Source organism: Paraburkholderia sp. EG304, from assembly GCF_046543485.1.
Lineage (GTDB): Bacteria > Pseudomonadota > Gammaproteobacteria > Burkholderiales > Burkholderiaceae > Paraburkholderia > Paraburkholderia youngii.
Genome location: NZ_JBKGUA010000009.1, coordinates 57,672 through 244,776 on the forward strand (window position 1 = coordinate 57,672; position 187,105 = coordinate 244,776).

At 63.6% G+C, this 187,105-nt stretch carries 159 protein-coding genes and 7 pseudogenes (1 of these 166 running past the window's edge); 79 read left to right on the forward strand and 87 right to left on the reverse strand.

Annotated elements, in window-relative coordinates:
- Positions 1-346, reverse strand: partial view of a CHAT domain-containing protein gene (locus tag ACLFKU_RS13270; protein ID WP_410849390.1) — the 5' end (the start) only. Its footprint begins 1,919 nt before the window's first position; only the first 346 of its 2,265 coding nucleotides appear in the window; it begins with the start codon at positions 344-346; its stop codon lies beyond the left edge, outside the window.
- A 277-nt stretch (positions 347-623) separates the two neighbouring features.
- On the opposite strand from ACLFKU_RS13270, the gene ACLFKU_RS13275 reads away from it, so the two are divergent.
- The 4 genes from ACLFKU_RS13275 (at position 624) to ACLFKU_RS13290 (ending at position 5,809) form a co-directional block, all read left to right on the forward strand.
- On the forward strand, positions 624-2,609 hold the full coding sequence (locus ACLFKU_RS13275; protein ID WP_410849391.1) for a protein kinase domain-containing protein: 1,986 nt from the start codon (positions 624-626) through the stop codon (positions 2,607-2,609).
- A 37-nt stretch (positions 2,610-2,646) separates the two neighbouring features.
- Positions 2,647-4,401, forward strand: coding sequence for a murein transglycosylase A (locus tag ACLFKU_RS13280; protein WP_410849392.1), 1,755 nt, complete (start codon positions 2,647-2,649; stop codon positions 4,399-4,401).
- A 115-nt stretch (positions 4,402-4,516) separates the two neighbouring features.
- Positions 4,517-5,131, forward strand: coding sequence for a transglycosylase SLT domain-containing protein (locus ACLFKU_RS13285; protein ID WP_410849393.1), 615 nt, complete (start codon positions 4,517-4,519; stop codon positions 5,129-5,131).
- A gap of 84 nt (positions 5,132-5,215) precedes the next feature.
- Entirely contained in the window at positions 5,216-5,809 is a 594-nt protein-coding gene (locus tag ACLFKU_RS13290; protein ID WP_410849394.1) for a ParB-like protein, read from the forward strand.
- A gap of 14 nt (positions 5,810-5,823) precedes the next feature.
- Here the strand turns inward: ACLFKU_RS13290 and tssJ are convergent, their stop codons facing one another.
- From tssJ to tssB, 13 genes are all read right to left on the reverse strand, one after another.
- Positions 5,824-6,345 (reverse strand): type VI secretion system lipoprotein TssJ, encoded by a 522-nt coding sequence (gene tssJ / locus ACLFKU_RS13295; RefSeq protein WP_410849395.1) that lies wholly within the window; start codon positions 6,343-6,345, stop codon positions 5,824-5,826.
- 26 nt (positions 6,346-6,371) lie between these two features.
- A complete protein-coding gene (gene tssG, locus ACLFKU_RS13300) occupies positions 6,372-7,505 on the reverse strand; it encodes a type VI secretion system baseplate subunit TssG (RefSeq protein WP_410849396.1) in 1,134 nt (377 codons plus the stop codon).
- Positions 7,502-9,316, reverse strand: coding sequence for a type VI secretion system baseplate subunit TssF (tssF, locus tag ACLFKU_RS13305; protein WP_410849397.1), 1,815 nt, complete (start codon positions 9,314-9,316; stop codon positions 7,502-7,504). The genes tssG and tssF overlap by 4 nt, the downstream gene beginning before the upstream one ends.
- 14 nt (positions 9,317-9,330) lie before the next feature.
- Positions 9,331-10,917: a type VI secretion system protein TssA gene (gene tssA / locus ACLFKU_RS13310; protein WP_410849398.1), complete on the reverse strand. Its 1,587-nt coding sequence runs from the start codon at positions 10,915-10,917 to the stop codon at positions 9,331-9,333.
- Entirely contained in the window at positions 10,918-14,502 is a 3,585-nt protein-coding gene (locus tag ACLFKU_RS13315) for an ImcF-related family protein (protein WP_410849399.1), read from the reverse strand.
- The gene (locus ACLFKU_RS13320; RefSeq protein ID WP_410849400.1) at positions 14,499-15,479 is read right to left on the reverse strand and encodes a hypothetical protein; all 981 of its coding nucleotides are present in this window, start codon (positions 15,477-15,479) and stop codon (positions 14,499-14,501) included. The genes ACLFKU_RS13315 and ACLFKU_RS13320 overlap by 4 nt, the downstream gene beginning before the upstream one ends.
- Before the next feature lie 265 nt (positions 15,480-15,744).
- Entirely contained in the window at positions 15,745-16,002 is a 258-nt protein-coding gene (locus ACLFKU_RS13325; RefSeq protein WP_368587909.1) for a PAAR domain-containing protein, read from the reverse strand.
- A 522-nt stretch (positions 16,003-16,524) separates the two neighbouring features.
- The gene (locus tag ACLFKU_RS13330) at positions 16,525-17,025 is read right to left on the reverse strand and encodes a hypothetical protein (RefSeq protein ID WP_410849401.1); all 501 of its coding nucleotides are present in this window, start codon (positions 17,023-17,025) and stop codon (positions 16,525-16,527) included.
- Positions 17,026-17,297: 272 nt separating this feature from the next.
- Complete coding sequence (locus tag ACLFKU_RS13335; protein ID WP_410849402.1) at positions 17,298-17,846, reverse strand: hypothetical protein; 549 nt, start codon at positions 17,844-17,846, stop codon at positions 17,298-17,300.
- Positions 17,843-20,299 (reverse strand): glycoside hydrolase family 19 protein, encoded by a 2,457-nt coding sequence (locus tag ACLFKU_RS13340; protein ID WP_410849403.1) that lies wholly within the window; start codon positions 20,297-20,299, stop codon positions 17,843-17,845. Before ACLFKU_RS13340 ends, ACLFKU_RS13335 begins: the two co-directional genes overlap by 4 nt.
- 50 nt (positions 20,300-20,349) lie before the next feature.
- Positions 20,350-22,686: a type VI secretion system Vgr family protein gene (locus ACLFKU_RS13345; RefSeq protein WP_410849404.1), complete on the reverse strand. Its 2,337-nt coding sequence runs from the start codon at positions 22,684-22,686 to the stop codon at positions 20,350-20,352.
- 99 nt (positions 22,687-22,785) lie between these two features.
- Positions 22,786-24,342, reverse strand: a complete 1,557-nt coding sequence (gene tssC, locus ACLFKU_RS13350) for a type VI secretion system contractile sheath large subunit (protein ID WP_410849405.1) — start codon at positions 24,340-24,342, stop codon at positions 22,786-22,788.
- A gap of 76 nt (positions 24,343-24,418) precedes the next feature.
- Entirely contained in the window at positions 24,419-24,931 is a 513-nt protein-coding gene (gene tssB, locus ACLFKU_RS13355) for a type VI secretion system contractile sheath small subunit (protein ID WP_368587150.1), read from the reverse strand.
- Positions 24,932-25,538: 607 nt separating this feature from the next.
- On the opposite strand from tssB, the gene tssK reads away from it, so the two are divergent.
- From tssK to tssE, 6 genes are all read left to right on the forward strand, one after another.
- Positions 25,539-26,888, forward strand: a complete 1,350-nt coding sequence (gene tssK, locus ACLFKU_RS13360) for a type VI secretion system baseplate subunit TssK (protein ID WP_410849497.1) — start codon at positions 25,539-25,541, stop codon at positions 26,886-26,888.
- On the forward strand, positions 26,888-27,619 hold the full coding sequence (locus ACLFKU_RS13365) for a DotU family type IV/VI secretion system protein (protein ID WP_368587152.1): 732 nt from the start codon (positions 26,888-26,890) through the stop codon (positions 27,617-27,619). The genes tssK and ACLFKU_RS13365 overlap by 1 nt, the downstream gene beginning before the upstream one ends.
- Entirely contained in the window at positions 27,616-29,370 is a 1,755-nt protein-coding gene (locus ACLFKU_RS13370) for an OmpA family protein (RefSeq protein ID WP_368587153.1), read from the forward strand. Before ACLFKU_RS13365 ends, ACLFKU_RS13370 begins: the two co-directional genes overlap by 4 nt.
- A 101-nt stretch (positions 29,371-29,471) precedes the next feature.
- Positions 29,472-29,957 (forward strand): Hcp family type VI secretion system effector, encoded by a 486-nt coding sequence (locus tag ACLFKU_RS13375; RefSeq protein WP_018434322.1) that lies wholly within the window; start codon positions 29,472-29,474, stop codon positions 29,955-29,957.
- A 125-nt stretch (positions 29,958-30,082) separates the two neighbouring features.
- Entirely contained in the window at positions 30,083-32,806 is a 2,724-nt protein-coding gene (gene tssH / locus ACLFKU_RS13380) for a type VI secretion system ATPase TssH (RefSeq protein ID WP_410849406.1), read from the forward strand.
- A 14-nt stretch (positions 32,807-32,820) separates the two neighbouring features.
- Positions 32,821-33,240, forward strand: coding sequence for a type VI secretion system baseplate subunit TssE (gene tssE / locus ACLFKU_RS13385; protein WP_410849498.1), 420 nt, complete (start codon positions 32,821-32,823; stop codon positions 33,238-33,240).
- Between the two features lie 355 nt (positions 33,241-33,595).
- Here the strand turns inward: tssE and ACLFKU_RS13390 are convergent, their stop codons facing one another.
- Positions 33,596-33,895: a hypothetical protein gene (locus ACLFKU_RS13390; RefSeq protein WP_410849407.1), complete on the reverse strand. Its 300-nt coding sequence runs from the start codon at positions 33,893-33,895 to the stop codon at positions 33,596-33,598.
- A gap of 691 nt (positions 33,896-34,586) precedes the next feature.
- Here ACLFKU_RS13390 and ACLFKU_RS13395 point away from each other — a divergent pair.
- The 3 genes from ACLFKU_RS13395 (at position 34,587) to ACLFKU_RS13405 (ending at position 37,382) form a co-directional block, all read left to right on the forward strand.
- Complete coding sequence (locus ACLFKU_RS13395) at positions 34,587-35,879, forward strand: cation:proton antiporter (RefSeq protein WP_410849408.1); 1,293 nt, start codon at positions 34,587-34,589, stop codon at positions 35,877-35,879.
- A 413-nt stretch (positions 35,880-36,292) separates the two neighbouring features.
- Positions 36,293-36,571 carry a DUF1488 family protein gene (locus ACLFKU_RS13400; protein WP_368587156.1) on the forward strand — a complete coding sequence of 93 codons (279 nt, stop codon included), beginning with the start codon at positions 36,293-36,295 and terminating at the stop codon, positions 36,569-36,571.
- Positions 36,572-36,590: 19 nt separating this feature from the next.
- On the forward strand, positions 36,591-37,382 hold the full coding sequence (locus ACLFKU_RS13405) for a phosphate/phosphite/phosphonate ABC transporter substrate-binding protein (RefSeq protein ID WP_410849409.1): 792 nt from the start codon (positions 36,591-36,593) through the stop codon (positions 37,380-37,382).
- Positions 37,383-37,415: 33 nt separating this feature from the next.
- Here the strand turns inward: ACLFKU_RS13405 and ACLFKU_RS13410 are convergent, their stop codons facing one another.
- Genes ACLFKU_RS13410 through ACLFKU_RS13425 form a run of 4 tightly spaced genes read right to left on the reverse strand, consistent with a single transcriptional unit; the run spans position 37,416 to position 43,215 of the window.
- A complete protein-coding gene (locus ACLFKU_RS13410) occupies positions 37,416-39,485 on the reverse strand; it encodes an acetyl/propionyl/methylcrotonyl-CoA carboxylase subunit alpha (protein ID WP_410849410.1) in 2,070 nt (689 codons plus the stop codon).
- Positions 39,486-39,537: 52 nt separating this feature from the next.
- Positions 39,538-40,326 carry an enoyl-CoA hydratase/isomerase family protein gene (locus tag ACLFKU_RS13415; RefSeq protein ID WP_410849411.1) on the reverse strand — a complete coding sequence of 263 codons (789 nt, stop codon included), beginning with the start codon at positions 40,324-40,326 and terminating at the stop codon, positions 39,538-39,540.
- 49 nt (positions 40,327-40,375) lie between these two features.
- Positions 40,376-41,983, reverse strand: a complete 1,608-nt coding sequence (locus ACLFKU_RS13420; protein ID WP_410849412.1) for a carboxyl transferase domain-containing protein — start codon at positions 41,981-41,983, stop codon at positions 40,376-40,378.
- Between the two features lie 50 nt (positions 41,984-42,033).
- Positions 42,034-43,215, reverse strand: coding sequence for an isovaleryl-CoA dehydrogenase (locus ACLFKU_RS13425; RefSeq protein ID WP_410849413.1), 1,182 nt, complete (start codon positions 43,213-43,215; stop codon positions 42,034-42,036).
- Positions 43,216-43,463: 248 nt separating this feature from the next.
- On the opposite strand from ACLFKU_RS13425, the gene ACLFKU_RS13430 reads away from it, so the two are divergent.
- From ACLFKU_RS13430 to ACLFKU_RS13440, 3 genes are all read left to right on the forward strand, one after another.
- Positions 43,464-44,201, forward strand: a complete 738-nt coding sequence (locus ACLFKU_RS13430) for a TetR/AcrR family transcriptional regulator (protein ID WP_410849499.1) — start codon at positions 43,464-43,466, stop codon at positions 44,199-44,201.
- 39 nt (positions 44,202-44,240) lie between these two features.
- On the forward strand, positions 44,241-45,164 hold the full coding sequence (locus tag ACLFKU_RS13435; RefSeq protein ID WP_410849414.1) for a DUF72 domain-containing protein: 924 nt from the start codon (positions 44,241-44,243) through the stop codon (positions 45,162-45,164).
- A gap of 239 nt (positions 45,165-45,403) precedes the next feature.
- Positions 45,404-46,522, forward strand: a complete 1,119-nt coding sequence (locus ACLFKU_RS13440; protein WP_281374985.1) for a 3-deoxy-7-phosphoheptulonate synthase — start codon at positions 45,404-45,406, stop codon at positions 46,520-46,522.
- 245 nt (positions 46,523-46,767) lie between these two features.
- On the opposite strand, the gene ACLFKU_RS13445 is transcribed toward ACLFKU_RS13440, so the two are convergent.
- Entirely contained in the window at positions 46,768-47,046 is a 279-nt protein-coding gene (locus ACLFKU_RS13445) for an HU family DNA-binding protein (RefSeq protein ID WP_013092091.1), read from the reverse strand.
- 350 nt (positions 47,047-47,396) lie between these two features.
- Between ACLFKU_RS13445 and ACLFKU_RS13450 the strand changes: the two genes are divergently transcribed.
- Positions 47,397-47,792: a hypothetical protein gene (locus tag ACLFKU_RS13450; RefSeq protein ID WP_410849415.1), complete on the forward strand. Its 396-nt coding sequence runs from the start codon at positions 47,397-47,399 to the stop codon at positions 47,790-47,792.
- Between the two features lie 216 nt (positions 47,793-48,008).
- Entirely contained in the window at positions 48,009-49,982 is a 1,974-nt protein-coding gene (locus ACLFKU_RS13455) for a putative bifunctional diguanylate cyclase/phosphodiesterase (protein WP_368587162.1), read from the forward strand.
- A 27-nt stretch (positions 49,983-50,009) separates the two neighbouring features.
- On the opposite strand, the pseudogene ACLFKU_RS13460 reads toward ACLFKU_RS13455, so the two are convergent.
- Positions 50,010-50,659: pseudogene (locus tag ACLFKU_RS13460) on the reverse strand (DUF899 family protein).
- Between the two features lie 288 nt (positions 50,660-50,947).
- On the opposite strand from ACLFKU_RS13460, the gene ACLFKU_RS13465 reads away from it, so the two are divergent.
- Together ACLFKU_RS13465 and ACLFKU_RS13470 are read left to right on the forward strand one after the other, a co-directional pair.
- Positions 50,948-51,895: a LysR substrate-binding domain-containing protein gene (locus tag ACLFKU_RS13465; protein WP_410849416.1), complete on the forward strand. Its 948-nt coding sequence runs from the start codon at positions 50,948-50,950 to the stop codon at positions 51,893-51,895.
- 82 nt (positions 51,896-51,977) lie between these two features.
- On the forward strand, positions 51,978-53,258 hold the full coding sequence (locus tag ACLFKU_RS13470; protein ID WP_410849417.1) for an MFS transporter: 1,281 nt from the start codon (positions 51,978-51,980) through the stop codon (positions 53,256-53,258).
- 42 nt (positions 53,259-53,300) lie between these two features.
- Here the strand turns inward: ACLFKU_RS13470 and ACLFKU_RS13475 are convergent, their stop codons facing one another.
- On the reverse strand, positions 53,301-53,906 hold the full coding sequence (locus ACLFKU_RS13475; RefSeq protein ID WP_410849418.1) for a peroxidase-related enzyme: 606 nt from the start codon (positions 53,904-53,906) through the stop codon (positions 53,301-53,303).
- 164 nt (positions 53,907-54,070) lie between these two features.
- Here ACLFKU_RS13475 and ACLFKU_RS13480 point away from each other — a divergent pair, with 164 nt between their 5' ends.
- The 8 genes from ACLFKU_RS13480 (at position 54,071) to ACLFKU_RS13515 (ending at position 61,744) form a co-directional block, all read left to right on the forward strand.
- Positions 54,071-54,487: a cupin domain-containing protein gene (locus ACLFKU_RS13480; RefSeq protein ID WP_176106472.1), complete on the forward strand. Its 417-nt coding sequence runs from the start codon at positions 54,071-54,073 to the stop codon at positions 54,485-54,487.
- Positions 54,488-54,755: 268 nt separating this feature from the next.
- The gene (locus ACLFKU_RS13485; protein WP_410849419.1) at positions 54,756-55,775 is read left to right on the forward strand and encodes a VTT domain-containing protein; all 1,020 of its coding nucleotides are present in this window, start codon (positions 54,756-54,758) and stop codon (positions 55,773-55,775) included.
- Between the two features lie 246 nt (positions 55,776-56,021).
- Complete coding sequence (locus tag ACLFKU_RS13490) at positions 56,022-56,243, forward strand: hypothetical protein (RefSeq protein ID WP_233853204.1); 222 nt, start codon at positions 56,022-56,024, stop codon at positions 56,241-56,243.
- A 268-nt stretch (positions 56,244-56,511) separates the two neighbouring features.
- On the forward strand, positions 56,512-57,336 hold the full coding sequence (locus ACLFKU_RS13495; RefSeq protein ID WP_410849420.1) for a gamma-glutamyl-gamma-aminobutyrate hydrolase family protein: 825 nt from the start codon (positions 56,512-56,514) through the stop codon (positions 57,334-57,336).
- Positions 57,312-58,646, forward strand: coding sequence for a glutamine synthetase family protein (locus tag ACLFKU_RS13500; protein WP_410849421.1), 1,335 nt, complete (start codon positions 57,312-57,314; stop codon positions 58,644-58,646). The genes ACLFKU_RS13495 and ACLFKU_RS13500 overlap by 25 nt, the downstream gene beginning before the upstream one ends.
- A gap of 49 nt (positions 58,647-58,695) precedes the next feature.
- Entirely contained in the window at positions 58,696-60,153 is a 1,458-nt protein-coding gene (locus tag ACLFKU_RS13505) for an aspartate aminotransferase family protein (protein ID WP_410849422.1), read from the forward strand.
- Between the two features lie 81 nt (positions 60,154-60,234).
- The gene (locus ACLFKU_RS13510; protein ID WP_410849423.1) at positions 60,235-60,969 is read left to right on the forward strand and encodes an alpha/beta fold hydrolase; all 735 of its coding nucleotides are present in this window, start codon (positions 60,235-60,237) and stop codon (positions 60,967-60,969) included.
- A gap of 43 nt (positions 60,970-61,012) precedes the next feature.
- Positions 61,013-61,744: a DUF2278 family protein gene (locus ACLFKU_RS13515; protein WP_176120268.1), complete on the forward strand. Its 732-nt coding sequence runs from the start codon at positions 61,013-61,015 to the stop codon at positions 61,742-61,744.
- A 49-nt stretch (positions 61,745-61,793) separates the two neighbouring features.
- On the opposite strand, the gene ACLFKU_RS13520 is transcribed toward ACLFKU_RS13515, so the two are convergent.
- The 3 genes from ACLFKU_RS13520 to mdlC are packed head-to-tail and all read right to left on the reverse strand — an operon-like array spanning position 61,794 to position 66,403.
- Positions 61,794-63,212 (reverse strand): MFS transporter, encoded by a 1,419-nt coding sequence (locus ACLFKU_RS13520; protein WP_410849424.1) that lies wholly within the window; start codon positions 63,210-63,212, stop codon positions 61,794-61,796.
- A gap of 58 nt (positions 63,213-63,270) precedes the next feature.
- The gene (locus tag ACLFKU_RS13525) at positions 63,271-64,722 is read right to left on the reverse strand and encodes an aldehyde dehydrogenase (protein ID WP_410849425.1); all 1,452 of its coding nucleotides are present in this window, start codon (positions 64,720-64,722) and stop codon (positions 63,271-63,273) included.
- Between the two features lie 37 nt (positions 64,723-64,759).
- The gene (mdlC, locus tag ACLFKU_RS13530; protein WP_410849426.1) at positions 64,760-66,403 is read right to left on the reverse strand and encodes a benzoylformate decarboxylase; all 1,644 of its coding nucleotides are present in this window, start codon (positions 66,401-66,403) and stop codon (positions 64,760-64,762) included.
- A gap of 104 nt (positions 66,404-66,507) precedes the next feature.
- On the opposite strand from mdlC, the gene ACLFKU_RS13535 reads away from it, so the two are divergent.
- From ACLFKU_RS13535 to ACLFKU_RS13550, 4 genes are all read left to right on the forward strand, one after another.
- Complete coding sequence (locus tag ACLFKU_RS13535; protein ID WP_410849427.1) at positions 66,508-67,425, forward strand: LysR family transcriptional regulator; 918 nt, start codon at positions 66,508-66,510, stop codon at positions 67,423-67,425.
- Between the two features lie 164 nt (positions 67,426-67,589).
- Positions 67,590-68,600, forward strand: coding sequence for a DUF2891 domain-containing protein (locus ACLFKU_RS13540; RefSeq protein WP_410849428.1), 1,011 nt, complete (start codon positions 67,590-67,592; stop codon positions 68,598-68,600).
- A gap of 153 nt (positions 68,601-68,753) precedes the next feature.
- Positions 68,754-71,123, forward strand: coding sequence for a DNA polymerase II (locus ACLFKU_RS13545; protein WP_410849429.1), 2,370 nt, complete (start codon positions 68,754-68,756; stop codon positions 71,121-71,123).
- Between the two features lie 360 nt (positions 71,124-71,483).
- Positions 71,484-71,855: a BON domain-containing protein gene (locus tag ACLFKU_RS13550; RefSeq protein ID WP_368582474.1), complete on the forward strand. Its 372-nt coding sequence runs from the start codon at positions 71,484-71,486 to the stop codon at positions 71,853-71,855.
- Between the two features lie 235 nt (positions 71,856-72,090).
- Here the strand turns inward: ACLFKU_RS13550 and ACLFKU_RS13555 are convergent.
- From ACLFKU_RS13555 to ACLFKU_RS13575, 5 genes and pseudogenes are all read right to left on the reverse strand, one after another.
- Positions 72,091-74,498 (reverse strand): annotated as a pseudogene (locus tag ACLFKU_RS13555) (heavy metal translocating P-type ATPase).
- 792 nt (positions 74,499-75,290) lie between these two features.
- Complete coding sequence (locus ACLFKU_RS13560; RefSeq protein WP_410849430.1) at positions 75,291-76,778, reverse strand: MFS transporter; 1,488 nt, start codon at positions 76,776-76,778, stop codon at positions 75,291-75,293.
- A 134-nt stretch (positions 76,779-76,912) separates the two neighbouring features.
- Positions 76,913-78,868 (reverse strand): aconitase family protein, encoded by a 1,956-nt coding sequence (locus tag ACLFKU_RS13565; protein ID WP_410849431.1) that lies wholly within the window; start codon positions 78,866-78,868, stop codon positions 76,913-76,915.
- 132 nt (positions 78,869-79,000) lie between these two features.
- Entirely contained in the window at positions 79,001-79,903 is a 903-nt protein-coding gene (locus ACLFKU_RS13570) for a LysR family transcriptional regulator (protein WP_368582394.1), read from the reverse strand.
- Between the two features lie 104 nt (positions 79,904-80,007).
- Positions 80,008-80,736, reverse strand: a complete 729-nt coding sequence (locus ACLFKU_RS13575; protein ID WP_013092117.1) for a 2OG-Fe(II) oxygenase — start codon at positions 80,734-80,736, stop codon at positions 80,008-80,010.
- A 210-nt stretch (positions 80,737-80,946) separates the two neighbouring features.
- Between ACLFKU_RS13575 and ACLFKU_RS13580 the strand changes: the two genes are divergently transcribed.
- Both ACLFKU_RS13580 and ACLFKU_RS13585 read left to right on the forward strand, forming a co-directional pair.
- On the forward strand, positions 80,947-81,594 hold the full coding sequence (locus ACLFKU_RS13580) for a DsbA family oxidoreductase (protein WP_410849432.1): 648 nt from the start codon (positions 80,947-80,949) through the stop codon (positions 81,592-81,594).
- Between the two features lie 29 nt (positions 81,595-81,623).
- Entirely contained in the window at positions 81,624-82,106 is a 483-nt protein-coding gene (locus ACLFKU_RS13585; RefSeq protein WP_410849433.1) for a type II CAAX prenyl endopeptidase Rce1 family protein, read from the forward strand.
- A gap of 53 nt (positions 82,107-82,159) precedes the next feature.
- Here ACLFKU_RS13585 and ACLFKU_RS13590 read toward each other — a convergent pair whose 3' ends face one another.
- Entirely contained in the window at positions 82,160-82,480 is a 321-nt protein-coding gene (locus tag ACLFKU_RS13590; RefSeq protein ID WP_008917257.1) for a pyrimidine/purine nucleoside phosphorylase, read from the reverse strand.
- Between the two features lie 289 nt (positions 82,481-82,769).
- Here ACLFKU_RS13590 and ACLFKU_RS13595 point away from each other — a divergent pair, with 289 nt between their 5' ends.
- On the forward strand, positions 82,770-83,156 hold the full coding sequence (locus ACLFKU_RS13595; protein ID WP_410849434.1) for a BON domain-containing protein: 387 nt from the start codon (positions 82,770-82,772) through the stop codon (positions 83,154-83,156).
- 90 nt (positions 83,157-83,246) lie between these two features.
- Here the strand turns inward: ACLFKU_RS13595 and ACLFKU_RS13600 are convergent, their stop codons facing one another.
- Positions 83,247-84,029: a hypothetical protein gene (locus tag ACLFKU_RS13600; RefSeq protein WP_368582390.1), complete on the reverse strand. Its 783-nt coding sequence runs from the start codon at positions 84,027-84,029 to the stop codon at positions 83,247-83,249.
- Positions 84,030-84,550: 521 nt separating this feature from the next.
- Here ACLFKU_RS13600 and ACLFKU_RS13605 point away from each other — a divergent pair.
- The 4 genes from ACLFKU_RS13605 to ACLFKU_RS13620 all read left to right on the forward strand — a co-directional run bounded on the left by ACLFKU_RS13605 (position 84,551) and on the right by ACLFKU_RS13620 (position 88,977).
- A complete protein-coding gene (locus ACLFKU_RS13605; protein WP_410849435.1) occupies positions 84,551-85,672 on the forward strand; it encodes an L-dopachrome tautomerase-related protein in 1,122 nt (373 codons plus the stop codon).
- A gap of 175 nt (positions 85,673-85,847) precedes the next feature.
- The gene (locus ACLFKU_RS13610; RefSeq protein ID WP_410849436.1) at positions 85,848-87,053 is read left to right on the forward strand and encodes a paraquat-inducible protein A; all 1,206 of its coding nucleotides are present in this window, start codon (positions 85,848-85,850) and stop codon (positions 87,051-87,053) included.
- Complete coding sequence (locus tag ACLFKU_RS13615; protein WP_368582387.1) at positions 87,050-88,345, forward strand: MlaD family protein; 1,296 nt, start codon at positions 87,050-87,052, stop codon at positions 88,343-88,345. Before ACLFKU_RS13610 ends, ACLFKU_RS13615 begins: the two co-directional genes overlap by 4 nt.
- A complete protein-coding gene (locus ACLFKU_RS13620) occupies positions 88,342-88,977 on the forward strand; it encodes a membrane integrity-associated transporter subunit PqiC (RefSeq protein WP_410849437.1) in 636 nt (211 codons plus the stop codon). Before ACLFKU_RS13615 ends, ACLFKU_RS13620 begins: the two co-directional genes overlap by 4 nt.
- 30 nt (positions 88,978-89,007) lie before the next feature.
- Here the strand turns inward: ACLFKU_RS13620 and ACLFKU_RS13625 are convergent, their stop codons facing one another.
- The 3 genes from ACLFKU_RS13625 to ACLFKU_RS13635 form a co-directional block, all read right to left on the reverse strand.
- Entirely contained in the window at positions 89,008-90,000 is a 993-nt protein-coding gene (locus ACLFKU_RS13625) for a GNAT family N-acetyltransferase (protein ID WP_410849438.1), read from the reverse strand.
- A 170-nt stretch (positions 90,001-90,170) separates the two neighbouring features.
- Entirely contained in the window at positions 90,171-90,530 is a 360-nt protein-coding gene (locus ACLFKU_RS13630) for a protocatechuate 3,4-dioxygenase (protein ID WP_176106500.1), read from the reverse strand.
- A complete protein-coding gene (locus ACLFKU_RS13635; RefSeq protein ID WP_013092128.1) occupies positions 90,530-91,372 on the reverse strand; it encodes a gallate dioxygenase in 843 nt (280 codons plus the stop codon). Before ACLFKU_RS13635 ends, ACLFKU_RS13630 begins: the two co-directional genes overlap by 1 nt.
- Before the next feature lie 391 nt (positions 91,373-91,763).
- Between ACLFKU_RS13635 and ACLFKU_RS13640 the strand changes: the two genes are divergently transcribed.
- The 3 genes from ACLFKU_RS13640 to ACLFKU_RS13650 all read left to right on the forward strand — a co-directional run bounded on the left by ACLFKU_RS13640 (position 91,764) and on the right by ACLFKU_RS13650 (position 94,617).
- Entirely contained in the window at positions 91,764-92,465 is a 702-nt protein-coding gene (locus ACLFKU_RS13640) for a GntR family transcriptional regulator (protein WP_410849439.1), read from the forward strand.
- Positions 92,462-93,769: a LysR family transcriptional regulator gene (locus ACLFKU_RS13645; RefSeq protein WP_410849440.1), complete on the forward strand. Its 1,308-nt coding sequence runs from the start codon at positions 92,462-92,464 to the stop codon at positions 93,767-93,769. The genes ACLFKU_RS13640 and ACLFKU_RS13645 overlap by 4 nt, the downstream gene beginning before the upstream one ends.
- Positions 93,770-94,020: 251 nt before the next feature.
- Positions 94,021-94,617 carry a molybdopterin-dependent oxidoreductase gene (locus tag ACLFKU_RS13650; RefSeq protein ID WP_410849441.1) on the forward strand — a complete coding sequence of 199 codons (597 nt, stop codon included), beginning with the start codon at positions 94,021-94,023 and terminating at the stop codon, positions 94,615-94,617.
- Here ACLFKU_RS13650 and ACLFKU_RS13655 read toward each other — a convergent pair.
- Positions 94,612-95,662, reverse strand: a pseudogene (locus ACLFKU_RS13655) (tetratricopeptide repeat protein); the annotation flags it as partial. The gene ACLFKU_RS13650 and the pseudogene ACLFKU_RS13655 overlap by 6 nt on opposite strands.
- Positions 95,663-95,748: 86 nt before the next feature.
- Here ACLFKU_RS13655 and ACLFKU_RS13660 point away from each other — a divergent pair.
- From ACLFKU_RS13660 to ACLFKU_RS13680, 5 genes are all read left to right on the forward strand, one after another.
- On the forward strand, positions 95,749-96,159 hold the full coding sequence (locus ACLFKU_RS13660) for a DUF2946 domain-containing protein (RefSeq protein ID WP_410849442.1): 411 nt from the start codon (positions 95,749-95,751) through the stop codon (positions 96,157-96,159).
- Positions 96,160-96,241: 82 nt separating this feature from the next.
- Positions 96,242-98,617, forward strand: coding sequence for a TonB-dependent receptor (locus ACLFKU_RS13665; protein WP_410849443.1), 2,376 nt, complete (start codon positions 96,242-96,244; stop codon positions 98,615-98,617).
- A gap of 34 nt (positions 98,618-98,651) precedes the next feature.
- Positions 98,652-100,157, forward strand: a complete 1,506-nt coding sequence (locus ACLFKU_RS13670; protein ID WP_410849444.1) for a PepSY-associated TM helix domain-containing protein — start codon at positions 98,652-98,654, stop codon at positions 100,155-100,157.
- 101 nt (positions 100,158-100,258) lie between these two features.
- Positions 100,259-101,053, forward strand: a complete 795-nt coding sequence (locus ACLFKU_RS13675; protein ID WP_410849445.1) for a DeoR/GlpR family DNA-binding transcription regulator — start codon at positions 100,259-100,261, stop codon at positions 101,051-101,053.
- Positions 101,050-102,195, forward strand: a complete 1,146-nt coding sequence (locus tag ACLFKU_RS13680; protein WP_410849446.1) for an MFS transporter — start codon at positions 101,050-101,052, stop codon at positions 102,193-102,195. The genes ACLFKU_RS13675 and ACLFKU_RS13680 overlap by 4 nt, the downstream gene beginning before the upstream one ends.
- Before the next feature lie 183 nt (positions 102,196-102,378).
- Here ACLFKU_RS13680 and ACLFKU_RS13685 read toward each other — a convergent pair.
- From ACLFKU_RS13685 to ACLFKU_RS13710, 6 genes and pseudogenes are all read right to left on the reverse strand, one after another.
- Positions 102,379-103,068, reverse strand: a pseudogene (locus tag ACLFKU_RS13685) (sterol desaturase family protein); the annotation flags it as partial.
- Between the two features lie 666 nt (positions 103,069-103,734).
- Positions 103,735-104,679: a peptidoglycan DD-metalloendopeptidase family protein gene (locus ACLFKU_RS13690; RefSeq protein WP_410849447.1), complete on the reverse strand. Its 945-nt coding sequence runs from the start codon at positions 104,677-104,679 to the stop codon at positions 103,735-103,737.
- A gap of 284 nt (positions 104,680-104,963) precedes the next feature.
- Complete coding sequence (locus ACLFKU_RS13695) at positions 104,964-105,191, reverse strand: hypothetical protein (RefSeq protein ID WP_013092139.1); 228 nt, start codon at positions 105,189-105,191, stop codon at positions 104,964-104,966.
- 96 nt (positions 105,192-105,287) lie between these two features.
- A complete protein-coding gene (locus tag ACLFKU_RS13700) occupies positions 105,288-105,431 on the reverse strand; it encodes a hypothetical protein (protein ID WP_368582373.1) in 144 nt (47 codons plus the stop codon).
- Positions 105,432-105,488: 57 nt separating this feature from the next.
- Positions 105,489-105,779, reverse strand: a complete 291-nt coding sequence (locus ACLFKU_RS13705) for a hypothetical protein (protein WP_368582372.1) — start codon at positions 105,777-105,779, stop codon at positions 105,489-105,491.
- Between the two features lie 245 nt (positions 105,780-106,024).
- The gene (locus ACLFKU_RS13710) at positions 106,025-106,357 is read right to left on the reverse strand and encodes a DUF2322 family protein (protein ID WP_368582371.1); all 333 of its coding nucleotides are present in this window, start codon (positions 106,355-106,357) and stop codon (positions 106,025-106,027) included.
- A 51-nt stretch (positions 106,358-106,408) separates the two neighbouring features.
- Here ACLFKU_RS13710 and ACLFKU_RS13715 point away from each other — a divergent pair, with 51 nt between their 5' ends.
- A complete protein-coding gene (locus tag ACLFKU_RS13715; protein WP_410849448.1) occupies positions 106,409-106,888 on the forward strand; it encodes a hypothetical protein in 480 nt (159 codons plus the stop codon).
- A 99-nt stretch (positions 106,889-106,987) separates the two neighbouring features.
- On the opposite strand, the gene ACLFKU_RS13720 is transcribed toward ACLFKU_RS13715, so the two are convergent.
- The 5 genes from ACLFKU_RS13720 to ACLFKU_RS13740 form a co-directional block, all read right to left on the reverse strand.
- On the reverse strand, positions 106,988-107,839 hold the full coding sequence (locus ACLFKU_RS13720) for a carbohydrate ABC transporter permease (RefSeq protein WP_410849449.1): 852 nt from the start codon (positions 107,837-107,839) through the stop codon (positions 106,988-106,990).
- Between the two features lie 10 nt (positions 107,840-107,849).
- The gene (locus ACLFKU_RS13725; RefSeq protein WP_368582369.1) at positions 107,850-108,824 is read right to left on the reverse strand and encodes a carbohydrate ABC transporter permease; all 975 of its coding nucleotides are present in this window, start codon (positions 108,822-108,824) and stop codon (positions 107,850-107,852) included.
- A 65-nt stretch (positions 108,825-108,889) separates the two neighbouring features.
- The gene (locus ACLFKU_RS13730) at positions 108,890-110,143 is read right to left on the reverse strand and encodes an ABC transporter substrate-binding protein (protein ID WP_368582368.1); all 1,254 of its coding nucleotides are present in this window, start codon (positions 110,141-110,143) and stop codon (positions 108,890-108,892) included.
- 88 nt (positions 110,144-110,231) lie between these two features.
- Positions 110,232-112,208: a beta-galactosidase gene (locus ACLFKU_RS13735; RefSeq protein ID WP_410849450.1), complete on the reverse strand. Its 1,977-nt coding sequence runs from the start codon at positions 112,206-112,208 to the stop codon at positions 110,232-110,234.
- 20 nt (positions 112,209-112,228) lie between these two features.
- Positions 112,229-113,380, reverse strand: a complete 1,152-nt coding sequence (locus ACLFKU_RS13740; protein WP_410849451.1) for an ABC transporter ATP-binding protein — start codon at positions 113,378-113,380, stop codon at positions 112,229-112,231.
- 193 nt (positions 113,381-113,573) lie between these two features.
- Here ACLFKU_RS13740 and ACLFKU_RS13745 point away from each other — a divergent pair, with 193 nt between their 5' ends.
- Positions 113,574-114,617 (forward strand): LacI family DNA-binding transcriptional regulator, encoded by a 1,044-nt coding sequence (locus tag ACLFKU_RS13745; RefSeq protein WP_410849452.1) that lies wholly within the window; start codon positions 113,574-113,576, stop codon positions 114,615-114,617.
- A gap of 50 nt (positions 114,618-114,667) precedes the next feature.
- On the opposite strand, the gene ACLFKU_RS13750 is transcribed toward ACLFKU_RS13745, so the two are convergent.
- On the reverse strand, positions 114,668-115,876 hold the full coding sequence (locus ACLFKU_RS13750) for an MFS transporter (protein ID WP_410849453.1): 1,209 nt from the start codon (positions 115,874-115,876) through the stop codon (positions 114,668-114,670).
- A 449-nt stretch (positions 115,877-116,325) separates the two neighbouring features.
- Here ACLFKU_RS13750 and ACLFKU_RS13755 point away from each other — a divergent pair, with 449 nt between their 5' ends.
- From ACLFKU_RS13755 to ACLFKU_RS13770, 4 genes are all read left to right on the forward strand, one after another.
- Positions 116,326-117,327 (forward strand): sugar ABC transporter substrate-binding protein, encoded by a 1,002-nt coding sequence (locus ACLFKU_RS13755; RefSeq protein ID WP_410849454.1) that lies wholly within the window; start codon positions 116,326-116,328, stop codon positions 117,325-117,327.
- Positions 117,328-117,423: 96 nt separating this feature from the next.
- Entirely contained in the window at positions 117,424-118,413 is a 990-nt protein-coding gene (locus ACLFKU_RS13760) for an ABC transporter permease (RefSeq protein ID WP_368582362.1), read from the forward strand.
- 20 nt (positions 118,414-118,433) lie between these two features.
- Entirely contained in the window at positions 118,434-119,237 is an 804-nt protein-coding gene (locus ACLFKU_RS13765) for an ATP-binding cassette domain-containing protein (protein ID WP_368582361.1), read from the forward strand.
- Positions 119,238-119,279: 42 nt separating this feature from the next.
- The gene (locus ACLFKU_RS13770) at positions 119,280-120,524 is read left to right on the forward strand and encodes an ROK family transcriptional regulator (RefSeq protein WP_368582360.1); all 1,245 of its coding nucleotides are present in this window, start codon (positions 119,280-119,282) and stop codon (positions 120,522-120,524) included.
- A 5-nt stretch (positions 120,525-120,529) separates the two neighbouring features.
- On the opposite strand, the gene ACLFKU_RS13775 is transcribed toward ACLFKU_RS13770, so the two are convergent.
- Complete coding sequence (locus ACLFKU_RS13775) at positions 120,530-123,643, reverse strand: transglycosylase domain-containing protein (protein WP_410849455.1); 3,114 nt, start codon at positions 123,641-123,643, stop codon at positions 120,530-120,532.
- A gap of 308 nt (positions 123,644-123,951) precedes the next feature.
- Positions 123,952-124,905 carry a LysR family transcriptional regulator gene (locus ACLFKU_RS13780; protein WP_410849456.1) on the reverse strand — a complete coding sequence of 318 codons (954 nt, stop codon included), beginning with the start codon at positions 124,903-124,905 and terminating at the stop codon, positions 123,952-123,954.
- 159 nt (positions 124,906-125,064) lie between these two features.
- On the opposite strand from ACLFKU_RS13780, the gene ACLFKU_RS13785 reads away from it, so the two are divergent.
- The 3 genes from ACLFKU_RS13785 to ACLFKU_RS13795 all read left to right on the forward strand — a co-directional run bounded on the left by ACLFKU_RS13785 (position 125,065) and on the right by ACLFKU_RS13795 (position 128,255).
- Positions 125,065-125,997 carry a dihydrodipicolinate synthase family protein gene (locus ACLFKU_RS13785; protein WP_410849457.1) on the forward strand — a complete coding sequence of 311 codons (933 nt, stop codon included), beginning with the start codon at positions 125,065-125,067 and terminating at the stop codon, positions 125,995-125,997.
- Between the two features lie 107 nt (positions 125,998-126,104).
- Positions 126,105-127,394, forward strand: a complete 1,290-nt coding sequence (locus ACLFKU_RS13790) for an NAD(P)/FAD-dependent oxidoreductase (RefSeq protein ID WP_410849458.1) — start codon at positions 126,105-126,107, stop codon at positions 127,392-127,394.
- A 105-nt stretch (positions 127,395-127,499) separates the two neighbouring features.
- Positions 127,500-128,255, forward strand: coding sequence for a TetR/AcrR family transcriptional regulator (locus ACLFKU_RS13795; protein WP_368582355.1), 756 nt, complete (start codon positions 127,500-127,502; stop codon positions 128,253-128,255).
- Between the two features lie 112 nt (positions 128,256-128,367).
- On the opposite strand, the gene ACLFKU_RS13800 is transcribed toward ACLFKU_RS13795, so the two are convergent.
- Genes ACLFKU_RS13800 through aroQ form a run of 3 tightly spaced genes read right to left on the reverse strand, consistent with a single transcriptional unit; the run spans position 128,368 to position 131,176 of the window.
- A complete protein-coding gene (locus ACLFKU_RS13800; protein ID WP_410849459.1) occupies positions 128,368-129,735 on the reverse strand; it encodes an MFS transporter in 1,368 nt (455 codons plus the stop codon).
- A 50-nt stretch (positions 129,736-129,785) separates the two neighbouring features.
- Positions 129,786-130,724, reverse strand: coding sequence for a shikimate dehydrogenase (locus tag ACLFKU_RS13805; protein WP_368582353.1), 939 nt, complete (start codon positions 130,722-130,724; stop codon positions 129,786-129,788).
- On the reverse strand, positions 130,721-131,176 hold the full coding sequence (aroQ, locus tag ACLFKU_RS13810; RefSeq protein WP_018434232.1) for a type II 3-dehydroquinate dehydratase: 456 nt from the start codon (positions 131,174-131,176) through the stop codon (positions 130,721-130,723). Before aroQ ends, ACLFKU_RS13805 begins: the two co-directional genes overlap by 4 nt.
- 317 nt (positions 131,177-131,493) lie before the next feature.
- Between aroQ and ACLFKU_RS13815 the strand changes: the two genes are divergently transcribed.
- The 3 genes from ACLFKU_RS13815 (at position 131,494) to ACLFKU_RS13825 (ending at position 134,325) form a co-directional block, all read left to right on the forward strand.
- The gene (locus tag ACLFKU_RS13815; RefSeq protein WP_410849460.1) at positions 131,494-133,386 is read left to right on the forward strand and encodes a bifunctional sugar phosphate isomerase/epimerase/4-hydroxyphenylpyruvate dioxygenase family protein; all 1,893 of its coding nucleotides are present in this window, start codon (positions 131,494-131,496) and stop codon (positions 133,384-133,386) included.
- Positions 133,387-133,584: 198 nt separating this feature from the next.
- A complete protein-coding gene (locus ACLFKU_RS13820) occupies positions 133,585-133,917 on the forward strand; it encodes a hypothetical protein (protein ID WP_176106532.1) in 333 nt (110 codons plus the stop codon).
- A 153-nt stretch (positions 133,918-134,070) separates the two neighbouring features.
- On the forward strand, positions 134,071-134,325 hold the full coding sequence (locus tag ACLFKU_RS13825; protein WP_368582351.1) for a hypothetical protein: 255 nt from the start codon (positions 134,071-134,073) through the stop codon (positions 134,323-134,325).
- Between the two features lie 71 nt (positions 134,326-134,396).
- Here the strand turns inward: ACLFKU_RS13825 and ACLFKU_RS13830 are convergent, their stop codons facing one another.
- The 7 genes from ACLFKU_RS13830 to ACLFKU_RS13860 all read right to left on the reverse strand — a co-directional run bounded on the left by ACLFKU_RS13830 (position 134,397) and on the right by ACLFKU_RS13860 (position 140,276).
- Positions 134,397-134,726, reverse strand: a complete 330-nt coding sequence (locus ACLFKU_RS13830; protein ID WP_368582484.1) for a hypothetical protein — start codon at positions 134,724-134,726, stop codon at positions 134,397-134,399.
- Between the two features lie 17 nt (positions 134,727-134,743).
- On the reverse strand, positions 134,744-135,511 hold the full coding sequence (locus ACLFKU_RS13835) for an AraC family transcriptional regulator (protein ID WP_152851539.1): 768 nt from the start codon (positions 135,509-135,511) through the stop codon (positions 134,744-134,746).
- 158 nt (positions 135,512-135,669) lie between these two features.
- On the reverse strand, positions 135,670-136,962 hold the full coding sequence (locus ACLFKU_RS13840; protein WP_410849461.1) for an FAD-dependent oxidoreductase: 1,293 nt from the start codon (positions 136,960-136,962) through the stop codon (positions 135,670-135,672).
- Entirely contained in the window at positions 136,959-137,234 is a 276-nt protein-coding gene (locus ACLFKU_RS13845) for a (2Fe-2S)-binding protein (RefSeq protein WP_410849462.1), read from the reverse strand. Before ACLFKU_RS13845 ends, ACLFKU_RS13840 begins: the two co-directional genes overlap by 4 nt.
- Complete coding sequence (locus tag ACLFKU_RS13850; RefSeq protein ID WP_410849463.1) at positions 137,227-138,378, reverse strand: NAD(P)/FAD-dependent oxidoreductase; 1,152 nt, start codon at positions 138,376-138,378, stop codon at positions 137,227-137,229. The genes ACLFKU_RS13845 and ACLFKU_RS13850 overlap by 8 nt, the downstream gene beginning before the upstream one ends.
- Complete coding sequence (locus ACLFKU_RS13855; protein WP_410849464.1) at positions 138,375-139,343, reverse strand: 4-hydroxyproline epimerase; 969 nt, start codon at positions 139,341-139,343, stop codon at positions 138,375-138,377. The genes ACLFKU_RS13850 and ACLFKU_RS13855 overlap by 4 nt, the downstream gene beginning before the upstream one ends.
- Before the next feature lie 225 nt (positions 139,344-139,568).
- Positions 139,569-140,276 carry a response regulator transcription factor gene (locus tag ACLFKU_RS13860; protein ID WP_410849465.1) on the reverse strand — a complete coding sequence of 236 codons (708 nt, stop codon included), beginning with the start codon at positions 140,274-140,276 and terminating at the stop codon, positions 139,569-139,571.
- A gap of 291 nt (positions 140,277-140,567) precedes the next feature.
- On the opposite strand from ACLFKU_RS13860, the gene ACLFKU_RS13865 reads away from it, so the two are divergent.
- Complete coding sequence (locus ACLFKU_RS13865) at positions 140,568-141,869, forward strand: MFS transporter (RefSeq protein ID WP_410849466.1); 1,302 nt, start codon at positions 140,568-140,570, stop codon at positions 141,867-141,869.
- Positions 141,870-142,026: 157 nt separating this feature from the next.
- A complete protein-coding gene (locus ACLFKU_RS13870; RefSeq protein WP_410849467.1) occupies positions 142,027-143,487 on the forward strand; it encodes an MFS transporter in 1,461 nt (486 codons plus the stop codon).
- Positions 143,488-143,509: 22 nt separating this feature from the next.
- On the opposite strand, the gene ACLFKU_RS13875 is transcribed toward ACLFKU_RS13870, so the two are convergent.
- The 6 genes from ACLFKU_RS13875 to ACLFKU_RS13900 all read right to left on the reverse strand — a co-directional run bounded on the left by ACLFKU_RS13875 (position 143,510) and on the right by ACLFKU_RS13900 (position 146,023).
- Complete coding sequence (locus ACLFKU_RS13875; protein WP_368715157.1) at positions 143,510-143,782, reverse strand: hypothetical protein; 273 nt, start codon at positions 143,780-143,782, stop codon at positions 143,510-143,512.
- Between the two features lie 61 nt (positions 143,783-143,843).
- Complete coding sequence (locus ACLFKU_RS13880) at positions 143,844-144,278, reverse strand: DoxX family protein (protein ID WP_410849468.1); 435 nt, start codon at positions 144,276-144,278, stop codon at positions 143,844-143,846.
- A gap of 102 nt (positions 144,279-144,380) precedes the next feature.
- The gene (locus ACLFKU_RS13885; RefSeq protein WP_410849469.1) at positions 144,381-144,788 is read right to left on the reverse strand and encodes a VOC family protein; all 408 of its coding nucleotides are present in this window, start codon (positions 144,786-144,788) and stop codon (positions 144,381-144,383) included.
- A 36-nt stretch (positions 144,789-144,824) separates the two neighbouring features.
- Entirely contained in the window at positions 144,825-145,289 is a 465-nt protein-coding gene (locus ACLFKU_RS13890; protein ID WP_368582341.1) for an RbsD/FucU family protein, read from the reverse strand.
- Between the two features lie 64 nt (positions 145,290-145,353).
- Positions 145,354-145,632, reverse strand: a complete 279-nt coding sequence (locus ACLFKU_RS13895; protein WP_368582340.1) for a hypothetical protein — start codon at positions 145,630-145,632, stop codon at positions 145,354-145,356.
- A 22-nt stretch (positions 145,633-145,654) separates the two neighbouring features.
- Positions 145,655-146,023 carry a nuclear transport factor 2 family protein gene (locus tag ACLFKU_RS13900; protein WP_410849470.1) on the reverse strand — a complete coding sequence of 123 codons (369 nt, stop codon included), beginning with the start codon at positions 146,021-146,023 and terminating at the stop codon, positions 145,655-145,657.
- A gap of 274 nt (positions 146,024-146,297) precedes the next feature.
- Here ACLFKU_RS13900 and ACLFKU_RS13905 point away from each other — a divergent pair, with 274 nt between their 5' ends.
- The 6 genes from ACLFKU_RS13905 to flhC all read left to right on the forward strand — a co-directional run bounded on the left by ACLFKU_RS13905 (position 146,298) and on the right by flhC (position 150,217).
- The gene (locus ACLFKU_RS13905) at positions 146,298-146,687 is read left to right on the forward strand and encodes a type II toxin-antitoxin system RelE/ParE family toxin (RefSeq protein WP_368582338.1); all 390 of its coding nucleotides are present in this window, start codon (positions 146,298-146,300) and stop codon (positions 146,685-146,687) included.
- Entirely contained in the window at positions 146,684-146,986 is a 303-nt protein-coding gene (locus ACLFKU_RS13910) for an addiction module antidote protein (protein ID WP_368582337.1), read from the forward strand. The genes ACLFKU_RS13905 and ACLFKU_RS13910 overlap by 4 nt, the downstream gene beginning before the upstream one ends.
- A gap of 172 nt (positions 146,987-147,158) precedes the next feature.
- Positions 147,159-148,007, forward strand: coding sequence for a helix-turn-helix domain-containing protein (locus ACLFKU_RS13915; RefSeq protein ID WP_368582336.1), 849 nt, complete (start codon positions 147,159-147,161; stop codon positions 148,005-148,007).
- A 45-nt stretch (positions 148,008-148,052) separates the two neighbouring features.
- Entirely contained in the window at positions 148,053-148,589 is a 537-nt protein-coding gene (locus tag ACLFKU_RS13920; protein ID WP_410849471.1) for a GNAT family N-acetyltransferase, read from the forward strand.
- Between the two features lie 723 nt (positions 148,590-149,312).
- Complete coding sequence (gene flhD / locus ACLFKU_RS13925) at positions 149,313-149,633, forward strand: flagellar transcriptional regulator FlhD (protein ID WP_018434215.1); 321 nt, start codon at positions 149,313-149,315, stop codon at positions 149,631-149,633.
- A gap of 14 nt (positions 149,634-149,647) precedes the next feature.
- Positions 149,648-150,217, forward strand: a complete 570-nt coding sequence (gene flhC, locus ACLFKU_RS13930; protein ID WP_368582334.1) for a flagellar transcriptional regulator FlhC — start codon at positions 149,648-149,650, stop codon at positions 150,215-150,217.
- Positions 150,218-150,364: 147 nt separating this feature from the next.
- Here the strand turns inward: flhC and ACLFKU_RS13935 are convergent, their stop codons facing one another.
- The 6 genes from ACLFKU_RS13935 to ACLFKU_RS13960 all read right to left on the reverse strand — a co-directional run bounded on the left by ACLFKU_RS13935 (position 150,365) and on the right by ACLFKU_RS13960 (position 160,142).
- Positions 150,365-151,693 carry an Nramp family divalent metal transporter gene (locus ACLFKU_RS13935; protein WP_410849472.1) on the reverse strand — a complete coding sequence of 443 codons (1,329 nt, stop codon included), beginning with the start codon at positions 151,691-151,693 and terminating at the stop codon, positions 150,365-150,367.
- Positions 151,694-151,751: 58 nt separating this feature from the next.
- Positions 151,752-152,951 (reverse strand): acyl-CoA dehydrogenase family protein, encoded by a 1,200-nt coding sequence (locus tag ACLFKU_RS13940; RefSeq protein WP_410849473.1) that lies wholly within the window; start codon positions 152,949-152,951, stop codon positions 151,752-151,754.
- 186 nt (positions 152,952-153,137) lie between these two features.
- Positions 153,138-154,772, reverse strand: coding sequence for an efflux transporter outer membrane subunit (locus tag ACLFKU_RS13945; protein ID WP_410849474.1), 1,635 nt, complete (start codon positions 154,770-154,772; stop codon positions 153,138-153,140).
- Between the two features lie 13 nt (positions 154,773-154,785).
- A complete protein-coding gene (locus ACLFKU_RS13950; RefSeq protein ID WP_368582331.1) occupies positions 154,786-157,971 on the reverse strand; it encodes an efflux RND transporter permease subunit in 3,186 nt (1,061 codons plus the stop codon).
- A 43-nt stretch (positions 157,972-158,014) separates the two neighbouring features.
- Positions 158,015-159,241: an efflux RND transporter periplasmic adaptor subunit gene (locus tag ACLFKU_RS13955; RefSeq protein WP_410849475.1), complete on the reverse strand. Its 1,227-nt coding sequence runs from the start codon at positions 159,239-159,241 to the stop codon at positions 158,015-158,017.
- A 34-nt stretch (positions 159,242-159,275) separates the two neighbouring features.
- On the reverse strand, positions 159,276-160,142 hold the full coding sequence (locus ACLFKU_RS13960; RefSeq protein WP_368582329.1) for an alpha/beta hydrolase: 867 nt from the start codon (positions 160,140-160,142) through the stop codon (positions 159,276-159,278).
- Between the two features lie 173 nt (positions 160,143-160,315).
- Between ACLFKU_RS13960 and ACLFKU_RS13965 the strand changes: the two genes are divergently transcribed.
- On the forward strand, positions 160,316-161,320 hold the full coding sequence (locus ACLFKU_RS13965) for a LysR family transcriptional regulator (protein ID WP_410849476.1): 1,005 nt from the start codon (positions 160,316-160,318) through the stop codon (positions 161,318-161,320).
- 210 nt (positions 161,321-161,530) lie between these two features.
- Entirely contained in the window at positions 161,531-161,833 is a 303-nt protein-coding gene (locus ACLFKU_RS13970; RefSeq protein WP_410849477.1) for a DUF4148 domain-containing protein, read from the forward strand.
- Positions 161,834-162,104: 271 nt separating this feature from the next.
- Here the strand turns inward: ACLFKU_RS13970 and ACLFKU_RS13975 are convergent, their stop codons facing one another.
- The 5 genes and pseudogenes from ACLFKU_RS13975 to ACLFKU_RS13995 all read right to left on the reverse strand — a co-directional run bounded on the left by ACLFKU_RS13975 (position 162,105) and on the right by ACLFKU_RS13995 (position 164,318).
- A complete protein-coding gene (locus ACLFKU_RS13975) occupies positions 162,105-162,770 on the reverse strand; it encodes a DUF799 domain-containing protein (protein ID WP_410849478.1) in 666 nt (221 codons plus the stop codon).
- Between the two features lie 10 nt (positions 162,771-162,780).
- Entirely contained in the window at positions 162,781-163,149 is a 369-nt protein-coding gene (locus ACLFKU_RS13980; protein WP_410849479.1) for a DUF4810 domain-containing protein, read from the reverse strand.
- 71 nt (positions 163,150-163,220) lie between these two features.
- Positions 163,221-163,901: pseudogene (locus ACLFKU_RS13985) on the reverse strand (CsgG/HfaB family protein).
- 58 nt (positions 163,902-163,959) lie between these two features.
- Positions 163,960-164,151: pseudogene (locus ACLFKU_RS13990) on the reverse strand (ShlB/FhaC/HecB family hemolysin secretion/activation protein); the annotation flags it as partial.
- Positions 164,088-164,318, reverse strand: coding sequence for an ESPR-type extended signal peptide-containing protein (locus ACLFKU_RS13995; protein ID WP_410849480.1), 231 nt, complete (start codon positions 164,316-164,318; stop codon positions 164,088-164,090). The gene ACLFKU_RS13995 and the pseudogene ACLFKU_RS13990, both read right to left, overlap by 64 nt.
- Before the next feature lie 289 nt (positions 164,319-164,607).
- On the opposite strand from ACLFKU_RS13995, the gene ACLFKU_RS14000 reads away from it, so the two are divergent.
- On the forward strand, positions 164,608-165,588 hold the full coding sequence (locus ACLFKU_RS14000; protein ID WP_152851549.1) for an aldo/keto reductase: 981 nt from the start codon (positions 164,608-164,610) through the stop codon (positions 165,586-165,588).
- A gap of 87 nt (positions 165,589-165,675) precedes the next feature.
- Here the strand turns inward: ACLFKU_RS14000 and ACLFKU_RS14005 are convergent, their stop codons facing one another.
- The 4 genes from ACLFKU_RS14005 to ACLFKU_RS14020 all read right to left on the reverse strand — a co-directional run bounded on the left by ACLFKU_RS14005 (position 165,676) and on the right by ACLFKU_RS14020 (position 173,697).
- Positions 165,676-166,581 (reverse strand): cation diffusion facilitator family transporter, encoded by a 906-nt coding sequence (locus ACLFKU_RS14005; RefSeq protein WP_368582321.1) that lies wholly within the window; start codon positions 166,579-166,581, stop codon positions 165,676-165,678.
- A gap of 172 nt (positions 166,582-166,753) precedes the next feature.
- Positions 166,754-171,592, reverse strand: a complete 4,839-nt coding sequence (locus ACLFKU_RS14010; protein ID WP_410849481.1) for an NAD-glutamate dehydrogenase — start codon at positions 171,590-171,592, stop codon at positions 166,754-166,756.
- A 198-nt stretch (positions 171,593-171,790) separates the two neighbouring features.
- Complete coding sequence (locus ACLFKU_RS14015) at positions 171,791-172,663, reverse strand: alpha/beta fold hydrolase (protein ID WP_410849482.1); 873 nt, start codon at positions 172,661-172,663, stop codon at positions 171,791-171,793.
- Positions 172,660-173,697, reverse strand: coding sequence for a M14 family zinc carboxypeptidase (locus tag ACLFKU_RS14020; RefSeq protein ID WP_368582318.1), 1,038 nt, complete (start codon positions 173,695-173,697; stop codon positions 172,660-172,662). Before ACLFKU_RS14020 ends, ACLFKU_RS14015 begins: the two co-directional genes overlap by 4 nt.
- 193 nt (positions 173,698-173,890) lie before the next feature.
- Between ACLFKU_RS14020 and ACLFKU_RS14025 the strand changes: the two genes are divergently transcribed.
- Together ACLFKU_RS14025 and ACLFKU_RS14030 are read left to right on the forward strand one after the other, a co-directional pair.
- A complete protein-coding gene (locus ACLFKU_RS14025) occupies positions 173,891-174,460 on the forward strand; it encodes a hypothetical protein (protein ID WP_410849483.1) in 570 nt (189 codons plus the stop codon).
- A gap of 176 nt (positions 174,461-174,636) precedes the next feature.
- Positions 174,637-174,906: a hypothetical protein gene (locus ACLFKU_RS14030; RefSeq protein WP_410849484.1), complete on the forward strand. Its 270-nt coding sequence runs from the start codon at positions 174,637-174,639 to the stop codon at positions 174,904-174,906.
- Positions 174,907-174,996: 90 nt separating this feature from the next.
- Here ACLFKU_RS14030 and ACLFKU_RS14035 read toward each other — a convergent pair whose 3' ends face one another.
- From ACLFKU_RS14035 to ACLFKU_RS14045, 3 genes and pseudogenes are all read right to left on the reverse strand, one after another.
- Positions 174,997-175,482 carry a hypothetical protein gene (locus ACLFKU_RS14035; protein ID WP_410849485.1) on the reverse strand — a complete coding sequence of 162 codons (486 nt, stop codon included), beginning with the start codon at positions 175,480-175,482 and terminating at the stop codon, positions 174,997-174,999.
- Between the two features lie 9 nt (positions 175,483-175,491).
- Positions 175,492-175,932 (reverse strand): annotated as a pseudogene (locus ACLFKU_RS14040) (M35 family metallo-endopeptidase); the annotation flags it as partial.
- Positions 175,933-176,366: 434 nt separating this feature from the next.
- On the reverse strand, positions 176,367-176,786 hold the full coding sequence (locus ACLFKU_RS14045; protein ID WP_410849486.1) for a hypothetical protein: 420 nt from the start codon (positions 176,784-176,786) through the stop codon (positions 176,367-176,369).
- A 692-nt stretch (positions 176,787-177,478) separates the two neighbouring features.
- Between ACLFKU_RS14045 and phnC the strand changes: the two genes are divergently transcribed.
- From phnC to ACLFKU_RS14065, 4 genes are all read left to right on the forward strand, one after another.
- Positions 177,479-178,387, forward strand: coding sequence for a phosphonate ABC transporter ATP-binding protein (phnC, locus tag ACLFKU_RS14050; protein ID WP_410849487.1), 909 nt, complete (start codon positions 177,479-177,481; stop codon positions 178,385-178,387).
- Between the two features lie 59 nt (positions 178,388-178,446).
- Complete coding sequence (gene phnD, locus ACLFKU_RS14055) at positions 178,447-179,424, forward strand: phosphonate ABC transporter substrate-binding protein (protein ID WP_410849488.1); 978 nt, start codon at positions 178,447-178,449, stop codon at positions 179,422-179,424.
- Positions 179,421-180,260: a phosphonate ABC transporter, permease protein PhnE gene (phnE, locus tag ACLFKU_RS14060; protein ID WP_410849489.1), complete on the forward strand. Its 840-nt coding sequence runs from the start codon at positions 179,421-179,423 to the stop codon at positions 180,258-180,260. Before phnD ends, phnE begins: the two co-directional genes overlap by 4 nt.
- Before the next feature lie 254 nt (positions 180,261-180,514).
- On the forward strand, positions 180,515-181,351 hold the full coding sequence (locus tag ACLFKU_RS14065) for an EamA family transporter (RefSeq protein ID WP_410849490.1): 837 nt from the start codon (positions 180,515-180,517) through the stop codon (positions 181,349-181,351).
- A gap of 16 nt (positions 181,352-181,367) precedes the next feature.
- On the opposite strand, the gene ACLFKU_RS14070 is transcribed toward ACLFKU_RS14065, so the two are convergent.
- Positions 181,368-181,679, reverse strand: coding sequence for a hypothetical protein (locus tag ACLFKU_RS14070; RefSeq protein ID WP_410849491.1), 312 nt, complete (start codon positions 181,677-181,679; stop codon positions 181,368-181,370).
- Between the two features lie 262 nt (positions 181,680-181,941).
- Between ACLFKU_RS14070 and ACLFKU_RS14075 the strand changes: the two genes are divergently transcribed.
- Together ACLFKU_RS14075 and ACLFKU_RS14080 are read left to right on the forward strand one after the other, a co-directional pair.
- Positions 181,942-182,478, forward strand: a complete 537-nt coding sequence (locus ACLFKU_RS14075; RefSeq protein WP_410849492.1) for a thioesterase family protein — start codon at positions 181,942-181,944, stop codon at positions 182,476-182,478.
- Positions 182,471-183,463: an alpha/beta hydrolase gene (locus ACLFKU_RS14080; RefSeq protein WP_410849493.1), complete on the forward strand. Its 993-nt coding sequence runs from the start codon at positions 182,471-182,473 to the stop codon at positions 183,461-183,463. Before ACLFKU_RS14075 ends, ACLFKU_RS14080 begins: the two co-directional genes overlap by 8 nt.
- 43 nt (positions 183,464-183,506) lie before the next feature.
- Here the strand turns inward: ACLFKU_RS14080 and ACLFKU_RS14085 are convergent, their stop codons facing one another.
- Positions 183,507-184,469 (reverse strand): response regulator, encoded by a 963-nt coding sequence (locus ACLFKU_RS14085; RefSeq protein ID WP_368582307.1) that lies wholly within the window; start codon positions 184,467-184,469, stop codon positions 183,507-183,509.
- Positions 184,470-185,096: 627 nt separating this feature from the next.
- Here ACLFKU_RS14085 and ACLFKU_RS14090 point away from each other — a divergent pair.
- The gene (locus ACLFKU_RS14090) at positions 185,097-185,921 is read left to right on the forward strand and encodes a hypothetical protein (RefSeq protein WP_410849494.1); all 825 of its coding nucleotides are present in this window, start codon (positions 185,097-185,099) and stop codon (positions 185,919-185,921) included.
- Positions 185,922-185,933: 12 nt separating this feature from the next.
- Here ACLFKU_RS14090 and ACLFKU_RS14095 read toward each other — a convergent pair whose 3' ends face one another.
- A complete protein-coding gene (locus ACLFKU_RS14095; protein WP_410849495.1) occupies positions 185,934-186,608 on the reverse strand; it encodes an HAD family hydrolase in 675 nt (224 codons plus the stop codon).
- Between the last annotated feature and the right edge of the window lie 497 nt (positions 186,609-187,105).

The window sequence follows — 187,105 nt, forward strand, 5'->3', positions numbered from 1 at the left end:
TGCAATAGTCGTAGGCAGGGAGTTTGACGCGGTCACGCGACAACAGCAGACGCCCTTCGGACGTCAACGTGTTGATCGTTTCGGCGTCGCGTTCGCGTTCGTCGGCCTGACGAAAGGCGAACGACTCGGGCGCGAGGGCCACGCCGCTCGCGGGCCGCGCCGCGGCGGCGGACGGGCCGGCGGCCAGCGAATTGCCCGCCGCGCCCAGCAGTATCGAGCCAATCACGAGCGCGCCCGTGATCCACGCGGCATCGAGCCGGGGGACCCATGCGACGAGCGCACGCCGCGAATCGCGTTGCACGACGCTGTGTGCCATCCCGCTCGATAGGCCTTGGCGCTCGTTCACTTTAACTTCCTGCAAGAAGGCAAAAGGAAGCGGCTGGGATGGAATGCGCGTACAACCCGCAAGCTGCACGCAGCGGTTGACTAACACCGTATAGACGAATTCGGCCCGCCGATTTTGAAACTGGCGGCCGCACGCGGACCAACGCCCGCGCGCGCGGGCCGGCCCGATTTCAAAAAATGGCTCGCTCGCTCGTCTTAAGGATGGACGCGCCTGCGCGTGAGGGTGGCGCTCGCATGTGCCGGGCTCAGCCGTCGTACCCTCCAGGGAGCCAAAGCCGATGAGCAGCCCCGACGACAAAACCGTGATCGTGCAACAGGCGTCCGGACCGGACGGCCAGCAGAACCCCGCCGATGCGGCGGGCGCCGATCGTACAGTCGTCCTCCGCCCCGCCGCGCAGGGTTCGAACGCGCAACATGCGCTGCCCGCCGGCACCCGGCTCGGCGAGTTCGAGATCGTCGATCTGATTGGCGAAGGCGGCTTCGGCATCGTCTATCTCGCCTACGATACCCAGCTAGGACGTCACGTCGCGCTGAAGGAATACATTCCCGCCGCGCTCGCCACGCGCGTCGGCGCGGCCGAAGTATCGGTCCGCTCGGAACGTCATGAAGACACTTTCCGCGCCGGCCTGAAAAGCTTCATCAACGAAGCGCGGCTGCTCGCCCGCTTCGATCATCATTCGCTCGTCAAGGTGTACCGGTTCTGGGAGGCCAACGGCACCGCGTACATGGTGATGCCGTATTACGAGGGCGTGACGCTGCGCGACGGCTTGCGCCGCATGAGCGCCCCACCCGATGAAGCCTGGCTGCGCGCGCTGCTTGCGCCGCTGCTCGAAGCGCTGGCGGTGTTGCATGCGGCGCAGTGCTATCACCGCGACATCGCGCCGGACAACATCATGCTGCTCAAGGGCAGCGGCCGCCCCGTGCTGCTGGACTTCGGCGCGGCGCGGCGCGTGATCGGCGACATGACCCAGGCCTTGACCGTGATCCTGAAGCCGGGCTATGCGCCGGTCGAGCAATATGCCGAAGTGGCGGCGTTGAAACAGGGGCCGTGGACCGATGTGTACGCACTCGCCGCGGTCGTCTATTTCGCGATTCAGGGCAAGACACCGCCGCCTTCCGTCGGCAGGCTGATGAGCGACACGTATGTGCCGCTCGCCACTGCCGCGGCCGGCCGGTATAGCGAACGGTTCCTGCGCGCGATCGATCATGCGCTCGCGGTGCGCCCCGAAGATCGCCCGCAAAGCGTCCAGGCGCTGGCAGACGAACTGGGAATTGCCATCGATACGCGGGATGACGCGGATGCGGCGATCGAACCCAACACGCGCGTTTCGGTCGAGACAGCGAGTACCGCTGCGCCGCGAACGGCGCCAGCCGCCACTGTCGAGGCGAAGCGCGATGAGCCAGCCGCGGCGGCCGTTCCTGCACCAGCCGGTAGTCAACGGAAGCGCACGGGCTTAATCGCGGCAGGTGCTCTTTGCGTCGTGGCCCTCGCGGGGATCGGTACGTGGTTTGCGATGCGTACACCACCGGCCGCGAGCCCGGCTGTCACTGCAAGCACGAATGCGCACGACACGGCTTCGCCGAAGCCGGCCGAGACTCCAGCGCAGACGTCTGGCAATGCCGCTCCAAATCCGGCAGCCGTTGCTGCTGTTGCCCCCGCTGCGCCGGCTGCTCCTGCTTCGCCTGCCACGATTACCGCGCCCGCCACACCACCCGAACAAGCCGACAATCTCGCACCCTTCACCCCCGCCAGCGAACTGGAGCGAATCGTGACGCTGGCCGATCCGTCGATTCAGGTTACCGCCACCCCGGGCAGAACGTCCGCCACGATCGGCAAGGACTATCTGCAGTTCAAACTCGACAGCAACCGTGCGGGCTACGTGTATGTGTTCATGGTCGATCCGGACGGTCAGTACCTGATGTTGTTTCCGAACGGACTCGATCGCAACAACCGGATCGCCGGCGGTCAGACGCTGTCGTTGCCGCGCGCCAGTTGGCCGATGCTGGCGGGCAACCCGCCGGGTCCCAATCACTTCCTGACGCTGGTGTCGACGACGCCGCGCGATTTTTCCGACGGCGGACTGAAGTCCGCGGCGCCGTTCCAGTCGTTCCCCGCTGATGCCCAGCAGCAGGCGGCCGCGCGCCGCGGCCCGCATTATTCGCCGTTCGCGGGCAAGCCGCGTTGCCCGGCAGGCACCGCGGATTGCGCCGGCGCGTTCGGCGCCGCCACGTTCACCATCGATGCCGTCAAGCCGCGCGGCTAGCGCGCCCGACGTTTGCGATGGTTCGCAAGGAGGCCGCATGCAAAGGGCTCAGCTTCTCCTGCTTGCGCTGACAGCCACGCTCGCGGCTTGCGCGGGCAACACGCCCGCGACCAGCGTGATCCTGGGGGACGCGAGCCATGCAGGGGCATCGCCGGTCGAGCAGGTTGCGCCAACGGCGCAGGCATCGCGAACCGCGCCGCCAACCGTACCAGCTGCTACGCCCGCTCCCGCAACGACACAAGCGACGGCACCGGGCACCTCCACCGGCTCCGATAACCCGCGACCGAGGACCGAGTCGAGCGGCGGCTTCGCGACGCGCCACGCCTACTACGAGCCGACCGCTTTCGCCGATCTCCCCGGCTGGGATACGGACGACGTCACCGCGTCGTGGGAAGCGTTTCGCCGCAGTTGCACCGTGCTCGGCGCGCGCAGCGGCTGGTCGGAGCCGTGCAATGCTGCGCGAGCTGTGGACGTTGGCAACGTCGCGGCGATCCGGCGTTTCTTCGAAACGTATTTCAACGCGTACCAGATCCGCAATCCCGACCGTTCGCTCGACGGCACGATGACCGGCTACTACGAGCCGCTGCTCAACGGCAGCCAGCAGTACGGCGGCGCCTACCTTTATCCGGTCTACGGCACGCCGGCCGACATGCTCTACCTCGATGCGCGGCGCTTGCCGGACCGCGCGCGCGGCGGCGTGAGCGCGGCGCGCATCGATGGACGTAACGTGATCCCGCTCAGCGATGCAACGACTGGCGACCTCAAGGGCGTCTACGCGCTGGACCTGCGCGATAGCGTGCCGGATATCCGCGACAAGAAGATCCGCCTGCGGCTCGACGGCGGGCGCATCGTGCCGTACTACACCCGCGCCGAGATCGAGCGCGGCGCACTGAAGGCGCCGATCCTCGCGTATGTCGACGACCCGGTGATGCTGTACTCGATGCAGCTGCAAGGTGCGGGCAAGGTCCGCATGAGCGACGGCTCGATTCGCCGCTTCGCCTATGCGGAACAGAACGGCCGACCGTTCCTGCCGCCGCTCGCGCGCAACGGCAACGCGACGGCCGGCGCGCGCAAGCTCGTCGTGCGTGGCATGGAGATGGAGGTCGACGTCAGCGACGACCGCGCGGCCGCCGCGAGCAACAACGGCAACGCAACGGCTGCCGACGGCGACGACGAACCGACCTCACCGTTGCTGCGCGGTTTCACACTGGCGACGACCACGCCAGCGAATGCAGGCGCGATCAGGCCGGCGGTCTCGGGCTCCACTGGCGGGCACGCTGCCGGCAATGCGGCTGGAGCCGGAACCAATGCACAAACGTCGAATGCGCCGAAACCTCACCCTGTGTTCGCGATTTCCGATCCGAGCTATGTGTTCTTTCGTGCGATTCCCGATTCGCCGAACGGTCCGCTGGGCGCGCTGGGCGTGCCGCTGTCGGCGGGCCGCTCGGTGGCCGTCGATCCGCGCACCACGCCGCTCGGCGCGCCGGTATTCGTGTCCACGCGTGACGATCCTCAGGCACCCGGTGCGATCAACCGCCTGATGCTCGCGCAGGACTCGGGCGGCGCGATTCAGGGCGCCGTCAGAGCGGACTATTTCTACGGCTTCGGTCAAACCGCGCAGACCCAGGCGAGCCACACCAAAGAGCGGCTGCGCATGTGGGTGCTGCTGCCCAAAGGCTTGCGCATCGCCGCGCAGCAGACATCGTTGAAAACGCGCGGCGGTGCGCCTGCCGCATCCGATGCGGATTGTCTGGTCAGCGATCCGGTCCTGTGTGTGGACGATGCGCCGTAGGCATCCTCGACGGTGCGCGCGGCGCTAGGACTCCCTCCAGATCTTCAGGATCTTTACACCATTTTTACGCGCACTACTGATCTTTTTTGAAGACTTCGACGATATCGTCTCTACAGTGCTTGCATCCGGGCTCATCCCTGATCATATGCACGCACCAAACCATGCCGTTGCCAAAGCACGTTGGAGATACACATTATTGCGGCTTGCTTTAATGACGACGGCCCTCGCACTTTGCAGTCTGTTGCACTACGCCAAGGCGCAAACATCCGGTGGCCGCGAGGCGACGGAGGCTCATCCCGTGTCGAGTCCCGACGACATCGTCGCCGCGCTGCGCGCGCAATTTCGCCTATCGACTGCCGATTCGTTGAAGATTGCACAAGCCGTCCTCACCGAAGCGGACCGCTATGCGATGTCGCCTGTTCTGCTGTTGTCGGTGATGGCTGTCGAATCCGGCTTCGACCCGCGTGCGGTGAGCGCGGCCGGTGCCCGCGGACTGATGCAGATATTGCCCGCCGCCCATCCGCAGGCATTCGCCAGTGTCGAGGAACTCGACGATCCCATCGTCAATATCCGCATCGGCTCGTCGATATTGCGCGATTACCTCGATGCCTCTGGGGGCGACGTCAACGCCGCGCTGTGGCGGTACAGCGGGGGCGGAAAGGGCTATGCGCGCCGCGTGGTCGTCCGTATGCAGCGTTTTGCTCTATTGCTGCGTACGCAAAAGGAATAACGGCCCGCGCTTCGGTCGTCAACCGCTCGCCTTCGGGGCATGAAATATGCGTAGACCGTCGTGCATCCGTATTGGGAGACCGGCATGGACACGCGGCAAATCGAAGAACTGCGTCCGACGCAGATGACCCACGGCGCGCGCGAGGTGCGGGAAAAAGCGCGCCAATACCGATCGCTGAGCGGCCATGACCTGCAAATGGCCATAGCCGAAAAGCCGATACCGATCGTCTGCGGACCGAAAGGCATACCGTTCGCGATCGATCATCACCATGTGGCGGCGGCGCTGTGGCAGGTTGGCGTGCGCTCGGTTCCGGTCGTGCTGGTGCGGGATCTTTCCTCGTACACGTGGGCGTCGTTCTGGCTCAGCATGGAAAACGAACGATGGACCTTTCCGTATGATGCGCAAGGGGTGCGCCGGCCTTTCTCCGACCTGGCGCAGCACGTCTGGGAACTGAAAGACGACGAATATCGAAGCCTCGCGGCAGCGGTCCGCGATGCCGGCGGCTACGAAAAAACCAATGTCCCGCTGGAAGAATTTCGCTGGGCCGACTTCTTCCGCGCGATGTTGCCGCGGCCCGATAGCGACGAAAAGTTCTCGGCTTTGCTCAAGGAAGCCTTGAAGCTGGCAAAGAGCGACTCGGCATTGGGACTGCCGGGCTATCTCGGTCGAAGGGATTGAGCCGGTGGCTCAACTCAATCGTGAGCCACACTGCCCGCCGTCACCAGAAACTGATCCATCAATGAGATCTTCAGGGGCTTATCCGCGTCGAGCTTCTTCTTCGCGATCACATACTTCCAGCCATCCCCGTCGCCGGGGTTGCGATAGAACGCGACGACCGCCACATAGTTCGTATCGGCGTGCATCGGTTGCGACAGGCTCGCCGACGCCCCCGGATTCAGCACCGATGCCATGCTAGCCTGCAAATCCTGCGCGAGCAGCGTGCGGTCGTTCTTTAGAAGATCCTCGTACGACGCGCCATCGAACACCTTGCGGTCCTTCAACTGATACACGCGCACCGCGACCGATGTCGCTCGACCGGCGTCGTCGGGGTTCAGCGCTTCGCGCGCGGACAGATCGACGTCGAGCACCTTGATCTGCTTGAAAAACACCGCATGATATGCGCTCGACGACGCGTCCGACACGGCTTGCCATGCGCCGCACGCCGACAGCAGCGCAACGGCCGCAACGGCGGAAACGGTAGAACGAAGATTCATCAATAGTCCTTTGGGCGCGTCGTTCATCACGCGGATCGAGTCAGGTACGGATTGGCCGCGGGCTTCGGAAACGCTTGATAAACCCCGAGCGCGACGTTGATCAGGCGTTCGCTCATGGCGGGCAGCACGGTGGTCCAGCCGAGCCGCGGCGCGGGTCCGGCCGATTCCCCGTGGATCGCGGGCAGCGGTGCGACGCGCGACGACATTTCCATATGCAGATGCACGTCGGCCTTCACCCCGACATACAACTGCACGAACGCCATCAACTCGCGATGCAGCCACGCACCCGGCAACAGATCGTGCGCCTGGGCGGCATCGGCCGGCCGCAACGTCACGCGCACCGCCCGGCTGCGATACGCAAGCCGCTTGCCGAGCACATAGCCGCCGCCGAGGCCGCGGCGCGCGCCGTTGTCGTTGGTCGCACCAGCACGAGCGGCCAACGCCGTCAGCGGTTGCGGCTTGCCGACGCGCGCGCGCGCGGGAAAGAACTCATCCACCCGAACATCGACGCCCGGTACCGCGAGCGCGATCACGCCCGCGAGCCCTTCGGGCGTGCGCGTACGCTGGATCAACAGGCCGAGCAACGCGAGCATCCGCGAATCGGGCAAGCCTGCACGTTGCGGCTTGTCGCCCCAGCCGAAGCCGGCGAGGCACAGCAGATTGCGCGAATGCGCATCGCTGCCGCCCGCGCGAAAACTCTCCGGATAGCGGTACTTCTTCCACGCGCGATACAGCAGCGTGACGAAACGGTGATTGAACTGATCGAGAAAGGCTTCGACCACTTCGTGCCCTTCTTCGCGCAGCACGATCTCATCGATCATGTGCGACGGCATCGCCGCGTCGACGCCGTAGAGTCCCATGAAGGTCGTGCGAACCGTCGGCGGCGTGTAAGCGACGAAGGAGTCCGGATCATCGTCGAATTCGACCGCGGCGATCTCGCCCGCCGGAAAACCGGTGCGCGCGCGCGGCCGGAAGCGTACCGGTTCGTGCGCCGGGGTATCGCGCGTGCCGAAGCCTGCATGCTGCGGAACCCGCAATTCGAGCAGCCGGCACAACTGCATGAAGTTCATCCGCGGCGCGCGCGCGAGCAGCGCGGCGACGAGCGGGTCGAGAGTCGGCGGTTCGTTGTGCGCCTCGAAAGCGTTCGCGAATGCATTCATAACGGAGCCCGTTGCGCCTTGCTGCGCGGCCAATCGGTGCGGGTCTGCGACGGCAGGCTCACAATCGATAGCTTCGTGAACAGATTGATCTCCGCATACAGAGCGAAAAAGCGTTGCAGCAATTCGCCGAACAGCATCACGTCGCCCTCGCCCGCGAACGCGTGCGAATCGAGTGTCACCTCGATATGCACGCCGCGCTCGACCGAGCCGCCGGCCACCTCCTCGACTAACTCCTGCGACACCCACAGAATGCCCGCGAGGCGGCGGCGGTTCAGTTCGTCGCTGGTCCAGTCATATAGCGCGAGCGCGCCGCGCAGCACTTCCGCGTTCATCATCGACAGGAAATTCGGCGCGAGATGCGATAGCACACGCCACTGGAAGCGGTCGCCGGTCGGCGGATAGAGCGGCAGCGTCGGCGCGACGAGATTGTTCACGCCGGCGAGGTTCGGCGTGCTCGTCACCAACTCGGCGATGCTCGCTTCGCGCAGGCCCTTGCGTGGCAGCATGCCGTTCGTGCCGGTTACGCGCAGCGACAGGCTTTCCTCGGGCAGCGTATGCATCGTCTCCCAGGCGTGACCGCCGAGCACGACCCACGTCTCATGCAGACCCGCGACGCCGGGCCGCACGCGCGCGTGGAAGTAGCGCTCGGGCGCCTCGTGCCGCAGCATGCCGCCACGATGCCGGAACGTCGCGAACGGCACGTACTCGTAGCGCTCGGCGGTGTCATGATCGAACGCCTCGATCGCATCGACCGAATAGGTCTCGACGTGCTCGCCCTGATGACCAGCGGGCAACACGCGGTATTCGGTTTCGTGATGATCGATCTCGATCGGCTCGGCATCGAGTTCGAACAGGTTGATCACCGGCGTGCAGAAAAGCCGCACGTTTTCCGCGCTGAATCGCTGCTCGGACGGATACGCGCGCTTCAGAACGATCTCCAGTTCGAAGCGCGTCGAGTTGTCCGGCAGCTTCGTCACGTCGAGTCCGCACAGATCGACGAACAGGAATTTCTCGCGAAACGTGAAGTATTCGAGCAGCAACTGGTATCCGGAAAACGCCGCGTCGGCCTTTGGCCACAGCCGCTCGTCGGCAGAGAAACCGGCCGGCTCGATCGTCACGTTGGCGAGCGGCAGCGCTTCGCCATCGCGCACTTCCGGAATGCGCCAGTGGATCGCCTCGACCTCGCGCGTAAGCGCCAGATGCATTGCGAACGCGGTCGGCAGATCGGCATTCAGATACAGCCGCACGCGCGACAGGTCCGTTTCCTTGCGACGCGCGGACTGATCGAGCTCGAAGCCGAGCCGGACGATCGAGCGGCCGTCGTGGCGCACAGTGGGCCCCGCGTGCGTGATCGATAGCGGCTGCAGCGTGACCGGCTGCGTGGTCCGGTACAGACATTGCACGGTCTTCGGCGTCGCGCCCTCGGCGCCTGCCGCGTTCGGCACCGCGATCGGCGCCGAGCGCACCGGCACGCCGGCCGGCACCAGCTCGGTTCGCTGCAGCTTCTCCGCGAGCGGCAACAGCTCGACGATCGACAGCGACGGAATCATCCGCAGATAGTGCGGCCACAGCAGACTCACGAGGCCTTCGGTCAACTCGGGCAATTCATCGTCGAGCTTCTGCTGAAGACGGCCGGTCAGAAACGCAAAACCTTCGTGCAAGCGCTCGACGTAGGGATCGCGATCGCCGACGCGATCGAGATTCAGCATGCGCGCGCGGTCGGGATGCGCGCTCGCGAATTCCTTGCCTGCCTCGCGCAGGTAGCGCATTTCGGCTTCGTAGTAGCGCAGGATGGGGTCGTCGTGTTCCATGCTTGGTGTTCTTGTCAGAAGGTCAACGCCCGCGCCGGGTCCAGCACGATCAGCTCGGCTTGCAGTTCGCCGATGCGGCGCGCGAGCGCGGGTTTGTCGGCGTCCTTACGGTTGCTCAGCGCCTTCAGCGTTCGCAGCAACTGCTGCTTCACCTCGAACACGAGCGCGGGTTCCCAGCGCGTGAGCGGCAGCGAGCGTGCGCTCGTGTCCAGTTCGGTGAACAGTGCGAGCGCGGTGTCCGCGCGACCCGCGTGATCGGCGAGGCGCGCCATCACTAGCCGCCGCAGATAGCGATGACGGTCTGTCTTGAGGCCCGGCAACGCGTCGAGCCACGCGAATGCCGCCCCGATGCCGTCCTGTTCCGCGAGGTCGCGCGCCTGTGCTTCGATCTCGGGCCAGTCGCCGGTCGCTTCGTCGTCGTTGCCGGCCGCTACCGGCAGCGGCACGATACTCTCGCCCGCCTCCAGATTGCGCACCACCGCGTGGCGCGCGATCCATTCGAGGGATACGTCGTCGGCGAACGGCGTGCCGTCGTTGAACGCCAGGCGCTCGATGCCAGGCAAGCGTTCGAGAAACAGCGCGAAATCCCCGCGCAACTGGTCACGCCATGCGCTGTACGGCGCGCCGACGTGATCGAGTGCGACATGCTGGAAATACTGCAGATCGAACCACAGGTGATTGACGCCCTCCAGGAATGCGCCCTCGACGCGTTCGAGCAGCTCATGCCACTGCTTTTGCAGCACGAGCCGCTTCATCTGCTGACGCAGCTCGCCACGCGGCGGCATCAGACGTGTGCGTGATGCCGCATCGACGGGCGGCACTTCGTGCAGCGTGTCCCAGCGAACGGTGCGGACCAGCCGCACAGACGACAGGTAACCGTTCTCCTGGTCGCGTAGCCACAGCGCCATTGAGCGGACCTGGTCGAGCAGGTCGCGCGTCGATGCGATCGATACGTTTGGGCTGCCTGTAAAAGCTGGGCCCGACGCGACGGGTGACGTTGCCGGATCGAGCTCATTACCACGCGACGCTGCGTCGTTCTGCTCGAAGCGCGCGATGAGCGCGGCGAGATTCGGCCGAGCGGCGCCGCTCCACGTGGCCGTACGCGTGACGAGCAGATCCAGCGCGGCGATCGCGCGTTCGAGGTCGGCCGTCGCGAACTCGCCGCGACGCTCCAGCAGTTCGATGACGCGTGTGGTGGCAAGCATGTCGAGCGCGCCCTTCTTCGCCTCGGCGCGCGCGGGGAGCACATTCTCGCCGAAGCGCTCGACGAGCGACGCCGCTAGTTCGAGCCCATCCGCGAAGCCGGAAGGACCGTCCGCGCGCAGACGTGCAACCGCGTAGTAACCGGCGAGACGCAGATCCTTGCCGGTCTCCTTCAGCAACTGCTCGCACGAGCGGACGACCAGGCTGTCGTCGATACCGGAGAGTTTTTGCGTTTCCTCGCGCAACTCGAAGAACAGGTCTTCATAGCCCGGGTCGCGGCCGCAGCCGTGCTCGCCGGGCAGCGGCTGAAGCCATGCGCTCCACGCATCGAGACGCGCGCGTACGCGTTGTTCTTCGTCGCGCGACGGGAACAGCGTCTTCAACAAACTCGACAGCATTTATTCAACCTCCGGCAGCGAACCTTGCGGCAGGCCCACGGCCGCATGCTTCGCCGCGTTGAGCGCCGCGGGCGGCAATGGCGGCGGCAGGTTCGCCTCGGATAGCTTCGGCGCGCTCTTTGGGTTGCCGGTCACGAAGATTCGAGCGGGTAGCTTGAAGTGACGCAGCGAGAGCACTTCGAGCGGGCCCGAGCGAGCCTCGCTGCGCAGCTGTACGCGCAATGGGATGCCCTCGCTCTGGTCGGGCTGCCACGACAGCACATAGCGCGCGGCGTCCTGTTGCGACACCTGAGCGCGTTCGAGTAGACGGATCAGGCCAAAGCGGCCTTGAGCGTCGAGTGCCGAGCGCAAGCCGCCGTGCTCGGTCTGCCATTCGATATGCGACAGGTTTTCGAGCGAATCGCCGGGCCACAGGAATGGCGTCCACCCTTCCTTCTGGTTGAAGTAATGCAGTTCGCGGCCCGACAGCACGAAACGCATGTCGGTGACGCCCGGCGTCGGCACCGCGCGCAATTCGTAGCGCACGTGGGCGTCGCCGGACGGGAACAGCACCGTCGATGCGCGGGTCATTTCGTTCAGTCCGTCGAGGAACGCCGGATCGAGCGTCAATGCGCGGCCGTTTCTCGTGCCCTGCGCGGCGATCCAGCGATCGCCCTGCCGTTCGACCACACCCGCCAGTTGCGTTGTGACGAACTGCGTAATCACGCCGTTGTCGGGGCGCATGAAGCGCGCCATTTCCGGCAGCGATGCGTCGTTGTCGGAGTCCGCGAACGGATAACGGCCGCCGAACGCGCCGTCCCAGTCAGCCACGATCGCCGTGCGCCAGATCTCGTTGAGGCTCGCCGCGGCTGGCTGCATCAGTACCTGCCACGTTTGATCGAGCGGCCCCTGGAACAGCCCGCCGAAGCCGGCCCACCGCTCGCCGAGACTCGCGGCAACGCGGCTTGCGTAATCGCGGCTGTCGGCGATGTCCGAGGTCTTGCCCTGCAGCACCGCCTGCGCGGCGATCCGCGCCATCGCGTCGGTGTCGGGACTCGACACGATCTGCTCGATCTTCAGACGCATCGCGGTCACGCGTTCGAGATAGCGCGCGACGCTGAGATCGCCGGTCGCGGCCAGTTGCGCGGCGGACTTCGCGTTCGCCCTCGTGACGCCGGACGCTAGATCGCTTCCGGCAAGCCGCAGGATCGGCCCGAACGCGACTGCGAGCGGTGCAAGCGGCGGCTGCGTTTGCTTCGACGGATTTTTTTGGTCTGCGCCGACCAGTTGCTGCGCTTTGCTGACCAGCGTGTCCGACAGCGATTGCGTGCGCGCGCCAGTGCCCGCCTGATAGACGATCGCGTTCATCAGCATCACGAGCGGCGAGCGCTGTGGGTCGCCGAGCAGCGTTAGCTGATCGGCGGTGGCGGACAGCGACGGTGCCGATTGCCAGCGCAGGCTGTTCAGGAACCGGCCCCATGCGCGCGCGTAGTCGTCGAAATAGCGCTGACGCAGCTCGGCTTTCAGCGACGACGGCGGCTCGGTTTTGTTTTCGACGTCCGACAGCACCCAGTCGCCCGTGACCTTGCTCTGCTCGCTCGCGTCGTCGATCGCTTTTGCGATGCGCTCCTCCCACGCGGCGCGCGTGAAGACGCCGGGGACCGTGGCCGTGGTGCCGAACAAACCGCGGCTCGATGTGTCGCCGAGCAGCGTCGCGAGCGGCACGGGCGGGTATTTGGCTTTGGCGTCGTCGAGGATCTGCTGATAGACCGCGTCGGTCGAGTTCTGGATGCCACGCACGCCGATGATCGTTTGGCGCGTCGCCGAGATCAGACCGCTGTCGGCGACGCTCGCGAGCGACGAGCCGCTTGTCGAGGCACGCTGGCCTAGATGATTCGCGAAGAAGGCGATGGTGTGCTGACGCAGGTCCTCCCATGCGCCGGCCGACAGCGGCGAATTGGCGGGACGCGCGGGTGCGGACGTCGCGGCGAGCTGCGGTGCGAGGAAGGCCGCGACCGCGCGTTGGGGCCTGGCGAGCATCATGTAGGTCTGCAGCGTGTCGTAGGCGGCCTGCACCTCGCCACTGCCGCCGCTTGCAATCTCGGCGTCGGTCAGTGACGCAACCCGATGCAGCCGCGCCTCCAGCTCCTCGCGGATCGGGCCGACGAGAATGCGGCCGGCGGCGTTTTCATAGCTGGGCCATAGGGCGTCGAGCAACGCGGCGTCGCGGTTCAGGCCGAAGCGTGCGAGGCGTGGGGCGCCGTCACGCTGGTGAGATTCGAGCGTGTCGATCTGCCTGTCGAGTGTGTCGAGCGTTTGCATCGATCGGCTTGGGTCGTGTGCTTTCGCGAGCTTCGTTAGCGTATCGGCGGCGGTGTGGATCGTTGTGCGGTTCGTGAAACCCGAGATCATCGTGCCGGTGATCCATAGCGCGATCGCCGCGGAGGCCGTCCACGCGACGGTGGTCGATAGCGAGAAGCCGATGCGGTGACCGTGGAGCTTGCGACTGTGGTCGGCGATGGTTTGCCAGAGCGTGCGGTTTAGGGGGGTGATGCGTTCCGCTTCGGGGTATTCGTCTGCGTTGTCTTTGTCGTCGTCAGGGGTCGCGGGCGGGGCTAGTTCGCGCTCCTTGAAGAGCGGCGCGAACAGAAGGCCGTGGACGGCCTGGCGCCAGTACCTCGAATGCGCGGTCTGCGCGACCAGTCCCGACAACGCGCTGGAATGCCTTTCGATATGTTGCGACAACTCCGCCGGATAGCGATCGTGTTTGTCGTCGGCGAGGCGAAGGACGCCGGCGTCCGCGAGGCGGCGCGTGAGGTTTTGTAGCGAGTCGTCGATGTGGGCCGCATGCACTCGGGCGTTCGACCACGTTAGGCCGATCGCTTCGTCGTCGCCCTTCGGTTCGGTGCTGAAGTCCGTTACGTTGAGCAGATAGGCAGGCGCAGACCAGCGCAGTGCACGCGCGTGGCACGCGAGGCGTTGGGCGAGCGCGTCGGCGTCGAAGGGGGAGTTGGCTGAGCTGCGGTTGCGGGTTATCGCGACGATTGCGTCGATCGGCCGGCGGCGGCGCAGGCGGCGGATTTCGGTGAGCCAGGTGGTATCGAGGGTCGTGCTGGTTTGAGCTGCGTAGAGCAGGACTGTGTTGCCGGTGATGGCGTAGCCGGTTTCGGCGAGGCCGGGAGCGAGGCGTTTTACCAGGGGGAGGTCGCCGGTTAGCAGGAGCCAGCGGTCGCGGTAGCGCCAGTGGCGGCCGTGGAGGGCGCGGAGCGCTTCGCGCAACGCAACAATATTTTCCGGTGCAGTGAAATGCGCTAATGCCGGGTCTTCGCTCGCGCCTCGTGCTCGCTTATTTTTCGAATCGTAGCGGGCGAACCACTGCGTCGCGCGCATCGATGCGATCCAGAGCACGACGGCCTCGAAGTACTTCACGAGCATCAGCGCGATGAGCATGCCCGAGAGCAGGCACAATTCGATAATAATTCGTGTCTCTTGCGTCCATCCGTGCGCCGGACCTTCTAGCCAGACAGTCAGACCCAGCGCAACGAATAGAATGCAAATGCCGATGCCGATAAAAAGGGCTACGGGTTCAGACTTGTGCTCACTCATGCTTGTTTTCTGCACACCAGCGCGATCAGGTCGCGGTTTTCCTGCGTAAGAACGAGTTGGGGATCGCCGGTTCGCGCGGCGAATTCTGCTGCGAGTGCGGTGGCTAACCATCCCCCCGCCTCTCCGCAATCCCCAACGGTGGTTCTCAAGTCAATCCGGGATTTGTTTCCGTCGATTTGGGACGATGACCTGATTGCGACCTCCATATCCGGTGAAATTCCGTGACTCCAGAGAGCGCCAACATTCGCCGACGTGGCTTTTCCCCAACGCATCGCGTTTTCGAGCGTCTCGCCTATGGAATTGGCCCGACCACGTGCGGGGCGATGTAACAGCAACGCACTGGACTCCGGCTTCTTCTCAGCGATGATTGAATGTCCCAACAGTAATGCGACGCCCGCCTCAGCATCACCGTCCTGCAAGCGCTCGCTTACAGCTTCGCGCAATTGAACCGCGACCAGCAGATGAACGACACCCGGCCTCATGCTGTCGAGTAGCGCATCCGTACGGAACACCGAGGACGGCTCTGTCGACGGTTTTGCGATCATTCGCAAACCCGGGAACTTGCCGATGACAAGTTTCTCGAGTCTGTCGGAAACGTCGATGGTCTCGAGGGCGCAGTACGAAACTGCTTCAAAATGAAGCGTTGTGCCCGCAGAAAGAGCTGCGAACTGCGGCGACAGATCTTCGATCAACTCGGCCAGAAGCCAGTTGCAGACCACACGATGGCGGGAATATTCCGTGAGTTCGTTTCCGGAATGGACCTCCTGATTCGGGATTTCTATCCAGCGTGCGTCAACATCGGTATTCGGCTTGGCTCCGCTTGTCCGAGTTTTCAACCTAAGGCTACCATCGACAACACCCTGAACATCATTCTCATCGCGATTAGCCGAGAAACGCCACGTATGACCTATCAGCGCGAGTGGCACGCTGGCAACGGCGTGGCATCTTTCCATCTCGCAGTCGCTCACGTGATTCACCGCCAGTGCCTCACTGCGTCGCGCATGTAGATAACCAAGACGGAGGCACAGCAAAAATGTCCATGAAAGCATCGGATAGCCGACTAGACAGAACCAAAACCAGATCGGATTGGTTGATCTGCCTTGCGGCCAAAGAACAAGTGTTAGTGCGGCACCAAAACAAAGGAGGACGACTAGAAGCGCAGTCCAAACCAGTTTTGATAGTTGTGGAGGCGCCGGTACAGCCATCCGCGGCGGTACGCGAGCGAAATCGATTGGCATTCGTTTATCTGACTGTCGCACCATCCGAAAGGGCAATGAGGACGCTTCCGCACTGAGTCTTGTCTCCATCTCGTGAAAGCGGTGTGCCACCATCCTTGATGCTGCTGCTTCCCTCCACGATTGTGTTGTCGCCGTGAATTGGACAGGAGACGAGATCTCCGACGCGGGCCGCGCGGCGCCCCTTGACTTTGATTCGATCCGAGCCGGTTAGGATTTTTCCTCCGTGACTCGTGCTGTCGCCTTCGTATGCTAATTTTTTCATTCAGTTCATCTGCACAATTAGATGTAGTCAAAAAATTTGTCGCGCCGTCCTAATGCAAATCGAAATCAGAAGGCAAGGCCTGGTTTATTCCATCAAAGACCCCTTCTTGGAAAAGCTTTTGTACCTCGAAGCTCGACACTCCCTATCAAAAATAACCTGTCCATTCTTTAACACGTACAACCGTCCCCATCAAACCGAAGTACAACTTATGTATACACCGTATTTGCAAACCACGCATGCTGCTCTCCCAGATGCCGGAAATTGCGAATATTTTATTAGGGGGAGCGTCTATTTCTGGATACACAAACACATGGCTCTTTTCCATACTTATATTTCACGCATCATTCACTTGGACGATAATTAATTTTTTTGCACTATCATACAGATGATAAGTATATCGATCCCGAGAAAATGCCCTCTGCCTGAGCAGATTCAAAAAATGAAGTCACTTTATTATATCGATCCAGACCATCAGCGTAGCTATTCTGTGCGCATTCACAATCTCTGTGCCACCCGAACGTCCTAGTTATCGATGCCGTCTACCGTGGCGAGTGTTGTTATCCCTCTGAATGCTCGAGGGCTGAACTGCTGATACGTCCCGTCGTCGCATGTATGGTTGGAAATCGTCTTTCCATCCCTTTTAACATAAATTCCACTCGGAAATCCTTGATATAGCACATATTGATAGTGGCCAGAGTTGAATTTTAGATGCGTAAAATTCACACTCCCCTCACGGATATCACTCAACGAAAACCATTTTCGAGGAGAAAATGGTTTTTTCGGGAATTCTATTTCCATTTTATCTGCCTTTCCAAAACGATACTGCACATACCCGTTGTCAGGCGAGACATTTCCTGACGCGCAGATCGACATTATCTTTCCATTGGTTTGACAACTGAAATAAACCTCCTCTTGAGGATAACAAAGCGTAACCTCGTCAGCCCTCACACCAATACCAAACAAAATTAATCCAGCAACGAAGATTCTCTTTACAAACCTGATCAGATTGCAATCCGTAATCAATTGAAATCTCCTTTTCTCCATATTTCATTGAGATTGGCAACACGCTCCGCGTAACTATAGAGATAGATTTTGATAATCCGGTCGACAGTTTTCGAAATCCATTCTCTTTACTGAAATGTCCGCGCGTCCAAACTGTCTCAGGCGTCGTTTGACGTGATCGCAACACAAAGAGCAAGCAGTTTCACCGGTGCTGGGTGCAACCAACAGCACAGCCGGATTTGCCATGATTTTTCTTATTTGGAAGCCATAAGACTGTCGTCGCCTCAATGAAATCATTTGTAGCCCCATTCGACAAGCTGACGTCTTACCGCTGATGCGTTCCTATATTTGTAAGTTACCCGTTTCCCTTCACGGGTGCCGTCGAAACCAACGCCGAAACGTTTTGTCAGTACGCTGTCCTCTTTCAACTTCGTCAATAAGCCGCCGGCCTTTTCGATCTGTTCGTCGTAGACAAATACCTGATAGATGCTTCCGCCAGTTCCGATGGACGGACTGTCAGCAGCCCATGTCACTATGATGAAAAGCTTCTTCGGCCTTCTTCCACTCACAAACACGCTTTTGATTTCCGGGCTGACTCCGCCCTCTGCTTCATACAGATCGACCGGAATACGCCCTGTTTCCGTAGTACCTGTTAGATATGCTCGTACTCCGTCTCCGTCCTGGCTCGGCGCCGCACAGAACTCTATAGTCGTTCCATCGCCCAAAAAGGGGATGTGGTAGCTCTTTTGTTCGATCGCACTTGATATACTCGGACAGAAAAAAGTTAGACACAAACTCAGAATGAACGCGTGCACAAACGTTGCTGAAACGAAGCTTCTCATCGACTAATCTCACTGAAAATTCCGTTGTCCCATATGATATGGAAGTTGTTTTTTCGCGCGCGGTAGCTGTCCGTGTGAAGATTTATAATTTTTGTTATCCGATCGACTACGTCATCGGTGTGCCCCATGTCAGCTATCTCTGGCAGATGGCTGGAAATCCAGAAGTAGATTGCTGAACGCACCGCGTATCTCATTTCCGATATCAAATCAGGGTTAGCAATGAAATCAACGTCGTCGCGCGCCCACAAAGTCGGATAAAAACTCTGGAAGCCAGCATAATTGGCTCTTCCGGTAAGTTGCTTGAGTCCTCTGCCTCTGAACCGCCAACCGTCACCACTCGCGATGGAACCATTTCCAATTTTGTTCGCGTAGGCACGGTTTGCTATTTCTTCTGGCTGAGCCAAGTGCGACGCAGTTCTTCCATACAACTCAGCTTCGTCCGGATGTGCTGAGAAATATGAAAACTTTTGTGACAATACGTACGACCGATAGTTGAGATTCTCCGAAGTGTTAAGAGCGGTGCCTGCCTCTTGCCGGATTTGGGCAAAGAAGTGTGACAGCCGGAGTGGAGAACCAAGCTTGTAGTCCTCCAAGCGGGGATTGAGTTCATCCGCCACAATCTGCAACTGATCGGTCGATGCTTCTGTAAAGATGCGCTTAAGCATTTCAACGGTGACCTGGCCAGGGACACGAAGAAAATTCCCCACCAACCCAATCGGATGAATATGAAACACATTCGACGCAGGGAAGTCAGCCAGCCCGGCCTTGACCGCATCCCACCAGACCAGCTTCTCAATCCGCCTCTGTTCCTCGACATGCTCCGGCTTCGGCCCCGTGCGCTGCTCAATGGCAGCAATCAACTGCTTCCACTTGTCCGGATTCGCCCACTCGCTCTCGTGCTGAATAATCAGCCTCGACATGCGCAGCGCCGTCCATGGGTCGCTCGATGCGTTACGCAGGTCATCGGCCGCCTGCGCGCGGTCACCGGCCAGCTTCAGCGCCTGGTAAATCGATGTCATCAGCGGACTGAGCTTGCCCAGAGAACCCACGTCCGGCACGTCTGCACCGATCGAATAGTCGACAAACCCGTTCGTCGTCGCGAACAACGTATGCGTCGGATCATGCGCGTCGTCCAGCGTCTTGAAGTCCACCCATTTCTGGGCAAACTCCCGCGTTACCGTCCCGCCCGCAAAGCTCTGTTCCCGCACCCAGCCATCAATCGGCTGATGACGGACATCCGCGCTGTCAATCTTCCACCAGCGCCGCTTGTCGCCATCGCTCCCAGCCACTGTCTCGATGTACTGACGATCCGCACTTCCCTTCGCAAGCGCACCTAGTGGAAAGACTTCGATTACACCAGTCTGTGGGGCTTGAGCCCCTTCCTCATCGTGCCGCTTGTACAAGGTCGTCCCACTATCGATCCGCTGAATCGTTGGCTCGCTGGGAAGGACCAACTGCTGCCACGCACTGACATGAGCGCCGTTCTGCCTGATCCAGGCACGCCCGGCGTCGATGAATGACTTGACGCTGTCGTCACAAAAGACTTCGATGTGCACCATCCGGTTGCCGGAAGTCTGCTGGGACAACGAATCGTAGCGCCCAAGATGGCCGATCAGTTCCCCCGCCTTCACCGGGACCACTTCGGACGGGCTAGACAACACGACTACCCCGTCTAGTGAAGAATCTGGCATCACCTCCTTGACTACCGGACCACCGTGTTCTTCCCCAAGAAACATCCATCCGCCCACTGCCGGATGAGCGACGCCACCTGCGGTCCCCGGAAAGGGCGATACACCGCTCGCATCTTTAATCAGCCCCCAGTTGCCATCGCGTTTTCCAACGCTAACCTGCGCCCCGTGCGGGAGGATGCAGAGCACCTTGCCATGCGGCTTTGATACCCGGACTCGCAGCCCCCGCTGATCGGCGGGTGCCGACTGGCCACCTGACCCGATTGCGGGACGGTCCTGCGCATAGGTGGTCACCTCGAAGCGCGGCGCCCAGTACTTCGGTCTGGGAAGATGCGCGTCGTTCTCGTAGTCCGCAAAGTCCTGCAGATGTGCGTACAGGCTGTAAAAGGTCAGTTTCCTGTCTTTGGGAAACTCCATTGAATGGCGCACCAATGCGAAACCCGTGCTGTACGGTGCACTGATCGCAGGCTGCCCGTTTCGCGCAGGAATTTCACTTATCGGGTAGATGCGATCGACGCGCCATGCCACCACTTCGCCATCCGCGATACAGCGCACCCCGCCCTTCAGATCCAGTGATGCGCCTGCGCCCGCTTCGGTCACGTGTATTCCGCCGTGCCACATGCCTTTGCCGCTGACCGCGTAGGCGCCGGAAGGCTCCCGCCTCAACAGTTGGTGAAACTCATGCTCATCTATAAAGTCTGCAGGCGGCCCATCCGTGCCTTGGGCCTTCTTGCGAAACGGATACGCAAAAGCAAGCAGTTTCACGGGCGTGCTGGGTGGATTCGACGGTCGAGTCATATTTGCCATGATTGTGCTTATTCAGAAAACCCGAAATTCATGTTTCCCTCGACGTCTTGAAGGGGTGCAGCAGGCCAGCGTGGGAAGGTGAAATTGCCCTGCGCGGAACCTTCGACATCTAGACCGCCCTTGACCTGGACTTCGCCTGGACTCGCGATCTCGATCTTTCCGTTGGCGATCTTTAGATACGCGCCTGCCCCATCACCGAGCGTGATGCCCTTCGACCCAGTAATGATCACTTCGCCTGTTGACGAGCTGACCGCAACGTTGGTAAGCGCCATCAATTCGAGCGCATCACCCTGAGCTTGAATCTGGACTTTTCCCTTTGCCGCGAACAGCCGGATGCCGAGCTTCGCGGCAAACAACGAAATCGCCTCCCCCGCCGCCGCAGTGATCCTCCTGAGCGCGCCAAAGTCGATTCCTCCACCTGCTGTAACGAACATTTGCTTTGCCGCGGCCAACTGCATATGCTCACCACTCACCAGACCAACGCCTTCAGGTGCGCTCGCCACGATCACCGGCTTCCGTAGTTTTGCGATCTTCTGCTCGACGAGCGAACGTTGCTGATCGACTTCGGCCAGCAACGCCTGCGCGGCTCTTGCTGAATCATTGAGAGAGCGCAGGACTTGCTCCGCTTGCTGGAGCGTTGCGTCCGCGTTAGGCATCGTGAGCTGCTCGCCCGTAGCACCGGGCTGTGCTTCGGCGCTAAGCAACACGCCTTTCGCCGCCCGGGCTGACAGATATCCATCTGTCCTCAGCTCGGCGCCGTGACCCCGCTCCCTCCTCTCCCCATCAACCATATGCCCCAGATTAAGCTCACTAGTCTGAAACGGCGTAGCCAGATGGATATGCTCAACCCCTTCCTTATCCTCCATCCGCAGCTCATTCTGCGCCGCGGTCCGAACGATATTGCGAGTGTTGTTGAGGTTATTGACGAGATCCGGATGCAAACTGTCGTGCATCGCCCCGATGATCACCGGCCGATCCGGATCCCCAGCGGTAAACACGATCGCCACTTCCGCCCCATCGATCAACGGAAAGTGATGCCCATAACCATCTCCGCTATACGGCTTCGCGAACCGCACCGGTCGGCTCGTTCCACCCGGGCTCCACTGGTCGAGGTCGAACGGCAGCACGATCACATACCAACCTTGCTCGGTCAGATACGCATACTTATAGTTGCCAGGCGACGTAACCCGTGCCGGCAAGATCCCATCGATGGCAGGCCGAGAAATCGACGTCATTGAAGTCCGCCACACTCGATCGGACGGGATCCCTTCGAATGTCACCTGATACGCGTGGTCACGAGCGCCCCGTGACTTCACTGAAGTCACGAAGATTCCGTGCCTCGCATCGGCTGGATTCGGATGGATCGACATGACCTCACCAGCCTCGAGCCAGAACGGATTCCCCGTGCCCGTAAAAGCAACCTGAGCGGCCAGATGCGCCTCATGCCGCAACTGGGCAATTCGCTGCCCCTCTTCAGGTGTTTCGTAGTGCTCGCCCCAGTGGTAGTCGACCCCGTTCGTCGTGCTGTCGCCGCGTACTGTGTTCTCGTCGACAAGCAACGACACACCGGCCTGGCGATGGTTATAGTCATGCAGCCGCACCGCTTCGGTCACTCGCCGCGTTCGCCGCTTGAGCGAGGTGATCGCATCCGCGCCGACACTCTCGAGCCCCGAATCGCGCCGCAACGGCACGGTTCGCTGCTTGCGTGCGTACGCATCGAGATCGTCGCCGAATACGATCATCGCGCGGTCTTTCTTCTGCTCCCACCGGAACCACATTCCTTCCCGCGCGCAGAGCCTCTGAATGAATCTGAAGGTCGTCTCGTGATACTGCGTGACGTACTCATGGCGCTTGTACTGCCCACGCAACTGAAACACGAAGTCAACCCCGCTGCGATACCCGTAGTGGCGTAACGTATCGGTAATGATTTCCTCGACCGACTGTTTCTGAAACAGCCGGCTCGTCACACCGCGATCGAGATCGGCGAGTTTCGGTTCCAGCACGACCCGATAGCGCGTTTCATCAACCGAGGTGTCGAACTCGTCGAACTGCGTCACGATGCCGTGAATCGTGTGCGCGGGCGGCCTCGCGCTGAACCGCCCGGCGTTCTCGCCAAACATCTTGCGCAGATAGTCGATATCCGGATCTCCCGGTTCAATGGCGAACCGCGCCGGACGTCCCAGCACCTGATCCATCGGAATACCCGCTACCGGGCTTGTGAATTCGATCTCGTACTTGTACAACTGGCTGACCTGATCGACACCACTGAATCTCAAGACGGAGAACGGCGCGGGATGCGGCGCCAGCTTCAATTCATAAGCCTGCAACGGCGATACCATCGACATGGAATTCCTCTTGAATGCGCAGCGTCACGACGTCGCCGGAGGCAACCGCTAACGACCGCTCTGGCAACTCCCCCGAAAACTCTTGCAAAAAACTCCCGCTCAGTTCTTCGCCTTCGGCATCTGCGACACCAATGACAGACCGATATCCATGCCCTCGACCTGGAAGTGCGGGATGATGAAGAGCTTGATGCGGAAGAAGCCCGGGTTGTCGTCGATGTCTTCGACCGTCACCTTCGCTTCACGCAGCGGGTGCGACGCCTGCAACTCATCACCCGGATCCTTCATCTCGGTCACGAGACCCTTGATCCAGTTGTTGAGCTCGAGTTCCAGCAGCCGTCGATCCTTGGTCGTTCCAATGTTTTCTCGCTGAATCAGCTTCAGGTAATGCGCGATGCGCGATAGCAGGAAGATGTAAGGCAACCGCGCGTTGATGCGGCTATTGGCAGTCGCTTCCCTAGTCTCGTACAGCGCCGGCTTCTGTGTCGAATTCGCCGAGAAGAAACACGCGAAGTCGTGGTTCTTGTAGAACGACAACGGAATAAAGCCGAGATTCGCAAACTCGAACTCGCGCGTTTCCGGAATCAGCACCTCCGTCGGGATTTTCGGCTGCACGCCAGTGCCGAGGTCATACAGGTGGACCGGCAGGTCCTCGACTTTGCCGCCCGCCTGCGGACCACGAATCTGCACACACCAGCCGTTGTTCACGAAGCTACGGGTCATGTTCGCCGCAAACGCGAACGACGCATTCACCCACAGATAGCGGTCGTGGTCCGGGCCCTTCACCGCTTCCTCGTAGTTGAACGCGCGCACAGGCGTCGTGTCCTTTCCGTAGGGCAGACGACCAAGCACGCGCGGCATCGTCAAGCCGACGTAGCGTGCGTCGTCCGTATCGCGGAAGCTCTTCCACTTGATGTACTCGGCACGATCGAAGTAGTTGCCGATATCCTGGATCGCCGCGACTTCTTCCATTGACTTCTTGCCGAAGAACGCCGCGCCGACCGAGCCGATGAACGGCATGTGCGCCGCCGCCGCGACCTTCGAGATATTGCGCAACAAAGCCACGTCCTGCGGCGAATTCGCAAACTCGAAGTCACTGATCAGCGCGCTGATCGGCTGGCCGCCCGGCGTGTCGTATTCCTCGACATACGTGAGGCGATACATGCCGCTCTGGATCAGCTCAGGCGTGTCTTCGAAATCACGTTGCAGTGCATCTTTCGACACATCGAGCACCTCGATACGCGCGTTCTTGCGGAAATCCGTGCGCGACACCAGCATCTTCAAACCACGCCAGCGGCCTTCGAGCGCCTGGAACTCGGGCGTGTGCAGCACAGCATCGAGCTGGCGGCTGATCTGACGATCGAGCTGGCCGATATGAAAATCGAGCAGCGATTTGTCGAGGCGCTCGACCGGCTGGCTCGATTGCGCAACGAGCTCGAGAAACGCGCCGATGCCGCGCGCGATGCGCTCGTCGGCCGACGCCTCGGACAGCATGTCGTTGTCGCGGAACGCCTCGAGCGGGCGCGCCTCTGAAACGGGCTTCAGGTTGATCTTGTTGCACAGCGACGCGTAAACGCTGTCGCTGGCGAACGACGCGTCCTGAGCGGCATCCAGCACAACGGTCTCGGTCGCGCCCTGACGCGATTCATTCTGTTCCATTTGTATTCCTGTCTGCGTTTTTGCAGCGATGTAGTTGCAAGGCAGCGAAGGACCTTCTTCGCCCCTTCCCCCGGCTTCAGGCATGGCCTTCCGGCCGGGTCGCGGCCGTCGCGATCTGCGCGAGCTCGCCGCGCAGCCTGTCCGACAGACGCTTGTCCTTCAGGACCTTTTCGAACTCGCGGCGGAACGTGCCGTTGTCGAGCAGATTCGACTTCAGGTCACGCAGCAGATTGCGCATCGCCAGCAGCGCCTGCAACTCGGGAATCTGACGCGCCACCTGCTCCGGCTCAAAGTCCTTTATCGCGCGGAACGCGAGCTTGACCGGCAACTCGGACCCGTCACCGGCGAGCGTATTCTCGGCGGCGATCTTCAGGTCCGGGGCGTAATCGGCCAACACGGCGTCGAAGTTGTTCTTGTCGATGTTGACCTTCGTGCGCTCAGCCAGCGGCGCCTGCTCGCGTCCCGCGCTGAAATCACCGGCGACCAGCAGCTTCAGAGGCAGCTCGACCTTCTTCTGGGCGCCGCCCGTGTGCAGGTCCAACGTGATTGAGACGCGACTCTTCGGTATTTCGCGCTGAAAGCTGTCCATACGTATTCCCCATGTAGTCCGATTCGATGCGCCCGCAGATCTCGCACTGTCCGACGCGGCGGCTCCCTTCGCGCGAATATCCGGGGGCGCGAATAAATAGATATACGCGACTCACAACGGATTGCGACGACACCCTTCTTCAAGGCTTCGACGCGCGCGACTTTTTTAATGCCACCAATATTAAAGCAGATGTATTGTCGCGACGTCAAAGCCTATTGATAACTCAAAAACAGACAAAATGTGAAAAAGAGTGAAGCAATTCCTGATTCTGAATTATCTGACTACAGCGCCGCTGTCAGCCCATATACTTCCTTGCGCACGTTCAGTGAGGAACCCTCGTCCCGACGGCTGCTCCACGAGTTGAGCGGGAACGAACAATTTCCCGAATTTGTTAATTTAGCTTGCATAGTTTTTAACGCTATCCCAATTAAATATCGCCTCCTCAGGATAAATGCATCCCACATCTCAATATAAAATGTTTGAACTTTTGTGATATTTTTAATTTTGATATAAATATGGGTATACGATTTCCAAATAAGACGTATAGAATCCGCAATCCCGGAGCAATCCGGATTAAATGACCAACACGCGAGAGACCAAAACACCTATGCGGATCGACAAACCGCTCTGGCACGAGGGCCTCATCCTCACGCAGCAGCACTTCCAGCAGCAGGAACGCTGGGCCGGTTTCGCGCTACAGCAGTTCGCTACCTGCGCGCTCGCCGAGCCGTGGGGCATACTCGGCGTCGAGGTCGACGAAGAAGCATTGGCGACGGGCCGTCTGAAGATCACGAGGCTCAAGTTGCGCTTCGCGGACGGCACGCCGATCGACACCACGCTTAGCGACGCTCTGCCCGCCGCGCGCGATCTGACAAAGGGCATGGCCGCCGACCTGCAAAGTGTCGTCGTGCTCGCGGCGCTCGCGTTGCTGGATGCGAACGGCAATAACTGCCGGTTTGACGAAACGTCGCTGGCGCGTCCACGCCGCGCGTATCGCGAGTTCGTCAAGGTCGTCGATCTGAACGGCGGCAGCGAAACCGAGATCGCGTCCGAGCGCCACGCAGTGCGCTTGCTGTTCGAATTCGAATCGCATGCCGACGACACGGTCTGCGCGATCGCACGGCTCACGCGCACCACCAGCGGCCAGTTCCAGGTCGATCATCGCTTCGTGCCGCCGTGCCTGACGCTCGGTAGTCACCCTCTGCACCTCGAGCGCATTAATCGTCTGGCCGATATCCTGCAGGCGAAGAGCGTCGTGCTCGGCGCGCGTCGCAACGAACGGCTCGAGCAGGTCGCCGAATATGGTGTCGCCGACGTGCAACTGTTCTGGCTCTTGCACTGCATTCACGCGGCGTGGCCGCAGTTGCGGCTCTATGCGACGCATCCGCGCCGCTCGCCCGAGCAGCTGTACATGACGCTCGCGCAACTCGTGGGCACTTTGATCACGTTCTCGACGCGCGCCCAGCTCGCCGACATTCCCGCCTACGACCACGCGCGCGCCGACGAGGTGTTCACGAAACTCGAGGCCACGATCCGCGAATTGCTCGATGCGATCATTCCGTCGCGTGTCGTGTCGATCGGCCTCACGCGCAAGAGCGCGACCACGTGGGCGGGTCAGTTCCTCGAAGAGCGTATCGTCGAAGGCGCGGCCGACTGGTATCTGTCGGTCAGCGCGCCGATGCCGGCGTTCGAGCTCGCCGAGCAGTTCCCGCGTCTGTGCAAGATCGGCGCGCCCGACGACGTCGAGCACATCGTCAACTCGGCGCTGCTCGGCATTCCGCTCAAGGCGGTAGCGCGCGTGCCGGCCGCGATTCCGGTGCGCCTCGATAACCAATACTTCGCGCTCGATGCGGCGAATGCCGCGCACGCGAAGATGCTCGCCGCGCGCGCTTGCCAGATCTATCTGCCGGCGTCGGTGCCCGACGCATCGCTCGAACTTTACGCGGTACTGCGCTGATGAACGCCCTGCCCCGAAACGCCACCAAAGTGGCGTTGCCCGATAGCATGGCCGGCGCGGCCCGGGTCACGCGTGAAGGCATTCGCGATCTGCTGCGAGACACCGCGCTGCTCGTTACGACCCTCACGCCCGGGGGCCACGTGGAACACGCAACCGACTTCCGCAATCGTTGCGGATTGCTGATCGCGAACTTCTCGACGGAACTCGAGCGGCGCGGCTATGCGGACGAAGTCCGCCGCGAAGCGTTGCTCGCGCAATGCGGGCTGCTCGATGAAGTCGCGCTGCGCTATCTGCCGGCAGAGAGCCGAGCGGCGTGGGAACTCAAACCGCTGCAAGTCGAGCTGTTCAACCTGCACGACGCGGGCGAGCGCGTGTTCGAACGGCTCGAGGCTCGCATGCGTGAAGCGTCGCCGCACGTCGACCTGCTCGAATGCTATGCGGCGATTCTGAGCCTCGGCTTCATCGGCCGGTTTGCGCGCGACGGCGAAGCGGAACGTGCGGCGTTGATGACCTCGCTGCATGCGCAGCTGGAAGACCTTCGCCCGGCGCCCGCATGTACCTTCATTGCCGATCGCCCTGATCGCCGTTTGTCCGACTGGTTTTACCGGCTCTCGCCATGGACAACCGCGGGGCTCGCATCCGTAGTCGCCGCCATCGTCTGGGTGGTGTGGTCGACCGCGCTCGACGCACAGCTAGCGCAACTCGTGGAAACGAAGGTCACCCGGCCGTGAAGTCCGATCTGCGCATCCTGCCTGAGACGCCGGCGCGCACGCCCAAGCGTGCGTATGAGGGGCTTGGTTATCCGTTGCGCGCGATGCTCGTGTTCGCGGCCGCGCTGGCACTCGCGGTGATCTGGTTCGTGCTGCCGGGAGGACGTGGCGTCGCTCCGGTGCTGACGACGGCCGTCGCCTTGCTCGTGTGCGCACTCGTCGGATGGCGCACGCTGTGGCTGTCCAGCGCGCGCGAACGCAGCGCGCAAGTGTTGGCCGCGCTCGGCGCCGCGACCGCCGAGATTCCGCCGAAGCTGCGCACCTGTATGCCGCTTGTGCTCGTCACCGGCGACGGTCTGCCGGCTCTGTTCGATCGCAACGACGAGGAGCGCTTCGCACATGTGGGCGACGGCGCTATCTGGTTGCGAGTCGATGATCCGCAGCAGTTGCCGCGTCTCGCGGTGGCGCTCAGGCAGTGGCGCGACGGACGTGCGCCCGATGGCGTCGTGCTGTCGGTGGCGCCCGCGCTGCATGTCGGGCCCGACATGCTCACCCAGAAGCTGCGCGTCGTGCGCCATTGCGTCGCCGATGCCGCCCGCACGCTAGGCACGAGCCTGCCCGGCTATCTCGCGGTCTATCAGCGGCTGACCACACGCCCGCCCGGTTTGTCGATGCCTGCGTGGTACGGGGTGTCGTCGGCGAAGCGAATCGTCGATGCCGAGCGTTTCGAACTCATCGTCCGCGCGGCCGAAGCCGAGACTCAGCGCCTGCCTCGCGACGCGGGCACTGGCACGGCTGCCACCACTGCTACAGGTGCCGCGCGCGCGGCGGCGCTCGCGTCGCTCGTCGGCTGGACGCAGCGCGTCGTTATCGGCACGTTGACCGACCGGATGCATCCCGCCACGCCGTGGGAATTGTTCGGAGCCGGTTGGATCGATTGCGGTCCGGCAAGCGGTTCGGCCGATCCGTGGGAACGCGACGTGCAGAGGCAAACCTGTGTGACACGCGCCATCGTCGGCGCATCGCCGCTGCCGTGGCCGCTGCCGCAACCGCTGATCGAAGCAACCCCGCGGCGCTACTGGAGGTCGCCGCGCCGCATCGCCGGCGCGCATGCGCTGACCCTGCTCGCCTGCGCGGCGGCCGTCGCATCGTGGTCCGCCGCGGAAAACAACGAAGCGCTGCTCGACCGCATCGGCGCCGATCTCGGCCGTTATTCAATGATTTCGGCCGCGCACGACAACGCGAAACGCGACGCACTGCACGCGCTCGTCGTCGATCGCGATCAGCTCGACCGTTACGCGCGCATCGGCGTGCCGTTGCGACTGGCGTTCGGCATGTATCGCGGTGCACAGGTGCTGCCAGCGCTCGACACCGCGATCGCATCGTACGTGCCCCCGCCTGCGCCGCCGGCGGTCGTCATGCTCGACAGCATGTCGCTATTCGACAGCGGCCGCGCTCAGCTGAAGCCTGGCTCGACTCGCGCGATGGTCGGTGCGCTCGAAATGATCAAGGCGTATCCGGACAAGCGGATTCTGGTCGCCGGGCACACCGACAACGTCGGCAATCCGCAGAGCAATCTGAAGTTGTCCACCGCACGCGCGCAAGCCGTGCGCGACTGGCTGATCGACGTGTCGGGAATCGCGCCGACGCAGTTTGCGATTCAGGGCTATGGGGATACGCGGCCGATCGCAAGCAACGCGTCGGACGACGGACGCGCGAAGAACCGGCGTGTCGAAATCACGCTCGTGCCGGACGCTCGCATCACCCAATAACACTACAGTCTTTCGCCCCCGAAGCATCGCGCTTCGGGATTCAGAAGCTCGGGGGCTGCTCCGGGCGGTTTTCGCAGTAGAAAAATCAAGGAGTGGAAGGTATGGCAATTCCGGCCTACATGTGGCTCAAGGACGACGGCGGCGCTGATATCAAGGGGTCGGTGACGGTGCAAGGCCGCGAAGGCAGCGTCGAGCTCGTCGCGTTCGATCACGGCGTGCATATCCCGACCGACGGCAACACCGGCAAGCTGACCGGCACCCGCGTGCACAAACCCATCACGCTGACAAAGGAAACCGACTCGTCGACGCCGTACTTGTACAAGGCGGTCACGAGCGGTCAGACGCTGAAGTCGGTCGAGATCAGGTGGTACAAGATCGACGACGCCGGCAAGGAGAAGGAATACTTCAACACGAAGCTCGACAACGTGAAGATCGTCGCGGTCAAGCCCAAGATGTTCGACATCAAGAACCCAGACTACGAGAAGCACAACCACCTGGAAGACGTCGAGCTGCGTTACGAGACGATCACGTGGTCGTACAAGGACGGCAACATCATCCACAAAGATACCTGGAACGAGCGTTCCTGATTTCCGCGTGATATGCGAGACCAGCGCGTCGACGCGCCCTTACCGGTCCGCGGGGCGGGCTGGTCCTTTTTCATCGGCGAGTGCACCGCGTGCTCGCCGCTTCCCTCCGTGACCGGACTGCCGACATGAGCTTGCGCGACGACCGAAGAAGCGCCTTTGGGGACACCACTCAGCTGCTGCGCCGACTGAACCCACACTGCGCGCAGGCGCTCGAAGCGGCCGCCAGTCTTTGCCAGACGCGGCTGGCTGACGAGATCACAGTCGAGCACTGGCTGCTGAAGCTGATCGAAGCCGGCGACGGCGACATCCCCGCTATCGTGCGGCATTACACGATCGACATCGACGCGCTGTGGGATGCGCTCCTCGGTGCAATCGATCGTCTGCCGCGCAATCTGCGCGGCAAGCCCGCGCTGTCGCCGCAGCTAGCGGCACTGCTTGCGGATGCATGGTTTCACGCGTCTTCGGAGAGCGACCGCGCGCGAATCCGCTCCGGGAATCTGTTGCAGGCGATCGTCGATACGCCCCATATACTGCGCGCGCAGCATGCGTGGCCATTGCCTGTCGTCAGCAGCGCGCAAATTGAGCGTTTGCTGCCGCGAATTGCGCATCAGTCGTGTGAAAGTGACTTCGAAATCGAAAGCGGAAGCGAAGATGACGAACGGCAACCCAAGCGGCCGCAACCTTCGGCGACCGCCTCGGTGGCGAACGTCGTCTCTCGCACAACGGAGGCAACACCTGCCAGCGCCGACGCCCTCGCCCGCTTCGCGCTCGATCTGACCGACAAGGCGCGCCGCGGTGACATCGATCCGGTATTCGGGCGCGACCGCGAGATCCAGCAGATGGTCGACGTGCTCGCGCGCCGTCGCAAGAACAATCCGATTCTCGTCGGTGAGCCGGGTGTCGGCAAGACCGCGCTCGTCGAAGGGCTCGCGTTGCGAGTCGTCGAAGGAAGCGTGCCGAACGTGATTCGCGACGTGCGCATCCTCACGCTCGATCTCGGCTTGCTGCAAGCGGGCGCCGGCGTAAAGGGCGAATTCGAGCAACGCCTGAAGAACGTGATCGACGAGGTTCAGGCTTCGGCCGTGCCGATCCTGCTGTTCATCGACGAAGCTCACACGCTGATCGGCGCCGGCAACGCCGCGGGCGGCGCCGACGCCGCGAACCTGCTGAAGCCCGCGCTCGCGCGCGGCGAATTGCGCACGATCGCGGCGACCACTTGGTCCGAATACAAACAATTCTTCGAGCGCGACGCCGCGCTGGAACGCCGCTTCCAGATCATCAAAGTCGACGAACCCGAGGACGACGCGGCCTGCCTGATGCTACGCGGTCTGAAAGCCCGCTACGCCCAGTACCATCACGTGCACATTCGCGACGAAGCACTGATCGCCGCGGTCAAGCTGTCGCGTCGCTACATACCCGCACGGCAGTTGCCGGACAAGGCCGTCGATCTGATCGACACCGCCGCTGCGCGCGTGCGCATGGGGCTCGACGCACCGCCGGCCGAGTTGCAACGCGCGCGTGCCGTTGCCGCCGCGCTGCAGCTCGAACACGCGACGCTCGCAGACGACGAACGCGCCGGCATCGACGACGGCGAAGCACGCCGCGGCGCGCTGGGCGCCGCGCTCGCGAACGCGAAGACCGAACTCGCGGCGCTGCAGGCACGCTACGAACAGGAACTCGAGCTCGTCCAAACGCTGCATCGCCAACGCGATAGCGACGCTGTCACGCGAGATCCCACCGCGTTCGCGCAGGCACGTCGCGCACTCACGACCGCACAAGGCAAGGCCCCGTTGATCTTTGCGGACGTCGACGCCCGGGCGATCGCACGTGTCGTCTCTGAATGGACCGGTGTGCCGGTTGGCAGCCTCGTCGAAGACGAACTGCAAAGCCTGCTGACGCTGGAAACGCAGCTCGCGACACGCGTCGTCGCGCAGCACGACGCACTCGCCGCGCTGTCCGAAAGCCTGCGCACCGCCAAGGCGGGGCTCAAGAATGAACATGCGCCGCTCGGCGTGTTTCTGCTTGTTGGGCCATCGGGCGTCGGCAAGACCGAAACTGCGCTCGCGCTCGCCGATCTGCTGTTCGGCGGTGAAGCCGCGCTGACGACGATCAATATGTCTGAGTATCAGGAGTCGCACACGGTCTCACAACTGAAGGGCTCGCCGCCCGGCTATGTCGGCTATGGACGCGGCGGCATTCTGACGGAGGCGGTGAGGCAGCGTCCGTATAGTGTCGTGCTGCTGGACGAAGTCGAAAAAGCGCACCGCGATGTACTCGACATGTTTTATCAGGTGTTCGATCGCGGCATGATGCGCGACGGGGAGGGGCGCGAGATCGACTTTCGCAACTGCGTGATCCTGATGACGTCCAATCTCGGCAGTGCGCAAATCGATGAGACGACCGCGGAAAACCCCGGCGTCTCGCACAACGAACTGCTCGAAGCGATTCATCCGCAGCTCGTCGGCCACTTTCAACCGGCGCTGCTCGCGCGCTTCCAGACGCTCGTGTATCGCCCTCTCGATGCGAGCGCGCTGGCCTCGATCGTGCGCCTGAAGCTCGCTAAAGTCGCGCAGCGTCTACACCGCCAGCACGGCGTCGAACTGAGCTGCGACGAAGCGCTGATCGATGCGATGGCCGAGCTGTGTCTCGCGCGCGATTCGGGCGCGCGCAATGTCGATGCGTTCCTGAATCAGCGCATTCTGCCGACGGTATCGCGCGAACTGCTCGCGCGCATGGCATGCGGAATCGCGCCCGCCAGGATCTTGCTGACCAGTTCCCCCGAAGGCAATCTGACGATCGATATTGTCGATCGCGAAGAAGCCGTCGCTGAACATTCAGCGCACGGCTGACGGTGCGCCACTCGATGCCGGCGGGGCCGTCCCTCTACGACATGCTGCTCGGCCAGATCGGCGGCGAGCCGCTCGACGCCTACGACGACCGCACGCTCGAATGCCTGAGCGTGCAGCAGAACGTGCAGCGCATTCTGAACACGCGCGCGGGCGCGTTGAAGCACCTGCCCGACTACGGTCTGCCGGACATGACGAACATCTACAAGGCGTTGCCGTCGTCGGCGCACGCGCTGAAGCAGCAGATGGAAGCGACACTGCTTAAATACGAACCCCGTATTCGCGCTATCGACATCCTCGAGAGCGATGATCCGGGCGTGCTGGTCAGTTTCGAAATGACGTGTCATTTGAAGAAGGCCGGGCTCGTGCGCTTCGGCACGTATTTCGAGCCGCCAGGGCGGCTGCATGTACGACGGCGGATGCAGGGGCGCGGGTAATCAATGCTACGCGCATCCGATTGAGACATTTGTTCACAACTACTAGGCGGACAACTCGCTATAGTGGGGAAGGTCGATCACGGGTCCGATCGACCTTCCCCGGACAGGCATTGAGTCTGTCCTTCGGCAGCCTCGATCGCGCTTCGCGTTCGAGGCTTTTTTCTTGTCTTTCCTCATGCCGATGTGCCAGTGCGTCGTCGAGCGCCCGCTATTTAAATTGGGCAAAAAAAATCCCGCACAGGGGGAGCGGGATTAAGACAACAGGACGCTGAGGAGACGGGCACGTCCTGCCTGGGACCCACACGCACCGCAGAGATACGCGCGGTTATTTCTTATTTCTACGCTTGCCACGGCCTCAGGCCGCCTGACGCGCGAGGAGGCTATCACCCATCACGCTCACCACATCGTCAACGACCCGAGTGGCGGCCGCGAATCCAGCCGCCAGTACTTCCCACAAATCGGTCGCCGAACGACCGGGCAGCGGACCGACGCGAAAAGCAGTCGACCACTCGCCGCCGATCAGCCGCGTCTTCAACGTAACGTTCGCCACGTACGCGCGCCGAGCAGTGACACCGCCGACATGTGAACACGTATGCGTCGCGTGCAACGCGTTGACCACGACGTCGAATCCACGATAACGATAGGTTTGCTCCATACTCTTCTCCGTCTTCAGCCATTTCTACACAACAGCAATTCGCCATGTGTCGATGCTGCATCATTCTCGACTCGCAATTGTGAAAAATTGTCAGGTCTTCGGCGGTTTTCGGTTAGGGCTTTCCCTGTTTTCGGCGTGCCAATTCCTGCGTCACACATGCTCAATAGTGATCTCATCGGACGACAAAAGTGGATTACAAGTGGATAACGCTGATTCAGATCCAATTGAATAGACCGTGACGAATCAAGCCATGCGAAAGATCTCGAAATAAAAAAGCTATATCCCAAAATAAAGACCGGAACTCGCACGGCGCTTCAGTGGTCCGAACACTATCATTGCCCATCGTGGGCACCCTTCTGGCGGGCCTAGCCCCAACCGGTTCGCCGTCATCCGCTTGTGGTTCGATAAAGTACTTTGCGTCTGATCTCATCGTCCGTGGAGTTTGAATAAAGCGTCTGTAGCGGCACGTCGCTCTATCGCCAGCGGCAACGTTCGTGTCATTGCAGACCGTAGTTGGTTTATCGGATTGAATGAGCCTGAATAAGGAATTGCTGGTGAAACATCTCGCTGGTTCAATATCGCAATCGTGGCGACTTTCTCTACCTGCCTGTCTTATGCCTCGTCGCGTAAGTTACCTCGCTGCGACGATGATCACGCGTTCGCGCCGCCGCGAAGCGTGGGAGCGTGCACGATGAGCGTCTTCCAGATTGCCGGCGCGCTGTTCGCCATCGTCGCGCTGTTCGGCGTGCTCAACTATCGGTTCATCAGGTTGCCCGACACGCTCGGCATCACCGCAGTCGGTCTCGTCGTCTGCGTCGGCATCTCGGCGCTCGGCTTCTACTATCCGGCGATGGCGATCGCCGCGCGCAAGATCGTCGTACAGATCGATTTCGCCGACATCGTGTTTCACGGCCTGCTAAGCCTGCTGCTGTTCGCCGGCGCACTGCACGTCGATCTGTCGAAGATGCGCACGCAGCGGCGCGCGGTACTGATGCTCGCGACGATCGGCGTATTGATTTCCATCGCGGTGGTCGGCTTCGGCTTTTACTACGCGGCGCAATGGCTCGGCCAACCGGTCAGCCTGCTGTGGTGCCTCGCGTTCGGCGCGCTGATCTCGCCGACCGATCCGATCGCGGTGCTCAGCGTGCTCAAGCGCGCCGCGGCGCCCGAAAGCCTCGAAACCAAGATCACCGGCGAATCGCTGTTCAACGACGGCACGGCCGTCGTCGCGTTCCTCACGCTGGTCGGACTCGCGACCGGTGCGAACGAGTTTTCCGCGGGCGCGATCGCATTCGATCTACTGCGCGAAGTCGCCGGCGCGCTCGTGCTCGGCGCGGCGCTCGGCTTCGGCGCGTCGCTGCTGCTGCGAGGCATCGACAGCTATCCAGTCGAGATCCTGATCACGCTCGCGCTCGCGACCGGCGGCTATAGTCTCGCCGAAGCGTTGCACGTGTCGGCGCCTCTGGCGGTCGTGATCATGGGGCTCGTGATCGGCAATCACGGCGCGTCGACATCGATGTCGGAGAAGACGCGCGAGCATCTGTTCAATTTCTGGGACCTGCTCGACGAGTTGCTCAATCTCGTGCTGTTCGGGCTGATCGGGCTCGAAATCATTGCGCTGTCGCTGCGCTTCGAGATCGTTTGGCTCGGGCTCGCGGCGATCCCGGTCGTGCTGTTCGCGCGCGGCGTCAGCGTCGCGATTCCGCTGCTCGCGCTGCAGAAGTTCCGGCGGCTCAGTCCGCATTCGGCTGTGGTACTGACGTGGGGCGGTTTGCGCGGCGGCATCTCGATTGCACTCGCGCTGTCGCTGCCCGAGTTTCACGGACGCGAAATGTTCATCGGCGTCACGTATCTGGTCGTCGTGTTCAGCCTGCTGATTCAAGCAACGACCTTGGGTCCGCTGATCCGCCGGCTCAATTTCTCGGGCGCAAACGTAACCCAGCCAGCCGCGCCGAATTCATCGCCTGCACAAAACGCGCGCTAATCGTAAAGTGGATACCTGCGCGGATCTACACCGCGAGGTTGGTGGGAAAATCCCAAAGACAGTCCGAGACCGGCGCGAGCAGTTCGCGCGCCGATTTCAACGTTAGATTGGAGCCCCCGATTTAAGCGTCTTCTGAGCAATGCCCGCCGTGGTTCCGATCCGCGGCGGTCCACCACGAGGCAGGACCGATGGCGAGGCGAATCGCCGCAGTCTTCCTCCGGCCACGGTTCACGCCGCGGCCCTGGCTCGGGCTTGAACGAGTCCGCCGCCAGTTTCTGGCTTACTTTCCGCCAGTTTCCGGACCGTCGCGCCTGCCGCGGCGCCGGGCATTTGGCCGTCAATGCCGGTTCTCCCACATACCTGGCAGGCGCGGTTTGTCATCCTGTCGATTCAGGCGTTGGAAGGAGTTCGCCATGTCGGTCTATGTCGATGAGGGGTTTCGGCCCTGTGTGACGGAATGCGCGACGGTCGCGTTCCGGGTGTGCTGCGACGAGCGCGCACAGGTTTTTGAAGTCAGCGCCGACGCGCTGGTCGAGTTCTGCGGCGCTGAGAGCCGTCGCAAGGAGGACCTGCTGGTCGCGTTCGAGGATGCGCAGGACGAGATTCTCTCGGTCGCCGCGCAGCGCTGGCAGTACACGCCGAGCGAGCCGGTGCGGCTCGGTCTGGACGATTTCAAATTGGTCAGACATTAGGCGTGCGAGAAACGCCTTCATGAGCTGGATCGCCGCCCTGCCGATGTACAACGTGACGCCCGCGCTCGACCTCGAATGGCGCGGTTGGCTCGACGACGTGCTGCGCCGGGTCAAGCCCGGGTGCCGCATCGTCGAACCGGACGAGGAATTGCACGGCTTCTGGCGGCGCCCGAACCTGCTGATCTCGCAGACCTGCGGTTATCCGCTGATGCACGGGCTGCACGCACAGGTCCAATTGGTCGCGACACCCTGCTTCGATGCGCCCGGCTGCGACGGCGCGCATTACTCGAGCGTACTGGTCACGCGCGCCGACGCGCGCTTCGACTCACTCGCCTCGTGCCGCGGCGCGCGCGCCGCCTACAACCAGGACGACTCGAACAGCGGCATGAACGCGTTTCGCCACGCGGTCGCGCCGCTCGCTCGCGCCGGCATGTTCTTCGGCTCCGTACTGCGCACGGGCTCGCATCTCGGCTCGCTGCGCGCGGTCGCTGACAATCGCGCGGACGTCGCCGCGATCGACTGCGTGACTTTCGCCTTCGTGGGCGATGTGCTGCCCGAGCTGGCGCGGCGCGTGCGCGCGATCGGCATGACCGCTGCCTCCCCGGGCTTGCCGCTGATCGCCGCGGCCAATGTGCCGCCGGCCACGATCGCCGCGCTGCGCGATGCATTGAACGAGACGCTGAGCATCCGCCCCGAGCGAGCGAAACGCCTGCGTTTGAGTGGTTTTTCGGCGCTGCCGCTGACCGACTACGCGCGCATCGGCGAACTCGAAAGCGAGGCGCGCGCGGCGGGCTACGCGCGGCTCGCCTGATTCACGCCGTCGCTCATCTTCCACTCGGCGCGCTCATTCAGCCGCCGGCTGCACGTCCAGCACCAGCAGCTGTGCGCCGTCGGCGACCTGATCACCGACCGAATACAGCACCTCGGCGACGGTGCCGGCAGCCGGCGCGCCGATCGTATGCTCCATCTTCATCGCTTCCATCACGATCAGCGGCGCGCCCTTTTCGACCACCGCGCCCGGTTCGACCAGCACCGCGATCACCTTGCCCGGCATCGGCGCGGTCAGACGGCCTTCGCCGTGCTCGGCATCCGCGGCATGCGCGAGCAGGTTCTGCCATTCGAATGCGAGCGTCTCGCCGTGGCAGAACACGTGGAACCTGTCGCCGTCGACGAATACGCGCCCCGTCACGCGCGCATCGCCGATCGTCGCGCGGAATTCGTGGGCGCCCGTGCCGACCGACCAGCTGAAGTCCTCGCGCACGCCGTCGTGTTCGAGGGTTTGCACGAGCGCTTGCGTGTCCCCGTTGCGCGCGAAAGCGACTGTGAACGACTCGGGGCTGTCGTCGTTGGCGCGGTCGTCGATCACGCGCCAGCCGAGCGTTTGCGTGTAACCGCTATTGAGCCGCCAGTGCGACAGCGCGTCCCACGGTGACGCGCCGTGCGCGGTGCCGCCCTCGCGCGTCAGCAACGCGGCGCACGCGAGCGCGAGCGCTTCCTTGAACGGCTTCTGTGCCGGCGCGAACAGCGCGTCGTGATGACGCTCGATCAAACCGGTGTCGAGATCGCCGCTCGCGAACGGTTCGCTCGCGACGATGCGCCGCAGAAACTCGACATTCGTATGCGGCCCGACCACCTCGCACGCATGCAACGCGCGGGAGAGGCGCGCCAACGCCTCCTCGCGCGTCGCGCCGTGCACGATCAGCTTCGCGATCATCGGATCGTAGAACGGCGTGATCGTGTCGCCCTCGCGCACGCCGCTGTCGATGCGCACCGGCGCCTTGCGTCCCGGCTCCCCGAGTCCGGCCGCGTCGATCGCGAACTCGACGCCTTCGGGCATGCGCAGATGCTTGAGCATGCCGGTGGACGGCAGGAAACCGCGCGCCGGATGCTCGGCGTAGATGCGCGCCTCGATCGCGTGGCCGTCGAGCTTCAACTGCTGCTGCGTGAGCGGCAGCGCCTCGCCCGCGGCAACGCGCAGCTGCCATTCGACGAGGTCCTGCCCAGTCACCATCTCGGTGACCGGATGCTCGACCTGCAGCCGCGTGTTCATCTCCATGAAATAGAACTCGCCGGTCGGCGTCATGATGAACTCGACCGTACCCGCGCCGACGTAATTGACCGCGCGCGCGGCAGCCACGGCCGCTTCGCCCATCGCACGTTTGACCTCGGCCGACAGCCCCGGCGCGGGCGCTTCCTCGAGCACTTTCTGATGCCGCCGCTGGACCGAGCAATCGCGGTCGAACAGATAGACGGCGCCACCGTGCCGATCGGCGAATACCTGGACTTCGACGTGCCGCGGCCGCGTCAGATACTTCTCGATCAGCACGCGATCGTTGCCGAAGCTGCTCGCCGCCTCGCGCTTGCACGACAGCAGCGCGGCCGCGAAGTCCGCGCTGCGCTCGACCACCCGCATGCCCTTGCCGCCGCCGCCCGCGCTCGCTTTCAGCAGCACCGGATAGCCGATCGCGTCGGCCTCGCCCTGCAATAACTGCGGCTCCTGGTCATCGCCGTGATAGCCGGGCACGAGCGGCACCGCGGCAGCGTGCATCAGCGCCTTCGCGGCGGCCTTCGAGCCCATCGCGGCAATCGCTTCGACCGGCGGTCCGATAAAGACGATGCCGGCTGCCTCGCACGCATGCGCGAAGTCTTCGTTTTCAGAAAGAAAGCCGTAGCCCGGATGCACGGCCTGCGCGCCGGTCGCGCGCGCGGCTTCGATGATGCGTTCGATGCGCAGATAGCTTTGCGCCGCCGTCGAGCCGCCGATATGCACTGCTTCGTCGCAGGCGGCGACGTGTTTCGCGTTGGCGTCGGCGTCCGAATAGACGGCCACGCTCGCGATGCCGAGCCGCTTGCAGGTCGCCGCGACGCGGCACGCAATCTCACCCCGGTTGGCGATCAGGATCTTGTTGAACATGAGTGTCTCGATGAAATAGGCGGTACGGGGCGGTTGTTGTCAGCGGGGCATGTCAGTGGCGCCAGCCCGGCGTGCGCTTTTCGAGGAACGACGCAACGCCTTCGCGGCCTTCGGCGCCGGCTCGCGTCTTCGCAATCCGCACTGCCGTGTCCTCGATCAGCGCGTCGCTCAATTCGCGGCCCGCGATGTCCTGCACGAGCCGCTTGCACGCGCGCACCGCTTGCGGGCCGTTCGCGCAAAGCGTCTGCGCGAGCTGCGCGACCGTTGCGTCGAGCTGCTCGGCACTGGAGACCACTTCGCTGACCAGACCCAGCCGCAAAGCGGTCGCGCAGTCGAACGCCTCGGCGGTGACGAAGTAGCGCCGCGACGCCTGCTCGCCGAGCGCGCGAATCACGTACGGCGCGATCGTCGCGGGAATCAGCCCGAGCCGCGCTTCGGACAGGCAGAAGTGCGCGCTGTCGAGCGCGACGACGATGTCGCACGCGGCTATCAGGCCCATCCCGCCCGCGTACGCGTCGCCATTCACGCGCGCGATCACCGGCTTGTTGCAGCGATATACCGCCGACAGCATGCCCGCGAGACGCATCGCATCGGCGCGGTTCTCGTCGTCCGAGTAGCCGGACATTTTCTTCATCCAGTTCAGGTCGGCGCCCGCACAGAACGCCTTGCCGTTCGCGGCTAGCACGACCGCGCGCACGTCGTCGCGCGTGTCGAGCGCGGTGAATGCGGCAGTCAGCTCGGCGATCATCGTCTCGTTGAACGCGTTGCGCACGTCCGGACGATTGAGCGTGACGGTCGCGATCTGACCGGCAACCTCGACTTTCAGCGTTTCGTATTGCATGCGTAGCACTCCTTTGGCTGGCTCTCTCGCCGCGCGGCGCCGCGCGCCGTCACATTCTGAATACGCCGAAGCGCGTGTCTTCGATCGGCGCATTCATCGCCGCCGACAGGCCAAGGCCGAGCACGTCGCGGGTCTGCGCCGGGTCGATCACGCCGTCGTCCCACAACCGCGCGCTCGCGTAGTACGGATGCCCCTGATGCTCGTATTGCTCGCGAATCGGCTGCTTGAACGCCTCTTCTTCCTCCGCGCTCCAGGTGCCGCCCTTCGCTTCGATGCCGTCGCGCTTGACCGTGGCGAGCACCGACGCCGCCTGCTCGCCACCCATCACCGAGATGCGCGCGTTCGGCCACATCCACAGAAAGCGGGGGGAATACGCGCGGCCGCACATCCCATAGTTGCCCGCGCCGAACGAGCCGCCGATGATCACCGTGAACTTCGGCACCTTCGCGGTCGCAACGGCCGTCACCATCTTCGCGCCGTTCCGCGCGATGCCTTCGTTTTCGTACTTGCGGCCGACCATGAAGCCGGTGATGTTCTGCAGGAACACGAGCGGAATCTTGCGCTGGCAGCACAGCTCGATGAAGTGCGTGCCCTTTAACGCCGACTCCGAAAACAGAATGCCGTTGTTCGCGACGATGCCGACCGGATGCCCCCAGATATGCGCGAAGCCCGTCACGAGCGTCGTGCCGTAGCGCGCCTTGAATTCGTCGAACGCCGAATCGTCGACGATGCGCGCGATCACCTCGCGGATATCGAACGGCTTGCGCGTATCGACCGGAATCACGCCGTAGATGCTGTGCGTGTCGTAGCGCGGCGGCTTCGGCTCCTGCAACGCGAGCGGCGCCGGCTTCACGCGATTCAGATTGCCGACGATGCTGCGCGCGATCCCGAGCGCATGCGCATCGTTCTGCGCGAGATGATCGACAACGCCCGACAGACGCGTATGCACGTCACCGCCGCCGAGATCTTCGGCGCTGACCACTTCACCAGTCGCGGCTTTGACGAGCGGCGGGCCGCCGAGAAAAATCGTCCCCTGGTTCTTCACGATGATCGACTCGTCGCTCATCGCCGGCACATACGCGCCGCCCGCGGTGCACGAGCCCATCACGACCGCGATCTGCGGAATGCCCGCCGCCGACAGATTCGCCTGGTTGTAGAAGATCCGGCCGAAGTGATCGCGGTCGGGAAACACGTCGTCCTGATTCGGCAGATTCGCGCCGCCCGAGTCGACGAGGTACACGCACGGCAAGCGGTTCTCACTGGCGATTTCCTGCGCGCGCACATGCTTCTTCACGGTGACCGGGTAGTAGGTGCCGCCCTTCACGGTCGCGTCGTTGCAGACGATCACGCACTCCTGCCCCGCGATGCGGCCGATGCCGGTGATCACGCCCGCGCCCGGCGCGTCGTCGTTGTACATGCCGTATGCGGCCAGCTGCGACAGTTCGAGGAAAGGCGTGCCCGGATCGAGCAGGTACGCGATCCGGTCACGCGGCAGCAGCTTGCCGCGGCCCGTGTGCTTGTCGCGCGCGGCCTGGCCACCGCCCTGCGCGAGCTGCTCGATCTTCGCGCGCAGATCGGCGACCAGCGCTTCGAGCGCCGCCGCGTTCGCGCGGAAGTCGTCCGAGCGCGGGTTCAGTTTTGATTCGATGATCGGCATGACGTGGCTTCTCCAAAGTGCCGCCTGTTGTTAGGGCTCACGCGCATGCGTCACAGCGTTTCGGCAAACAGCTCCCGGCCGATCAGCATGCGACGGATCTCGCTCGTGCCCGCGCCGATTTCATAGAGCTTCGCATCGCGCCACAGACGGCCGACCGGATACTCGTTGATATAACCGTTGCCGCCGAGAATCTGGATCGCCTCGCCGGCCATCCACGTGGCTTTCTCCGCCGTGTACAGGATCACGCCCGCGCAGTCCTTGCGGACCTGGCGCACGTGGTCGTTGCCGAGCGTGTCGAGTTGGCGGCCCACCGCGTACAGATACGCGCGGCATGCCTGCAAGGTCGTGTACAGATCGGCGACCTTGCCCTGGATCAGCTGGAACTCGCCGATCGACTGGCCGAACTGCTTGCGGTCGTGGATATACGGCACGACCGCGTCCATCACCGCGACCATGATGCCGGTGGGGCCGCCCGCGAGCACCGCGCGCTCGTAGTCGAGACCGCTCATCAGCACTTTGACGCCGCCATTCAATGCCCCAAGGATGTTTTCCTCCGGCACTTCGACGTCCTGGAACACCAGCTCGCCGGTGTGCGAGCCGCGCATGCCGAGCTTGTCGAGCTTCTGCGCGACCGAGAAACCCTTCATGCCCTTCTCGACGATGAACGCGGTAATGCCGCGTGAATTCGCTTCGGGATCGGTCTTCGCATAGACGACCAGCGTGTCGCAATCCGGGCCGTTGGTGATCCACATCTTGGTGCCGTTCAGCACGTAGCGATCGCCCTTCTTCTCGGCGCGCAGCTTCATGCTGACCACGTCCGAGCCTGCGTTCGGCTCGCTCATCGCGAGCGCGCCGACGTGCTCGCCCGATACGAGCTTCGGCAGATACTTGCGCTTTTGCGCTTCGGTGCCGTTGCGATGAATCTGGTTCACGCACAGATTCGAATGCGCGCCGTACGACAGGCCGACCGATGCCGACGCGCGCGAGATTTCCTCCATCGCGACCATGTGCGCGGTGTAGCCCATGTTCGCGCCGCCGTACTCTTCGGAAACCGTCATGCCGAGCACGCCGAGATCGCCGAACTTGCGCCACAGGTCCATCGGAAACTGATCGGTGCGATCGATTTCCCCCGCGCGCGGCGCGATTTCTTTGGCGGCGAACGACCCGATGCTGTCGCGCAGCATTTCGATCTCTTCGCCGAGCGGGAACTGCAAACCGGGCAGATTGGGCATTGCGGTGTCTCCTGAGTTCGTGGGCGGCCGCTGACGGAACGCGAAGCGGCACGCGAAAACATGTCAATGGCGCATTTCACGCCAGATTGACGTAAGCGTCAATAGGTATTTTTGAGCTTTACTCAGAAAATTTACAAAACCGCGCCAGCACGCCTATTCAGTGCTACGATCGCGTTCATCGGGCATATACGCGGCATTCGAACGCCGGTTTTCCCCCAATGTGCATCGAAAATCTGAATCTGACTCATATGACGGTTGCCGAGAAGGCCGGATTACCTGTCTCGCGTCGCCAGCCGGCCGGACGCAAGTCGCAGCAGCGCGTGAAGGAGATCCTTCAGGCGGGACGCGACGTGTTTTCCGAAAAGGGCTACGAACGCGCGACGACCGCGGAAATCGCACAGCGCCTCGGCATTTCCGAGGCGACGGTGTTCAGCTACTTTCGCGGCAAGCGCGAGTTGTGCGCCCGGGTCATCGGCGATTGGTACGACGAGATCATCGACGCGATCGAAGCGGGCCTGCCGCGCGACGGCGACGTGCGCCAGCAGTTCGCTTTCATCGTGCGCATGCATCTGCGTCTGATGCTCGTAAACGGCACCGACCTGTGCGCACTCGTGCTGTCCGAAGGTCGCGCGCGGCATCACGAACTGGCCGAAGCGCTGACCGAGTTGCAGCGCCGCTACACCGCGCCGTTGATGCGCGTGCTCGCGCAAGGCCAGCAAAGCGGCGAAATCCGCGCCGACATGCCACTGCGACTGTTGCGCTCGATGGTGTTCGGCCCGATGGAACACGTGCTGTGGGACGCGACGCTCGCGAACCGGCAGATCGATATCGAGGCCACCGCCGATCAGCTGATCGACGTGCTGTGGGCCGCGCTGACGCCCCCCGATCTTGCGCTCAGTGCATTGCAGCGTTTTCGCGTGGAAGTGGCGGCGGCGAGCCGCCGTTTCGACGAAGCCAGCGCCGCGCACCGCGAAAAAAGCGGCTAATCTACGAGCTTTCCCGCCGCAGCCCGAAGGAGAGCCCAAGTGCCCGCAGCGAAAAGCGCGAAGGAAAGCAGCAAGCAAAGCAAGAAGTCCGGCGAAGAACGCGGCGGCAAGCCGAAAGCCGCAACGAAAGCGCCAACGAAAAAATCAACCGAAGCGCCGTCGAAGTCCGCGTCCGCCGCACGCATTTGCATCGGCATCGGCGGCTGGACCTACGCGCCATGGCGCGGCCCGTTTTATCCGGAAGACCTCACGCAAAGCCGCGAACTCGAATATGCGAGCCGGCATCTGACGTCGATCGAAATCAACGGCACGTTCTATGGTTTGCAGAAACCGGCCAGCTACGAAAAGTGGTTTCAGGAAACCCCCGACGATTTCGTCTTCTCTCTGAAGGCGCCGCGTTACGCGACCAACCGCAAGGTGTTGGCCGATGCCGGCGACACGATCGAGCGCTTCTTCGCAAGCGGTGTGCTGTTGCTCAAACAGAAGCTCGGACCGGTCAACTGGCAGTTCGCGCCGACCAAGAAATTCGACGCCGACGATTTCGAGTCCTTTCTGAAGCTGCTGCCCGCGAGCATCGAAGGACAGAAGCTGCGGCATGCGGTGGAGGTTCGTCACGATTCGTTCAGGACACCGGAGTTCATCGCGCTGGCGCGCAAGTACAAGGTCGCGGTCGTGCTCGCGGCCGACAGCGAGTACCCACAGATCGCCGACATCACCGCGCCGTTCGTGTACGCGCGCATCATGGGCACGAGCGAGAAGCAAGCCAAAGGTTATTCGACGAAAGAGCTCGACGCATGGGCCGAACGCGTGCGCCAGCTCGCGGCGGGCACCACGCCGGACGATCTGCAAACCTGCGCCGAGCCGCCCGCGACAGCAGCGAAGCGCGACGTCTATCTGTATGTGATCAGCGGCTTCAAGGAGCGCAATCCTGCTGCCGCGATGGCGTTGATCAACAAGCTCTGAATCCGCCTGCCGCCAGGCCGGCGCGGGTGTCATAATCGCGCCAGCGCATCCGTGCGCGGTCGCGCCGGCGTCGTGTGAAGCCGAAGCAAACACCTTGCGTCGAAGCTCGCGCGAGGCACGCAGCCGGCCAGCCCGCACGGTCCACGTCAAACCCACGCAGCGCCCGCGCGCCCACGTCGCGGCGGCGCTCGCATAGTCAGGCGGCAAGACCGCCTCATCAACCGATTGCGGAGAACATCTTGAGCGCCCTCGACAATCCCCTGCACGATCAGGAAGTCGGCTCGGCCGACGCCACCCAGGACACCACGCGCATCGACGACGTGCGCATCGGCGCGGTCCGTCCGCTGATCTCGCCGGCGCTGCTGCAGGACGAACTGCCCGTGCCGCCCGCGGTGCAGACGCTGGTCGAGAAGACCCGCGTCGAAATCGCCGACATTCTGCACGGCCGCGACGACCGGCTCGTGATGATCGTCGGCCCCTGTTCGATTCACGACCACGACCAGGCGATCGAATACGCGCGCAAGCTGAAGGCCGCCGCCGATCACTACCGCGACGATCTGCTGATCGTGATGCGCGTGTACTTCGAGAAGCCGCGCACGACGGTGGGCTGGAAAGGCTATATCAACGATCCGCGTCTGGACGGCAGCTTCCGCATCAACGAAGGGCTGCGTCGCGCGCGGCAGTTGCTGCTCGATATCAACGGTCTGGGTCTCGCCACCGCGACCGAATTCCTCGATCTGCTGAGCCCGCAATACATCGCCGATCTGATCGCGTGGGGTGCGATCGGCGCGCGCACGACCGAGAGCCAGAGTCATCGTCAGCTCGCGTCGGGACTGAGCTGCCCGATCGGTTTCAAGAACGGCACCGACGGCGGCGTGCAGATCGCCGCCGATGCGATCGTCGCGGCGCGTGCGAGCCACGCGTTCATGGGCATGACGAAAATGGGTATGGCCGCGATCTTCGAAACGCGCGGCAACGACGACGCGCACGTGATCCTGCGCGGCGGCAAGAAAGGACCGAACTACGACAGCGCGTCGGTGCAGGCGACCTGTGAAGCGCTGCGTTCAGCCGGTCTGCGCGAACAGGTGATGATCGACTGCTCGCATGCGAACTCGAACAAGTCGCATCTGCGGCAAATCGAGGTTGCGGACGATATCGCGCGGCAACTGTCGGCGCGCGAAGGCCGCATCATCGGTGTGATGCTCGAAAGTCATCTGGAAGAAGGCCGTCAGGATCTGAAGGCCGGTGTGCCGCTGCGTTACGGCGTGTCAATCACGGATGCCTGCGTGAGCTGGGCGCAGACCGAACCGGTGCTCGCCACCCTCGCCGAGGCAACCCGCAAGCGCCGCGCCGGCTGACAGCGCAACACACTAACCGCGCGACCGCGGTTCGGCGACAGCTCCGCTCGCGACCCGATCTGGACCGATCGAGGACGACAACGCCTGGTCCAAGGAACCAGGCACACGCGCCGCGCCAGCTGCCAGGCAAACCGCCTGGCCGGGTTGGGCGGCGCGTGAACCTCACGCCTATCGCATCATTCACGCGTGCGCCTCACAGAAAGCTGCAAAGCGCACCGCGAATGCTCCGGCGTGAAGCGCGTTGCTTACGACGCGTTGACGGCTTCCTTGAACGCCTTGCCCGCGGTGAACTTCACCGTCTTGGCCGCGGCGATCTGGATTTCTTCGCCCGTCGACGGATTGCGGCCCACGCGTGCTGCGCGCGCGCCGGTCGAGAACGAACCGAAACCGACCAGTTGCACCGTATCGCCGCTCACCACGGCCTTGGTCACTGCCTCGACGATCGCGTCGATGGTTTGGCCGGTTGCCGCTTTGCTTTCGCCCGTCGCTGCGGCGACTGCATCAATCAGTTCCTGTTTGTTCATAGCACTTCCCGTATGGTAATCATGGAACCGGCGCCACTCTAAGGCGCCGGGACCGACACACTAACGCATAGGCGCACCTTCGCGCAAACCCTTGGTGTAAGGCTTGTATCAAGGCCGGAGCGCCGGTTTGACGTTTTTCCGTCGCAAACTGCCATAAGAATCGCGGGCTTATGCGTGCGCGCCGATTTATCCGCGTTCGCCGCGCATCACAATCCGTTGCAATTTCAGTACTTTAGGTCGCGTTACGCGAGCCTGCGCGGCCTTCCCGATGACGATAGCCCTTTTCGCGAAGCGCGGGAGCGCTATTTGCGAAACACGTGATAAGAAAACTTTCGGCAAGACATAAAAAAGTGAGAATTCGCCACTTTGCAACATGCGCACTGCTTTCCGCGTTGTCATCGGCGGCTGCGGCGGCCAGCGACAACGCGTGCGCGACCCTCGTCGGCGCAACCAGTCCGAGTGCCACGCAGGGCTTTTTGCTACGCGACGGCGAACCGGTCGACTTCGTCGGCGGCGGAACAACGGTGCACGGCAAGCTGCTCGTGTTCAGCGACGGCGACGTGTTTCGCGCGTACTGGCAGCCGGACGACAGCCCGGAAAAATACGTGCTCGCGAATGCGGGCGCCGACGCGGTCCGGCTCGTCTCGTCAGCGCCGCGAGGCACCCCTGCGCCAGCCGGCCAGCCCGCTACTGCCATGCCGCCGCAGCGGGTGCTGTCGTGTCCAAACTTTGAGCATGCGCGATAGGCAGCTTTCGTCGAGAGACCGCCATCGGCATCCGGCACAAACGTCTGCTCCCGGCGCCGCCAGGTAGTACTTACCGCACGACGATTCGTAAACATGCCGTCGGGTTAAGGGACCCCTGGCCGCGATGCGCTTTACCCCCCCGGAACGCTCAAGTTAATCGGCTTCGCGCCGATATAAACAGCTGCGTTTAGCGCGCAAACGTTTAAAAGGACGGTGATGGTTTGGCTCGCAAGATTGAAGAAGGTACTGTCGGTCGCCGACGGTGACCGTGCGCTGATGCGTGCGCGCTTGCACGCGTTCAGCCGCCAGGTACCGCTTCTCTACTTCATCCTGCTCGTCAACACGGCGGCGGTCGCGGCGACGCATCTGGACAGCGCGCCGGCCTGGCTGTCGATGTATATGCCCGGCGCGCTCGCCGCGCTGTGTGTGCTTCGCTGCGTGCGCTGGTGGCGCAAACGCAACCGGACGATGACGGACGCCCAGGTGGTCCGCGAATTGCGCGGCGTGACGTGGATCGTCGGCCTGTTCGGCGTCGCGTTCAGCGGCTGGTCGCTGCTGTTGTTCCCGTACGGCGGTGCGTACCAGCAGGCGCAGGTCGCGTTCTATATGGCAACGACGCTGGTCGGCAGCATGTTCTGCCTGATCCATCTGCGCAAGGCCGCGCTTCTGCTGCTTTGCATCGTCATCCTGAGCTTCTCGGGGTTCCTCGTGTCCAGCGGCTCGCCGGTGTTCTTCGCGATGGCCGTCGACATGACGCTGGTCGGCGTCGCGCTCGCGGTGGTCATCCAGCTTTACTGCCGTACGTTTGCGGACGCGGTGCAAGCGCAACGCGAATTGCAGGCAAGCCAGCACAACACCCAACGGCTCAGCGACGACAACTACCGGCTCGCCAACATCGACAGTCTGACCGGCCTGCCGAACCGGCGCAGCTATTTCGCGGCGCTGAGCGCGATCCTGGATCAGGCGCTCGAAACCGGCGGCGGCTTCAACGTCGGGCTCATCGATCTCGACGGCTTCAAGCAGGTCAACGACATATATGGTCACGCGAGCGGCGATCTCGTGCTGCAGGAAGTCGGCACGCGGCTGGTGTCGATCAGCGAGACGGGCCTGATGTTCGCGCGTCTGGGCGGCGATGAATTCGGCGTGCTCGTGCGTCACAAGATGTCGAACGAAGCGCTGGTCGAATTGGGGCAGCGGATCTGCGACGCGCTCAGCAAGCCTTACCAGGTCGCCGACAATGTCGCGGAGCTGTCGGGCACGATCGGCTGGGCCGCGTTTCCCGACGCGGGCACGACGGTCGCGCAGGTGTTCGAACGCGCCGACGCCGCGCTCTATGTCGGCAAGGAAAACCGCCGCGGCATGCCGGTGATTTTCTCGACCGAACACGAAACGCAGATGCGGCGCCTAAGCCTCGTCACCCAGGAGTTGCGCCACGCGGACCTCGAAGCGGAGCTGTTCCTCGAGTTCCAGCCGATCTACGATCTGCTCACCCACCGGCCGATCGGCCTCGAAGCGCTCGGGCGATGGCATAACGCGCGGCTCGGCATGGTCAGGCCGGAGGAATTCATTCGGATCGCGGAGCGTACCGAGCTGATTCTCGGCATCACCGATGTGCTGCTGCGCCAGGCGCTCGCCGAAGTCGCACAATGGCCGGCCGATCTGTATCTGTCGTTCAACCTGTCCGCGATCGATATCTCGACGTCGGCACGCGCCCGCCGCCTGATCGACATCGTCGCGGCAAGCGGCGTGTCGCCGCATCGCGTGACGTTCGAAATCACCGAAACCGCATTGACGCGCGATTTCGAGCAGGCGCACAGTGCGATGACGATGCTGAAGCAGGCTGGCTGCCGCATGTCGCTCGACGATTTCGGCACCGGCTATTCGAGCCTCAGCTACGTGCACCGCTTGCCATTCGACGCGATCAAGATCGATCGCAGCTTCGTCTCCGACGTCGATACCAACAGCGCGTCGAAGAAGATCATCAAATCCGTGATCGACCTGTGCCGCAACCTCGGACTCGAATGCGTGGTGGAAGGACTCGAAACGCCGTTGCAGGCCCAGGTCGTGAAGGCGCTCGGCGCGCGCGCGGTGCAAGGCTATCTGTTCAGCCTGCCGATGCGGGCAAGCGCGGTCGGCACGTTCCTGTGGACCGCGCTCGCGCAGAGCCATGCGGCGGAGACGCATTCGTAGCGCTCGAACGCTGCATGGCAGCGCCGCTCAGTACGCCAGCTTCGGATACCAGTCGGTGCCGCGGCCGCCGGGGGTCATGTCGAGGATTGTCCATAGCGGCATCAGATCGGGCGCGCCGCGCGGGTCTTGGCCGGGGTCCGAAGTCGATGGCCCCATCTCCTCGGCCCAGAAGTGCCGCACGACGCCGCCCGCGCGCGTGAATACGTTGAGCGCGGGAACGTCGTCGCCGGCGGGATCTTCGGCTGCGTAATCGCGATTGAACGTATTGCCGCCCGACGAATAGAGCCGCAGATGCCGCCAGCCGCGCTCCTGCTTGAACGCGACGAGTCTGTCGATCGGCGAGCGGCCGATCACCACGAACGCGACGCGCTGCAGGATATCGGGCATTTCGCCGTCCCACGCACTCAATAGCGACGTGCACATCGGGCACGGCCGCGCGCGTTGCGGTCCGAACATCCAGTTGTAGGTCACGAGTGTGTCGTGCGCGCCGAACATCTGCGATAGCGTGCGCGCTGCGCGGCGACGCGCTCGATCTGGCGGCGCAGCTCGATCTCCTCGGCGAGCAACGCGTTGCGCGCGCGTCGGTATTCGGCGCTCTCGCCGGGAAAGCGTTGAGGCAGGTCGGCCAGTTCGCGGGCCGGTTTTAGCGTATGCATCGATGTGTTTGCGTCGTTCATCAGCCATCTCCTTGTGAGAAGTCGTGCGAAAAACGGACGGAAGACGGGCGGCTGCCTGTGCATTGCCACCCTTCCTACAAGCGACGACGAATGAGACCGCGGAAAATCGACAGGCCCAGCGATGATTTTTAAGCGGCAGCCTTTTGCGGCGGTATTGCCGGCGGTTCGGCAACGCACTCGCGAGGCGCCACCGCAAGGTATGCTTGCGCCAAACAGCACACCCATTACACCCGCCAACACCACGCGGCACGCGCGCCACGCATGACGCGGCCGCCTTGGGGAACGCCCATGCCGCTTCGTCTGCCACCCCTGCCCGCGCTGCGTTTTTTCGAAGCGGCCGGCAGGCATCAAAGTTTCAAGCTCGCCGCCGCCGAGCTGAACGTCACGCCGAGCGCGATCAGTCATGGCATCGTCGGACTCGAGGAAGCGCTCGGCGTCGAGCTGTTCGTGCGCGAGCCGCGCGGCATCTCGCTGACGGCGGTTGGCGCGGATTATCTGTCGTACGTGTCCGAGGCGTTTTCGCTGATCGCGATCGGCACACAGCGTCTGCCCAATCACCGCGCGGATCGGTCGATCACGCTCAGTTGCGCGCCGACCTTCGCGTCGCGCTGGCTGCTGCCGCGCCTCGCGGGTTTTCGCGCGCGCTGGCCGAACATCAACGTGAGCGTGGATACGTCGCGTCGCCAGGTCGGTTTTCCGGTCGACGGTTTCGATTTCGCGATCCGCATGAGCCGCGCGCCGGTCGCAGGGACCGCATGGACGCGCCTGTTCGGCGAGCGTTTCGTGCCGGTGTGCAGCCCCGCCTACGTAGCGACGCTGCGCGACGAGCAGGGCGTCCCGAGCCTGCGACGCGCGACGCTGATTCACGTGAACGCCGCCAGTGAAGACTGGCAGGCGTGGCTCGATGCGACCTGCACCGGCGGCATCGATATGGACGGCGGCTTGCACGTCGACACGATCCAGCTCGCCTTCGAAGCGGCCAGTATGGGCCTCGGCGTCGCGCTCGGCCGCAAGCCGCTGGTCGATGGCGATCTGGCGAGCGGCGCGCTGGTCGAGGCTTGCGCGCCCACCATAGCATCCGCCACCGCGTACTGGCTGGTCAGCGCGGAGAATGCGGACAGCGCGATCCGGCGCCCCGAGCTCGCCGATTTCAGGCGCTGGTTAGTCGACGAGGCGGCGGCTTTCGACGCGCAAACCGACGCGGCCGCGGACGGCGACCTGGCAGCGCACAGGTGAGCGGCGCTCACCTGTCGTCGACATCTTTTCCTTTGCCGGCCACGCGGCGGGCTGCGACGATGGTGGCCAAGGAGAAGCCGCCATGTCGACCACCCGCCCCACGCAACCCGCCCCCGCCGTCGCTCCGGCGACGACCGCCACCACGACGATCGTGATCGTCGCGGCCGCGCTGATCCTGAGCGCCGCGATGGGCATCCGTCAGACCTTCGGCCTGTTCATCGGCCCGTTCTCGTTCGACCGCGGTCTGCCGGTCACGCTGATCGCCTTCGCGATCGCGCTGCACAACCTCGTGTGGGGCTTCGCGCAGCCGTTCGCGGGCGCGGCCGCAGATCGCTACGGCTCGGCGCCGGTGGTCGCGTTCGGCGCTTCGACGTTCGCGGCCGGCCTCGCGCTGTCGGCGCTCGCGCCGAGCGGCGCGCTGCTGGTGATCGGCATGGGGCTGCTGGTCGGCATCGGCGTCAGTTGCACGACCTTCGGCGTGGTGTTGCCGGCAGTCGGCCGCATGGCGTCGCCGGAGAAGCGCAGCGTCGCAATGGGCCTCGTCAGCGCCGGCGGCTCCGCCGGGCAGGTGCTGATGGTGCCGCTCGTGCAAGGCATCCGGCTGCACGCGGGCATCGCGACCTCGCTATTCGTGCTCGCGTTCGGGATGCTGCTGATCGCGCCGCTCGGCATCGTGCTCGACCGTCGCGCGCAGATACAGGCGGCGGGCCAGGCCCGGTTCGACGACGCGCCCGCGACTCCGTTGCGCGAAGTTCTGTCACAAGCGACGCGCCATCGCGGCTACCGCCTGCTGACGCTCGGCTTCTTCACCTGCGGCTTCCAGCTTGCGTTCATCGCGACGCATCTGCCCGCGTATCTGACGCTGTGTCATATGCCGATCGGGCTGGGCGCCACCGCGCTTGCGCTGATCGGCCTGTTCAATATGGCGGGCAGTTGGGCATGCGGTTGGCTCGGCGGCCGGTTCCGCCAGCATCATGTGCTCGGCTGGCTTTATCTGATTCGCAGCGCGACGATCGCCACGTTCTTCGCGCTGCCGAAAAGCGCGGTGTCCGTGGTGATTTTCGCGGCCGTGATGGGCCTGACGTGGCTCGGTACCGTACCGCTGACGAGCGGGCTCGTCGCCAAGGTGTTCGGCACGCGTCACCTCGGCAGCCTGTTCGGCGTGTGCTTTCTGAGCCATCAGATCGGCTCGTTTCTCGGCGCGTGGCTCGGTGGCCTCGTGTTCGATCTGACGGGCTCGTACTCGCTGATCTGGGTAGCGACGGTCGCCGCTGGATTGCTTGCAGCGCTGCTGCATTTCCCGATCGACGACACGGCGGTGACGACGCCCGCGCGGCATGCGCCGCGTCCCGCGCAGGCGTGATGCAGATCGCCGCTAGAGACGCTGAAGCAATGCCGGTCGCGGCTACTTCCTCGGCGCATCCGCGGCGGCTTTCGGCACGCGCCCCATCAGATAGAACTCGTCGTTCGGACGCATCGAGATCACATTCGCCATCCGGTTCGATAGGCCGAAAAACGCGGTGATTGCCGCGATGTCCCAAATGTCTTCATCGGTGAAGCCGTGGCCGCGCAGCGTCTGGAAGTCTTCTTCGTCGACCGTGCCGGACGCGCGGCACACCTTCAGCGCGAAATCGAGCATCGCCTTCTGGCGCTCGGTGATGTCGGCCTTGAGATGATTGACCGCAACCTGGTCCGCGAGCAGCGGCGCTTTCTCGTAAATGCGCAGAATCGCGCCGTGCGCGACCACGCAGTAAAGACAATCGTTGACCGCGCTCGTCGCGACCACGATCATCTCGCGCTCGCCTTTGGTGAGACCGCCCTCTTTCAGCATCAACGCATCGTGATAAGCGAAGAACGCGCGAAATTCATCGGGCCGATGCGCGAGCGTCAGAAACACGTTCGGCACGAAGCCGGCTTTGTCCTGCACTTCGAGAATGCGGGCGCTGATGTCTTCGGGCCACTCGCTCGGCTCGGGGACCGGGTAGCGGCTGATGGGCTGAAGCGTGGCCATGCGCTGTCTCCGTGATCTTGGTCGGGGGTATGCCGATCATTGTAGCAACGCGTTTTGGCGGTCGCCCGCGCTTCACCAGGTCCGATATTGCCGCCCGAATCGTCTAGACTTTCAGTTCGGCATGCATGAAGCCGCCCGGCACGGCGGCGACGAAAGGAGCGACCATGTCAAACGTCAGGCACGACGCGCGGGCCCCAGTGATCAAGGTGCGCCCGGAACGGGAAATGGCGACGATGCAGCGGTTGCCCTATTTCGTCGGCATTTCGGCGGGCACCGCGGGTGCCACCGGACTGTCGATGTATATGGTCGTGGTCCCGCCCGGCGGCCATGCGCAGCCGCACTATCACGCCGACTACGAAACCGCGATCTATATGCTCGAAGGCAAGATCGAGACGCGCTATGGCCCGGGCCTGCGCGAGTCGGTCATCACCGAGCCGGGCGACTTCCTGTTCATTCCGCCCGGCGTGCCGCATCAGCCGTTCAATCTCGATGCGAACGCCGCGGCGCGCGCGATCGTCGCGCGCAATCACGCGGACGAGCATGAGCGCGTGGTGCCCTATGATCCCTCCGAGGATGCGTAAGGCGACAGGCCGCTTTTTGGACCGCCTCGCCTGAAGCGAAGCAAATCCCGCTGCTCAGTCCGCGTTGATCCACTTGCCGCGCGGCGCATGCACGCGGCATGGCGGTTCGCCATGCGCATTCGTCGCTCGCGCGCCACTTTGTCGGCGCACTTTCATAACGCCGACTCGCCACCTGTGCTTAAATCCGTCTTTCGCGTCGCTAGAGGCTCGTATCGGCCTCGGCGCAGACGATTCTTTTCCCTTTATCTGGCTTATCAGGAGCGCGGTTGTGTGGCATTTCCCGGTCGCTATTCCACCGTCTGCGGGCGTGTGGGCCGTCTTCATGAGCGTGCTCGTCACGCAGCTCGGCATGCCGATTCCGGCCGCGCCGATGCTGATTCTCGCGGGAACGATGGCCGCGGTGGGCGAAGCCTCGTACATCAACATGATCTGCGCGGCGGTCGGTGCGACGCTGATCGCCGACTCGCTGTGGTTTTTTACCGGACGCGCGTATGGCCGCCGTCTGCTCAATTACCTCGTGCGCTTCTCGCTGTCGCTGGACACCACGGTGCGCGTCGCGCGCAATACCTATGAGCGCTATGGCGCGCCGATTCTGACGGTCGCGAAGTTCCTGCCCGGTCTCGGCCTGATTTCCGCGCCGCTGCTCGGCACGACCGCGATCGGCGTCGGCGTGTTCTTGTTGTGGGACATGGTCGGTGCGGCGCTGTGGGCGAGCGTCTGGATCATCGGCGGGGCCGCTTTGCACGATGAGATCGTCCAATTGATGCTGTTCGTGCGGCGCAACGGCGGCACGATCTTCGATACGTTCGCGGTGATCTTCGCGGCGGTTCTGCTGTATCGCTGGCTGCGCCGTTTGCAGTTTCGCCGCTGGCTTGCGCATGCGCGCATTTCGCCGGATCAGCTCGACGCGATGATGAAGTCGAACGAACCGCCGCTGATTCTCGACGCGCGCCCGCATTCCGTGCGCGAAAAGGAATCGCATCGCATTGCCGGCGCGCGGCCGCTCGATCTGGAATCGCCCGATCCGATTCATCCGGAGTATCTGAAGCGGCCGATCGTCGTCTATTGCGTGTGTCCGAACGAAGCGACCGCGAAGCGCATCGTCAGGCAATTGCACCGCAAGAACATCCATCATGTGCGAGCCCTTAAGGGCGGACTCGACGCATGGGAAAAGCGCGGCTATCCGGTCGAGCCACTGCCACCCGACTTCAATACGGCGATGGCGCACATGCTCGAAGACAAAGGCAACGAAGGCGAATACACAGTGCGCGCTCGCCTCGCAGAGTGAACGAATAGCAGACAAATCAGACGGCATCAAACTTGATGCCGTTTTGCCAAAAACAAAAATAAATTGACGGCATTTTTAGCTCGTATATCCTAGCTATTGGGAGATCGCGTGAGCGGCGCTGCGAATTAAGCCTTTACCGTTTAGTACCGTTTCTTCTCGCTCAACCCGCGTCCTGTTTCTTCAATATCCGCTCTGGATTGGAAACAGACCGTTCAATACCCTCAACTATGCCAGTCGAGTGTCATCGTGAGAGTCCGAGGCCCTTTGGTGAATTGGAATCGCAGTCAGGCGCGCTGTATTTGCGCTGACGGCGCCAGCGCCGACGGCAGCAACGGCAGCCTTGCGTTTCGCCGCTTTCTGTCCGTCATCACAGTTCTGTCGCGTCGCTCCGTTCGACGCCGCAACGTCCTCTCCGCACGCGCGTTCATCGCGGTGCGCACAGACGAAGTCGCTTCGCTGCTGCCGTAGCGCCTCTCTTCTTAAGTCTCTTTTCGCTGTTCGATTCGTCCGTTTGCACGCGTTTTCGCGAGCTGTCTGCTTGCGTTCGCGCGGCGCTGACTGATTGCCGCGCATCGCGACGGATTCAATCGAACCGCTTCTAATCTGATTAGCGCTGTGCGTGATTGCGCGGATTCGCTTTGGCGTCGGCTCGCCTTCGCGATTTCCCATTCCGTCGCGCGCGCTATTTAACGCCGTTTACGTGGTGTGCGGCGTGGGCTCGACACGCCTATTCGCTATGCGAAACCAACCAATAGTAGGAATCACCGCCGATAGAACGATGCTCGGCGCTCATCCATCGCACGTGGCCGGTGAAAAGTACATCGCCGCGATCGTCGAGGGCTCGCACGCGCTTGCGATGCTGGTACCGGCTTTCGGTGAACGCCAGTGCAGCGACGATGTGCTCGCCGCCGTCGACGGCTTGCTGTTCACCGGCAGCTATTCGAACGTCGAGCCGCACCGTTACGGCGGCACCTCGAGCGAGCCCGATACATTGCACGACCCTGCGCGCGATGCAACCACGCTTCCCCTAATCCGCGCGGCGGTTGCGGCGGGCGTACCGGTTCTCGCCATCTGCCGCGGTTTGCAGGAAATGAACGTGGCATTCGGCGGCACCTTGCATCAAAGCATTCATGCGGTCGGCGGGCTGAACGACCATCGCGAGAACAAGGACGACTCGCTCGAGGTGCAATACGCCACGTCGCATTCGATCGTGCTGACGCGCGGTGGCATGTTGCAGCGCCTTGCGGGCGGCGCCCACGAAGCGCGGGTGAATTCATTGCACGCTCAGGGCATTGCACGACTCGGCGCAGGCCTCCAGGTCGAAGCACTCGCGGCGGACGGCCTGATCGAAGCAATCAGCGTCAGCGACGCCCGCGCATTCGCGCTCGGCGTGCAATGGCATCCGGAATGGAGACACGCGGACGACGCGTTATCGACTGCGATATTTCGCGCGTTCGGCGACGCCTGTCGCGAGCGCATGAGTACACGAATCCCTGCACGCGACCCAGGTTGCGGATCAAAACAGCGAGAACAATCATGCATGACATCGACGATTTTCTGAAAAAGAATCACGTCACCGAAATCGAAGCAATTATTCCGGACATGGCCGGCATCGCGCGCGGCAAGATCATTCCGCGCAGCAAGTTCGAGTCGGGCGAATCGATGCGTCTGCCGCAGGCGGTGATGATTCAGACCGTGACCGGCGACTATCCGCAAAGCGATTCGCTGACCGGCGTCACCGATCCCGACATGGTGTGCGTCCCCGACGCGAGCACGATCCGGATGATTCCGTGGGCAGTCGACCCGACCGCGCAGGTGATCCACGACTGCGTTCATTTCGACGGCACGCCGGTCGAAATCTCGCCGCGCTGCGTGTTGCGCCGCGTGCTCGATCTATACAAGGCGCGCGGCTGGAAACCCGTGATCGCGCCGGAGCTCGAGTTCTATTTAGTCGATATGAACCGCGATCCCGACCTGCCGCTGCAACCGCCGGTCGGACGTACGGGTCGCGCGGAAACCGGACGCCAGGCATATTCGATCGAAGCGGTCAACGAATTCGATCCGCTTTTCGAAGACATCTACGCGTACTGCGACGTGCAGGAACTCGAAGTCGACACGCTGATACACGAAGTCGGCGCCGCGCAGATGGAAATCAATTTCATGCATGGCGATCCGCTCAAACTCGCGGACAGCGTGTTTCTATTCAAGCGCACCGTGCGCGAAGCGGCGTTGCGCCACAAGATGTACGCGACCTTCATGGCGAAGCCGATGGAAGGAGAGCCGGGCTCGGCGATGCACATGCATCAGAGCCTCGTCGATATGGAAACCGGCCGCAACCTGTTTACCGCCGCGGACGGTGAGCCGACGTCGCTTTTCAGCGGCTATATCGCCGGCTTGCAGAAATACACGCCGGCGCTGATGCCGATCTTCGCGCCGTACATCAACTCGTACCGGCGTCTGTCGCGTTTCATGGCCGCGCCGATCAACGTCGCGTGGGGTTACGACAATCGCACGGTGGGCTTTCGCATTCCGCATTCGACGCCGGTCGCGCGCCGCATCGAGAACCGTATTCCGGGTGTCGATTGCAATCCGTATCTGGCGATTGCCGCGACCTTGGCCGCCGGCTATCTCGGCATCACGCAGCGGCTCGCCCCGACCGATCCGCTGGCGAGCGACGGCTATGCATTGCCTTATCAATTACCGCGCAACCTCGAAGAGGGTCTGACGTTGATGAGTGCATGCGAGCCGATTGCCGAAGTACTCGGCGAGCAGTTCGTCCGCGCGTATCTCGCGTTGAAAGAGACCGAATACGAAGCGTTCTTCCGCGTGATCAGTTCGTGGGAACGCCGGCATTTGCTGCTGCACGTGTGAGTGCCGATGGTCAATCGGTCAATGAGAACCTTGAAAAGACGGAGGCAGTATGAGCTATAAGACTGACGACGTAATGTACGCGGAAAAGGATGCACCGCAGCTTGGCGCCGCGATAGACACGCTGACCTCGCAAGCCACGTCGCGCAGCACCGCCGAATACCGCGCACTCGATGCCGCGCATCACATCCACCCGTTCTCGGATATGGGCTCGCTCAATCGCGCGGGCTCTCGCGTGATCGTCAAGGCGCAAGGCGTGTACCTGTGGGACTCGGACGGCAACAAGATCATCGATGGCATGGCGGGACTGTGGTGCGTGAACGTCGGCTACGGACGCCATGAACTCGCCGACGCCGCCTTCCGGCAGATGCAGGAACTGCCGTACTACAACACGTTCTTCAAGACGACGCATCCGCCGGTGATCGAACTGTCGGCGCTGCTCGCCGAGCTGGCGCCCGCGCCATTCAATCACTTCTTCTACTGCAACAGCGGTTCGGAAGGCAACGACACCGTGCTGCGCATCGTCCATCAATACTGGGCGACGCAACGCCAGAGCGCGAAGAAGTTCGTCATCGCGCGCAAGAACGCTTATCACGGGTCGACGATCGCGGGCGGCACGCTCGGCGGCATGGCGTATATGCATGAACAGATGCCGTCGAAAGTCGAGAACATCGTGCATATCGATCAGCCCTATTTCTTCGGCGAAGCGGCAAGCGGTCAGTCGCCGGAAGAATTCGCGCTCGCTCGTGCGCGGCAGCTGGAAGCGAGAATTCTCGAACTCGGTGCCGACAATGTCGCCGCATTTATCGGTGAGCCTTTCCAGGGAGCGGGCGGCGTGATCTTTCCGGCCAACACTTATTGGCCGGAAATCGAGCGCATTTGCCGCAAGTACGACGTGCTGCTCGTCGCGGACGAAGTGATCGGCGGCTTCGGCCGAACCGGCGAATGGTTCGCGCATCAGCACTTCGGCTTCGAGCCGGACCTGATCACGCTCGCGAAGGGACTCACGAGCGGTTACGTGCCGATGGGAGCGGTCGGCCTGCATGATCGCATCGCCCGCGCACTGATCGACAACGGCGACTTCAATCATGGCCTGACCTACTCCGGGCATCCGGTCGCGGCGGCCGTCGCGCTTGCAAATCTGAAACTGCTGCGCGACGAGAAGATCGTCGAACGCGTCAAAGCGGATACCGGTCCGTATTTTCAGAAGAGACTGCGTGAGACCTTCGCCACTCATCCTGTCGTTGGCGAGATCAGCGGCGCGGGCCTCGTGGCGGGCGTGCAACTCGCCGAGAAGCCGCTCGAGCGCAAGCGCTTTGCGAATGGCGGCGATGTCGGCGCGCTATGCCGCGACTTCTGCTTCAACGGCAATCTGATCATGCGCGCGAGCGGCGACCGGATGTTGCTGTCGCCTCCGCTCGTGATCAGCCGGCCGGAAATCGACGAAATCGTCGCGAAGGCAAAAGCGGCGATCGATGCGACCGCGCGGCAGATGGGCATGCTATGGTAAAGCGGATGAATGAGCATGCGACGATCGCGTCGTACAGTGTGTCATTTCTTTTATCCGTTCAACGCATCACAGGACCCACCCATGACCCACCACATCGTTTTGCTCCCTGGACTGCTCTGCGATGACGCAGTGTGGGCCGATCAGCGCGGCGCGCTTGGCGCGATCGGCGACTGCTTCGTGCCCGACTACGGCATGCGCGACTCGCTCGGCGCGATGGCCGAACACGTGCTCGAGTCGGTTTCGGGAGACCGCCTGCTGGTCGCGGGTCATTCGATGGGAGGACGGGTCGCGCTCGAAGCGTTCCGGCGCGCACCGCAACGCGTCGCCGGGCTCGCGTTGCTCGACACCGGCTGCACGCCGCGGCCCGCCGGCGAGGCCGGCGAAAGCGAGCGGGCGCAGCGGCTGAGGCTGCTCGAACTCGCGCGCACGAAAGGCATGCGCGCGATGGGCAACGAGTGGGCGCCCGGCATGGTCAACGCCGATCGCCACGATGAGCCCGTCTACGAGGCGGTGCTCGACATGATCGAGCGAAGCACGCCAGATAAATTCGCGGCGCAGATCCGCGCGTTGCTGGATCGTCCCGATGCGACCGCTCTGCTTCGCGACATCGCGTGCCCAACGATGATCGTGTGCGGCCGCGATGACAAATGGAGTCCGTTGGCGCGTCACGAGGAGATGCACGCGCAGATTCGCGGCTCGAAGCTTCGCGTGATCGAACGAAGCGGTCACATGTGCACGATGGAGCGGCCCGACGATGTGACAGAAGTGCTGGTCGAATGGGCTCGGTGGGCAACCGGGTTCGAAGCCGCTCGTTGATCTTTCGCTTTCCGTTCGTCAACTTCGACAAGGTCATTCAGTCATGAACGAATACTGCATGTTCAAGGGAAAACTGCTGCGCGCGGCGCCTTTCAAAGATTCGTACGTGGGCAGTCCGCACTATGTGATTACGGTTACCGGCAACGACAACACGCCATTCAATATCGTCGTCAATTCGGCGTCGACGCAACCGGGCGCAAGCGGTAACGACGACGTCTACTTCTATGCCGATCTGAACTTCGCCGATCCGCTCACCGCGAAACTGCAGGCCCTGAACCTCGGCCTCTACACCAGCGGCTTTCCGCGGCTCGATTACTTCCAGGACAGCAGCCTGCTCGACATTCACCGCATGCGGCCGGTCCCCTACGAAGATCAGAACGGCAATCGCGCCGACGTCAACGACATCATCGACGAAATCCTGACCATCGACGAAAGCAAGCCGTCGCAAAGCCTGCCTTACGACAACGGCAGCGGTCAGTTGCATAACCGCGATTTCTGGACACCGACGACCGCAGGCATCGTCGTCTATGGGTTCGGCTTTCTGTTTCTGCCGAAGAAGGACGGTCTTCACGAAACCCACATGAATCAGGGCAATCCGCGAGGGCCGCACTACAACGAAAACGGCGCGTTCCAGGACGGCGCAGTGATCGTGCAGCGCGCCGATGGATTTGCCGCGATGTTTACCGCGTTCCAGACGCAATATTTGCCGACCGATGCGGCCGGCGATCCGGCCGCGAATGCGGTGGCATTGCCCGTTTATATCCAACGAGGTTGATAGCGTCGCTACGTAAGCTGGGGCATCGCGACGGCCCCCGCCGCATCGATCAGCGCGCGGTCGCGGCGCCTCGCCGCGGAATATGCCGCTGCACTACCGCCAGCGCGATCAGCACGACGACCATCGCGATACCGAGCATCAGCAGATAGCCCGACGCGCCGCCGGCCGTGATCACCGCGGCGCCCGCGAACGCGCTCAGAATCGCGCCGACGCGGCCGACCGCGAGTGCCGACGCGGTGCCCGTTGCTCGCACGCCGGTCGGATAAACGTAGGCGCACAGCGCGTACATCGTCGATTGCACCGCATTGACGAACAGCCCGTGCAAGCCGAGACCGACGATCATCAACGCCGTATGCCGCGTCGCGCTGACGCCGAGCAGCATCCATGCGCTCGCGACGCCGCCCGCGCAGCACAGCAGCAGCGGCCAGCGCGAGCCGTAGCGCCCGATCGCCAGCGCGCACAGCACCGCGCCGATTACGCCGCCGAGGTTGTACGCGCTCAGGCCATAGCCCGCGAGCGACACGCTCAAACCCTCGCTCGTCAGCATCGACGGCAGCCAGCTGAATGCCGCGTATACCGCGAGCAGGCACATGAGGAACGCGCCCCAGATCGCGACGGTGTCGCGCGAACGGCCGTCGCGAAAAAGCGCGGTGAAGCCGACGTGTTTCTCGGCGCTTTGTTCGCGCACGTCGGTAAAGCTCGCATCGGCCGACACGTCGCGCGCCATGCGCCGCAGCAGCTTCGCGAGTTCTGGCCAGCGATGCGGACGGCGCGCCATAAAGCGCGGCGATTCCGGCAGCGCGGCGACGAGCACGATGCCGAGCACGAGCGGCAACACCCCGCCCGCGACGAACAGACCGCGCCAGCCATAAACCGGCAGCACCTGCCCGGCGAACAGTCCCGCGACCATGCCACCGAGCGGCACGCACAGAATGGTCGCCGTGACCGCGAAGGTACGAAAACGCGCGGGCGTGAACTCGGCGGTCAGCGTCGTCGACGTCGGCAGCGCGCCGCCGATACCGAGCCCCGCGATAAAGCGCAGCGCCGCAATCGCCGCGACGTTCGGCGCCAGACTGATCGCGCAGGTCGCGAGACCGAACACGAACACGCTGCCGATCACGGCCCAGCGGCGTCCGAAGCGATCGGCGAACAGCCCCGCGAACGCGGAGCCGATCCCCATGCCGATCAGCCCCGCCGCGACCACCGGCGCAAACGCATTGCGCGTGATGCCCCACTCCTTGATCAGCATCGGAATCGCAAAGCCGATCAGCTGGCTGTCGAAACCATCGACGACGATCGACAGCGCCGCGAGCACCACCGCGATTTTCTGCAGCAACGTATAGGGGCCGTCGTCTAGCGCATGACCGATGTCGACCGTGTTGCCGCCGCGCGCAATGCCGGCGAGCGCCGCATCGTCGCGCGCGGTCGAGGCCGAGGGCGCGGCCGAAGCGGGAGGAACGTAATTCATCGACATGTCTCCGTTGTTTGCGCTGCGCGCGCGTTGTTCGATTTTTTGGTGTCGTCCGTTAGAACGGATAGTGACGCGGCGTCGTTTGCAGCGTGACCCAGCGCAGATCGGTGAACTCCGCGATCCCCGCCTTGCCGCCGAAGCGGCCGAAGCCACTCGCCTTCACGCCGCCGAACGGCATCTGCGCTTCGTCGTGCACGGTCGGACCGTTCACGTGACAAATGCCCGACTCGATGCGCTTCGCGACGTTCAGCGCGCGCGCCGTGTCACGGCTGAACACCGCCGCCGACAGGCCGTACTCGTTGTCGTTCGCGCACGCTATCGCGGCTTCTTCGCCGCGCACGCGCACGATCGGCTTGACCGGGCCGAACGATTCGTCGTGATAGATGCGCATGTCCGGCGTCACGCGATCGAGCAGCGTCGCGGGCATCAACGTGGTTTCGCTCTTGCCGCCGCACACGAGCGTCGCGCCTTTGGCGAGCGCGTCGTCGATCAGCGCATTGCAGCGCTCGACGGTGCTCATGTCGACCACCGAGCCGAGCACGACCGGCCTCTCGCGCGGATCGCCGAGCGGCAACGCGCGCGCACGCGCGGCGAGCCGTTCGACAAACGCATCGGCGATGCTGTCGTCGACGATGATCCGCTCGGTCGACATGCAGATTTGCCCGGAATTGGCGAACGCGCCGAACACGGCCGCATCGACGGCAGCGCCGATATCGGCGTCGTCGAGCACGACGAGCGGCGCCTTGCCGCCGAGTTCGAGCACCGAGGGCTTCAGATTGCGCGCGCAGGTTTCGGCGATCAGGCGGCCCACGCGCGTCGAGCCCGTGAAGTTCACGCGCCGCACGGCCGGGTGTTCGATCATCGCGTCGACGATGCGTGCGGCGTCGGCGGGCGCATTGGTCACGAAGTTCACGGTGCCGCGCGGCAGACCCGCCTGCTGCATCGCCTCGATGATCAGGCCATGTGTCGCCGGGCAGATCTCCGAGCCCTTCAGCACGACCGTGTTGCCGCATGCGAGCGGCAGCGCGATCGCGCGCACCGCCAGAATCACCGGCGCGTTCCACGGCGCGATGCCGAGCACGACGCCCGCGGGCTGGCGCACGCCCATCGCGAGACTGCCCGGGACGTCGGACGGAATCAGTTCGCCCGCGATCTGCGTAGTCAGCGCAGCCGCTTCGATCAGCCCGGCCGCCGCGAGATGCACGTTGAAGCCGGCCCAGATGCCCGATGCGCCGGTCTCGGCGGCCATTGCGGCGGCGAACGCGTCGGCCTTCGCTTCGAGCGCGTGCGCGGCCTTCGTCAGCAGCGCGCGGCGCTCGCTCGGCCCGAGCGCGGACCACACCGGCAAGGCGGCAGCGGCCGCATCGACGGCGGCGACGGCATCTTCGACGGTTGCGGCCGGCGCGCGCGACGCGACTTCGCCGTCGAGCGGATTGCGGCGCTCGAAGGTCGCGCCGTTGCGCGCCTGTAACTGCTCGCCGCCGATCAGCATCGATACGTTTTCCATCGTAGGACTCTCTTCTTTTCGTGAATCGGAAATGCCGTTACGCGACGATCGCCTCGACGAGCGTGGGACCGCTTTTCCCGTCAGCGTCGGTCAACGCGCGACGCAACACGCCAGCAAGCTCAGCCGCCTCGCTGACGCGCACGCCAGGGCATCCCATGCCCGCCGCGATCGTCACGAAGTCGAGCCCCGGCAGATCCGTGCCCTGCACGGTCTCGTTCGGCGCGAAGCCGAACACCGGCGCGAAATCCTGCAGCGCCGCATAGCGCGTGTTGTTCAGGATCACGTACGTGATCGGCAACTGCATCTGCGCCGCGCTCCAGATCGCCTGGATCGAGTACATGCTCGAACCGTCGCCGATCAGCGCGATCACGCGCTCGCCCGGCCGCGCGAGCGCGACGCCGACCGCCGCAGGCATGCCGTAGCCGAGGCCGCCGCTGTCCATCGTCATGAAAGTGCCGGGGCGCGCGATCGGCAGATAGGTCTGCATGACGGGGCGCGAGCTCGGCGCTTCCTCGACGACGATGCCATCGGGATCGCGCACTTCGGCGAGTGTTTGCAACGCGAATGCGACCGACATCCGCGCGCCTGGCGCCGGCGGCAGCGCACGCGGCGCCACGGCGCGCGGCGCGGGCAACTCGCGCGCTCTGGGCGCGGCGCGCGCAAGCAGGTCCTGCACACCGAGCCGCATGTTGCCGACCGCGGCGATGCCTTGCGGCGTCCATGCCGCGACGCCCGGATCGTCGATCAACTGGCACAGCCGCGAGCCCGGCGGCACATGCGGACCGCTGCCTTCGACGTGATACGTGAAGGCGGGCGCGCCGATCACGAAGATCGCGTCGTGCGCGCCGAGCATCTCGACGATGCGCTCGCGCATCGCCGGCAAAAAGCCCGCGAACAGCCGATGCGTTTCGGGGAAGCTGCAACGCCCGGTCATCGGTGCGACGTAGACGCGCGCGGCATGCCGCTCCGCGAGCCGGACGACTTCCGCCGCCGCACCCGCGCGATCGACCGCGCCGCCGACCACGAATGCGGGCCGCTCGCACGCATCGAGCACCGCGCCGATGCGCTCCAGCATCGCCGGATCGGGACGCATGATGTGCGCGACCTCGCGATCGGCCACCCGCTCGGCCGGCTGATCCCAGTCGTCGGCGGGGATCGATACGAACACCGGGCCGCGCGGCTCCTGCATCGCGATCGCGTACGCGCGCGCGATCGCGAGCGGCACGTCCTGCGCGCGGGCCGGCTCTTTGCTCCATTTCACGTAGGGCTTCGGCAATTCGGTCGCCTGGGTCGCGGCGAGGAACGGATCGAACGGCAGGATCGAGCGGGCCTGCTGACCCGCGGTGACGACGAGCGGCGTGCGGTTGCGAAACGCGGTGAAGATATTGCCCATCGCGTTGCCGACGCCCGCCGCCGAATGCAGGTTCACGAGCGCCGCGTTGCCGGTGGCCTGCGCGTAGCCGTCGGCCATGCCGACCACGACCGCTTCCTGAAGACCGAGCACATAGCGGAAATCCGCGGGGAAATCGCGGAACATCGGCAGCTCGGTCGAGCCGGGGTTCGCGAAGATCGACGTCATGCCGACGCGGCGCGCGAAGTCGATGACCGCGTCGCGTACGGTCCATTGGCTACCCTGCTCTTTTGTGTGTGCTGGCTTGTGCTGCGGCGCGCTGCCTGTCATGCGAGGTCTCCTGTGTGATGAGCGCGAAAAATCGACAGGCCATTATCACGGCCACTGGGGTAACCGAAAATTGCCTAATTCGCTAAAAGGCATTACCTTTCGGCATGACTTACAACCTTCAACAACTGCAGGCGTTCGCAGTGATCGTCGAGAGCGGCAGCCTCGGACGCGCCGCCGAAGCGCTGCACATCACACAGCCGGCGCTGAGCCGGACCATCCGCCGTCTCGAGGAACAGGTCGGCGCGCCGCTGTTCGAGCGGCACTCGCGCGGCATGCATCTGACCGCGGTCGGCGAAGCACTGCTGCCGCACGCGATCCTGTTGCAACGCGAAGCCGAACAGGCGCGCGAGGAAATCGACGCGATGCGCGGCCTCGCACGCGGCACGATCCGCGTCGGCGCGGTGGGCAGCATCGCGAGCCTGTTGTTGCCGCTCGCGGTCAGCGGCGTGTTGACGAAGTGGCCGAACCTGCGCGTTGAGATCATCGAGGGGGTGTGGGACCGGCTCGCCGATGCGCTCGTCAAACGTCAGATCGATCTCGCGCTCAGCATGGCCGTGCCCGACACCGACGAGATCACCGCGATCGCCGATTGCCGCTGGGAAGATGCGAGCTACGTGGTCGCCGCGCTCGATCATCCGCTGCGCGGCAAGCCCGACCTCACGCTCGCCGACACCCTGGGCGAGCGCTGGGCGATTCCGCCGCGCGGCACCGGGCCGTTCGAGCACATGCAGAGCGTGTTTGCCGAGCGCGGGCTGGGTCTGCCGAACGTCGTCGTCGAAACGCGCTCGGTCACGGCGCTGAAGAGTCTGGTCGCGCGTTCGGGCTTTCTGAGCTGGATGGCGTCGACGATGTACGTGACCGAGAGCAAGGCCGGCGTGTTCGATACGCTCGGCGTGCCGGGTGTGGTCGGGCGGCGCACGTTGACCGCGTTCCGGCGGCGCCAGGGCATCCTGCCGAGTCCGGCGGTCAAGCTGCTGGAGCAGTTGCGGCAGTTGACGTCGGAGGGAATCAACACGGGCTGAGCGCTTCGGGCACGCGCCGCCGATCGTGCATCAGTTCAACTGCAACCCGGCGATACTCGGTGCGATCGGCGTGATCGAGGCGCAATAGCCGACCGCTTTACTATTGCTGATCGCCAACACCATACTGTTGTACATGTTCGTATCCCGCTTCCGAGGAGCCGTCGATGACCACCCAGCTCACCCGCGAATTCGCGTCGAAATTCGCCAATGTCGCGCTCGCTCATCTCACGCGCGAATACCCGAACAAACTCACGCACTCGCTCGCAGGGCCGCAAGACGTGCAGGGGCCGCGCGCCTTGCATCCGATCTTCTACGGGAGCTACGACTGGCATTCGTGTGTGCACGGCTACTGGTTGATCCTGCATCTGCTCGAACGCTTCCCCGATCTGCCCGAGGCCGCGCGCATCGTCGCGGTGGTCGATCAGCATTTCACCGAGGCGAAGGTCGCCGGCGAACTCGCGTATCTGGACCTGCCGCACAACCGCGGCTTCGAGCGGCCGTATGGCTGGGCGTGGCTGCTCGCGCTCAGCGCGCAGCTGCAGTCGATGAAAATCTCCGAAGCCGCGCGCTGGTCGAAGACGTTCGCGCCGCTCACCGAGACCTTCGTCGAACGTTTCGAGGAGTTCCTGCCTAAAGCGACCTATCCGCTGCGCGTCGGCACGCACTTCAACATGGCGTTCGCACTCGCACTGACACTCGATTTCGCGCGGCATACCTCGCGCGAATCGCTCGAAGCGCTGATCGTCAGCACCGCCGAGCGCTGGTATCTGGACGACGTCGCGTGTCAGGCGTGGGAGCCGGCCGGCGACGAGTTCCTGTCGCCGTCGCTGATGGAAGCGGAGCTGATGCGGCGCGTGTTGCCATCCGCGCAGTTCGCCGACTGGTTCGGACGCTTCCTGCCGGATCTCGGCGCGAAAAAGCCGGCGACGCTGTTCGAGCCCGTCACCGTTACCGATCGCAGCGACGGCAAGATTGCGCATCTGGACGGCCTCAATCTGAGCCGCGCGTGGTGCCAGCGTGCGCTCGCGCGTGCACTGCCCGCAGGCGACGTGCGTCGCACCGTGCTGTTCGACGCGGCCGAGCGGCATCTGCGCTGCGCGCTGCCGCATGTGGCCGGCGACTACATGGGCGAGCACTGGCTCGCCACGTTCGCGACGCTGGCGCTCGAAGCCTGAGCGACCGGGAGCGAACTGAACCGGCTTCGAACAAACAAAGCCGTGCTGGTTGGGGCGCTTCAATGCGAAGCGCCCTTTTCTTTGCCCGCTCAAAGTCACTGCCCGCGGCGGTAAAATCGCGCAAGGCAATTGCGCCGCTTAAAAGGTGGAAGTTTGACTGAGTTCGAGCAGGGTTTCATTTTGACCCGGCATTGGCGGGACACCCCCGCCGGCACGGAAATCGAGTTCTGGCTGGCGACGGACAGCGGGCCGCGCCACATCCGTCTGCGCCCTCAGCCGTCGGTTGCCTTCATTCCGGCCGAACATCGCGAACGCGCCGAAACGATCCTGCGCCGCGACGGGCCGCTCGATCTGCGTCCGCTCGAATTGCACGACTTCCAGCATCGGCCGGTCAGCGGGCTTTACTGTGCGCAATACCGGCAATTGAAGGGCTTCGAGAAGCGCCTCCGAGAAGGCGGCGTCGATGTCTACGAAGCCGATATCCAGCCCCCCGAGCGCTACATGATGGAGCGCTTCATCACCGCGCCGGTGTGGTTCAGCGGCGTGCCGCAGAACCATGGACCCTCGCTCGATGGCGAGCTCAAACCGGCCAACGGATATCGTCCGCCGTTGAAGCTCGTATCGCTCGACATCGAAACGAGCGCGCATGCCGAGCTTTATTCGATCGCGCTCGAAGGCTGCGGCGAGCGGCAGGTGTATATGCTCGGGCCGCCGAACGGCAACGCTGCCGACGCGCTCGACTTCAAGCTCGAATACTGCGAAACGCGCGCGCAACTGCTCGAAAAACTGATCGAGTGGATGGAGCGGCACGATCCCGATGCGATCATCGGCTGGAACCTGGTGCAGTTCGATCTGAAGGTGCTGCAACAGCATGCCGAGCAGTATCGCGTGCCGCTGCGCATCGGCCGCGGCGGCGCGGTGATGGAGTGGCGCGAACACGGCGTCACGCGCAATCACTTTTTCGCGGGCGTGGCGGGCCGTTGGGTCATCGACGGCATCGAGGCATTGCGTTCGGCGACGTGGAGCTTTCCGTCGTTCAGCCTCGAATACGTGTCGCGTTCGGTGCTGGGCGAAGGCAAGGCGATCGACAATCCGTATCAGCGCATGGACGAAATCCAACGCCGCTTCGACGAAGACAAGCCCGCGCTCGCGCGCTACAACCTGAAGGACTGCGAGCTCGTCACGCGCATCTTCGCGAAGACCGAGCTGCTGCCGTTCCTGCTCGAACGCGCGACCGTGACCGGCCTGCCCGCCGATCGCAGCGGCGGCTCGGTCGCGGCATTCACGCATCTGTACATGCCGCGCATGCATCGGCAAGGCTATGTCGCGCCGAATCTCGGCGACGTGGCCGGCGCGGCAAGCCCCGGCGGCTTCGTGATGGATTCGCGGCCCGGCCTCTACGATTCGGTGCTCGTGCTCGACTACAAGAGCCTGTACCCGTCGATCATTCGCACGTTTCTGATCGACCCGCTCGGCCTCGTCGAAGGCATGCTGCATCCCGACGACGCGCACTCGGTGCCGGGCTTTCTCGGCGCGCGCTTCTCACGCACCCGTCACTGCTTGCCGTCGATCGTCGCGCAGGTCTGGCAGGCACGCGAAGCCGCCAAGCGCGAGCACAACAAGCCGCTGTCGCAGGCGCTGAAGATCATCATGAACGCGTTCTATGGCGTGCTCGGCTCGACCGGCTGCCGCTTCTTCGATCCGCGGCTGGCGTCGTCGATCACGATGCGCGGCCACGAGATCATGCACACGACGCGCGAGCTGATCGATGCGCAAGGCTACGAAGTGATCTACGGCGACACCGACTCGACCTTCGTCTGGCTCAGGCACGCGCACGACGAGGAAGAGGCCGCGCGCATCGGCCGCGCGCTGGTCGAACATATCAATGCAGCGTGGCGGCAGAAGCTGCAGGCGCGCTTCGGTATCGACAGTGCGTTGGAACTGCAATTCGAGCGGCACTACCGGCGCTTTTTCATGCCGACGGTGCGCGGTGCCGAGGAAGGCAGCAAGAAACGCTACGCAGGCCTTACGGTATTGCCTGACGGGCGCGAGGACGTGGTCTACAAAGGTCTCGAAACCGTGCGCACCGATTGGACGCCGCTTGCGCAGCAGTTTCAGCAGGAACTGTATCGGCGCATCTTCAAGCAGCAGCCGTATCAGGATTACGTGCGCGACTACGTGCGCGATACGCTCGCGGGCCGGCTCGACGATCAGCTCGTTTATCGCAAGCAGTTGCGCAGACCGATCGACGCCTACGAGCGCAACGTGCCGCCGCATGTGCGCGCGGCACGCGTCGCCGATGAGTTCAATCGCCAGCAGGGACGTCCGCTGCAATATCAGAACGGCGGCTGGATCAGCTACGTGATTACGGTGGCCGGCCCCGAGCCGCTCGAAACGCTGCGCTCGGCGATCGACTACGAGCACTATGTGACACGGCAATTACAGCCGGTCGCCGACGCGATTCTGCCGTTGCTGCGCGACGATTTCACGACGCTGATGTCGGGGCAGCAACAGTTGTTCTGATCGCGGCCGCGAGCACGGGCTGCGACCATGGACGAATTGCCTACTTCACCATGGACGGCGTCTCAGCATCGTCGATGGCCAAATATGTCAATCAGGCATTGGCAATCCATGATTAAAGGCGGAAAAAAACTAATCCCTGGTTTTGATTTGCAATCCTATCAGCGGAATTAGAGCGCCAGCATAATTTGAAGTATTCTAAATCGTCGCTTGTCCGCGCAATTGGCCGGATTTGCATTGTTTCTTGACCTAACCCTTTATTGTCCTATAGTGCCATTTGATCCGCCCCGGAAACATTGCGGGGCCGCGGTGCGATATATCTGAGTCTGTAGCCCAACGATCTGCAACGACAGGAGAAGATGCATGAAAGCAATCCACGCCGTCAGACTGGTCAGTACCGCCCTTCTGATTTCGGGTTCGATTCACGCCTTTGCGCAGGCGAGCAACGCTAACGCGCCTGAGTCTGCCCCGACCACGACGCCCGAAGCCCGCTCGCATTACAAGTCGATGAAAGCAGCGAACCGGGCGCTACAACGTCAGGTTCGAAATGCGCTGGTGAGAGATAGGAGCATCTCGACGTCCAATATTACGGTTCGCGCCCGCGACGGTGCTGTGACGCTTCAGGGCAGCGTACCGCTTCAGGCACAGAGCGATCGGGCAACCGAGGTGGCAAAAGGGGTACCCGGCGTAACTTCGGTCAAGAACGCGCTGTCGATCCGTCCGGTCGGGACCTGAAGCGGCCCTGGACCGCACCTTGCAGTAGACCGACGGTCTGACTGCGCATTCCATCGATCGTATAAGCCAACGCGGCACATGGCGGCGGCCCGGCTCAAAAGCCGGGCGTCGCCATGTCGATATTTGCTCGAGTTCCAGCCCTTTCGTCTTTAGCCCCTGTCAACAATGGGCGGCATCGCCGTCCGGACTTTACGGTGTTGCGGCGCAACAAGCTTTGTCTTAGGCGGATGAAGCATCAAATCTCCACCTTCCTGAGGCGCAATGCGTTTGCGACCACCGATGCGGAGCTGAGGCTCATCGCTAGTGCGGCAACCATGGGCGACAGCAGCATGCCCGTCGGGGCGTACAGCACCCCCGCGGCCAGGGGAACGCCCAACGCGTTGTAGACGAACGCAAAGCCGAGGTTTTGCTTCATGTTCCGGATGGTTGCCTCGGACAATCTCCTGGCGCGGGCAATGCCGCGCAAATCGCCCTTTACCAGAGTAACCTGAGCGCTGCTCATCGCGACATCCGTACCTGTTCCCATCGCAATGCCCACATCGGCCTTGGCGAGTGCCGGCGCATCATTGATTCCGTCGCCGGCCATCGCGACGACCTTGCCGTCCTGTTGGAGTTTCGACACCAAAGCCAGCTTATCGGCCGGCTTTACCTCCCCATGGAATTCCTCGATGCCCAGTTTGGGGGCCACGGCCTTCGCCGTCGCAACGCCGTCGCCTGTAGCCATCACGACGTGGATGCCTTCTTCCTTGAGCCTGGCAACCGCTTCCGGCGTAGTCGCCTTCACTGGATCCGATAACGCGAGAATCCCTGCGAGCTCTCCGTCAACGGCCAGGTACATCACGCTGGCGCCCTCGGCGCGTAACGCGTCACCATCGCTGGCCAGAGCGGCCGTCGCAATCCCCTCCGCTTGCATTAATGCCGTGTTGCCGAGTGCGAGTTTCCTGCCTCCAACAATGCCTCGCACCCCAATGCCGCTTCCGGACTCGAACTGCTCCGCCTTCTCGAGTGCAAGACCTCGCCGACGAGCCGCCTCGACGATAGTTGCCGCAAGAGGATGCTCGCTGCCCTGGTCCAGGCTTGCCGCCAACCGGAGCACTTCGTCTTCCGCGAAACCGTTTGTCCCGATACCGCGCTCGAACGTCGGTCTCCCCTCTGTCAGGGTGCCAGTCTTGTCAACGATTAGCGTATCGACTTTGCGCAGATGCTCGATCGCCGCAGCATCACGAAACAGCACACCGTTCGATGCACCTTTGCCACTCGCCACCATGATGGACATTGGGGTTGCAAGGCCAAGTGCGCACGGACGAGCAATGATGAGGACCGCCACCGCGTTGACAAGACCATACACCCAGCTCGGCTGAGGGCCGAAGAAGCCCAGGCGAAGAAGGTGAGTAGTGAAATACCAATCACCGCCAGAACAAAGACTCCCGCTACCTTGTCGGCCATCCTCTGCATCGGTGCCCTGGAGCGTTGTGCCTGAGCGACCATCTGAACGATTTGGGACAAAACCGTTTGAGAGCCGACTTTCTCCGATTTGATGACGAGGCTCCCCGAGGTGTTCATCGTGGCGCCGATCACGTGGTCGCCAACACGCCTGGTCACTGGAATCGGCTCGCCGGTAATCATCGACTCATCCAGCGCGCTCGAACCTTCGGTCACAAGGCCGTCGACCGGCACCTTTTCGCCAGGCCGGACTCGAAGCAGGTCGCCAACATGTACGTGGACGAGTGGCACATCTTCCTCGCTGCCGTCCTGGTTGATACGCCGGGCGGTCTTCGGTGCAAGGCCGAGCAGCGATTTGATAGCAGCCGAAGTCTGCGAGCGCGCTCTCAATTCCAGTAGCTGTCCGACCAGCGTCAACGAGATGATGACCGCCGCAGCTTCGAAGTACACCCCGATTCGGCCGTGGGCCGTGAAGGTTGCCGGAAAGACATCAGGCGCAACCGTTGCGATGACGCTGTAGAGATAGGCAGCGCCCGTGCCCAAACCAATCAACGTCCACATGTTGGGGCTGCGATTGATGAATGACTGCACGCAGCGTTGAAGGAACGGCAGACCAGCCCAGAGGACAACGGGAGTGGAGAGAACCCATTCCACCCAACTCTGGGTAGACGCTTTCATCCAGCCGAAGAGATGCCCAAACATGGCCAAAAAGAACACCACAGCCGTCAGTGGCAGCGTCCACCAGAAGCGATGGCGGAAGTCAACGAACTCAGGATTCTCTTGCTCGTCCAACCCTGGAATGACGGGCTCCAGAGCCATGCCGCATTTTGGGCAATTGCCCGGGTGGTCCTGGCGAATTTCGGGGTGCATCGGGCACGTGTAAATGGTGCCTTCTGGGGCGGCTGCCACTTTCACGGGTGCGGGCGCAACGTACTTCTGAGGCTCAGCCTGAAACTTCCTCCGGCACGACTCACTGCAAAAGAAGTACTGGACTCCATCGTGTTCGCTATGGAATTGCGATGCTCCTGTAATCGTCATGCCGCACACCGGATCCTTCAATGGCGCGGCCGTGGTGGGAGTCGCATGGACATTATCGTGCTCGTGCCCGGCATGGCCTTCAGGCGCAGAAGCGTCCGGATTCGTGTGGTGATCATGGGAACATTGGTGGGAGTCCGCGTCCTTACTACCCTGGTCGCTCATTTTCAATCCTCCACTTCTTTCGTCGCACCGCCGCTAATTCCAGCGGTCAGCAAGGAGGTGAGAATATTTCCCAGTACCGGGCCCAAGCGTACTCTTTCCTTTTGTCTCACCAACCTGATATGTAAATGACTCAATGAACTTATCGCCGTCCTTCTCCGCGTATACGCAGTAACCGGTAGCAGTCGCCCCGCTCAAGCCGACCTCTGCACAGCGCGCGGTGACGTTCTGCATTACGGCGAAACAGGATTGTTAGCTAGCAATAGCGTCGATTCGAACAGGTAGACAGCGTCGTCGCCGGTAACGCTGATGTCCCTCACATCTGAACCTGCCGCCGTGTAGGTCGCTTCGACGACGCCGCTTTTCGGAAGCGTCCGGGCCAATGCGGACGATACTCAAACGAGGCTGCCTACCACCAACGCGATCGACTTCCCGGCATTGCTCTTGTTCTTCATGGTCTTCCATCTCCTCACTGTTTCACCTGCGTCGCGGTCTCCTTTAGACAAGCGTGCGACATCGTTCTGGCAGACCGCTACCCGAAGGCAATAGACGTATTGGGATGGGAGATTTATCCGAGCGGAAAAGAGCCGGATTCGCTCATGGAACTCCGATTGCTTCTACACGTTCTTTTTATAGATCTTTCAAAGTGAAAGGTCTAGTACTTCCGTTTCACTACATACCATGTCGGCTGATTTTTTCAGAGTGCCAGCCGGATCGTGCTAATCATCTGTCTGTCGGCTCGCCTCCATTTTTAACCGACCTCCGGGTCGATGATGTACAAATACCATCGCCCTTCTATCTCGAGATTTTTTCGAGCTCAAGCCCTTTTGTACGCGGCCCCATCAAACCGATCGCCAGCATCACGATGAACATCGCACCGGCGATGAACACGAACACGCCAGTCGTGCCGAAGTAGCGCAACACGGCCGCAATCAGAAAGGCCGTGAAAATCGCTGAAAAGCGGCTCCACGAGTAGACGAAGCCGACCGCGCGAGCGCGGATGCTGGTCGGAAACAGTTCGGTCTGGTACGCGTGATAACTATACGAAATGATGTTGCCGGCCAGTGTCAGGCACACCCCCAAGCTCACCAGCAGCACCGCACCCGATGCCTGACTGAACCACAACCCGCACACGATATTGACGCCGGCCATCACGACGATCACCGTCTTGCGCTCGAAGCGATCGCCGATAAACAGCCCGATGATCGGACCGATCGGCGCAGCCAACGCGATCACGCTCGAATACATCAGGCTCGTCGTGATCGTGATGCCCTGCTTGATCAGCAGCGTCGGCACCCAGTTCGCGAAGCCATAGAAACCGACCGTCTGGAAGACATTGAAGATCGTCATCATCAGCGTGCGGCTGCGATACGGCGGCACCCACATGTCGCGGAAGCTGCCGCGCGGTGCGACCGCCACCGGCGGCGCCGGCGGTGGCAACTCGCGGCCGTATTCGTGGCGTACCTTCGCCTCGAGCGCGGTCATCACACGGTCGGCTTCGGCGAGACGTCCTTGCTGCGCGAGCCAACGCGGGCTTTCCGGCAGCGCGCGGCGAATCCACCAGACGAATAGCGCGCCGTGCGCGCCGATCAGCACGACCCAACGCCAGCCGTCCAGACCGAACGGCGTTCGCGGCACCAGCAGAAACGACAGAAACGCGACCACCGGCACCGCCGTGAAACCGACCGCCTGCTCGCACGCGAACGCGCGGCCACGAATCTGCTTGGGCACCAGCTCGGAGATGTAAGTGCCGATCGTCACCAGCTCGACGCCGATGCCGACACCTGCGATGAAGCGCCAGAAATTGAGGCCCGTCGCGGTCTCCTGGAACGCCATCACCACGTTCGCCGCGGTATACCAAAGCAGCGACCACGTGAATACCGCGCGCCGCCCGAAGCGATCCGCGAGGAAACCGCACGCAATCGTGCCGATAAACAGGCCGCTGAACAGCGCGGCGATGAAACTCGCGACGCCGGTCGAGCCGAACAGGCCGCGCGTGGTCGCGGTCAGCAGACCGCTTTTCACGAGGCCCGGCGCGACATAGCCGGAATACAGCAGATCGTAGAGTTCGAAGAAGAAGCCGAGGCTCAGCAGCACCACGAGCCTCCAGATGGAGCGCGTGGCGGGCAAGCGGTCGAGGCGTGCCGAAATGCTGCCGGCGTCGAGCGCTGCATGGCCCGCCGCCTGAGCGGCAGTGCTGCGGGCGCTGCCGGCCGCGTCGGTGGAATGCGCCGCGTTGCCGCCGCTGCGCGCGACGGACTCCGCGTGATCGGGGGATGCCATGTTGTCTGTCTCCTTCTGTTGCGACTGCTTTTACGGCGGCGCTGATCGCTCGCCGCGGCCAGTCCGATGCCGGCCTTGCGTTTGGTCGCGCGTCGCACGCGCCACGTTGCCCCGGCCTGAGTTCGGCCAGCATTCTAGCCGTGCGCGCGCTGCAATTGTTCGAACGTGGTGATTTTCCCGGCCAGCGCGCTCGCCGCGACCGTGTACGGGCTCGCGAGCCACACGTCGCCCGGCCCCGAACGGCCAGGGAAATTGCGGTTGATCGCGCTGATCGTCACCTCGTCCGGGTTGGCCGATTGTCCCGGTCCGCAGTTCGCACACGAGCCGCAGCCAGGCATCACGAGCGTCACGCCCGCGCGCTCGAACACCGGCAGATAGCCCTGCTCCTCGCAATACGCGCGCACCGCCATCGTGCCGAATTGCAGATACAGACGCGTGCGCTCGGGCACGCGCAAGCCGTGCTCGACGCCCCAGCGCAGCACCTCATGATAGAAATCGAAGTCCTCGCGCTTGCCCGCGGTGCACGAACCGCCGTACGCGATATCGATCGCGACGTCCTGTTCGAGCCGCGGCGCCGCCACGCCGTTGCCGGGATCGCCCGGCCGCGCGAGCATCGGTTCGATCGCGTTCGCATCGATATGAATCGTGTCGCGATAGGTCGCGCCCGCATCGCTTTTCATCCAGCCTTCCAGCACGAAATCGACGCCGCGCCGCTCCTTCAGGAACGCGACCGTACGCTCGTCCGGCTCGACGATGCCGGTGAAACCGCCGAGCTCCGCGACCATGTTGGTCAGCGTCGCGCGTTCGTCGATCGACATCGCGCGGACCGCCGCGCCGCCGTATTCGAACACGAGGCCGATCGCGCCGCCCGAGCGGATCGCTTCCATCCGCAACAGATGCAGCACGACGTCTTTCGCGGTCACGCCGTCGCGCAACCGGCCGTCGATCTCGATGCGCAGCGTCTCCGGCACCTTGCAGCGCACGTAGCCCGTGACCCAGCTATTGGCGATTTCGGTCGCGCCCGCACCGAACGCGAGGCAGCCGAGCGCGCCCGAATGCGGCGTATGCGAATCGGTGCCGCACGCAACCTGCCCCGGCAGCGCGTATTGCTCGGCCATCAACGCATGACAGATGCCCTCGGAGCCGGGCACGCCATCGAGCGCGCCGTGCGAGCGCACCGGGTAGTCGCGCGAAAACGATGTATGGCCTTCCATCAGATTCGCGACGCCCAGCAGCAGACCGTCGCGCACGTGCGGGATGCTTTGGGGCGCGAGCACCAGATGGTCCTGGAAAGCGATGATGTGATCGGGCGCATGCAGCGGCGCAGGCTTGCCGAACGCGCGATGCATTAGATGCGCGCACATGCCGGTGAAATAGTCGTGGCCGAAGCGCCAGTCGGCGGCGATGAACACGCCGTCGCCGCGCTGCGCGCTCGCGGTGCCGGGATGCAGATGACGGTCGATGATTTTCTCGACCAGCGTTTTCGGCTCAGCGCCCGGCGCGTCGTTCGGGGCAACGCTCGTGCGCTCTCGGGGCGCGGGCCAGTCCGCGAACTTGCTATACGCGAGCAACCCGCCGCTGCGGATGATCTGCTGGGTGAGCGCGTCGCGGCCTTTCAGAAACTCGTCGATCGGCACCGCTTCACCCGCGAGCAGACAATCGAGCACGGAAAAATCCGTCGTGGTCAGAATGCCGATGTTGTCGCAGTTCTGCTGATAGATGCGCTCGAAGCTCTCTGCAACGATCAGCCGGATGCCCGCCGACAATTCCGCGAGCGGGCTCGATTCTCGCGATGAGCCCTTGCCGTAGCGCTTGCCCGCCACGGTCACGCGAAAGCCGCCGTCCTTCACCGCATTGCGGCCGATCGGCAGACATTCGCCCGCCTTGAAGCCGACGTACGGATACTGGCCGAGGCGCTCGTCGTAGGTGAGCATCACGGTGACCGGCGTGATCTCGTCGGTCGACACGTTGTCGCGCAACGGCCCCGCCGTCTCGCGCGTGAAGTTTTCGCCGGCCAGTTGCGCCTCGATCACGGCCGGGTCTTGCGACAGGTACAGCACGCGGCCGTCCAAACGAATCGTATCGCTCATCACTGCGTTCTCCTTGCGCCCACTATACGGCGCGCAAGGCCGATGCCGAAGTGCCGGTGCGGCAACTCTGCCGTCTCGTTTCGCGAATGCTCGATTTCGGAGCCGCGTCGCGGCGTGCGTGTGACGGACTGTCTAAGGCTGATTGCCGAGGAACGACACCAGCGCGGCCGCGCTCGCGCTCAACTGCTCGCGCGCCTTGAAGATGATGATCAGATGGCGCTCCGCCCACGCATCGGCAAGCGGCAGCAGCCGCACGTCGAGCGTGTTCACGTAGAGCAGGCCGACTGGCTCGGGCACGATCGCGATGCCCAGCCCCGCATGCACCATCCGGCACAGTGCATCGAGACTGCTCACGCGCATCCGCACGTCGAGTTGCCGGCCCGCGCTCGCCGCCTGCTGCGCGAGCAGACGCGTGAGCGCGCTTTCGCTGCGCAGGCCGACGAAGCTGTCGTGCAACAGATCGTCGAAGCTCACCCGTGCCGCGCTGGCGAGCCGATGCCCGCCCGGCACCAGCACCGCGAGCCGGTCCTGCCGGTACGGCACCTGCTCGAACGCCTCGCTTCCCGCGACCGGATTGCAGATGCCGAAGTCCGCGCCGTGTTCGTCGACGATACGCAGCACGTCCGCGCTGTTTTCTTCTTCAAGCTCGATCGATACATCCGGGAAAGCGCGGCCGAACGCGGCCACGTCTTCAGGCAGAAACTGCACGATCGACGACAGATTCGCGACCACCCGCACGCGCCCTTTGACGCCCGTCGAAAAGCGCGACAACTCCGCGCTCATCTGCTCGATATTGCCGATGATCGCGAGCGCGTAGCGCAGCACGGTTTCGCCGACCGGCGTCACGGTAATGCCGCGCGACTGCCGCTGAATCACCGGCAGGCCGATCATCGCCTCGATCTCGGCGATGCGCCGGCTCACCGCCGACGACGCGATGAACTCGCGCTCCGCCGCGCGCGCGATATTGCGCTCCTGGCAAACGGCGACGAACAGACGCAGCGAAGTGAGATCGAGTTTCTTGAGCAGGTTTTCCATGGGACGAGGCGGCGGGTCTGACGACAATGGCGGCGGATCGCTGGAATCGTGGCCGTTATCGTCTCACGGCACGCAGGGTTGCGCCATGGTACCGACCGCGGACCTCACAACGCATCATGAAAGATGATGCCGACCGTATGCCGATGCCCCGAACGCAGACGGCTCACGCCATGCCGCAGATTCACGCGATACGGTCCACGCGTGCCCTGCACCGGCCGGCTGTTCACGGTGAACACGACCGCGTCGCCCTTCGCGAGCGGCACGACTTCGGCGCGCGATTGCATGCGCGGACGCTGTTCGGTCATCACGAACTCGCCGCCGGTGAAGTCGCGCCCCGGCTCCGACAGCAGCACCGCGACTTGCAGCGGGAACACATGTTCGCCGTACAGATCCTGATGCAGGCAGTTGTAATCGCCCTCGCCGTATTGAAGAATAAGCGGCGTCGGCCGCACCTGGCCGGCGTCATGGCAGCGCCGAATGAATTCCGCGTGCTTCGGCGGATAGCGCACGTCGATGCCCATCGCCCTGTTCCAGCGGTTCGCGACCGGCACGAGGTGCGGATACAGCGCGCCGCGCAAGCCGTCGACGAGCGGCGGCAGCGGATACGCGAAGTACTTGTATTCGCCGCGGCCGAAGCCGTGGCGCGCCATTACGATGCGGCTGCGATACAGCGCATCGCGTGGATAGAGCGCGCTCAGCGCGTCGCATTCGCGCGGCGTCAACAGTTGCGGCACGGCGGCGCAGCCGTATTGATCCAGATCGTGTTCGATGCGCGGCCAGTCGAGGGCGTCGACGCGTTGGTCGATGGTTTGGGTGGGAGCGATTGCGTTCATCGTCGATGAGTGGGCGGCCGGGCTCATTGCCCGCGCCATGAAAATAGACAGTCGATGAGCTTAGTGTACGAGCGTGGCGGCGGGAAAACACTCCGGGTCTTGCGGTCAAATTCGGCAGCACTGCACGGGCGGACGATTCACGCTACGCTGTCGGTATCGTTGCGGCCGCATTTGCCGGTCGCGTCGCACTTCATTTCGCCAGGGACAACCATGAAACAGCAGCTCACCATCGATTTTGTTTCCGACATCGCCTGCCCGTGGTGCGCGATCGGCCTGTCGTCGCTGCAGCTCGCGCTCGCGCGGCTGCAGGACAAGATCGATGCGCGCATCGTCGTGCATCCGTTCGAACTGAATCCGCAGATGGGACCGGACGGCGAAGACATCGTCGAGTATCTCGGCAAGAAATACGGCCGCACGGCCGCGCAGATCGCCGAAACGCAAGCGATGATCCGCGAACGCGGCGCGAGCGTCGGCTTCGATTTCGGTCCGCGCACCCGCACCTACAACACGTTCGACGCGCACCGCCTGCTCCATTGGGCCGGCCTGAAGGGCCAACAGTTGCCGCTGAAGCTCGCGCTATTGCGCGCGTATCACGCCGACGGCAAGAATCCGAGCAATCATGACGTGCTGGTCGAGGCGGCACAGTCGGTCGGACTGGACGCCAGTGAAGCGCGCGAAGTGCTGACGAGCGACGCGTATGCCAGCGAAGTTCGCGAAGCGGAAAAGAACAATCAGGAAATGGGCATTCAATCGGTGCCATCGATCATTTTCAACCGCCGCTATCTGGTGACGGGCGGCCAGCCGGTCGAGCAATTCGTGCAGGTGATCGAGGAGATTCTGGCAAAAGAGACGGCCTGAGATCCTGCCAATTGCGAATGGAGCCCACATTGCTCGCGCTGACGGTTTTAACAAAAAGAAGCTGGAACGAGGTGCCCCGATGGGGGCTGATAATCGGCGGCGCCGCAATCATGTTTTTCGGGCAGATCGCGCTGATATTCGCTCAATACGCGCTGTGGGGACCCCCGGCGCCGCATAAAATCCCGCTCGCCGATAAGCCGATCCTGGTTCAGCTGTTCTTTATCGTGATTCTGATGCCGTTGCTTGAGACGATCGTCGGACAATGGCTGCCCATACGGCTAATTAACGGCGTTTTTCGTTTGTCGTGGCGGGTTGCCGCGGTGGGGTCGATTGCGTTGTTCACGCTGATGCACGGTTACGTCGATCGTGCGGTCGTGTCGATTCTGTTGGGCGCGGTGGTGCTGGCGGCGGTATTCATCGTCGAAGCGAAGCGTAAGGGACGACCCGTTCTGAGCACCTGGCTCACGCATGCACTCGCGAATGCTTGCGTGTTGTCGCTTCAACACATTTGAGCAAGGATGGCTCAGGCCCATTGGCCAAGCCATCGCACTCAACTTAAAACCGCTTATAGATAGCTGCAAACGTAGTCGAGCGTTTCGACCACATCGATATCGAAGCGGCTCTTGCCCGGCACCGAAAACGATTCGCCCGCGCCATAGGTCTTCCACTCGTCGCTGCCGTCGAGACGGATACGGCATTTGCCCGCCTGCACTTCCATCAGCTCCGGCGCGTCGGTGCCGAAGTTCAGCGTGCCGGGCAGGATCACGCCGAGCGTCTTGCGCGTGCCGTCGGCGAACAGCACGGTGTGCGACACGCACTTGCCGTCGAAGTACACATTGGCTCGTTTGACAACAGAAACCTGGTCGAATTGCGTTGCAGCCGTCATGGCGGTCTTCCTCTGGGTCATCGTGAATGGATGCGTTGCGGCCCGATGGGCGCGGCAGACGGCGCGCGATCCGCGCAAGCCGCCCGCGCGGCGTTCCGGTCCGGGCGCGAGCCCGCCATCATACAGGCTATTGACGGCGCCAATACGGTAAAGTCTGCCTCAAGCATATCGACACAGAGCCGGGGACGTCCATGCGATATCGCTGGCGAATCTCGAGTACTGCACGGTCATCACCACGACCGCATTAGCCGGAACCCATCTACGGCCAATTCCCGGTACAGGAGGGCATGTGAGTAAAGTCAGCGTGAACAGCATAGTGGGCGCAATTGCCGCGGTAACGATTGCGCTCGGCATTGCGACCTGTGCGAATGCACAGACTAGTGGCGGCATGCCGAACGATGCTTCCGCGCAAAGCCAGTCCATCGCGGCGTCGCCGGCTCGCAACAGACCCGATAGCGAGCTCGCGCGCGACGTGCGGCGCGCTCTCGCACGCACACCGAACCTGCATTCAACGGCGATTCACGTGCAGGCGCGCCGTGGTGTCGTCACGCTGACCGGTTGGGTGCCGCAGCGCGCCCAGGTGCAACGCGCGGGCAGTGTCGCGAGATCGGTGCGCGGAGTCCGGCAGGTGATTAACCATCTGCACGTGCGCACGAGAGGAGCGAGCGGCCATTAGCGCAAATCGAACAAAAGAAAGTACTCAGCCCGGCACGAATGCGCCGGGCTGAGTACTTTCAATCGATGCGCGAGAGTTCGCCGCAATCCCTCAACGCCACATACGGTAGCCATACACCGGCGGCGCGCGATACGCATAAACGCGCGGCTGCGCCCAATAGACCGGCGGATGATAAACCTGATAAGCGACAGGCGCGACCGGTTGAATCACCGTTTCCACGACCTGCGGCATTTCTTCGTATTGCGCTTGCGGATAAACCGGCACGTACTGCACGGGTGGCTGCGGATAGTCCTGACGCACGTACACCGGCTGGTTGTCGTAGACCGGTTGCATCTGCGCGTAGGCCGGCGCCTGCTGGTATTGCATTGGCGGCGGCGCGTATTGCGGCTGCTGGTACATCTGCTGATATTGCTGTTGCGGCGGCGGCGCTTGCGGCATCTGACGCTGCGCGTACTGCACCGGCTGCGGCTTCTGAGGCTGCGGCGGAATGCTCGTGTACTTCGAGTTGTCGTCTTCGGGGACGCCCGGCGGCAGCGGCGGCACGTCGACCCGCGCGACGTCGGTCTTCGCGGGTTGCCGCTGACCGTGATTGTGCGAGTCGATCATTGCCTGGTAATCGGCCTGATCCTGCTTGCCGCGATTGATATAGCCGTTGCGGTATGCGCGGGCCACGTCCGACATCTTCGCGTTCGGATCTTCTTTCATGCCGTCCGCATTGACCTTGTACTCGTTCGGACTAAGCGAGCCGGCCGGCACTTCGTCGCCGGACGCATACGCCGCTTCGGGTCCGTCGGCCCACGCTGGATAACACAGCAGCGTTAGCACCGAAGCGACCGTCGTCACCCCGAGCCCCCAAAGCGCACTTGTTCTCATGATCCACCTCGCGGCCGATTAAGAATGTATTGAAAGCCGAATTTTTTACTTGCAGGCGTGGCTATTTCTCTGCGCGTGCAATTGTTATTTTCTAGCACATTCCTTTGACGCCGGCATTATTTTTTCTTTGCAAATGAGCGGTGTAGCGCACGACTGACACGGCGGGTCCCAATGCGAGGCAGGAGAAACCCTGAGAGTCAAAGTTGCCGAAATGGACCGCCTGCTACGGCGACTCCGCACGCCGTAGCGAAGCAATTATTTTTGCCATGAATGACGTGGCACCTACACGGCCTTTTAGCGCGCCGGCCCGCATCGGGCACTGTGCGACAACTCGGCTTTCCCTATTGCGCGACATGCGGTTCTCTGCTCGCGCGAAATTCAAACAATATGCATAAAGGACGATCAGCAAATTCAAGTTGAATACCTTCCGAAAGATTCGCGGATTACGATCTACTTTATCGTTGCACGCGGCATTCGCTTTGCTGAGTACGGACATTTCCACTCTGCTCCGGAGGCAGCCCATGAAAGACTCCGTCACGCCACCCGCCGCGGATCGGGTTCCGCTGACCGCCGCGCCTGCATCGAGCGCCGGTGAAGACGGCTCGCGGCTGCATCTGCGCGAGATCGCATCGTTCGCGCATCAGGTGACCGGCGTAGCCGTCGCCGCGGACGGACGCATTTTCGTCAACTTCCCGCGCTGGACAGAAGATGCGCCGATCTCCGTCGGCGTACTCACGCCCGATGGCGACGTTCGCCCTTACCCCGACGATCGCTGGAACGGCTGGCGCAACGCCAGGCGTGACGAGTTGAACCCCCAGGATCGCTGGGTCTGCGTGCAGGCCATGCTGTGCGATTCGCAAAACAACCTGTGGGTACTCGACCCGGGCGCGCCGGCCCAGTCCTTCGTCGTGCCGGGCGCCCCCAAACTGGTCCGCATCGATCTTGCGACCGATAGCGTCGTCGGCTGCATTGCGTTCACGCTCGAGATCGCGCCGCAGGGCAGTTATCTGAATGACCTGCGCATCAGTCCCGACGGCCGGTTCGCCTATATCACGGACTCGGGAACACGCGGCGCGATCGTGGTGGTCGATCTCGGCACCGGTCAAGCGCGCCGCGTGCTCGACGGGCATCCTTCGACGCAGATGGACCCGAGCGTCACCGTGCATGCAGGCGCCGCACCATTGCGGCGTCCCGATGGACGCGGCGTCGAATTCTCGGCCGACGGCATCGCGCTGACTCGCGATGGACTGTATCTGTACTGGCAGGCCTTGAAGGGCAAAACGCTTTATCGCGTGCCCACGGAAGCGCTTCGCGATACCGCGCTCTCGGCCGACGAAGTCGGCAAGCGCGTCGAGAAAGTGCTCGAACATCACCCCGCCGACGGGCTGCATATCGACCGCGCGGGACGCCTGCTGATCACCGCGGTGGAAGAACACGCGGTGAAGGTATGGGACGGCACGAGCTTGACGACGCTGCTGCACGAGCGCGGCCTGCGCTGGCCGGATACGTTCGCCGAGGGGCCGGACGGCACGATCTACCTGACCGATTCGCGCATTCCCGAGATGAACTGGTTCAAGCCGGGCCATCCGGACGCGCTGCCTTCGAGATTGCTGATCATCGCCGACGCCGCTCCCTCAGCGTAGGCGGACGCCAAACCGGGCACGCGCAATGCTGGTGGAGGAAATGGAGCTGGCGCGTGCCAGCGCGCCTGCCGTGCATTCACGCGCCAACTGGCGCCGGGGGTCGAGGGATGATCGGCGAAACCTCATACGCAACGCACTGCCCGCCTGAAAGCGGACAGCCGATGGAGAACGTCGCATGACGATCGGCTGCCCCGAATGCGGCGCGCTCGAAGACATCCCGCCGCTCGCCGCAGATACCTACGCGCGTTGCCGCGCCTGCCACTTTCCGCTCGAGCGGCGTAACGGCCGAAGCCAGGCCGCTGCGCTCGCCTGCGCGAGCGCAACCTTCGTACTGCTGTTTCCGGCCAATCTCGCGCCGCTGATGTACGTGCACATGCTCGGCGTCGAGCACTCGTCAGTGCTGTCGTCGGGCATCGTGCAGATGTGGAACGACGGCTGGTTCATTCTCGCGGTGCTGCTCGGCACCTTCGGGATCGTGCTGCCCTTCGTCCGCTTTGGCGGCCTCGTGGCAGTTCTCGTCGCGCTACGGCTCGGCTGGCGTACCAGGGCAATCGGCGCGCTGTTTCGCTGGACCACCTCGCTCGATATCTGGGCCATGCCCGACGTCTATCTGGTCGGCTGCTTCGTCGGCTACGCGCGCGTGACGCAGAATCTGACCGGCACGATCGCCCCGGGCGGCTACTGTTTCATCGCCGCAGCGCTGCTGTCGATGCTCACGCGCGCATCGCTCGACCGCAGAACCGTGTGGCGCGCGATCGCCACGGACAACGAGCTGCCTGAACACGAAGCGCCGCTGTCCTGCACGGTTTGCGATCTGGTCGTGCCGATGTCGCAGGAGGGCCGTCCATGCCCTCGCTGCGGGCTAAGATTGCGCGCTCGCAAAACCGACGCCGTCGTGCGCGCGGCTGCGCTGTCGCTCGCCGCGCTCGTACTGACGATCCCGGCCAACGTCTTTCCGATGACCAGTTCTATGCAACTCGGACAGATCCAATCAACCAGGGTCATCGACGGCGTCTACGAGCTGTTCCACGTGGGCCTGTGGCCGCTCGGCATCCTGATCATCTGCACGAGCATCGTCATTCCGGTGGCGAAGATCGTCGGCATGGGCTGGTTCATCGTCTCCGTGCGGCGCCGTTCGCGTCGGCATCTGCGGGTCAAGGCGCATCTGTATCGACTGATCGACGAACTCGGACGATGGTCGTTCGTCGACGTGTTCACGATCGCCGCGTTCGTGCCGCTGATCCAGTTCGACGGCATCGCGTCGGCGAGACCGGCCATCGGCGCCACCGCGTTCGCGCTGGTCGTGTTCCTGACGATGGCCGCTTCGCGCGCATTCGACCCGCGCCTGATGTGGGACGTCCACCCGCGGAGCAAGCGATGAGCGGCACGCGTCCCCGTCGTTCGCAAGCTCAGGTGCGGCGCAGCCCATGGCCCGGCTGGATCTGGGCGGTGCCGATCGCCGCCTTCGCGATGGCCGGATGGCTCGGCGTTCGCGCGCTGACGCATCAGGGCGAGACGGTCACGGTCATCTTCGACAACGCGTACGGCATGAAGCCCGACGATACGATCGTCACGCTGCGCGGCGTGAAGGTCGGCGCGGTCTCGGAGATCACGCTCGCGCCCGATGGCCAGCACGTGCAAGCCGAGCTCAAGATAGATCGCGCCGAGAAAAAGTATCTGCGCAGCGAGACGAAGTTTTTTCTGCGCGGAGCCCACGTGGACCTCAACGACCCAGCGTCGCTCAAAGGCATGTTGTCCGGCCCCGAGATCGTGATGGAGCCCGGACCCGGCAAACCGGCTTCGCGTTTCGACGGAGTCGATCGCCGCCCCGCGCTCGCACCGGGGCACGGCCCGGTCGTCACTTATCTGGTGCGCTTCGACGGTGCGGTCGGCGACCTGAAAAGCGGTGCAGATGTGCAATTGCGCGGTTTCGATGTGGGCACTGTCACCAGCGTGCGGCTGAACTACGACGCACGCACGGGCGCGCTGAGCACCCCGGTGCAGATCGCGCTGAATCCGTCGCAGCTCGGCATCGTCGGCGCGCCGCCGCCGGCCAACGGCGACTGGCGCCCGCTCGTCGACGGCATGCTCGCCCGCCTCGTCGCCACGGGCTTGCGCGCGCGCTTGTCGCAAGATCCGCCGGTCGTCGGCGCGGACAAGATCACCCTCGACTTCGTGCAAGGCGCGCCGGTCGCGACGCTCGCCAGCGAGGGCGACCTGCCCGTCATTCCGAGTGTCGCCGCCGCGAATCTCGACACGACGATGGCCAAGGCCAACGAGGTGATCCAGAAAATCGACGATCTTCCGATCCGGCAAACCGGCGAACAGGTGCGCAGTATCGCCGCGCATATCAACGCGCTCAGTTCCTCGCCGCAAATCAAGGACAGCCTGACGCACATCGACCACTCCGTCGCGCAGATCGATCACACGTTGCAGCAGGTCTCGCCGCAAATCGGTCCGCTCGTCGCGCAACTGCGCGACACGGCGAGCGCGGCCGATCGCACCGTTGCCGCGGCGAACCGTACGTTAGGCGGCGATGCGTCGAGCCAGAATGATCTGCCTGCCGCGATGCAGGAGCTGACCGACACCGCGCGCTCGATTCGGGCACTGGCCGACTATCTGGACCGCCATCCCGAGGCGCTGATCCATGGCAGGCAGCAGGAGACTCAATGATGACGAGGTCCACGCTTCGCATCGGACGCGCCGGCGAGGCATCGCTCACGACGCGCGTTTGGACGGCGGCGTTTGTCGTCTGCGTCGCGGCGATGACGCTCACCGGATGCGGGCACAGCATACCGACGCGCTATGTGACGTTGAACCCGATGCCCGCCGACGCGCCGCCAGCCACGGCGCCGATGCAACCGATTCAGCTGACCGCCGTGCATATTCCGGCGGTGCTCGATCGGCTGGAAGTCGTCACGCTGGCTTCGCAAAACCGCCTGACGATCGACGACAGCGACCGGTGGGGCGCACCGCTCGCTCAGATGATGCGCAAAACGCTTGCCCAGGACTTGCTCACGCGGCTGCCCGCCGGGTCGTTCGTCGTGCCGGACGCGCCCGCGCCACCCGGCACGCGCAGGCTGGTCGTCACCGTACTGAACGCGACGGCCAACGCGAGCGGCACGCTGACCTTGCAGGCGGAATGGACCCTGTTGAACGGGCATTCGGATCAGGTGCCACTGCGGCAGCAGGTGACGCTCGACTCCGCGATGGACGGACACGATGCGTTCGCGCAGGCGGCCGCGTTGAGCCGCATTCTCGCCGACCTGGCCGACCGGATCGCGGCATCGGTCGTCGCGCATTGACCGAAGGGTTCGAGCCCGCCGCTGCGCCGATCACGCGATGCCGCTACCGCCCTTCTTTGCGGAAGGCCGGTCGAAACGCTGCTCGACGACGCGTGTTCCCCATTGCTCCCCTTCCGATTCTTCGCTCAGCCGAAAACCGAATGACTGGTACAGATGACGCGCCGCGTCGAGCCCCTGGAAAGTCCATAGATAGGTTTCGTCAAAGCGCTCGTCGACGAAACGCATCGCATGCGCCAGCAATTGCCGTCCGATCCCGGAGCCGCGCAACGAATCGTCGACGATGAACCAGCGCAAATGCGCGACACCGGTGTCGTTATCCCCATCGATCACGACAGACGCGAGCGTGCGGCCGTTTTCGACGTAAAGCCAAAGCCCTTTCCCTTCGGCCGGCAATGCGCCCGCGAACTCCGCCAGTTCCGTCGCGACCTTCTTCTCGAAGAAGGCGCCGAAACCCCAGTGCCGCGCGTAATAGCGCCCGTGCAGACTCGCGATATCGCCGATGCAGCCGGGTTGGTAGCCTTCCACGATGCCTGCGGACCCCGCTTCCGTTGCAGGAAGCTTGCTGACCTCATCATGCGCAAGAGCGTCCGCATAAAGCGCGAGAGAACGGACCAGCGCCTGCTGGTCGGCGGGAACCATGCGCCGCAGCGCGCCGGACACGCGATCGGTCGCGAACCGGTCGATCTTCTTGCGCAGCTTCTGACCTTCGGCCGTCAGGTGCAACTCGGAAGAACGGGCATCGTCGGCGCAGACCGTACGCTCGACCAGTCCGCTCGCTTCGAGCTTTGCGATCTGCCGGCTCGTATTCGATTTGTCGAGCCGCAGGATGGTCGCCAGATCCTTGGCGCTGATGCCCGGCGACATGCCGATCTCGATCACCGCATGCACAGCCGAGGGCGCCAGATCGCTATCGGCGAGCGTCGTGCACATGAAACCAAGCTCGCGAACCAGGCGGCGGGAAAACTCCCGCAGTTCGAGAATCGTCGTGTCGCGAGGCTTGGCGGGGGCTTCGATCAGATCCATGATGACGCTCGCATATCCGTTGCGTTGCGCAATCAATATAGTTGCGGCCCGCAACTTAAGCAAACGCCAAATTGCAGTCGGGATCGTTGCAACGCGGCATCCAGATGAAAAAAGCCGGGCTCGAACGAACCCGGCTTGCTTCTTCGTTGCGCGCCTTCGATGCCTGGCCTTTAAACGGCGTCGGGTACCTGGCGGGTCTTCAGAAACTCTTCGAGCGTCTCACCACGCATGCTCGCGTACACGCCGAGATTGGTGATCTTCACCACGCGCGCGAACTTCTCGAGCACGAAGAAAGACACCCCATAACGGATCAGACCGATCCAGTCGGTGTTGTCGACCAGCGCGCGCTCTTCCGGCGTCAGGCCGGCCGCATCGTAAGCGGCGGTGCGATTTTCGAGCCACAGCGCCCGCGCCGACGCTTCGCGCATCTGCCAGAAAAAGCGGTTCAGGCGCATCGCCTTCATGCTTTGGCGGATATCGAACGGATACGTGCCGGTCAATTCTTCGACGCCAACCAGTTGCGGATTCATTACGCCACCTCTCCTTCGTAGATCGTCACGGCCATCGCGGTGCTGGTCGCAAGGTAGTAGCTGCGATGCAACTCGCGGACCTTCTGGCCGAGCGCGCCGCGCATTGCGAGCCACATGATCGTCTCGACGCTTTCCGCGCCGCCCAGGCGCACGTAGTCGACGTGCTTCATCCTGGCAAGACGCTCCGGATCGTTGACGATCAGGTCGAGGAACTCCATGTCCCATTCGGTGTTGTTGAAGCCGCTGCGCTCGCCATGCACCTGGTGCGACAGCCCGCCCGTGCCGACCACCACGACCTTAAGATCCTGTTCGAACGATTCGATCGCACGACGCAGCGCCTGGCCGAGCCGGTAGCAGCGATTCGCGGTGGGCAGCGGATACTGCAGCACGTTGACTTCGAGCGGCACCAGTGACAGCGGCCAGCCGCCCTGATGCGGCAGCATCAGCGACAGCGGCGAATTGACGCCGTGATCGAGCGGCCGCTCCTGGAAGACGGTCAGATCGAACTCGTCGGCGACCAGTTGCTCGACGATATGGATCGCCAGATCCGGGTGGCCGGCGATGTCCGGCAGCGGACGCTTGCCCGCGCCTTCATCGGCGAATTCGTGGTTGGGCGACACACCCAGCGCGAAAGTCGGATAGCAATCGAAGAAGAAGCTGTTCGCGTGGTCGTTGTAGAACATCACCATCACGTCGGGCTTCTGCTCGGCCAGCCACTGCGCCACCGGTTCATAACCCTTGAACATCGGCGCCCATGCCGGTTCATTCTGCTTGCCCTTGTCGTACGCCAACCCGATCGTGGGTACATGGGACGTGCCGATACCACCAATGATCCTTGCCATATTCGTTCTCTTCCGTCACTTCGTGCTGCTGCCAATCGGATAGGTCGCCTGGCGTACCGCGCTAGTCACCGCGACCGTCTTGGGATACAAAGATAGAAATTGTGCCTCGATACGTGAAGCACGGGTATACCTCAGGCTGCACCGGGATGATGGGTAAAAACCCGGTATTCTGGCGCCCGGCGAGCCGATGAACACCGCCGCGACCCACGCCGCGCAGGGCTCCCTCGGTATCCCAAGCCCGTGTGGCGAGCCTTTCGCGGCCTCCTCGCGCCTCGGCACGCGATAAATAAAACAGATGACCTCGAAAACAACTCGCAACGCACTTTTTCAACGCTTGGAGCGGTGCTGCGCGCGTGGCTATACTGCGGTGCTTCCGACGAGCGACGAAACGATGAACGAGACGACCCAGCAAGCGATTGTGCAGACCCTACGCGAAAAGATCCTGTCGGGCGAATTGTCGCCCGGGCAGCGGCTCGTCGAAGCACAGCTCGCGCAATGGCTCGGCGTGTCGCGCACGCCGCTGCGTTATGCGTTGAGCGTGCTGTCGTCCGAAGGCCTGCTCGATCGTTCGGGCTCGCGCGGCTATGTGGTGCGCCGCTTCAGCGTGCGTGACGTCCTCGATGCGATCGACGTGCGCGGCGTGCTCGAAGGACTCGCCGCGCGCTCGGTGGCCGAAAACGGCATGAGCGCGGCGCTCGCCGCCGCGCTCGACGAATGCCTGCGCGAAGGCGACGAAATCTTCGAGCAAAAGCACCTGAAGCCAGGAGACGACGCGCGCTACGCACAGATGAACGGCCGCTTTCATGCGCTGATCGTCGAAGCGGCGCAGAACCAGGCGATCACGGCCGCGCTCAGCCTGAACGACAAAGTGCCGTTCGTGTCGCCGTTCACGATCGCGTTCGACGAAGCCGCACGCGAGCGTCAGTTCATGATGCTGATGTACGCGCATCGCCAGCATCACGCGATCGTCGACGCGCTGAAGCAACGCGAAGGCGCGCGCGTCGATGCGTTGATGAAGGAGCACACGCACATCTCGAAGGAGAGTCTGAATCTGTCGCTGCCATCGTTGCATCTGATCGCGGGCGCAGCATGAGCAACGACGCACTTTCCGCCGAAACCAGCCAGGCGGCCGCCAAAGCGCCGCTGTCGGTCAGCAGCAAGGACCTGCTCAATCTCGCGCAATTGCGCGCCTTCCGGCTCGTCGCTGACATGGGTAGCGCAACGCGTGCGGCGGCTGCGCTGTTTCGCGCGCAGTCGGCGGTCACGCGCTCCGTGCAGGAGCTCGAGTCGGCGCTCGGCGTGCCGCTGTTCGATCGCGGTCCTTCGGGCATGCTGCCCACGCCGGTCGGCCGCGCGGTGCTGCATCGCTGCGAGCGGATCTTCGCTGAACTCGAAGAGCTCGCGCAATGGTGCGCCGCGCGACAGACGCGCCGCCGGTCCGTATCGGAGGGCGCATTGCCCGCGTACCTGCTCAACACGCGGCGCCTGCAACTGTTCGCCGCGCTCGCGCGGCATCGGCATATGCCGAGCGCGGCAAAAACCTTCGGCATCAGCCAGCCCGCGGTGAGCGCCGCGATCCGCGTACTCGAAAGCGGCTCGGGACTGAGCCTGTTCCATCGCAGCCCGCGCGGCATCCTGCTGACGGCCGAAGGCGAAACGTTCCTGCTGCACGTACGCCGCGCATTGAACGAACTGCGACACATCCCCGACGATATCGCCGCATTGCACGGCAAGATTCAGGGCTCGGTGACGGTCGGCGCGTTGCCGCTCGGACGCACGCTGATCCTGCCGAAGGCGATCGCGCGAATGACCTCGGAGAATCCGGGCGTGCTCGTGGTCACCGACGAGAGCGCGTACGAGACGCTGGTGGCCGGTCTGCGCGCGGGCGACATCGACTTCATTCTCGGCGCACTGCGCGAGAACGACGCGACGAGCGGCCTGAAAAACGAGCGGCTGATGTCGGAAAACATGGTGGTGCTGGTGCGCCGCGGTCATCCGCTGACTCAAGCGCACAATCTGACCATCATGGGTCTGCGCGACGCGCAATGGATTCTGCCGCGCAGCAACGCGCCGGCGCGTGCGCTGTTCGAAACGCAATTCAAGCGGATGAAGGTAAAGCCGCCTCTGCCGACCGTCGAGACCGCCGACCTCGCGGTGATTCGCGGGCTGCTGCTCGGCACCGACATGGCGGCGGCGTTGTCGGCGCAGCAGCTGCATCACGAGATTCAATCCGGCCAACTGGTGGCGCTCGACGTACCGCTGCACAACACGCGGCGCGAGATCGGCCTGACGATGCGCGCGGCGGGTACGCCGTCGCCGGCCGCGCGCGCTTTGATCGACGCGATCCGGCTGTCGGTCGTCGATGTGACGCGCACGGTCAGTATCGACTCGACCTGAGCGTTTCCATCGATCTCGCAGGCTGTCGGAAAACGCGCGCCAGTCGAACGGCGCCGGCAGCGTGCCGTAGTCCCGCGTCACGCAGCGTCCGCGAAAAGCGTGCCAGTTCCGCGGTGAATCGCATGCGGAAATAGCATAGCGAATGACGCGCAAATGAAGCATCGCCGTATCATCTTCGGCGGCAATTCTCCGACAATAGAAGAGCGCGCACATCACCACGCGAAGTCTCATCGACAGCCGGAGAAAACGTAATGAACAAACGCCAGTTCCTGACCAGCGCCACGGTGTTGGGCGCGGCGGTCGCGCCCGCATTCGGCGCAAAGCGTGAGCATGCCGAATGCGCGCCGTCTCCAGTTCTCCTGACGATCTCCGGTGCGATCAGGAACCGCAATCGCGGCGCGCTCAATCCGGCTTTCGATCAACTGCTGGCGAAGCACCAGGTGAAGTTTTCGCAAGCGTATGGGGTCGATCTGCCGTTGCTCGCGAGCATGAAGTCCGTGACGATCCATCCGACGATCGAATACGATGCGCACCTGCATACGTTCAGCGGCCCGCTGCTGACCGACGTGCTCGCGCATATCGGCGCGCCGGATGCAGGCAGCACGCAAATCGTCATGCACGCGGTCGACGGCTACGCGGTGCAGACGACGCTCGACAAGGTGCGCGAGTATCACTTCATCGTCGCGACGCAAATGGACGGCAAGCCGCTCGCGCTCGGTGGCGTGGGGCCGTTATGGGCGATCTACGACGCGGATCAGATTCCCGAACTCGCGGCCAGGCCGCTGAAGGACCGCTTCGAATTGTCGCCGTGGGGCCTGTATCACATGCAGCTCACCGAGGCGTCATAGCGCGCCGCCGAATCGCTCGACGCACGCCTGCCGCACGCGCTCGACCGAGCTAGCCCAGTCTTCCCCTGGCGCGCGCCGGAACAGACCCAGCGTGTGCGGATACCACGGCGAATCGTCGCGCTCATGCATCCAGCGCCAGTCCACATCTCTTTCGGGCAACATCACCCAGCACGGTTTGCCGAGCGATGCGACCAGATGCGCGATCGACGTATCGACGTATCGACGCAGATCACCAGATCGAGTTGCGCGACGACCGCCGCGCTGTCCGCGAAGTCCGTCACGCGCGCGCCGAGATCGAGCAGCGGCTGCGCGAGCGGCGGGGTGCGCGCTTCGTCCTCGCCCTGCCCCTTCTGCAAGCTCACGAAGTCCAGGCCCGGCACGCTCCACAGCGGCGCGAGCGTGGCGAGCGACGGCAGCGAGCGACGGCAGCGAGCGATTTGCGTCGTTATGATGCTTCGCGTTGCCCTTCCAGACCAGACCGACCCGGTGGCCGGGCGGCAGCGCGTCGAGCGTGGAGCGCCAGTATTCGATGAGCGCGGGTTCCGCGCTCAGTCGCGTGGGGCGCGGAAGCGTATCCAGCGTCGTGCGTAGATGCAGCGGCACGCTCAGCGGACTGGTCCAGCAATCGTAGGTCGCGACGCGCGTGAGCGCTCCGTGGTGGTCGAGCACCGCATCGACGCCATCCACCTTCGCGATCAGCCGATGCAACGCCGGCGCACACGCAAACGCGATATGCGCGGCCCCCAGCGCCTTCAACAGCGGAACATAGCGGCTGAATTGCAGCATGTCGCCGAGGCCGTCTGCCTGCCACAGCAGCACCGAGGTCGCGCAGCACGATGCCATGGTTGAAGTGCCCCTCGGCGTGGTCGGGGTGAATCGTGACCGCCTGCCGAAACGCCGCCTCCGCTTCGGCACGATAACCGAGCCCGTAAAGCACGTTGCCGAGTTGATAATGCGCGTTCGCGTCGAGCGGGCGCAGCGCCACCAATCGCTGATACGTCGATTTAGCGGCCGACAGGCGGCCGAGCGAACCGAATAGCGAGCCGGTCTAATCCCCCGCTATACCTGACATTACGAATGAAAGGATCGTGCGGTGATGCTAGAATCGCCCCCGTCTTTTCCTCGACGCTCATGACTCGACGCTCCCGCAACCACCTGACCGCATGGCTTGGCCTCGTCGCCATGTGGCTCGTCGTGTTCGCGCCGCTCATCAGTCAGTTGCTCGAATCGGGCCGCACTCACGAGCCGATTGCCGCGCTGTGTTCGGCGCTTCATCCGAGCGGCGCGAGCGATATCAGCAATGCGAGCGTCGTCGCTCAAGCCAGTTCCGCCACCGTGCATCTAAGCCACGACGATGCATTCGGCGCGTGCGGCTACTGTCATCTGCTCGAACATCACGTCGCGATGCCGACGCTCGCTGCCGCCGAGCCGCCGGCAGCGCTACCGCTGGCCGGCACCGCGCCGCCCACGCTGTCCACCCGCTTCACGCCACTGGGCGCGTTCCCGTCGGGACGTCCGCGCGCGCCACCTGTCGTTTCCTGATCGCTGCCGGTTCTGATCGCGCCTTCGTCGTTCACGTCGACGAAGCCTGCGATTGCCTGTTCAATGCATCGAGGAAACGTTCATGTTCAACTTCGCGCTGCGAAGGCTGTCTTTTTGCGTCCGTCGTGACGCTGTCTGTTCCGCTCATCGCGCGGTTCGTCGTTCCGTTCGCTGGCCCGCGCTCGTGCCTGCTTTCGTGCCTGCTTTTGTCGCCATACAGGCGCATGCCGCCGACGCCGACGCCGATGCGACGTTGCCCGCCGTCAGCGTCAATGCGAGCGCAAGTGCAAGCGCTACACCACGCGCCGTCGACCCGAACCTGCCCGCCACCGTCGAAACCGTCACGCGCGATCAGTTCGCGAACTGGAACGTCGTCAACACCGAGGACGTGCTCAAGTACATGCCGAACCTCGCGGTACGCAAGCGCTTCATCGGCGATCTGAATTCGATCATCGCGGTGCGCGGCACCAGCAATACGCAGAGCGCGCGCGGCCTCGTCTATGCGGACGGTTTGCTGCTCAGCAACCTGCTCGGCAATAGCTATTCGTTTCCGCCGCGCTGGTCGATGGTGTATCCCGACCAGATCCAGCAGGTCGACGTAATCTACGGGCCGTTTTCCGCGCTGTACCCCGGCAACTCTTTAGGCGCGACCGTGCTCATCAGCACGCGCATGCCGAAGCAGTTCGAGGCCAGCGCCGACGTCAAGGCATTCACGCAGCACTTCAGCCTGTTCGGCGTGAACCAGAGTTTCAACGGCAGCGAAGCGAGCGCGTCGCTCGGCGATCGGATCGGCAAGTTCTCATACCTGCTCGGCGTCAATCATCTCGAGAACACGAGTCAGCCGCTGCAATTCGCGACGCTCGCGCAATCGACCACGCCCGCGAAGGCCGGCGACACGCCCGTCACCGGCGCCCATTTCTACGACAACCAGACCGATACGCCGACGGCCGTGCTCGGCGTGAACGGCGAAGGCATCGAGCACACGGTGCAGGACCAGTTCAAGCTGAAGATGCAGTACGACTTCACGCCGACGCTGCAGGGCGGCTTCACGCTCGGCTACCGGCACCAGACCTACAACAGCGAAACCTCGACCTTCCTGCGCGACCCGGACGGCAACCCGGTCTACAGCGGCAACGTATCGATCAACGGCTACCACTACGCGATTCCGGCGGCCGCGTTTGCACCGAGTCTCGGGCACAGCGAGAACTGGCTCTACGGCGTGTCGCTGAAAACGCGCAACGCGACCGGTTGGAACGGCGAGGCAATTGCGTCGTATTACGACATCGGCAATAGCGTCGCACGCACCGCGAATGCCGGCGGCCCGGGCAATGGACCCGGCACTGTGCTGTTCGGCCACGGCACCGGGTGGAAGACGCTGGACCTGCGCGGCACCTACACGCCCGCGACGAACCAGCCGGGGCTAGCCAATCACGCACTGAGCTTCGGCTACCACTACGACAACTACTTCGTCGACAACCAGACCTACCACACGCTGGCTTGGCGCGACGGCGACGCGGCCTCGTTCGCCAACGCATTCACCGGCAAGACGCAGACGCAAGCTCTTTACGCGCAGGACGCATGGCGCTTTCTGCCGCGCTGGAAGCTCGTCTACGGCGTGCGCTATGAAGACTGGCAAGCCTACGACGGCGCACAGTCGCTGCCCGGCACGACGATTCCGTACAGCGACGCCAGCCAGCGTCACTTTTCGCCGAAGGCGTCGCTGTCGTTTGATGTCAGCGACGATCTGACTTTGCGCGCGTCGATCGGGCGCGCCTATCGCTTTCCGACCGCGAGCGAACTGTTCCAGGGGCAATTCAATGGCTCTGCGATCGTCAACAACAATCCGCATTTGCAGCCTGAAGACGATCTGTCGACAGAATTGAGCGCCGAATGGGCGCACTGGAATGGCGTGTTCCGCTTGTCGCTGTTTCAGGACGACGTAAAGAACACGATCTTCAGTCAGACCGACACCACCGTGATCCCGAACGTGACGAACTTCCAGAACATCGGCAAGGTTCGCTCGCGCGGCGTCGAAACGAGCTATTCGGGCGAGGACGTATTCGTGCGCGGACTCGATCTGCTCGCGAGCGTCGCGTACACGCAGTCGAAGATCCTCGAGAACGCTCAGAATCCGGCCTCGGTCGGCAAGTACTTTTACCGCATTCCGCTGTGGCGCGCGAATCTCGCCGCGACGTATCACTTCGACGCGCGAGCGGCGCTGACGCTCGCCGCGCGCTACTCGGGCCGTCAGTACAACACGCTGACGAATACCGACACGAACCCCAACGTGTTCGGCGGCACCAGCACCTACACGGTCGCCGACGCGAAGTTCACGTTCAAGCCGACGAAGCTCAGCGAACTCGGCATCGGCGTCGACAACCTGTTCGACGCGCGCTACTTCGTCTATCACCCGTATCCGGGCCGCACGCTTTATGTCGAAGCGAAGCTGCGTCTCTGAGCAACCCATCGCCCCATTGCCCGACGAGGATTTCATGTCCACGACTCCAACCGCCGAACCCGGACGTGCGCAGAACGGTGCGACCGCTGCCGCCACCAGCGGCCCCGCACATCCAGGCTATAGAACACTGTGGCGCTGGCATTTTTACGCGGGCCTCTTCGTGATGCCGTTTCTGCTCGTGCTCGCCATCACCGGCACGCTGTATTGCTTCCAGCCACAGATCGAGCCGCTGCTGTATCGGCAGCAGATGGTCGTCGCACCGCAAGCGGTGCCGAGACTGCCCGACAACGTGCTGCTCGCGCGAGCGCGCGCGGCGATGCCGCCCAGTTCGGTCGCGACGACCGCAGCGATCACACGCGATCCGCAACGCAGCGCCGAATTCGTGTTTCGGCTCGCGGACGGCACGCAGCAGAGCGTCTATCTGAATCCGTACAACGGCGAGGTGCTGGGCACGCTGAGCGTCGAGCGCCGCTTGATGCAGGTGGATCGCATGATTCATCGCAAGCTGCTGCTCGGCAAGCCCGGCGAGCTACTGATGGAACTGGCCGCATGCTGGACGCTCGTGATGATCGGCACCGGCATCGCGCTATGGTGGCCGCGCGGCAGAACGACCGCGCGCGCTGTGCTGCTGCCGCGCCTCGCGCTGAAGGGACGTCCGCTATGGAAAAGTCTTCACGCGGTGATGGGCATCTGGCTCGCGCTGGGCGCGCTGGCGTTCGTGTTGACCGGTCTGCCGTGGACCGGCTCGTGGGGCAAGCAGTTCAAGGCGTTTGCGACCGCGACGAAGCTGGGCGCGCCGCCGGGTGCGTGGGGCGGGTTGCCATTGCGCTCCAGCGTGCCGGGAGCGCAGCCGGATCACGCCGACCACGCGAGACGTATGAGCGAGCATGCCACGCATACCGACATGGACTCGATGCCCGGCATGGTAATGGATGACCTGCCGTTGCCGCTCACGCCGTGGGCCGCAGGCAACTCCAGCGTGCCCTCTTCCTCGGCCAGCGACGCGGCACAGCCTCTGTCGCTCGGCCATATCGTCGCGCTCGCCGCATCGCTCGGCATCACGGACGGCTACAGCATCGTGCTGCCGACCTCCGCAACCGGCGTCTACACGCTTTCCTGGTTCCCCGCGAATCCGCGAGACGAACGCACGCTGTACGTCGATCAATACAGCGGCGCGATCCTGAAGGACATCCGCTACAGCGATTACGGCGCGATCGCGAAGGCCGTGTCGTACGGCACGTCGTTGCATATGGGTCGCTACTTCGGCGTCGCGAATCAGCTACTGTGCGCGGCCATTTCGCTCGGCCTTGCCGCGCTCGCGGTGACCGGCTGCATGATGTGGTGGAAACGCCGGCCGCAACGCTCGCTCGGCGCGCCGTCGCGCGAGCGCGCCGCACCGCCGATGCGGGGCTGGAAAACCGGCCTCGTGCTGCTCGGCGTCGTGTTCCCGCTGATGGGCGCAACGCTCGTCGCGGTGTTGCTGCTCGACCGGCTGGTTTTCGGCCGCGACTCGCGACCGGAATTGACCGGAGTCGCCTGAGGCCACGGCAAGCCGCGCTCGCCCCCGCTTGCACTTCACGAGCGTTTGCGCTACATTTTGCTCGTTTATGATCGGTTTGCGCCGAAACGGAGACGAGACCTATGCAGCGAACCCGGGAAGAAGCGATCAACGGGCTACTGCCCGAGCAGCGCGAAGCGCTGATTCTGGAGCGGTTGCACACGCATGGTCGCGTGCTCGCGGCCGAGCTTGCCGCTGAGCTGCAGATCTCCGAGCACACGGTGCGCCGCCATCTGCGCGATCTCGCGGATCAGGGCTACTGCAAGCGGGTGTATGGCGGTGCGCTGCTGATGTCGCCCGCCGACAAACCCGCGGCGCTCCGGATGCACGAGGCCGTCGATCGCAAGGCACGCCTTGCCGCGGCGGCCGTATCGATCGTTCGTCCGAAGCAGATCGTGCTGCTCGACGCGGGCTCGACGAACGTCGCGATCGCGGCGTCGCTGCCCGACAACGCCGGCCTGACCGTCGTCACGAATTCGCCCGAGGCCTGCGCGCGGCTGCTGAACCGGCCGGGGATCGACGTGATATTGATCGGCGGCCGCATCGCCGGGGGCGCGGCGGGCTCACTCGGCGCGACCGCGCTGCTGCAGGTCCAGCAGATCCGCGCGGACCTGTGTTTTCTCGGCGCCTGCGCGTTCGATCCCGACGAAGGCGTCGCCGCATTCGACGCAGAGGATGCAGAACTAAAACGCGCAATGGTCAAAGCGAGCGGCCAGATCGCCATCGCGCTGACCTCGGAAAAGCTGATCACGGCGGCGCCGTTCGCGGTAGCGCCTGCCTCGTCGGTCGATCATCTGTTCGTCGAAGCGGACGTACCGGGCGCGCGTATCGCGAGCCTCGAGGCCGTCTGCGATAACGTGATGGTGGCACGCCCATGAACTCACTCGTCAGGGAACGCATCGCGACGCTCGCCGTCTTTCTCGCCAACGGTTTCGGCATCGGCGCATGGGCGGTCGAGGTGCCGCGCATCAAGGAAAGCCTCGCGCTCAGCGACACCTCGCTCGGCATTGCGCTGTTCTGCTTCGCGCTCGGCGCCATCGTCGCGATGCCGCTCGCGGGACAGCTCGCGCCGCGCGTCGGCAGCGGCCGCGCCACCGCGCTGCTCGGCGCGGCATTCGCGATCGTGTTGCCGTTGCCCGCGATCGCGCCCGGCATGCTGACGTTGTGCGTGGTGCTGTTTGCGCTCGGCGCGTCGAACGGCGCGCTCGACGTGTCGATGAACGGACATGCGAGCGCGATCGAAACACGCTGGCGCGCGCCGATCATGTCGTCGTTTCATGCCGCGTGGAGCGCGGGCGGCCTGCTTGGCGCGGCGAGCGGCGCGATGCTGCAGAAAGGCGGCGTCGGCGTCATGGGCGGGCTGCTCGTTCCCGATCTGTTCATCGCGGCCCTGATCATTTTTGCTGCATGGTTTGCGTTGCGCGATATCGGTCCGCGCGCGGCCGCCGCGTCGAGCGGATTCGCATGGCCCGACAGCGCCGTGATGAAACTGGCGCTGCTGGCGTTCATGTGCATGCTCGTGGAAGGCGCGGTGGCCGACTGGAGCGCGGTGTACCTGCGCTCCACGTTGAACCAGGAAGCGAGCATTGCCGCGATCGGCTACTCCGCGTTCGCGTTTTCGATGGCGGCCTGCCGCATCGCAGGCGATGCGTCGGTGCGACGCTTCGGCTCGAGCAAGGTCGTCGCGCTTGGCGGTCTGATCGCGTTCGCCGGACTCGCGCTTGTGCTGAGCCTGCCGACGGTGCTGACCGCGTGCGTCGGCTTCGCGATGGTCGGCATCGGTCTCGCGAATATCGTTCCGGTGATTTTCAGCGCGGCGGGCCGTTCGAGCGCGACGCCGGCGATCGGTGTGTCGATGGCGGCCACGTTTGGCTATGCGGGCTTTCTGGTCGGGCCGCCGCTGATCGGTTTCGGCGCCGGCGTGCTCGGCTTGCGCGCGGCGTTGGGTGTGCTGGTGATGGCCACGCTGATCGTGTCGCTGCTGGGCGGCAAGGCGGTGCGCGGCGCGCAACCCGCTTAGCCAGCGCTATTTCGCTTTCTTGTCGAGCACGGCAAGCGGCTTGCGAACGGGTAACGCATCGCGCCCCGCATGCTGACCCAATGGCCAGCCGAACGCGCCGAGCAGCGAGCTCGGCTGCGTGCCATCGTCGAGACCGGTGGCGGGCCACTCGTGTTTCGCGGGCACCCAGCGCGTGCCGAACACGTGATCCCACATCGGCAATAGCTGCGCGAAGTTGTGGTTGAGATGCTCGGCGCGAATCGAGTGATGCAAGCGGTGATATTGCGGATTGTTGACCCACGCGACGTAGCGGCCGAGGTCCACGCGCAAGTTCAGATGCGCGAAGTAGTTGCCGAACATGAACACGATCGACGTCGCACCGACGATCCACGGCTCGACCTTGAACAGTACGCCGACGAGCGGATAGAGCAGGCAGCCCTTGATGAGCACTTCGATCCAGTGATGCCGCAACGTGATCGTCACGTTGAAATCCACCGCGCTATGGTGCAGCGAATGCAGCTTCCACAGGATGGGCCACGTGTGCTGCAAGCGATGAAACGCGTATTCGAGGCAATCGATCGTCAGCAGTACGATCACGAACGAAGCGAGCGCGCCCCACCCGCGCGACACCAGCACCACCATGCCGCCGCCGAGCGCATTCACGATCGCGACGCTTGCGGCCGCGGTCAGCGGCTTCGTGGCTTCCACCAACGCCAGATACACGCCCGCATACGCCATGTTCAGACGCTGCCCCGCGCGCGATTGCAGCAATGCGGCTGGCCAGCGGCGCTCGAGCAACGCGCCGAGTCCCATCATGACCAGCGCGAGCGCGTAGCCTTGCAGCCACAGGCTCGCGTGGTGCAGCAATGCCGGAAACGGGCTCGACGCTAGCATGGCATCCCCTGATGCAGCGGCTGCATACCGTGTAGATGAGCGTTAGTATGATCTTCGCAGTCCGCCGGTCTGCGCGCAAGCGCCCCTTCGCCCGGGGCCGCCGCGAATTCGGCTGCGCCCGCAAGCACGGAAAAAATGGCGGGGTCATCGCTTCACGCCGTCACGATCGCGAGCGGACGATAGATACTGCCGTATCGTCCGCTCGCGTCGTCGTTGTTTGTCGACATCCGTTTGGTGGTGGCCCCGCCGTACTTCGCGTGTTGCGCCAAGCTCCCCGAGCGCGAATCGCGAAGACGTTTGCTGCCGTCGGCATTTATTCACTGCGTGAAATTCCGGCTGCAACATGTGTAGTTCTTGTGCCGGACTTATTGCAACGGCTATGCCATGCTGGGACGAAGCGTTGCCACGTATGGACGGATGCGTGCCGATGCACTTCGAAGCAGGCCTGATCGCACGCGATGCATCGGAAATGAGACGCTGCGTGAATGCTCCGACGAGTTCGTGCTGGTTCGGACACATCGTTCGACGCGCGCGGGAATACCCGAATGCGGATTGACACGCCGAGGTTTGCGACACGTACCGGGCGGAATCGCCGGCGCGCGATGCGCCGAACGAGTGCCTGGGTCATGCGGACCGACGTGTCGCAAAGTTGAGACGACAAATGGCTTACAGCAGCGCGGTCAATTGCGCGACCCGCAGCTCGAATTGCCGCAATTCATCGGCGGCAAGCGACTTCTTCTGCGGCAGATCGACCTTGAGCGGATCCTGCGGCACATCGTTGACGTGAACCTCGAAGTGCAGATGCGGCCCGGTCGTCCAACCGGACTTGCCGACATAGCCGATCACCTGATCGCGCATCACGCGGCTGCCGGCGCGCAGTCCTTTCGCGAAGTGCGACAGATGCGCGAACGTCGTCGAAAACGATGCGGGGTTCTGAATCACGACCACGTTGCCATAACCGGTCTGACGGCCGATAAAGCGGATCACGCCGCGCGCGGTCGCACGCACGGGTGTGCCGGCCGGCGCAGCAAGGTCGACACCGTCATGACTTTGCCAACGATGCACTACCGGATCGAAGCGGCGCAACGAGAAAGCCGACGACACGCGCGTGAAGTCGAGCGGATAGCGCTCGAACGTAGGCCCCGTGCTGACGTCGTCTTTCGAGTAGTAATGCGGTTGACCTTGCGGATTCTTGTGAAGGAACAGGTCGTGTGCGGTCGAGCCTCGTACGATGCGCACCGCTAACGGTTCATGCGCTGCGTCTTTGCCGTTGTCGCTACTGGTTTCGAATATGGCGCTCACGCGGTCGCCGGCTTGCAGATCGCGCGACAGATCGATCTCGTCGCGAAACGCGCTTGACAGAATCGCTGTTGTGCCCGCATCGATGCCAAGGTTCTGCGCGGCCGCCGCGAAGGTGCGCTCGACCGGCGCTTCCCTCACGGTGAATGTAGGGGCTTGCGCAGCCGGCAGCGCCGGTGCGGATGCCGACGCCGATCTCGGCGTGCGGGCAACGGCCGCCGTCGAGTCCTTGCTCAGAAGCGACACATCCGGTTCGTCGTTGCGCCCGGCGCGTTCATGAGTGACGAGATAGGCAGCGCATACCGAGCTCATTGCACATACGACAATGATTTTGCTGGCGCGCCGCGGCAAAAGACGAGCTACAGATAGAGGCATGTTCAGGAACGACTGTCGACCGTCGCATGCGCAAAAGGCACGCACGACGAGGTGGTTTCGTTGAATCAGCGTCTGCTGGCACTGCGTAAGACGCTGCATGAGGCTCGGGGCAGCCTAGGGTCGCTTTCTTAGGCCAGCCTTAAGCTGCCCCCAAATGAGCCTGCGATGCGGCGAGAGAACGAGCCGGAATATTCGGCCCGGTCGTGCGGAGGTCGGCCGGGTCAAGACAACGACGCAAGCATGTTCGACAGACGCCGGACATGGGCCTTGAATGCATCGCTCGTTTCGCGGTTCGTGGTGGGATTCAGATGCGAGCTTTCGGCGAGTTGCGCCTGCTCGTGAAAGTCGTTGGCGATTCTGCGCTTGATGTCGTCAGGCAGCGACCGCACGATGGAGACCAGCAAAGCCTCTTCGGCATGCAGCATGCCGAGAATCGAATGTGTGTCCATACGAGAACCTCCTGAGGAACATCGTCGGTGCCGGCCGGCAGTGGCGCCGGCGCTCCTCATGTTACCCCGTTGATTCCGCGTCGTTGGACGTGCGGGTTACTCGGCGATCGAATAGCGTGACCGACGGGCGCGCGGCTCTCCTACCTGACGCTCGACGCGCGGACTCGCGCCGCGGATGAACAGGACCGCGCAAAACGCGACCATGGCCCAGATGCAAAGAAAGACGGTCAACGCGCTCATGTCAGCTTTCGGAAAGTCGGGACTACGGGTTAGTACGGTTTGCTGCCGCGTTCGCGGTCAATGCAGCGTGGAGCGCTCGGGCGCACCGAACAGCAATTCATCGATCAGGGCGGTGGTGAACGTCAGCTGCGTTTCGAGCGATTGGCGTGCGGCTTGCGCGCCCGCTTCGTCGCTTCGGGCGACGGCCGCGTGTGCCTGGGTGGCGAGACGCAGAATGGCTTCGGAGCCGCGTTGCAATTCGCGCATTGCGATGTCGTCAGGACGCTGCGCCGGTTGATCCCATTCCGAGGTGGTGAGTTCCGGCAGGTCGGCGTCGAACCGGCGGGGTTTGTTGTGACGGGAAGACATCCGGGGCTCCTGACGGAAAAGCGCGATATACGCGACGGGACGAACTCAGTGTGCGCCGGCCCCCGGCGTTTCAATTCGCCGAACAGAAGCCGAATCTGAAGCTAATCCGGGGGCTTCGAGAAAAACGAGGGTTTTACCGAGCAATCAGCGCTGGCGGGCCGCAAATCCCATCGCCGGGGCGTCGGAATTTGCGGTAGCGGTAGGAAAACGTCTAACTTGTGGACGCGGAAAAGACTCGAGCGGCCTTAAGCTGCCGGAACAACGTCGATGCGCAATGCCTCGCCGCCGGCGGCAATCGCCAGCAGGTGATCGACGTTCGGATGGGCGCCCGGACGGTTGCGCGCGTCGGCCGTATGCTCGGCGAACAGCGCGAGGCCGTGTTCGGCCGCCTTCGCGTCGAGCGCGCCGAACGCGCCGCGCAGGTAGTTGTACACCGCGAGCGAGCCCTGCTTGCCCGGTTTGTTCTCGATGCTGGCGACCACGGCACCGCTGCCGTTGACCAGATCGATGCGCGCGATGCCGTCGATTGCCGGCATTCTGGCGAGATTTTCCTTGAAAACGTTGCTCGGTTCGATCATTGAAACCACTCCTTCCGTTCTAAAAATGCATGGCGGGCCGTATCTTATCCGATGGGCGGCGAGCGGGTGAATCGGCGGTCGCGGCCTGGTTTTCCCAGCGAGACGGAGGATGCGCCTGTGCCTCTTATCCGGGCCAATGCCGCGCTGGCCGCCACGGCCGCAGAAGCCGCGCAAGGCGGCGGAAAGATTGCGGTATTGTGCGCGGCCGAATCCGCGCTCGAATCCAATCGGAAACTCTTCGCGCAATATGCGGTAGAACGTTCCGCGTCAGTGGACATCATTCACGTGCCGCAAGTCTGGACACTGTTTCGCAGCGGTGAAATGGATGCATGCTTTGCGGCGATCGCATCGGCGACGAAAGATGCGTATGCGGCAGGCGCGAGCGTCGTCGCGTTTGCTCATCCGTGGATGGCTCGGGCCGCGGACCTCGCGAGCCAGGCGAGCGAAGACAAGCGGCCCCTCGATAGTGCGCGCGCGGCATTGAATACCGTTATGCGGCGGCTCAACCAGGCGTCAGTTGAAAGGCGTTGATTGATAAGCCGGCACGCGAGCAGCATTCGAACACGCCGAAAAAAAGCCCGCTTACGCGGGCAACCCTTCTCTACGCAGCATCGCCACGCGCCAACATCTTCATCCCTTCGTCGCGCCAAACGTCAAGCCCGCGACAAAATGCTTCTGCATCGCAAAGAACATCATCACCGATGGCAGCGCCGCCAGAATCGATCCCGCCGAAACAAGATTCCACGCGGTCGTCCACTGCCCTTTCAGCGCGGCTACACCGACCGTAATCGGCGCGGCGTCATCGCCTTGCGTCAGACACAGGGCCCAGAAATAGTCGTTCCACACGAACGTGAACACGAGGATCGCCAACGCAGCGAGCGCGGGTCGAATCAGCGGCAGCACGATCCTGAAGAACACGGTCCACTCGTTCGCCCCTTCGATACGCGCCGCCTCGACCAGTTCGAACGGCAGCTGCTTGATGAAGTTACGCAGAAACAGCGCGCAAAAGCCAGTCTGGAACGACACATGAAACAGAATCAGCGCGCTTACGGTATTGAACAGTCCGAGTTGCAACGACAGATCGCGCACCGGGATCATCAACACCTGGATCGGCACGAAGTTGCCCGCGACGAAGGTCGCAAACAACGTCGAATTACCGCGAAAGCGATAGATCGCCAACGCAAAGCCCGCCATCGCCGCGAGTGCGATCGAGCCCACGACCGAAGGCACCGTGATCAGCACGCTGTTCCAGAAGTAATGCAGCATCGGCGACGTCGTCAACGCCTCGCGATAATTATCGAACATCGCGAAGTGCTTCGGCCATCCCCAATAGTTGCCCTCGCTCAGTTCTTCGGTCGAACGCACGGACGTGATCAGCACCGCGATCATCGGTAGCAGCCAGATCACGAGTGCAATCGGCAACGTCAGTTTGTATGCGCGGCGCGTGGCCGGCTTACATTTGTCGATCGGAATCGGAAACATCAGCGGCTCCTTATTGCTCGGCGCGCAGCATCCGCCGCAGGTGATAGACGATGTACACGAGCATGATGCCGAACAGCACCACCGCGATCGCCGCCGAATAGCCGATGCGGTAATACTTGATTGCCTGGTCGTACATGAAATAGGCGAGCACCGTCGAGCTTTCGAACGGACCGCCGCCCGTCATCACCGAAATCAGATCGAAGCTGCGCAGCGCGCCGATGATCGTCACGACGATCGCCATGAACGTGGTGGGCCGCAACTGCGGCAGGATCACGTGCCACAGCATCGACCAGCCCTGCGCGCCTTCCATTCGCGCGGCTTCGATCTGCTCGGCGTTCAACGTGGTCAAGCCGGTCAGATAAAGAATCATGCAGTACGCGGTTTGCGGCCACAGTGCGGCGAACACGATGCCGAACGTCGCATAGCGCGGATCGCCGAGCACCGGTACGCCGTGGCCGAGCATCATCGCGAGCAGGCCGAAGGTCGGATCGTAGAACCATGAAAAGATCAGTCCGACCACGACGCCCGACAACACGAACGGCGCGAAAAACAGCGACTTGACGATCCGGATGCCGGCCACCGCCTGGTTCAGATACAGCGCGACGGCGAGCCCCATTGGCGGTGCGAGCAGGAACAGCACGAGCCAGATCAGGTTGTTCCTCAGCGCCGTATAGAACGTCGGCGTATGGACCAGCTCGATATAGTTCGCGAGGCCGATGAAGGTCGGCTCGGTCATCCCGTCCCAGTTGAAGAAGCTCAGGCGGATCGTCGAGAGAATCGGCCACACCACGTACACGGCCACCATGAAGCAGGCCGGCGCGAGAAACAGGAATGCGGCGCGCCGCTGCCGCCGCGCGGTCGGCGTCGGGCCGCGCCGGCGCGACGCGACTGGTGCGCCGCCCAGCGCACCGCCCGGTGCCGGCAAGCTCGGCCCACCGGGTTCAACAGAACCGTCGACGCTATGACGGCTGACGGAATGCGACACGATCAATCTCCCGATCCGCTGATACAACGCGATGCATCGGACAGCGGCCTTGCGGCCGCCGCCGCTCACTTCTTGTAGATACGCTGACGCGTCTGCTCGAGCTGCGCGAGGATGTCGTCGAGTTTCGACGGATCGGAGACGAACTGCTGCATCCCCTTCATCCCTTCGTCGGCCATTTCCTTTGTCATGTCACGATCGTAGAACTGCGCAATACCGCCCTTCGTATTCGACAGGATCTGGAAGCCGATCTTCGAAATCGGATCTTCCGGCTCCGGCGACTTGCTGTTCGCCGACAACGAGCCGAGTCCCTTTGCGAGTTGCGCGCCGATTTCGGGCGTCTCGACGAATGCAAGGAACGTGTGCGCATCGGCCTTATTCTTCGCTTTCGACGGAATATGCAACGATTCGACCGGTCCATCCTCGGCGGTCGGCACCTTGGAGTCGATGATCGGGAACTGGAAGTAGCCCATTTGCGGCTTCACGTTGTCCGGGAAACCCGCCGCAATGAACGTCCCCATCAGCATCATGGCGGCCTTGCCCTGGAACAGGAACGGCTGCACCGAATCGAGATCGTAGGAGAGTGAATTGTTGATGAAGTAGCCGTCGTCGATCAGCTGCTTCCACGTCGTATAGACCTTCTTCACGCGCGGATCGGTGTACGGAATCTCGCCGGCCATCAGCTTCTGATGAAACGCATTGCCGTTCAGACGCAGATCAAGGTAATCGAACCAGCCGGCCAGCGTCCAAGCATCGCGGCCCGCCACTGCGATCGGCGTAATGCCGGCAGCCTTCAGCTTTTTCGCAGCGTCGAGAAACTCGTCCCAAGTTTTCGGCTCGCCCTTGATGCCGGCCTTGTCGAACAGGTCCTTGCGATAAAACATCCCCCACGAGTAGTACACGGTCGGCGCGGCATACTGCTTGCCCTTGTACGACGATGCTTCCTTCGTCGACGCATACATGTCGTTCCAGCCGTTCTTCTGCCAGTCGCCGGTCAGATCCTCGAACAGGCCGCGCTGCGCGTAATACGCCATACGCTCGCCGTCGTGCCAGTTGACGATATCGGGCGCGACAGTCGAAAGCCAACCCGGCAACTGGACCTTGTAAGCCTCTTCGTCGATGAACGACACCTTCACGTCGATCCCGGGATGCGCCTTCTTGAACTCGTCGACCACCTGCTGCCACACCGCGCGCTGGCTCGCGCCCTTGAACGCGATGTTCATCGCGAGCGTGCTCGCCTGAGCGGTGCTGACGACCGTGGTCCCCGCGGCAACCGCGGCCAGCGCGAGCGCCACCAGAATCTTGCGTGGTTTCAGTTTCATCCTGACTGTCTCCTTCATTCCATGGTTTTTACGTCGTTGTCGCTTCTGTTTCGAATGACTGCGTGGAATTGCCTGGGCCAGACTTCAATTACGAGCGGTAGACCGCTACCCCTTGCGGCGCCACCTCCCGGGAGCCGATCACGAATGCGTCGTCGGAAATGTTGTCGAGCGTGTGGGTTCGATCGCCGTAGTTGAACACATAGGTCAGTGCGCCGCGACGGCTGAAGCGCACGCTGTCGCCGAGCGCCTGCGTTTCGAGGCCCGCTTCCTGCGCGATCCGCGCGAACAGGCGCACGGTCAATGCGTCGTCGAACAGGCTCGCGAGGTAGTGGAACACGCCGCTTCGCACGTACGCGGGATGACCGTCCGCGAAACGCGCGCGCACGTCGAATGAGGATGATGCATCGCTGTCGATGAAATCGCGCCAGTGTCGCGCGAAGCCATCGGCCGTACTGCCCTGCTGGTCCAGCATCACCGCTTCGGTCACGTTCGGCCGCATCGATTCGACGCGCCATACGCGCAGCGGCAACACCGACGTCAATGCGCCCGGCGGCAGATTCGATGGAATCCGCAGGTCGCGCGTCTTCGAGCCGGTGCGTGGGCCGAGCACGACTTGCGCGCCCGAGCGTGCGAGACGTTCCGCGAAATCGTCGGGCACGACCGGCAGCGGCGGCACGACGACGAGGCTATAGCCATCGAACGATGCATCGGCCGGCACGACATCGACGTCGAACCCGAGCGCGCGCAAAGCCGAGTAGTACTCGAACGCGAAGCGCGGATAGTGAAAATCCGCGCCCTGCGGATGAATCTCGAACAGCCACTTCGCTTCGTAGTCGTAGACAAGCGCGACTTTCGAGCGGATCGACGCATTCGCATCGGCAGTCGCGGCGAGCACCGTCTGGATTTCCGACGCCACCTGCGAGGCTTCATTGCCGCCGACGTCGAGCCGGTTATCGGGCGTATTGAGCCCCGCATGCATCTGCTCCTGCGCGAACGGCGCCTGCCGCCAGCGGAAATACGACACGCAGCCCGCGCCGTGCGCGAAAGCTTCCCAGCTCCACAGCCGCACCATGCCCGGCAGCGGCGCCGGATTCCACTGCGCCCAGTTCACCGGTCCCGGCTGCTGCTCCATCACCCACAGCGGCAGCTTCGACATGCCGCGATACACGTCGTGATTGAACGACGCGAAATCCGGATGACCGGTGCGCAACCAGCGCGCCTTGATCTCCGGCGCGAACCACTGCTCTTCGAGCGCGCCGAGCGGATAGCTGTCCCACGTCGCGACGTCGAGATCGGCCGCGACCTTGTAGTGATCGAACTCGGTGAAAAGCTGCATGAAGTTGTGCGCGACCGGCCGCCCCGGCGAATGCGAGCGAATGATCTCGACCTGCATGCGGTTGTAGCGCGCCACTTCGTCGGATGCGAAGCGCCGGTAGTCGAGCCGATGCGAAGGATGCGCCTCGGTCACGGTGCCGACCGGTGCGTCGATTTCCTCGAAGCTGCGGTACTCCATGCTCCAGAACACCGTGCCCCATGCTTCGTTCAACGCCTGGATCGTGCGATAACGCGCCTTCAGCCACTCGCGAAAGCGCGTGACCGCGGCCGGCGAATAGCTGACCACCGTGTAATGACAGCCGAATTCGTTATCGGTCTGCCAGAAAGCGACCGCCGGATGCTTGCCGTAGCGCTCGGCCACCGCCGTGCAGATACGGCGCGACGCGTCGAAATACACGGGTGACGAGAAGTCGTAATGACGCCGCGAGCCAAACGCGCGTGGGCGTCCATCGGCGCCGACCGGCAGGATATCCGGATGACGATCGATCAGCCACTTCGGCGGCGTCGCCGTCGGCGTACACATGACGACCTTCAGGCCAGCCGCGCCGAGCACGTCGACGGCGCGATCGAGCCAGCCCCAATCGTATTCGCCGGGCGCCGGCTCGATCCGGCTCCACGCGAATTCTCCAATCCGCACCTGCTCGATGCCGAGCGCTTTCATCCGGCGCGCGTCGTCTTTCCACATCGACTCGGGCCAGTGCTCCGGGTAATAACAGACTCCTAAACGCATCCCTGTGTCCCCAATGTTCTTCAAGCGTAGTGTTCGACGGATTCGAGCGACGCGGCCGCGAAGCCGTCCTCGGTAAACAGATGAGAGGCGGTACGCGGCACCCGCAGGTTTGCGCGATCGCCCGGAGCGAGGCGCGTGTTGCCCGGCGCCTTGGCGATCAGCACGGCCCCGCCGGGTTGATCGAGGTGCACGTAGCTGTGTTCGCCAAGCTGCTCGACGAGCGATACGGTGCGCGCGAGCACGCCGTCTTGCGACGCGGCCGATGCATCGACGAACTCCAGATGCTCGGGACGCACGCCAAGCGTGACCGGCTGCGCTGACTGCAAGCCCGCGCTGCTGACCGGCACGCGCACGTTCTCGCCGGTGTGATCGAGCGTGACGAGCACGCCTTGCGCATCGAGCGAGGCCACCCTGCCCGGCAGGAAATTCATTCGCGGGGAGCCGATAAAGCCGGCCACGAAGCGGCTTTTCGGGCGGTGATACAACTCGAGCGGCGCGCCGATCTGCGCGATGCTGCCGTAGCGCTCGGTGTCTTTGCCCGAATGCAGCAGCACGATCTTGTCGGCGAGCGTCATCGCTTCGATCTGATCGTGCGTCACGTAGACCACGCTCGCCTTCGCGAACTGCTTATGCAGGCGTGCGATCTCGACGCGCGTTTGTCCGCGCAAGGTTGCATCGAGATTGGACAGCGGTTCGTCGAACAGAAACACGCCGGGCTCGCGCACGATCGCGCGGCCGATCGCGACGCGCTGCCGCTGCCCGCCCGACAGCGCCTTCGGCTTGCGCTCGAGCAGTGCCTCGAGTTGCAGGATGCGCGCAGCTTCACGCACCTTGCGCTCGATTTCATCCTTCGGGGTCTTCGCGAGTTTCAGGCCGAACGCCATGTTCTCGAACACGCTCATGTGCGGAAACAGCGCATAGCTCTGGAACACCATCGCGACGCCGCGTTGCGCGGCCGGCACGTCGTTGACGATCTTCCCGCCGATCGACAGGTCGCCGTCGGTTACATCCTCCAGTCCGGCGATCATGCGCAGCAGCGTGGACTTGCCGCAGCCCGACGGGCCGAGAAACACGCAGAACTCGTTTTCGCCGATGTCCAGATCGACGTTGCGAATCACTGGCGCACCGTCGCCATACGCCTTCTGCACGCCTCGTAACGAAATGCTCGCCATTGCATCGACTCCGTGATTTAATCGGCGCGAAGTCGGAGATTAAGCGCTTAATCAGCGCGACCGAAAAATCGATCGCAAGGCGATCGTTGGGTCTGTCTCCGATATCGTTTTGTACTTGGTTCGAGGGCAGATGTTGCCGCGCCTCGCGGCGCGATGCAAATGCCGGACAGCCATCCCAAATACTGACCTTACCATGCCTACACTCAGCGAAGTCGCGCGTCATGCCGGCGTTACGCCAGCCACGGTGTCCAACGTGCTGCGCAATCGCGGCCGCGTCGGCGAAACGACCCGGCAACGCGTGCTCGATGCAGTCGCGACGCTCGGCTATCGCCCGCATCTTGCCGCGCGCGCGCTTGCCGAAGGCCGCGCGCCGACGCTTGCGCTGATGGTGTCGAGCATCGCGAATCCGTTCTATCCGGAGTTCGCGCTCGCGGTCGAACGCGCCGCGCGCGCGAGCGGCCACTTCGTGATCATCTGCAATACGAACGAGGATCCGCTGACTGGCCGCGCGTATCTCGACCAGATCGCCGGCACCTTGTCCGAAGGTGTGCTCGTGACCAACGCGAACCTCGATTTCGCCGATCTGCACAAGACCGAAGCGCGCGGCACGCCGGTCGTGCTGTGCATGTGGGAGCGGCCCAGCGAGCCGCCCGGGTTGCCGTGCGTCGCGGTCGATTTCCGGCTGGCCGGCAAACTGGCCGCCGAGCACCTGCTCGAACTCGGGCATCGGCGCATTGGTGCGATCGTCGGCAGCAAGGCCTCGGGTATTCACGCGACGCGCTACGAAGGTTTCGTCGACGCATTGCGCGCAGCCGGCGTGACGAAGAACCGCGTGCGGCATGGCCTCGACACGATCCACGGCGGCTACATTGCGGCGCGCGCGCTGCTCGAAGCCGATCCGCAACTAAGCGCGATCTTCGTGACCAACGACCTGCCCGCGCTCGGCGCAATGCACGCGGCGGCGGACCTCGGCCTGCGCGTGCCGCACGATCTGTCGGTGATCGGCATCACCGACATCCAGCTCGCGCGCGAGTCGCGTCCCGCGCTGACGACGGTGGCGGTACCGACGGTCGAGGTCGCAGGACTTGCAGTGGAACTGCTGCGCGAACTGATCGAGACATCGTACGGACAAGCCGGACGCGCCGTAGGGGATGTGCCGGCGAACGTGCCGATGCGGATTTCGTCCGAGCCGAAACTGGTCGTGCGCGCATCGACGGCCGCGCCCCGCTCGCGTTGATGTGGCAGTAGCAGCCGCGACGCAACGTTGCGGCCGACGAGGTTCGGCCATCAACTCGCGTGACGCGGCACGCGCGCACCGACCGCCAACGCAATGCAGGCCAATACCGCGGACACCGCCGCGAACGCGACGTTCGCCCACAAATGCCCGACCCGGGTCGACAGCAGCGCTATGCCGACCGCCGGCAACGAGTTGCCGGTGTAACAGCACAGCAGATACGCCGATAGCAATTCGGCGCGTTGGTCCGCGGGCGCGATCCGGTTGACCTCCTGCAGACTGCCGCGAAACCCGAGCGCGGCTGCGATGCCACACAACGCCGTCGCCGCGCTCAGCACTACGATCGACGCGGCGACCTGCGCCCACAGCAGCAACGCCAGACTCGGAGGCAGCAGCCACAGACCGGCGAACATCGCGGTGCGGGCGGCGAGTTTCGACGTGACCATCACCGTGATCGTGCTCGCGGCGAACAGTTCGGCGACGAGCGCCCCGCTCAGCGCGGGACTGTGCAGATGCATGCTGTTCGCGATCAGATTGGGCAACAGCGCCGCGAAAAAGCCGAGCAGCGCGAAGGTCGCGAATGCGGTGACGGCAGGCACGACGAATGCCACGCGCAATCGCGCGGGTACGCCGATGCGTGGCGCGAACGCCACCTGTGCAAACGTCCGGGCACGCTCCTGCACGGTTTCGCATGCGAGCGCCGCCAACGCCGCGGTGACCAGAAGCGCCAACAGATAAACGACGAACACCGTGTGCAACGGCCAGGGCGCGAATTGCGCGAGCAGTCCGGTCAGCAGCGGCCCGACTCCGAGCCCGGCCACATTGACCGCCGCGGCAAGACGGCTGGCGGGCGCCTTATCGGCGCCGGCGTGCAATTCCGCGATCCACGCGGTCGCCGTGGCGGCACCCACGCCGATCGCAAGTCCGCTTGCCGCTCGGGCGACGAACAGCCACGTCGCATGCGTGGCGAATAGAAAGCACATCGTGCTCACGATCGCGGCTGCCAGCACCAGCAGAGTGACCGATCGACGGCCGGCCTGGTCGGATACGCGGCCGAATAAAAACAACGCGCCGAGATTGCCGATCACGTAGGTCGCGTACACGAGCGTGATCGTCAGTTCGGATAAGCCGAACCGACGTTGATAGAGGGGATAAAGCGGCGTGACCATCGTGCTGCCCGCGTACAGAACGCCGATCACGAGCGCGGCGGCGATCAACGATTCGCGGGAGCCGAGTCGTCGCTGCCACCAATGCGAAGACATGGGTCTCTCCGACAGGTTCACGTCCTGTCGACGCGAGCAAGTGCTGTTCCGCCGCGACCTCGCCTCTCGATTCAGCGAACACCGAAAAAGCGCCTTACGCGCCGCGAAGAGCGTTTAAAGGCCATCGTTCAGGCTTCAAATAGCTTTCAGTCGATCCAGGACTTTCCCGAAGCCCAGACGCGCTACTCCGCGCCGCAACACTCGCTCAAAGCCTTACCACGCAAGGCTCACAGCCTGCACGCGGTGCGCCGCGCGGCAATTTTCCGCTTTCACATCTCCTTGACGATCGGCTGCGCGCCTGCTGTACTAAATCAACCAAAGTGATTTAGGCGATCTCCTTCGGATCACATCGAATCGAAGCGTCATCGCCGAACGTCGAGCTCGCAACTTTGCAGTTTCGATCTATCAGCAGTCTCACACGTCGTTGCCAATAACCGGAGGAGCGTCTCATGAATCTGAATTCCCACAGGCGTCCTGTCGCCAGGACAATCGTGTCGATGTGCGCCGCCGCAGCAGCGCTGTGGTGCGCGAGCGCGAGTCAGGCCGCCGACCAGCCCGTCATCGGCCTGATCACGAAAACCGATACGAACCCGTTCTTCGTCAAGATGCGCCAGGGCGCGGACGCGGCCGCGTCGAAAGACGGCGCCAGACTGATCACAGCCGCCGGCAAGTTCGACGGCGACAACGCGAGCCAGGTCACCGCGATCGAAAACATGATGACGGCCGGCGCGAAAGCGATCCTGATCACGCCGAGCGACACCAAGGCGATCGTGCCGAGCATCAAGAAAGCGCGCGCGGCCGGCGTGATGGTCGTCGCGCTCGATACGCCGACCGACCCGCAGGACGCGACCGACGCCCTCTTCGCGACCGACAACTTCAAGGCAGGCGTGCTGATCGGCAAATATGCGAAGGCCGCGCTGAACGGCAAGCCCGCGAAGATCGCGACGCTCGACCTCGCGCCGGGCGTGTCGGTCGGCGTGCTGCGTCACAACGGCTTCCTCGAAGGCTTCGGCGTCAAGGAAGGCGATGCGTCGATCGTCTGCAGCCAGGACACGCGCGGCGATCAGGCGAAAGGCCAGACCGCGATGGAAAACTGCCTGCAAAAAGCGCCCGATATCAACGTGGTCTACACGATCAACGAACCGGCCGCGGCCGGCGCGTATCGCGCGCTGAAGGCAGCGGGCAAGGACAAGGGCGTGATGATCGTGTCGATCGACGGCGGATGCGAAGGCGTGCGCAACGTGAAGGCCGGCGCGATCGCGGCGACCTCGCAGCAGTATCCGCTGAAGATGGCCTCGCTCGGCGTCACCGCCGGCGTCGATTACGCGAAGACCGGCAAGAAAGTCTCCGGGTATCAGGACACCGGCGTCACGCTGATCACCGATAAACCGATGTCCGGCGTCGATAGCAAGGACACGAAGTTCGGCCTCGATAACTGCTGGGGCAAGTAACACGCATGCACAGCGGCCCGTTGCGCGTCGTAGCGGGCCGCCATCTGATTCGCCGCGTGACCTTCAGGTCACGCTCATGTACCGAGGACTGCCATCATGTCGACCCCTTCCGCGCCCGCCGGCCGCCCGCGCCCGTCTTTCTCCGAGCACCTGCCGTCACTGTCCGAAATCGGACCGCTGATCGCGCTGGTGCTGGCCTGCGGGTTCTTTATTTCGCAGAGCAGCCGCTTTCTATCGTTTCAGAACCTGTCGCTGATCCTGCAACAGACGATGGTCGTCGCGGTCATCGCGATCGGCCAGACGCTGATCGTGCTGACCGGTGGCATCGACCTGTCCTGCGGCATGGTGATGGCCTTCGGCTCGATCATCATGACCAAGTTCGCGGTCGTGCTCGGCGTGCCGCCCATTCTCGCCATCCTGTGCGGGATCGGCGCCAGCACATTGTTCGGCTTACTGAACGGTCTGTTGATCACGCGCATCAAGTTGCCGGCGTTCATCGTCACGCTCGGTACGCTGAACATCGCGTTTGCGCTCACGCAGATCTACTCGAACGCGGAAAGCGTGTCGAACCTGCCCGACGCGATCATGTTCTTCGGCAGCACGTTCAGGCTCGGACCGGCGGAAGTCACGTACGGCACCGTGCTGACGCTGCTGATGTATCTGGCCACGTGGTTCGTGCTGCGCGACACGGTGCCCGGCCGGCATCTGTACGCGCTCGGCAACAACGCCGAGGCCGCGCGGCTGATGGGCCTGTCGTCGCAGCGGATTCTGCTGATCGTCTACACGCTCGCCGGCGCGATCTATGGCATCGCCGCGCTGCTGTCGGTAGCGCGCACCGGCGTCGGCGATCCGCAGGCCGGGCAAACCGAGAACCTCGATAGCATCACCGCGGTCGTGCTCGGCGGCACGAGTCTGTTCGGCGGACGCGGGTCGATCGTCGGCACCTTGCTTGGAGCGCTGATCGTCGGCGTGTTCCGTAACGGCCTGACGCTGATCGGCGTGTCCTCGGTGTACCAGGTCTTGATCACCGGCATCCTCGTGATTCTCGCGGTCGCCGCCGATAAACTCTCGCACCGCGGCCGTTGATCCCGCACAGGAGCCTTGTCATGCTGACCTCCACCTCCCCTTCCACGTCCGCTGCAATGCCGGTTCTGCAAGCACGCGGGCTCGTCAAACGTTATGGCAACGTGACCGCGCTCGACGGTTGCGATTTCGAAGTGCTGCCCGGCGAGATCCTCGCGGTAATCGGCGACAACGGCGCCGGCAAATCGTCGCTGATCAAGGCGCTTTCCGGTGCGACGGTGCCCGACGAAGGCGAGATTCTGCTCGACGGCAAACCAGTCAAGTTCCGCAGTCCGCTCGATGCACGCGCGCAAGGCATCGAGACCGTGTACCAGGAACTCGCGGTCGCGCCGGCGATGAGCATCGCCGAAAATCTGTTTCTCGCCCGCGAATTGCTGAAGCCTGGCTGGCGCGGCTCGCTGTTCAAGATGATCGACAAGCGCCGCATGCTCGACGAAGCGACCGCGGCCATGAAAGACCTGCAAATCGGCATCCGCTCGATGCGCCAGGCGGTCGAAACGCTGTCCGGCGGCCAGCGCCAGGGCGTCGCGGTGGCACGCAGCGCGGCGTTCGCGCGCCACGTCGTGATTCTCGACGAGCCCACCGCCGCGCTCGGCGTGAAGGAAGGCAACATGGTGCTGGAACTGATCCGGCGCGTGCGCGATCGTGGTTTGCCGGTGATCCTGATCAGCCACAACATGCCGCACGTGTTCGAGATCGCCGACCGCATCCATATTCAGCGGCTCGGCCGGCGCGCGGCGCTCGTCAATACGAAGGACGTGCACATGTCGGAAGCGGTCGCGATCATGACCGGCGCAAAGGAAGCCGACGTGAAGGCAATCGCGTGACGCGCCGCTCAACCCGCTGAGCCACGAGGCCGATACACGACGATGGACACTTCCAGCACCAGCCCGCGTTCGCCGGTCAAACGCACGGTCGGCTCGAATCAGGTCGGCATGCGGCAATTCAACGAGCGGATCGTGCTGCAAACGATCCGCTTGCATGGCCCCCTGCCGAAGGCCGAGGTCGGCCGGCTCACGCGTCTTTCGATGCAGACGGTGTCGATGATCGTCGATCGGCTGATCGCCGACGGCCTGCTCGAAAAACAGGCGCGCGTGCGCGGCAAGATCGGCCAGCCGTCGGTGCCGATCGCGTTGTGCGCGGACGGCGCGTACACGATCGGCATCAAGGTCGGACGCCGCAGTCTCGACGTGCTCGCGATGGACTTCGCCGGGCGCATCGTGTGCCGCGACGTGTTCGAGTATGCGTATCCCGACCCGCGAACGCTGTTCCCCGCGCTCGAGAGCAAACTCGCGCGCGTGAACCAGACGCTCGGTGCGAAGGCCGGCAAAGTGGTCGGCGTCGGCGTCGCGGCGCCGTTGTGGCTCGGCGGCTGGCGCGACTTTCTCGGCGCGCCGCCCGGCGCGCTCGAAGCCTGGAACGACATCGATCTGCGCGCACGCATCGCGGCGATAACCGGCCTGCCCGTCGAGTTCGCCAAAGACACCACGGCCGCGTGCGCGGCCGAACTCGTGATGGGCCAGGGCCGCGGCATCCACAACTTCCTGTATCTGTTCGTCGGCACGTTCATCGGCGGCGGACTCGTGATCGACGGCCGTCTGCATGGCGGTCCGCACGACAACGCGGGCGCGGTCGGTTCGATCCCGCTACGCGAAGGCAGCGCGCGCAAACCCGCGCGGCAGTTGCTGCACGCGGCATCGGGCTTCGTGCTCGAACAACTGTTCAGCGACGCGGGCGCGCCGGCCGCCGCGGCGCACGATCATCGCGCACTGTCGCCCGAGTTGTGGCGGCATACCGAGCAATGGCTCGATAGCGCGTGCCCGGCGATCGCAAACGCGCTAACCAACGCGGCCGCGCTGCTCGATCTCGAAGCCGTCGTGATCGACGGCGAGTTCGACCGGCTATTGCTGCGCGAGATCATTCGACGCACCGAGCGCGTGCTCGATCGTTTCGAATGGGAAGGGATGGTGCGGCCGCAATTGCTGGAAGGCGCGATCGGCGCCGACGCCCGCGCGATGGGCGGTGCGATTCTGCCGCTATATGCGCATTTCGCACCGGTCCATGAGCTGTTTCTGAAGCCCGCGGCATCGGAGGCGGGTTTTGATGAGCGGTAAGCGGTTCAGTGCGCGGCAACCTTCGTCGCTGCTGGCGTAGATTCCGCCGGCACCGTCGTCACGGTTTTCTGAACCGGTTTATCGAGCAACGGCTGCAACGCCGGTGCCATCGACTTCAGCAACTGCACCGCCAGCGCACTCGTGAAGTCGTAACGCGCGGCATAGGGCTCGTGCACCCACGCGGTCAGCGTGCCGTAGAAGCGGTCGCCGAGCGCGAACACGAAGGTCGCGCTGCGATTCACCTTGCGCGACTCGATCAAGCGCGCGCCCTTTGCATACACGTTCAAGCGCTGATCGCCGGTGCCGGTCTTGCCATAGACTTCGAGCGTTTCGCCGTTCGGGAACGTCATGCCTTGCGCGAGGCGCCTCGCGGTACCGCCCGTCACGACATCACGCAACAGCATCCGCACCTCGCTCGCGATCTCCGGCGACACCTGCTGCTGCGGCGCGACCACCGCGCGCCTGAAATGCGTTTCGTACGGCGTATCCTTCGCGAAGTCGATTTGCGTCAGCGTTTCGGTCGGCACCTTGTTGCCGCCGTTCGCGATCACGCCGATCAGTTGCGCGAGCGCCGCCGGACGATCGCCCGACGCGCCGATCGCCGCCGCATACGACGGCGTCAGCGACGCAAACGGATAGCCGAGCGCCTGCCACGATTTGCCGATCGCGTCGAACGCGCGCAGTTCGACCATGCGCTTGATGCGGCGATCCTGAGTTGCGTGATAGCGCGTCTTGAAGAGCCACGAGTAAGTGGACAGGCGCACGTCCTGGCTCGCGGTTTCGATCTGCGCGAGCGTCGCATCGGGATGCTTGCGCAGATAATTCAGCGTCCACAGTTCGAGCGGATGCACGCTCGAGATATACCCGCGGTCGTTCAGGTTGAAACGGTTGATGCCGTACTTGTCGTACAGATTCGCGAGGTCTTCGTCGTCGAGCATCGAAGCCGACGGCGTGTTCTTCAGCGCCGCGTACATCATCTTGTTGAACCACGCGTTCGACTGATCCGGCGCGACGCTGCGCAAAGCGGTCGCCACTTTCGGCGGCGATTTGCGCACGCCGAGCAGCAACAGCGTGATCTGCTGATCGGGCGTCTTGCCGTGGTACTTCGTGTAGAAACGCTTCATGTACACGCGGCTTTCCTGATCGGCGAAACGCGTCAGATACATCTTGCGGGTCGCCGTGTCGCCGAGCCATTCCGACGACGGCCCGGTGGTCTGCACCATTTCATAGTGAACGATATCGCGCATCAGACGCACGAACACGAGGTTCACCGAATGCTGGAACGCACGATGCACGGTCAGGATGCGGCTGTTGTCGTCGGACTCGAAGTTCGTGAAGGTCTGCGCGCCACCGCCCGTATAGAACGTTTCGCCGGGGCTCGCCGAGTATTTACGCTCGACGGCGGCGTCGAGCATCGGCCGCAGCGAATGGTCGCGCGTGTGCAGCAGATAGTCGATCGCCCAGCGCGTCAGCCGATCGTTCGGATCGGGCGTGATCGCTTTCAGCTCGGCATTGCCCAGCGAGGCGTAGCGGGTGTGCAGATCGGTGACGATCTGCAGATACGTGATGACGGTGCGTAGTTTTGCGGTCGAGCCGAGGTTCAGGCGCGCGCCCGAATTGATGTCGAACGGCTGGTTCACGCTATCGGTCTGCACGCGCACGAGGTTCGCATCGCCGTGCCGCTCGAACAGTGTGAAGCTGTAGGCGATATGCGACGGATCGTCCGACCCGCGCAGCATTTCGTAGCCGACGAGACCCGCGGCCTTCGCGCCGTCTTTGGTCGCGGCGGCGGCGAGGCGCTCGGCAACGGCCTGTTGCACGTCGTTGTTCAGCGTGCCTGTCGCCTGCACGTCGAGGCGGTCCAGTTCATAGAAACTGCGCACGCCGAGCGCGGCGAGCAGATGCGAGCGCATCGACGTCACGGCCTTGCGCGATACGAACGAGCCGAGATCCGGTGTGGTGCGCGGTGCGCGATGCAGTTCGACGTGCGCCGCGAGCGCCGCGTCGCGCAACTGCGCGGTGATCACGCCGCCACTCGCGAGCAGCCGCAGATAGCTGTCGGTCAGCCGTTCGAGTTCCGGATAGCCGCGCTGCAGGAAAAACGACGGCGCGCGTTGCGCGATCATCAGCGACAGCACTTCGCGAAACGCCAGGCCCTGGTCGGGCAGATTCGCGTCGGTCGACGGCGCCTTCAGCAGACGGTTGGTCTCGCGGAAATCGCGCCCATACCAGGCGGCGAGACCATCGCCGATCCCGTTGATTTCGCCGACGCCGGGCTGCGCGGCGAGCGGCACCGAGTTCAGATAGTGCACGACGATCTGTTCGCGCGCGGGCAGCGTTTGCGGTCCGTTCAGATAGGCGCGCACCGACGCCGACGCGATTTGCCGCAGCTTTTCTGGCGGCGTCGCGGTGCGGCCGCCCGCCGAATGACGGAATTTCTCGATCTGCGTCGCGAGCGTGCTGCCGCCCGGCGTCTGTTGATGACGATTGAAAACGCGTGCGCCCTGGTCGGCGAGCGCGCGGCTGAAGCGCCCCCAGTCGATCGCAGGATTGCGGTTCGGCTGATTCGGATCGAGCAGATAGCGGTCTTCGATGAACAGCAGCGAGTTCACGACGAGCGGCGGAATCGCGTCGAAGCTGTCGTACACGCGGCCCGGAAACTGAGCGCTGTAGAGCGGCACGCCAGTGCCGTCGAACAATTGCAGACCCGCCGTGTCTTTTTCGTCGTAAGGCAGGAACAGGCCGTCATCGGCCAGCGACAGCATGCGTTCTGAATCGCGCGCCTGCGAGCTGATTTCGAAGCCATGCTGCAACAGGCGCTGCTGAATGGCAGGCAACAGCGCGTAGCCGAGGCGCGCGTCGTACGGGCCTTTATCGGCTTGCGGAAAGCGGATGGAATGACTGGGACCGTCGGCGACCGAAAAACCGACGTCGCGGGTCAGCTCGGAAAGGTAGCGCGCCTGCAGCCGCGAGGTCTCGATCTCGATCTGCACGAGCCGCGCAATCAGCGCCATCGCGAGCAGGAAAAACGCTGCGAGGCCCCATTTGAGCCAACGCCAACCCCGCACGGTCACGGTGCTGGTCGCGCGAAGCGGAAACCGAAGCGGTGGCCGATTCATGGCTGCTCTCCCCGAGCGATGGCCAGGATGTCCAGCCTGGCTCAGTTCATATAAACCAGTGTAGCTCGGAACGAGAAACCGTCATCGGCTCAGATTGACGCGACAGTGTCGCGGCTACAACACCCGCTGGCGTCGAATGACAAAACGCGAACCGGCATGAGATATTGAAGGTCTTTCACACGAATACCAAACCGCCTTTTCGGGCGGTTTTGCCGTTCCTGGCGGCCGTCGCCGAAAGAAAGTCGCTTTTTGGCTGGCATTCTTACCGGCAACCACACGGGCGGCTGAGTGATCCGGTTGCGCCGCGGCTAAGTTCGCGATTTCGTCTGCGCCCGTTGTATCTGCGCGCGCAACAGCGCGATGAACCGTTCCGCCGGCGGCGACAGCACGCCGCCCTTGCGCGTGACGATGCCGAAAGTCTGCGATGGCGATTTGAGCCTGACCGGCACGACGCGCAGCATCTTGTGCCGCACGAACGGCCCGGCAATCGCGCTCGGCAGCAGCGAAACGAGTTCGGCGCTGCTTTGCAGCAGCGCCACTGTCACGAAAGTGGAAGCCGTCGAAATCGGATTGTCGGGCATGTCGAGGCCGGCGAGATCCATCTCGCGTTCAAGCAGCGCATGCAGCGGCATATGTGACGGATACATAACCCAGCGATGCCCGGCGAGATCGCTCAACGTCATCTCGCGACGCGGCAACGGCGCATGCTGATACCCGACCACCACCGCCAACGGCTCGTCGCCGAGCGGGCGATACTGGTACTTCGACGGATCGGCCGCGACCGCCGCGCGGCCGACCACCAGATCGAGCCTGCCGTCGTCGAGCTGCGCGAGCATCCGCGCGCTGGTGTCCTCGACCACTTCGATCGACAGACCCGGTTGCGCCGCATGCAACTGGTTCAGCGCGGGCACTACGCAGTCGGGAATCGCGCCCATGATCGCGCCGAGCGCGAGCCGCCCGCCACGCCCCGACCGTATTTCGGCGACGTCCTGACAGAGCGCGGTGAGGTCCGACGTCACGACCCGCGCATAGCGGATCACGCAATGGCCGAGCTGGTTCGGAATCATGCCGCTTTTCGAGCGCTCGAAAAGCGGCGCGTCGAGCATCGATTCGAGCTCCTGCAGCGCCTTGCTCGCCGCCGATTGCGTCATGGACATTGCGCCGGCCGCCTTGTGCAGCGATTTGTGATCGTCGAGCGCGATCAGGAGATGCAGCTGCTTCATGCGCAGCTTCGACAGCAGGACGTTGAGCGTGTCTTTCATCGGGCAGGTGAGTCGCAAAAGCGATCACGATATGGAAACAATTCAATATACCTGCGAGGCCCGGCGCCGTATAGTCGCCGCAGGAGACATTCATCCAGTTGCGCCGCTCGTTTGCGGGCTCGAGCGCAATCCTTCCATCCCAACACGGACCACATCGCCATGAGCCAAGCGTCACACTCCCCCGCCCTGCGCGGCGTCTTCCCCGTCGTACCGACGATCTTCGACGACGCCGGCCGCCTCGACCTCGAAGGCCAGAAGCGCTGCCTCGATTTCATGATCGATGCCGGCTCGAACGGCCTGTGCATTCTCGCGAACTTCTCCGAGCAGTTCGCGCTGTCCGACGACGAGCGCAGCACACTGATGCATGTCGCGCTCGAACACGTCGCGGGCCGTGTGCCGGTGATCGTCACGACCACGCACTTCAGCTCGTACCAGTGCGCGGAGCGCAGCCGCGCCGCGCAGGCCGCGGGCGCCGCGATGGTGATGGTGATGCCGCCGTATCACGGCGCGACGATCCGCATCGGCGAGCGCGGCATCTACGAGTTCTATCGCACGGTGTCCGATGCGATCCAGATTCCGATCATGATCCAGGATGCGCCGGTCAGCGGCACGCCGCTGTCCGCGCCGTTCCTCGCCCGCATGGCGCGCGAGATCGACAACGTGTCGTACTTCAAGATCGAAACGCCGCAGGCCGCCAACAAGCTGCGCGAGCTGATCGAACTGGGCGGCGACGCGATCGTCGGTCCGTGGGACGGCGAGGAAGCAATCACGCTGATGGCCGATCTCGATGCTGGCGCGACTGGCTCGATGACGGGCGGCGGTTATGCCGATGGCATCCGCCTGATCGTCGATGCCTATGCGGCCGGCGATACCGAGGCCGCCGCCGCGCACTATCAGCAGTGGCTGCCGCTGATCAACTACGAGAACCGCCAGGGCGGCCTCGCATCGTGCAAGGCGCTGATGAAGGAAGGCGGCGTGATCGGTTCGGACGCGGTGCGTCATCCGCTGCCGCAGATGCATCCGGCGACGCGCGAAGGGCTGTTGAAGATCGCGCGCCGGCTCGATCCGCTGGTGTTGCGCTGGGGTCGATAACACGCGTTGAAATGCAGCGGGGCGCCCGCCGACGTGCGGGCTTGCGCGGGCTGGACGGCGACACGCGATTGCCGCTAACCTAGGGCGTGTCCACGAGCTCGCGCCCCATGCAAAGTTTCTACGAAGCCACCGTCACTCGCTCCTCCGCCTATGCGCCGCTCAACGGTCGACGCAGTGCGCACGTCTGCATCATCGGCGGCGGACTCGCGGGACTCTCCACCGCGTTGGGACTCGCCGAGCGCGGCGTCGAAGACGTCGTCGTACTCGAAGCGCAGCAGGTCGGCTACGGCGCATCGGGACGCAATGGCGGCTTCGTGTTCGGCGGCTATAGCCTCGATTGCGCCGACCTGCTGAAGACGCTTGGGCCCGCACGCGCGCGCGAACTCTACGCGCTGACCACCGACGCGGTCGAGCTGATGCGCAAGCGCATTGCGCGCTACCGGATCGATTGCGATGCAACCGATGCCGGCGTGATCCTCGCAAACTGGTTCGACGAACCGGCACGTCTCGAAGCGCAACGGCGTCTGATGCGCGATTCGTTCGGTGTCGACTGGGAACCGATCCCTGCCGACCAACTCGCCGCGCAACTGAAAACGAGCCGCTATCACGGCGGACTGTTCGAGCGCAACGCGTTCCATTTTCATCCGCTCAAATACGTCCTCGGCGTCGCCGCGGCGGCCGCGCAAGCGGGCGTGACGATCCACGAGCGCTCGCCGGTCGTCGGCTTGCGGCGCGACGGCGCGGGCTTCGTCGTCGAGACTCAGCAAGGTGCGCTCGACGCCCGTCATGTCGTGATGGCGGGCGGCGGCTATGCGCGCAACGTGTACGCGCGCGTCGAGCGCGCGGTGCTGCCGATCGCCACCTACGTGATGGCGACCGAGCCGCTCGGCGAACGCTTGCACGACGCGATCGCGACGCGCGCCGCGGTCTACGACACCCGCTTCGCATTCGACTACTACCGGCCGCTGCCCGACACGCGCATCCTGTGGGGCGGCCGCATCTCGGTGCGTGATCGCGAGCCCGAGGCAATCGCGCGTCTGTTGCGGCAGGACTTGCTGAAGGTCTATCCGCAGCTGCGCGACGTACGCATCGAGCATGCGTGGGGCGGACTGATGAGCTACGCGCGGCACAAGATGCCGCAGATCGGCCAGAGCACGGATGGCGTCTGGTACGCGGTCGGTTTCGGCGGACACGGCATGGCGCCGACCACGGTGTCGGGCGAACTGCTGGCGGCGGCGATCTCCGGTGAACGGCCGGTGCCCGATGCATTCGCGAGCTTCGGCCTCACGCGCACGTACGGCGCGCTCGGTCTCGCGGCCGCGCAGCTCACGTACACCGCGATGCAAACACGCGACGGCCTCGCCGCGCGCCGCCGGCCCGCGCGACCGGTCGCGTAAGCGCCACCCGGGCTCCTCCGAAATACCTGCACCGATGCCCGAGACCCGCGCCAGAGGCCCATTTCGCCATGCTAGAATGCGCCGTCACTGCCGCTCGAAACCACAATGAAAAAGGGAAGCAAGGCCGCCGAGCCTGATACCAACGGCATCGTGTCCGGCGCACCACACGCCGACGCGCGACGTACCGACACCAAGCGAGCCGACGCCCGGCGTGTTGAAGGCCGGCGTGCGGACGCCCCACGCAAATACGATCCCGAGCAGACGAAGCGCAACATCCTCGACGTCGCGACCCAGGAGTTCTCCGCGATGGGACTGACGGGCGCGCGCGTCGATGCGATCGCGGAGCGCACGAACACCACCAAGCGCATGCTGTACTACTACTTCGGCAGCAAGGAAGGGTTGTACCAGGCGGTGCTGGAAAAGGTGTATGGAGACATTCGCGCGCTCGAACAGGATCTGCACATCAGCGAACTCGATCCGGTCGAAGGCATGCGCGCGCTGGTCGAATTCACGTTCGACTACCACGACCGGCAACGCGACTTCGTGCGCCTCGTGACCATCGAAAACATTCACGGCGCGAAGTACGTCGAGCAGGTCAAGACGTTCAAAGGACGCAACGTCACCGTGATTCACACGATCGAAGATCTGCTCGCGCGCGGCATCGCGGCCGGCCAGTTCCGCAGCGACATCGATCCGATCGATCTGCATCTGATGATCAGCTCGCTGTGCTTTCACCGCGTGGGCAACCGGCATACGTTCGGCACCGCGTTCGGGCGCGATCCGTCGCATCCTCGATTGCGCGCCCGGCATCGGGCGATGATCGTCGATGCGATCTTGCGGTTCGTGAAGAAGGACGACTGACGCCGGTTGCGTAGCGACCGGCTGAAAAGGAAACGGGATGTGGTGAAAGCCACATCCCGTTTTTTTGTCGCTTCGACACCCGTCACCTGAAGCGACGTCTCAACAGGAAGCCTTAATCCGCCAGCACGATCCGCTTGATATCGCCGACGATGAAGATATACGACAGCGCGCCGATCAACGCGATGACACCGATGAACACCAGCGCACCGACGAACGAACCGGTCGCCGCGACGATCAGACCCACCACCAGCGGCGTCACGATACCCGCCAGATTCGCGGCGAAGTTGAAGATGCCGCCGGTCACGCCGAGCAGGCCCTCGGGCGCGATATCCGACACCAGCGTCCAGCCGAGCGCGGCCATGCCCTGCGCGAAGAACGCCACCGACAGAATCGCGATCACGACGACGTTGCTCTCTACGTAGTTAGCGAGAATGATCGTCGACGCGAGCAGCAGACCGGCGATGATCGGCAGTTTGCGCGCGACGTTCGGCGATTTGCCGCGACGCAGCAGCCAGTCGGAGAACACGCCGCCGAACATCACGCCGATCGACGCCGCAATGAACGGCATGATCGCGAAGAAGCCGATCTTCAGCCACGCCATGTGACGCTCGGTGGCGAGATACGTCGGGAACCACGTGAGGAAGAACACCAGCGTCGAATTGCCCGCGAACTGGCCGAGACAGATGCCGGTCAGCTGACGATGCTTGAGCAGCTGGCCAATCGTGCGCCATTGGAAGCCGCTCGTCTTCGATGCGGCCGTATCGGCTGCACCCGCGACATCCTTGTGGCGTTGCGTGAGACCGCCGCCCGCCTCGATATAGTCGAGTTCTTCCTGATTCGCCGACGGATGATCGCGCGGCTCGCGATACATCAGCCACCACACCACGCCAAACGCGATACCGACGCCGCCAACCACGAGGAACAGCGAGCGCCACCCGAACGCGCCCATCAGCATGAACAGGAACGGGCTGAAAAACGCGAGGCCGATATATTCGCCGACCGTGTAGGTGCCGGTCGCCATCGCACGTTCGCTTTGCGGAAACCACGTAGCGACCACGCGGCTATTGGTCGGGAAGCACGGCGCTTCCGAAACGCCAAGGCCGAGACGGAACGCGAACAGGCCGGCGATGCCACCCACGAGCCCTTGCGCGAGCGTGCACAGCGACCAGAACGTCATCGACAGGAAGTACGTGAGCTTGCTGCCGAAGCGGTCGAGAAACAGGCCGCCCGGAATCTGCGAAGCCACGTAGCTCCACGAAAACACAGAGAACAGCAGGCCCATCAGCGCGGCGTTGATGCCAAGCTCCTTCGTCAACTGCGGCGCCGCGATGCCCAGAATGGTGCGGTCGAGATAGTTGATCATCGTGCCGACTGCGAGCAGTCCGAGGATCTGATAACGGGCTCTCGAACGGCGCGCGGGGCTTGCCGTCTTGCTCTGCGCGGGCGATCCCGCGGAACTGGATTGGAACGATTGCGTCATGTCGTACTGGTCTCCTCGATCAGCTTGGATGCCGGTCTCTACGCGGCCGGTTAGCGTTGCAACAGCGATTGAAAATGGGTGTAGACGCGCTCGGCGTCCGGCTCGAGGCCCGTAAAAATGCGCATCGCGTCGACCGCCTGGTAGACCGCCATGCCGCCGCCGCTCAGCGTGCGGCAGCCGAGCGCCTCGGCCGCCTGCAGCAGCGCTGTGCGAATCGGGAAATAGACGATGTCGGCAACCCACAGGTCGCGGTGCAGCAATTCGGCCGGCAGCGGCAGGCCGGGCATTTTGGCCATGCCGGTCGGCGTCGCGTGAATCAGTCCTTGCGCGGCGGCGAGCGATTCTTCGAGCGAGGTGCCCGCGCTGACCTTGGCTTTCGGGAAACGCGCCTGCAATTCGTCGGCGAGCGATTGCGCGCGGGCGGCATCGACGTCGAACAGCGTCAGCGACTGCGCGCCCATGTTCAGCGCCGCGTGCGCGACCGCCGCGCCGGCTCCGCCGGCGCCCAGCTGCACGACGCGCTCCAGCGACACGTCCGGCAGGCCGCGCTGGAACGCGCGCGCGAAGCCGGACCAGTCGGTGTTGTGACCGATACGCTTGCCGTCCTTGAACAGCACGGTGTTGACCGCGCCGAGCGCGCGAGCGTCGTCGGACAGTTCATCGAGCAGCGGAATTACCGCCTGCTTGCACGGATAGGTAATGTTCAGGCCGTTGTAACCCATCCGTTCGGCCGCGGTCAGCAGTTCCGGCAGCGCGGCGGAATCGAGCTTCTGCGCATCGAGATCGATGCGTCGATACACGTAATGCAGACCGAGTTTGCTGCCCTCTTCCTCGTGCATTGCGGGCGTGAGCGAACCGCTGATGCCCGAGCCGATCAGTCCGACCAGAAAGGACTGGGGCGTGGCCCGCAAACTCGCCTGCGCATTGGCCAACGCGGTGATCTGCGCGTCGGTCCGGGGATTTTCCTGAGTGTTCGCTTGAGTGTTCATTTCGCCGCCCTATTCTTAAGAATCGTCGCCATCCGTTCCAGCGCGAGCACATAACCCTGCGTGCCGCAGCCGACGATGATCGCGTCCGCCACCGCCGACACGTACGAGTGATGCCGGAACGCTTCGCGCCTATGCACGTTCGAGATATGCACCTCGATGACGGGCTTTTCGATCGCCGTCAGCGCGTCGGCGATTGCAACCGACGTATGTGTGTACGCGGCCGGATTGATCACGATGCCGTCGACCTTGGTGCGCGCCGCGTGCAGCCAGTCGATCAGTTGATGCTCGGCGTTCGACTGGCAGAAGTCGATCGCGAGGTCGAGGCGCTCGCCCGCGTCGCGGCACAGCTTCGCGACGTCGTCGAGCGTTTCCGAGCCATAGATGGCCGGCTCGCGCGTGCCCAGCAGATTGAGGTTCGGTCCGTTCAGGACCAGTACGGAGGCAAAGCTCATGACAACGACTCCCACAAAATGAAGCGCGACTCGAACCGCTGCTCTCGCGACGGTTCTTCGACGCATGACGAAGTGTGCACTCATCGGCCGTCGCCGTCATTCGGGGTTTCTACGAATTTGTACCATCTAGTTAGTTTGTATAGACTGGCGAAACTCCCGGCTAATGTGGGGTATTCTGGTCTGCGTCTTGCTGCAGTGCGTAACGAAATAGCTCATTTGCGCATTGCAGCAAGCCCGGCAGGCCGCGTCCGAAGGCGCGCCGCAGCGGTTTGTCTGCTTGTTTCCCTTTCGTTTGTCCGTCTTTGCAGGAGCCGTTCATGCAACGTTCGATAGCCACCGTGTCGATAAGCGGCACCCTCGTCGAGAAGCTGAGCGCGATCCGCGCGGCAGGCTTCGAAGGTGTCGAAATCTTTGAGAACGACTTGCTGTATTTCGACGGCTCGCCGGCCGACGTGCGCCGCATCGCCGACGACCTCGGCCTGAAGATCATGCTGTTCCAGCCGTTTCGCGATTTCGACGGCGTCAGTCCCGAGCGGCTCGAGCGCAACCTCGATCGCGCGAAGCGCAAGTTCGACGTGATGCACGAGCTGGGCACGGACCGGATCCTCGTGTGCAGCAACGTGTCGCCCGAGACGATCTGCGACGACTCACTGATGATCGACCAGTTGGGCGCGCTGGCGCGCGCGGCCGAAGCGGCCGGCGTAATCGCCGGTTACGAGGCGCTCGCCTGGGGCAAGCACGTGAAGACGTACCGCCACGCGTGGAAACTCGCCGACGCCGTGAACCATCCGAGCCTCGGGCTCGTACTCGACAGCTTTCATACGCTGTCGCTGAACGACACGCTCGACGCGATCGCCGAGATTCCGGGCGAGCGCATCGCGTTCGTGCAGATCGCAGACGCGCCGAAGCTCGCGATGGACGTGCTCGAATGGAGCCGCCACTACCGCTGCTTCCCCGGCCAGGGCGACTTCGATCTCGCGAACTTCACCGCGCAGGTCGTCAAGGCCGGCTATAAGGGCCCGCTCTCGCTGGAAATCTTCAACGACGGCTTTCGCGCCGCCCCCACCACGATCACGGCCGCCGATGGCCATCGCTCGCTGTTGTTCCTCGAAGAGCAAACTCGCGCGCTGCTCGAAGAGCGGCAGCAGCCGCAGAAGACATCGGGCGACCTGTACCGCTCGCCCGCCGCACCCGCGCACGTCGGCTATCAGTTCCTCGAATTCGCGGTCGATCACACCACCCGCGCGCAGCTCGCCGACTGGCTCGGCAAGCTGCGCTTTCGCCAGGCCGGCCAGCATCGTTCGAAGGACGTGACGCTGTATCAGCACGGCGCGGCATCCATCGTGCTGAACGCCGAGCCCGATTCGTTCGCGAACGCGTTTTTCCAGCAGCATGGCTTGTCGCTGTGCGCATCGGCGTTTCGTGTCGACGACGCGAGCCAGGCATTCGAGCGCGCCGCCGGCTTCGGCTACACGCCGTTCTCCGGCCAAATCGGGCCGAATGAGCGCGTGCTGCCGGCCGTGCAGGCACCGGACGGGAGCCTGAACTATTTCGTCGACGAAACGCCGGATCAGCCCACGCTGTTCGAGGCCGATTTCGTGCTGACTGACATCAACGGGCCGACCGAGGTGGGACCGCTCGAGCGCATCGATCACGTGTGCCTGTCGGTGCCGGCGAGTGCGCTCGATACGTGGGTGCTGTTTCTGCGCACCGCGTTCGGCTTCCAGGCCGAGCCGGGGGTGCTCGTGCCCGATCCGTACGGCCTCGTGCGCAGCCGCGCGCTGCGCAGCGCCGACGGCTCGGTGCGGATCGCACTGAATGCATCGGTGGATCGCCATACCGCGGTAGCCGAGGCGCTGCACATGTATCACGGTTCCGGACTGAACCACGTCGCTTTCAGTACCGGCGACATCTTCAGCGCGATCCCCGAGTTCGTCGCCGACGGCGTGCCGATCCTGCGCATTCCGCGCAATTACTACGACGACCTCGCGGCCCGCTACGCGCTGTCCGACACGCTGCTCGAAGCGATGCGCGCAAACAATATCCTGTACGACCGCGACGAACGCGGCGGCGAGTTTTTCCACGCTTATACGGAGCAACTCGACCAGCGCTTCTTCCTCGAAATCGTCGAGCGGCGCGGTGGTTATGACGGCTATGGCGCGGCCAATGCGGCGGTGCGGCTCGCGGCTCAGGCGCAGCGCCGCAAGTAGCGGGCAGGCAGACACCCGAGGCGGCGGCTTCGTCATTGAAAAGTCGCCGCGTCGATACGGATTTCGTCTTCTCAGGCACGCGATTTGCGCCCCCAACGGGCAGGTTCGCCGTCTCGATATAATGGCGGCTGTTTTGCGGTCCAGCCCGCGCGACGTGTGGACCCTCGGCCGAATCGCCGAATCAACGCCAGGAGAGATATGAAGAAGTTCGCTGCAGTCCTGTCCCTTTCGCTGCTTCTCAACGCTTGCGCGTATTTCCAGAAAGACCCCGATTCCGGCGAACCCGTCACGGACACGACGACGCAGCGTTCGGTCGACGACGTCGTCGCCTGTCTGACGCAGTTGGCCAACCACCACAACGCCGCGTTCAAGTCGACCGGGATCCCGCAAGGCCAGATGCTCGACTTTGGCGACTCGAACATCATCAAGGTACGCAGTGACAATGGCGCGACAACTTACCGTTTCTATGCGGGCAAGCGTCATGTAAGCAACCTGTGGATCGAATCGGCAGCCAAAACCTGCGCGCCATAAGGCTTTATGGCGCAAAAAACCGAAGTTGCGGGCGCCGGAATTTGATCCATTGCAACGTTCATGTCACGGTGTTACAGGACAATGGAGTCTTAAGAATCGTTTAAGACTTCGTCCGCAACATCCCCGGACATGTCCCCGCACGAGGTGCGCTCCATGAACCAGCCCGAACCGAATACCAACGAAACGCCGGCCAAGCGGCCCACTATCCTGCGCCGTCTGTTGAGCCATCACGAACTCGCTACGCTGCTGCTGTTGTTGCACGCACCGATCGATGCATCCGCAAAACCCGAAATTCCGCAGCTTTACGAAGCAGGTCTCGTCGAGACCGTTTCGAACGACGCGGGCAACTCGCATATCCGCCTCACGTCCGAGGGTAATGCGGTGTTGCGGGGGCTTGGGGTGAAGTAAAGGACGACCATCGTAAAGATTTGAGGCCGCGGCAACGATGACGTTACCGCGGCCTTTTTCATTTAAGCCTTTCAAGCCTGCCACACCCCATACCCCGCCTCGCGCAACCCGATCGCCAGCTCCACTTCCATATCCTGCGCGCCGCGGTAAGGCATCGGGTTGAACACTTCGTACAGTTCGGGCATCAGACGCAAACCATAGTCGCGCACATACCGGTTGGCTTGAATGCCTGCCTTGTGCCGATCGAAGCGCAAGTCCGGGTCGAGCCCGGTCATGCCGACGTACACGCACGGCTTGTCGAAACGGTAATCGGGATTCGCGCGACGAAAGCGCGCCTCATTCCACACCTGGTCGTCGAGCGCGACGACGTACACGTAATAGTGATGCCCGCGACCCGCCATCACACGCCCGATGCCGCTCAGCCGCGCAGCGTACCGTGCAGCAACATCCGGTACTCGGTCGGTGTGACGCCGACGGTCGCCTTGAATTGCCGCGTGAACGCGCTGTGATCGGTGTAGCCGCAACGCGCGGCGACGTCGGTGACCTTGTCATGAGAAACCAGAAGCGCGGTTGCCGCATCGAGCCGCGTTTTCAGCAGCACCTGGCGCGGCGTCAGATGAAACACCTTGTGAAAATAGCGCTCCAACTGCGCGACCGACATGTCCGCCATCGCCGCAAGCTGCTTCAGGTTCAGCGGCTGCACGTAATTCTCCTGGATCGACTGCACGACGGCTGCGAGCCGGCTGTAGGCCGGGTGGCTGCTTTCGTCGGCTTTCAGATCGCGGGAGATGCCGGCGAGGCCGACCACCTTGCCGCTCGCATCGCGCAACGGCTGTTTGCAGGTCAGGCACCAGCCCGGTTGACGGCCCGGATACAGATGCAATTCGAGCTGATCGAGCATCTGGTTGCCGACGCCGATGATCGCCTTGTCCTGCGCGGTATAGATGCGCCCGAAGCGGCGCGGAAACACGTCTTCCGCGGTCTTGCCGAGCAGCGCCGCCTTTTCCTTGAAGCCGCAACGCGAGGCCAGCGTGCGGTTCACGAGCGCGTAACGCGCGTCCGCGTCCTTCACGAAGAACACGACGTCCGGCATTGCATCGAATACCGGCTCGAGCAACCTGAAATGCGACAGCATGCCGGACAGCGTCGTATCGTCCGGTTCGAGCGGATGAGCCAGCGTGTTCATCGTGCGGTTCCGTTGGTGCGTGCCTGGTTGATTGCGTTGGGTTGCGTTCGCGGATCGCTGCGCGGTGCGGCCGGGCAGCCTGCTCGTGCAGTTGATAGCAATCGATTATAGAGCCGCGCGCCGCCCGCCAATATCCGCCGAGGGTAAGCGCGGAGCCGTCATGGCGCCGCTGTCGGCGGCTCGGCGGCGCTCATCAGCGTGCCAATTTGCGCCGGGCTAAATGGCGGACGTGCCGCAGCGGCCGGCCAGCCGAAGTACAGGCTCGCGGCCACGCCGCAGATGCGCCCCTGGCAAGGGCCCATGCCGCAGCGCGTCTGCAGCTTCGCGTCACGCCAGTCGGCGCAGCGGCGCACCTCGCCGACGCTCACGTCCTCGCAACGGCATAGCAGCGTCGCGTCGGCGGGCGGCGTGCGAGCCGCCTCGCCCAATGCGAACGACGCCGCGACGCGCGCGCCAAAGCCCCGCCAGCGCGCGCGCTGCATAACGAGCGCCGTCAGCGCGGCGCGATGGGTCGCCGCCGCGCCGCTCGCCACGAGCCCGGCGATCTCGCCTTCCGCGCAAGCGAGTTCCGCGCCGCCGACGCCCGTGCACTCGCCCGCCGCATAAACGCGCTCGAGCGAGGTGCGCTGCCCAGCGTCGACGACGATTTCACCCGCGTCGTTAATCGCGCAGCCGAGCGCCTGGGCAAGCGTGACGTTGGGCAGCAGTCCGTAGCCGCACGCGAGGCGGTCGCAGTCGAGCGTCTCGTCGCGCTCGCCGCGCCGGATCGTCACCTGCTGCACGCGCTCGGCACCGCGGGCTTCGCGCACGATTCTGCCGGTCCAGTAGCGCAGTCCCGCGAAACCGCGCGTGAGGCTGATCGCCTGACGCAGCTTCGCAGGCTCGCGCAGCAGCGACACGCCGAAACGCGCGACCTCGGCCGCCGATGCCTGTTCGACCACCGCGATCACATGCGCGCCGGCCTCTCGCGCGGTGGCCAGCGCGGCCATCAGCAGCGGGCCGCTGCCGGCGATCACGATGCGTTCGCCGCGCACCGGCATGCCGCCTTTGATCAGCGCCTGCAATGCGCCCGCGCCGGTTACGCCGGGCAAGGTCCAGCCGGGAAACGGCAGAAGACGCTCGCGCGCGCCGGTCGCGAGAATCAGTCTGTCGTAGGTGATCGACACGCCGCCGTGTTCGGCGGATTCGAGCAGCAAAGCTTGCGCGCCGAGCGGCGCAACCACGCGCGTCGATGGCCAGTAAGTGAAGTTTTGCTGCGATTGCAACGCTGCGAGTAACGCATGCAGCGGCGCTTGCGGCGGATAGGTGGGCCCCTGGCGCCAGATCTGGCCGCCGGCGCGCGGGTTGTCATCGATCTGCGCGACCGTCGCGCCTGCCTGCGCCGCCGCTCGCGCGGCATTGAGCCCGGCCGGACCACCGCCGATCACCACGATGTCGAAGTGCTGCGTCATGCGTGTACGGTCCCGTTTCGTGTCTGCACGCGCTGGCCGTCGCGGCACAGCGTCTGGCACGCGAGCACGTACGCGAGGCCGTCGATCGTCACGCGGCACTCCTGACACACGCCCATCCCGCACAACGCGTCGCGCGGCTCGCCTGTGACCGATAGACGCGAGCCGCGGATACCCGCAATAGCGAGCGCCGCGGCCACGGTCGTGCCGGGTTCCACTTCGATGCTGCAACCATCGACCGTCAAACGGATGCTAGCCGCGTCAGTGTCAGTCATGGGCCACCTGTTCAGCAAAACGGACCGGCAAATAAGGTTCGAACGGAATCGGCGCGGCGTGGCCCGCGATCTGCGCCGCGAGGAGTTTCGCGGTCGCAAGAGAGGTCGTTACGCCCAGTCCTTCGTGACCGACCGCAAGCCATACGCGGGACGTGGAACCAGCGCCAACTTCGGGTGCAAACTCGCCGGCCGGTCCGATCAGCGGCAAGCCGTCCGGAGACGCGGCACGAAAGCCCGTCCACGCGCGGAGGCCGCTGAGCGTCGGCAACGCCGGCAGATATTGCGCTGCACGTTGCAGCATCTGCGCGAGCACGGGCATCTCGACGGCGGGATCGGTCGTTTCGAACTGGCGCGACGAGCCGATCAGCAATTGCCCGGTCGGACGCGGCTGCGCGTTGAACGCGACCGACGTGCCGGTCGCGTGATGTGCGCTCTTGACGTAGCCGAGCTCCAGCAGTTGATGACGGATGAGCCCCGGGTAGCGGTCGGTGATCAGCAGATGGCCTTTCTTCGGCTGCATCGGCAGCGACGGAAGCAATTGCGCCACGCCGATGCCGTTCGCGACGATCACGTGCGCCGCGCTGATGCGCTCGCCGCTCGCCAGCGTCACACCACCCGCATCGATCGACGTGACCTGCGCACCGAGCCGCACGCCGATGTTCGCCGCGTGCGGCGATTGGGCGAGCAGCCATTCGGCGGCGGTCGGCGCATACACGATGCTGTCGTGCTCGATGCGCAAGCCGCCGGCCATCGATGGCGCGAGCGCCGGTTCGCAGGCGCGCAACCCGGCTGCGTCGATCAGTTGCGCGGCGACGCCTTGGCTCTCAAACGCCGCATGCATTGTGCGCGCGGCTTGCCATTCTTCGTCGTCGGCTGCGACCCACAGTGTGCCGCAGCGCGCGAACGCGTCGCGCGCGCGAAGCTGCGGCGCGAGTTCGAGCCACAGCTCGCGCGAATAACGGCTCAGTGCGAATTCCGCGGGCGAGTCGTTCATCACGACGATATGGCCCATGCCGGCCGCCGTCGCGCCGCCGCCGATGCGCTGCGCGTCGAGCACGTCGACACGCATGCCGAGCGCGGCCAGTTCCGCCGCGCACGCGGCACCGACGATACCCGCTCCGATGATCAGCGCGTCCGGGCTCATGCGGTCCGGATACCCCACGCAAACGGATCGCGCTCATCGAAACACAGACGCCCCTCGGCCATGATGTGCGCGTGACCGGTGATGGTCGGAATCACGCGGACGCCGTCGTGAACGCCATCGCCCGCGGCGCGATAGCTCGCCTCGAATACGCTGCCGATGATGCTCTCCTGGCGCCACACCGCGCCTTCGGCGAGCTTGCCGTCGGCCGCGAGGCACGCAACCTTCGCGCTGGTGCCGGTGCCACACGGCGAGCGGTCGTACGCATTGCCCGGACACAGCACGAAGCTGCGGCTGTCGATGCCCTCGCGCGAGCCCGGTCCGAACAGCTCGATATGGTCGATCAGCGCGCCGTTCGCGCCGGTGATGTTCTGTGCGATCAGCGCGTCGCGAATCGCCGAGCTGAAAGCCGTCAGGCTCGCGATGTTCGCGGCTTCGAGCTCGTGCCCATGCTCGGCCACGAGGAAAAACCAGTTGCCGCCCCAGCCGATGTCGCCGGTCAGCACGCCATAGCCAGGCACGTCGACCTGCACGGCCTTGCGGTGGCGATACGCGGGCACGTTGCGCACCGCGACGCCGCCGTCTTCGTTCAGCGTCGCCTCGACCACGCCGACCGGCGTTTCGATCCGGTGCCGTCCCGGCCCGATCCGCCCCATGTGCGCGAGCGACACGACGAGCCCGATCGTGCCGTGACCGCACATGCCGAGATAGCCGACGTTGTTGAAGAAGATCACGCCGGCCGCGCAGCTAGGATCGTCGGGCTCGCAGAGCAGCGCGCCGACCACCACGTCCGAACCCCGTGGTTCGGTGACGATGCCGGCGCGCCAGTCGTCGAAGCGGGTGCGGAAAACGTCGAGCCGTTGCGCGAGCGTGCCGCCGCCCAGATCCGGGCCACCCGACACCACGAGGCGGGTAGGCTCACCGCCGGTGTGCGAGTCGATGATGTTGAGGGTTTTCATGTCGCCCATGGTAGGAATCGCGGGCGGGTGGGTCTTGGTGCGCGTGCGCGCGGATTGAGACGATTTCGGCATACCGGGACGATGTGTGATCCGCCGCGCGCGCGGCGTGCGGAACGTCCCGCTATTCGGTACCGGCGTCGACAAACATCACTCCGAACCCGGCACCGAACGCCGCTGGCCAGCCCGACAGCCTATAACGCGGATTTCAGCATATACCCGGCCGACTGCAAATCTTCATTCGCTGAGCACGTGGTCACCGACCCGCAGCAACCGGTAGCCGCTCCTGTATACAGGCTGCAGCCGGAAACCGTTACGCGGCTCGATCGCGAGCAACAGACGCAGCCGCGACACGTGACTGTCGATGGTCCGCGTGTATTCGCGCAACTCGCGGCCCCACACCGTCGCGAAGATATGGTCGCGCGACATCACGCGATCGATATTGGAAAAGAGCAGCACCGCGATCCGGTACTGCGTGGGCGACAACGGTACCGGCTCGCCATGCAGCGCGACCGCCCGGCGATGCGTGTCAAAGCGATAAGGGCCGATCTCGAAGCAGGTCGCGGCGCTGAAGCTCACCGGGTAAGCGCGCCGCAGCAGCGCCGCGACTCGCGCGCGAAACTCGGCGTCCCGCAACGGCAACGCGAGGTATTCGTCGGCGCCGCCAGTGAGCGCGCGCACCATGCTTTCCTCCGACCTGTCGTTCGACACGAACATGATCGGCACATGCTCGCCTGCCACGACGCGCATCGAGCGCAACAGGTCCGCTCCGGCGGGCCGCGTATCCTGCCAGTCGAGCACCAGCAGATCCATGGTGGAGTGCACGAGCGATTTCGACATCGCGCGGCCGTCGTCATACGCGGCGCAGAAATGGCCGGCTCTCACCAGCATTGATTTAATGGACTGACGCATGACCGGGTCACGCTGAAGGACAGCAACGCGCATGGAATGACTCTCGATAAGGATTCGCGGGCCATTCTCCGGGGCGCACCCCGGTCCCTCCCTTCGGAGCATTCCGAATTTCGGCGCTTTCTTCGCCCAACTGGGCGCTTCCGCGGCACTTCCGCTTTCATCCTGTAAAATTCGCGCCGGCCTCCGTCGTCAGCGCGCCCGCCCTATCCGGACGGCGCGCCCGTGTCCCGTGCTCTACCCAGCGCCTGCCACACTTCTCGCCCGACGACCGCCGTATGTCCACGCGTGACCCGCGTGGCTCCCAATTCAACAAAAGACATGGCAATGCAAGCAACAAATCTGGGTGGAGCACAGGCTGTCACCCCACGCCCGCTTGGGCACAGCGATTACAAGACACTCGGTCTCGCCGCGCTCGGCGGAGCGCTCGAGTTCTACGACTTCATCATCTTCGTTTTCTTCGCGCCCGCGATCGGCCAGCTGTTCTTCCCGGCGGCGATGCCGGACTGGCTGCGCCAGGTACAGACTTTCGGCATTTTCGCGGCCGGTTATCTGGCGCGGCCGCTCGGCGGCATCATCATGGCGCACTTCGGCGACCTGTTCGGCCGCAAGCGCATGTTCACGCTGAGCGTGCTGCTGATGTCGGTGCCGACGCTGCTGATGGGCCTGATGCCCACCTACGCGAGCATCGGCGTGCTCGCGCCGGTGCTGCTGCTGCTGTTCCGCGTGATGCAGGGCGCGGCGGTCGGCGGCGAAGTGCCGGGCGCATGGGTGTTCGTGTCCGAGCATGTGCCCGGGCGGCACGTCGGCTACGCGTGCGGCACGCTGACGGCCGGCCTCACCGCCGGCATTCTGCTCGGCTCGCTGATCGCGTCGGCGGTCAATCGCCATTTCACGCCGGCCGATATTTCCGAGTTTGCGTGGCGCATTCCGTTCCTCATCGGCGGCGTGTTCGGCATGTTCTCGGTCTACCTGCGCCGCTGGCTGCACGAGACGCCGGTGTTCGCCGAGCTGAAGCAGCGCAAGGCGATCGCCGCGGAAGTGCCGCTGAAGGCCGTACTGCGCGATCACGGCCGCGCGGTGATCGTGTCGATGCTGCTCACGTGGATGCTGTCGGCGGCGATCGTCGTCGTGATCCTGATGACGCCGACGCTGCTGCAAAAGCAATTCCACATCGAGCCGGCTACCGCGCTGCTCGCGAACTGCGTCGCGACGCTGTGCCTGACGATCGGCTGCGTGATGGCGGGTTCGATCGCCGGACGGTTTGGCGCGGGCCGCACGATTTTCGTCGGCGGCGTAGCGCTTGCGATTACGTACTACGTGATGTTTCGCCAGTTGGCCGTCGACACGTCCCTGCTCGTGCCGCTGTACGCGCTCGCCGGGCTGTTCGTCGGCGTGATCGGCGCGATTCCGCTCGTGATGGTCCGCGGATTCCCGCCGGTCGTGCGCTTCTCGGGCATCTCGTTCTCGTACAACGTCGCGTACGCGGTGTTCGGCGGTCTGACGCCGATCGCCGTTTCGCTGATGATGAAGTCGAACCCGCTGGCCGCGCCGCTGTACGTCGCGGCGATCTGCGTGCTGGGCGCACTGACCACGCTGTTCATCAAGGACGCGCCGCAGGGGCGTTGAGCCGACGCCGCATCTCGCTTCGTCGATCCGCATCCAGCGTGTCGACGAAGCGCCCCGCGACGGCGCGGTTTTCGACGCGCCGTCACTCGCACGGGCGACATCCATACTTCACGCCGCGCCGAAACGTGGCACGCTGCATCGGGCATACGATGCAGTCATGAACTCATCCAAATCCTCCTTTTCGCCCACCCTCGGCCGCGTTCTCGCGACCGTCAGCGTCGGCTTCGTGGTCACGCAACTCGACGTGACCATCGTCAATATCGCGCTGCCGCGAATCGGCGCGGATCTGCACGCGAACGTCGCGGGACTGCAATGGGTCGTCGACGCGTACACGCTCGCGTTCGCCGTGCTGATGCTGTCGGCCGGCGCGCTCGGCGACCGCTTCGGCGCGCGGCGCATGTACGCGTGCGGAATCGTGCTGTTCGCGCTGGCGTCGCTGGCCTGCGGACTCGCGCTCGACGCGCCGATGCTGGTCGCCGCGCGCGCGGTGCAAGGCATCGGCGCGGCCGCGATGCTGCCGAATTCGCTCGCGCTGCTCAATCAGTCGTTCGGCCACGAACCGAAGCTGCGCGCACGCGCGGTCGGCCTGTGGACCGCGTCCGGCGCGATTTCGATCGCGGCGGGGCCGGTGGCCGGCGGTCTGCTGATCGCCGCGTTCGGCTGGCGCAGCATCTTCCTCGTCAATCTGCCGATCTGCGCGGCCGGCCTGCTCGCGACGCTGCTGTGGATTCCGCGTCCGCAAACCGCGCAGCGCGGCGCGCCCGCCGCCGCTCGCGGCAACACCGGCGCGACGCCGCGCGGCATCGATCTCGGCGGCCAGGGTCTCGCGATCGTCGCGCTGACCGCGTTCGTCGCCGCGGTGATCGAATGGCGGCCGCTCGGGCTCGCGCATCCGCTGGTCGCCGGCGGCTTCGTGCTGGCGCTGCTGGCGGCGGTCGCGTTCGTGTTCGTCGAAGCGCGCGTCGCGAGCCCGATGCTGCCGCTGTCGCTGTTCGGCACGCGCACGTTCAGCGCCGCGGTGCTGTTCGGTATCTGCGTGAACCTGACGTATTACGGCATGGTATTCGTGCTGAGCCTTTACCTGCAGCGTGTGCGTGGCTACACGCCGCTGCAGGCGGGCCTCGCGTTCCTGCCGCTGACGGGCGGCTTCCTGGTCTCGAACGTCGCGAGCGGCTGGGTGATCGGCCGCCTCGGGGTGCGCGTGCCGATGATCCTCGGCGCGATCACGGCCGGTCTCGGCTACGGCCTGCTGCATCTCGTCGATGCCGACACGCCGCTGATCGGCCTGCTGCTGCCGTTTTTGCTGATTCCGTCAGGCATGGGGCTCGCGGTGCCGGCGATGACGACGGCGGTGCTCGCCTCGACCGAAGCGCGGCGCGCGGGCACGGCGTCGGCGGTATTGAACACGGCGCGCCAGGCCGGCGGCGCGGTGGGCGTGGCGGCGTTCGGTGCGCTCGCGGGCGGCGCGGCCGCGACCCAGATCGTGCCGGGGATGCAGGCGGCGACGGCTATTTCGGTGGGATTGCTGGTGCTGGGTCTCGTGCTTGCGTGCTTCGTGCATCCGGAGCCGCACGCGACGGCGTCGTCTGCGCGGGTGGCGAGAGCCGCGAGTAAGTAAGCGGTGTGTGTAACGCAGGCGCCTACAGCGACGCCTCCTGAATCGTGCCGGTATCGATTGCGCGCTCGATCAGGCCTTCGTTGCGCGCCTTGGCGATCGCATCGGCGACCAGTTTCTCCGGGTCTTCGATCTCCGCCTTCAGCGTGCCGATGAATCCGGACGCATCCAGAACCACTAGCGTCTTCGCGGAATCGGCGAGGCTGATGATCACGCGATGCGGCGTCGCCCCTTCGCCGAGACTCGCGCACAGTTGCGTGAGCTTGCCGCCGATCATTTGCTCGAAGTTCTGAATCATCATCTGCCCCCTTGAATGGTGCGGATTGGAACCCTGCTGGTAGCAGGATCCGGGCCGCGCCCTACAGGCCGCCGAGTCCGCTGCGCGGCGCGCGCGCGTTGTCGACGCTCAGACGCCCCGCGCCGGTGACGAACAGCAGCAGGAAACCGCCCGCGATTCCGATGTTCTTCCAGAAATGAATCACCATGTCGTGCTGCAGCGCAGGGTCGGTGATATTCCAGAAGTCGTGGCCGAGCACCGCGGTCGCGACCGTATACACCGCCATGACCAGCGCGAGGGGCCGTACCTTGAAGCCGATCACGAGCAGCAGGCCGCCGAGCACCTCGACCGCGGTTGCGATCGGCGCGGCGATCTGCACGAACGGCACGCCCTTCGAATGCAGGTAGCCGACGAAGCCCGCATAGCCCAGCAGCTTCATCACCCCGCTCCACAGGAACAGCACGGAAAGCGCAAGACGGGCGATGAAAATAATGCCGAAATCGACGGGACGCGACATGGGGGACTCCTGTAATGAATAAGCAGCAGACCCGAATAGACGGGCTCAGTTCCCCGCCTCGCCCCTGAGCATATGTGCAATGGCGACGATTTCCAAGCCCGCTCAGGCTGGTGGATAGGTGGCGACCTCGATCAGGTTGCCGTCCGGATCGCGGCAATACACCGAGGTCATCTTGCCGCGCGCGCCGTCGCGCTCCACCGGCCCCGCCTCGATCGCGACGCCTTGCGCGAGCCAGTGCGCCTTGACTTCGTCCGGGCTCGCGGTGGTCACGAAACACAGGTCGGCCGTGCCCGGCACCACCTCGCGCGACGTGAACCAGACGACGGTATCGGCCGACGCGGGACGCAGATTGATCTTCTGATTGCCGTAGGTCATCGCCACGCGCATGCCGCTGCGCGACGTGAACTCGGTGCGTCGCATGCCGAGCATCCGCGCGTACCAGGCCGCGCTCGCTTCGACGTCAGCGACGTTCAGAACGAGATGATCGAGACTGTCTAGCTGGAAGCTCATGGTTTTGTCCCGATGACGCGGGGAAGGTGGCCGCGACTATGCGCGCGGTGCGTCCGGCGCGAGCAACACGCCCTTCGTGAACACGAAGCAACCGTAGCCGCGCTCTTCGCCGGTCGCGATCACGCAGTATGCGCGGCGCGCACGCTCGTAAAACGCGAATCGCTCGATCGACACGAAGGGCACCTCGCGCCCCTCTCCCTCATTGACCTCGGCTTGCGCTTCGCGCTGCACGGCGGGAATCGTCTGCGGCTCGCCCACCACTTCCATGCGCGACGCGGGATGCTCGATGAAGGTGTCGAGCGGCAGCACCGACAGCACCGCGCGGATCGCGCGCGGCGAACTGACGCCGTCGAGCCGCAGCGGCCTGCCGAGCACGGTATCGCGCGCGACCGCGTCGGCCGGGAAGTTGGCGTCGCAGATCACGAGCTCGTCGCCGTGGCCCATCGAGCGCAGTGCGTGGAGGATATCGGCGTTCAGTAGCGGGTCCAGATTTTTCAGCACGGGGTCTCCTGGTCGTTCGGTTGGGAACATGCCGCGGCGGTGAGGTCGTGCGTGTCACGCGTCATCAGCACGACGATCGATTGTAGCAAGCGCGTCGCGGGTCTTGCGGCGCTGCGCTCGCACCGCATTGCCAGCGCAGCCATCCGACCAGAGCGAGCAGCACGAGCCCCGCGCCGCCGAGCACCGGCTCGCGCCAGCCGAACAGTGCGATGAACATGAACGCCCGCGCGCCGCCGAGCAGCGCAAAACCGGCGATCGCGCTCGATAACGCATCGAACGCGGCCGCGACACGCAGCAACGCGAGATGGACTTGGGCGGGCCTGGCAGCGGCGGGGTCGTGCATGATCGTCTCCGTGAAAAGCGCCTCAGGCGGCGCCGGGGGTTTCGTCGAGGAAACCGGTGACCGCTTGCAAGCGTCCATCGGCGTCCACCACGCCGAAGTCCGAGCCCTTCACGATCGCCTCGCCAGCTGGCGTCGTCAGCGCCCACGAGAAGCGCAGACGATTCGCGAAGCCGTCGACGTCGGTCGTACGGCGAAACGTGTGATGCGGAAAGCGCTCGTGCACCGCGCGGATCATCGCGTCGATGCCATCGTGGCCCGCCCCCGCCAGCAGCGGGTCGCGATAGTCGGCGTTGGCGCTCCACGTGGCCGCGATCAACTCCCGACGACGCGCGCCATCGGTCTCGTTCCAGGTGTCGAAATAACGGTCGATCAGATCGGTATGTGCATTCATCTCAAACTCCTCGATTGGCAGGACTGAGCGCTTCGCGCGTCATACGCATCGCATGCGGCGGGCTCGGAGTGAAGATTGACGGTTCGCGTGCACTGCGTCGATTACGTGGGAGGTAATCAAGCGGATGCAGCGTCGCTGTTACGCAGCGTCTTTCACTGTCCTTCACGCCAAATAGGCCATCCGGCCGAGTCGGCAAGAAACCTTTGCATCGCTAACCTCACGAAGCCTGCCGATGACTTCGCGAGGCGGGCAATGCAATGAACGGGAGGACGGCTTGGACCGCTTTATCGAGACACTTTTTTCGCTTGCACGACCGTATCCTCAAGGATACAATCATCCGCAGATCGAAACACCGCGCGCGTACACGATCAACTGCACCGAGGAGTTCGATCGTTGGCTTCACGGCCTCACCGACCTCAAGGCCAAGGCGCAAATTCTCGTGCGAATCCGGCGCGCGGAACGCGGACTTTTCGGCGACGCGAAGTTGCTGGAAAACGGCGTGTTCGAGATGCGCATCGATTGCGGCCCGGGTTACCGGGTCTACTACGCGCGCGAGGGGCGCATGATGTATCTGCTGCTGTGCGGGGGTATCAAGTCCACGCAGCAGGCCGATATCAGGCATGCCGGAACAATGTGGGCAACCATCAGAAAGGAACGGTCATGAGCAAAATCAAAACGGCGCGCTTCGACGCATCGAAGTACCTCGACAACGACGAGATGGTCGCGGCCTATCTGAACGCCGCGCTCGACCAGGGCGACTCCGACCTGCTGCTCGCCGCCATTGCGGACATCGCCAAGGCACGCGGCATCACGAAGATCGCCGCGGCAGCGGGCCTGGGCCGCGAAAGCCTGTACAAGACACTCGCGCCCGGCTCCAAGCCACGCATGGACACGGTCCTCAAGCTGGCGGGTGCGATCGGCGTCAAATTCACCGCCGTGCCGCTGCGCATGGCCGCCGCCTGAGCCGGGCGCGGCGCTGGCCAGTGCGTCGCGCGAATTCACGCGTGGCGGCCGGGGCCGGCGCAATCGTTGGTGTGAAGCGACGGTATCGGCCGCACGTCGCGTTGGTTGAAATTGGCGGGGCATTACCTCTCAGGTAATCGATTGCCTGCACGCTTTGACTATCATCGGTGGCATGAACACACTCTCTATCGCACAAACGGCTTCGTCATCCCCGTCGAGAGGCACTCGGGCGGTCGGCGAACTTCTCCGCGAATGGCGGCAACGGCGGCGCATGAGTCAGCTGCTGCTCGCCACGGAGGCCGACATTTCGACGCGCCATCTGAGCTTTGTCGAATCGGGGCGCGCACTACCGAGCCGGGAAATGGTCATGCATCTCGCCGAGCGTCTCGACGTGCCATTGCGCGCGCGCAATGCCCTGCTCGTCGCGGCCGGTTACGCGCCGCTGTTCCGCGAACGTCCGCTCTCCGACCCGCAGCTCTCCGCCGCGCGCGAAGCCGTCGAACTGGTCCTCAAGGGACACGAGCCCTACCCGGCCCTCGCGATCGACCGGCATTGGACCATCGTCGCGACCAACAATGCGCTTGCGCCGTTGTTGAGCGGCGCGAGCCCCGAACTGCTCAAGCCACCGGTCAACGCGCTGCGCCTGAGCCTGCATCCGCAAGGCATCGCGGCATCGATCATCAACTGGCATGCATGGCGCGAGCATGTGCTGGCCCGGCTGCAACGGCAGATCGACGTCAGCGGCGACGAGACGCTGAGCGCGCTGCGCGACGAACTGGCCGGCTATCCCGCGCCGCCGGGTGCCGACGCCTCGATGCCGGACGATGCCGTCCTCAACCAGATCGCCGTGCCATTGCGGCTGCGCACACCGCTTGGCGTGCTGTCGTTTTTCAGCACTACCACGGTGTTCGGCACGCCGGTGGACGTTACGCTGTCGGAACTCGCTATCGAGGCGTTCTTTCCAGCGGATCAGCAAACCGCGGCGGCGCTGCGCGAGTTTGCCGAACACCAGCGCGGCTAGTCTCTCGCGCACCCCGTCCGCCCGACCCAGCACGAACCAAGTGATATGTCCGTCAACGCCGACACCCTGCTCATCCGCCAACTCGGACCCGCCGGCCGGGACGCCTATTTCCAGCTTCGTCTGCGCGGGCTGAAGGCGCATCCCGCTTCGTTCGGACAAAGCTACGATGAAGCGCTCGCGAAAGGCCCCGCGCAGCATGACGCGACGTTGCTGGGCTCGGAGGCGGAAGGCTCGTTCCTGCTTGGCGCGTATGCATCGGCGGATGCTCCGTTGATCGGCGTCGTCGGTCTGCGGCGCAACCAGGCTCACAAGGAACGTCACAAGGCGAACGTGGTCGGCATGTATGTCGCACAGGAAGCGGCTGGTCGTGGGGTCGGGCGTGCGCTGCTCAGCGAGTTGTTGACGCGCGCGGCGCGCGTCGACGGTTTGCGGCAGGTGCAACTGACCGTGGGTAGCCGCAACGACGCGGCGCGCAAACTGTATGAATCGCTCGGCTTTCGCAAATATGGGTGCGAAGTCGGCGCGTTGGACGTCAACGGCGTATTCCACGACGAGGATCTGATGGCGAGATTCCTCGCATAGCGCTCACCTGCGGCCGATTCCGGTGCCTCGGCAAGGTTGTAAATATCAGCGCTCAATGCAGCAACATCTGTCAGGCATCCTGCACGGCTCTGGCTCGTCGCCGTCTTCGTCGGCAACGTAATCAGCACACGTTTGCGACCGCTTTTCGACTCGGGGCCGAATGCATCCGCCGGTCCGCCTGCCCATCAGCAATCGAGCCGTTACAAATCCCGCCCCACTTTGCATAGTTGTAACTGGGGGCGCATCAACCCGTTACACCCCTCATCCGTCCCTCACACGCCATGAAAGACGAGTATTTATTACCGTCTTTTCCATCGCTTTCCATTTCCTTTCCAATTCAAAACGAATTTACCGATCGCCTCGCGGCCCGAATGCGCGGCCGGGACAAGCGCGCTAGATTCCCGCGCAGCAAGGGTTTTCATGGATTAGAGGCGACTCTCGGAAGGCTAAAAACCCAGTTGGCATCATTCATTACAACGACGTGAAAAACTTACCGAAAAATGGTGTGGCTTTTTGAGATATTTTTTTGTGAAGGGATTGATTTCTGGTTTTACCCTTCATACAATTCGTCCCGAGCTGTTACGAAATGTAACGTCTTGTATCAAATGTTCGCTGTCTGTAGCAGGTAGCAACATGTAGCCGGAGGCAGCGTTTCCGGCGAGGCAGAAAAGACATAACGGCGCAAAGCCGACATAGAAATTCGGGGCTTCGGAAACAGAGAAAATGGACCGTAGCAGCGAGACGCTGGATTCAATCCGCGAGATCAATTTGTCTTACATCATGCTCGCGCAACGTATGTTGCGCGAGGACAAACCGGTCGGAATGTTCCGGCTGGGACTGTCGTCGGAACTGGCTGATTTGCTTGCCGGGCTGTCGCTCGCGCAAATCGTCAAGCTGGCCTCTTCCGACCAGCTTTTGTGCTTCTTCCGCTTCAACGACCACGCGATGCTGTCGGCGTTGACGCAAACGACGAAGCACGCCGCAGTTGCACCGACCCACACGGCGATTCTGCTTGCGGGCCAGCCCGCCGAGCAATTTGCCTGATCGAGACGACTGCAATGCTCAAGCGAAGCCTGACCGAAGATGCACAGGAAGTATTTCGCGCGATCGCACTGATCGAGCTCGGCGCCCGCATGCAGGTGCTAGAGAGCGAGCTCACGCTGTCGCGCGACCGTATGATCCGCCTGTATCGTGAGGTCAAGGGCGTATCGCCGCCCAAGGGCATGCTGCCGTTTTCGGCGGACTGGTATATGACGTGGCTCGCGAACATTCACGCGTCGCTGTTCTACAACACGTACCTGTTCCTGAAGAACGAAGCGCGCTGCTCGCATCTGGATGCGCTGACCAAGGGATATCGGTTGTATCTCGAGCACTGTCAGCACAGCGAAACCGAGCCGGTGCTCGATCTGACGCGCGCGTGGACGCTCGTGCGTTTCTTCGACGCGGACATCCTGCAGCTGACCAAGTGCTGCCGCTGTACCGGCAAGTTCGTCGCGCATAAGCACGACCTGCAGCACAACGTCGTGTGCGGCGCGTGCCAGCCGCCGTCGCGTGCCGGCAAGACGAAGAAGGCAGCCGCCGCGCGCCGGGAAGCGCTCGGTGCGGCACAGGCCGCGCAGGCCGCCTGACCGCTCGAGGCGCCCGTCGCGAGACGCGGCCAACCCGTTTCAAACCGAAGCTCACGTGGATCCGCGCAGTGATTGAACTGCGCGGATTTTTTTTCGCCTTCGCGCCGGGCCAACCGGCGTTCAAATGAATCTTCGCCGCCGGTCAGCTCAACCGGCCAGCCCCACCGTCTGGACGACGAGCCACAGATTCGCGGCACTGATCACAACAAATAGCGTCCACACGAGCAGGCGCGTCGGCAGCGTGTTGGCGAATTCGCCCATCAGCGAACGGTCGCTCGTCATGCGGATCAGCGGATAAAGTGCGAACGGCAGTTGCAGGCTCAGCACGACCTGACTCGCGACGAGCAGTTGACCGACCGCGCCATTGCCGAGCATTCGCACGCCGATCAGCGCCGGAATCAGCGCGAGCGCTCGCGTGATGAAGCGCCGCTGCCAGCACGGAATCTTCATCTTCAGGAAGCCTTCCATGATGACCTGCCCCGCCACGGTGCCGGTGAACGTCGAGCTTTGTCCCGACGCGAGCAGCGTGATCGCGAACAGGAACGCGGCGAAGCCGGTGCCGACGATTGGCGCTAGCAGCCGGTAGGCGTCCTCGATCTGCGTGACCTGGTTGTGGCCCGTCGCATGAAACGCGGCGGCCGCGAGAATCAGGATCGCCATGTTGATCAGCGCCGCGAGCACGAGCGATGCGATCGTGTCGATACGCGACATGCCGATCGCCGAGCGGATGCTGGCCGAATCGCGCTTCACCGCGCGCGTCTGTACGATGGACGAGTGCAGATACAGGTTGTGCGGCATCACCGTCGCGCCGAGAATGCCGATCGCGAGATACATCGGCTCGCGCGAATTCAACGCCTGCCACGACGGAATCAGCCCTTGCGCGACCGACGGCCAATGCGGCCTGACGAGCGCAAGCTCGATGATGTAGCCGACGCCGATCGTCGCGATCAGGCCGAGCATGATCGCTTCGAGATCGCGAAAATTCTTGCCCTTCAGGCCGAGCACGATCAGCGTGTCGAACGCGGTGAGCAACACGCCGGTGGTCAGCGAGCAGTTGAACAGCAGATGAAACGCAAGCGCGCCGCCGAGCACTTCGGCGAGATCGCAGGCGATGATCGACAGCTCCGCGAGCAGCCACTGCGCACGCGCGACGCCCGGCGAATAGCGCGTGCTCGACAGTTGCGCGAGGTCGCGCCCGGTCGCGATGCCGAGCCGCATGCTCAGGCATTGCAGTGCCATCGCCGCGAGGCTCGACAGCAGCACGACGAATAGCAGACTGTAGCCGAAGCGCGAACCGGCTTCGATCGCGGTGGCCCAGTTGCCCGGGTCCATATAGCCGATCGATATCAGCAGGCCGGGCCCCGCGAATTGCAGAATCTTCTTCCAGAACGGCGCGCCCGCGGAGACGGCGACCGAGCCCTGGACCTCGGACGGACAGAACGGCGCTGTGGCGGTTGTAGGTAGTTTGAACAGCAAGCCGGAAATCTCTCGAGAGGAATCGACGCGACGCCTCGGGCGGGCGTCGCAAACGGCCTCAAGTGTACAGAGAAACCTCCGGCAATGTCCCGCTCAGCGCGTAGCGGCCGACGTCGCGCACGCGGTAGTCGAGCGGATCGTGCAGCGTGTGCACGCGCGCGTTGCGCCAGAAACGATCGAGCGCGAGCGGCGCATGAGTCGCGCGTGCGCCGCAGGCGTCGAAAAGCTTTTCGCCGATGTCGAGCGCCGCCCGATGCGCGACGATCTTCGCTTCCGATGTTGCGAGCGCGACCCGCGCACGGCTCTCGGCATCGAGCTTTGCGCGTTGCTGCCACGCTTCGTCGAGCGCGTTCGCGGCGCGCGCGGCCAGCGCCGCGGCGCTGACCGTCTGGATATGCATTTCGCCGAAGCGCTGGATCAGGTAGGGGTCGTCGGTCGCTTTGGCGACGCCGGACGCGATCCACGGCCGGCCATGTTCGTGCACGTACGCTCGCGCTTCTTCGAGCGCGCCCTGCGCGATCCCGACGAACAGATTGGTCAGCACCTGTTGCGAGATCAGCGTGCGCAGGCTCGCGTGCGGCGTGTCGGGTCGTTCGAGCACCTCTTGCGGCTCGACCCTGACCCGCGCGAACGACACGCTGCCGCTGTCGGTCTGCCGCTGGCCGATCGGGTCCCAGTCGTCGTGAACGGTGATGCCTTCGCGCGTGGTCGGCACCGCCGCGAATACGGGTTTGCCGGTCGATGGATCGTGCGCGGACACGGTCATCATCTGCGAGCCGCGCGTACCGGAACAGAAGCCTTTCTCGCCGTCGAGCAGGTAGCCGCCATCGTGCGTCGATGTAGCAACGAGACGCGCATCCAGTGGATTCACCGCATTGCCCCACCACCAGCGATGCTCGACGGTGCCGCGCAGATATTTCTCGCGCTGCCGTGAATTGCCCCACAGGTCGATGCTGACCACCTGCAGACAGGTGAAGCCGACCAGATGCGCGAGCGCGCTATCGACGCGCGCAAGCTCACGCACCACGTCGTAGATCGCGGACCAGCGCGCGCCCGCGCCGCCGAATTCGCGCGGCACGGCGAGCGTCAGCAGGCCCGCGTCGGCGATCCACTGCTTCTGCTGCGCAGCGTGACCGCCTTCGCGATCGCGCTGCGCGGCGCTCGCGCGCAACGCGGCGAGCAGTGTGGTGAGGTCGCGCGCGCAAGCCTGATGCTGCTGCTCGCGAAACTGCTCGATGCCGTCATGCACGAAAGTCACTGGCTTGCCCTAGGTTCGTCGTTGGCTGGATCGGACGATGATAGGGAGCCGCGCGCACGTGGTCTACGAAGCGATTTGCACAAGGAAAGCGCGAAAAACGATTTGCATGAAAAACGCCGGGCGGCGCTTGCGCGCGGCCCGGCGTGATTGATGAGCTTGATGAAGCGCTTGCTACAGGTTAGTAATTCAGCGCTTCGCCACTTGCTGTGCCGTCGAAACGGCTGCAGCTTCAGCCGAGGAACCGGAAGCACCGGCCGGCACCGGCACCGCCCCCACCGCCGTACCCCCCGCCGTCACATCGCCCCAACCGCCACCGAGCGCGCGAATCAGGTTCACGGTTGCAACAGCCTGCGTGCCCGCCAGATGGCTCGCCTGCAATTGCGACTGCAGCACCTGCCGCTCACCATCGATCACGTCGAGATAGCTGACAGCGCCCTCCGTGTACTGCGTGCGCGACAGATGCGCGGCGCGCTGCGATGCATCGACCGCGTCGTTCTGCTCGCGCATCTGATCGTCGAGCAAACGCAGATCGGCGAGATTGTCTTCGACTTCACGGAACGCCACGAGCACCTGCTGGCGATATTGAGCGACGTCCTCGTCGTACTTCGAACGCGCCTGAGCGAGATTGGCCTTGCGACGGCCGCCGTCGAAGATCGGCATCGTCAGCGCGGTACCTACGGCCGGACCGAGGATGAACGCGCGGCTCGACCACATGAACAGATCGCCGAGCGTCGCGGATTCAAAGCCGAACGCACCGGTGATGTCGAGCTTCGGGAAGAACGCCGACTTCGCGAGCCCGACGCGCGCATTCGCCGCCTGCATCGCGCGTTCGGCTGCCGCGATGTCAGGCCTGCGTTCGAGCAGCGCCGACGGCAAACCGGCCGGCACGCGCACCGTCACCAGCGCGAGCGGTTGTTCCGCGAAGCTGAAATCCGCGGGCGGCTTGCCGAGCAGAATTGCGAGGCTATGCTCGGAGGCCGCCCGCTGCCGCGCGACGCCGACCGCATCGGCACGCGCGCTGGCGAGCTCGTTACGCGAACGCGACAGATCCAGCTCGCTGATATCGCCTTCCTTGAAGCGCCGCTGGACGAGCTTCAGCGTCTCCTCGCGCAACGCGACGGTGCGGCGGTACAGCTCCTGGTCCGTGTCGAGCTCTCGCAACTGGAAGTAGTTCTGCGCGACGTCGGTCTGCAACGACAGCTGCACCGAACGGAACAGCGCTTCGCTCTGCTGCTCGTCCGAACGCGCCGCGTTCACGTTCGAGCTGACGCGCCCGAACAGATCCGCTTCATACGATGCGCCGACCTGCGCGCGCCAGATCGTGCCGGTCGTGCCGCCCGCACTGTCCGGCTGGAATTGCGATGCCGCCGACGCGCGTTCGCGCGTCGGGCCGAAGCCCGCGTCGAGCTTCGGGAACCAGTCGGACTTCGCGGCCTGCGTGACCGCGCGTGCCTGCTGCACGCGCGCGGCCGCGGCCTTCAGGTCCTGGTTCGCCGCGGCAGCTTGTTCTTCGAGCGCGTCGAGTTGCGGGTCGCCGAACACCTTCCACCATTCGCCGCGCAGCGCATTGTCGGCGGGTTCGGCCGGCTTCCACGTGCCGTTGTTTTGTGCCGCCCCGGCCGAACCAGGCGCCGCGCCCGACGCCGCAGCAGCCGACGTCTTCACCGCGGGCGCTTCCTTGAACGCCGCCGGCGTATCGACGTCGGGACGCTTGTACGTCGGCTCGACCGAGCAAGCGGCCAGCAGCGCAATCAGCAAACCGCTCGCGGCCGCGCGGCCCCATCCGCGCAAGGATGCAAAGCGAGATTCAAAGCGTTTCATTGTTGTTTTCTCCTCAGGCGTCCGTAACGGGCGCGCCATAGCGCGGCGCATCCTTCTGCGCGACGTGTATCGTCCCGCCCGCGAGCGAACGCAGCACCACATAGAACACCGGCGTCAGCATCAGGCCGAACAGCGTGACGCCGAGCATGCCGAAGAACACCGCGACGCCCATCGCGTGACGCATCTCCGAGCCCGCGCCGCTCGACAGCACCAGCGGCACCACGCCCATGATGAAAGCGATCGACGTCATCAGAATCGGCCGCAGACGCAGACGGCTCGCTTCGATCGCGGCCTGCAGCGGACTGCGTCCATCGTGTTCGAGCTCACGCGCGAACTCGACGATCAGAATCGCGTTCTTCGCCGACAAGCCCACCAGCACCATCAAACCGATCTGCGTGAAGATGTTGTTGTCGCCGCCGGTGAGCCACACGCCGGTCAGCGCGGACAGCACGCTCATCGGCACGATCAGGATCACCGCGAGCGGCAGCGTCAGGCTTTCGTACAACGCCGCGAGCACGAGGAACACGAGCAGCACGCTGATCGGGAACACCCACAGGCCCGCGTTGCCGGCGAGGATCTGCTGATACGTGAGGTCGGTCCATTCGAGCTTCACGCCGCGCGGCAGCACTTCGGCGGCCACGCGCTCGGCCGCGGCCTGCGCCTGTCCCGACGAGAAGCCGGGCGCCGGGCCGCCGTTGATGTCGGCCGCCGTGTAGCCGTTGTAGCGCACCACCATCTCCGGCCCGTAGGTCGGTGTCACCGTGACGAGCGACGACAACGGCACCATCTCGCCGGCCGCGTTGCGCGTCTTCAGTTGCAGGATGTCGTCGGCGCGTTGACGGAACGGCGCATCCGCCTGCACACGCACCTGATACACGCGGCCGAAACGGTTGAAGTCGTTCACGTACAGCGAGCCCAGGTAAATCTGCATCGTGTCGAACACGTCCGTCACCGGCACGCCGAGCTGCTTCGCCTTCACGCGATCGAGATCGACGTTCAGTTGCGGCACGTTGATCTGATAGCTGGAGAAGGTCGGCCCGAGTTCGGGCGTTTGCGCCGCGCGCTTCACGAATGCTTCGGCAGCTTTGTTCAGTTCGGCGTAGCCGACCGCGCCGTGATCCTCGAGCTGCATCTTGAAGCCACCGAGCGTGCCGAGCCCGAGCACCGGCGGCGGCGGAAACACCGCGACGAACGAGTCCTTGATCGCGCCGTACTGCTGGTTCAATGCACCGGCAATCGCGCCCGCCGACAGCTTCTTGTCGCCGCGATCCTTGAACGGCTTCAGCGTGACGAACACGATGCCCGCGCTCGAACTATTCGTGAAGCCATTCACCGACAGACCCGGGAACGCCACCGCGCTTTCGACGCCCTGCTGCTTCAGCGCGATCGAACTCATATCGCGGATCACCTTCTCCGTGCGATCGAGCGACGCACCGTTCGGCAACTGCGCGAATGCGATCAGATACTCCTTGTCCTGCGCGGGCACGAAGCCGCCCGGCACGATCCGCGCCATCAATACGGTTGCACCGACGAGGATCGCGTACACCGCGAGCATCGCGCCCTTGCGGCGCAGCACGCCGGTCACGCCGCGGCCGTATGCTTCCGAACCACGATGAAAGACCTTGTTGAAACGCTTGAAGAAGCCGCCGAGCACACGGTTCATCACACGTGTCAGCCAGTCCTCCTTCTCGCCGTGGCTGCGCAACAGCAGCGCGGACAACGCCGGCGACAGCGTCAGCGAATTGAACGCCGAGATCACCGTCGAGATCGCGATGGTCATCGCGAACTGCTTGTAGAACTGGCCCGTGAGACCCGTCATGAACGCGAGCGGCACGAACACGGCGACGAGCGTCAGCGCAATCGCGATGATCGGCCCGCTCACTTCGCGCATCGCCTTGTAGGTCGCATCGCGCGCACTGAGCCCGCTTTCGATGTTGCGCTCGACGTTCTCCACCACGACGATCGCATCGTCGACGACGATACCGATCGCGAGCACCATGCCGAACAACGACAACGCGTTGATCGAGAAACCGAACGCGAGCAGCAGCGAGAACGTGCCGACGATCGACACCGGCACCGCGATCAACGGGATGATCGACGCGCGCCACGTCTGCAGGAACACGATCACGACGATCACGACCAGCGCGATCGCTTCGAGCAGCGTGTGGATCACCGCCTCGATACTCGAACGCACGAACTGCGTCGGGTCGTAGACAATCCGGTATTCGACGCCGGCCGGCATGTCTACCGCGAGCTCCTTCATCGCCGCGCGCACCTGCTCCGAAATCGCGAGCGAGTTCGCGCCCGGCGCCTGATTGATCGCGAGCGCAACCGCGGGCTTGTTGTCGAGCAACGAACGCAGGCCGTATTCCGAAGCCGCGAGCTCAATCCGCGCGATATCACGCAGATAGGTCACGCCGCCATCGGGCGCGGTCTTCACGATGATGTCGCCGAATTCGCTCTCGGTCTTCAAACGGCCGCGCGCATTCACCGACAACTGCAGTTGCGTGCCGGGCACCGACGGGGATGCACCGATCACACCGGCCGCCACCTGGATGTTCTGCTCGCGAATCGAGTTGACGACTTCAGTTGCGGTGAGACCGCGTTGCGCGACTTTCTGCGGATCGAGCCAGATACGCATCGCGTAGTCGCCCGAGCCCCACAACTGCACTTCGCCGACGCCCTGGATCCGCGCGAGCCGATCCTTCACGTTCAGCAGCGCGTAATTGCGCAGATACGTCATGTCGTAGCGATCGTTCGGCGAGATCAGGTGCACGACCATCGTCAGCGTCGGCGAACTCTTGATCGTCGTCACGCCGAGCCGCTGCACGTCTTCCGGCAGACGCGGCAGCGCCTGATTGACGCGGTTCTGCACGAGCTGCGTCGCGAGGTCGGGATTGGTGCCGAGCTTGAAGGTGACCGTCAGCGTCAGATTGCCGTCGCTATTCGCCTGCGACTGCATGTACAGCATGTTCTCGACACCATTGATCTGCTCTTCGAGCGGAGCTGCGACCGCCTCCGCGATGACCTTCGGATTCGCGCCCGGATACTGCGCGTGCACCACCACCGAAGGCGGCACGACTTCCGGGTACTCGGAGATGGGCAGCTTGAACAGCGAGATGATGCCCCCAAGCAGGATCAATACCGATAGCACGCCTGCAAAGATCGGGCGATCGATGAAGAATTTGGATATGTTCATTGGAAGCTCTTAACTTTGGAACATGCGCGTTGGAACACGCGGCTCACGAATTGCCCTTCGCGCCGGTGTCCGCCGCCGCCTTGCCGTGCGATTGTGCGAGCGCTGCGCTGTTCGGGTCGTCGTCGGTCGTCATCGGCACCATGTGCGCGCGCACCGCATCGCCGGGGCGCACACGCTGAACGCCGTTGACGACGATGCGGTCGCCCGCCTTCAAACCGTCCTTGACGACGCGCAGATTGCCCTGCATCGAACCGGTTGTGATCTCGCGATAAACCACGTGGTTGCCTTGATCGACGACCAGCACGAACTTCTTGTCCTGGTCGGTGCCGACCGCGGCATCGTCGATCAACAGTGCCGGATGCGGGGCGCTGCCGCCCACCTTGACGCGCGCGTAGAGGCCCGGAATCAGCGCGCCGTCCGCGTTGTCGAACTTCGCGCGCACGCGGATCGTGCCCGACGACGTATCGAGGCGGTTGTCGACCGACTCGATCGTGCCGCTGCGCGAGTAGCCGGATTCATCGGCGAGACCGAGTTCGACCGGCACCTTGCCGCCGTCCTTCGCGCGGCTCAGGTATTGCAGATAGGTCTGCTCGTCCGCGTCGAACGATGCGTAGATCGGCGACACCGACACAAGCGTGGTCAGCGGCGCGGAGCTCGCGCCGGCCGACACGACGTTGCCGACCGTGATCTCCGCGCGCGACACGCGGCCCGATACCGGCGCGACGATCTTCGTATAGCCGAGATTGATGCGCGCGGTTTCGAGCGCGGCTTGCGCGGCCTTCAGGTTCGCGCTCGCCTCGCGCGCGGCGTTCTGCTTCTCGTCGTAGTCGCGCTTGGCGATCGCGTTGTCGACGATCAGCCGTTGCGCGCGTTCCCAGTCGCTTTGCGTGTAGCCGGTGCGCGCCTGCGCGGCCGCGAGCTGCGCTTCCGCGCGATCGACTTCGGCCGCGTACGGACGCGGATCGATGACGAACAGCGTGTCACCCTGCTTCACCAGCGCGCCGTCCTTGAAGTTGACCGACACGATCGTGCCTGGCACCTGCGAACGCACGTCCACTTTCTGAACGGCTTCGAGACGGCCCGAATACGACTGCCAGTCGGTGATGGTCTTCTGCACGACGGTCGCCACGTCGACTTCCGGCACGATGGTCGGCGCGGCCGGCGAACTGGCATCCACACGGATCGCGCCGAACGTGCCCAGCCCGGCAAGAACGACGACCACTAGCGCGGCAAGCGCCACGCGGCGGCGGGAAAGAGGAAGGATAGTCATGTGTAGCTCCCGGTATCGTTGATTGAATTTCTGTTTATCGATGAGCGCGCGCATCGAAGCGCCACTGGAAAAAGCGCACCGCTTCCTGCAAAGCGGGCGGATGATCGGCGAGCGCCGCGTGCGACACGCTCGGGAAGCGCACCACCTGGGTCTGCACGCCCGCGTCGATCAGATTGCTTGCATACTTTTCGGCCTCGACATGCAGCACGTCGTTCTGCGCGGTCGCGATCAGCGTGGCTGGCAACCCGGCGAGCCGCGACGATTCGAGCGGCGCCGCATACGGATGCATGCGCTGCGACGCTTGCGGCAGATACGCGCGATAACACGCGGCGCACTCGCGCGCGGTGATGTCCGAACCGAGCCGCTTCTCGTCGCCAAGCCGCGTCAGGCTCGGGTCGAGCATCGGACCGAACAGCGCCTGCGCGCTGATCTGCACGTCGCCACGATCGCGCGCAATGAACGCCAGACAATTGGCGAGTTGGCCGCCCGCGTCATGGCCCGCCACACCGATCTTTCTGCTATTGCCACCAAACGCTCGCGCCCGCGTCTGCACCCACAGCGCCGCGCGATGCGCATCTTCCGGCGCGGCTGGAAACGGAAACCGCGGCGCGAGCGAATAGCCGACCGACACCACCAGCGCCGGTAAGCGTTCTGCGAAATACCGCGCGGCGAAGTCCGCGCATTCGATCGAACCTTTCGTAAAGCCGCCGCCGTGAAAATAAAGCAATACCGGCAATGCGGTTTTTTTCGTCAGCCGATACAGGCGCAACGTAATGGGCTGAGCGTACCCGTCGATACCCACGTCGGTGACTTCAAGCGTTGCGTCATTGGCCTCAGCGTCAGTGTCTTCGGCGGAAACGCCGATGGAAACGGACGGGTACGGCGATTTGAATGCATCCATGTCGAGCCGCGCAAATGCGCATAGAACTTCAATGGTGCGAATTGTGGGTTCAGCAGACTCGCAAATAAATGCCTATAATCCGGCAACACAATTCGGTGCCTTTGAACAATCCCATTGCGATTGTTTTTGCGGACGATTCCCGCCTGCGCACCCGCCCCTACTGGAGGTTTGCAATGGACCGGCTTCAGGCCATGCAAGTGTTCACACGTGTCGTCGACACCAACAGCTTTACCCGCGCAGCGGAGACGCTCGACCTGCCGCGCGCATCGGTTACTACGATTATTCAGAATCTCGAAGCGTTTCTCGGCACGCGGCTGATGCACCGGACCACCCGCCGTCTGTCGCTCACGCCCGATGGCGCCGCGTACTACGAGCGCTGCGTGCGCATCCTCGCTGACGTCGAAGAGACCGAGGCGAGTTTCCAGAGCGGCAACAAGAAGCCGCACGGCAAGCTGCGCATCGACATGCCGGGCTCGATTGGCCGTCTGCTCGTGATTCCGGCGCTGTGCGAATTCCACACGCGCTATCCGGACATCGATCTGCAACTGGGCCTGACCGACCGGCCCGTCGATCTGCTGCAGGAAGGCGTGGATTGCGTGGTACGCGTCGGCGCGCTGCAGGATTCGTCACTGGTCGCACGCCGCATCGGTCTGTTCGAGGGCGTGACCTGCGCGTCACCCGAGTACATCAAACGCGCGGGCATGCCCACTTCGCTCGAGGATCTCGAGAATCACAAAGCCGTCAACTACTTCTCCAGCCGCACGGGACGAACACTCGATTGGGCGTTCCTCGTGAACGGCAACGAGGTGGAAGTGAAAATGAAGGGGATCGTGTCGGTCAACGACGCCGACGCTTACGTGACCTGCGGACTCGAAGGCTTCGGTCTGATTCAGCCCGCGCTCTTTATGGTGCTGCCGCATCTGCGCTCGGGCCAGCTCGTCGAAGTACTGCCGGAACTGAAACCTTTGCCGATGCCGATTTCGGCAGTCTATCCGCACAGTCGTCATCTGTCGCCGAAAGTCCGCGTTTTCGTAGACTGGATTGCGGAGCTGTTCGATCGGTGCCCGTTGCTGAGCGGACGCGGCAGTCTCGACGCCACCTGCACGAAGCGCACGTTCGAGCAGCGCGAGTCCGCGCCGGCACTCGACACGCCGGTGATGTCAGAATGGGTCGCCTGAAGTACGCTAATTGAAACAGTGAATTCCAGCCGCGGCGCCAATGCCGCGGCAACCGAGCAATCGCACGGCTCCTGTAAGGCTCGCTCGCGATTGTTCCTGAATCGCGACAATTCATTTCGCAAAACCGCGATTTATCCGCGACGCGTCAACGTCTACATTTCACCCTGTCGCAGCGCCATCACGCTGCCAATGAATCGACAGGAGTGAATCATGAAACGCAATCTGTTGGCAGGCCTCGCCCTTTCGCTGCTCGTCAGCGTTCCGGCATTTGCGGAAGGCGGCAGTATCGGCCGTGCAGGAACCTATGACACGCGACCGGCGCCGAGCGCGAGCACGAAGACCCGCGCCGAGGTCAAGGCCGAACTGGTCGCCGCGTATCGCGACGGCTCGCTGCCCTCGCTGAATCGCACCTCGTATCCGAACAAAGGCCTGATCGGCCAGACACAGGCCGCGCGCATCGCGTTGCAGGAAGGGACGAACGGCGAAGTGACGCGGGTCGCGAAGGGCCAGTAACGAGTTAGCAGAAGTTGATTCGGAAACCGGCGCGCCTGCCGCACGAGAAGCGCGCGCCTCTTCATCAAGGAGCACATCATGACACCCTCGGAACTCGATAACTGGGATACCGATACGCCCGTGTGGACGCCGTATCGGCCGGTACAGCGTTGAGTGTTGGCTTTCTGTCGTTCTCGGCACTCGCCGTTATGCGCCCGCGAAGTGGCTTCGCGGGCGCATTTGCATTGAAGCGATCGAAAGCGCAAGCCGTTTTTTGCTGACCTAGGAGCGTTCAATCGGTGCCGTATTTGGGTGAACGTGGCCCGTACAGCAGTCCGTTCGGCGGCCCGGCATGCAGAAGCCGATAGCTCGTCACGCCAGCGATATCGTGGCCCTTGTCCGTCAGCGAATCCGCAATCTGCTTGACTGCAGCCGTGACGAGCATGCCGATCAGGCCACCTCCAGCATAGTTGTTGCCCTCGTTGCTGTTGGCGCTGGCACTACCCTGCCATAGCACGTCACCGCTCTTGAGATCGACCAGCCGGGCGGATGCCGTGACGACTGTCGCACTGTCGACGACGTGGTACACGGTACCGTACTGCGTGATCTTCGAATACAGGGCCGCGTCGGCACCGAAGATTTCGCGCAGCTTCGCAGGCGAGGTCGCTTCGATCTCCGCCGCCATGGTCAGGCCGTTCTGCCTGAACGTTTCATCCATCACCGCCACCGGTATCACGTAGTAGCCAGATTCGGCGAGCGGCATCGTCATCTGCGAGAGCATGCTGTTGGTCGCCTGTACGTCCGCCGTTTCGTTGGTCGGGGGCAGCAACAGGATCGAGTGCGGCCGGCTGTTTTTGAACGCCGTGTAGTCGGCGTGCTTCACAGGTTGCGCGCACGCGGCCAGCAGTGCGACCGTCGACAGCGCAAACCAGAGTCTGAAGGTAAGTATCTTGGACATGGTGGCTCGCTCAGGGCTGTTTCGGCTTCTTCATCAGGAAGTCCATGTAGGTCGAGGATTCCGGAAACAGCTGCTTCTCGGACGCGAACTCCTGCATGGCCTGGGTGTCGTTGCCGACACTCGCGTACAACATGCCCAGTTGTGCATGAAATCCGGGCGGCGGCGTATGCCCCTTGCCGCGGATGTCATGAAGGGACTTTTCGAGCGCCTCGATCTGCTCCTGCGGTGCCTTTTCTCCCTTCAGATAGTCGTACACGGCCGGCTGGTAGCCGGTCCATTGATAAAGCGGCTGGGGACTGTCCGCCGCGCATCCCGCGAGGAGCACGGCTGTCGTCGTTACTGGCAAATAGATTCCACGCATCATGCGGTTATGTTTCATCGTGAATCGCGTCATCATGTTGATTGCAGGTGCGGTTGGACGTGGATCGAACGCAATAGACCAGCACGCACTTACTGTGCGGCCTTGAGCGCGCCTGCATCGACCTGCTCGACCAGGTGATTGACGGCGTCCTGGATCGCCAGATCCAGCACCTTGCCGTTCAGTGTGGAGTCGTAGCTGGCGGTGCCGCCGAAACCGATGACTTCACGGTTCGAAAGGCTGAACTCACCCGCGCCCTGGCTCGACGCGACGACTTCGGATGTCGTCGTATCGACGACGTTCAGGCTGACCTTTGCATAGGCCACCTGATTCTTGCCGCGGCCGAGGATGCCAAACAACTGCCGGTCGCCAACTTCCTTGCGACCGAACTCCGTTACGTCCCCCGTGACGACGAAGCGCGCACCCTTGATCGACTGGGCCTTTTTGAGGAAGCCCGCTTCCTGGCGGATTTCGTCGAGGTTGGCGCGATCGAGCACATTGAAGCGGCCGCTCTGCTAGAGAGACGTGATCAGAATGGTCTTGGCCTGATCACCGAGACGGTCAACCCCGTCCGAGAAGATGCCGCGCATATAGCTCGAGCGGTTGTCGAACTGGCCGACTGAAATGCCGATGGCTTGGCCCACCGCTGGCGTCTGCGCGCTGGCGGCGGGCGGCACCGGTAGTGATCGCGACGACTCGGTTGCACATCCGTCCAGCGCCACCACGACGGCAACAGCCACGGTTCCCAGCGCATATGTTTTTGACGACTTCATTTTGTTTTTCCTCTTTGTTGAAACGACAGAAACCCCGATAGCGTCGGCGGCGAAAATTTCAGAATTGCGCGGTTGCGTGGAAACCCAATACGACGCGTGCGGCATCGAATCCGGCCGGCTTGTAGATCGGCGTGCCCGCGACCGCGTCATAGCTGTATGCACCGAGACGGGACGGCACAGAGCCTTTCACGCCAAACGCCGCGCCCGCGAGCTGCGTGCCCGCGAGGTTCGCCGCCGACGGTCCCCATAGGTGTGGTCCCGCATCGTTCTGTTGATGTGCGGGTACTGCCCCGCGAGCGAGGCAGAGGCTATCAATGGCAGAAGCGATAGCCTCTTGCTGATTTTCATCGTTTCTGCAACGGCAGTGAGCATACCCCGAAGCTTGCTGAACACAAGCCGATAACAACGGTTATTCATTGCTTATACCTGTGATGCCCGATGAAGCCATGCGCAATGCAACGGCATAAAAAGATTATCAAGGAGAGCAAATGGAGACTACGAGACAATTCCGAATTAGTCTGAATTTGTCGATATTTAACGATCGCAGTTATTCACCGCTTAACTGTCGTTCACGGCACTCGCCATTTGCATTGAAGCGATCGAAAGCGGCCGCGGCCCGCGACGACGCGCTTGCCGTCGTTTCCCTATAATCGAAGGTCTTTCCCTCGCAGCGGGTTTGTACGCTTCACCATAGGAGAGCAACACGATGGACTATGTGAAACTCGGCCGCACCGGCCTCGATGTATCGCGTCTCTGTCTCGGCTGTATGAGTTATGGCGTGCCCTCGCGCGGCACGCATACCTGGACGCTCGACGACGAAGCCGCGCGGCCATTCATCAAGCAGGCACTCGATCACGGCATCAACTTCTTCGATACCGCCAACGTCTACTCGGACGGCACCAGCGAGGAAATCGTCGGCCGTGCGCTGAAGGACTTTGCGAAACGCGATGAGATCGTGCTCGCCACCAAGGTCAATAGCCGCATGCATCCGGGTCCGAACGGCGCGGGGCTATCGCGCAAGGCGATCATGGCGGAGATCGATCACAGCCTGCGGCGGCTTGGTACCGACTATGTCGACCTGTATCAGATTCATCGCTGGGACTACGGCACGCCGATCGAAGAAACGATGGAAGCGCTGCACGACGTCGTGAAGGCCGGCAAGGCGCGCTATATCGGCGCGTCGTCGATGTACGCATGGCAGTTTGCCAAGGCGCTGCAGGTGGCCGAGCGCAATGGCTGGACCCGCTTCGTGACGATGCAGAACTACGTGAATCTGCTGTATCGCGAGGAAGAGCGCGAAATGCTGCCGCTGTGCGAGAGCGAAGGCATCGGCGTGATTCCGTGGAGCCCGCTTGCACGCGGACGCTTGACGCGCGACTGGGACACCGAGAGCGCACGCTCGGAAACCGACGAGTTCGGCCGCACGCTGTACGCGCAGACGCAGGAAGCGGATCGGCGTATCGTCGAGCGGGTCAGCGAGATCGCGAAAGAGCGCGGCGTGCCGCGCGCGCAGGTTGCGCTAGCGTGGGTGCTGCAGAAGAAGCCGATTACCGCGCCGATCGTCGGTGCGACCAAGCTGCATCATCTCGACGATGCGGTCGCGGCGCTGTCGTTGAAGCTCAGCGGCGAAGAGATTCAGCGGCTCGAAGAACTGTATGTGCCACATGCGGTGGCAGGGTTCAAATAAGCGCTTCGACGCATACAGGAGCCCAATTTGCACGGCCGGAACGGCCTGCGATCGCAGCGCAGGCCGTTTCGCCTCCTCTTCGTCAATTCAATTACGCGGCACATCCGGTTCGAAGAACACCCAGCGCACCTGAGGAAACGCGGCCTGCAAGTCGGCCTCGATAACATTGATCGCATCGACCATCGCGCGGCCGCTCGCATAGTCGATCATTTCCGCCTGCACCGCCACCACCACGTGACGTCCCCACTGCAGCGTGATCATATTGATCACGCTGCGAATCTCCGGACGCGCGCGCAGATGCGCGTCGATAGCGCTGCGCACCTCCGGGCTCGCCGACTCGCCGACGATCATCGACTTCACTTCACGCGCGACGAGCCACGCGATCGTCATCAGCAAGAGACCGACTCCGACCGAGCCGAGCGCGTCATACACGGGGTTGCCGGTCATCATCGTCAATAGCACCGCGACGAAGGCGATCGCGAGACCGAAGAGCGCGGCGATATCTTCGCCGGCCACGACCAGCAGATCCGATTCGCGCGTCTCGCGAAACCACTGCCACAGGTTTTTATCCGGGTACGTCTTGCGAATCTCCTTGATCGCGCCCCACAGCGATAGCGCTTCGAGCACCACCGACACACCGAGCACCGCCAACGCGACGAACGCATACTGCAACGGCTCGCGCGCAATCAGCCGATGCACGCCCTCATACACCGAAAACGCGCCGCCGACGAAAAACAGCAGCAACGCAACCAGCAGCGAATAGAAGTTGATTTCGCGGCCGCTGCCCATCGGATGCAAAGGGCTCACCGGCTTGCGCGCCTCGCGCAGCCCGAAAAGCAGCAGCAGTTGATTGCCGCAGTCGGCGGTGGAGTGAATCGCTTCGGCGAACATTGAGCCGGAGCCGGTGAACGACGCCGCGGCGAACTTGCAGACGGCGATGCCGAGGTTGGCGGCGAGTGCGTAGAAAATGGCTTTCGGCGATTCTTCTTTCATCTGCGGGCGGACGTCGGTGAGTGGGCTCGGTATTGTCGGCGATTGCACGACCGAAGCGATCGGCAAGCACTCGGTATTATGGACGACAACGACACGCCAGGCCGCAGGAATCGGACCCGACGCGTCGCCGTGCCGCCAGCGCCCCAACCGCCCTTCCCACCATTCGCGCGGCTCACGCCCGCTCGAGCGCGGCCATCTCCCGCACGACCACCAGCAGCACCGAAAGACTCGCGCCACCCGTCGCACGCAAATCGGTCAGCAAACGCGTATAACGCTCGAGCTGCGCCGCGCGTTTCTCGCGCCACGTTTGCACCAGCGAATCGGGCGTCGACGCATCGGTCGCGCCAGCCAACGCGCTCGTGGTCAGCGCGCGCTTGAGGCGGGCGAGTTCGGCGAGCGCCGATGCGCGCGCGAGCATGTCCCAGTGCGTCGGCGCCGGCAACGAAGCGGCGCGCTCGCTGATCCAGCTGTAGTTCAGCAGCGTGCCGAGCGCGAAGTAGACGCCCGCCACCTGTTCCAGACTGCGCTCGCATGTCGACGCGACTTCGGCGATATCGAGCAGCGCGGCCGACACCTCGCCGCTCGCGATCCGCACCGCGAGATCGCTATCGACACCCGCATCGACGAACGCCCGCTGCCGCTCCGACAATGCTTCGAGATCCGCGGCCGGCAACAGCGCCGGCCATTGCGGCGCGAGACGCTGCGCGGCATCGCGACAGCGCGCGAGCAGGCCGCTCACGTCGCCGTTGGCCGCGCCCGTTTGCAGATGCCGCAGGAACCACAGCGCCGAACGTTCGACGAGCCGCGCGACCTCCGCGAACATGCGCGCCTGCACGTCGTCCGCGACGCGGTTGTCGAGCGCGTCGATGCTGCGCCAGATCTGATCGAGATCGAACACGTCGCGCGCCATGATGCACGCACGCACGATGTCGCCGGGCTGCGCATCGGTCTCCTCCATCAGCCGATGCACGAACTCGCAGCCGACGCGATTCACGAGCGCATTGGTCAGATGCGTCGCGAGGATTTCACGGCGCAGCGGATGGCGCTGCATCGGCTCGCGGAAACGCTGCCGCAGCGGCTTCGGGAAGTACTCGATCAACATGTCGCTAACGAGCGGGTCCTCCGGCATCGACGATTCGAGCAGCGCGTCATAGAGCCACATCTTGCTGTACGCGAGCAGCACCGCGCGTTCGGGTGTCGTCAGTCCCTGCTTCGCGGCCGCGCGCTCGGCGACGTCTTCGTCGGTGGGCAGAAACTCGATCACGCGATTGAGCCGCCCAGCCTTCTCCAGATAGCGCATCAAACGGGTTTCGGCATCGAGCAGCTCGACGCCGAAGCGGCCCGCGATCGACAAAGCCTGGGTCTGGTAGTAGTTGTCCGTCAGCACCAACAGACCGACTTCATCGGTCATTTCCGCAAGCAGCGCATTGCGCTGCTTCTCCGTCATCTCACCATCGGCGACGACGAGACCCAGCAGAATCTTGATGTTGACCTCGTGATCCGAGCAATCGACGCCGGCGGAATTATCGATCGCATCGGTATTGATGCGGCCGCCGTGCTGCGCGAACTCGATGCGGCCGAGTTGCGTCAAGCCGAGATTGCCGCCCTCGGCCACCACCTTGCAGCGCAGGTCGGCACCGTTCACGCGGATCGCATCGTTCGCACGATCGCCCGCCTGCTGGTTGGTCTCGCGGCTCGCCTTCACGTAGGTGCCGATGCCGCCGTTATAAAGCAGATCGACCGGCGCCTGCAGAATCACCCGCATCAGCTCGGCCGGCGACAGCGCCGCCGCGCTGGTGCCGAGCGCCGCCTGCACCGCCGGCGACAGCGGAATCGTCTTCGCGCTGCGCGGGAACACGCCGCCGCCAGCCGAGATCAGCGACGGATCGTAATCCGCCCAGCTGGAGCGGTCGAGCATGAAGAGCCGCGCGCGCTCCGCCATGCTCGCGGCGGGATCGGGATTCGGATCGAGGAAGATATGGCGGTGATCGAACGCGGCGAGCAGCTTGATATGCGGAGACAGCAGCATGCCGTTGCCAAACACGTCGCCCGACATGTCGCCGACACCGACCACCGTGAAGTCCTGGCTCTGCGTGTCGATGCCCATTTCGCGGAAGTGCCGCTTGACCGACTCCCACGCGCCGCGCGCGGTGATGCCCATTTTCTTGTGGTCATAGCCGACCGAACCGCCCGACGCGAACGCGTCGTCGAGCCAGAAACCGTATTCCTGCGAGATTGCATTCGCGTAATCGGAGAACGTCGCCGTGCCCTTGTCGGCGGCGACGACCAGATATGGGTCGTCGGGGTCGTGCCGCACCACGTCGGGCGGCGGCACGACGTCGGTGCCCGCCAGGTTGTCGGTTACGTCGAGCAAGCCGCGCAGGAAGGTCTGATAGCACGCGACGCCTTCGCGCATCCACGCATCGCGCTCGCTCTGCGGCGGCGGATTCTTGACGACGAAGCCGCCCTTCGAGCCCACCGGTACGATCACGACGTTCTTCACCATCTGCGCCTTCATCAGGCCGAGCACTTCCGTGCGGAAATCCTCGCGCCGATCCGACCAGCGCAGGCCACCGCGCGCGACGCGCCCACCTCGCAGATGCACGCCCTCGACGCGCGGCGAATAGACCCAGATCTCGAACATCGGCTTCGGTTCGGGCAGGCCGGGCACCTGCGCGGGATCGAACTTGAACGACAGGTACGGCTTCGATTGCCCCTGAGCGTCATGGCGGTAGTAGTTGGTGCGCTTGGTCGCCTTGATCACGCCGAGGAACTGCCGCAGGATGCGGTCTTCGTCGAGATTCGGCACCTGGTCGAGTGCGCTGTCGATCGATTCCAGACAGGCGTTGACGCGGGCCTCGCGTACCGCGCCGAGCGCCGGATCGAAGCGCGCGACGAACAGGTCGACGAGCATGCGCGCAATCGCCGGATTGCCGGTCACCGCGCGTTCGATATACGCGTCGCTGAACGTCGATCCGACCTGGCGCAAGTACTTCGCGTACGCGCGCAGGATCGTCACCTCGCGCGCATTGAGCTGCGCGCGCAGCACGAGGCGGTTGAAGTCGTCGCTTTCGATCGTGCCGGTCCACACCTGCTCGAACGCCTGCTCGAACAGATCCTTGACCCGCTCGATGTCGAACTCGGTATCGTCCGCGAGTTCGAGGCCGAAGTCGTGGATCCACGCGGGCATCGCACCCGGCGCCTCGATCAGATAAGGCCGCTCCTCGTCGACGCGCACGCCCAGATGTTCGAGCATCGGCAAGCTGCGCGACAGCGCGATCGGCATGCCCGCGCGATACACCTTGAAGCGGAACGCCCGCGGTCCCGATTCGATCGGCCGGTAGAGGTTCATTGCGAGCCGCTCGCTGCCTTGCACGCGCTCGATCAGTTCGATATCGCGCACCGCCGTGCGCGCCGGATAGTCGTCGCGATAGCCGGCCGGAAACGAATCGGCGTAGTGCTGCAGCAAACGGTTGCCCTGCTCTTCGCCGTACGCGTCGAGCAATGCGTCGGCCAGATCGTCCTGCCAGCGCCGCGCGACCTGCACGAGGCGCGCTTCGAGCTCGCGCGTATCGACGCTCGGCATGCCACCGGCTTTGGCATGGACGACGAAATGAATTCGCGCGAGCGTCGACTCCGACAGCAGCGGCGTGAATTCGACGTTCTCACCATTGAATGCGTCGGCGAGCAGGTTCGCGATGCGTTGCCGCAGATCGGTGTTGTACTTGTCGCGCGATACGAACACGAGGCACGACACGAAGCGATCGAAGCGATCGCGCCGCACGAACAGCCGCGTGCGCTGATGCTCCTGCAAACGCAGCACGCCGAGGGTGGTGTCGTATAACTGGTCTTCGTCGGCCTGGAACAATTCGTCGCGCGGATAGGTTTCCAGCACCGTGACCAGCGATTTCGCCAGATGACCTTTCGGCAGGAATGCGGCACGTCTGACGATATTCGCGCATTTGCGCCGCACGATCGGAATCTCCGCGGCCGACACGAAATAAGCGGTCGACGTATACAGGCCGATGAAGCGCCGTTCGCCCGTCACCTTGCCATCGGCGCCGCTCAGCTTGATGCCGACATAGTCGAGATAGCCCGGCCGGTGCACCGTGGCGCGCGAATTGGCCTTGGTGAGGAAGATCGGCGACGAGCCCGAGATGATCTCCGCAGCCGCCGGCGGCAACGGCGTGACGTCAGGCGCACCACCCGCCCCCTGTGCATCGCGCAGAATGCCGAGACCGGAGCCCGCCACCGCCCGCAAACCATAGCCGCCATCGAGCTGCACCAGTTCGTAATCGCGCTGGCCGAGGAACGTGAAATGATCGGCGACCATCCATTCGACGAACGCACGCGCTTCGACGCCCTCGGGACCGGTCTCGCGCGCCTTCATATCCTGAATCGTCTGCTTCGCGCGTTCGATGATCTTCGGCCAATCTTCGACCGCCGCGCGCACGTCGCCGAGCACGCGGGCGATATCGTCGCGCAACGCATCGAGTTTTGCGGCATCGCCACAACGATCGACTTCGAAATGGATGCACGAGGTCAGATGCGAGCGCGTATCGCCGGCTTCTTCGGCGCCCTGGCTCACGCGCGCGATGCTGCCGTCCGCCGCGCGCCAGATCCGAAACACCGGATGCACGACCGAATGCAGCGCGAGCCGATGGCGGTTCACCGTCATCGAGACCGAATCGACGAGGAACGGCATGTCGTCGTTGACGATCTCGATCACCGTGTGATCGGAGTGCCAGCCATGCTGTTCGAGGATCGGGTTGTATACGCGCAGCCGTTGCTCGCCCGGCACGAAGCGCTGCGCGGTCTGCCAGTGGGCGAGCGCCGCGCCGTACAGATCGGCGATCGAGCGGCTTTGCAGATCGCCTGCGTCGACGAAATCGTAGTAATGCCGCAGGAAGGGTTCGACGATATTGAAGGTCGGTTCCGGCAACCGCCCCCGCGCAAATTCGACGACATCGTTCAGCAGGTGCGTGACGGCTTCTTCGTTCTTTGCTTGCATGATCGACTCCCCTGGCTGGCGGCAATGGTGAGTATCGCGTGATTCGCAGGCAACGTCTGACTTGGAATTATGCGCCTGCCGTGTGCGATGCGTCCGTTTCGCGAAGTCAGGTAATACCCGCTGACGGGCCGTCGAAGATTCGTCACAGTTGGGTTGGAAAGGGTCGCGTCGCTGCGGCGCGGCAATGCCGTGCGCGGCTCAACGCGCGGACCTGGCCGGTGCGGGTCCCGGCGCCGCCGCATCGCTGTCTTCGGCACGCCGAGTGAGCCACGCGCGAATCTGCGCGGCGGTCCACGCGGGATCGTCATGCGGCAGATCGTGGCCGGCCCACGGATGCTCGCGATGCGGCGCGCCCCACGCCGCCGCGAGCTTCGCCGAACAGACCGGGTTCACGAGCCCATCGGCCGCCGACGACAAAATCAGCACTGCACACCCCGGCGCGGCGGGCGCCGCGCTAAAGCGGGCGGCCGCCCACAATTGCCGCAGCGCATTCGCGCGGCTCACCGGTGCGCTGCGGCGGATCGTGGTCCAAGCGGCGAGATCCGCGCCCAAGGTGTCGAGGTTGTTGCACGTGAGGCGATGGATGCCGCTCTCGGCATCGGCCGCATCGCTCCAGTGGGCGGCGACGCCGAGCAGACCCAGCCACGCCGACGGCCGCAGCCGCTCATGCATGCGGCTGAATGGCCGCATGCTCGTATTGATCAGCACCAGCCGTTCGATTTCGCCGGGATGACGCTGCGCCCAGTCGGTCGCGACCATGCCGCCGAGCGACATCGCGATCACGTTGTAGGGGCCCGGCACGCCCGTTTCGCGCGCCGCCTGCCGCACGAAGGCGACGATGCCCGTGACGCTCGCGGGCGCGCGCCGCCGCACGTATTCACCGTTGCCGGGCAGATCGAGCAGCAGCAAACGGACGCCGGTCGCGGTCGTTGCGGTGGAAGTTGCGGTTGTCGTCGGATCGGACAAGCTATCGTCCGGGATCTGGCTCAGGGTTTCGCGCAACGCCGCCGGCAGGCGCCCCCAATGCCGCGTTTCGCGCGTCAGTCCGCGCAGCAGGATCCATGTGCTCATTCGCGATCCGGCCTGTACCAGTGGTCGAGCGCGCTTTGCAGCAACCGCTCGCGCTGGTTGCCTTGCGGCAGCCAGCGCTGCGACGAAAACGCCGCGCGCGCGAGGAAGTCGAACAGGTTCGCGTGCCGCCGCAGCACGCGCGCGGTGCGATGCTCCATGACCGGATTGAACATACCCTGCCGCGAAAACAACTGGCGCGGGTTTTTCTTGATCCACAGCCACGAACCGAGTTCGAGCGTCATCGGCAGGAAGATGTTCGGCACCGGCGTACGGTCGTACGCGTAGTCCCACAGATCGCCGTGCAGCAGATACTGATGGCTTTGCGGCTCGAACGTGTAGCCGTGATGCGGATGCGCGTGTTCGAACATGCTCTTCAGCATGTACATTTCGGGCAGATGCGGCATCTGTTGGCGGGTTCGCGCGTACGGAAACCAGATGCTGTCGCTCCAGCCGTAGCCGGAATGGCAATCGAGCGCGATGCTCAGCGGCCGCGCGGCGAGTTGCGTTTCCACTACTTGCAGCAGCGCGGCCGCCTCGACTTCCATCGGCTCGCCCGCGCGGCCGCGATACCAGGGCAACCACGCGCCGACACGCTGGCCGCCCGCAAGCAGAGGCACACGAGCGTCGGCGTTTTGCGGTGCGTTGCGCATCAGGTCGACACCGCGCGGATTGGCGCGCGTCGCAGCCCACATGCCGCCGGGATTTGCGATTGGTAAAAAGATCAACCGGATGGACTGCAATTCACGCACCAGCAGTTCGTCCCATTCGAGCCGCGCGAGCAGCGAGCGCATATAGTCGAGCACGAGTTGCGAGCCGATTCGCTCGAGCCCGTGAATGCCGCCGAAAAAGCCAATGGCCGGCGCGAGCGGATCGGATGAACCGATGCTTGCGGTGTAGATGGAAAAGCGCCGGCCGCGTACTTCGGTTTCGCAGATCGCGCGGATTTCGAAGCTCGCCTTGCCCTGGTCGAGGATTGACTTGAGATCTTCATATTCGGCAAAACTGTCCGGAAGGAAGCTCAAAGGAGTCGGCATGACGGCGTGACCGGGGTGTCGGGATTTTTAAGGGCGGCCGGAAAAGTCGCACTATAGCCTGGCTGCATGTCAGTACGCGCGGGCGCCCAGCGCATTGGCAGTGGCGCAAGATCGAGTCTGGCGCCGCGGCGATGAGTGGTTGGGTGTCGCAGATGGGTGGGTCGTGCCGCGATTTTTAGAAAGAGATGGGCAGATGCAAACGGTAGACGCAGATGGCGAACGCTTTGGATTCGTCGACATCGACACCAAGCGTGTCGGGAAAGGTGCGCAGTGGCCATGCTGTTGCTCGTCCCATGACGAGCAGCAAGACGTCGAGGTCCAGTGCTCTGGCAATGGCGCGCAACGTACTGACTTAGCGTTGCTCGGCCTCGTCGCAGGCGTACCCGTCACTCACGATCTGGACACGCCCGATTGCCGCAGCGTGACCAATGCGGCCGAGGCTGTCGTAGCGGCAGTACTCGCAGTAACGGGCAGGCAGCGTCCAGCCGTGATCGTCTATCGCGACAGAATGGGACGGTTCGACGGGCTGCTTGTAGGCGACGGAGACGCGTTCGCGGGGTATCTCCCACTTGATGGCGCACGTTCGTATGACGAAGCGCTTGCGTTACTCCGTACGCACGCGCGGCGCTGCGCGCGTCAGTCGCGCAAAACATCGGGCCTCGCTAATGCCCCTGGCGCGTTCCCCCCCAAAAAAACCGCCTCAAAGAGGCGGCAAAGGCAATGCAATTCGCGAGACCAGCCAGTCATCAAAGCAACTGGCTGACCGATCATCATACAGACCGGTGCCGCAACGGGCATCGGCCTATTCTGACTTGCGTTTGAGAGGGGTACTCACCTGACCCATAGCAGCGGTTCGCACAGGAGCAGGCACGCATTTTTGTGCGTCAGAACGCCTGCTGGAACCCTATGGGCTTTGCAGAGTTAGCCATTGCAAAGCCCATGAGAGTACAAGCCGTACCAATGCGGGAACGCGGCAAGGAGCGGCGCAAGCGCGACATCGAAGCAGCCGAGCCGGTTACCGGTGATCTCGCCATCAATCACGAACAGTCCGCGCAGTACAAGCGGACCAGCAAGCTCGCGAACTTCCAGCCATCCGGCGCGGCAGACGCACAACCCCTGCCCGTTGCTCGTGTTGAACTGAGCTGGATGGGGTCGAACGGCTTCGTGCTGACCGGCATCGAGTTCATCGGCGACATGGCCTATGCGTAGTGGTGGTGCCGGTTCGTCGCGTGACATGGCGTCCGGTCTGCCACGACGCACCGCCCAAATGAAAGCCCCGCCGAAGCGGGGGGTAGTTCCCTACTTGATAACTTTTGTAGTTGGTGTCACGCGCGGATCGTCACATAGTCGTTCGCATCCGCCTTCACATATCGGGACAAGCGTTACTGATATCTGATCGAGCGTCGCGTTGCCTTTGTCATCAATATCGGGTTCCTTGATGAGTCTCGTATCAACCCAAATATTTCCTTCTTTTATGCCAAGTTGGACCAGATAGCTCTTAAGGATCGCTGCTCGCTTTTCTGCTATAGCCTTCGGGCTGCTCTCCTTCACATACCCGCCCGCGTAGACAATGCCTCTAATTTCGACGTTCGGCCATAGCCTCGCAGCAAGCACCATGTTCGCAATCTTCATGCGATCTATATTTGAAATTTCCGCGGAATCGAGAGGCAAGCTACTTGTCATATCCTCTGAAACGGTGCACGCACTTGCACCACCTGCGGCGGAAAAAAAGTAAAAAACCAGGAGATAGAAGACTATCAGGAAGAGAGAATTCTTTTTTAGCACGAAATTTCCTTAGTCCTTGAATCCTACGTAACACGCCAAACTGTCTGCATTCCGGATAGCTTTGGCTGGATTATCTTGCGCCCAGAATGAAAGTCCAATGGTGACACCGTACATATCATCGGTTGAATCGAATACATCAGTGAAATGGGTGCATTCGTGAATCAGCGTCAAGACTTGGCAACCGTGCCACAGTTGCGAACGTGGCGAAGTGCAAAAATGTGGGTATATCGCAATGATGCGCCTTGCTGAGTCGGGCTTACAGACCGAAGCATCGGTTGCGCCGTTATCTGGAAAGACGGTGCAAGTGACGTTACGTTGTTTTTGCTTGTCCCAGCGAACGATATTTTCTGGCTTTAAATTCTGCATAACTTGTAGAAGCCTTGGTAATCCTGCTTGCAATATGCCATACGTAGCTTCGTCGGCTCGGCCGAACCATTTTTTTGCACGATCCTGCTCGCTTGCATCTCATTTCGCTAATGCTGCGATTCGTGCTTTAATCAAATCAACGGCCTCGTCTCGCGATTTAATGATTGAATCGCGAAACTCTTTGTTACTCATATTCGAACAAATCGGCGTCGGATCGAGAGTAACAGCGATGTTCGAATCAGGGTTTGTGTTTGTTACTGCCGTGTCGTGAACAACGGTCCATTCTGTATTCTCTGACATATCTATTTTTCGAAATTCAGTTTGATGCTTGTGATGTAGTGACACGCTCGGTTTGCCCGAGCGCGTTTGTCGTTCCTGTTACATCAGTTCGCCGTCAACGACGATCTGGTAGTCGTAAGTCCGCGAGCGCGCAGCCAGCCTCATCGAGCGACGTAACGCTGCCCGTGGAAGTGCGGTCCCCATCCGCCAGGAGTCGATCAAACATACTCACCTACTGTTCAATGGGCCACCTCAAGCCTTAACGCCCGGCTACCATTCGTCACTATCCGGTGCGTGCGCCCACTCCAATCCGTTACGCCGCTAGCTAGCACGGTCGAGCCAGTACGCACGCGATAGCGGACATTCGCGAGCGGTTGTGCGTTGTCGTCTCGAAGCGTGAACTGCTCATCGAAACGCATCTGTGCGCGTCCACGACAGTTGCACGCCCATGCGTAACCCAAAGCTTCGGCCATGGCGTAACCGGATTTCATCTTGCGAACCCTGTCAAACGGAAAGAACTCGCCGGTTTCGGCGTTCAGGGCCTGTGCGTGCGGCATCGGCGGGAAGTTTGAGTAGATCGAATAGGTGATACGGCAAAGGTCGCATTCTTCCTCGACCGTCCAATCCGTCCCACTGCTTTGCTGTTTCAGTTGTTCCATTGCACTCCTCGACAGTTTTCAGGCGACGCTACGAGAATTGACCATCGAAACGGACCACGGTCAACCGCATTAATTCGGGATAAGCCCGTTTTGACAACTATTTACGACTGTGTCGGGTATCTCGATTTCTATTGCATATTCCTGCTGGCGCAGGATGAAAGAATGGCAACATTGAATCGCCTTTATCGTCAGAGATTGAACGCAGTCAGTGCTTCGTTGAGGACGGATTCGTAACGGCCACTCTGTCGTTCACGCCTCGCGCCGCGTCCGCGAGAAGCACCGCCGTGCCGTCTGCTTAGAGCCGCCGGCTCGGAAGCTCGTTGGTGGCGTCGAGCCAAGGGCCGTGAAAAGCTCCAATCAAAAGGAGCCGCCATGACGGCGCGACCCGTGTACCGGGAGCATCGAGCACGACGGCAAACGACGCAGTGTTGCCGTGCCACGCCAAGAGTCAACACCAGCGAGTGCGCCCGTATGCACGCGAATCATGTCATCCGTATGTCACTCTCCGTTCAAATCATTGACTTCAAGCTGACTTAGTTCTGCCATCCTGACGACACATGACACCGCGGAAATTCGACACAGAAACATGTAGTCGTCTAGACGTTGCGATGCCTTCACTCAACCGTCACAGTCGCTTTCTAGAATGAGCCTCACACATGCCGGCAGTGTCCGGATGCATCGAGGGAATACAGATGGAAGCTATCCGGGAAGCTATTCGAATCGAACGTTTGAGCAAAACGTTCGGCAACGGCCGCAAAGCGCTCGACGAAATCGATCTGCGCGTCGCGCCCGGTGAAATGGTCGCGCTGATCGGCGCGTCGGGCTCGGGAAAATCGACGTTGCTGCGGCATATCGCGGGCTTTACCGCGTCGGACGCGCAGCCGTCGCAGATCGAGATTCTCGGCCGGCCGATCCAGCAGAACGGCCGCATCGTGCGTGAAGTGCGCAGCATTCGCCGCGACATCGGCTTCGTGTTCCAGCAGTTCAATCTGGTGAACCGGCTGTCGGTCGAAACCAACGTGCTGATCGGCGCGCTCGCGCGCCTGCCGTGGTGGCGGCGTCTCTCCGGCCGCTTCCCTCGTGCGGAGCGCGCGTTGTCGCTGGCCGCGCTGCACGAGGTCGGCATCGGCGAGCATGCGCGCGAGCGGGCGTCGAACCTGTCGGGCGGTCAGCAGCAACGGGCCGCGCTCGCGCGGGCGCTGGTGCAGCGCGCGCAAATCGTGCTCGCCGACGAGCCGATCGCGTCGCTCGATCCCGAGTCGTCGCGTCGCGTGATGGACATGCTGCAAGCGCTGAACGTCGAGCATCGGATCACGGTATTGGTGTCGCTGCACCAGGTCGACATCGCGATGCAGTACTGCCCGCGCACGGTCGCACTGCGTCGCGGCAAGGTGGTCTACGACGGCCCTTCCAATGCGCTCACGCCGGCGCGGCTAAAGAAACTCTACGGCGACGATGCGCGCGAACTGTTCGACGACGCGGCGCACGACGCCGACGACACTCATGACGCGCCCGACACCCCCGCCGCGCCCGCGCGGCCGGACACCGGCCCCGCCGCCGCGCGCTACGCATTCGCGCTGAACGCCGCGCCGTCGAACTGAACCGCGCACGCCGTCGCGCGCTGTTGTTGCTCTCCATCCACTCAACCGGACCTCAACCGATGAAACTCCTGCGCTCCCTGATCACGCTCGCGGCCGGCGCTGCCGCTTTCACCTGTGTCGCCGCGGCCCACGCCGAGGACATCAACCTCGGCATCATCTCGACCGATTCGTCGGCGGTGCTCAAGCAACGCTGGGAACCGCTGATCGATGACATGAAGAAACAGACCGGACTGGACGTGAAGGCGTTCTTCGCGACCGATTACGCGGGCATCATCGAAGGCATGCGCTTCAACAAGGTGCAGGTCGGCTATTTCGGCAATGCGTCGGCGATCGAAGCGGTCGATCGTTCGAATGGCGAAGTATTTGCGAAAGTCGAGCACGCGGACGGCCAAAGTGGCTACTACTCGCTGCTGATCACCAATGTGAACAGCCGCTTCAAGACGCTCGACGACGTGTTCAAGGACACGAAGAGCGTCACGCTCGGCTTCGGCGATCCGAACTCGACCTCGGGCACGCTGGTGCCGGGCTACTACCTGTTCGCGAAGCACAATGCGCCGGTCAAGACGTCGTTCAAGACCGTGCTGCCGTCGAGCCATGAGGCGAATCTTCTGGCCGTCGTCAACAACAAGATCGACATCGCGACCAACAACAGCGAGATGATGGACACGCTCAAGCAACAGCATCCGGACAAGTTCGCGCAGGTGCGGGTGTTGTGGACCTCGCCGCTGATTCCGTCGGACCCGCTCGTGTGGCGCAAGGATCTGCCTCAAGCGACGAAGGACAAGCTGCGCACATTCTTCCTGAACTACGCGAAGACCGATCCGCACGAAAAAGCGGTGATGGCCGCCATCACCGGATACAGCGGCTTCTCGGCATCGTCGGATCAGCAACTGCTGCCGATCCGCCAGATCGTGCTGTTCCAGCAAAAGCAGAAGATCGAGAACGATACGCATCTGTCCGATAGCGACCGCAAGACGCAATTGGCCGCGCTCGACGCGAAGCTGAGCGCGCTCGGCGCCGCACAGCCGAAGCAATGAACACGGCCGATCTGATCGTGTCGCCGGCGCGCCCGAGCGAAGCGGCCGCCGCGCAGGCGGCGCAAGCAAAAGTTCGTGCCGGCAAGCGCGGCTGGTGGTCGTTGCTCGGCTGGATCGCGGTGCTCGCGGTGCTCGGCGGCGCTTGGCACGGCGCCGACATGCGTCCGCTCGATCTGCTCAGCGACTCCGCCAACATGGGCGAGTTCGCGGCGGACTTCTTTCCGCCCGACTTCACCGAGTGGCGCACCTACGTGCACGAGATGTACGTGACGCTGGCGGTCGCGATCTGGGGTACCGCGCTTTCGCTCGTCTGCGCGGTGCCTTTTGGCCTGATGTCCTCGCACAATCTCGCGCCGCAATGGGTACTGCAACCGGTGCGCCGCCTGATGGACGCGTGCCGCGCGATCAATGAAATTGTCTTCGCGATGCTGTTCATCGTCGCGGTCGGCCTCGGGCCGTTCGCCGGCGTGCTCGCGCTGTGGGTGCATACCACGGGCGTGCTCGCCAAGCTGTTCGCCGAAGCGGTCGAGGCAATCGATCCGCGCCCGGCCGAAGGCGTGCGCGCAACCGGCGCGACGCGCCTCGACGAAATCGTCTATGCGGTGTTGCCGCAAGTTCTGCCGCTGTGGATTTCGTACGCGCTGTATCGCTTCGAGTCGAACGTGCGCTCGGCGATGGTGGTCGGCATGGTCGGCGCGGGCGGCATCGGCGTCGTGCTGTACGAGGCGATCCGCTCGTTCAACTATGCGCAGACGGCCGCCGTGATGATCATGGTGATCGTCGTCGTGACCGTGATCGATCTCGGCTCGGCGTGGCTGCGTGAGCGGGTGATCTGAGTACGGCGCGCGCGGGACACGGACCGGTCGATTCAAAACGAACAGCACGGGCGAAGCGCGCTGCCGCTTCGCCCGTTTCTTTTTTGCCGCGTCATCTGCACTCGATGCTGCGCGCCGTAAAACGCCGTTTTCCTGCCACAAAGCCCCTGCGCATCGGTCATCCACTCCGCCATTCCCGCGCTCTGCTGGAATAATCACGGGCTCGCGACCGCCCTGCGGTCTTTCCTTGCTCTCTTCGTCCGATCCCGCTGTCGATGGAACCCTTTGTCGTCCTGCTGGTGCTGTTCTCCGCACTGCTTCACGCAACCTGGAACGCGTTCTTGCATGTGTCCGAAGACCGCGTCTGGCTGCTCGGCATGATGGCGATGCCGTATCTCGCGGTCAGCTCGATCGGCGTGCTGGTGCTGCCGCTGCCGGCGCCGGCCGCGTGGCCGTATATCGTTGCGTCGGCGGTGCTCGAATGGGGCTATCTGCTCGCGCTGATTCGCGCATATAAAAGCGGCGATTTCGGCCAGATCTATCCGATCGCGCGCGGTCTTTCGCCGATGCTGGTGTTCGTCGGCGCGCTCGTCTTCGCGGGCGAAGTGCTGAAGCCGCTCGCCGCGCTCGGCGTCGCGCTCGTGTCGTGCGGCATCGTCTCGCTCGCGTTCCGGCGGGGCATGCGCTTTTCCGGCGAGAGCGTGCCGTTCGCGCTGCTGACGGGGCTGTTCATCGCGACGTACTCGGTCGTCGACGGCGTCGGCGCGCGCCTCGCGGGCAATGGCCTCAGCTACATCATGTGGGTCTACCTGGTCTGGAACATTCCGCAGTTTCTGCTTGCGTGGCATTGGCGCGGCGGCGCAAAGGGGCTGTTCATCGGCCGCGCGGTGGTGGTGAAGGGCATCGCGTCGGGCGTGATCGCGCTCGGCGCGTATTGCCTGATCATCGAGGCGTACCGCTATCTGCCGATCGCGATGGTTTCCGCGTTGCGCGAGTTGAGTTCGATCTTCGCGGTGTTGATCGGCTGCATCTTCATGCGCGAGAAGCTCACCGCGCGACGCATCGTGGCGTGTGTGCTCGTGACGTTCGGGGCGGTGTTGATACGGATTTGATGGGAACCCGGCGTAATCAACGCGTGTAATTCACCACCGGCACGGAATACGAAGTCGGCGCGAAATCGGTCCGGCCGCTGCGCTGCGACGAACCATTCGACGGCGCACCGTAGCCGCGATTCTGGGCTGCCTGGTTTTGCGCCGCGACCTTTGCTTTAGCCGCCTGGAGATGGGCCGGATAGTCGATCGCATTCGGGTTGGACGGATCGTGCGCCTGTGCGCGCGAGGGCGGCTGATTGGCCTGATTCGACTGCGCAAACGCCGCGAACGGCACGGAAATGACAGCGGCGATAACCGCTGCTTCGATCAGCGACCTGATGGACTTCATGATTTCCAACCTCCAGAGACGGCTTCATCCGATTGCCGCGGAGCCTCGTGCGATCATCGGCCATCGGCCATCCGCAGCAGCGAAGCCAGTTTAGGAGGCGGTCAGGCCACGCAGTAAGCCCTGAACCATGAATTCACTGTTGCCATAGCGACCACAATTCGAGGCCAACGCGTTCCGGCGCGGCGGCATCGCGATGAACTACACTGATAACGCCAAAACGACGCGCCCCAGCCATCGCATTCGATCGAGGAGATAGACGCTCATGTCGTATCCCGTTGCCCTGCCGTCTTACCGCGACAGCGTGCGCGCCGAATGGGTCGACTACAACGGCCACATGCGCGACGCGTTCTACCTGCTGATCTTCAGTCTCGCGACCGACGAGCTGATCGATCTGATCGGCCTGCACGATGCGGTGCGCAAAGAGCGGCATCGATCGATCTACACGCTCGAAGCGCATGTCAACTATCTGCATGAAATCAAACAAGGCACGCCGGTGCGTGTCGACATGCGCGTGCTCGGCTACGACGCGAAACGTATGCATGTCTACTTCGAAATGTTTGCGCTGGACGCGACGCAAAGCCAACGCAGCGGCCCGGTCGCCGCTGGCGAGCAGATGCTGCTGCACGTCGATACCAGCGGACCGCGTGGCGTCGCTTTCGATCCGGACGTCGAAGCGCGCATCCATGAACTCGCGCAAGCCCATGCGGCATTGCCGCCGGCGCGTTTCGCCGGACGTGTGATCGCATTGCCCTGCGCAACGCAACGGGAAACACTGCCCGAACGGAGTGACCATGCTTGAGCCGGAAATCGCCGCGTTTATCGAACGGGCCAGTGCGCTCTATCCGTCGCATCACGCGGCGATGACGCCGCGCGAGCAGCGCGATCTGTACGACCGCTACGCTGCCACGCTGACGCCACCCCTGCCCAGCGAACTCACCACCCAGGACGCAAGCTTTCGCACCGACGCGGGCCATGCGATCCCGCTTCGGCTCTACCGGCATCGAGCGAAAGCAAGCGAATCCGGGGCGATCCGCGGCACGGTGCTGTATTTTCATGGTGGCGGTTTCGTGCTCGGCTCGCTGAACAGTCATCAGATGGTGACCGCTCGCCTCGCCGCGGACACCGGCCTCGACGTGATCGCGGTCGACTACCGGCTCGCGCCTGAGCATCGCGCGCCGGCCGCGCACGAGGACTGCCTCGAGATCACGCGCGCCGCGTTGAACAACCGCCTGCCGTTCGATCTGCCCGACCACGCCGGATTGCAACTCGCCGGCGATAGCGCCGGCGGCACGCTCGCGGCAAGCGTCGCGCTGCGCTTGCGCGACGACGGCGTGAGCGGAGTGCGCGGCATCGCGCTGGTCTATCCGATGCTCGGCACCGAGCCGCAATCACCCGCGCGCGACACCGAGGCCGATGCGCCGATGCTGACGCTCGCGGACGTGCACAAGTTTCGCAACGCGTACTGGGGGACCAGCGGGGCAAACAGTGGAGAAAGACGCGAAGAAAACGGCGACCGCACGCCCGGCCCCGCATGGACGATTCCGCTCGCCGCAACCCGCTTCGACGGACTGCCGCCGACGCTGGCATTCGGCGCCGAGCACGACCCGCTACGCGACGACGCGCGCGTGTTCGTCGAGCGGATTCGCGAGGCTGGTGGAGATGCCCGGCTGCTGATCGGCATGGGGCTCGTGCATGGATGCTGGCGCGCGCTTGAAACGAGCCCCGGCGTGCAGGCCATGCACAAGGCCGTATGCGATTTTCTCCGCGAACGCGCACGTCATTAGCGCAGCGACACTAATCGGTGCGCCTAGTGCGCTACCGGGCGGTTCAGCGATTGCGGTCAGCGCGCCACTGCGCGAACGTGACCAGATCGAGGCCGACCTCGCCCGGCTCGATGCGGGTCCAGCCGAAGAACGCGTCGTCCCAGCCGGGAATGCTTTGCGGCGTCAGCGACCGGAACTTCATGCCGGAACGATACGCGAGGTCAGGCCAGAACAACGGCATCACCTCGCGCGTGGCGAGCTGGCGCAGCAGGTCGGACGGACCACCCTCGTCGGCGACGATTTCACCCTGCGAGATCCAGTCGTTCTCCGCCCACGCGACGAATATGCTCGGGTTGCCGGCGGCGTCGAACATCAGGATCACGTTCTGCTCGGGGCGCCAGTAATACTCGACGATGCCCTGCGCGGCCACCACTTCGTCGATCACCTTGCGGGTGCGCGGATCGCAGTAGGTCATGCCGTTTTCGCCGAGCGCGAGCCAGCCCGACTCCCCGCAATGGCGGCTCTTCGCGTCCTTCAGGAAATGGGTGAGGCGGTTGGCCGAATCCGCGTCGGTCTTGCGCAGGTACAGGTCGACGATGCCGGCGTTGAACGCTTTCACCGCGACGGTTTCATCGGCGACGCCGGTGAGCAACACCTTTGCGCAACGCAGATGCGAGATCGACGACAGGAATTCGACGCCGCCGATGCCCGGCATGTCGTAGTCGACGACGACCGCCGCGACTTCCTCGAAGCGCGACGGCCGCGCGACGATATCGCGTTCCGCCGAGGTTTCGACGAAGCGCTCGACGCCCGGCTCGCTCAGACACGCCGATGCCGCCGCGAATTCGAGCGAATTCTCGCGCGCGTGCTGGCGGATATAGTTGAGAGCCGCTTGCGGCCGCGTGAAAAACAGGTTCGTGTAGGTGCCCGGAAAAAACCGGCGAAGCGCGTCGAGGTAGCTGTCGTTGTCGTCGACGAAAACCACCGTGGACGGATAAAAAACGGGAGGTCGAATAAAGTTGTTCATATCTTCACGTGTTTCCCACGCCGCCGCGAACGCCCCCGAGACCGACCGGTCGGTCGATTGGTAGATCTGGCGTTTCGCAAAGCGACTGCCCAAGGTATGCCGGTCGATGTCTCGCCCGCGGGTCCGCATGATCAATGGGTTCTTGTCGCTGCTTCCGGTCACCGCCTGCCGTCGCCGCTATCGACGCTGTTCGCGCGTCTCGGATGGCGCAGCCGGGCGGGCCTTCCGGCATGTGCACTGCGAGCCAGTCGCTGCAAGTCACATTTACACGCCGGATAATCGAACGGTGGCTGCCGGTCGTCTGCAATGGTTCGTATAGTACAGGCTCCGGGCATTGGCGGCACAACTTAAATCGCTTTCCCGCAGGCACCTATCGCGCAAAAGCGGCGCGACTGATTGATCGACAAGAAAACCGCGGCACACGGAAAAGATGCCCGCTTCCCTCGTGCCGGCAAAGGCCTATTAACGGCAGGCGTGCGCCGGTCGGTGCCAGGTCCGATCAGACATCTACCATCATGATGCGCCGCAATATGCGGACGAGAAGCGTCGATGGGGAAATGGTCGTTTATCATCAGTCAATCGCAGTTGTTTAATGGTTGTTGCTTAGATATGACGAATACCGGGAAGATGATGATAGTCGGGCTGCTCGTGATCGATGCGGGCGTCGCCGGCTATCTGCTGTACCCCAGGGACGATCAGGTGCCGGCCGTGACCGGTCAGGTGACTCGCAGCGTCACCGGCACGGTGGAATCGCAACCGCAGACGGACGCGGCGCATGCGATTGGCGGCAGTATGAGGCCGGCGCAACCGGCGAGCCCGCCGCCCGCGCCGCGCGCGGACATCGCGAACAACGCCCCGATCACGCCGCAATCGGCGCCCCCGCGGACGGAGTCGGCTGCTCCGGCACCGGCACCGGCTCAGGCGCAATCTCTGGCACCCGCTCCCGCCCAATCCCTGCCCGCAACCGCGGCCGCCCCCGCGCCGAGCGTCACGCCCGATTCCGGCCAGACCGCCAGCGGCCGCATCGACAACGCAGCGCCGGCTGCGGGAAATCCGGTCGCGGTCGCGCGCGAGCGCTCGAGACAGCAGTCGTACGCACAGCAAAGAGCCCAATCGAGGCCACAGTACGGGCCGCGCATCGACCAGACGACCCAAGGCCGACGGCGCGACGACACGCACCCGAACGGCGCCAACCCCGTCGCCGCGATGCTGACGGATCAGCTGGTCAAGGAATCGGCGAAACCCGACCCCTCGCTGCCGATGCCGTCTGGCGTCACCGTGCCGCTGCCGTCTGACAACGGCCCCGGACCTGGCCCGAGTGTCGGCCGTGGCAGTACGAATCCGGTCGCGTCGGCGATGACCGATAAGCTCGTGCGCGAATCGTCGAAAGTGGGACCAACTCAGGGACCCACTCAGCCCCCGGCTGAGCCGCCGATCCTCAACAAACCCTGAGCGAAGCCGGGCTCACGGCCGCGACGCCACCTCATCGAGATGCGCGAGCAGATCGGCCGGATCGTCGTAGACGCGCAACGCTCCCGCGCGCTCGAGTTCCTCGGTGCCATAGCCGCCCGACAGCAGGCCGACGCCGAGCGAGCGGCAGCGGCGCGCGGCGAGCATGTCCCAGATGCTGTCGCCCACCACGACCGTGTGCTCGATCGGCACGCCGAGCCGCTCGGCCGCGGCGAGGAACAGGTCGGGATCGGGCTTCGCGTATTTGACGTCGTCGCGTGTGACGACGACCGCCTTGGCGGGATCGACGCCGAGCGCCGCCAGATTCAGCGACGCGGTTTCCATCCGCCCGCTCGTCGCGACGGCCCACGGCGTGCCGGCTTGCGTCAGCGCGGCGAGCAGTTCGCGGGCGCCCGGCAGCGGGCAGACCTGCGCGCGCATCCGCTGATAGGCGGCCGCATGCCCGTGGCGCAGCCGCTCGGCGCGTTCGACGCTGATTTCGCCGTGGGTCTCACGCAGCAACTGGTCCGTGAACAGCCCACCGCTCATGCCGATCTTGCGATGGATACGCCAGACGGACAGCGGGATACCGTCGCTGTCGAGCGCCTCTTTCCACGCCAGCACGTGCTGATAGACGCTGTCGACGAGCGTGCCGTCGAGGTCGAAAAGAAAGGATGTCTGGATACGCATGCCGGCCTCCGGTGATGATGGGTTCAGTCACTATGCCATGTGTCGATGAAGCGGCCAGGGCGGGCCGCCGCCTTTCCGCAGGTTCCGGTATCTAAAAGAATTGCGCGAATTACCACAGATTCGTGCGTATTTGCCCCGATTTCGCCGGGCCCTCTCCCGGCGCACACCCGAACACGGTAAGCTTCGCCCCCTCGTTGTTTGCACCGTCTACCGTTTTTCGAAAAATCCCCGCTTTATTTCTCCGCTGGACGACCCGAGCGCGATTTCCGTCCCCGCGTCAGGCCCGAGCACGCCGCGTGCTTGTGGCTGATTCGCTAAATCACCCGATAACCGGTTGTCCAGCCATCGGCTCACTGCGCAACGAGCCCAATTAGGCAGTATGACTTTCCGTGATGTGGTGGCTGGCCCGCCGTGAGAAACCAGACGCGGGTTAGCATTGCTGCCAGAGCCGCATGGTGTGCACGAGGGCGACACCCGGCGATTTCCAGCACGGAGGC

Excerpts from the sequence above, each read along its gene's own strand:
- ACLFKU_RS13275 (WP_410849391.1), top strand. The coding sequence starts at position 624 with ATGAGCAGCCCCGACGACAAAACCGTGATCGTGCAACAGGCGTCCGGA.
- ACLFKU_RS13280 (WP_410849392.1), top strand. The coding sequence starts at position 2,647 with ATGCAAAGGGCTCAGCTTCTCCTGCTTGCGCTGACAGCCACGCTCGCG.
- ACLFKU_RS13290 (WP_410849394.1), top strand. The coding sequence starts at position 5,216 with ATGGACACGCGGCAAATCGAAGAACTGCGTCCGACGCAGATGACCCAC.
- tssJ (WP_410849395.1), bottom strand. The coding sequence starts at position 6,345 with ATGAATCTTCGTTCTACCGTTTCCGCCGTTGCGGCCGTTGCGCTGCTG.
- tssG (WP_410849396.1), bottom strand. The coding sequence starts at position 7,505 with ATGAATGCATTCGCGAACGCTTTCGAGGCGCACAACGAACCGCCGACT.
- tssF (WP_410849397.1), bottom strand. The coding sequence starts at position 9,316 with ATGGAACACGACGACCCCATCCTGCGCTACTACGAAGCCGAAATGCGC.
- tssA (WP_410849398.1), bottom strand. The coding sequence starts at position 10,917 with ATGCTGTCGAGTTTGTTGAAGACGCTGTTCCCGTCGCGCGACGAAGAA.
- ACLFKU_RS13315 (WP_410849399.1), bottom strand. The coding sequence starts at position 14,502 with ATGAGTGAGCACAAGTCTGAACCCGTAGCCCTTTTTATCGGCATCGGC.
- ACLFKU_RS13325 (WP_368587909.1), bottom strand. The coding sequence starts at position 16,002 with ATGAAAAAATTAGCATACGAAGGCGACAGCACGAGTCACGGAGGAAAA.
- ACLFKU_RS13335 (WP_410849402.1), bottom strand. The coding sequence starts at position 17,846 with ATGAGAAGCTTCGTTTCAGCAACGTTTGTGCACGCGTTCATTCTGAGT.
- ACLFKU_RS13345 (WP_410849404.1), bottom strand. The coding sequence starts at position 22,686 with ATGTCGATGGTATCGCCGTTGCAGGCTTATGAATTGAAGCTGGCGCCG.
- tssC (WP_410849405.1), bottom strand. The coding sequence starts at position 24,342 with ATGGAACAGAATGAATCGCGTCAGGGCGCGACCGAGACCGTTGTGCTG.
- tssB (WP_368587150.1), bottom strand. The coding sequence starts at position 24,931 with ATGGACAGCTTTCAGCGCGAAATACCGAAGAGTCGCGTCTCAATCACG.
- tssK (WP_410849497.1), top strand. The coding sequence starts at position 25,539 with ATGCGGATCGACAAACCGCTCTGGCACGAGGGCCTCATCCTCACGCAG.
- ACLFKU_RS13365 (WP_368587152.1), top strand. The coding sequence starts at position 26,888 with ATGAACGCCCTGCCCCGAAACGCCACCAAAGTGGCGTTGCCCGATAGC.
- ACLFKU_RS13375 (WP_018434322.1), top strand. The coding sequence starts at position 29,472 with ATGGCAATTCCGGCCTACATGTGGCTCAAGGACGACGGCGGCGCTGAT.
- tssH (WP_410849406.1), top strand. The coding sequence starts at position 30,083 with ATGAGCTTGCGCGACGACCGAAGAAGCGCCTTTGGGGACACCACTCAG.
- tssE (WP_410849498.1), top strand. The coding sequence starts at position 32,821 with ATGCCGGCGGGGCCGTCCCTCTACGACATGCTGCTCGGCCAGATCGGC.
- ACLFKU_RS13390 (WP_410849407.1), bottom strand. The coding sequence starts at position 33,895 with ATGGAGCAAACCTATCGTTATCGTGGATTCGACGTCGTGGTCAACGCG.
- ACLFKU_RS13395 (WP_410849408.1), top strand. The coding sequence starts at position 34,587 with ATGAGCGTCTTCCAGATTGCCGGCGCGCTGTTCGCCATCGTCGCGCTG.
- ACLFKU_RS13400 (WP_368587156.1), top strand. The coding sequence starts at position 36,293 with ATGTCGGTCTATGTCGATGAGGGGTTTCGGCCCTGTGTGACGGAATGC.
- ACLFKU_RS13405 (WP_410849409.1), top strand. The coding sequence starts at position 36,591 with ATGAGCTGGATCGCCGCCCTGCCGATGTACAACGTGACGCCCGCGCTC.
- ACLFKU_RS13410 (WP_410849410.1), bottom strand. The coding sequence starts at position 39,485 with ATGTTCAACAAGATCCTGATCGCCAACCGGGGTGAGATTGCGTGCCGC.
- ACLFKU_RS13415 (WP_410849411.1), bottom strand. The coding sequence starts at position 40,326 with ATGCAATACGAAACGCTGAAAGTCGAGGTTGCCGGTCAGATCGCGACC.
- ACLFKU_RS13420 (WP_410849412.1), bottom strand. The coding sequence starts at position 41,983 with ATGCCGATCATCGAATCAAAACTGAACCCGCGCTCGGACGACTTCCGC.
- ACLFKU_RS13425 (WP_410849413.1), bottom strand. The coding sequence starts at position 43,215 with ATGCCCAATCTGCCCGGTTTGCAGTTCCCGCTCGGCGAAGAGATCGAA.
- ACLFKU_RS13430 (WP_410849499.1), top strand. The coding sequence starts at position 43,464 with ATGACGGTTGCCGAGAAGGCCGGATTACCTGTCTCGCGTCGCCAGCCG.
- ACLFKU_RS13445 (WP_013092091.1), bottom strand. The coding sequence starts at position 47,046 with ATGAACAAACAGGAACTGATTGATGCAGTCGCCGCAGCGACGGGCGAA.
- ACLFKU_RS13455 (WP_368587162.1), top strand. The coding sequence starts at position 48,009 with ATGGTTTGGCTCGCAAGATTGAAGAAGGTACTGTCGGTCGCCGACGGT.
- ACLFKU_RS13465 (WP_410849416.1), top strand. The coding sequence starts at position 50,948 with ATGCCGCTTCGTCTGCCACCCCTGCCCGCGCTGCGTTTTTTCGAAGCG.
- ACLFKU_RS13470 (WP_410849417.1), top strand. The coding sequence starts at position 51,978 with ATGTCGACCACCCGCCCCACGCAACCCGCCCCCGCCGTCGCTCCGGCG.
- ACLFKU_RS13475 (WP_410849418.1), bottom strand. The coding sequence starts at position 53,906 with ATGGCCACGCTTCAGCCCATCAGCCGCTACCCGGTCCCCGAGCCGAGC.
- ACLFKU_RS13480 (WP_176106472.1), top strand. The coding sequence starts at position 54,071 with ATGTCAAACGTCAGGCACGACGCGCGGGCCCCAGTGATCAAGGTGCGC.
- ACLFKU_RS13495 (WP_410849420.1), top strand. The coding sequence starts at position 56,512 with ATGCGAAACCAACCAATAGTAGGAATCACCGCCGATAGAACGATGCTC.
- ACLFKU_RS13500 (WP_410849421.1), top strand. The coding sequence starts at position 57,312 with ATGCATGACATCGACGATTTTCTGAAAAAGAATCACGTCACCGAAATC.
- ACLFKU_RS13505 (WP_410849422.1), top strand. The coding sequence starts at position 58,696 with ATGAGCTATAAGACTGACGACGTAATGTACGCGGAAAAGGATGCACCG.
- ACLFKU_RS13510 (WP_410849423.1), top strand. The coding sequence starts at position 60,235 with ATGACCCACCACATCGTTTTGCTCCCTGGACTGCTCTGCGATGACGCA.
- ACLFKU_RS13515 (WP_176120268.1), top strand. The coding sequence starts at position 61,013 with ATGAACGAATACTGCATGTTCAAGGGAAAACTGCTGCGCGCGGCGCCT.
- ACLFKU_RS13520 (WP_410849424.1), bottom strand. The coding sequence starts at position 63,212 with ATGAATTACGTTCCTCCCGCTTCGGCCGCGCCCTCGGCCTCGACCGCG.
- ACLFKU_RS13525 (WP_410849425.1), bottom strand. The coding sequence starts at position 64,722 with ATGGAAAACGTATCGATGCTGATCGGCGGCGAGCAGTTACAGGCGCGC.
- mdlC (WP_410849426.1), bottom strand. The coding sequence starts at position 66,403 with ATGACAGGCAGCGCGCCGCAGCACAAGCCAGCACACACAAAAGAGCAG.
- ACLFKU_RS13535 (WP_410849427.1), top strand. The coding sequence starts at position 66,508 with ATGACTTACAACCTTCAACAACTGCAGGCGTTCGCAGTGATCGTCGAG.
- ACLFKU_RS13540 (WP_410849428.1), top strand. The coding sequence starts at position 67,590 with ATGACCACCCAGCTCACCCGCGAATTCGCGTCGAAATTCGCCAATGTC.
- ACLFKU_RS13550 (WP_368582474.1), top strand. The coding sequence starts at position 71,484 with ATGAAAGCAATCCACGCCGTCAGACTGGTCAGTACCGCCCTTCTGATT.
- ACLFKU_RS13560 (WP_410849430.1), bottom strand. The coding sequence starts at position 76,778 with ATGGCATCCCCCGATCACGCGGAGTCCGTCGCGCGCAGCGGCGGCAAC.
- ACLFKU_RS13565 (WP_410849431.1), bottom strand. The coding sequence starts at position 78,868 with ATGAGCGATACGATTCGTTTGGACGGCCGCGTGCTGTACCTGTCGCAA.
- ACLFKU_RS13570 (WP_368582394.1), bottom strand. The coding sequence starts at position 79,903 with ATGGAAAACCTGCTCAAGAAACTCGATCTCACTTCGCTGCGTCTGTTC.
- ACLFKU_RS13575 (WP_013092117.1), bottom strand. The coding sequence starts at position 80,736 with ATGAACGCAATCGCTCCCACCCAAACCATCGACCAACGCGTCGACGCC.
- ACLFKU_RS13580 (WP_410849432.1), top strand. The coding sequence starts at position 80,947 with ATGAAACAGCAGCTCACCATCGATTTTGTTTCCGACATCGCCTGCCCG.
- ACLFKU_RS13590 (WP_008917257.1), bottom strand. The coding sequence starts at position 82,480 with ATGACGGCTGCAACGCAATTCGACCAGGTTTCTGTTGTCAAACGAGCC.
- ACLFKU_RS13600 (WP_368582390.1), bottom strand. The coding sequence starts at position 84,029 with ATGAGAACAAGTGCGCTTTGGGGGCTCGGGGTGACGACGGTCGCTTCG.
- ACLFKU_RS13605 (WP_410849435.1), top strand. The coding sequence starts at position 84,551 with ATGAAAGACTCCGTCACGCCACCCGCCGCGGATCGGGTTCCGCTGACC.
- ACLFKU_RS13610 (WP_410849436.1), top strand. The coding sequence starts at position 85,848 with ATGACGATCGGCTGCCCCGAATGCGGCGCGCTCGAAGACATCCCGCCG.
- ACLFKU_RS13615 (WP_368582387.1), top strand. The coding sequence starts at position 87,050 with ATGAGCGGCACGCGTCCCCGTCGTTCGCAAGCTCAGGTGCGGCGCAGC.
- ACLFKU_RS13620 (WP_410849437.1), top strand. The coding sequence starts at position 88,342 with ATGATGACGAGGTCCACGCTTCGCATCGGACGCGCCGGCGAGGCATCG.
- ACLFKU_RS13625 (WP_410849438.1), bottom strand. The coding sequence starts at position 90,000 with ATGGATCTGATCGAAGCCCCCGCCAAGCCTCGCGACACGACGATTCTC.
- ACLFKU_RS13630 (WP_176106500.1), bottom strand. The coding sequence starts at position 90,530 with ATGAATCCGCAACTGGTTGGCGTCGAAGAATTGACCGGCACGTATCCG.
- ACLFKU_RS13635 (WP_013092128.1), bottom strand. The coding sequence starts at position 91,372 with ATGGCAAGGATCATTGGTGGTATCGGCACGTCCCATGTACCCACGATC.
- ACLFKU_RS13640 (WP_410849439.1), top strand. The coding sequence starts at position 91,764 with ATGAACGAGACGACCCAGCAAGCGATTGTGCAGACCCTACGCGAAAAG.
- ACLFKU_RS13645 (WP_410849440.1), top strand. The coding sequence starts at position 92,462 with ATGAGCAACGACGCACTTTCCGCCGAAACCAGCCAGGCGGCCGCCAAA.
- ACLFKU_RS13650 (WP_410849441.1), top strand. The coding sequence starts at position 94,021 with ATGAACAAACGCCAGTTCCTGACCAGCGCCACGGTGTTGGGCGCGGCG.
- ACLFKU_RS13660 (WP_410849442.1), top strand. The coding sequence starts at position 95,749 with ATGACTCGACGCTCCCGCAACCACCTGACCGCATGGCTTGGCCTCGTC.
- ACLFKU_RS13665 (WP_410849443.1), top strand. The coding sequence starts at position 96,242 with ATGTTCAACTTCGCGCTGCGAAGGCTGTCTTTTTGCGTCCGTCGTGAC.
- ACLFKU_RS13670 (WP_410849444.1), top strand. The coding sequence starts at position 98,652 with ATGTCCACGACTCCAACCGCCGAACCCGGACGTGCGCAGAACGGTGCG.
- ACLFKU_RS13675 (WP_410849445.1), top strand. The coding sequence starts at position 100,259 with ATGCAGCGAACCCGGGAAGAAGCGATCAACGGGCTACTGCCCGAGCAG.
- ACLFKU_RS13680 (WP_410849446.1), top strand. The coding sequence starts at position 101,050 with ATGAACTCACTCGTCAGGGAACGCATCGCGACGCTCGCCGTCTTTCTC.
- ACLFKU_RS13690 (WP_410849447.1), bottom strand. The coding sequence starts at position 104,679 with ATGAGCTCGGTATGCGCTGCCTATCTCGTCACTCATGAACGCGCCGGG.
- ACLFKU_RS13695 (WP_013092139.1), bottom strand. The coding sequence starts at position 105,191 with ATGGACACACATTCGATTCTCGGCATGCTGCATGCCGAAGAGGCTTTG.
- ACLFKU_RS13700 (WP_368582373.1), bottom strand. The coding sequence starts at position 105,431 with ATGAGCGCGTTGACCGTCTTTCTTTGCATCTGGGCCATGGTCGCGTTT.
- ACLFKU_RS13705 (WP_368582372.1), bottom strand. The coding sequence starts at position 105,779 with ATGTCTTCCCGTCACAACAAACCCCGCCGGTTCGACGCCGACCTGCCG.
- ACLFKU_RS13710 (WP_368582371.1), bottom strand. The coding sequence starts at position 106,357 with ATGATCGAACCGAGCAACGTTTTCAAGGAAAATCTCGCCAGAATGCCG.
- ACLFKU_RS13715 (WP_410849448.1), top strand. The coding sequence starts at position 106,409 with ATGGGCGGCGAGCGGGTGAATCGGCGGTCGCGGCCTGGTTTTCCCAGC.
- ACLFKU_RS13720 (WP_410849449.1), bottom strand. The coding sequence starts at position 107,839 with ATGTTTCCGATTCCGATCGACAAATGTAAGCCGGCCACGCGCCGCGCA.
- ACLFKU_RS13730 (WP_368582368.1), bottom strand. The coding sequence starts at position 110,143 with ATGAAACTGAAACCACGCAAGATTCTGGTGGCGCTCGCGCTGGCCGCG.
- ACLFKU_RS13735 (WP_410849450.1), bottom strand. The coding sequence starts at position 112,208 with ATGCGTTTAGGAGTCTGTTATTACCCGGAGCACTGGCCCGAGTCGATG.
- ACLFKU_RS13740 (WP_410849451.1), bottom strand. The coding sequence starts at position 113,380 with ATGGCGAGCATTTCGTTACGAGGCGTGCAGAAGGCGTATGGCGACGGT.
- ACLFKU_RS13745 (WP_410849452.1), top strand. The coding sequence starts at position 113,574 with ATGCCTACACTCAGCGAAGTCGCGCGTCATGCCGGCGTTACGCCAGCC.
- ACLFKU_RS13750 (WP_410849453.1), bottom strand. The coding sequence starts at position 115,876 with ATGTCTTCGCATTGGTGGCAGCGACGACTCGGCTCCCGCGAATCGTTG.
- ACLFKU_RS13755 (WP_410849454.1), top strand. The coding sequence starts at position 116,326 with ATGAATCTGAATTCCCACAGGCGTCCTGTCGCCAGGACAATCGTGTCG.
- ACLFKU_RS13760 (WP_368582362.1), top strand. The coding sequence starts at position 117,424 with ATGTCGACCCCTTCCGCGCCCGCCGGCCGCCCGCGCCCGTCTTTCTCC.
- ACLFKU_RS13765 (WP_368582361.1), top strand. The coding sequence starts at position 118,434 with ATGCTGACCTCCACCTCCCCTTCCACGTCCGCTGCAATGCCGGTTCTG.
- ACLFKU_RS13770 (WP_368582360.1), top strand. The coding sequence starts at position 119,280 with ATGGACACTTCCAGCACCAGCCCGCGTTCGCCGGTCAAACGCACGGTC.
- ACLFKU_RS13775 (WP_410849455.1), bottom strand. The coding sequence starts at position 123,643 with ATGAATCGGCCACCGCTTCGGTTTCCGCTTCGCGCGACCAGCACCGTG.
- ACLFKU_RS13780 (WP_410849456.1), bottom strand. The coding sequence starts at position 124,905 with ATGAAAGACACGCTCAACGTCCTGCTGTCGAAGCTGCGCATGAAGCAG.
- ACLFKU_RS13785 (WP_410849457.1), top strand. The coding sequence starts at position 125,065 with ATGAGCCAAGCGTCACACTCCCCCGCCCTGCGCGGCGTCTTCCCCGTC.
- ACLFKU_RS13790 (WP_410849458.1), top strand. The coding sequence starts at position 126,105 with ATGCAAAGTTTCTACGAAGCCACCGTCACTCGCTCCTCCGCCTATGCG.
- ACLFKU_RS13795 (WP_368582355.1), top strand. The coding sequence starts at position 127,500 with ATGAAAAAGGGAAGCAAGGCCGCCGAGCCTGATACCAACGGCATCGTG.
- ACLFKU_RS13800 (WP_410849459.1), bottom strand. The coding sequence starts at position 129,735 with ATGACGCAATCGTTCCAATCCAGTTCCGCGGGATCGCCCGCGCAGAGC.
- ACLFKU_RS13805 (WP_368582353.1), bottom strand. The coding sequence starts at position 130,724 with ATGAACACTCAAGCGAACACTCAGGAAAATCCCCGGACCGACGCGCAG.
- aroQ (WP_018434232.1), bottom strand. The coding sequence starts at position 131,176 with ATGAGCTTTGCCTCCGTACTGGTCCTGAACGGACCGAACCTCAATCTG.
- ACLFKU_RS13815 (WP_410849460.1), top strand. The coding sequence starts at position 131,494 with ATGCAACGTTCGATAGCCACCGTGTCGATAAGCGGCACCCTCGTCGAG.
- ACLFKU_RS13820 (WP_176106532.1), top strand. The coding sequence starts at position 133,585 with ATGAAGAAGTTCGCTGCAGTCCTGTCCCTTTCGCTGCTTCTCAACGCT.
- ACLFKU_RS13825 (WP_368582351.1), top strand. The coding sequence starts at position 134,071 with ATGAACCAGCCCGAACCGAATACCAACGAAACGCCGGCCAAGCGGCCC.
- ACLFKU_RS13830 (WP_368582484.1), bottom strand. The coding sequence starts at position 134,726 with ATGGCGGGTCGCGGGCATCACTATTACGTGTACGTCGTCGCGCTCGAC.
- ACLFKU_RS13835 (WP_152851539.1), bottom strand. The coding sequence starts at position 135,511 with ATGAACACGCTGGCTCATCCGCTCGAACCGGACGATACGACGCTGTCC.
- ACLFKU_RS13840 (WP_410849461.1), bottom strand. The coding sequence starts at position 136,962 with ATGACGCAGCACTTCGACATCGTGGTGATCGGCGGTGGTCCGGCCGGG.
- ACLFKU_RS13845 (WP_410849462.1), bottom strand. The coding sequence starts at position 137,234 with ATGACTGACACTGACGCGGCTAGCATCCGTTTGACGGTCGATGGTTGC.
- ACLFKU_RS13850 (WP_410849463.1), bottom strand. The coding sequence starts at position 138,378 with ATGAGCCCGGACGCGCTGATCATCGGAGCGGGTATCGTCGGTGCCGCG.
- ACLFKU_RS13855 (WP_410849464.1), bottom strand. The coding sequence starts at position 139,343 with ATGGGCGACATGAAAACCCTCAACATCATCGACTCGCACACCGGCGGT.
- ACLFKU_RS13860 (WP_410849465.1), bottom strand. The coding sequence starts at position 140,276 with ATGCGCGTTGCTGTCCTTCAGCGTGACCCGGTCATGCGTCAGTCCATT.
- ACLFKU_RS13865 (WP_410849466.1), top strand. The coding sequence starts at position 140,568 with ATGCAAGCAACAAATCTGGGTGGAGCACAGGCTGTCACCCCACGCCCG.
- ACLFKU_RS13870 (WP_410849467.1), top strand. The coding sequence starts at position 142,027 with ATGAACTCATCCAAATCCTCCTTTTCGCCCACCCTCGGCCGCGTTCTC.
- ACLFKU_RS13875 (WP_368715157.1), bottom strand. The coding sequence starts at position 143,782 with ATGATTCAGAACTTCGAGCAAATGATCGGCGGCAAGCTCACGCAACTG.
- ACLFKU_RS13880 (WP_410849468.1), bottom strand. The coding sequence starts at position 144,278 with ATGTCGCGTCCCGTCGATTTCGGCATTATTTTCATCGCCCGTCTTGCG.
- ACLFKU_RS13885 (WP_410849469.1), bottom strand. The coding sequence starts at position 144,788 with ATGAGCTTCCAGCTAGACAGTCTCGATCATCTCGTTCTGAACGTCGCT.
- ACLFKU_RS13895 (WP_368582340.1), bottom strand. The coding sequence starts at position 145,632 with ATGCACGACCCCGCCGCTGCCAGGCCCGCCCAAGTCCATCTCGCGTTG.
- ACLFKU_RS13900 (WP_410849470.1), bottom strand. The coding sequence starts at position 146,023 with ATGAATGCACATACCGATCTGATCGACCGTTATTTCGACACCTGGAAC.
- ACLFKU_RS13910 (WP_368582337.1), top strand. The coding sequence starts at position 146,684 with ATGAGCAAAATCAAAACGGCGCGCTTCGACGCATCGAAGTACCTCGAC.
- ACLFKU_RS13915 (WP_368582336.1), top strand. The coding sequence starts at position 147,159 with ATGAACACACTCTCTATCGCACAAACGGCTTCGTCATCCCCGTCGAGA.
- ACLFKU_RS13920 (WP_410849471.1), top strand. The coding sequence starts at position 148,053 with ATGTCCGTCAACGCCGACACCCTGCTCATCCGCCAACTCGGACCCGCC.
- flhD (WP_018434215.1), top strand. The coding sequence starts at position 149,313 with ATGGACCGTAGCAGCGAGACGCTGGATTCAATCCGCGAGATCAATTTG.
- flhC (WP_368582334.1), top strand. The coding sequence starts at position 149,648 with ATGCTCAAGCGAAGCCTGACCGAAGATGCACAGGAAGTATTTCGCGCG.
- ACLFKU_RS13945 (WP_410849474.1), bottom strand. The coding sequence starts at position 154,772 with ATGAAACGCTTTGAATCTCGCTTTGCATCCTTGCGCGGATGGGGCCGC.
- ACLFKU_RS13950 (WP_368582331.1), bottom strand. The coding sequence starts at position 157,971 with ATGAACATATCCAAATTCTTCATCGATCGCCCGATCTTTGCAGGCGTG.
- ACLFKU_RS13955 (WP_410849475.1), bottom strand. The coding sequence starts at position 159,241 with ATGACTATCCTTCCTCTTTCCCGCCGCCGCGTGGCGCTTGCCGCGCTA.
- ACLFKU_RS13960 (WP_368582329.1), bottom strand. The coding sequence starts at position 160,142 with ATGGATGCATTCAAATCGCCGTACCCGTCCGTTTCCATCGGCGTTTCC.
- ACLFKU_RS13965 (WP_410849476.1), top strand. The coding sequence starts at position 160,316 with ATGGACCGGCTTCAGGCCATGCAAGTGTTCACACGTGTCGTCGACACC.
- ACLFKU_RS13970 (WP_410849477.1), top strand. The coding sequence starts at position 161,531 with ATGAAACGCAATCTGTTGGCAGGCCTCGCCCTTTCGCTGCTCGTCAGC.
- ACLFKU_RS13975 (WP_410849478.1), bottom strand. The coding sequence starts at position 162,770 with ATGTCCAAGATACTTACCTTCAGACTCTGGTTTGCGCTGTCGACGGTC.
- ACLFKU_RS13980 (WP_410849479.1), bottom strand. The coding sequence starts at position 163,149 with ATGAAACATAACCGCATGATGCGTGGAATCTATTTGCCAGTAACGACG.
- ACLFKU_RS13995 (WP_410849480.1), bottom strand. The coding sequence starts at position 164,318 with ATGAATAACCGTTGTTATCGGCTTGTGTTCAGCAAGCTTCGGGGTATG.
- ACLFKU_RS14000 (WP_152851549.1), top strand. The coding sequence starts at position 164,608 with ATGGACTATGTGAAACTCGGCCGCACCGGCCTCGATGTATCGCGTCTC.
- ACLFKU_RS14005 (WP_368582321.1), bottom strand. The coding sequence starts at position 166,581 with ATGAAAGAAGAATCGCCGAAAGCCATTTTCTACGCACTCGCCGCCAAC.
- ACLFKU_RS14010 (WP_410849481.1), bottom strand. The coding sequence starts at position 171,592 with ATGCAAGCAAAGAACGAAGAAGCCGTCACGCACCTGCTGAACGATGTC.
- ACLFKU_RS14015 (WP_410849482.1), bottom strand. The coding sequence starts at position 172,663 with ATGAGCACATGGATCCTGCTGCGCGGACTGACGCGCGAAACGCGGCAT.
- ACLFKU_RS14020 (WP_368582318.1), bottom strand. The coding sequence starts at position 173,697 with ATGCCGACTCCTTTGAGCTTCCTTCCGGACAGTTTTGCCGAATATGAA.
- ACLFKU_RS14025 (WP_410849483.1), top strand. The coding sequence starts at position 173,891 with ATGCAAACGGTAGACGCAGATGGCGAACGCTTTGGATTCGTCGACATC.
- ACLFKU_RS14030 (WP_410849484.1), top strand. The coding sequence starts at position 174,637 with ATGAGAGTACAAGCCGTACCAATGCGGGAACGCGGCAAGGAGCGGCGC.
- ACLFKU_RS14045 (WP_410849486.1), bottom strand. The coding sequence starts at position 176,786 with ATGGAACAACTGAAACAGCAAAGCAGTGGGACGGATTGGACGGTCGAG.
- phnC (WP_410849487.1), top strand. The coding sequence starts at position 177,479 with ATGGAAGCTATCCGGGAAGCTATTCGAATCGAACGTTTGAGCAAAACG.
- phnD (WP_410849488.1), top strand. The coding sequence starts at position 178,447 with ATGAAACTCCTGCGCTCCCTGATCACGCTCGCGGCCGGCGCTGCCGCT.
- phnE (WP_410849489.1), top strand. The coding sequence starts at position 179,421 with ATGAACACGGCCGATCTGATCGTGTCGCCGGCGCGCCCGAGCGAAGCG.
- ACLFKU_RS14065 (WP_410849490.1), top strand. The coding sequence starts at position 180,515 with ATGGAACCCTTTGTCGTCCTGCTGGTGCTGTTCTCCGCACTGCTTCAC.
- ACLFKU_RS14070 (WP_410849491.1), bottom strand. The coding sequence starts at position 181,679 with ATGAAGTCCATCAGGTCGCTGATCGAAGCAGCGGTTATCGCCGCTGTC.
- ACLFKU_RS14075 (WP_410849492.1), top strand. The coding sequence starts at position 181,942 with ATGTCGTATCCCGTTGCCCTGCCGTCTTACCGCGACAGCGTGCGCGCC.
- ACLFKU_RS14080 (WP_410849493.1), top strand. The coding sequence starts at position 182,471 with ATGCTTGAGCCGGAAATCGCCGCGTTTATCGAACGGGCCAGTGCGCTC.
- ACLFKU_RS14085 (WP_368582307.1), bottom strand. The coding sequence starts at position 184,469 with ATGAACAACTTTATTCGACCTCCCGTTTTTTATCCGTCCACGGTGGTT.
- ACLFKU_RS14090 (WP_410849494.1), top strand. The coding sequence starts at position 185,097 with ATGATGATAGTCGGGCTGCTCGTGATCGATGCGGGCGTCGCCGGCTAT.
- ACLFKU_RS14095 (WP_410849495.1), bottom strand. The coding sequence starts at position 186,608 with ATGCGTATCCAGACATCCTTTCTTTTCGACCTCGACGGCACGCTCGTC.